Origin of the sequence: Bradyrhizobium sp. CCGE-LA001 (assembly GCF_000296215.2) — a bacterium.
GTDB lineage: Bacteria > Pseudomonadota > Alphaproteobacteria > Rhizobiales > Xanthobacteraceae > Bradyrhizobium.
In genome coordinates this window covers 2,499,706-2,726,114 of sequence record NZ_CP013949.1, presented here as the reverse complement: position 1 = coordinate 2,726,114, position 226,409 = coordinate 2,499,706, and the positions used below count along the sequence as shown (strand labels likewise).

At 63.5% G+C, this 226,409-nt stretch carries 206 protein-coding genes and 3 pseudogenes (2 of these 209 only partly in view); 83 read left to right on the top strand and 126 right to left on the bottom strand.

Annotated elements, in window-relative coordinates; all coding sequences use genetic code 11:
- From BCCGELA001_RS12790 to BCCGELA001_RS12770, 5 genes are all read right to left on the bottom strand, one after another.
- Positions 1-185 carry the 5' portion of an ABC transporter ATP-binding protein gene (locus tag BCCGELA001_RS12790; RefSeq protein WP_008550348.1) on the bottom strand. The gene continues 646 nt to the left of window position 1, outside the view, so 185 of the gene's 831 nt are visible here — the first part of the coding sequence; the start codon lies at positions 183-185; its stop codon lies off the left edge, out of view.
- A 14-nt stretch (positions 186-199) separates the two neighbouring features.
- Complete coding sequence (locus BCCGELA001_RS12785) at positions 200-1,192, bottom strand: ABC transporter substrate-binding protein (protein ID WP_060735442.1); 993 nt, start codon at positions 1,190-1,192, stop codon at positions 200-202.
- A 73-nt stretch (positions 1,193-1,265) separates the two neighbouring features.
- Complete coding sequence (locus BCCGELA001_RS12780) at positions 1,266-2,075, bottom strand: ABC transporter permease (protein ID WP_008550353.1); 810 nt, start codon at positions 2,073-2,075, stop codon at positions 1,266-1,268.
- A 295-nt stretch (positions 2,076-2,370) separates the two neighbouring features.
- The gene (locus BCCGELA001_RS12775) at positions 2,371-3,078 is read right to left on the bottom strand and encodes a TetR/AcrR family transcriptional regulator (protein WP_193409773.1); all 708 of its coding nucleotides are present in this window, start codon (positions 3,076-3,078) and stop codon (positions 2,371-2,373) included.
- A gap of 151 nt (positions 3,079-3,229) precedes the next feature.
- Positions 3,230-4,078 (bottom strand): VOC family protein, encoded by an 849-nt coding sequence (locus BCCGELA001_RS12770; RefSeq protein WP_008550378.1) that lies wholly within the window; start codon positions 4,076-4,078, stop codon positions 3,230-3,232.
- A gap of 222 nt (positions 4,079-4,300) precedes the next feature.
- Here BCCGELA001_RS12770 and BCCGELA001_RS12765 point away from each other — a divergent pair, with 222 nt between their 5' ends.
- Both BCCGELA001_RS12765 and BCCGELA001_RS12760 read left to right on the top strand, forming a co-directional pair.
- Entirely contained in the window at positions 4,301-5,194 is an 894-nt protein-coding gene (locus BCCGELA001_RS12765) for a sugar kinase (RefSeq protein ID WP_008550379.1), read from the top strand.
- Positions 5,195-5,200: 6 nt separating this feature from the next.
- Positions 5,201-6,118: a ribokinase gene (locus tag BCCGELA001_RS12760; protein ID WP_008550380.1), complete on the top strand. Its 918-nt coding sequence runs from the start codon at positions 5,201-5,203 to the stop codon at positions 6,116-6,118.
- On the opposite strand, the gene BCCGELA001_RS12755 is transcribed toward BCCGELA001_RS12760, so the two are convergent.
- Positions 6,119-7,339, bottom strand: a complete 1,221-nt coding sequence (locus tag BCCGELA001_RS12755) for an NAD(P)/FAD-dependent oxidoreductase (protein WP_008550381.1) — start codon at positions 7,337-7,339, stop codon at positions 6,119-6,121.
- Positions 7,340-7,585: 246 nt separating this feature from the next.
- Between BCCGELA001_RS12755 and BCCGELA001_RS12750 the strand changes: the two genes are divergently transcribed.
- Positions 7,586-8,380, top strand: coding sequence for an enoyl-CoA hydratase/isomerase family protein (locus tag BCCGELA001_RS12750; protein ID WP_008550382.1), 795 nt, complete (start codon positions 7,586-7,588; stop codon positions 8,378-8,380).
- Between the two features lie 12 nt (positions 8,381-8,392).
- On the opposite strand, the gene BCCGELA001_RS12745 is transcribed toward BCCGELA001_RS12750, so the two are convergent.
- Positions 8,393-10,111 carry an IlvD/Edd family dehydratase gene (locus tag BCCGELA001_RS12745; RefSeq protein ID WP_060737635.1) on the bottom strand — a complete coding sequence of 573 codons (1,719 nt, stop codon included), beginning with the start codon at positions 10,109-10,111 and terminating at the stop codon, positions 8,393-8,395.
- 216 nt (positions 10,112-10,327) lie between these two features.
- Positions 10,328-10,741: a hypothetical protein gene (locus BCCGELA001_RS12740; RefSeq protein WP_008550388.1), complete on the bottom strand. Its 414-nt coding sequence runs from the start codon at positions 10,739-10,741 to the stop codon at positions 10,328-10,330.
- A gap of 414 nt (positions 10,742-11,155) precedes the next feature.
- On the opposite strand from BCCGELA001_RS12740, the gene BCCGELA001_RS12735 reads away from it, so the two are divergent.
- Positions 11,156-12,082 (top strand): hypothetical protein, encoded by a 927-nt coding sequence (locus BCCGELA001_RS12735; RefSeq protein ID WP_008550390.1) that lies wholly within the window; start codon positions 11,156-11,158, stop codon positions 12,080-12,082.
- A gap of 445 nt (positions 12,083-12,527) precedes the next feature.
- Positions 12,528-13,400, top strand: a complete 873-nt coding sequence (locus BCCGELA001_RS12730) for a hypothetical protein (protein ID WP_008550392.1) — start codon at positions 12,528-12,530, stop codon at positions 13,398-13,400.
- A 139-nt stretch (positions 13,401-13,539) separates the two neighbouring features.
- Here the strand turns inward: BCCGELA001_RS12730 and BCCGELA001_RS12725 are convergent, their stop codons facing one another.
- Complete coding sequence (locus tag BCCGELA001_RS12725) at positions 13,540-13,803, bottom strand: GlsB/YeaQ/YmgE family stress response membrane protein (RefSeq protein ID WP_008550394.1); 264 nt, start codon at positions 13,801-13,803, stop codon at positions 13,540-13,542.
- A 173-nt stretch (positions 13,804-13,976) separates the two neighbouring features.
- Here BCCGELA001_RS12725 and BCCGELA001_RS12720 point away from each other — a divergent pair, with 173 nt between their 5' ends.
- A complete protein-coding gene (locus BCCGELA001_RS12720; protein WP_008550396.1) occupies positions 13,977-14,870 on the top strand; it encodes a transglutaminase family protein in 894 nt (297 codons plus the stop codon).
- 156 nt (positions 14,871-15,026) lie between these two features.
- Here BCCGELA001_RS12720 and BCCGELA001_RS12715 read toward each other — a convergent pair whose 3' ends face one another.
- Positions 15,027-15,851, bottom strand: a complete 825-nt coding sequence (locus BCCGELA001_RS12715; protein WP_008550398.1) for an NAD-dependent epimerase/dehydratase family protein — start codon at positions 15,849-15,851, stop codon at positions 15,027-15,029.
- Positions 15,852-15,940: 89 nt separating this feature from the next.
- On the opposite strand from BCCGELA001_RS12715, the gene BCCGELA001_RS12710 reads away from it, so the two are divergent.
- Positions 15,941-16,918, top strand: coding sequence for an SMP-30/gluconolactonase/LRE family protein (locus tag BCCGELA001_RS12710; RefSeq protein ID WP_060735439.1), 978 nt, complete (start codon positions 15,941-15,943; stop codon positions 16,916-16,918).
- Between the two features lie 208 nt (positions 16,919-17,126).
- On the opposite strand, the gene BCCGELA001_RS12705 is transcribed toward BCCGELA001_RS12710, so the two are convergent.
- On the bottom strand, positions 17,127-18,557 hold the full coding sequence (locus BCCGELA001_RS12705) for an aldehyde dehydrogenase family protein (protein WP_060735438.1): 1,431 nt from the start codon (positions 18,555-18,557) through the stop codon (positions 17,127-17,129).
- Between the two features lie 340 nt (positions 18,558-18,897).
- Complete coding sequence (locus BCCGELA001_RS12700; RefSeq protein WP_060735437.1) at positions 18,898-21,261, bottom strand: transketolase; 2,364 nt, start codon at positions 21,259-21,261, stop codon at positions 18,898-18,900.
- A 134-nt stretch (positions 21,262-21,395) separates the two neighbouring features.
- Here BCCGELA001_RS12700 and BCCGELA001_RS12695 point away from each other — a divergent pair, with 134 nt between their 5' ends.
- Entirely contained in the window at positions 21,396-21,857 is a 462-nt protein-coding gene (locus BCCGELA001_RS12695) for an Lrp/AsnC family transcriptional regulator (RefSeq protein ID WP_008550413.1), read from the top strand.
- 97 nt (positions 21,858-21,954) lie between these two features.
- Positions 21,955-22,875, top strand: coding sequence for a polyphosphate kinase 2 (gene ppk2 / locus BCCGELA001_RS12690; protein WP_008550415.1), 921 nt, complete (start codon positions 21,955-21,957; stop codon positions 22,873-22,875).
- A 147-nt stretch (positions 22,876-23,022) separates the two neighbouring features.
- Here the strand turns inward: ppk2 and BCCGELA001_RS12685 are convergent, their stop codons facing one another.
- The 11 genes from BCCGELA001_RS12685 to BCCGELA001_RS12635 form a co-directional block, all read right to left on the bottom strand.
- The gene (locus BCCGELA001_RS12685; RefSeq protein ID WP_008550417.1) at positions 23,023-24,102 is read right to left on the bottom strand and encodes a zinc-binding dehydrogenase; all 1,080 of its coding nucleotides are present in this window, start codon (positions 24,100-24,102) and stop codon (positions 23,023-23,025) included.
- A gap of 60 nt (positions 24,103-24,162) precedes the next feature.
- A complete protein-coding gene (locus BCCGELA001_RS12680; protein ID WP_008550419.1) occupies positions 24,163-25,104 on the bottom strand; it encodes a DMT family transporter in 942 nt (313 codons plus the stop codon).
- 187 nt (positions 25,105-25,291) lie between these two features.
- Positions 25,292-26,131: an aldo/keto reductase gene (locus BCCGELA001_RS12675; RefSeq protein ID WP_008550421.1), complete on the bottom strand. Its 840-nt coding sequence runs from the start codon at positions 26,129-26,131 to the stop codon at positions 25,292-25,294.
- Positions 26,132-26,139: 8 nt separating this feature from the next.
- Positions 26,140-27,036, bottom strand: a complete 897-nt coding sequence (locus BCCGELA001_RS12670; protein ID WP_060735436.1) for an SMP-30/gluconolactonase/LRE family protein — start codon at positions 27,034-27,036, stop codon at positions 26,140-26,142.
- 225 nt (positions 27,037-27,261) lie between these two features.
- The gene (locus tag BCCGELA001_RS12665; protein ID WP_060735435.1) at positions 27,262-29,964 is read right to left on the bottom strand and encodes a nitrate reductase; all 2,703 of its coding nucleotides are present in this window, start codon (positions 29,962-29,964) and stop codon (positions 27,262-27,264) included.
- 30 nt (positions 29,965-29,994) lie between these two features.
- Positions 29,995-31,212, bottom strand: coding sequence for an NAD(P)/FAD-dependent oxidoreductase (locus tag BCCGELA001_RS12660; RefSeq protein ID WP_060735434.1), 1,218 nt, complete (start codon positions 31,210-31,212; stop codon positions 29,995-29,997).
- A 10-nt stretch (positions 31,213-31,222) separates the two neighbouring features.
- Positions 31,223-31,651: a globin family protein gene (locus tag BCCGELA001_RS12655; RefSeq protein WP_060737634.1), complete on the bottom strand. Its 429-nt coding sequence runs from the start codon at positions 31,649-31,651 to the stop codon at positions 31,223-31,225.
- Positions 31,652-31,772: 121 nt separating this feature from the next.
- Entirely contained in the window at positions 31,773-33,152 is a 1,380-nt protein-coding gene (locus BCCGELA001_RS12650; protein ID WP_060735433.1) for an MFS transporter, read from the bottom strand.
- 331 nt (positions 33,153-33,483) lie between these two features.
- Complete coding sequence (locus tag BCCGELA001_RS12645) at positions 33,484-34,278, bottom strand: ABC transporter ATP-binding protein (RefSeq protein ID WP_060735432.1); 795 nt, start codon at positions 34,276-34,278, stop codon at positions 33,484-33,486.
- 13 nt (positions 34,279-34,291) lie between these two features.
- Complete coding sequence (gene ntrB / locus BCCGELA001_RS12640; protein WP_060735431.1) at positions 34,292-35,188, bottom strand: nitrate ABC transporter permease; 897 nt, start codon at positions 35,186-35,188, stop codon at positions 34,292-34,294.
- A 60-nt stretch (positions 35,189-35,248) separates the two neighbouring features.
- Entirely contained in the window at positions 35,249-36,571 is a 1,323-nt protein-coding gene (locus BCCGELA001_RS12635) for a CmpA/NrtA family ABC transporter substrate-binding protein (RefSeq protein WP_008550464.1), read from the bottom strand.
- 688 nt (positions 36,572-37,259) lie between these two features.
- Between BCCGELA001_RS12635 and BCCGELA001_RS12630 the strand changes: the two genes are divergently transcribed.
- Both BCCGELA001_RS12630 and BCCGELA001_RS12625 read left to right on the top strand, forming a co-directional pair.
- Positions 37,260-38,099 (top strand): formate/nitrite transporter family protein, encoded by an 840-nt coding sequence (locus tag BCCGELA001_RS12630; protein ID WP_008550465.1) that lies wholly within the window; start codon positions 37,260-37,262, stop codon positions 38,097-38,099.
- A gap of 60 nt (positions 38,100-38,159) precedes the next feature.
- Positions 38,160-39,896 (top strand): bifunctional protein-serine/threonine kinase/phosphatase, encoded by a 1,737-nt coding sequence (locus tag BCCGELA001_RS12625; protein ID WP_060735430.1) that lies wholly within the window; start codon positions 38,160-38,162, stop codon positions 39,894-39,896.
- 82 nt (positions 39,897-39,978) lie between these two features.
- Here the strand turns inward: BCCGELA001_RS12625 and BCCGELA001_RS12620 are convergent, their stop codons facing one another.
- Complete coding sequence (locus BCCGELA001_RS12620) at positions 39,979-40,452, bottom strand: SRPBCC family protein (protein WP_008567098.1); 474 nt, start codon at positions 40,450-40,452, stop codon at positions 39,979-39,981.
- Between the two features lie 38 nt (positions 40,453-40,490).
- On the bottom strand, positions 40,491-41,360 hold the full coding sequence (locus tag BCCGELA001_RS12615) for an SDR family oxidoreductase (RefSeq protein WP_060735429.1): 870 nt from the start codon (positions 41,358-41,360) through the stop codon (positions 40,491-40,493).
- 103 nt (positions 41,361-41,463) lie between these two features.
- Between BCCGELA001_RS12615 and BCCGELA001_RS12610 the strand changes: the two genes are divergently transcribed.
- A complete protein-coding gene (locus tag BCCGELA001_RS12610; RefSeq protein WP_008550473.1) occupies positions 41,464-42,357 on the top strand; it encodes a LysR family transcriptional regulator in 894 nt (297 codons plus the stop codon).
- 22 nt (positions 42,358-42,379) lie between these two features.
- Here the strand turns inward: BCCGELA001_RS12610 and BCCGELA001_RS12605 are convergent, their stop codons facing one another.
- Positions 42,380-43,297, bottom strand: coding sequence for an intradiol ring-cleavage dioxygenase (locus tag BCCGELA001_RS12605; protein WP_008550475.1), 918 nt, complete (start codon positions 43,295-43,297; stop codon positions 42,380-42,382).
- Positions 43,298-43,470: 173 nt separating this feature from the next.
- Between BCCGELA001_RS12605 and BCCGELA001_RS12600 the strand changes: the two genes are divergently transcribed.
- The gene (locus BCCGELA001_RS12600; protein WP_060735428.1) at positions 43,471-44,745 is read left to right on the top strand and encodes a serine hydrolase domain-containing protein; all 1,275 of its coding nucleotides are present in this window, start codon (positions 43,471-43,473) and stop codon (positions 44,743-44,745) included.
- A gap of 42 nt (positions 44,746-44,787) precedes the next feature.
- Here BCCGELA001_RS12600 and BCCGELA001_RS12595 read toward each other — a convergent pair whose 3' ends face one another.
- From BCCGELA001_RS12595 to BCCGELA001_RS12585, 3 genes are all read right to left on the bottom strand, one after another.
- Positions 44,788-46,107: a TRAP transporter large permease gene (locus tag BCCGELA001_RS12595; RefSeq protein ID WP_083543339.1), complete on the bottom strand. Its 1,320-nt coding sequence runs from the start codon at positions 46,105-46,107 to the stop codon at positions 44,788-44,790.
- A complete protein-coding gene (locus BCCGELA001_RS12590) occupies positions 46,104-46,616 on the bottom strand; it encodes a TRAP transporter small permease (RefSeq protein WP_060735426.1) in 513 nt (170 codons plus the stop codon). Before BCCGELA001_RS12590 ends, BCCGELA001_RS12595 begins: the two co-directional genes overlap by 4 nt.
- An 83-nt stretch (positions 46,617-46,699) precedes the next feature.
- Positions 46,700-47,698 carry a TRAP transporter substrate-binding protein gene (locus tag BCCGELA001_RS12585; RefSeq protein WP_008550483.1) on the bottom strand — a complete coding sequence of 333 codons (999 nt, stop codon included), beginning with the start codon at positions 47,696-47,698 and terminating at the stop codon, positions 46,700-46,702.
- A gap of 381 nt (positions 47,699-48,079) precedes the next feature.
- Here BCCGELA001_RS12585 and BCCGELA001_RS12580 point away from each other — a divergent pair, with 381 nt between their 5' ends.
- The 8 genes from BCCGELA001_RS12580 (at position 48,080) to BCCGELA001_RS12545 (ending at position 55,568) form a co-directional block, all read left to right on the top strand.
- Positions 48,080-49,537 (top strand): sensor histidine kinase, encoded by a 1,458-nt coding sequence (locus BCCGELA001_RS12580; protein ID WP_060737633.1) that lies wholly within the window; start codon positions 48,080-48,082, stop codon positions 49,535-49,537.
- A gap of 21 nt (positions 49,538-49,558) precedes the next feature.
- Positions 49,559-50,704: a mandelate racemase/muconate lactonizing enzyme family protein gene (locus tag BCCGELA001_RS12575; protein ID WP_060735425.1), complete on the top strand. Its 1,146-nt coding sequence runs from the start codon at positions 49,559-49,561 to the stop codon at positions 50,702-50,704.
- 181 nt (positions 50,705-50,885) lie between these two features.
- Positions 50,886-51,707, top strand: coding sequence for a FadR/GntR family transcriptional regulator (locus BCCGELA001_RS12570; protein WP_193409772.1), 822 nt, complete (start codon positions 50,886-50,888; stop codon positions 51,705-51,707).
- Positions 51,708-51,799: 92 nt separating this feature from the next.
- Positions 51,800-52,621: an ABC transporter permease gene (locus tag BCCGELA001_RS12565; protein ID WP_008550508.1), complete on the top strand. Its 822-nt coding sequence runs from the start codon at positions 51,800-51,802 to the stop codon at positions 52,619-52,621.
- Positions 52,618-53,424 (top strand): ABC transporter permease, encoded by an 807-nt coding sequence (locus BCCGELA001_RS12560; RefSeq protein ID WP_008550510.1) that lies wholly within the window; start codon positions 52,618-52,620, stop codon positions 53,422-53,424. The genes BCCGELA001_RS12565 and BCCGELA001_RS12560 overlap by 4 nt, the downstream gene beginning before the upstream one ends.
- Positions 53,421-54,179: an ABC transporter ATP-binding protein gene (locus tag BCCGELA001_RS12555; protein WP_008550512.1), complete on the top strand. Its 759-nt coding sequence runs from the start codon at positions 53,421-53,423 to the stop codon at positions 54,177-54,179. The genes BCCGELA001_RS12560 and BCCGELA001_RS12555 overlap by 4 nt, the downstream gene beginning before the upstream one ends.
- Entirely contained in the window at positions 54,176-54,508 is a 333-nt protein-coding gene (locus tag BCCGELA001_RS12550; RefSeq protein ID WP_008550514.1) for a hypothetical protein, read from the top strand. Before BCCGELA001_RS12555 ends, BCCGELA001_RS12550 begins: the two co-directional genes overlap by 4 nt.
- A 4-nt stretch (positions 54,509-54,512) precedes the next feature.
- Positions 54,513-55,568 (top strand): ABC transporter substrate-binding protein, encoded by a 1,056-nt coding sequence (locus BCCGELA001_RS12545; RefSeq protein ID WP_060735423.1) that lies wholly within the window; start codon positions 54,513-54,515, stop codon positions 55,566-55,568.
- A 118-nt stretch (positions 55,569-55,686) separates the two neighbouring features.
- Here the strand turns inward: BCCGELA001_RS12545 and BCCGELA001_RS12540 are convergent, their stop codons facing one another.
- From BCCGELA001_RS12540 to BCCGELA001_RS12525, 4 genes are all read right to left on the bottom strand, one after another.
- Positions 55,687-57,240: a peroxidase family protein gene (locus tag BCCGELA001_RS12540; protein ID WP_008550527.1), complete on the bottom strand. Its 1,554-nt coding sequence runs from the start codon at positions 57,238-57,240 to the stop codon at positions 55,687-55,689.
- Positions 57,241-57,487: 247 nt separating this feature from the next.
- Positions 57,488-57,760, bottom strand: coding sequence for a hypothetical protein (locus tag BCCGELA001_RS12535; RefSeq protein ID WP_060735422.1), 273 nt, complete (start codon positions 57,758-57,760; stop codon positions 57,488-57,490).
- Positions 57,761-57,903: 143 nt separating this feature from the next.
- Positions 57,904-58,638 carry a cytochrome c biogenesis CcdA family protein gene (locus BCCGELA001_RS12530; RefSeq protein ID WP_060735421.1) on the bottom strand — a complete coding sequence of 245 codons (735 nt, stop codon included), beginning with the start codon at positions 58,636-58,638 and terminating at the stop codon, positions 57,904-57,906.
- Positions 58,639-58,840: 202 nt separating this feature from the next.
- Complete coding sequence (locus tag BCCGELA001_RS12525) at positions 58,841-59,107, bottom strand: hypothetical protein (protein ID WP_060735420.1); 267 nt, start codon at positions 59,105-59,107, stop codon at positions 58,841-58,843.
- Between the two features lie 482 nt (positions 59,108-59,589).
- Between BCCGELA001_RS12525 and BCCGELA001_RS12520 the strand changes: the two genes are divergently transcribed.
- From BCCGELA001_RS12520 to BCCGELA001_RS12505, 4 genes are all read left to right on the top strand, one after another.
- Positions 59,590-60,639, top strand: coding sequence for a LysR family transcriptional regulator (locus tag BCCGELA001_RS12520; RefSeq protein ID WP_060735419.1), 1,050 nt, complete (start codon positions 59,590-59,592; stop codon positions 60,637-60,639).
- A gap of 29 nt (positions 60,640-60,668) precedes the next feature.
- Positions 60,669-61,040 carry a helix-turn-helix domain-containing protein gene (locus BCCGELA001_RS12515; RefSeq protein ID WP_020608151.1) on the top strand — a complete coding sequence of 124 codons (372 nt, stop codon included), beginning with the start codon at positions 60,669-60,671 and terminating at the stop codon, positions 61,038-61,040.
- Positions 61,041-61,329: 289 nt separating this feature from the next.
- Entirely contained in the window at positions 61,330-62,151 is an 822-nt protein-coding gene (locus BCCGELA001_RS12510) for an enoyl-CoA hydratase (protein ID WP_060737631.1), read from the top strand.
- Positions 62,152-62,255: 104 nt separating this feature from the next.
- Positions 62,256-62,543 (top strand): hypothetical protein, encoded by a 288-nt coding sequence (locus BCCGELA001_RS12505; protein WP_008550548.1) that lies wholly within the window; start codon positions 62,256-62,258, stop codon positions 62,541-62,543.
- 49 nt (positions 62,544-62,592) lie between these two features.
- Here the strand turns inward: BCCGELA001_RS12505 and BCCGELA001_RS12500 are convergent, their stop codons facing one another.
- The 8 genes from BCCGELA001_RS12500 to BCCGELA001_RS12465 form a co-directional block, all read right to left on the bottom strand.
- Positions 62,593-63,672: an isocitrate/isopropylmalate dehydrogenase family protein gene (locus BCCGELA001_RS12500; protein WP_008550550.1), complete on the bottom strand. Its 1,080-nt coding sequence runs from the start codon at positions 63,670-63,672 to the stop codon at positions 62,593-62,595.
- A 141-nt stretch (positions 63,673-63,813) separates the two neighbouring features.
- Positions 63,814-64,881, bottom strand: coding sequence for an alcohol dehydrogenase (locus BCCGELA001_RS12495; protein ID WP_008550552.1), 1,068 nt, complete (start codon positions 64,879-64,881; stop codon positions 63,814-63,816).
- Positions 64,882-64,956: 75 nt separating this feature from the next.
- Positions 64,957-65,928: an ABC transporter ATP-binding protein gene (locus BCCGELA001_RS12490; protein ID WP_060735418.1), complete on the bottom strand. Its 972-nt coding sequence runs from the start codon at positions 65,926-65,928 to the stop codon at positions 64,957-64,959.
- Positions 65,925-66,917: an ABC transporter ATP-binding protein gene (locus BCCGELA001_RS12485; RefSeq protein ID WP_060735417.1), complete on the bottom strand. Its 993-nt coding sequence runs from the start codon at positions 66,915-66,917 to the stop codon at positions 65,925-65,927. The genes BCCGELA001_RS12490 and BCCGELA001_RS12485 overlap by 4 nt, the downstream gene beginning before the upstream one ends.
- Complete coding sequence (locus BCCGELA001_RS12480) at positions 66,914-67,783, bottom strand: ABC transporter permease (RefSeq protein WP_008550567.1); 870 nt, start codon at positions 67,781-67,783, stop codon at positions 66,914-66,916. The genes BCCGELA001_RS12485 and BCCGELA001_RS12480 overlap by 4 nt, the downstream gene beginning before the upstream one ends.
- Positions 67,770-68,720, bottom strand: a complete 951-nt coding sequence (locus tag BCCGELA001_RS12475; RefSeq protein ID WP_008550569.1) for an ABC transporter permease — start codon at positions 68,718-68,720, stop codon at positions 67,770-67,772. Before BCCGELA001_RS12475 ends, BCCGELA001_RS12480 begins: the two co-directional genes overlap by 14 nt.
- Before the next feature lie 7 nt (positions 68,721-68,727).
- Complete coding sequence (locus BCCGELA001_RS12470; RefSeq protein WP_060735416.1) at positions 68,728-70,266, bottom strand: ABC transporter substrate-binding protein; 1,539 nt, start codon at positions 70,264-70,266, stop codon at positions 68,728-68,730.
- Positions 70,267-70,398: 132 nt separating this feature from the next.
- Positions 70,399-71,595, bottom strand: a complete 1,197-nt coding sequence (locus tag BCCGELA001_RS12465; RefSeq protein ID WP_060735415.1) for a CaiB/BaiF CoA transferase family protein — start codon at positions 71,593-71,595, stop codon at positions 70,399-70,401.
- A gap of 194 nt (positions 71,596-71,789) precedes the next feature.
- Between BCCGELA001_RS12465 and glgA the strand changes: the two genes are divergently transcribed.
- Entirely contained in the window at positions 71,790-73,205 is a 1,416-nt protein-coding gene (glgA, locus tag BCCGELA001_RS12460) for a glycogen synthase GlgA (protein WP_060735414.1), read from the top strand.
- Between the two features lie 338 nt (positions 73,206-73,543).
- Here glgA and BCCGELA001_RS12455 read toward each other — a convergent pair whose 3' ends face one another.
- Both BCCGELA001_RS12455 and BCCGELA001_RS12450 read right to left on the bottom strand, forming a co-directional pair.
- A complete protein-coding gene (locus BCCGELA001_RS12455; protein ID WP_060735413.1) occupies positions 73,544-74,494 on the bottom strand; it encodes an oxygenase MpaB family protein in 951 nt (316 codons plus the stop codon).
- 80 nt (positions 74,495-74,574) lie between these two features.
- The gene (locus BCCGELA001_RS12450) at positions 74,575-75,723 is read right to left on the bottom strand and encodes a patatin-like phospholipase family protein (RefSeq protein WP_008550605.1); all 1,149 of its coding nucleotides are present in this window, start codon (positions 75,721-75,723) and stop codon (positions 74,575-74,577) included.
- 195 nt (positions 75,724-75,918) lie between these two features.
- Between BCCGELA001_RS12450 and BCCGELA001_RS12445 the strand changes: the two genes are divergently transcribed.
- Entirely contained in the window at positions 75,919-76,806 is an 888-nt protein-coding gene (locus tag BCCGELA001_RS12445; RefSeq protein WP_008550606.1) for a LysR family transcriptional regulator, read from the top strand.
- A 193-nt stretch (positions 76,807-76,999) separates the two neighbouring features.
- On the opposite strand, the gene BCCGELA001_RS12440 is transcribed toward BCCGELA001_RS12445, so the two are convergent.
- Positions 77,000-77,716, bottom strand: a complete 717-nt coding sequence (locus BCCGELA001_RS12440) for a peroxiredoxin-like family protein (protein WP_008550609.1) — start codon at positions 77,714-77,716, stop codon at positions 77,000-77,002.
- A gap of 81 nt (positions 77,717-77,797) precedes the next feature.
- Positions 77,798-78,076 (bottom strand): hypothetical protein, encoded by a 279-nt coding sequence (locus BCCGELA001_RS12435; protein ID WP_060737630.1) that lies wholly within the window; start codon positions 78,074-78,076, stop codon positions 77,798-77,800.
- Between the two features lie 236 nt (positions 78,077-78,312).
- Between BCCGELA001_RS12435 and BCCGELA001_RS12430 the strand changes: the two genes are divergently transcribed.
- On the top strand, positions 78,313-78,795 hold the full coding sequence (locus BCCGELA001_RS12430) for a cupin domain-containing protein (RefSeq protein WP_008550614.1): 483 nt from the start codon (positions 78,313-78,315) through the stop codon (positions 78,793-78,795).
- Between the two features lie 240 nt (positions 78,796-79,035).
- The gene (locus BCCGELA001_RS12425; RefSeq protein WP_008550616.1) at positions 79,036-80,238 is read left to right on the top strand and encodes an MFS transporter; all 1,203 of its coding nucleotides are present in this window, start codon (positions 79,036-79,038) and stop codon (positions 80,236-80,238) included.
- Here BCCGELA001_RS12425 and ccoS read toward each other — a convergent pair.
- The 10 genes from ccoS to BCCGELA001_RS12375 form a co-directional block, all read right to left on the bottom strand.
- Positions 80,235-80,402 (bottom strand): cbb3-type cytochrome oxidase assembly protein CcoS, encoded by a 168-nt coding sequence (gene ccoS, locus BCCGELA001_RS12420; RefSeq protein WP_008550618.1) that lies wholly within the window; start codon positions 80,400-80,402, stop codon positions 80,235-80,237. The genes BCCGELA001_RS12425 and ccoS overlap by 4 nt on opposite strands.
- The gene (locus tag BCCGELA001_RS12415; RefSeq protein WP_060735412.1) at positions 80,402-82,594 is read right to left on the bottom strand and encodes a cation-translocating P-type ATPase; all 2,193 of its coding nucleotides are present in this window, start codon (positions 82,592-82,594) and stop codon (positions 80,402-80,404) included. Before BCCGELA001_RS12415 ends, ccoS begins: the two co-directional genes overlap by 1 nt.
- Before the next feature lie 11 nt (positions 82,595-82,605).
- Positions 82,606-83,097 carry a FixH family protein gene (locus BCCGELA001_RS12410; RefSeq protein WP_083543338.1) on the bottom strand — a complete coding sequence of 164 codons (492 nt, stop codon included), beginning with the start codon at positions 83,095-83,097 and terminating at the stop codon, positions 82,606-82,608.
- A 19-nt stretch (positions 83,098-83,116) separates the two neighbouring features.
- A complete protein-coding gene (gene ccoG, locus BCCGELA001_RS12405; RefSeq protein ID WP_008550632.1) occupies positions 83,117-84,583 on the bottom strand; it encodes a cytochrome c oxidase accessory protein CcoG in 1,467 nt (488 codons plus the stop codon).
- Positions 84,584-84,691: 108 nt separating this feature from the next.
- A complete protein-coding gene (ccoP, locus tag BCCGELA001_RS12400) occupies positions 84,692-85,564 on the bottom strand; it encodes a cytochrome-c oxidase, cbb3-type subunit III (protein WP_008550634.1) in 873 nt (290 codons plus the stop codon).
- Positions 85,565-85,570: 6 nt separating this feature from the next.
- Positions 85,571-85,735: a cbb3-type cytochrome oxidase subunit 3 gene (locus BCCGELA001_RS12395; protein ID WP_008550637.1), complete on the bottom strand. Its 165-nt coding sequence runs from the start codon at positions 85,733-85,735 to the stop codon at positions 85,571-85,573.
- Positions 85,736-85,748: 13 nt separating this feature from the next.
- Entirely contained in the window at positions 85,749-86,483 is a 735-nt protein-coding gene (ccoO, locus tag BCCGELA001_RS12390) for a cytochrome-c oxidase, cbb3-type subunit II (protein ID WP_008550639.1), read from the bottom strand.
- A 12-nt stretch (positions 86,484-86,495) separates the two neighbouring features.
- Positions 86,496-88,145, bottom strand: a complete 1,650-nt coding sequence (gene ccoN / locus BCCGELA001_RS12385) for a cytochrome-c oxidase, cbb3-type subunit I (protein WP_060735411.1) — start codon at positions 88,143-88,145, stop codon at positions 86,496-86,498.
- Between the two features lie 311 nt (positions 88,146-88,456).
- Positions 88,457-88,882, bottom strand: coding sequence for a CBS domain-containing protein (locus tag BCCGELA001_RS12380; protein WP_008550651.1), 426 nt, complete (start codon positions 88,880-88,882; stop codon positions 88,457-88,459).
- Between the two features lie 34 nt (positions 88,883-88,916).
- On the bottom strand, positions 88,917-89,750 hold the full coding sequence (locus BCCGELA001_RS12375; RefSeq protein WP_008550653.1) for a universal stress protein: 834 nt from the start codon (positions 89,748-89,750) through the stop codon (positions 88,917-88,919).
- 205 nt (positions 89,751-89,955) lie between these two features.
- Between BCCGELA001_RS12375 and fixL the strand changes: the two genes are divergently transcribed.
- The 4 genes from fixL (at position 89,956) to BCCGELA001_RS12355 (ending at position 93,379) form a co-directional block, all read left to right on the top strand.
- On the top strand, positions 89,956-91,473 hold the full coding sequence (gene fixL, locus BCCGELA001_RS12370) for a sensor protein FixL (RefSeq protein WP_083543337.1): 1,518 nt from the start codon (positions 89,956-89,958) through the stop codon (positions 91,471-91,473).
- 3 nt (positions 91,474-91,476) lie between these two features.
- Complete coding sequence (gene fixJ / locus BCCGELA001_RS12365) at positions 91,477-92,094, top strand: response regulator FixJ (protein WP_008550656.1); 618 nt, start codon at positions 91,477-91,479, stop codon at positions 92,092-92,094.
- Between the two features lie 60 nt (positions 92,095-92,154).
- Positions 92,155-92,577 carry a response regulator gene (locus tag BCCGELA001_RS12360; protein ID WP_008550658.1) on the top strand — a complete coding sequence of 141 codons (423 nt, stop codon included), beginning with the start codon at positions 92,155-92,157 and terminating at the stop codon, positions 92,575-92,577.
- 103 nt (positions 92,578-92,680) lie between these two features.
- On the top strand, positions 92,681-93,379 hold the full coding sequence (locus BCCGELA001_RS12355) for a helix-turn-helix domain-containing protein (protein WP_008550660.1): 699 nt from the start codon (positions 92,681-92,683) through the stop codon (positions 93,377-93,379).
- A 42-nt stretch (positions 93,380-93,421) separates the two neighbouring features.
- Here the strand turns inward: BCCGELA001_RS12355 and BCCGELA001_RS12350 are convergent, their stop codons facing one another.
- The 4 genes from BCCGELA001_RS12350 to BCCGELA001_RS12335 all read right to left on the bottom strand — a co-directional run bounded on the left by BCCGELA001_RS12350 (position 93,422) and on the right by BCCGELA001_RS12335 (position 99,435).
- On the bottom strand, positions 93,422-94,735 hold the full coding sequence (locus BCCGELA001_RS12350; protein ID WP_060735410.1) for an MFS transporter: 1,314 nt from the start codon (positions 94,733-94,735) through the stop codon (positions 93,422-93,424).
- A 23-nt stretch (positions 94,736-94,758) separates the two neighbouring features.
- A complete protein-coding gene (locus BCCGELA001_RS12345) occupies positions 94,759-95,292 on the bottom strand; it encodes a PRC-barrel domain-containing protein (protein WP_060735409.1) in 534 nt (177 codons plus the stop codon).
- Between the two features lie 18 nt (positions 95,293-95,310).
- Positions 95,311-97,515: an amylo-alpha-1,6-glucosidase gene (locus BCCGELA001_RS12340; RefSeq protein WP_060735408.1), complete on the bottom strand. Its 2,205-nt coding sequence runs from the start codon at positions 97,513-97,515 to the stop codon at positions 95,311-95,313.
- 156 nt (positions 97,516-97,671) lie between these two features.
- Positions 97,672-99,435, bottom strand: a complete 1,764-nt coding sequence (locus tag BCCGELA001_RS12335; protein ID WP_060735407.1) for an ABC transporter ATP-binding protein — start codon at positions 99,433-99,435, stop codon at positions 97,672-97,674.
- Positions 99,436-99,708: 273 nt separating this feature from the next.
- On the opposite strand from BCCGELA001_RS12335, the gene BCCGELA001_RS12330 reads away from it, so the two are divergent.
- On the top strand, positions 99,709-100,779 hold the full coding sequence (locus BCCGELA001_RS12330; RefSeq protein ID WP_060735406.1) for a glycosyltransferase family 4 protein: 1,071 nt from the start codon (positions 99,709-99,711) through the stop codon (positions 100,777-100,779).
- Positions 100,780-101,001: 222 nt separating this feature from the next.
- Here BCCGELA001_RS12330 and BCCGELA001_RS39380 read toward each other — a convergent pair whose 3' ends face one another.
- The 4 genes and pseudogenes from BCCGELA001_RS39380 to BCCGELA001_RS12315 all read right to left on the bottom strand — a co-directional run bounded on the left by BCCGELA001_RS39380 (position 101,002) and on the right by BCCGELA001_RS12315 (position 105,112).
- Positions 101,002-102,243, bottom strand: a complete 1,242-nt coding sequence (locus BCCGELA001_RS39380; RefSeq protein WP_442855178.1) for a TRAP transporter large permease — start codon at positions 102,241-102,243, stop codon at positions 101,002-101,004.
- Between the two features lie 306 nt (positions 102,244-102,549).
- Positions 102,550-102,780, bottom strand: a pseudogene (locus tag BCCGELA001_RS39375) (TRAP transporter small permease); the annotation flags it as partial.
- Between the two features lie 352 nt (positions 102,781-103,132).
- Positions 103,133-104,134, bottom strand: coding sequence for a DctP family TRAP transporter solute-binding subunit (locus BCCGELA001_RS12320; RefSeq protein ID WP_008550683.1), 1,002 nt, complete (start codon positions 104,132-104,134; stop codon positions 103,133-103,135).
- 207 nt (positions 104,135-104,341) lie between these two features.
- Positions 104,342-105,112 carry a methyltransferase domain-containing protein gene (locus BCCGELA001_RS12315; protein WP_060735404.1) on the bottom strand — a complete coding sequence of 257 codons (771 nt, stop codon included), beginning with the start codon at positions 105,110-105,112 and terminating at the stop codon, positions 104,342-104,344.
- Positions 105,113-105,252: 140 nt separating this feature from the next.
- Between BCCGELA001_RS12315 and BCCGELA001_RS12310 the strand changes: the two genes are divergently transcribed.
- The gene (locus BCCGELA001_RS12310; RefSeq protein ID WP_060735403.1) at positions 105,253-105,996 is read left to right on the top strand and encodes an SDR family NAD(P)-dependent oxidoreductase; all 744 of its coding nucleotides are present in this window, start codon (positions 105,253-105,255) and stop codon (positions 105,994-105,996) included.
- A gap of 135 nt (positions 105,997-106,131) precedes the next feature.
- Here the strand turns inward: BCCGELA001_RS12310 and BCCGELA001_RS12305 are convergent, their stop codons facing one another.
- From BCCGELA001_RS12305 to cax, 5 genes are all read right to left on the bottom strand, one after another.
- Positions 106,132-106,749, bottom strand: coding sequence for a DsrE family protein (locus BCCGELA001_RS12305; RefSeq protein ID WP_008550699.1), 618 nt, complete (start codon positions 106,747-106,749; stop codon positions 106,132-106,134).
- Positions 106,750-106,773: 24 nt separating this feature from the next.
- Positions 106,774-107,403 (bottom strand): hypothetical protein, encoded by a 630-nt coding sequence (locus tag BCCGELA001_RS12300; RefSeq protein WP_236840864.1) that lies wholly within the window; start codon positions 107,401-107,403, stop codon positions 106,774-106,776.
- Positions 107,400-108,443, bottom strand: a complete 1,044-nt coding sequence (locus BCCGELA001_RS12295; RefSeq protein WP_008550704.1) for a TAXI family TRAP transporter solute-binding subunit — start codon at positions 108,441-108,443, stop codon at positions 107,400-107,402. Before BCCGELA001_RS12295 ends, BCCGELA001_RS12300 begins: the two co-directional genes overlap by 4 nt.
- A gap of 84 nt (positions 108,444-108,527) precedes the next feature.
- Entirely contained in the window at positions 108,528-110,144 is a 1,617-nt protein-coding gene (locus BCCGELA001_RS12290) for a hypothetical protein (RefSeq protein WP_008550706.1), read from the bottom strand.
- 340 nt (positions 110,145-110,484) lie between these two features.
- Positions 110,485-111,585 carry a calcium/proton exchanger gene (gene cax / locus BCCGELA001_RS12285; protein ID WP_060735402.1) on the bottom strand — a complete coding sequence of 367 codons (1,101 nt, stop codon included), beginning with the start codon at positions 111,583-111,585 and terminating at the stop codon, positions 110,485-110,487.
- Positions 111,586-111,810: 225 nt separating this feature from the next.
- Between cax and BCCGELA001_RS12280 the strand changes: the two genes are divergently transcribed.
- The 3 genes from BCCGELA001_RS12280 to BCCGELA001_RS12270 all read left to right on the top strand — a co-directional run bounded on the left by BCCGELA001_RS12280 (position 111,811) and on the right by BCCGELA001_RS12270 (position 114,230).
- Positions 111,811-112,242, top strand: coding sequence for a pyridoxamine 5'-phosphate oxidase family protein (locus tag BCCGELA001_RS12280; RefSeq protein WP_060735401.1), 432 nt, complete (start codon positions 111,811-111,813; stop codon positions 112,240-112,242).
- Positions 112,243-112,257: 15 nt separating this feature from the next.
- Positions 112,258-112,533, top strand: coding sequence for a hypothetical protein (locus tag BCCGELA001_RS12275; RefSeq protein WP_008567813.1), 276 nt, complete (start codon positions 112,258-112,260; stop codon positions 112,531-112,533).
- A gap of 308 nt (positions 112,534-112,841) precedes the next feature.
- Positions 112,842-114,230, top strand: coding sequence for an MFS transporter (locus tag BCCGELA001_RS12270; protein WP_060737626.1), 1,389 nt, complete (start codon positions 112,842-112,844; stop codon positions 114,228-114,230).
- 22 nt (positions 114,231-114,252) lie between these two features.
- On the opposite strand, the gene BCCGELA001_RS12265 is transcribed toward BCCGELA001_RS12270, so the two are convergent.
- Together BCCGELA001_RS12265 and BCCGELA001_RS12260 are read right to left on the bottom strand one after the other, a co-directional pair.
- Positions 114,253-116,436: a hypothetical protein gene (locus tag BCCGELA001_RS12265; protein WP_008550739.1), complete on the bottom strand. Its 2,184-nt coding sequence runs from the start codon at positions 116,434-116,436 to the stop codon at positions 114,253-114,255.
- A gap of 246 nt (positions 116,437-116,682) precedes the next feature.
- Entirely contained in the window at positions 116,683-118,302 is a 1,620-nt protein-coding gene (locus BCCGELA001_RS12260; RefSeq protein ID WP_060735400.1) for a B12-binding domain-containing radical SAM protein, read from the bottom strand.
- A 331-nt stretch (positions 118,303-118,633) separates the two neighbouring features.
- On the opposite strand from BCCGELA001_RS12260, the gene BCCGELA001_RS12255 reads away from it, so the two are divergent.
- The 7 genes from BCCGELA001_RS12255 to soxA all read left to right on the top strand — a co-directional run bounded on the left by BCCGELA001_RS12255 (position 118,634) and on the right by soxA (position 124,806).
- Positions 118,634-119,083 (top strand): (2Fe-2S)-binding protein, encoded by a 450-nt coding sequence (locus BCCGELA001_RS12255; RefSeq protein WP_060735399.1) that lies wholly within the window; start codon positions 118,634-118,636, stop codon positions 119,081-119,083.
- Positions 119,084-119,093: 10 nt separating this feature from the next.
- On the top strand, positions 119,094-121,280 hold the full coding sequence (locus BCCGELA001_RS12250) for a xanthine dehydrogenase family protein molybdopterin-binding subunit (RefSeq protein ID WP_008550749.1): 2,187 nt from the start codon (positions 119,094-119,096) through the stop codon (positions 121,278-121,280).
- Between the two features lie 55 nt (positions 121,281-121,335).
- Positions 121,336-122,607: an NAD(P)/FAD-dependent oxidoreductase gene (locus BCCGELA001_RS12245; protein ID WP_060735398.1), complete on the top strand. Its 1,272-nt coding sequence runs from the start codon at positions 121,336-121,338 to the stop codon at positions 122,605-122,607.
- 195 nt (positions 122,608-122,802) lie between these two features.
- A complete protein-coding gene (soxX, locus tag BCCGELA001_RS12240; protein ID WP_008550750.1) occupies positions 122,803-123,237 on the top strand; it encodes a sulfur oxidation c-type cytochrome SoxX in 435 nt (144 codons plus the stop codon).
- Between the two features lie 8 nt (positions 123,238-123,245).
- The gene (locus BCCGELA001_RS12235) at positions 123,246-123,713 is read left to right on the top strand and encodes a SoxY-related AACIE arm protein (RefSeq protein ID WP_008550751.1); all 468 of its coding nucleotides are present in this window, start codon (positions 123,246-123,248) and stop codon (positions 123,711-123,713) included.
- A complete protein-coding gene (gene soxZ / locus BCCGELA001_RS12230; protein ID WP_008550752.1) occupies positions 123,713-124,030 on the top strand; it encodes a thiosulfate oxidation carrier complex protein SoxZ in 318 nt (105 codons plus the stop codon). Before BCCGELA001_RS12235 ends, soxZ begins: the two co-directional genes overlap by 1 nt.
- The gene (gene soxA / locus BCCGELA001_RS12225; protein WP_008550753.1) at positions 124,027-124,806 is read left to right on the top strand and encodes a sulfur oxidation c-type cytochrome SoxA; all 780 of its coding nucleotides are present in this window, start codon (positions 124,027-124,029) and stop codon (positions 124,804-124,806) included. Before soxZ ends, soxA begins: the two co-directional genes overlap by 4 nt.
- Before the next feature lie 26 nt (positions 124,807-124,832).
- On the opposite strand, the gene BCCGELA001_RS12220 is transcribed toward soxA, so the two are convergent.
- Together BCCGELA001_RS12220 and BCCGELA001_RS12215 are read right to left on the bottom strand one after the other, a co-directional pair.
- Positions 124,833-125,531 carry a cysteine hydrolase family protein gene (locus BCCGELA001_RS12220; RefSeq protein ID WP_060737625.1) on the bottom strand — a complete coding sequence of 233 codons (699 nt, stop codon included), beginning with the start codon at positions 125,529-125,531 and terminating at the stop codon, positions 124,833-124,835.
- Positions 125,532-125,580: 49 nt separating this feature from the next.
- Positions 125,581-126,537, bottom strand: coding sequence for a hypothetical protein (locus BCCGELA001_RS12215; RefSeq protein ID WP_060737624.1), 957 nt, complete (start codon positions 126,535-126,537; stop codon positions 125,581-125,583).
- 155 nt (positions 126,538-126,692) lie between these two features.
- Here BCCGELA001_RS12215 and BCCGELA001_RS12210 point away from each other — a divergent pair, with 155 nt between their 5' ends.
- The gene (locus BCCGELA001_RS12210; RefSeq protein WP_060735397.1) at positions 126,693-130,169 is read left to right on the top strand and encodes an indolepyruvate ferredoxin oxidoreductase family protein; all 3,477 of its coding nucleotides are present in this window, start codon (positions 126,693-126,695) and stop codon (positions 130,167-130,169) included.
- A 173-nt stretch (positions 130,170-130,342) separates the two neighbouring features.
- Here BCCGELA001_RS12210 and BCCGELA001_RS12205 read toward each other — a convergent pair whose 3' ends face one another.
- From BCCGELA001_RS12205 to BCCGELA001_RS12195, 3 genes are all read right to left on the bottom strand, one after another.
- Positions 130,343-131,362, bottom strand: a complete 1,020-nt coding sequence (locus tag BCCGELA001_RS12205) for a S1C family serine protease (RefSeq protein ID WP_060735396.1) — start codon at positions 131,360-131,362, stop codon at positions 130,343-130,345.
- Between the two features lie 93 nt (positions 131,363-131,455).
- Positions 131,456-131,905, bottom strand: coding sequence for a hypothetical protein (locus BCCGELA001_RS12200; RefSeq protein ID WP_060735395.1), 450 nt, complete (start codon positions 131,903-131,905; stop codon positions 131,456-131,458).
- A gap of 7 nt (positions 131,906-131,912) precedes the next feature.
- Positions 131,913-133,511 (bottom strand): GMC family oxidoreductase, encoded by a 1,599-nt coding sequence (locus BCCGELA001_RS12195; protein WP_008550760.1) that lies wholly within the window; start codon positions 133,509-133,511, stop codon positions 131,913-131,915.
- Between the two features lie 201 nt (positions 133,512-133,712).
- Here BCCGELA001_RS12195 and BCCGELA001_RS12190 point away from each other — a divergent pair, with 201 nt between their 5' ends.
- Positions 133,713-134,501: a thermonuclease family protein gene (locus BCCGELA001_RS12190; RefSeq protein WP_060735394.1), complete on the top strand. Its 789-nt coding sequence runs from the start codon at positions 133,713-133,715 to the stop codon at positions 134,499-134,501.
- Positions 134,502-134,800: 299 nt separating this feature from the next.
- On the opposite strand, the gene cyoD is transcribed toward BCCGELA001_RS12190, so the two are convergent.
- The 4 genes from cyoD to BCCGELA001_RS12170 are packed head-to-tail and all read right to left on the bottom strand — an operon-like array spanning position 134,801 to position 138,648.
- Positions 134,801-135,187 (bottom strand): cytochrome o ubiquinol oxidase subunit IV, encoded by a 387-nt coding sequence (gene cyoD / locus BCCGELA001_RS12185; RefSeq protein WP_060735393.1) that lies wholly within the window; start codon positions 135,185-135,187, stop codon positions 134,801-134,803.
- Entirely contained in the window at positions 135,184-135,825 is a 642-nt protein-coding gene (locus tag BCCGELA001_RS12180) for a cytochrome (ubi)quinol oxidase subunit III (protein WP_060735392.1), read from the bottom strand. The genes cyoD and BCCGELA001_RS12180 overlap by 4 nt, the downstream gene beginning before the upstream one ends.
- Positions 135,825-137,825: a cytochrome o ubiquinol oxidase subunit I gene (gene cyoB, locus BCCGELA001_RS12175; RefSeq protein WP_060735391.1), complete on the bottom strand. Its 2,001-nt coding sequence runs from the start codon at positions 137,823-137,825 to the stop codon at positions 135,825-135,827. Before cyoB ends, BCCGELA001_RS12180 begins: the two co-directional genes overlap by 1 nt.
- Complete coding sequence (locus BCCGELA001_RS12170; RefSeq protein WP_008550763.1) at positions 137,815-138,648, bottom strand: cytochrome o ubiquinol oxidase subunit II; 834 nt, start codon at positions 138,646-138,648, stop codon at positions 137,815-137,817. The genes cyoB and BCCGELA001_RS12170 overlap by 11 nt, the downstream gene beginning before the upstream one ends.
- 236 nt (positions 138,649-138,884) lie before the next feature.
- Here BCCGELA001_RS12170 and BCCGELA001_RS12165 point away from each other — a divergent pair, with 236 nt between their 5' ends.
- Entirely contained in the window at positions 138,885-139,685 is an 801-nt protein-coding gene (locus BCCGELA001_RS12165) for an SDR family NAD(P)-dependent oxidoreductase (protein WP_008550764.1), read from the top strand.
- A gap of 18 nt (positions 139,686-139,703) precedes the next feature.
- On the opposite strand, the gene BCCGELA001_RS12160 is transcribed toward BCCGELA001_RS12165, so the two are convergent.
- Positions 139,704-141,044 (bottom strand): PQQ-dependent sugar dehydrogenase, encoded by a 1,341-nt coding sequence (locus tag BCCGELA001_RS12160; protein WP_060735390.1) that lies wholly within the window; start codon positions 141,042-141,044, stop codon positions 139,704-139,706.
- Positions 141,045-141,271: 227 nt separating this feature from the next.
- Between BCCGELA001_RS12160 and BCCGELA001_RS12155 the strand changes: the two genes are divergently transcribed.
- Positions 141,272-142,462: a urate hydroxylase PuuD gene (locus tag BCCGELA001_RS12155; protein ID WP_060735389.1), complete on the top strand. Its 1,191-nt coding sequence runs from the start codon at positions 141,272-141,274 to the stop codon at positions 142,460-142,462.
- Between the two features lie 143 nt (positions 142,463-142,605).
- Positions 142,606-143,463 (top strand): VOC family protein, encoded by an 858-nt coding sequence (locus tag BCCGELA001_RS12150; protein WP_060735388.1) that lies wholly within the window; start codon positions 142,606-142,608, stop codon positions 143,461-143,463.
- Between the two features lie 46 nt (positions 143,464-143,509).
- Here the strand turns inward: BCCGELA001_RS12150 and BCCGELA001_RS12145 are convergent, their stop codons facing one another.
- Positions 143,510-144,544 carry a L,D-transpeptidase family protein gene (locus BCCGELA001_RS12145; RefSeq protein WP_060735387.1) on the bottom strand — a complete coding sequence of 345 codons (1,035 nt, stop codon included), beginning with the start codon at positions 144,542-144,544 and terminating at the stop codon, positions 143,510-143,512.
- Between the two features lie 184 nt (positions 144,545-144,728).
- Here BCCGELA001_RS12145 and BCCGELA001_RS12140 point away from each other — a divergent pair, with 184 nt between their 5' ends.
- Positions 144,729-145,691, top strand: coding sequence for a lytic transglycosylase domain-containing protein (locus BCCGELA001_RS12140; RefSeq protein ID WP_008550778.1), 963 nt, complete (start codon positions 144,729-144,731; stop codon positions 145,689-145,691).
- A gap of 40 nt (positions 145,692-145,731) precedes the next feature.
- Here the strand turns inward: BCCGELA001_RS12140 and BCCGELA001_RS12135 are convergent, their stop codons facing one another.
- Positions 145,732-146,829, bottom strand: coding sequence for a DUF1236 domain-containing protein (locus BCCGELA001_RS12135; protein ID WP_060735386.1), 1,098 nt, complete (start codon positions 146,827-146,829; stop codon positions 145,732-145,734).
- Between the two features lie 104 nt (positions 146,830-146,933).
- Here BCCGELA001_RS12135 and BCCGELA001_RS12130 point away from each other — a divergent pair, with 104 nt between their 5' ends.
- Complete coding sequence (locus BCCGELA001_RS12130; RefSeq protein WP_008550792.1) at positions 146,934-147,395, top strand: NUDIX domain-containing protein; 462 nt, start codon at positions 146,934-146,936, stop codon at positions 147,393-147,395.
- 35 nt (positions 147,396-147,430) lie between these two features.
- Here the strand turns inward: BCCGELA001_RS12130 and BCCGELA001_RS12125 are convergent, their stop codons facing one another.
- Positions 147,431-148,405 (bottom strand): Bug family tripartite tricarboxylate transporter substrate binding protein, encoded by a 975-nt coding sequence (locus BCCGELA001_RS12125; RefSeq protein ID WP_008550794.1) that lies wholly within the window; start codon positions 148,403-148,405, stop codon positions 147,431-147,433.
- A 418-nt stretch (positions 148,406-148,823) separates the two neighbouring features.
- On the opposite strand from BCCGELA001_RS12125, the gene BCCGELA001_RS12120 reads away from it, so the two are divergent.
- Together BCCGELA001_RS12120 and BCCGELA001_RS39340 are read left to right on the top strand one after the other, a co-directional pair.
- The gene (locus tag BCCGELA001_RS12120; RefSeq protein ID WP_236840863.1) at positions 148,824-149,480 is read left to right on the top strand and encodes a hypothetical protein; all 657 of its coding nucleotides are present in this window, start codon (positions 148,824-148,826) and stop codon (positions 149,478-149,480) included.
- A complete protein-coding gene (locus BCCGELA001_RS39340) occupies positions 149,477-149,746 on the top strand; it encodes an HGGxSTG domain-containing protein (protein ID WP_008550806.1) in 270 nt (89 codons plus the stop codon). The genes BCCGELA001_RS12120 and BCCGELA001_RS39340 overlap by 4 nt, the downstream gene beginning before the upstream one ends.
- A gap of 289 nt (positions 149,747-150,035) precedes the next feature.
- Here the strand turns inward: BCCGELA001_RS39340 and BCCGELA001_RS39270 are convergent, their stop codons facing one another.
- Complete coding sequence (locus tag BCCGELA001_RS39270; RefSeq protein WP_257721959.1) at positions 150,036-150,170, bottom strand: hypothetical protein; 135 nt, start codon at positions 150,168-150,170, stop codon at positions 150,036-150,038.
- 168 nt (positions 150,171-150,338) lie between these two features.
- Between BCCGELA001_RS39270 and BCCGELA001_RS12110 the strand changes: the two genes are divergently transcribed.
- Positions 150,339-151,856: a CYTH and CHAD domain-containing protein gene (locus BCCGELA001_RS12110; protein ID WP_060735385.1), complete on the top strand. Its 1,518-nt coding sequence runs from the start codon at positions 150,339-150,341 to the stop codon at positions 151,854-151,856.
- Between the two features lie 106 nt (positions 151,857-151,962).
- Positions 151,963-153,210: an MFS transporter gene (locus BCCGELA001_RS12105; RefSeq protein ID WP_008550811.1), complete on the top strand. Its 1,248-nt coding sequence runs from the start codon at positions 151,963-151,965 to the stop codon at positions 153,208-153,210.
- Positions 153,211-153,367: 157 nt separating this feature from the next.
- On the opposite strand, the gene BCCGELA001_RS12100 is transcribed toward BCCGELA001_RS12105, so the two are convergent.
- The gene (locus BCCGELA001_RS12100) at positions 153,368-156,550 is read right to left on the bottom strand and encodes an efflux RND transporter permease subunit (protein ID WP_008550813.1); all 3,183 of its coding nucleotides are present in this window, start codon (positions 156,548-156,550) and stop codon (positions 153,368-153,370) included.
- 1 nt (position 156,551) lies between these two features.
- A complete protein-coding gene (locus tag BCCGELA001_RS12095) occupies positions 156,552-157,790 on the bottom strand; it encodes an efflux RND transporter periplasmic adaptor subunit (RefSeq protein WP_008550815.1) in 1,239 nt (412 codons plus the stop codon).
- A 352-nt stretch (positions 157,791-158,142) separates the two neighbouring features.
- On the opposite strand from BCCGELA001_RS12095, the gene BCCGELA001_RS37005 reads away from it, so the two are divergent.
- The 4 genes from BCCGELA001_RS37005 to BCCGELA001_RS12080 all read left to right on the top strand — a co-directional run bounded on the left by BCCGELA001_RS37005 (position 158,143) and on the right by BCCGELA001_RS12080 (position 162,356).
- Positions 158,143-158,424, top strand: a complete 282-nt coding sequence (locus BCCGELA001_RS37005; RefSeq protein ID WP_144441265.1) for a hypothetical protein — start codon at positions 158,143-158,145, stop codon at positions 158,422-158,424.
- Between the two features lie 188 nt (positions 158,425-158,612).
- A complete protein-coding gene (locus tag BCCGELA001_RS12090) occupies positions 158,613-159,818 on the top strand; it encodes a M20/M25/M40 family metallo-hydrolase (RefSeq protein ID WP_060735384.1) in 1,206 nt (401 codons plus the stop codon).
- Between the two features lie 86 nt (positions 159,819-159,904).
- Entirely contained in the window at positions 159,905-160,993 is a 1,089-nt protein-coding gene (locus BCCGELA001_RS12085) for a mandelate racemase/muconate lactonizing enzyme family protein (protein ID WP_008550830.1), read from the top strand.
- A 214-nt stretch (positions 160,994-161,207) separates the two neighbouring features.
- The gene (locus BCCGELA001_RS12080) at positions 161,208-162,356 is read left to right on the top strand and encodes an amidohydrolase (protein WP_060735383.1); all 1,149 of its coding nucleotides are present in this window, start codon (positions 161,208-161,210) and stop codon (positions 162,354-162,356) included.
- Here BCCGELA001_RS12080 and BCCGELA001_RS12075 read toward each other — a convergent pair whose 3' ends face one another.
- Positions 162,357-162,587, bottom strand: coding sequence for a hypothetical protein (locus BCCGELA001_RS12075; RefSeq protein ID WP_060737622.1), 231 nt, complete (start codon positions 162,585-162,587; stop codon positions 162,357-162,359).
- Between the two features lie 94 nt (positions 162,588-162,681).
- Between BCCGELA001_RS12075 and BCCGELA001_RS12070 the strand changes: the two genes are divergently transcribed.
- Positions 162,682-163,404 (top strand): DUF72 domain-containing protein, encoded by a 723-nt coding sequence (locus BCCGELA001_RS12070; protein WP_008550846.1) that lies wholly within the window; start codon positions 162,682-162,684, stop codon positions 163,402-163,404.
- 140 nt (positions 163,405-163,544) lie between these two features.
- Here BCCGELA001_RS12070 and BCCGELA001_RS12065 read toward each other — a convergent pair whose 3' ends face one another.
- From BCCGELA001_RS12065 to BCCGELA001_RS12055, 3 genes are all read right to left on the bottom strand, one after another.
- Positions 163,545-163,724: a hypothetical protein gene (locus BCCGELA001_RS12065; RefSeq protein WP_060735382.1), complete on the bottom strand. Its 180-nt coding sequence runs from the start codon at positions 163,722-163,724 to the stop codon at positions 163,545-163,547.
- Positions 163,721-163,948 (bottom strand): hypothetical protein, encoded by a 228-nt coding sequence (locus BCCGELA001_RS12060; RefSeq protein ID WP_335339440.1) that lies wholly within the window; start codon positions 163,946-163,948, stop codon positions 163,721-163,723. Before BCCGELA001_RS12060 ends, BCCGELA001_RS12065 begins: the two co-directional genes overlap by 4 nt.
- Positions 163,949-164,093: 145 nt before the next feature.
- The gene (locus tag BCCGELA001_RS12055) at positions 164,094-165,281 is read right to left on the bottom strand and encodes a CaiB/BaiF CoA transferase family protein (RefSeq protein ID WP_060735381.1); all 1,188 of its coding nucleotides are present in this window, start codon (positions 165,279-165,281) and stop codon (positions 164,094-164,096) included.
- A 174-nt stretch (positions 165,282-165,455) separates the two neighbouring features.
- On the opposite strand from BCCGELA001_RS12055, the gene BCCGELA001_RS12050 reads away from it, so the two are divergent.
- A complete protein-coding gene (locus BCCGELA001_RS12050) occupies positions 165,456-166,343 on the top strand; it encodes a VOC family protein (protein ID WP_008550859.1) in 888 nt (295 codons plus the stop codon).
- A gap of 428 nt (positions 166,344-166,771) precedes the next feature.
- Here the strand turns inward: BCCGELA001_RS12050 and BCCGELA001_RS12045 are convergent, their stop codons facing one another.
- Positions 166,772-167,557: a 2-keto-4-pentenoate hydratase gene (locus BCCGELA001_RS12045; RefSeq protein WP_008550862.1), complete on the bottom strand. Its 786-nt coding sequence runs from the start codon at positions 167,555-167,557 to the stop codon at positions 166,772-166,774.
- 112 nt (positions 167,558-167,669) lie between these two features.
- Here BCCGELA001_RS12045 and BCCGELA001_RS12040 point away from each other — a divergent pair, with 112 nt between their 5' ends.
- Positions 167,670-168,617 (top strand): LysR substrate-binding domain-containing protein, encoded by a 948-nt coding sequence (locus tag BCCGELA001_RS12040; RefSeq protein WP_083543335.1) that lies wholly within the window; start codon positions 167,670-167,672, stop codon positions 168,615-168,617.
- Positions 168,618-168,710: 93 nt separating this feature from the next.
- On the opposite strand, the pseudogene BCCGELA001_RS12035 reads toward BCCGELA001_RS12040, so the two are convergent.
- Positions 168,711-169,169, bottom strand: a pseudogene (locus BCCGELA001_RS12035) (Lrp/AsnC family transcriptional regulator); the annotation flags it as partial.
- Positions 169,170-169,307: 138 nt separating this feature from the next.
- Between BCCGELA001_RS12035 and hppD the strand changes: the two are divergent.
- Complete coding sequence (hppD, locus tag BCCGELA001_RS12030) at positions 169,308-170,411, top strand: 4-hydroxyphenylpyruvate dioxygenase (protein ID WP_008550887.1); 1,104 nt, start codon at positions 169,308-169,310, stop codon at positions 170,409-170,411.
- A 95-nt stretch (positions 170,412-170,506) separates the two neighbouring features.
- Complete coding sequence (locus BCCGELA001_RS12025) at positions 170,507-170,803, top strand: Rieske (2Fe-2S) protein (protein ID WP_008550889.1); 297 nt, start codon at positions 170,507-170,509, stop codon at positions 170,801-170,803.
- 7 nt (positions 170,804-170,810) lie between these two features.
- Here BCCGELA001_RS12025 and BCCGELA001_RS12020 read toward each other — a convergent pair whose 3' ends face one another.
- The 4 genes from BCCGELA001_RS12020 to BCCGELA001_RS12005 form a co-directional block, all read right to left on the bottom strand.
- Positions 170,811-171,680, bottom strand: coding sequence for a fumarylacetoacetate hydrolase family protein (locus BCCGELA001_RS12020; protein ID WP_008550891.1), 870 nt, complete (start codon positions 171,678-171,680; stop codon positions 170,811-170,813).
- 43 nt (positions 171,681-171,723) lie between these two features.
- Positions 171,724-172,704, bottom strand: coding sequence for a 3,4-dihydroxyphenylacetate 2,3-dioxygenase (hpaD, locus tag BCCGELA001_RS12015; RefSeq protein WP_008550893.1), 981 nt, complete (start codon positions 172,702-172,704; stop codon positions 171,724-171,726).
- Positions 172,705-172,734: 30 nt separating this feature from the next.
- Entirely contained in the window at positions 172,735-174,252 is a 1,518-nt protein-coding gene (gene hpaE / locus BCCGELA001_RS12010; protein ID WP_008550895.1) for a 5-carboxymethyl-2-hydroxymuconate semialdehyde dehydrogenase, read from the bottom strand.
- Positions 174,253-174,767: 515 nt separating this feature from the next.
- Complete coding sequence (locus BCCGELA001_RS12005) at positions 174,768-175,487, bottom strand: hypothetical protein (protein WP_060735378.1); 720 nt, start codon at positions 175,485-175,487, stop codon at positions 174,768-174,770.
- A 143-nt stretch (positions 175,488-175,630) separates the two neighbouring features.
- Here BCCGELA001_RS12005 and BCCGELA001_RS12000 point away from each other — a divergent pair, with 143 nt between their 5' ends.
- A complete protein-coding gene (locus BCCGELA001_RS12000; RefSeq protein ID WP_008550910.1) occupies positions 175,631-178,039 on the top strand; it encodes a MobA/MobL family protein in 2,409 nt (802 codons plus the stop codon).
- Between the two features lie 624 nt (positions 178,040-178,663).
- Here BCCGELA001_RS12000 and BCCGELA001_RS11995 read toward each other — a convergent pair.
- From BCCGELA001_RS11995 to BCCGELA001_RS11970, 7 genes are all read right to left on the bottom strand, one after another.
- Positions 178,664-179,455, bottom strand: a complete 792-nt coding sequence (locus tag BCCGELA001_RS11995; protein WP_008550912.1) for a class II aldolase/adducin family protein — start codon at positions 179,453-179,455, stop codon at positions 178,664-178,666.
- Positions 179,456-179,712: 257 nt separating this feature from the next.
- Positions 179,713-179,841 carry a hypothetical protein gene (locus BCCGELA001_RS39265; RefSeq protein WP_018322638.1) on the bottom strand — a complete coding sequence of 43 codons (129 nt, stop codon included), beginning with the start codon at positions 179,839-179,841 and terminating at the stop codon, positions 179,713-179,715.
- Positions 179,842-179,939: 98 nt separating this feature from the next.
- Entirely contained in the window at positions 179,940-181,289 is a 1,350-nt protein-coding gene (fahA, locus tag BCCGELA001_RS11990) for a fumarylacetoacetase (RefSeq protein ID WP_008550913.1), read from the bottom strand.
- Entirely contained in the window at positions 181,286-182,980 is a 1,695-nt protein-coding gene (gene actP / locus BCCGELA001_RS11985; RefSeq protein ID WP_060737620.1) for a cation/acetate symporter ActP, read from the bottom strand. Before actP ends, fahA begins: the two co-directional genes overlap by 4 nt.
- On the bottom strand, positions 182,977-183,297 hold the full coding sequence (locus BCCGELA001_RS39435) for a DUF485 domain-containing protein (RefSeq protein ID WP_008550917.1): 321 nt from the start codon (positions 183,295-183,297) through the stop codon (positions 182,977-182,979). Before BCCGELA001_RS39435 ends, actP begins: the two co-directional genes overlap by 4 nt.
- Positions 183,298-183,340: 43 nt before the next feature.
- Positions 183,341-184,633 carry a CaiB/BaiF CoA transferase family protein gene (locus tag BCCGELA001_RS11975; RefSeq protein ID WP_008550920.1) on the bottom strand — a complete coding sequence of 431 codons (1,293 nt, stop codon included), beginning with the start codon at positions 184,631-184,633 and terminating at the stop codon, positions 183,341-183,343.
- An 11-nt stretch (positions 184,634-184,644) separates the two neighbouring features.
- Positions 184,645-185,337 carry an enoyl-CoA hydratase/isomerase family protein gene (locus BCCGELA001_RS11970; protein WP_236840861.1) on the bottom strand — a complete coding sequence of 231 codons (693 nt, stop codon included), beginning with the start codon at positions 185,335-185,337 and terminating at the stop codon, positions 184,645-184,647.
- Between the two features lie 219 nt (positions 185,338-185,556).
- Between BCCGELA001_RS11970 and BCCGELA001_RS11965 the strand changes: the two genes are divergently transcribed.
- Positions 185,557-186,225 carry a GntR family transcriptional regulator gene (locus BCCGELA001_RS11965; RefSeq protein WP_063921103.1) on the top strand — a complete coding sequence of 223 codons (669 nt, stop codon included), beginning with the start codon at positions 185,557-185,559 and terminating at the stop codon, positions 186,223-186,225.
- A gap of 105 nt (positions 186,226-186,330) precedes the next feature.
- Here the strand turns inward: BCCGELA001_RS11965 and BCCGELA001_RS11960 are convergent, their stop codons facing one another.
- The 7 genes from BCCGELA001_RS11960 to BCCGELA001_RS11930 form a co-directional block, all read right to left on the bottom strand.
- A complete protein-coding gene (locus tag BCCGELA001_RS11960) occupies positions 186,331-187,122 on the bottom strand; it encodes a crotonase/enoyl-CoA hydratase family protein (protein WP_008550933.1) in 792 nt (263 codons plus the stop codon).
- Positions 187,123-187,158: 36 nt separating this feature from the next.
- A complete protein-coding gene (locus tag BCCGELA001_RS11955) occupies positions 187,159-188,259 on the bottom strand; it encodes an NADH:flavin oxidoreductase (RefSeq protein WP_008550935.1) in 1,101 nt (366 codons plus the stop codon).
- 72 nt (positions 188,260-188,331) lie between these two features.
- On the bottom strand, positions 188,332-189,504 hold the full coding sequence (locus tag BCCGELA001_RS11950) for an ABC transporter substrate-binding protein (protein WP_008550938.1): 1,173 nt from the start codon (positions 189,502-189,504) through the stop codon (positions 188,332-188,334).
- 98 nt (positions 189,505-189,602) lie between these two features.
- On the bottom strand, positions 189,603-191,198 hold the full coding sequence (locus BCCGELA001_RS11945) for a class I adenylate-forming enzyme family protein (protein WP_060735374.1): 1,596 nt from the start codon (positions 191,196-191,198) through the stop codon (positions 189,603-189,605).
- 229 nt (positions 191,199-191,427) lie between these two features.
- Positions 191,428-192,207, bottom strand: coding sequence for an SDR family oxidoreductase (locus BCCGELA001_RS11940; protein ID WP_063921102.1), 780 nt, complete (start codon positions 192,205-192,207; stop codon positions 191,428-191,430).
- Between the two features lie 75 nt (positions 192,208-192,282).
- The gene (locus BCCGELA001_RS11935) at positions 192,283-193,287 is read right to left on the bottom strand and encodes an NADP-dependent oxidoreductase (protein ID WP_008550945.1); all 1,005 of its coding nucleotides are present in this window, start codon (positions 193,285-193,287) and stop codon (positions 192,283-192,285) included.
- Positions 193,288-193,321: 34 nt separating this feature from the next.
- Positions 193,322-194,185, bottom strand: coding sequence for an alpha/beta fold hydrolase (locus BCCGELA001_RS11930; RefSeq protein WP_060737619.1), 864 nt, complete (start codon positions 194,183-194,185; stop codon positions 193,322-193,324).
- 159 nt (positions 194,186-194,344) lie between these two features.
- Between BCCGELA001_RS11930 and BCCGELA001_RS11925 the strand changes: the two genes are divergently transcribed.
- Positions 194,345-194,776, top strand: coding sequence for a winged helix-turn-helix transcriptional regulator (locus tag BCCGELA001_RS11925; protein ID WP_060735373.1), 432 nt, complete (start codon positions 194,345-194,347; stop codon positions 194,774-194,776).
- Positions 194,777-194,853: 77 nt separating this feature from the next.
- Here BCCGELA001_RS11925 and BCCGELA001_RS11920 read toward each other — a convergent pair whose 3' ends face one another.
- The 4 genes from BCCGELA001_RS11920 to BCCGELA001_RS11905 form a co-directional block, all read right to left on the bottom strand.
- Positions 194,854-195,675: an enoyl-CoA hydratase-related protein gene (locus BCCGELA001_RS11920; protein WP_008550951.1), complete on the bottom strand. Its 822-nt coding sequence runs from the start codon at positions 195,673-195,675 to the stop codon at positions 194,854-194,856.
- A 68-nt stretch (positions 195,676-195,743) separates the two neighbouring features.
- Positions 195,744-196,415 carry an SDR family NAD(P)-dependent oxidoreductase gene (locus BCCGELA001_RS11915; RefSeq protein WP_236840860.1) on the bottom strand — a complete coding sequence of 224 codons (672 nt, stop codon included), beginning with the start codon at positions 196,413-196,415 and terminating at the stop codon, positions 195,744-195,746.
- Positions 196,416-196,459: 44 nt separating this feature from the next.
- On the bottom strand, positions 196,460-198,781 hold the full coding sequence (locus tag BCCGELA001_RS11910) for a molybdopterin-dependent oxidoreductase (RefSeq protein WP_060735372.1): 2,322 nt from the start codon (positions 198,779-198,781) through the stop codon (positions 196,460-196,462).
- A gap of 14 nt (positions 198,782-198,795) precedes the next feature.
- On the bottom strand, positions 198,796-199,419 hold the full coding sequence (locus BCCGELA001_RS11905; RefSeq protein ID WP_060735371.1) for a TetR/AcrR family transcriptional regulator: 624 nt from the start codon (positions 199,417-199,419) through the stop codon (positions 198,796-198,798).
- A 162-nt stretch (positions 199,420-199,581) separates the two neighbouring features.
- Between BCCGELA001_RS11905 and BCCGELA001_RS11900 the strand changes: the two genes are divergently transcribed.
- Positions 199,582-200,778, top strand: coding sequence for an acetyl-CoA C-acyltransferase (locus tag BCCGELA001_RS11900; protein WP_008550973.1), 1,197 nt, complete (start codon positions 199,582-199,584; stop codon positions 200,776-200,778).
- A 96-nt stretch (positions 200,779-200,874) separates the two neighbouring features.
- On the top strand, positions 200,875-202,077 hold the full coding sequence (locus BCCGELA001_RS11895; RefSeq protein ID WP_060735370.1) for a multidrug effflux MFS transporter: 1,203 nt from the start codon (positions 200,875-200,877) through the stop codon (positions 202,075-202,077).
- 127 nt (positions 202,078-202,204) lie between these two features.
- Here BCCGELA001_RS11895 and BCCGELA001_RS11890 read toward each other — a convergent pair whose 3' ends face one another.
- The 7 genes from BCCGELA001_RS11890 to BCCGELA001_RS11860 all read right to left on the bottom strand — a co-directional run bounded on the left by BCCGELA001_RS11890 (position 202,205) and on the right by BCCGELA001_RS11860 (position 209,934).
- Positions 202,205-202,858, bottom strand: coding sequence for a flavin reductase family protein (locus tag BCCGELA001_RS11890; RefSeq protein WP_060735369.1), 654 nt, complete (start codon positions 202,856-202,858; stop codon positions 202,205-202,207).
- A 126-nt stretch (positions 202,859-202,984) separates the two neighbouring features.
- Positions 202,985-203,998, bottom strand: a complete 1,014-nt coding sequence (locus BCCGELA001_RS11885; protein ID WP_060735368.1) for an NAD(P)H-dependent flavin oxidoreductase — start codon at positions 203,996-203,998, stop codon at positions 202,985-202,987.
- 24 nt (positions 203,999-204,022) lie between these two features.
- Complete coding sequence (locus BCCGELA001_RS11880; protein ID WP_008551006.1) at positions 204,023-205,210, bottom strand: acetyl-CoA C-acyltransferase; 1,188 nt, start codon at positions 205,208-205,210, stop codon at positions 204,023-204,025.
- A gap of 14 nt (positions 205,211-205,224) precedes the next feature.
- Positions 205,225-206,355, bottom strand: coding sequence for an acyl-CoA dehydrogenase family protein (locus BCCGELA001_RS11875; RefSeq protein WP_060735367.1), 1,131 nt, complete (start codon positions 206,353-206,355; stop codon positions 205,225-205,227).
- 23 nt (positions 206,356-206,378) lie between these two features.
- Positions 206,379-207,560 carry an acyl-CoA dehydrogenase family protein gene (locus BCCGELA001_RS11870; protein ID WP_060737618.1) on the bottom strand — a complete coding sequence of 394 codons (1,182 nt, stop codon included), beginning with the start codon at positions 207,558-207,560 and terminating at the stop codon, positions 206,379-206,381.
- A 14-nt stretch (positions 207,561-207,574) separates the two neighbouring features.
- Positions 207,575-208,312: an SDR family oxidoreductase gene (locus tag BCCGELA001_RS11865; protein ID WP_008568311.1), complete on the bottom strand. Its 738-nt coding sequence runs from the start codon at positions 208,310-208,312 to the stop codon at positions 207,575-207,577.
- Positions 208,313-208,329: 17 nt separating this feature from the next.
- Complete coding sequence (locus BCCGELA001_RS11860; protein WP_060735366.1) at positions 208,330-209,934, bottom strand: class I adenylate-forming enzyme family protein; 1,605 nt, start codon at positions 209,932-209,934, stop codon at positions 208,330-208,332.
- Positions 209,935-210,168: 234 nt separating this feature from the next.
- Between BCCGELA001_RS11860 and BCCGELA001_RS11855 the strand changes: the two genes are divergently transcribed.
- Both BCCGELA001_RS11855 and BCCGELA001_RS11850 read left to right on the top strand, forming a co-directional pair.
- Positions 210,169-210,912: an SDR family NAD(P)-dependent oxidoreductase gene (locus BCCGELA001_RS11855; RefSeq protein ID WP_060735365.1), complete on the top strand. Its 744-nt coding sequence runs from the start codon at positions 210,169-210,171 to the stop codon at positions 210,910-210,912.
- Between the two features lies 1 nt (position 210,913).
- The gene (locus BCCGELA001_RS11850) at positions 210,914-211,591 is read left to right on the top strand and encodes a glutathione S-transferase family protein (protein WP_060735364.1); all 678 of its coding nucleotides are present in this window, start codon (positions 210,914-210,916) and stop codon (positions 211,589-211,591) included.
- Between the two features lie 25 nt (positions 211,592-211,616).
- Here BCCGELA001_RS11850 and BCCGELA001_RS11845 read toward each other — a convergent pair whose 3' ends face one another.
- Both BCCGELA001_RS11845 and BCCGELA001_RS11840 read right to left on the bottom strand, forming a co-directional pair.
- Positions 211,617-212,816, bottom strand: a complete 1,200-nt coding sequence (locus BCCGELA001_RS11845) for a CaiB/BaiF CoA transferase family protein (RefSeq protein WP_060735363.1) — start codon at positions 212,814-212,816, stop codon at positions 211,617-211,619.
- A 101-nt stretch (positions 212,817-212,917) separates the two neighbouring features.
- Positions 212,918-213,550, bottom strand: a complete 633-nt coding sequence (locus BCCGELA001_RS11840) for a 2-hydroxychromene-2-carboxylate isomerase (protein WP_008551047.1) — start codon at positions 213,548-213,550, stop codon at positions 212,918-212,920.
- A gap of 241 nt (positions 213,551-213,791) precedes the next feature.
- On the opposite strand from BCCGELA001_RS11840, the gene BCCGELA001_RS11835 reads away from it, so the two are divergent.
- The 9 genes from BCCGELA001_RS11835 to BCCGELA001_RS11795 all read left to right on the top strand — a co-directional run bounded on the left by BCCGELA001_RS11835 (position 213,792) and on the right by BCCGELA001_RS11795 (position 221,639).
- The gene (locus BCCGELA001_RS11835; protein ID WP_060735362.1) at positions 213,792-214,307 is read left to right on the top strand and encodes a winged helix-turn-helix transcriptional regulator; all 516 of its coding nucleotides are present in this window, start codon (positions 213,792-213,794) and stop codon (positions 214,305-214,307) included.
- Positions 214,308-214,473: 166 nt separating this feature from the next.
- Complete coding sequence (locus BCCGELA001_RS37910) at positions 214,474-214,713, top strand: hypothetical protein (protein WP_008551050.1); 240 nt, start codon at positions 214,474-214,476, stop codon at positions 214,711-214,713.
- A 400-nt stretch (positions 214,714-215,113) separates the two neighbouring features.
- Positions 215,114-215,914, top strand: a complete 801-nt coding sequence (locus BCCGELA001_RS11825) for a transporter substrate-binding domain-containing protein (protein WP_008551052.1) — start codon at positions 215,114-215,116, stop codon at positions 215,912-215,914.
- Positions 215,915-216,067: 153 nt separating this feature from the next.
- On the top strand, positions 216,068-217,327 hold the full coding sequence (locus BCCGELA001_RS11820) for a ribulose-bisphosphate carboxylase large subunit family protein (RefSeq protein ID WP_060737617.1): 1,260 nt from the start codon (positions 216,068-216,070) through the stop codon (positions 217,325-217,327).
- Positions 217,324-218,691, top strand: coding sequence for a four-carbon acid sugar kinase family protein (locus BCCGELA001_RS11815; RefSeq protein WP_060735361.1), 1,368 nt, complete (start codon positions 217,324-217,326; stop codon positions 218,689-218,691). Before BCCGELA001_RS11820 ends, BCCGELA001_RS11815 begins: the two co-directional genes overlap by 4 nt.
- A gap of 13 nt (positions 218,692-218,704) precedes the next feature.
- Positions 218,705-219,496 (top strand): SDR family NAD(P)-dependent oxidoreductase, encoded by a 792-nt coding sequence (locus BCCGELA001_RS11810; protein WP_008551069.1) that lies wholly within the window; start codon positions 218,705-218,707, stop codon positions 219,494-219,496.
- A gap of 58 nt (positions 219,497-219,554) precedes the next feature.
- The gene (locus BCCGELA001_RS11805) at positions 219,555-220,193 is read left to right on the top strand and encodes an amino acid ABC transporter permease (protein WP_008551071.1); all 639 of its coding nucleotides are present in this window, start codon (positions 219,555-219,557) and stop codon (positions 220,191-220,193) included.
- Positions 220,194-220,202: 9 nt separating this feature from the next.
- On the top strand, positions 220,203-220,862 hold the full coding sequence (locus BCCGELA001_RS11800) for an amino acid ABC transporter permease (protein WP_008551072.1): 660 nt from the start codon (positions 220,203-220,205) through the stop codon (positions 220,860-220,862).
- Between the two features lie 21 nt (positions 220,863-220,883).
- Complete coding sequence (locus BCCGELA001_RS11795; protein ID WP_008551074.1) at positions 220,884-221,639, top strand: amino acid ABC transporter ATP-binding protein; 756 nt, start codon at positions 220,884-220,886, stop codon at positions 221,637-221,639.
- Positions 221,640-221,672: 33 nt separating this feature from the next.
- Here the strand turns inward: BCCGELA001_RS11795 and BCCGELA001_RS11790 are convergent, their stop codons facing one another.
- The 3 genes and pseudogenes from BCCGELA001_RS11790 to BCCGELA001_RS11775 all read right to left on the bottom strand — a co-directional run bounded on the left by BCCGELA001_RS11790 (position 221,673) and on the right by BCCGELA001_RS11775 (position 224,741).
- Positions 221,673-222,587: a LysR substrate-binding domain-containing protein gene (locus BCCGELA001_RS11790; protein ID WP_060735360.1), complete on the bottom strand. Its 915-nt coding sequence runs from the start codon at positions 222,585-222,587 to the stop codon at positions 221,673-221,675.
- A 648-nt stretch (positions 222,588-223,235) separates the two neighbouring features.
- Positions 223,236-223,803, bottom strand: a pseudogene (locus BCCGELA001_RS11780) (AraC family transcriptional regulator N-terminal domain-containing protein); the annotation flags it as partial.
- Between the two features lie 299 nt (positions 223,804-224,102).
- On the bottom strand, positions 224,103-224,741 hold the full coding sequence (locus BCCGELA001_RS11775; protein WP_060735358.1) for a TetR/AcrR family transcriptional regulator: 639 nt from the start codon (positions 224,739-224,741) through the stop codon (positions 224,103-224,105).
- Positions 224,742-224,986: 245 nt separating this feature from the next.
- Between BCCGELA001_RS11775 and BCCGELA001_RS11770 the strand changes: the two genes are divergently transcribed.
- Both BCCGELA001_RS11770 and BCCGELA001_RS11765 read left to right on the top strand, forming a co-directional pair.
- The gene (locus BCCGELA001_RS11770) at positions 224,987-226,300 is read left to right on the top strand and encodes a phytoene desaturase family protein (RefSeq protein WP_236840859.1); all 1,314 of its coding nucleotides are present in this window, start codon (positions 224,987-224,989) and stop codon (positions 226,298-226,300) included.
- A 3-nt stretch (positions 226,301-226,303) separates the two neighbouring features.
- Positions 226,304-226,409, top strand: partial view of an ABC transporter ATP-binding protein gene (locus BCCGELA001_RS11765; RefSeq protein ID WP_008551102.1) — the beginning only. The gene runs 749 nt beyond the window's last position; only the first 106 of its 855 coding nucleotides appear in the window; the start codon lies at positions 226,304-226,306; the stop codon falls past the right edge of the window.

Below are 226,409 nucleotides of genomic sequence, written 5' to 3'. Positions count from 1 at the left end.
GGGCCGACCACGACGAAGAACTCGCCGTCATTGATGTGGAAGTCGAGCGGACGCAGCGACGGCACGTCGCCATCGCGCGTCCGGTATGTCTTCGACACGCCCGACAGCTTGATGCCCGACGCATCGCCGGCAGCCCGGTCGCTCACCAGTCTCAGATGCGCGGCCGGCTGCGCGGTTTCACTCATGACAGCCGCAGGTTTCACGAGCCGCTCTTCGGCAGATAATCGTTGGTGTAGAAGGCCTTCGGGTTCTCCTTGGCCTTGGCGTCCAGACCGCCATATTCGACCATCAGATTGACCGAGTCGGTCATGTTCTGGTCGGTGACCTGGAACGGCCGCTTGCTCTTGGTCTCCGCGGTCCGGTAGAGCGGAATGGTCAGCTCAAAGCCCTGGGTCAGCGTGTCGATCTTGCCGCCCTTGGGGTTGGCATCGAGGATCGTCTGCGCCGCCGCCTTCGGCTCCTTCTCGGCCGCTTCGACCGCCTTGGTGGTCGCCGACATGAAGCGGCGGACCAGATCGGCATTGGCCTTCACATAGTCGGTGTTGGCGATGACTCCCGAGGACACCATGTTGATGCCGTAGTCGGCGAACTTAATCGGATATACGTCCTTGCCGGTGGCGTCCTTGATCTTCATCGACTGGTCCATGACGTAGCCGAGCAGCAGATCAGCCTGGCCGTTGATGACGGCATTCAGCTTGGTCTGGCCGTCGCCGGCCACCGTCTTGAAGTCGCTTTCCTTCAGGCCGGTCTTCTTCAGGAACAGCGGCCAGATCTGGGTCATGGAGTCGGCTGGCGTAATCGCCACCGTCTTGCCCTTGATGTCCTCGGGCTTCCTGATGTTCTTGTCGGCGAAGCCCATTGCGGACATCGGCGAGGTCTGGAGCAGCACGCCGGTCGCAACCACCGGCGCGCCCTTGATGGCGGCGCGCATCATGGTGGGGACGTCGACATAGCCGAAGTCCGCGGTCTTGGCGGCGACGGCCTGCGTGGTCGCGGCCGAGCCGCGGCCTTCCTGGATCTCGAGGTCGATGCCCTCCGACGCATAGATGCCCTTGGCCTTGCCGTAATAGAACGGCGCGTGCTCGCCATAGACGTACCAGTTCAGCATCAGCACGACCTTGTCGGCCGCCTGCGCCGGGATCGCCGCGAAGCTCATCAGCACCGCCGAGACAGCCCCTATCCACCGCTTCATCGTCACTCTCCCTTTGCCGTTGTTGTGTCGGCCGTTGGTGGCCGTTCGTTGCTTCACTTCAGAGCCGAAATGCTCACGAGGCGAAAATCACGTCCTCGCGCTGGCTGACGTGCCAGGGAATGACCAGCTTCTCGATCCGGTCGACGACCCAGAACAGGACGACGCCGAGCAGTGCGAGGATCACCAGCGCCGCGAACATGGTCGGCAGGTCGAACGTGCCGATCGAGCGCTGCATGACGTAGCCGATGCCGGAATTGGAGCCGACGAATTCGCCGACGACCGCACCGACCACGGCCAGCGTCACCGACACCTTCAGTCCTGAGAAGATCGCCGGCAGCGCATGCGGCAGGTTCACCGCGCGAAACACCTGAAAGCGGCTGCCCTGCATGGCGCGGGCGAGATCGATCATGTCAGGATCGACCGATTTGAAGCCCTGCACGGCGGAGACCACCACGGGGAAGAAACCGAGCAGGAAGGCCGAGATCACCTTGGGAATGATGCCGAAGCCAAACCAGACCACGAACAGCGGCGCGATCGCGATCTTGGGCACGGATTGCGAGAACACCAGCAGCGGATAGACGTAGCTCTCCACCGTCTTGGAGCCCGCGATCAGCATCGCCACGGGAATGCCGAACAGCGCCGACAGCAGGAAGCCGCAGACGGTCGCATAGGTGGTCGGCCAGGACTGCCGCAGCAACTCCGGCCATTCGGTGCGCAGCACGGCAACGACGTCGAGCGGCGACGGGATCTGGTAGGCGGGGATCTTGAACAGACGGATCGCGAGATCCCAGGCGACGACGATGAAGACGAGGAACAAGAACGGCCGAACCCAGGCAGCATTCAGCAGCTTGGAAACAGCGTTTTGCGGCTTGAGCTCGGCCAATTTTCACTCCCGGCAGTCTTCTTCGTTGTGGGGAGAAATTAACTCGTTGGATAAATACTGTCCAGAGCTTTCCCTGTGGCGTTTTGCGGCGGTTCCGGAGGATCGGGAAGTCGAATTGGGACGGATGAGGATGGCATGGCGCTCTTCGCGCCTGCCCTCGGTGTCATTCCCCGCGAAGGCGGGGAATCCAGTACGCCGTGGCCTCTCGGTTCAACAATAACTGCCTCTGGAATACTGGATTGCCCGCCTTCGCGGGCAATGACGGCAGAGATTGTGGAAGCGGGTGGCCAAACCGCTACACCGTCTGCACCACACTCGCGCGCGCCTTCGGCGCCTTCGCGATCTCGAACAGCGCCATCGACTGCCCTGTCAACGCGGCCAGCACGATGCCGACCATGTGGGCGAGGCGCTCGTCCTTGGCGTCCTTGGCGAGCAGATCGCGGCCGAAGATCACGCTGAGCGTCGCCGAGTTCGAGAGGTAGAAGAAGCAGAGACCTGCGATGGAGATGTAGAGCTGCACCGGATCGACCGCGACCTGGAAGTCGCCGCTGTCGACGCCGCGGCGCACCACGGTGCGGATCATCTCGACGAAGGGCGAGTGCATCGACTTGACCTTGGTCGACTTCTTCAGGTGCTTGGCCCGCGCGAGATTCTCGGTCTGGAGCAGCGACAGGAATTCGGGATTGCGCAGGAAGTAGTTCCAGGTGAACTCGATCAGCCGCCTGATCGCCTCGGCCGGCTCGAGATGTTCGAGATCGAGCCCCCGCTCCTCGCTGCGGATCTTGTCATAGGCGCCTTCGAGCACGGCGAGATAGAGCTCGTCCTTGTTGCCGACGTGATAGTACAGCATGCGCTTGTTGGCACCGGCTTTCGCCGCGATGCGGTCGACGCGCGCACCGGCCAGGCCGTGGGCGGAAAACTCCTGCTTGGCGGCTTCGAGAATGCGCAGCCGCATCCCCTCGGGGTCACGCTGCCATTTCAGAGTTCGCTTTGCTGTCGCCAAACCGGTTGCTCGCTGGTGGTCTCAGTCAGCGTGTAGCACGAGGAAGCCGTCATTGCGAGGAGCCCTTGCGACGAAGCAATCCAGACTGCCACCGCGGAGAGACTCTGGATTGCTTCGCTTCGCTCGCAATGACGCGGGAAAGAGCGGAGCCTCAATCCGCCGGCTTCGGCGAGCGCTCCAGCAGCACGGTCGGGATGCCGCAGGTGCCGCTGCGCACCGTCATGATGCGCGTGCCCGGCTTGCGGCCGTTGCGGATCTCGGAGACGTCGAGTCCGCCCGCGATCAGCCGGGCGCGGGTGGCGTCGATGTCCGCGACGCGCCAGCTCAGACCCCAGAGGCGGTCATGCGCGGCATCGCCGCCCGCCACCGGCCGGCGCACCACCTCGACGATGAGGTCGCCACAACGGAAGAACATCAGCTGGCCCCAATCGTGGTGCGAGCGATCGAGCGCCAGATCGAGCCCGAGCCGCGCGCCATAGAGTGCGGCGGCACGATCGGAATCTTCGGTCGTGACCACGACATGGTCGAGCGCCTCGATCGGCGCGATGTCGGTTGTGACCGATTTGGGACGCTCGTCGGCGAGCTCGAGGAAGAACATGCGCACGCCACGCGTGAGCTCCGTGGCCGCACGCGTACGCTTCCAGTGCAGCACGGCCTCGGTGACGGCATCGCTGCTTTCGACCTCGGCGATCGGGTCCGGCCTCAAGGCCACGCGATCCAACCGGCGATGCATCTTGCCGATGTCTGCGACACGAAAGCACAGGCTGGCGAGCACGCCTTCCTGGTCGTCGAGCAGCGCGCGCATGCGGTCGGCGGTGACGCTGAAACCGTTCGGCGCCATCAGCTCGATCGTCATGTTGTCGAGGGTGAACAGCACCCGGTCGGCGCCCTCGCCGGAGTTCTGCCAGGCCGGCGCGCGAGCGAGCAGCGTCTGATAGGCCGCCCTGGCTGCACCGATATCCCGGACCAGAACGACGACGTGATCGAGGCCGGTGATCATCTCTTCCCCCTTGATCGACCCTTGATTGACTCGGGAACCCCTCAGGCCGAAAGACGGCGTTTGTCCGGGCTTGGCATTAGCCTGCCATGGTCGTATTCCGGCAATATGCTGACCTCAAGCGCTTCGGGGCGGTTTTGCGGATAATTTCAGCGTCCCTCCGGAGCGGAACCGGTGTTAGAGTAATTCCGCCCGCCGGGACCACAAGCGCATCACGGACAAGCAATGCAGGCTCTCTTCATCGGACAGACCTATATCGACGTCGTCTTCATCACCGACCACATGCCGACCGGCGACGAGAAGCACGTGGCGTCGGACTACGCGGTCTCCTTCGGCGGCAACGCGGTGACGGCGGCGTTCTGCTGCGCCAAGCTCGGCATCGTGCCCGACCTGATCGCGACAGCGGCCAATGACTGGCTGGGCCGCATGTTCCAGGACATGTGCGCGAAATACGCGATCTCGCTGCACGGGCGGAAGGTCAACCAGTCCTCGCTCTCCTTCATCATGCCCAAGGACGGCAAGCGCGCCATCGTCCGCTGCCGCGACGACGAGCACATCCATCCCTTCCCGATGCTCAATCTCGGCGGCTGCCGCGCGCTGCATGTCGACGGCCACCAGCCGGATGCCGCGATCCACTACGCCAAGGTCTGCCGCGAGGCCGGTATCCTGACCTCGCTCGACGGCGGCGGCCTGCGCACCAACACGCATGAGCTGTTGGAGTTCATCGACGTCGCAATCGTCGCCGAGCGGCTGTGCGAGCAGATGGATCTGACGCCAGAGAAGATGCTCGACTACCTCAAGGGCCGCGGCTGCAAGATCGGCGGCGTCACCATGGGCGAGAAGGGCCTCTTCTGGTACGACGAAACCGGGGCCGTGCAGGTGATGCCGGCGATGCCGATCCCGCGCGAGCGGGTGATCGACACCAACGGCGCCGGCGACGTCTTCCACGGCGCCTATGTCTATTCCTACCTCGCCCATCCCGGCAAAAGCTGGCGCGAGCATTTCGATTTTGCCCGCGCCGCCTCGACCTACAAGATCCAGCGCCTCGGCAACGAGGCCGGCCTGCCGACACTGGTCGACATCGCCAAGGTCAGGCACGAGTTCGAGGTCAGGGTCTAGAGTCAGATGGGACGCGTCTTCGTTGCCGGCAGCATCAACATGGATGTGGTGGCGACGGCCGATCGCCATCCGCGCGTCGGCGAGACCGTTGCGGGCAAGCAGGTGCTGTATTTCCCGGGCGGCAAGGGCGCCAACCAGGCGGTCGCGGCGGCACGGCTCGGCGCTGCGACCACGCTGATCGGGCGGCTGGGCCGCGACTCGTTCGGGGCCGAGCTGAGGACGTTCCTGGGCGATCAGGGCATCGATCTCGGCTACGTTCAAGAGACAATCGAGGCCCATACCGGCACTGCCATCATCACCGTCGCCGAGGCCGACAACACCATCGTCGTGATTCCCGGCAGCAACGCGCTGGTCAGCGCGGATGATGTCGGCGTCGTGCCGCTCGTGAAGGGCGACGTTGCCGTCAGCCAGTTCGAGATTCCGCTTCCGACGATCGTTGCGTTCTTTCAGCGCGCGCGTGCAGCTGGCGCGACGACGCTGCTCAATCCCGCGCCGGCGCAAAACATGTCGGGCGAATTGCTCGCGCTCGTCGACACTCTCGTGCTGAACGAGACCGAACTCGGATTCCTCGCTGGCACCGAGATATCCGACAGCGAGGAAGGCGCGCGGATCATCGACGTCGCGCGAAAACTTCAGGCGGGCGAGAACCAGACCATCTGCGTCACGCTCGGCAGGCGCGGCGTGCTGGCGCTTGCCGGGCGCGAGGAGATTGCGGTGCAAGGGCGCGCGGTGAAGGCAGTCGACACCACCGGCGCAGGCGATTGCTTCGTCGGTGCGCTCGCAGCCCAACTCGCCGAGGGCGCGGCCTTACGCGACGCCCTCACCTTCGCCAACGCCGCCGCCTCGATCGGCGTGCAGCGCATGGGCGCGGGACCATCGATGCCGACGGCCGCGGAAGTGGCAGCCGTCCTCAAGAGCGGCTGATCACGCCAGCGCGCTCTTCAAGTCGAAGCTCTCGTCGGCGGCCTGCTCGGGCGTGATCGAACGGTCCATCGCCTGCAAACGGCGACCGAACATGTGGTCGCCGGCGCGGTTGATCGACTCGATGCCGAGCAGCCTGTCGCTCTTGTAGCAAAACACCGAGAACGCCTTCCTGGCGGGATCACCGCGCACCACGACGCGATCGTAGCCGGTGGTCAGTCCCGCGATCTGGAGCTTGTCGTCGCCCTGGTCGCTCCAGAACCAGGGATGGCTGTCGTAGGGCTTCCTGTCGCCGGTCAGCTTTGCTGCGAGGCAGCGGGCGTGATCGGTGGCGTTCTGCACCGATTCCAGCCGCTGCGATCCGCCAAAGCGCGGGTTCGCGAACAGCGCGCAGTCGCCGATCGCGGAGATAGCGGGATCGGCGGTGGAGAGATATTCGTCGACGACGATGCCTGCGGCGACCGGGAGCCCTGCCTCGGCGGCAAGCTCGATGTTCGGCAGCACGCCGACGCCGACTACGACGAGGTCGGCGGGCAGATGCCGGCCGTCGCTCAAGGACACGCCCGTGACCTTGCCGCCCTCGGCTTCGATCGAGGTGGCCTGCACGCCGAGATGGATGCGGATGCCGGCCTCGCGATGGCGTTCTTGGAAATACTCCGAGACCTCCGCCGTCACCGCCCGCGCCATCACGCGCGGCGCAAGCTCTAGCACGTCGACCTCGAGGCCCTTGATCCGTGCGGTCGAGGCGAATTCGAGGCCGATGAAGCCGGCGCCGATGATCACCACACGTTTCTTTGACGGCACGATCTGCCTGAGCGACTCGCTGTCGTCGAGGATGCGCAGATACTTCACGTCGGGCAGGTTGGCGTTCGGCAGGTCGAGCAGCCGGTTGCGCGCGCCCGTCGCCAGCACGAGGTGGCCGTAAGGCAGCGTCTCGCCGGATGCGAGCAGCAGCTTGTGCGCGGCGCGATCGATCGACACCGCACGGCCCGCGATCAGTTCGATCTTCTGATCCTGGTAGAACTTCTCGGGGCGGAACATCAGGCTCTCAGGCCCGGCCGAGCCCTTGATGTAAGCCTTGGACAGCGACGGCCGCTGATAGGGCAGATGCGCCTCGTCATTGATCAGGCAGACGCGCTCGGAAAAACCCGCCTGGCGCAGCGATGCCGCAACCTGATAGCCGCCATGGCCGGCGCCGACGATGATCACCGGACCATCAGTCATTGGACAGCCCATTTCCGCAAGACACGAGCGTGACCCATGTCGTCTCCTCTCACGCTGATTTTGGTTTGCTGGCCTCTGGAGGAGCCGGCGCTCGTGTCCGTCCCTTGGTGAAGGCGAGCCCATTTGAGCCTATCGTTCGGCCCAGCGCAAGAGCCGGGGCGCGGGGGCACTGGCGGCCGGGGATTGTCACCCCTCGCCTTCTGCGATTTAGTTGCAGCAGCAAACCTCATGCCGGGGATTTCCAGAATGCCAGCTCCCGTCTCAAAGCCTGATGATCCCGCCCTGCTGCGGATCGACGGCCCGATTGCAATCATCACGCTCAACCGCCCCGCCGCCTACAACTCGATCAATCTCGCGATCGCGCAGAAGCTCGAGCAGCTCGCGGCCACGCTCGAAGGCGACGACAGCATCCGCGTCGTCGTCCTCGAAGGCGAAGGCCGCGCCTTCTCGGCCGGCGGCGATCTGCAGACCATCGGGGCCGCCGCCGAAGCGGGCACGGTGACGCCAGTCGTCGGCGAGCTGCTGAAGCACTATCACGCCTTCATCGAGATCATCCGCCGCATGCCGAAGATCTCGCTGTCGAGCGTGCACGGCTCGGCCGCCGGCGCCGGCATGGGCCTCGCTTTCGTCACCGACCTCTGCATCGCCGCCGACGATGCCAAGTTCACGCCGGCCTATGCCAAGATCGGCGTGTCGCCGGACGGCGGCTCCACGGTCGGCATCGTCGGCACGGTCGGCTCCCGCCGCGCGCTGCAGATCTTTCTGGCCGAGGACAATTTTACCGCGCAGCAGGCTTACGAATGGGGCCTGGTCGCCAAGATCGTTCCCGCCGCGGAGCTGAAGGGGGCGACGCGGCAACTCGCCGAACGCCTCGCGCAAAATCCGCACGCGGCGATCGCCGGCACCAAGCAGCTGGTCTATCAGGCCGCGACCACGCCGGTGAAGCAGCAGCTCGATGCCGAGGAGCACAAGATCATCATGGCGATGAACACGGAGGCGTTCGGCACCGCCGTGAAGAAGTTCACCAGCAAAGGCAAATAGCGCCGTGGCCGCTCAGCGTTTCGCAGCGCCGGGCCCGGTCCGCTGCATGAAATCGAAGTCGCAGCCCTCGTCGGCTTGCATGATGGTCTCGTTGAACAGCCAGGCATAGCCGCGCCGCGCCTCCTCGGGCGCTGCGGCCGGCTTCAGCGCGGCGCGGCGCCGCTCGAGTTCGGCGGCATCGACCAGCAGCTCGATGCTGCGCTTGGCCACGTCGAGGCTGATCATGTCGCCGTTCTGCACTAGCGCCAGCGGGCCGCCGACTGCGGATTCCGGCGTGATGTGCAGCACGATGGTGCCGAACGCGGTGCCGCTCATACGCGCATCCGAGATGCGCACCATGTCCTTGGTGCCACCGCGCGCCAGCTTCTTCGGGATCGGCAAGTACCCCGCCTCGGGCATCCCCGGCGCGCCTTTCGGGCCGGCATTGCGCAGCACCAGCACGTCGTCGGCGGTGACGTCGAGATCGGGATCGTCCACCCGCAAGGTCATGTCCTCGACGGATTCGAACACGACCGCGCGGCCGGTGTGCTGCAGCAGCTTCGGGCTCGCGGCCGATTGCTTGATCACGGCGCCGCGCGGGGCGAGATTACCGTGCAACACCGCGAGGCCGCCCTCTTTCTTGATCGGATTGTCGCGCGGGCGGATCGCGTCCTGGCCAGGCACGTCCTCAGCATTCGCCGCGATCTCGCGCAGCGTCTGACCGGTGATGGTCTTCGCGTCGAGATCGACGAGATCGCCGAGCTGCGCCAGCAGTTTCGGCACCCCGCCGGCGTGGTGGAAATGCTCCATGTAATGCTCGCCGGACGGCTTGAGGTCGACCAGCACCGGCACCTCGCGGCCGATCTGGTCGAATTTCTCGAGATCGAGTCGATGTGGCGAGCGATGCGCCATCGCGGTCAGATGGATCAACCCATTGGTCGAGCCGCCGATGGCCTGGAGCACCACCTGCGCATTCCTGAACGAGGCCGGCGTCAACACTTCGCTCGGCTTCGGCCCCTTCGCCTTCGCCATTTCGGCGGCCACCCTGCCGCTCGCTTCCGCCGAGCGAAAGCGCTCGGCATGCGGCGCCGGAATCGTTGCACTCATCGGCAGCGACAGGCCCATGGCTTCGATCATGCAGGCCATGGTCGAGGCCGTCCCCATCACCATGCAAGTGCCGACCGACGGCGCCAGACGGCCGTTCACGGCTTCGATCTCGGCATCGTCCATGTCGCCGGCGCGATATTTCGCCCAGAGACGGCGGCAGTCGGTGCAGGCGCCCAGCACCTCGCCCTTGTGATGACCAACAACCATGGGACCGACCGGAATGACGACGGTCGGCAAATCGGCGCTGATCGCGGCCATCACCTGCGCCGGAAGCGTCTTGTCGCAGCCGCCGATCACGATCACCGCATCCATCGGCTGGGCGCGGATCATCTCCTCGGTGTCCATCGCCATCAGATTGCGCAGATACATCGAGGTCGGATGCGCAAAGCTCTCGGCGATCGAGATGGTCGGGAACACGAACGGCATCGCGCCGGACAGCATCACGCCGCGCTTGGCGGCCTCGATGATCTGGGGAACGTTGCCGTGGCAGGGATTGTAGTCACTATAGGTGTTGGTGATGCCGACGATCGGACGCTCCAGCGCGTCGTCGGAATAGCCCATGGCTTTGATGAACGCCTTGCGCAGGAACAGCGAAAAGCCGGCATCGCCATAGCTCGTCAGACCCTTGCGCAAGCCACTCGTCATCATGCCAATCCTTCGAAGTTGCCTTGTGGTACCGCCTCAATGCAGATTGTCAATAAGATTGGTCCACGCTGGATCAGAGGCAGCCAACGCAGGGCCTTGCGTCGCGAATTTTGGACAACGTTCGCCTACCCTGCGCCACAGGATGGACCGGCAAGGCGTCAGATCTACGATCTGCGGGGTTCTTGGCGCGCATGGGCAGCGTGCGCCGCGCTGGACTCAATATCGCCTCAGCAGTCCTTGCTCCACGCTGGCGTTGCCATAATTCGCGCACGCTCTTTTCGGGTTCTTGATCAAGTCTGTGCGGACCCGCCGAAACGCCTTAGCGGCCGCGTCGAACACTTCCGGCCGGAATTTGCCGGAATCGTAGCTCTCTCCATCGTGCGCTTTGATGGCAGCAGCGTAGGCATCGATCATGGCCATCGCAGCTTCGGGGCTGCCGAGAAGCCGGGCGCCGAGTTGGACTCCGCCGGCACCATCGACCTCATAACCGTCGCATCGCTGTTCGAGCACCACCGATGCGGTGACGAGCTGGTTGAGAAACGTCGCTTCGGCCTCGCTGAGCGGCGCGGCTTGCGCCACTGCCGGCACGGACGCCGCGAGCATCGCGACGAATGACAATTTGATCTTCATTGTTGTGGCTCTCTCGGATTTCGATCGCCCGTGTCGAGAGCCAGACGATGCCCGGAGCGGTGTTGACCTGGATCAATGGGAGCGCCGCGGGGTCATCGGCCTGCGGACGAGCCATGCTCCCTCAACGCGTCATTGCGAGCGCCGCCAAGCAATCCAGTGCTTGCCGTGGAGGGATTCTGGATTGCTTCGCCGCGCTCGCAATGACGTGTGGTCGGCCGCTGCGAATCCAACTGTTGCCTCCCCGGCGTACAAGAGCGCAACGGGTTCCGGCGGAACTCATCCGATTCAGCTGGTACCTTCTGGTAGATGCCGCGCAATCTCTCAACCGATTAACGGCTTGTTAGAGGACTCTATCGCAAATAGATGTAGTAACATAAAACAACCATGCCGGGTTCCATTGCCCGGAGCAACCACATGAATGTCCCCGGTTTCCTGATCGCAGTCGGCTTCGGCGCAGCGTTTTTCGCCGCGGAGTGTGTGTGGTACTACCAGCCGGCTTTCATCAACCCGGACTTTGTGCTCAGCACATTCTCCTCGGAACATGCGAAAGCACGCGCAGCCGTCCGACATGCGTTGATCGATCCTGCTACGGCCACATTCAGCACGTTGCGCTCAGTCAAATCCGATGCAGCGAGATATGTTTGCGGGGGCGTCAAGGCACGGGACAAGTCCGGCCAGTTCGTCGATGTCGCCTTCGTCTACACCGTGGCCATTGATTTTGCCCGCATCGACGACGACGGACGGGTAACGCATCAGCGTTCCGGATACAGGCCTTGCCCCACTGAAGACGATAAAGTCGCGCAACAGCGGCCGGCTCTGTCGCCCGGCGCGTCGATCGTCAAGACCGTTCAGAAGGCTGCCCCGGATGTGAGGACGTCGGTTGCGCCTGCCCTGACGACGGCTGCAGCCTCTTCGGGCGGATCGTCGTCCGGCGGCACGATGGAGCAGCAAGTCCGCGAGCTGGCCGCCCGGACCGTTCCGGCTGATGCCGGAAATGGAAAGGGGCAAAATCCGTCTGCGACGCGTGAGGCCGCCAAGGAGAGCGAGCGGCGGGCCGACCAGCCTCCGGCCGCGTGGCCCACATTTCCTCCGGATCACGCACTGGCGAGATCGACCCGGAAACGAACGCCGTCCGAAGCCCTGGCCTTGGCGAAAGAGGTCGAGGACCGCTGGAAGAAGGCCGAGACAGCCGCCGACATCTCGATGCGTCCCTCACCGGCAGAGATCGACGAGGCATGCCGCGCGCTGCTGACGATCGATTCAAAGGACGCTCAATATCCAAACGCGTGGGCTGCCTTTGCGCGATTGCAGAAAATGAGGCGAGACATCGCCAAAGGTTGATGCCGATCGGGTGATCGTGCGTTCGCAACCTCTTGCGGGCAGCACGATCACGTCTCTGGCCTGCGCGCTTCGGTAATCGCCAAGCGCACTAGGACCGCCAAGTATCGTCTCGGCATCGATTCACACTGGTTCCAGCAGAAGACGCAGCCGAGTTTCGGGTTTCTCGATGTTGGCCCGGCCCGCCTGAATGTCCTATCGGCCGGGTCGCGGTCTTACCATCAACGCGGTCAAAGCTGGTGCTTCGGCAAGCAGCCGCGACATTTGAACGCAACTAAGAACGACTCGCAACAATTGCATCAACAGCCGTTCCGTGAAATCTTTTTGCGAGTGACTTGCATTTGCATCGGGAAGGTCCCGTGCGTGCATCGAGGGGCCCCCGGTTGAGGGTGGATTGTTCGTGTTTGGAAAATTAAGTGCCCCGTGCGCCGCAGCGGCGGCAACGATCTTGGCCGGTCAACTGGTGACCTGCGTCTCGGCCTTCGCCGAAGGCAGGCCGCGGCTGGCGCAGGGCCTGCCGTCAGCTCACGCGGAGATCGACACCGAGCACATCTTCGGTTTCAGCATGGGCTCCGATATCGGCAAGACCGGCGACATCGAGGTGGAGTTCGAGAATGTCGGCGCCTTCGGAAAACGTTCAGGCACTTACGCAGCCTGGGCCAATCTCAATCAGGTCAAATACACGGTGTCGGATAACTTCCGGATCGCCCCCGGGTTTTCGCTGAGCGGACAGCACATCAAGGGCGTTCCGGGACTTGCCGATCATCGGGACATCGCTTTCAGCGGCGGTGCGCTCGAGCTGCGCTACAAGCTGGTCGATCGCGCCGTCGCGCCATTCGGATTGACCCTCCACGCGCAGCCCGGCTGGAGCCGGATCGACGACGGCAGCGGCATGCACATTGCGCAATATGGCGGTGAGTTCGCCGCGCTGTTCGACAGCGAGCTGATCAAGGACAGGCTGTTTGCGGCCTTCAACGTCTGGTACGCGACCGGCGGAACACGCGAGATCGCCACCAATCTGTGGCGGCACGATTCCGAGATGCAGCTGCAGTCCGCGATATCTTATGTATTGACGCCCGACCTCGTGCTCGGCCTCGGCGTTCGCTACGCGCGGGCCTATGACGGCGGTGCGCTCAACCGCTACGTAGGCGACGCTGTCTTCGCGGGGCCCACCTTCTCCTACACCATCTCCAAGGAGGTCGGCATCTCCGGCACCTGGCAGATGCAGGTTGCAGGCAGCGCCGTCGGCGACAGCCGCAGCCTCAACCTAGAGCAGTTCGAGCGTCATCAGGCGTTGTTGCGGATCAACCTGCACTTTTGATGGCCGGCCGCGGTTCTACCGGCCGGCTCCAAGACTAGCGAGCTGAGCGGCGCGGCTGGCACGGGTCTCGACGCGATCGTCGCGAGTACCACGGCAGCAAGCACTTTGATTTTCACGCTCGGCCGATCATATAGATCGCTCAGGCGCGCCCCTGCCGACCCATGACAAGTCCGTAGAGAAACAGGAGGATGATGGCGCCGACCACGCTTCCGACAAAGCCGGCCCCCTCTCCGAACCGATACCATCCCACGGCTTGGCCGAGCCAGGTTGCAACGAAAGCACCGACAATGCCGAGGACTGTGGTCAAAATGAACCCACTTGGCTCGGATTTGTCTCCCGGCATGATGAACTTCGCGACCAGCCCAACGACGAATCCGATGATGATCGTCCACAGGATGCCCATTCCCATCGCTCCATTCACATGACGGAAGGCGTGATCACCTGAACAGCCTGACGATCCGAGGGACAGCCTTGATCTAGATCAACGGCGAAGTGGGGCCGGTTCGAAAGCTATCCGCCGGCCTTCCTGCGTAAGACGGCACTCGACGCCTCCGCAGGCGCGAAGCGGAACGATGCATGGCGATCATCGGCGAGATCACGCATACGACGACGTACCGCTATGCGAAGCCGGTAACGTTCGGCACGCACCGGGCCATGTTCCTGCCGCGGCGCGGCGCCGCCACCCGGCTGCTTCGCTGGTCCGCTTCGACCAGCCTGCCATCGAAGGTGCATTGGGTCACCGACTCCCGTTCCAATGCCGTCACGGTGATGGACTTCAGCGAGCCCGGCACCGAGCTCACATTCACCTTCAAGGTCCGCGGCATCTATTTCGGCATCAAGGGCCTGGAGTCGTTTCCGCTGGAGTCCCGGGCCGAGGAAGTCCCCGTGCAGTACACGCCGGACGAGTGGACCGACCTTGCCGGCTATCTGCGTCCGCATGCCGACGATCCAGACGGTAGCCATGCGGCCTGGACCAAGAGCATCGTGGCCGGCGATCAGGACCGGACTGCCGACGTGCTGCGCCGAATGCTGAGCCTGTTTCGGAGCGAGTTCAGCTATCGCTCGCGAGACGCCGAAGGCACTCAGTCGCCCGGTGAAACGCTGCGCACGAGATCCGGGACCTGTCGGGACTTCGCCTGGACGTTGCGCCGCCTCGGCTTTGCTACGCGCTTCGTCAGTGGCTATCTCTACGATGCGACGCTCGACGGTGGCGCTGTGGGTATGACCGGCTCCGGCGCGACCCACGCTTGGGTGCAGGTGTTTCTGCCCGGCGCCGGCTGGCTCGACTATGATCCCACCAACAGCCTGAGCGCCGGCTTCGATCTCATCCCAGTGGCCATTGCGCGGCATCCGGGCCAGGCCGTGCCGCTGGCCGGCTCGTGGTTCGGCGATCCTGGCGACTACCAGGGCATGTCAATCAATGTCGCCGTCAACAAGATCGGCGAAATGCTCGATCCTTCGGAAGCATAGGACGTCGCCGGGGCGACTTCTCCGAACGAATGGCTCAGCCGTTAGCCGCTGCGTGAGCTCAAGCGACTGTCGAGCCGGACCGACATCGTCGTCATGAAGCGTGGCCACGATGGGGCGGGCCTCCCTTCAGCCGCAACCGCGCAAGCTGCCATCACGCTACCGCTTGTTCCAATCGATGATCCGGCTGGCGTCGCCGTCGAACTCCATGCTGCAGAAGGTACCGCCCTGGAAATAATCGCCGACCGGATCCGGCTTCAGCTTGGCCTGCTCGGCCATCGCGTGATCGCGGAAATCCTCGGCGCGTCCCGTGGGGCGATAGCCGAATGCGTAGGCGCGGTGGTTGTCCCACCAGGCGCGCTCGTTCAGGGACGCGCCGTAGAAGACTTCAAAATGGATGTCGGGATGCTCGAGCCCGATCCGGCAGAGCTGCACGAGGTCATCGGGCTTGAGCCAGATCGAAAGCCGGCGCTGGTCGAGCGGCATATCGCCGAAATTGCCGATGCGCAAGCACGTCACCTTCATCCCGTGCTTGTCGGCATAGAGCGCACCGAGCGCCTCGCCGAACACCTTGCTCACGCCATAGCGGCCGTCGGGGCGCGGGGTAACGTCGGTGCCGATCTTGTAGTGACGCGGATAGAAGCCGACGGCGTGGTTCGACGAGGCGAACACCACGCGCTTGACACCCTTGCGGTACGCCGCCTCGAACAGATTGTAACCGCCGATGATGTTGGCCTGGAGGATCTGATCCCAGGTGCCTTCGACCGAATAGCCGCCGAAATGAAGGATGCCGTCGACGCCCTCGCAGATCGCCTCGCACTGCGCGAGATCGGCGAGGTCCGCCGCCTTGAATTTTTCGTTTGCGCCGAGATCGGCCGGCGGCTTGATGTCGGACAGCAGGAGATCCGGATAGATCGGCGGCAGCAATTTCCGCAGGCTCGTGCCGATTCCGCCCGAAGCTCCCGTCATCAAAATACGCGGCATGTCTTCCCTCGCCTGTGGTGACCGATTTGCGGACACGTGTCCCTAATGATAGCAGGATTGTCCAGAGGGAACGAAACGAGAGAACCGACATGAATGAGGCATCGTCCGACTCCCAGGAACGTCCAGGCTGGCGGCCGGCGACCTATTACCCCGACCCCGCGATTAGGGCATTCGATCCCCGCTTCGAAAAATATTGGCTCAAGCTTTCGGCGGTGGAGCGGCTGGCGACTGGTCTGCGCTGGGCGGAGGGTCCCGTCTGGTTCGGCGACGGGCGTTATCTGCTCTGCAGCGACATCCCGAACCAGCGCATCCTCAAATGGGAGGAAGAGACAGGGGCCGTCAGCGTGTTCCGCAAGCCTTCGAACTTCGCCAATGGCAACACGCGCGACCGGCAGGGCCGGCTGATCACCTGCGAGCACGGCGGCCGGCGCGTGACCCGCACCGAGTATGACGGCAGCATCACCGTGCTGATGGATCAGTTCAACGGCAAGCGGTTGAACTCGCCCAACGATGTCGTCGTTAAATCGGACGGCTCGATCTGGTTCACCGATCCGACCTTCGGCCTGCTCGGCAATTACGAGGGCTACAAGGCCGAGCCCGAGATCGAGCCCAACGTCTACCGGCTCGATCCCGAGACCGGCAAGGCGACCATCGTCGCCGAAGGCGTGCTCGGGCCGAACGGGCTGTGCTTCTCGCCGGACGAGAAGATCCTCTATGTCGTGGAATCACGCGGCGTGCCGAACCGCAAGATCCTCGCCTATGACGTTTCGCCCGAGGGCACCACGATCTCGAACAAGCGCGTCCATATCGATGCCGGTCCGGGCACGCCGGACGGCATGCGCTGCGACATCGACGGCAATCTCTGGTGCGGCTGGGGCATGGGCGATCCTGAGCTCGACGGCGTGGTTGTGTTCGCGCCCGACGGCGTCATGATCGGCCGCATCGCCCTGCCCGAACGCTGCGCCAACGTCTGCTTCGGCGGCGTCAAGCGCAACCGCCTGTTCATGGCCGCGAGCCAGTCGATCTACGCGCTGTATGTGAACACGCAAGGCGCGGCGGGGGGATAGGCCCCTGCTCTCTCTCCCCGTCATTCCGGGGCGCGCCGTCCTCGGCGCGAGCTATGTGCGCAATTGCGCACCTGAGAATCCATCGCGCGATGGCCTCGGTGCATGAATGGATTCCGGGCTCGTCGCTTCGCGACGCCCCGGAATGACGAAACGAAAAACGCCGGAGCGGCTGCCCGCTCCGGCGCTTTGTCTATTCAGCCGCTAAAACTTACGCCGCGTTGAAGCCGGCGACGGCCTTCACTTCGAGGAAATCCTCGAGGCCGTACTTGCCCCACTCGCGGCCGTTGCCGGACTGCTTGTAGCCGCCGAACGGCGCGGTGCGGTCGTTCGGCACGCCCTGGAGATTGACGTTGCCGGCGCGGATCTGGCGACCGACGCGCTTGGCGTCCTCGACCGTTGCACCGGTGACATAGCCGGCGAGGCCATAGGGCGTGTCATTGGCGATCTGCACGGCATCGGCTTCGTCCTTGGCGCCGATGATGGTCAGCACCGGTCCAAAGATCTCTTCGCGCGCGATCGTCATCTCAGGGGTAACGTCGGCGAAGATGGTCGGGCGAACATAGAAGCCCTTGTTGACGCCTTCTGGCAGACCCGGGCCGCCGGCGACGAGCGTTGCGCCCTCGTCGATGCCCTTCTTGATCAGGCCCTGGATCTTGTCCCACTGGCCGCGGTTGACGACCGGGCCGATGGTGGTGCCTTCGCCGCGGGGATCACCGGCCTTGGTCTTGTCGGCGACGGCCTTCGCGATCGCGGCGACTTCCTTCATCTTCGAGAGCGGCACGATCATGCGCGAGGGCGCGTTGCAGGACTGGCCGGAGTTGTTGAACATGTGCATCACGCCGCCGGTCACCGCCTTCGTGAGGTCGGCGCCTTCGAGGATGACGTTCGGCGACTTGCCGCCGAGCTCCTGGCTGACGCGCTTCACGGTCGGCGCGGCGCGCTTCGCCACGTCGATGCCGGCGCGGGTGGAGCCGGTGAACGAGATCATGTCGATGTCGGGATGCTCGCTCATGGCGGCGCCGACCTCGGGACCGAGGCCATTGACGAGGTTGAACACGCCCTTCGGCACGCCGGCTTCATGCAGGATTTCCGCGAAGATCAGCGCGGAGGTCGGCGTGAACTCCGACGGCTTGAGGATCATGGTGCAGCCGGCGGCCAGCGCGGGCGCGACCTTGCAGGCGATCTGGTTGAGCGGCCAGTTCCAGGGCGTGATCATGCCGACCACGCCGATCGGCTCGCGCAGCACCATGGCGGTGCCGACCGGCTCCTCGAAATGATAGTTCTTGAGCACGTCGAGCGTGGTCATGAGATGGCCGAGGCCGGCGCCGGCCTGGAGCTTCTCCGCCATCGGCAGCGGCGCGCCCATCTCGTCGGAGACGGCAGCGCCGATCTCCTTGAGACGGCCCTTGTAGATCTCGATCACTTTGGTGAGCAGTGCGACGCGCTCCTCGCGGCTGGTCTGCGAGAAGGTGGCGAAGGCGCGCTTGGCGGCGGCGACCGCCTTGTCCACGTCGGCCTTGGAGCCCAGCGCAACCTCGTACATCGCCTCTTCCGTCGCGGGGTTGACCACGGCGGTGGACTTCTTGACGGCGGGATCGACCCAGGCGCCGTCGATGTAGAATTGCATGCGATTGACCATCGGTAACCTCTTGTTGGGGGCTTGGAGGGGGCGTTTCGGCAGGCATCCTTGCACGAAAGCGCCGATAGTTGAACCCGCCATATGCGGGGCCAGCGTTGCGGCGGACGCGCGGAATATGGGACGCGATTTGAAGCGAGGCAAGCGGCCATCGATCGCAAGAACCTGGGTCCCGGCTCAGCGTCGCGTCATTTCATGCCGCGCCGCGTCCAGGACACGAGATTATAACGAGTCCAGACACTCACGTGCCCCGGACGCAGCGCAGCGCTATCCTTGCGATGCGAAGCATCGTCCAGAGCAGCGGTGTGCTGCAGAGCCGGGGCCCATGCGGCGGTTACCGCAACTACACCGCCATCTTCCGATGCAGCACCGGCGCGCCGGTGGTGAGGCTTTCGGCCGCATCGATGATGGCGTTGGCATCGATGCCGTAGTGCCGGTACAGGTCAGCGATGGTGCCGGTCTGGCCGAACTGCTCGACACCGAGCGCCTCGACGCGATGGCCGCGGACGCCGCCGAGCCAGCCGAGCGCAGAGGGATGGCCGTCGATCACGGTCACGATGCCGCAGTCGCGCGGCAGCGGCGCCAGCAGTTTCTCGATGTGGCTGAGATGCTGCACCCCGCGGCGGTCGCGGCGCAATTTCCGTGCGGCGGTCCAGCCGGCATGCAGGCGGTCGGCCGAAGTGATCGCGAGCAGGCCGATATCGCGGCGGCTCTCGCCGATGAAGCCGGTCGCCTCGATCGCTTCCGGTGCGACCGCGCCGGTATAGGCGATCACGACCTCGGCATTTGGGCCCGGCTTGCGCAGCCAGTAAGCGCCGTCGGTGATGCCCTGCCTCAGCTCCGGCGTCATGATGCGCTGCGCCTGCTCGATGCTGCGCGTCGAGAGCCGCAAATAAACCGAGCCGCCTTCGCCCGGATCGCGCTGCATATGGTCGAAGCCCCAACCCATGATCACGGCGAGCTCGTCGACGAAAGCGGGCTCGAACGAGGCGAGGCCATCCTGCGCCATGCCGATCAGCGGGGTGGCGATCGACTGATGCGCGCCGCCTTCGGGCGCGAGCGTGATGCCCGACGGGGTCGCCGCCACCATGAAGCGCGCATCCTGGTAGCAGGCGTAGTTCAGCGCATCGAGGCCGCGTTCGATGAAGGGATCGTAGAGCGTGCCGACCGGCAACAACCGCTCGCCATTGATCTGATGCGACAGGCCGAGCGCGGAGAGCATGATGAACAGGTTCATCTCGGCAATGCCGAGCTCGAGATGCTGGCCCTTCGGCGAAGCGTCCCAATTGTAGGTCGAGGGAATTTTCTCGCTGCGGAATAAATCCGCCTTCTCGGCACGCGCGAACAGACCGCGACGGTTGACCCAGGGGCCGAGATTGGTGGAGACCGTGACGTCGGGCGAGGTCGTGACGATGCGTTTTGCCAGCTCGCTGTCGCTGCGTGCGATCTCGTTCAGCACGAGGCCAAAACCCTGCTGGGTCGACATCTGCGGCGACGGCTTGAAGGCCAGTTGCTGGGGCACCTCGACGACGGGTGCGCCGAGGCGACGGCCATCCTGATTGAAGGGCACGCGCGCGAGGAAAGCCTCCAGCTCGGCCGCATCCTGAGCGAGGCCCTCGAACTTGTCCCATTCATGCCCTGGGCGGATGTTCTGGCTGTCGCGATATTTCTCCATCTGCGCGACGGTCATCAGGCCGGCGTGGTTGTCCTTGTGGCCCTGGAACGGCAGCCCGACGCCCTTGATGGTGTAGGCGATGAAGCAAACCGGACGATCGTGATCGATCTTTTCGAACGCTTCCAGCATGCTCGCCATGTCATGGCCGCCGAGATTGGACATCAGCGCCAGGAGTTCGTCGTCGCTGCGCTTGTCGATCAGCTTGGTGATCGGGCCCTGATCACCGATCTCGTCATGCAGATGCTTGCGGAAGGCCGCGCCGCCCTGGAAGCATAGCGCGGCGTAGAGCGCGTTCGGGCAATTGTCGATCCAGCGCTTCAGCGCCTCGCCACCCGGCTCGGCGAAGGCCTCGCGCATCAGGCGGCCGTATTTCACGATGACGACGTCCCAGCCGAAATTGCGGAACATGGTCTCGAACTTTTCCCAGAGACCTTCGCGCACGACGGCGTCGAGCGACTGCCTGTTGTAGTCGACCACCCACCAGGTGTTGCGCAGGCCGTGCTTCCAGCCCTCCGCGAGCGCTTCCCAGATATTGCCTTCGTCCATCTCGGCGTCGCCGACGAGCGCAATCATCCGCCCTTCGCGGCGATCCTTCATCCAGCCATGCGCCTTGACGTAGTCCTGCACCAGCGAGGCGAACAGCGTCTGCGCAACGCCCAGACCAACCGAACCGGTGGAGAAATCGACGTCATCGACATCCTTGGTACGCGAGGGATAGGACTGCGCGCCCTTGAAGCCGCGGAAATTCTCCAGCTTCTCACGACTCTGCCGACCGAACAGATATTGGATGGCATGGAATACCGGGCTCGCATGCGGCTTCACCGCGACGCGATCCTCGGGTCGTAGCACGTGGAAGTACAGCGCCGACATGATGGTGGCAAGCGAAGCGGACGAGGCCTGATGGCCGCCGACCTTGAGGCCGTCCGCGCTCGGGCGGATGTGGTTGGCGTGATGGATGGTCCAGGACGACAGCCACAGCGCCTTGCGGGCAAGGGCAGTCAATGTGTCCAGACGGGCGGAATCGACGGGCATGGCGCGCTGCTCCGGAATCTGATCCGTCGATCATACGCCTGCGGAACGCGCCGAATATCTCAATTTCTTGCGACATGTGCCAAAGTATTGGGATATTTTACCAGCCTCGCCGCCATTATGCAGGTTTCATCCCAATGCCCGATCTGGACTCCATCGACCGCAAAATCCTCGCGCTACTCCAGGCCGACAGCCGGCTGACCATGCAGGAGCTCGCCGACAAGGTCGGCCTGTCGGTTTCGCCCTGCCACCGGCGGGTCAAGCTCCTGGAAGAGCGCGGCGTCATCTCGCGCTATGTCGCGACCGTGGACCAGAAGGCGCTTGGACTGCACGTCAGCGTATTCATCTCGATCAAGCTGGCGCGGCAGAAGGAGGAGGACCTCAACCGCTTCGCGCGCGCGATCTCGAAATGGGACGAGGTGCTGGAGTGCTATCTGATGACCGGCAACCGCGACTATTTGCTGCGTGTCGTCGCCGCCGACCTCGCCTCTTACGAGACGTTCCTCAAGACCAAGCTGACCCGGCTCGACGGCATCGCCTCGATCGAGTCCAGCTTTGCGCTGAGCCAGGTGAAATATTCGATCGCGCTGCCGGTGTGAACCTCGCTGAGGGGGATTGGCGGGTTGTCACATGGGCGCAACAAAGCCCGTCGATGGTCGTTGGTAATACTGGCACCCTAGCCGAGAGAAGACGCCCATGACTGCATCCGACCGCACGTCCCAAATCGCCAAGCGCGAGCGCATCATTCAGGAAATGGCCGACGACCTCGACGAGGAGCTTGAGATGGAGCTTGATGACACCAGGCTCGACGAGCTCCTGGACGAGACGGGCACACTGAAGCCGACGGTCGATCGCAGGCTCTATTTCCGGGAACTGCTCCGCCTCCAGGGCGAGCTGGTCAAGCTGCAGGACTGGGTGCAGAGCGAGAAGAAGAAGGTCGTGGTCCTGTTCGAGGGCCGCGATTCCGCCGGCAAGGGCGGCGTCATCAAGCGCATCACCCAGCGCCTCAATCCCCGCATCTGCCGCGTCGCGGCGTTGCCCGCCCCGAACGAACGCGAGCGTACGCAATGGTACTTCCAGCGCTACGTCGCGCACCTGCCGGCCGGCGGCGAGATCGTGCTGTTCGACCGCAGCTGGTACAACCGCGCCGGCGTCGAACGCGTGATGGGCTTCTGCACCGAGGAGGAATACCGGGAGTTCTTCAAGACGGTGCCGGAATTCGAGCGCATGCTGATCCGCTCTGGCATCATCCTGGTCAAATACTGGTTCTCGATCACCGACGACGAGCAGCAGTTCCGCTTCACCATGCGCATCAAGGATCCGCTCAAGCAGTGGAAGCTGAGCCCGATGGACGTCGAGGCCCGCAGCCGCTGGGAAGCTTACACCAAGGCCAAGGAGACGATGCTCGAGCATACGCATCTTCCGGACTCGCCGTGGTGGATCGTCGATGCCGTCGACAAGAAGCGCGCGCGGCTCAACTGCATCGCGCATCTACTGAGCCAAATCCCGTACCAAGAGGTCGCTCGCGCGCCGGTGATGCTGCCGCCGCGCGTCCGCCACCCCGACTATCAGCGCGGCCCGGTTCCGCCGGAGATGTACGTGCCGGCGAAGTATTGAAGGTCTCGTAGGGTGGGCAAAGCGGCTTGTCCGACATAGCTCGAAGAGCGACGGCGGAAGCGTGCCCACCGTTCTCGTCACGACAGCGGATGCATCGTGGGCACGGCGCCATGCGCCTTTGCCCACCCTACAGCACCTACCAAGCGGCTAACGCCACGGCTGCACGATGATCTTGGTGTGTGCCTCGGGGTTGGCCAGATCCGCGAACGCCTTTGCGACGCCGTCGAGGCCCACCTCGGCCGTCACCATCGCAGTGGCATCCACCTGCCCTTCCGCGATCAGTCGCAGTGAGCCTGCGAACTCCTCGGGCGTGTAGCCGAGCACATACTGGACGTTCAGCTCCTTCATGATGCCCAGCATCGGCTCGCTTTTGTCGGTCTCCATGCAGACACCGACCACGACGATGCGTGCATCGCGCGGCGCACCCTCGAACACCTGCTGCAGCAAGCCGGGCACGCCGACGCATTCGAAGATGATCGCAGGCTTCAGCGCCGGCAAAATGGCCTGGAACGGCGGCCGCGCTGCCTTCTCGGCGTCCGACATCTGCGCGTGCTCGGCCCAGGTCGCATAGGGCTGCGACACCCTGGGATCGACCACGATGTCGGCGCCGAGCTGAGCGGCGAGCGCGCGCCGCGCCGGCGAATAGTCGGCGGCGATGATCGGGTGCAGACCTTTAAGCTTCAGCGCCGCGATCACCGCAAGGCCCACCGGGCCGCAGCCGATTACGAGCGGCACCTCGCCTCCACTTATGTTCGCCTTGGCGACCGCGTGAACGCCGACGGCGAGCGGTTCGGTGAGCGCAGCATGTTCCGGCGCAAGACCATTGGGCACTTCGAGCAGCAGCGATTCGCTCAGCAGCATGGCCTCGGCATAGCCGCCGATATTGTCGTTGGAATAGCCGATGCCTTCGATGCCCTGAGGCGTCACGAGGGCCGGCAGCGAACAGACGCGGGTGCCGGGCTTGAGCTTGCGCGATGTGCCGGGACCATAGTCGACGATTTCGCAGCAGAACTCATGGCCGAACACGACGTCGCGGCTGAGGTCCATCGGCTTGCGGCCGACCTTCCGCGCCATCTCGACCATGCGATGGGCGTGCTGGCGCGCGTGCAGATCGGAGCCGCAGATGCCGCAGGCAAGCGTCTTGACCAGAACCTGGCCGGGACCCGGCGTCGGCTCCGCGAGCCGATCGACGACAATCTCACCGTTCCTGAAAATCGCAGCGCGCATCCGGCTCCTCCCCTGGTGTTGGAGCCATTGATAGCACGCGATGGGAGGCGCGAACTTGCGTCAGGGGTTCGGCGAACGCTCTTCCAGAACCAGAAGCTGGGCGCGCCGCACCCGCTCGCGATGGGCGATGTAGAGGCCGCTCGCGACGATGAAGGCCGCGCCGACGATGGTCCAGAGATCAGGCACCTCACCGAAGATGAAGAATCCCAAGATGCTGACCCAGAGCAGCTGCGTGTAGGAGAACGGCGCCAGCACCGACGCATCGCCATAGCGATAGGCCAGCACGATGATCCACTGGCCTACAGTGGAGGCAACTCCGATCACGATGCCGAGCCCGATCGCGCTCCAGCTCGGCGTGACCCACACGAACGGCACCATGACACTGAGGATCGCAACGCCCGTCAGCGCCGAATAGGCCATGGTGGTGAGGACGGCCTCGCGGCCGCTCATCATGCGCGTCAGGATCAGCGCGGCGGCCCAGCAGAACGCCGAGATGATCGGGAAGAACGCGGCAGCATGGAACGCGCTCGTGCCCGGCCGCAGGATGATCAGCACGCCGGTCAAGCCGATCGCGGTGGCGATCCAGCGCCGCATGCCGACCTTCTCGCTCAGGAAGATGATCGAGAGCGCGGTGACGAACAGCGGCGAGACGAAGCCGGTGGCCGAGGCTTCCGCAATGGGCAGGAAGCTTAGCCCGGTGATGAAGAACAGCGAGGAGCCGAGCAGTGCTACGCCGCGCATCAGCTGCAGGCCAAGACGCTCGGTGCGCATCGCATGCAGCGGCGAGCCCGGCATCATCACCGGCGTGAACATCAGCGCGAAGGTAACGAAGCGGATCCAGGTGATCTCGATCGAGGGCAGGCTGGTCGACAGATATTTCGCGGTGGTGTCGGAGAGGCCGAGGAACACGGTCGACAACAGCACCAATGCAATGCCTTTGAAGGGATGATCGACGCGCGCAGGCGCGCGGCGAGCCTGCTGCTTCTTCTCCGGCACGGGCATGGGAATACTGTCGAGCCTTGCGGCTGCAGCGGGCGGCGGTGTCACGGCTGGAACCCGGGAAATTGCGAATCGAGAACAGTCGTAAAAAACGACAATTGCGCCGCGTTCACAACTTCCGAAAACAGGATGCCGATATGCGCGAGCCGCCGCGCGCGTCAATACTCCATTAATAATAGACGTTTGTGCATTACAGCATGGGCAGGCTGCGCGGCTTCGGTCCGCGTGGAAACGCCGCATCGAGCGCCGAAATCTCGTCTTTCGTCAGCACGAGATCGCCCGCCGCCGCATTCTCGCCGGCATGTTCCGCCGATGACGCCTTCGGGATCGCGAACACCGTAGTTGCACGGGTGAGGAAGCTCAGCGCGACCTGGCGCGGCGTCACGCGACGCGCCTCCGCGATGCGCGCGAGGACCGCACCGCCCTTGCTGCGCGCATCCGGAAAATCGTCATGACCGAACGGCGAATAGGCGACCACGGCGACACCATGCCGTTCGCACCAGGGGATCACGGCATGTTCGATCGCGCGCTCCTTGAGATGATAGAGCACCTGATTGCACGCGATGCGGCCCTCGCCGGCCACTTCGAGAATCTCGTCGAGATCGTCGGCATCGAAATTGGAGACCCCCCAGGACTTGATCTTGCCAGTCTTCACCAGCTCCTCGAACGCAGCGACGGTATCCTCCAGCGGATACGAGCCGCGCCAGTGCAGGAGATAGCAATCGAGGCGATCGGTCTTGAGGCGTTTCAGTGAGCGCTCGCACGCCGTGATCGTGCCACGGCGCGAGGCGTTGCTAGGCAGCACCTTTGAAACGAGGAACACCTCGTCGCGGCGGCCTGCGATGGCATCGGCAATGACGAGCTCGGCATCGCCGTACATCTCGGCAGTGTCGATATTGGTCATGCCGAGATCGAGCCCGCGTTGAAGCGCGGCAATGGCGCGCTTGCGATCGCCGTGATCGAGATACCAGGTGCCCTGCCCGATGACGGAAACGTTGGTGCCCGTCTTGCCGAAGGGATTTGTTCTCATGTTGGAGCTCACAGTCCGCTGATATCCGCGACCAGCACGCTACCGGTCGAGGACTCCGTGATGTAGAGACGATCGTTGGCTTCGCCACCGATCGCGACATTGGTGCAATTCGGTCCCGCGCACGACTTGATCCGTGCGATCAGCTCGCCGTTCGGCGCGAATACGAAGACGTGGCCGAGCGAGGCGTGGCCGACGAACAGGCGGCCCTTGGCATCCATGCTCATGCCGTCGGGACCGCTGGTGCCGAACAGAGAGCAGAAGCGGCCGACCTTCGACACGCTGCCGTCCTTCATGAACGGCAGCCGCCACACCGCATTGTCGCGCGTCATCGCGACGAACAGCACGGTCTCGGTCGGGTCGAGCACCAAGCCGTTGGGGCTGATGCCGGTGCTGATCAGACAGTCGAGCCGGCCATTTGCTGCAAGCCGGTAGACCCGACCGCTCGGATCGTGCAAGCCGGTCTGGCCCTGATCGGTGAAATAGATGTCACCGTTGGAGGCGAGATGCAGGTCGTTGCAGCCGCGAAAGGATTCCGAATTACGTGCGGTCAGCACCGGCTTGACGCGGCCGGCTTCGGCGTCGAGCTCCATGATGCCGTGCATGTAATCGGCGACCAGGACGCGGCCGTCAGGCGCGATCTTCAGCCCGTTCGGCCAGCCCTCGTATTCGATGACCTGCGACCACTCGCCATCAGGCGCAATGCGGAAGATGCGGCCGAAGGGGATGTCGACGATGTAGAGATGGCCGTCCTTGTCGAAGGACGGCCCCTCGATGAAGCTGTCGGTGGCAATGCCAGGCCGGTTGGCATCGGCCCAGTCCGTCCGCGCGCCCTTGCGGCGGAACTTGTCGGGCATGGCGGAGAAAAGCTTGGTCTCGATCAGGCGCGGCGGCGTTTCCAGGTACATCGTTGTTTTTGTGGGCATGTCAGGGGAAGAGCGCGACAACATAGGGCACAATCGCGGTCGCGTCGATTGGGCCGACGGACGGCTCTTGCCCACTGTCATTCCCCGCGGAGGCGGGGAATCCAGTACGCCGCAGCTTCTCGGTGAACCACAGACGTCTCGGAATACTGGATCGCCCGGTCAAGCCGTGCGATGACAGCGGAGGATGTGGCGAGGACCGAACGTCGCCTACCCCACCGCGCCCGCGACCTTCGCCTGCTTCGCCGGCACCTCCGTCGTCGCGATCAACCGCTTCAGCTCGGGGATGCAGGAGCCGCAATTCGTGCCGGCCTTGAGCTTGGCGCCGATCTCGGTCGCCGAGCGCGCGCCGCTCGCGATGGTGTCGCAGATGGTGCCGCGGCCGACGCCGAAGCAGGCGCAGACGATCGGCCCGGTCGAGGCCACACCCTCAGTCGACTTGCCCGACAGCAGCATGCGGCGTTGCTCGTCGCTGACGTGATCCGCCGCGAAGGCGCTCCTGACCACCTCCCAATCGCCGGCGTCATGCCCGGGGCCGACGAACAGGCAGGCCTCGATGCGATCGCCGACGAACGAAGCCGCGCGGTAGATGCCGCCGCCAAAATCGCGGTATTCGGCGACGTCCTCGCCGGTGACACCATCGAGCCAGGCCGGCCAGCGCGACAGATCGGCGTTGTCGGCGAACAGATAGCCGAAGCCGCCGGCGACCGTGACGCGGGTCCACAACAGGTTTGGCGGCAGATCGAGCTGCTTGCGCGAGAGTGCGAAACCGCGAAAGACGTATTCGTAAGGCGCGATCGCCGCCGGCGTCGCCTTCGATTCAGGCTGGCCCGAGAACGGATCGGTGAACGACTGGACCAGCGCCCCGACGCGGCCATGCGAAGCGTTCATCGCGCTCCAGTGAATCGGAACGAACAGCGCGCCGCGCTGCTGGCGGTCGCTGACGACAACCTTCAGGATGCACTGGCCGTAGTCGGTGGTGATGCGGGCATAGCCGTCATGGACGATGCCGTATCTGCTGGCATCGTCGGGATGGATCTCGACGAAGGGCTCGGGCAAATGCGCGCCCAGCCGCTGGCTGAGGCCGGTCCGCGTCATGGTGTGCCACTGGTCGCGGATGCGCCCGGTGTTGAGTCTGAGGGGACGCGAGGCGCCGGTCTCGCCGCGCAAGGCCGGCACCTCCGGCGCAATGAATCGGCCCTTGCCGTCATTGGTGAAGAAACCGCCTTGCGCGAAGAAGCGCGCGCCGGGCTCGCCGCCTTCGCGCGCCGGCCATTGCACCGGCTTCAAGGCATCGAAAGCTTCGTCGGACAGCGAGGTCAGAGCGCCAATGTCGAAGTCGCGGCTGCCATCGTTCTCGAAGGCCGAGAGCGATGCATGCTCGCGGAATATCTCGGCGGCGGATTTGTAGTTAAAACTGTCGCCGAAGCCGAGGCGCTTGGCGGTCTCGCTGAGGATCCACCAGTCAGGGCGCGCCTCGCCCGGCGCCGGCAGGAAAGAGCGCTGGCGCGAGATCCGGCGTTCGGAATTGGTCACCGTGCCCGACTTTTCGCCCCAGGCCAGCGCCGGCAGCAGCACATGCGGGCCCGCGTCCACCGTGTCGTTGGAGAGCACGTTTTCCGAGACAACGAACAGCTCGAGCTTCTTCAGCGCCTCGCGCACGAAATCGGCATCGGGCAGTGACACCGCCGGGTTGGTGCCCATCACCCAGAGCGCTTTGACCTCGCCGCGGTTGATCGCCTCGAACAATTGCACCGCCTTCAACCCTTCATGGGTCGCAATGCGCGGCGCCTTCCAAAAGCGCCGGACGCGATCGATGTCGGGCGGCGTGAAGCCCATATGGGCGGCGAGCATGTTCGCGAGGCCGCCGACCTCGCGGCCGCCCATCGCATTGGGCTGGCCGGTCAGCGAGAACGGCGAAGCGCCGTGCTTGCCGATGCGCCCCGTCGCGAGATGGCAATTCAGGATGGCATTGACCTTGTCGGTGCCCTGTGCGGATTGGTTGACGCCCTGCGAATAGAGCGTGACGACCCGCGGCGTGTCGCGGAACATCCTGAAGAAGGCCGCAACGTCCTGCTCGGACAAGCCCGTCGCCAGCGCGGTCGCACCGATGCTGCCGGCGATGCCGCGCGCGCGCACCAGCGCGTCGTCGAAGCCAGACGTGTTGTTCGCGATGTAGTCCTGATCCAGCGCGCCATTGTCGGCGAGATGGACGAACAGGCCGGAGAACAACGCGGTGTCGGTGCCAGGCTTGAGCCCAAGGAACAGATCGGCCTCATCGGCCGTGTCGGTGCGGCGCGGATCGATCACGACCATTCGCGCGCCGCGCTCCCCACGATTCTTCAGCATGCGCTGGAACAGAACCGGGTGACACCAGGCTGCGTTCGAGCCGACGAAGACCAGCAGGTCGGCCTCGTCGAGATCCTCATAGCAGCCGGGTACCGTGTCGGCGCCGAAGGCGCGACGATGGCCGGCGACCGAGGACGACATGCAGAGGCGCGAATTGGTGTCGACATTGGCGGTGCCGACGAAGCCCTTCATCAGCTTGTTGGCAATGTAATAGTCCTCGGTCAGCAATTGACCGGAGAGATAGAACGCAACGGCGTCGGCGCCGTCGCGCGCCACGATATGCTGCATGCGGTGCGCGACGTGGTCGAGCGCGTCGCTCCAGGCGACGCGCTCCAGCACGCCCTTGCAGCGGATCATCGGATAATGCAGACGACCTTCCAGTCCGACGGTCTCGCCGAGCGCGGAGCCCTTGGAGCACAGCCGGCCGAAATTGGCGGGATGATCAGGGTCGCCGGCGATGGCCGCCCCGCCCGTGCCGTCAGGCGTCGCCAGCACGCCGCAGCCGACGCCGCAATAGGGACAGGTCGTCTTGGTGGCGCGGAGGGTGGGATCGATCGCCGTCATATCTAGCTGCCTTGTCTCAAGCCGCCTCTATCAAGCCGCTTTGGAAGGACGCGCCAACGCGCGGCCGAACATCATGTCGGTGCGGATCGCCGCGACCTTGTCGCGGTTGCGGATCAGTTCGAGGTACCAGAGCGCATCGACGGTATCGCCGATCAGCACCGCTCCGGTGAGCCGGCCGTCGGCGATGACGAGCTTCTTGTAGGTGCCGCGCCTGCGGTCTGACAGCACCAGGCTCTCGCTGCCCTCCCCGCCCATGAAGTCGCCCGCCGAGAATACGCTGACGCCGGAGACCTTGAGATTGGTCGAGACCACGCTGCCCTGATAGGCCGCGGGCCGGCCGGCCAGATGCCGCGCCAGCACGCGCGCCTGCTCATAGGCCGGCTCGACCAGGCCATAGCAGGTGCCGTGATGCTCGGCGCATTCGCCGAGCGCGAAGATGTCCGATGAGGAGGTCTGCATCACATCGTTGACGACGACGCCGCGGTTGACCGCGATCCCCGCATCTTTCGCCAGCGCCACGTTCGGCTTGATGCCGGCGGCGAAGATCACGGCGTCGGCCTCGATGCGGCTGCCGTCGGCGAGCTCGACCGCCTCGACGTGACCCTCGCCGTGGATGCGGGCGGTCGAGGCGTTGAGCAGGATACGGATGCCCTTGCGTTCGACCAGCGTCTTGAGCAGATCGGCGGCCGGCGCATCGAGCTGACGCTCCATCAGCCGGTCCATCAGATGCAGCAACGTCACCGGCGCGCCGGCCTTGGCGAGACCGTAAGCTGCTTCAAGTCCGAGCAGGCCGCCGCCGACCACGACGACGCGCTTCTTCGCCGCGGCCAGGGTCAAGAGCAGGTCGACGTCGCGGGTGTCGCGGAAGGTGTGAACGCCGGCGAGATCGGCGCCCGGCACGTTGAGCCGCAGCGGCGTCGATCCCGTGGCGAGCACGAGCTTGGAGTATTCCATGCTCTCTTCGCCTTCGATCTTCAGCTCGCGGCGGCCGGTGTCGATCTCGGTAACGCGATAGCCATAGCGCACCGTGACGCCGCGGTGGCGCCACCAATCGGCCGGCCGCAGCTCGATCTCGTGCGAGCCGGTCTCGCCAGCTAGCACCGAGGAGAGCAGCACGCGATTGTAGGCGAGGCGCGGCTCTTCGCCGATGACAGCGACCGCGTAGCGACCGAGCGCCGTCTTGGCGAGCTCGTCGACCAGGCGCGCGGCCGCCATACCGTTACCGACGATGACGAGCGGTTCACTCACGAGGCATCTCCTATTCAGCGGCCTGCGGCTGCGCGCCGTAGGCCTCGGACATCATGTAGCCGGACAGGACGCCGTAGGCGTCGGTCCAGGCCTTTGCCAGTTCGGGCGTCCACGCCTCGCCAAGCCCCTTCTCCAGGGTCCACAGCAAGGTCGCCCCGACCACGGGGTAGTGCTCGGCCGTGGCGCCGTAGGCGACGTGACGCTTGGCGAGCGCAGAGGCCGCGGGAAGAATCGAGTCCAGATTCGACAGGCCGCCGACCACGGCGGCGAGCATGCCCATCAGCTTCTTGCGCTGCTCGGTCATGTCCTCGGGAAACATCGCGCGCACGGACGGCGCCACCTCGAACAGGCGATCGTAGAACAGCATCGCGGCCTGCTCGGATATCGGCGCGACCTTGGAGAAGCTCTGCTGGATGAGGGCGATCTGTTCTGAAGTCATGATGTTTCCTGTCTGTTTCGGTCTGCCTTCGTCCGCGCCGTTGCGGACAAGGTTCATGGGTCAAACGTCATCAGAGGGACTTCTCCCCGCGTACGGGGAGAAGCGACATTCGTGCCAAGTGTCAGACTCGCGCCCCGGCAAGGCTGGAGGCGCCTTCGCCCTGCGGGCTGCGACGCAGGTAGAACCACCAGGTCAGGGCGAGACAGGAGGCGTAGAAGCCGAGATAGATCGCGAGCGCGAGCTGCGGTCCGCCTGTCATGGCGATCGACTTGCCGAACCCGGTCGGGATCAGATAGCCGCCGACCGCCCCGATCGCGCCGATGAAGCCGACTGCCGCGCCGCTCTCGATGCTCGCCGTCTTCAGCGCCAGCGCGCGCGCCGCATCGCCCTTGCCGCGCACCCTAAACAGGTTCTCCTCGCGGAAGATCGAGGGGATCATGCGGTAGGTCGAGCCGTTGCCGATGCCCGTCGTCACGAACAGGATCAGGAACATCGACAAGAAGCCGATGAAATCCTTCTGCCCGACGAAGTAGAGCGCGCCGACGGTGGCGCCCGCCATCACGATGAAATTCCAGAAGGTGATGATCGAGCCGCCGATCTTGTCGGCAAGCCAGCCGCCGAGCGGACGCGACAGCGAGCCGACCAGCGGTCCCAGGAAGGCGATCGAGATCGTCACACTCGGGAACTGCGTCTTGAGCAGCAGCGGGAACGCGGCGGAGTAGCCGATGAAGGATCCGAACGTGCCGATATAGAGGTAGGCCATGATCCAGGTGTGCTTGCGCTTGACGATCGCGAGCTGGTTCTTCACCGAGGATTTCGCCGTGGTGAGGTTGTTCATGAAGAACACGGCGCCGAACACGGCGATCGCGATCGGCAGCACCCACATCAGGCCGGCATTCTGAAGGAAAATGCCGTCGACAGGCGTCGCCTGGAACAGGTTGAAGACGGCCAGCGTCATCAGGATCGGGGTCAACAGCTGCACGCTGGAGACACCGATATTGCCGCCGGCGGCGTTGAGGCCGAGCGCCCACCCCTTCATCCGGTCGGGGAAGAAGAAGGAGATGTTGGTCATGCTGGAGGCGAAATTGCCGCCGCCGAGCCCGGCGGTCGAGGCAACCAGCAGCATCAGCCAGAACGGCGTGTCGGGCTGGCTCACGAAATAGGCCAGCGACAGCGTCGGAATGAACAGGATCGCCGCGCTGAAGATGGTCCAGTTTCGGCCGCCGAACGTCGTCACCGCGAAGGTGTAGGGAAAGCGCATCAGGGCACCGATCAGGCCCGGCACCGCGACGAGCTGGAACAGCTGGTCGGTGGTGTAGTGGAAGCCCGCCTGGGGCAGCTTGGTGGTGACGATGCTCCAGATCAGCCAGACCGAGAAGCCGATATGCTCGGCCAGGATCGACCAGATCAGGTTGCGTCGCGCGATCGTCTTGCCGGTCGCATTCCAGAACGCCTCGTCCTCGGGGCGCCAGTCCGAAATCCAAGTTGGATTCTTCGTCATTGAATATCCCTTCCAGGCTCACCGCTGCGTCGTTGCAGGCTCAGCCCCGCATGGGGGCGCGCTCCGAGGCTTCACCCCGGTGGCGAGTTCACGATGCTGATTGATGATGTTGAGGGACGTCGTCGTTGGCGTCGCGCAAAGGCATTTCAATTTCCGTGCCAGTTGCGCGCACGCTGGAAATGCAGGGATTTCAGAACGTTATTCGTCTTGCCCGAATCTTTGGCAGGGCTTTTTCGCACGCTAAATTTGCGATTCGCTCAATCCTTGTGCGGCGCACAAGGATTGAGCGGTATGTCGATTATTTGGGCGAGCACGCGCGTTAACGCTTTCGTTACGCGGCCTCGACGAAGCGGTGACGTTCGTAGAGGAATTCGAGCACGCGCTGGCGGCACTTCAGATAAGTGGTGTTGGTGGCAAGCTCGAGCCGCTTGCGCGGCCGCGCCAGCGGCACGTCCAACACCTCGCCGATGCGCGCGCTCGGCCCATTCGTCATCATCACGATGCGATCGGAGAGGAGCACGGCCTCGTCGACGTCATGGGTGATCATCAGGATGGTATTGCCGAGCTTCTGATGCAGCGCCATCACGGAGTCCTGCAGATGCGCGCGGGTCAGTGCGTCCAGCGCGCCGAACGGCTCGTCGAGCAGCAGCACCTTCGGCTCCATGGCCAGCGCCCGCGCGATGCCGACGCGCTGCTTCATGCCGCCGGAAATCTCCGATGGACGCTTGTCCCTGGCATGGGCCATCTGCACGAGGTTGAGATTGTGCATCACCCAGGCATCGCGCTCGGCACGGGATTTGGTCCTGGCGAAGACCTTGTCGACGCCGAGCTTAACGTTCTCGTAGACAGTCAGCCACGGCAACAGGCTGTGGTTCTGGAACACCACGGCACGATCCGGTCCCGGCGAGTTCACTTCGCGGTTCTCCAGCAAGACGCCGCCGGTGGTGGCGTTGGTCAGGCCTGCGATGATGTTGAGCAGGGTCGACTTACCGCAACCGGAATGGCCGATGATCGAGACGTATTCGCCCTTCTCGATCGTGAGATTGATCTCCTTGAGCACCTCCGTGGTGGCGGCGCCGCGGGTGAAGACCTTGTCGATATGGTCGAGCTTCAGATAGGCGGTCATGTGCCCCTCTCCTTCAATTCTGCGCAGTGCCGCGGGTGACGAACTTGCCGAGGCCCGCGATCAGGCGGTCCAGCACGAAGCCGACGATGCCGACATAGAACAGCGCCAGGATGATCTCGCTGATATGCGAGGAGTTCCAGGCGTCCCAGATGAAGAAACCGATGCCGACGCCGCCGATCAGCATCTCGGCTGCGACGATCGCGAGCCAGGACAGGCCGATGCCGATGCGCAGGCCGGTGAAGATGTAGGGCGCGGCGGCCGGGATCATGATCTTGGAGAAGAACTCCAGCGGATTGAGCTGCACCACCGCGGCGACGTTGCGGTAATCCTGCGGGATGTTGCGGATGCCGACGGCGGTGTTGATGATGATCGGCCAGATCGAGGTGATGAAGATGACGAAGATCGCCGAGGGCTGGCCATCGCGGAAGGCCGCAAGCGACAGCGGCAGCCAGGCCAGCGGCGGAATCGTGCGCAGCACTTGGAACAGCGGATCGAGCCCGCGCATTGCCCAGACCGACTGCCCGACCAGCACGCCGAGCGCGATGCCGGCGATCGCCGAGAGCGAATAGCCGAAAGCGACGCGCTGGAGACTGGCGGATAGATGCCAGAATAGGCCCTTGTCGATGCCGCCATGGTCGAAGAACGGATCGAGGATCAGTTCCTTGGTGTCGCTGAAAACTTTCGACGGCGGCGGCAACGCCGAGCCGGCGCGGCGGCAGACCAGCTCCCACACCAGCGTCAGCAGCGCGATCACGACCAGCGGCGGGATAACGCGCACGGCCGTCTCCCGCGCCATGCGTGCGTAGGTTTCACTGCGCGGCGGACGCTTCGGCGTTAGCGCGACAACCGGCGCGGCGCTGGCCGCGGGCGTCGTAGTCTCAATCTCGATCTTGGCGGCAGTCATGTTCATCGCAATGTCTCTCCGGCTGCAAAGGACGATGCGGCCGCCCGGAGGCGGCCGCTGGCTCCATCAGACTTCGACGCGCTTGATCGCGAGCGATTTCAGATAGGCAGCCGGATTTTCGGGATCGAACACCTTGCCGTCGAAGAAGATCTCCTTGCCACGCGAGGTCGAAGTCGGGATCTCGGCAGCCGCGACGCCAAGCGTCTTGGCCGCATCGCGCCACATGTCCTCACGATTGACCTTGCCGATCAGCGCCTTGCTGTCGAAGCCGGCCTCGTATTTGCCCCAGCGAATGTCCTCGGTGAGGAACCAGAGGTCGTGGCTCTGGAAGGGGTAGGAGGCGAAGTCGCGCCAATACTTCATGATGTGCGGCGAGTTCTCGACCACCTTGCCGGGGATGCCGTAGTCGAACTTGCCGGCGGTGCGGTCGAGCACGTCCTCGACCGGGCAGTTCATCCACTGCCGCTTGCCCATGATGGTGGCAAGCTCCGCCTTGTTCTCGGCCTTGTCGGCCCATTGCTGGGCCTCCATCACCGCCATCAACAGCGCCTTGGCCGCCTTGGGGTACTTGTCGACGAAGGCGGCGCGCATGCCGAATGATTTTTCCGGATGCTTGTTCCAGAGTTCGCCGGTGTTAACAGCGGTGTAGCCGATCTTTTGATGGATCAGCTGCAGATTCCAGGGCTCGCCGACACAGAAGCAGTCCATGGTGCCGACCTTCATGTTGGCCACCATTTGCGGCGGCGGCACCACGATGGTCTCGATGTCCTTGTCGGGATCGATGCCGCCGGCCGCGAGCCAATAGCGGATCCAGAGGTCATGCGTGCCGCCGGGAAAGGTCATCGCCGCCTTCACGGCCTTGCCGGACGCCTTCTTCTTGTCCAGCGCCGCCTTGAAGGGCGCTGCGTCGACGCCGAGCTTGAGATCGGCATATTCGTTGGCGACGGAGATGCACTGGCTGTCGAGATTGAGCCGCGCCAGGATGTACATCGGCGTCGGCTGGTTGTTCTGCGTCACCTTGCCGGCCGAGATCAGATACGGCATCGGAGTGAGGATGTGCGCGCCGTCGATGCCGTTGCCTTCGGAGCCGAGCACGAGGTTGTCGCGCGTGGTGCCCCAGGAGGCCTGCTTCTGCACGTCAGTGTCGGGCATGCCGTATTTGGCGAACAGGCCCTTGTCCTTGGCGACGAAGAGCGGGCCGGCGTCACTCAGTGCGATGAAGCCGAGCTTGGCGCCCTTGACCTCGGGGCCAGCGTCCTGCGCGAAGGCGCCGGCTGGGAAATTCAGTTTTGCTGCGGCGAGAAGTGCGGCGGTCGAACCGGTGGCTTTCAACAATTGACGGCGGCTCAGGCCAGTCGATTCCGAGGGCCGGCGGGTGCGCTTGGTCATAGGCAGTGTCGTCCTTTGCATCGTTGCAGAATTGATTGGCGTCAGTGCACACGAGCAGCCCGTCCGTCCGGCGGCGCCGTCCTTGGCGCATGCGAACGCACGACGGGGGAGACCCCCGTCTGGTGGCGTCGGCAAGTCGGATGAGAAGTCTCGCGGGACGGCTTCAATGGCGTCGGCTGGAACTATTCAAGCTTCGTGCCAAGCCCGACACCGAGAAAAATGACTAAAAATCAACCTGTTACGAGGGCTGCGCCAGACCGTCGCAGGGGCGTGTCGCATCTGAAATTTGCGACCTGCACAATCCTTGTGCGGCGCACAAAGCTTGTGCAACAACTCATGCAAAAGGCCCGAGGCTGCATCCCGGGCAGCTCAGCCAAGGCGGCATGGAGTTGATATCCCTACATTTTTCCAGAGCCGCCGGGCGGCACGCAACTTGCATTTCCCTTGGCGTCAACGAAGACTGCGGCTTGCCGCATTGTTGCAGCCTCTGGCGGCTGCATTCCGGAAGCTCAACTGCTTCGCGGCCCTTTTGGTCATCGTGACCCGATCCCCAAGGCTTCGATCTTCAAGGCTTCCAGACTTTCCATAGCTCTCGTGCCCGGCAGGCCGGCCCGCACGGCCCAAGACGTTCAGCCGCGCTCTCCCTTGAGGGTGTGTCGATCTCACTTCGAAGCAAAAGGATCCATTGATGTCGTATCTCGCGCCTTCGGAATTCGTCACCAAGATGGTGGATGCAGGCGAGTCCAAGATCTTCATGTCCACCCGGGATACCATCATCCGCGCCTACATGGCCGGCGCCATCCTCACGCTCGCGGCATGGTTCGCCGTGACGATCAACGTCAACACCGGCCAGCCGCTGGTCGGCGCGCTCCTGTTTCCGGTCGGCTTCGTGATGCTGTACCTGCTGGGCTTCGATCTCCTGACCGGCGTGTTCGTGCTCTCGCCGCTCGCCCTGATCGACAAGCGCCCCGGCGTCACGCTCGGCGGCGTGCTGCGCAACTGGGGCCTGGTGTTCGTCGGCAATTTCGCCGGCGCCTTCACCGTCGCCTTCATGATGGCCTTCGTCACGACGTTCGGCTTCACCCAGGCTCCCGACAAGGTTGGCACCGCCATCGGAATCATCGGAGAAAGCCGCACGCTCGGCTACGCCGAGCACGGTGCGGCCGGCATGGCAACGCTGTTCATGCGCGGCATGCTCTGCAACTGGATGGTCTCGACCGGCGTGGTCGGCGCCATGATCTCCACCTCGGTGCCGGGCAAGGTCATTGCGATGTGGATGCCGATCCTGGTGTTCTTCTACATGGTGTTCGAGCATTCGGTCGTGAACATGTTCCTGTTCCCGTCCGGGCTGCTGCTCGGCGCGAAGTTCTCGATCCTCGACTATCTGATCTGGAACGAGATCCCGACCGTGCTCGGCAACCTCGTCGGCGGCCTCGCCTTCACCGGCATGACCCTTTACGCGACGCACGTCATGACCAAGCCGAAGCGCCAGATCGACAAGGTCGCCAAGCCCCGCGTTGCGGCCTGATCAAACACGTCTCGACAGAGGAGCCTCGCCCAGCCAGGGTGAGGCTCCTCTCTCCTGGTGATGACGATGAGCCCCGGTCTCTCGATTTCGGTCGGCCAGCATTCCGACAAGGGGCGCAAGCCCATCAACCAGGACTTTCACGGCGTCCTCATTCCCGAGGAGCCGCTGCTCAGTCTGAAGGGCATTGCCGCGGTTCTCGCCGACGGCATCTCCTCCAGTGCAGTGAGCCAGATCGCCAGCGAGTCGGCGGTCAAGAGCTTCCTGATGGATTACTACTGCACGTCGGAATCCTGGACGGTGAAGACGTCGGCCCGCCGCGTGCTGGACGCGACCAATTCCTGGCTGCACGCGCAGACGCGCAAGAGCCAATACGCCTATGACCGTGACAAGGGCTATGTCTGCACGCTCAGCGCCGTGGTCATCAAGGCGACTACCGCGCACATCTTCCATATCGGCGATTGCCGCATCTATCGCGTCGCCGGCAAGGCGCTCGAGCAGCTGACCGACGACCACCGCATCATCGTCTCCTCCGAGCAAACCTATCTCGGCCGCGCGCTCGGCATCAATCCGCAGCTCGAGATCGACTACCAGGCTTTGGAGATAGAGGCCGGCGACACCTTCCTGCTGGCGACCGACGGCGCCTATGAATTCGTGGACGCGCGCTTCGTCACGAGCGCCCTGAACGAGCATGCAGCCGAGCTCGACGGCGCGGCGAAGGCGATCGTCGAGGAAGCCTACCGGCGCGGCAGCGACGACAACATCACCGTCCAGATCCTGCGCATCGATGCGGTGCCCCAGCGCGAGCCGGCCGGCATCTTCAGTCAGACCTCGCAATTGCCGCTGCCCCCGCTGCCCGAGCCGCGCGCGATCTTCGACGGCTACCGGATCGTTCGCGAGATTCACGGCAGCAGCCGCAGCCACATCTATCTCGCCGTCGATGTGGAGACCGAGGAGCCGGTCGCGCTCAAGCTGCCGTCGGTCGATTTGCGCGACAATGCCGCCTATCTCAAGCGCTTCCTGATGGAGGAGTGGATCGCGCGCCGGATCGACAGTCCCCACGTCCTCAAGCCGCTGTCACAGTCGAAGCGGCGCGGCTACCTCTACGTTGCGACTGAATATGTCGAGGGGCAGACACTGAAGCAGTGGATGACCGACAATCCGCGACCCGATCTCGAAACCGTCCGCGGCATCATCGAGCAGATCGCCGCGGGCCTGCGCGCCTTTCACCGCATGGAGATGCTGCATCAGGATCTCAGGCCCGACAACATCCTGATCGACAAGACCGGCACCGCCAAGATCATCGACTTCGGATCGGTCAGGGTCGCCGGCGTCGCGGAGGCCGCGCCTGGGGACGATGCTGACGATATCCTGGGAACGGTCCAGTACACCGCGCCGGAGTATTTTCTCGGCCAGGGCGGATCGCCGCGCTCCGACATGTTTTCGCTGGCCGTGATCTGCTACCAGATGCTGACGGGCAAGCTGCCCTACGGCACCCAGGTCGCCAAAATCCGCCGCAAGGCGGACGTGCGGAAGCTTCAATATCGCCCGGCCGACGACGACCGCAACGTGCCGGCCTGGGTCGATGGTGCGTTGAAGCGCGCGCTGCATCCCGATCCGTACAAGCGGCACGAGGATCTCTCGGAGTTCGTCTTCGAGCTCCGCACACCCAATCCGGCCTATCTCGATACGCGGTTCACGCCGCTGCTGGAGCGCAGCCCGTTGATGTTCTGGAAGCTGACATCCGCCGCACTCGCCTGCGCGGTCGTGGTGCTGCTGGCGCTGCTGCACGCGCGCTGAGGAGTGCGCGATCGCGCATGGACTCCGAATGCGGGGCCGCCTCCGAAAAGGCGGCCCCGCCCGTAGATGGTCGTTGTGATGGTCAGAGCTTGCCTTCCGCGAGCAGCTCGCGGGTCCGTTTCAGCGTCGACAGCAGAGCGGCCTTGTAGCCCTGGTCGCTGTCGAACTGGGCCTGCTCGGCCTGCTCTTCGGGCCCGAACGGCGTCTTGCCGCGCAGGCCGGTGTAGCAATAGAAACGCAATTGCAGCGCCCCCGTTTCGTCTTCGAAGAGCTCGTTGATGATCGCGCCTTCGCGTGGACCCGCGGCCTGGAAGAAGGTCACCTTGTGCTCCGGCTCGAAGCTAATGATCTCGCGCAGATCGTCGCCGGCGATCGTGGCTTCACGCACGATGTGCGTCGCGCTTTCCTCCACGACCTCGCAGCGGGTACAGAGCTTGGGCGGAAGGAACAGGCGGGCGTCGCGGGCCTTTAGAACCAGGCCTTGCCAGATCTGAGCGCGGGTCAAAGGCGCTTCGCCTTCCGGATTCACTAAAACGGTAGCGGTCGAATAGATCATTTTAGGACTCCTTTGTTGTCGGAATTGCAAAATGGGCGTTAAGCCGAGGCCGCGACTTCGGAGACGAAGTCGCGATAGGAGCGCAAAGGCCGGCCCAGCAGCGTGGTCAGGCGCTCGACGTCGCCCGGCTCGGGAAGCATGCCGTCGGTGAGAAAGCGTTCGCTCATCAGCCGCATGTCGAAGGCCATCCAGCTCGGCATGAACTGCCTTAGATTCTTTTCGAAGCCGGCGGTGTCGTCGCCGGGATAGGCGATCGTGCGCCCCAGCACCTCGGACCAGACGGCGGCGGCCTTCGCACCGGTCAGCTCATCGGGACCGACGAGGTTGATGCGAGTGAACGGGAGCGCTGTGGCAGCCTGCTCGCGACGGATGAGTTCGATTGCGGCGATCTCGCCGATGTCGCGTGCGTCGATCATCGCGATGCCCTTGCTGCCGATCGGCATCGGGTAGACGCCATAACCGAGCACCACGTCCTTGATCGTGAGATCGTTGTTCATGAAGTAGGCCGGGCGCAGGATGGTGGCGTTGAAGCCCATCTGCTCGATCATGCGCTCGACACCGAACTTGCCGGCAAAGTGCGGCACGTTGACGTAGCGATCGCCATGGATCACCGACAGGTAGACGACTCGCTCGACGCCGGCCTCGCGCGCCAGATTGAGCGCGACCAACGCCTGGGTGAATTCATCCGCGACGACTCCGTTGAGCAGGAACAGGGTGGAGACGCCAGTGAAGGCGCCGCGCAGCGCGTCGACGTCGAGCAGGTCGCCCTGCACGACGGCGACCCCTGCGGAGAACTTCGCCTTCGCGGGATCGCGGACGAGAGCACGCACGTCGGCACCGCGATTGACGAGCTGTTCGATGACGTGGCGGCCGACGGTGCCGGTGGCACCGGTAACGAGGATGGTCATGGGATCACTCCGGGTTGGTGTCAGAAGACACCTCGGAAATTAGTGATCCACATTCGGACCGATAGACGGTATATTTGGACAGACCGTCTCACTGGTGGAACATATGGACCTGCTTGCCCTGGCTGATTTCAATCTTGTCGCCCGCCATGGAGGGTTCGGACGCGCCGCGCGAGCTGCCGGACGTCCGAAAGCCACCCTGTCCCGCCGGGTCGCGGAGCTGGAAGCGGCACTCGATCTGCGCCTGTTCGAGCGGGGTGCGCGCGTCCTGAAGCTCACCCAGGAAGGACGCGCGCTTTACGAGCGCACCGGGACTTTGCTGACCGAGCTCGACGAAACGGCAGCAGCGATCGCTTCCGGAGGAGACAGGCCGCGCGGCAGGTTGCGCGTGAGCGCACCGTTGTTGTTCTCGCAGATCGCGATGGGGAAGTTAGCTGCCGCCTTCGCCCTGAAATACCCCGACGTCCGGCTTGAAGTGACGACGGAAGACCGGGCCGTCGACATGGTCGAGGAAGGTTATGACCTCGTCATTCGCGTGAGTCCCGATCCGGATGAGAGCCTCGTTGGTCGCATCTTCCTACGCGACCGGCTGGTGGTCGTGGCCAGCCCCAGTCTGAAACGACCGGCGGGCAAGTCTGCTGTGCCCGCCGTCATCCGTGGCGCGAGCGACCAGAGCCTCGCCTGGGAGGTGACGAGGCCGGCAGGACGATCGCGCTTTGCAGTCGATCCTGTGCTTCGCTTGTCCTCACTGGTTATGGTCCGCGACGCGGTCAGGGCGGGCGTCGGCGCAGGACGCCTTCCATTGTCGCTCGTCAGTCACGATCTAGCCGCCGGCACGTTGATCCATTGGGGCGATGTCGACGCACCTGAGATCACGCTGTGGACGCTCTATCCGTCGCGGCGCTTGTTGAGCGCACGCGTCTCCGCCTTCCTCGACTTTCTGAAGGAAGCCTTTCCCAAGGGCACGCCCGAGGAGCTGGCAGCCTATATCGGAAACTGAGCAGCTGCGCGCTCCGCGATCGTCACGCTGTCTCGGTCGCCTTCGTTCCCAGCGGCTTTGGCGCCATGCCACCGCCCGGCTTGAGGTGGAATTCGTAACTCATCAGGTGCCACTTCCCGTTCGCCTTAGTGCCGTCGGGCAGCACGGCGTCGTTGCGCGGCTCGACTTTGGCGATGAGGTCGTCCTTGACGCCGAACACGACGTCGGAATCCAGATACTTGTCGCCGTCCATGAAGACGTGAGTGATCAGCGGCTCGTAGCCCTTCGCATTGACCAGGAAGTGCACATGCGCCGGGCGCATCGGATGCCGCTTGGTCTGCACGATCATTTCGCCGACAGGGCCGTCGGTCGGGATCGGATAGCTGCACGGCAGGATGGTGCGGAAGAAGAAGCGGCCGTCCTCGTCGGTGATGAAACGCGCCCGCGCGGAAGCGCCGACCTCGTCGTAGTTCGGCTTCTGGGAATCGTAGGAGCCGTCATCATCGGCGTGCCAGACGTCGACGGGCACGCCCGCGAGCGGCTTGCCTTTGAGATCGGTGACGCGGCTCTGCACGAACATCCGCTCGCCGGTCTGGTTATTCGGTGAGATGTCCGTGCCGTGCGCGGTCACCTTGTGCTCGCCGACATAGAACGGGCCGAGCACGGTGGTCTGTGTCGCGCCCTCGCGGTCCCGATGGTTGACGGCATCGACCAGCATGGAGACACCGAGCACGTCCGAAAGCAGGATGAACTCCTGCCGCGTGTCGGTGCACTTCTGCCCGGTGCGGGTCAGGAAGTCGATGGCGTATTCCCACTCCTCGAAGGTGAGGCCGGTCTTGCTCACGTAATCGTGCAGCGACTTCACCAATTCCTGGAGCAGGAATTTTGCGCGCGGGTTCGGCGTCTGATCGAAGCTCTTGACGACGGCTTCCGTGAGATCGGTCTCGCTGAATTGGGTCATGGCGCGTTTACCCCGGGTTTTTCTCGTTGGCCCCCAGGAATCCTTCGACCCCTTGGAGCATTCCAGAGTTGCAGCCTACACCAGCGAGCAGGCTCGCGTTAAGCGCGACCGCACTTGGAATGAGGCCGCCATTTCGGCTATCAACGCCTGAGAAAACTGCCCCGGAGGAACCGATGCTCGCCCCTACTCCTGCTTCGCCCGAATCCGTGGGCATGTCCAAGGCCGCACTCGACCGCGTGGATGCGCATCTGAAGAGCCGCTACATCGATGCCGGCCGCTTCCCCGGCGGGCATCTGCTGGTCTATCGCCGTGGCAAGGTCGCGCACAGCTCGGTTCAGGGCTTTGCTGACGTCGAGCGCAAGCTGCCGGTCAAGGACGACACCATTTACCGCATCTATTCCATGACCAAGCCGCTCACCAGCGTGGCCTTCATGATGCTGGTCGAGCAGGGCCTCGTCGCGATCGACGAGCCCGTGGCCAAATACATTCCGGAATGGAAGGATCTCGGCGTGTTCGTCGCCGGCACCTACCCGGCCTTCCTGACCCGGCCGCCGTCCCGGCCGATGCTGATCGTCGACCTCTTGCGCCACACCGCCGGCCTCACCTACGGCTTCCAGCAGCGCTCCAATGTCGATGCCGCCTACCGCGCCGAGAAGATCGGTGAGGTCGAGAAGTCGGGCACGCTCCAGACCATGATCGAGAGCCTGGCCAAGATCCCGCTGGAGTTTTCGCCGGGCGATGCCTGGAACTACTCGGTCGCAACCGACGTGCTCGGCTATCTCGTCGGCAAGATCTCGGGAATGCCGTTCGAGCAGTTCCTCAAAACGCGTATTCTCGATCCGCTCGGCATGACCGACACCGACTTCCACGTGCCGGCCTCGAAGGCGCATCGCTTCGCCGCCTGCTATTCCGCCGATCCCGGCGGCGGCATGACCTTCCATGCCGGCCAGCGGCGCGAGGGGCTGACTTTGCAGGACGACCCGACGACGAGTTCTTTCCTGTCGCCGCCCTCCTTCATCTCGGGCGGCGGCGGCCTGTGCTCCACAGTCGCAGATTATCTCACCTTCTGCCGCGCGCTGCTCAACGGCGGCGAGCTCGGCGGCGTCAGGCTGATCGGGCCGAAAACGCTGGCTCTGATGACGAGCAACCATATTCCGGGCGGATGCGCCCTGCCGGAGGTGTCACGTTCGCTGTTCTCGGAAGCTGCCTATAACGGCATCGGCTTCGGCCTCGGCTTCGCCGTGACCATGCGCCCGGCCGAGACGCTGATCGCCGGCAGCCCGGGCGAATACAATTGGGGCGGCGCGGCCACGACCTCGTTCTGGATCGACCCGGCCGAAGAGCTGATCGCCATCTTCATGACGCAGGTGCTGCCATCGAGCGCCTACCCGATCCGGCGCGAGCTGCGCAGCATGGTCTACGCGGCGATCACCGAGAGCAATCTCTGACCAGCCAAATCGCCCCCGCGGCCGCCGGCCGCTGGGGCGCACTCATTTGAGCATTTCGGGCACGATCAGGCGCGGCAGAAACAGCGACACGCTCGGCCAGATGATGACGGCGGCCAGCACGAGCAGCATAGGGATCAGCATGATCACCGTGTCCTTCAGCGCATAGCGCAGCCGCACGCCTGCGATCGAACAGGCGATCATCAAACATAGACCATACGGCGGCGTAACCAGCCCGAAGGCCAGCGAGACGATGGAAATGATCGCGAACTGGACCGGATGGAGATCGACCGACTTGGCCAGCGGCTCCAGCACGGTGCCGACGATGATGATGGCCGGGATGGCGTCCAGGAAGCAGCCCACCACCAGAAAGCAGAAGGCGATGAAGAAGCCGGCGGTGACGGTGCCCATCCCCCATGTCGAGACATTGGCCAGCAGCTCTTGCGGAATCTTGTAGTAGGCCAGCAGCCAGCCGAACGCGCTCGCGGTCCCGACGCAGAACAACGCCACGCCGGCAAGACGCCCGGTGTCGAGCAACGCCTTGTACAATTCGCGTAAACCCGTCTCGCGGTAGAAGAACGCCGACAGCACGACGGAATAGAGCACCGCGACGCAGGCCGACTCGGTCGCGGTGAACCAGCCGAGCAGAATGCCGCCGACGATGATGAACGGCGTCATCATCGCCGGTATCGAGCGCCAGATGGCGCATCGCATGTCGACCCAGCTTGCCTTCGGGTAGGTCGGATAGCCGCGGCGCACGGCATAGACGTGCACCGTCGCCATCTGCGCGCCCGCGATCAACAGGCCCGGCACGATGCCGGCCAGATACATCGCCGCGATCGAGGTCGAGATCAACCCACCCCAGACGATCATCAGGATCGACGGCGGGATGATGACTGCAAGCACCGCGGAGACTGCGGTGATGGCGATGGAGAACGAGAGGTCGTAACCCTCCTTGGTCTGCGCATCGATGAAGATTTTCGATTGGCTCGCCGCATCTGCCGTGGAGGAGCCAGAGATGCCGGCAAAGAAAACCGACAGCACGACGTTGATCTGCGCCAGCGACCCCGGCCAGTGCCCGACCATCGAGCGCGACAGCGAAACCAGACGGTCGGTGATGCCGCCGATGCTCATCAGGTTGGCCGTCAGCAGGAAGAACGGCACCGCGAGCAGGATGAATGAATTGTAAGCGTTGAATGTCTCCTGCGCGAGCGTCATCAGCGACAGGCGCGGCTCGATCAGCAGGATCGGCACGCAGGCAAGGCCGAGTGCGAAGGCGACCGGCACCCGCACGATGAGCAGGCCGACGAAGACCCCGAACAGCACCATCGCGGCCTGTCCGGCAGAAAGCACATTGCCCATCACTTTGCCCCGACCAGAACGCGCACTTCATCGATGATCTGTTCACCCGCAAACACGATCCACGTCACCCCGGCGACAGGCCAGGCGACGTGAATCAGCCAAAGCGGCAGATCGGCCAGCTCCGACGTCCTGTTCCAGGCGAAGCGGGTGAACTCGAGACCAGCCAATACGAACACAAGCGCCAGGGCCAGCACGCCGAGCCGAGCGAGAATTCGCACCGCAGCCTCCGACCGCCGCGACAGGTCCGGCCACACGTCGACCTCGAAATGCTGCGCCTCCCGCACACCGACCATGGCCCCGATCATGATCGTCCAGATGAACAGGAACCGCGCCATTTCCTCGGTCCAGATATAGGACGGGATAAAAGGCGTGTAGCGCGAGATGATCTGCAGCGTCACCGGGATGACCAGGATGCCGACACAGGCGGCCAGCAGAAATTCGAGCAATTTCGCATAGGCCGTCGTGACGCGACGCCACAGCGACGGTGTGGACGGGACAGGCATGTCAGACATTCGGGCTCCGTGCGGCAGCTCATCCGCGAGGTCCGGGCAGGAAGCGGGGCCTGCCCGGAATGATGTCGGCGGCGAAAACGACCTCAGACGACGTTGATCTTCTCGAAAATGCCTTCCGCGCCGATTTCCTTGGCGTAGGCGGCCATCACGGGGTCGGCGAGCTTCTTCATGGCGTCGCGCTCCTCGAAGGGAACGCGCTTGAGCTTGCCGGCCTTCTCGAGCGTGTCGAGCTTGACCACCTCTTCGCTCGATTCGAGCTGACGGCCGTAATCGCCGGCCTCCTTGCCCGCCTTCATGATCGCGTCCTGCAGATCCTTCGGCAGGGTCTTCAGCGTCTTCACCGAGAAGCAGATCGGCCGGATCGATACGGCGTGCTGGGTCAGGTTGAGATGCGGGGCGACTTCATAGAACTTCATCGCCTCGACGCCGGCCGCTTCGTTCTCGCCGGCCGATATCACCCCGTTCTGGATCGCATTGTAGACTTCGTTATAGGCGATCACCGTCGGGCTCATGCCGACCGCCGCGAACGTCTTCGACCAGATCGGCGCGCCCTGCACGCGAACCTTGAGGCCCTTGAGATCGGCGAGATTCTTCAGCGGCTTGTTGGCGAAGATATTGCGGATGCCGCCGCCGGCGTAACCGATCAAAACGACCTCGGCCTTCGCCGCGACCTCATCGGCGACCGGCGCCAGGATATTGGCCTCGACGACCTTGTTCATGTGCTCGATGCCCTTGAACACGAAGGGCGCATCGATGAACGGGGCCGCCTTGGCGAAGGTCGACATGTGCGCCGGCGAGACGATGCCGTAATCGACCGCCTTGCCCTGCGACATGTACTCGAAATATTGCTTCTCGAGGCCGAGCGAAGAGTTCCGGTGCAGGGTGAAGTTGACGGGCTTGCCGTAATACTTCTTCACCAATTCCTCGAACCGGAGCAGTGCCCGGTTGAAGGCGTGGTCGTCGTTGAACTGGACCGCGCCGTTCAGCGTAACTGGCGCTTGCGCCCTGAGGATCGACGGCATGCCGATCGCAGCCGCCGCAGTGGTCGCCCCGATACCAGCGAGAAATGACCTTCGCTTCATCGTCTCCCCTCCCTTTGATGCTCCGCCCCTGTCGCCGGGGAGTGAGCGCAGCCGGTCTAGGGCCGGCGTTCGGCAAGGGTATGAAAAACTGCGTCGGGACGGAAGCCAAATTCCGACGTGTGGTCCGGGCAATGACGAGCCCGCCGCTGATACAGTTCGACGCAGGACCGCGCTCACGCCATCTATTGCAGTGCAACCGCCACCTCTTCGTCCCTCCTGCAGAGGGCCGCAGCAGATACGGTCCATGACCAATTGTGCAGTGGCACAATGGCCCTGCTCCTTTATGCTTCGTCCGTCCGGCGCCGTCGCGCCGGCCCGGGATATCGACGTTTGTCCAAACTCACCCTGCCCGTCCGGCTCGCTCTCCTGGTCACGGGGACGATGTTGCCGCTGATCGTCTTCGCGGTCGGCATCGTCTTCTACAATTACAAGCAGGACCGCAACGATGCGACCCGCCGCGTGCTGGAGAACGTGCGCAGCATGCGCCTTGTACTGGATTCCGAGGTGCAGCGGATGACCGGGGGCTTGCAGGTGCTGGCACTGACGAATTCGCTGCGCAACGACGACTTCGAGAACTTCCGCCGCATCGCGCTCGGCTTCGTCGAGCAGTATGGCAAAGGCGGTCTGGTGTTGATCTCCGACCGCAAGGGCCGGCTGTTGTTTTCCTCGGCCACGGAAGACACCGCAAGCCTGCCGCGCCGCGGGCATATCGAGATCATCGAAAGGGTGTTCGCGACGAGGTCGCCGCAATATTCCGACCTGTTCACCGGCGCGATCAATGGGCGGCAGGTGCTCACCGTCGAGGTCCCGGTGTTTCGCGACGGCGAGGTTATCTACGACCTCGCCTTCAGCCCGCCGATCCGCATCTTCCAGGAACTTGTGGAGAAGCAGCGGCCCGACCAATTCTGGACGGTGTCTCTGCTCGATACCAAGGGCACCGTGTTCGCGCGTGTGCCGAACCCGGGCGAGACGATCGGCAAGCAGGCTTCCGGCGCGCTCTTTGATGCGATGTCTCGCTCCTCTGAAGCAGCCCTGTCGACCGTTTCGCTCGACGGGGTCGCGCTCTCCACCGCCTTCACCAGATCGCACCTGACCGGCTGGACGGTCGTGGCCGGGGTCGCCGAGAGCTCGCTGGTCGCGCCGCTCTGGCGCAATGTCGCCATCACCAGCCTGATTGGCGGCATCCTGCTGCTGACCGGCTTGACCTTTGCGGTCAGGATGGCGACCACGATCGCGCGCGGCGAGATGCTGCACAATCTCCTGATCGATGAGCTCAACCATCGCGTCAAGAACACGCTGGCCCTCATGCAGGCGATCGCGGTGCAGACCTTCCGCAGCGCCAGCCGCGACGAGCGGACGAAGTTCGAGGGACGGCTCAGTGCGCTGGCCGAGGCGCACAATCTGCTGAGCCAGGAGAAATGGGCGGGCTCGGAGCTGCGGGACGTGATCGCTCGTGCGCTTCAGCCGTTCCTTTTGAGCAATCCCGACCGGATCCGCTTGTCCGGTCCCGCCGTGCCGCTGTCGCCGCGGCTCGCCGTGGTGCTGTCGATGATCGTGCACGAGATCGCCACCAACGCCGCGAAGTACGGCGCGCTGTCGAGCGAGACCGGCCGGGTGACGCTGGACTGGGAGGTCATCGCCGAAGCACCAAAGCCGCGGCTGCGGCTGATCTGGACCGAGACCGGCGGACCACCGGTGACGGCCCCGGTGCGGCGCGGATTCGGCTCGCGCCTGATCGAGCGCAGCGCGCGCGACCAGCTCGGCGGTGAGGCGACCGTCGACTTCCTGCCGCGCGGCGTCGTCTGCACCGTGATCTGCACGTTGGACGAGACGCGGTGAACGGACAAAGGGATATCGGCAATGAAGATCACCCATGTGCGCACCCACATCCTCGAAGCCAAGCTGTCGCAGCCCTTTGCCTATTCGCGCGCCTGGTACGACACACGCACCGCCATGCTGGTCGAGATCGAGACCGACACAGGCCTGACCGGATGGGGTGAATGTTACGGACCGGCTAGGATGACCGCGGCAGTGGTGCAGAGCATCGCGCCTTGGCTGGTCGGCGAGGACCCGTTGCGCACCGACGTACTGTGGCGGATGGTCTACGCGCGCCTGCGCGATCACGGCCAGAAGGGCCTCGTAGTCCAGGGGCTGAGCGGCATCGACATCGCGCTCTGGGACATCAAGGGCAAGCATTTCGGCGTGCCCGTGCACCAGCTCCTCGGCGGCGCGGCACGCAACGAGGTTGCGGGCTATGCGACCGGCCTCTACCGGCGCAAATCGGGTGACGCTCTGACGTATCTGCCGGAGGAAGCGGCTGGCTACGCCGCTGAAGGATTTCGCGCCGTCAAGCTGAAGGTCGGATTTGGCATCGACGAGGATGCCGCGGCCACACGCGCAGTCCGCGAGGCGATCGGCCCCGATGTTGCTCTGATGGTCGATGCGAACCATGCCTACGACGCCGTCGCCGCGATCCGGCTCGGCCGTCTGATCGAGCGCTACGACATCGCATGGTTCGAAGAGCCGGTGCCACCGGAAGATATTGCGGGCTATCGCGCGGTGAGATCCGCGCTGACGATCCCCATCGCCGGCGGCGAGTGCGAGTTCACGCGTTTCGGCTTCCGCGATCTATTCGCCGCGCACGCGCTGGACATCGCCCAACCCGACACCTGCGCGGCCGGCGGTCTTTCCGAATGCAAGAAGATCGCCGACATGAGCGAGGCGTTCGGCATCCGCTACAACCCGCATGTCTGGGGCACCGGGATTGCGATCGCCGCCTCGCTCCAGCTCCTCGCCGTGCTGCCCTCGCACACGCCGACCTCGCTGGCGCCGCTCGCGCCGATGCTAGAGTTCGACCGCACCGAGCACCCGATCCGGCAGATGATACTGAAGCAGCCGATCGAGCATGCGAGGGGAATGGTGCGGGTGCCCGAGGGGCCGGGACTCGGGGTCGATGTCGATCGCGAGGCGCTGGCAAGGTTCGCCGCAAATGACCTCGGACATTGAAGCAATTGCCTTGCTCCTGGTCGGCCAAGCCGTCGCAGCTGAATATCGCAATGCAACATGCCCTCCTGCGACAATTACGCTCGCTTCTCCCAATCATCCGATGTTAAACATCGGATGATTGTCGCCGACGCGACAGTAGAAAAGAACAGGCCGAAACAGGCCGGCCGGGAGAGAAGTGCGGGTGGCAAGAGCGCGGCCGAAGCCAGCTGACAAGTTGATCAAGCCCGGCCGCATTCGCGCCGTGCTGACGACGCTCGGCCGCGAGATTGCCCAGGATCTCATTCCCGTCGGGACGACCCTGCCGCCGGAGCCGGAGCTCGAGGCCCGTTTCGGCGCTGGGCGCGGCGTGGTGCGCGAGGCGATCAAGACGCTCGCCGCCAAAGGTCTCGTCAGCGTAAGGCCTCGCCACGGCACACAGGTGCTGCCGCGCCACGAATGGAGCCTGCTCGATCGCGACGTGCTGAGCTGGCTCGTCGGCCAGGACGAACCGGATCGGGACCTCCTGCTGGCGATCCAGGAGGTGCGCTCGATCATCGAGCCGGCCGCCGCGGCGCTTGCCGCCGAGCGCGCCACCAAGAACGACCTTTGGCGGATCGATACGGCGCTCGCCGCAATGCAGACCGCAAAGGATCAAGCGAGCGCCCTCGCCGCCGACAAGGCTTTCCATCTGGCCATCCTGGATGCGACCCACAATCCCGTCCTGCAGGGCTTCCGCGGCGCAATCGATACCATCCTCAGCACGGTCTTCACCGTCGCTGTCGGAGGCCCCGGCGGCTGGTTCAGGGACAATCTGCCGAACCACATTACGGCGGCGCGGGCCATCGCGAGCGGCAAACCGGAAAAAGCGCGCGCCGCGATGGAAAGCCTGCTCGGCTACACGCGATTGAAGCTCTCGAACCGGAAGACGGTCATCGCCGCGGCAAGTCGCAAGACGGACGGATCGGCCGTGCGCACGGCCAGGAAGGCGAGCGTCAGTGGCAGGAGAAAACGTCGTCGGCCGTGACATGGAAGGTCTGCGCGACATCGTCGCGGTGTTGGGAATAACGATCAGCGTGAAATGCCGGAACAGGCATAGCTGAACGTCAGGGAGGTCAAATGCAGGTGACGGGCAGTGTAAAAGGCCGATCGTCGCGACTGGTCCGCAGCGTCAATTCGCTGGCGGGAGCTGCGATGTTCGTCGCGCCGCTGCTTGCGCTGGTCGCGATCTGGGCCATCGTCGTCCCGCTGTTCAACGTCAATCCGCGCGTGTTCCCCTCGGTCGGTGCGGTCGGCGGGGCTGCGATGGAGTCGATCCGCGACGGCACGTTGTTCGCCCATGTCGGCGCCAGCCTGGTGCGCGTCGGCCTCGGCACGCTGATCGGCATTGTCACGGCCGTGCCGCTCGGCATCGCCATGGGCGTGAGTCCGACGGTGGCAGCCTTCCTCACGCCGCTGTTCCGCTTCTTCTCGGTGCTCGCCGGCATCGCCTGGATCCCGATCGCGACCTTGTGGTTCGGCTACGGCTTCGGCGCGATCGTCTTCGTGATCTTCAACGCCGTGTTTTTCGTCGTCGCCTACAACACCCTGCTCGGGGTCAGGACCATTCCGCACACGCTGCGCAATGCCGCCGCCGCGCTCGGTGCGGGACGCTGGGCGCTGCTGACCGAGGTGCTGCTGCCGGGGGCGCTGCCCAACATCGTCACTGGCATCCGCACCGGCCTCGGCTTTGCCTGGCGCGGCCTGATCGCCGCCGAGATGATCGCGACCAATGTCGGGCTCGGCTACATGCTGTTCGTCGCACGCGATTTCTACCGCACCGAGGTGATCGTGTTCGGCATGATCGTGATCGGCGTGCTCTGGCTTCTGATTGACCGTCTGCTGCTGGTTCCGCTGGAGCGCGCGACCATCGAGCGATGGGGAATGGTGAGGCGCGCATGAATTTGATGCTGCAAATCTGGGCCGGCTACGCCCGCCTGACCCGGCGCTGGCCGGGGCTCGCCGCGATCATTCCCTTCATCCCGGTGCTGGCGCTGTGGACGGCCGTCAGCGAGGCCGGCTTGTTTCCGCGCGCATTCTTCCCGGGACCCGCCGATGTCGTACGTGCCTTCTTCACGCTGACCTACAAGGGCATTCTGCCCGATTATCTCCAGGACAGCCTGATACGCCTCGCGACGGGCGCGGCTGTCGGTATGGCGATCGGCATTCCCTTAGGCGTCCTGATCGGCACCAGTCGCCGGGCCCACCGCATCTGCTGGCCGGTGCTGCTGTTCTTCCAGGCCATCGGCGACATTGCCTGGCTGCCGATCCTCCTGATCTGGTTCGGCTTCGGACTGACGACGATGACCTTCGTCATCGTCTACACCGTGCTGTTCCCCGTGGTGCTCAACACCGTGCTCGGCGTCGAATCCGTACCGCGCGACCTGGCACGCGCAGCTCTGAGCCTGGGCGCCTCGCGCGCACGCGTGCTCTGGGAGGTGACACTGCCGGGCGCGTTGCCCAACATCATCACGGGCCTGCGCAATGGCTTGGGCTATGGCTGGCGCGCGCTGATCGCGGTCGAGATGATCGTCGGCACGTCGGGCATCGGATTCATGATGTTCGACGCCCGCCGCGCCGGCTCGACCGTCGAGATCCTGCTCGGCATGATCATTCTCGGATTGCTCTGGTACATCGTCGATGCCTGGATTCTCGCGCCGCTCGAGCGCGCGACCGGCCAGCGCTGGGGATTGGTGACATCATGAAGACGCTCTCGCTGCGCAATCTCGGCAAGACCTATTTCGATCCTTACGCAGGTGCCCATGTCACCGCCGTTCACGACGTCTCGCTGGACGTCGAGCCCGGCGAATTCATCTCGGTGGTCGGCCCCTCCGGCTGCGGCAAGACGACGATCCTGAACATGATCGCCGGGTTCATCCCTTACTCGAAGGGGGACATCCTGCTCGACGGCAAGCCGGTGCATGGACCCGGCCCCGAGCGCGGTGTCGTGTTCCAGTCCTTCGCGCTGTTTCCCTGGAAGACGGTGCTCGACAATGTCGGCTTCGGCCCGAAGATGCGCGGCGTGCCGAAGGCGGAGCGCGACCGCATCGCGCGCGAATACCTCGCGCTCGCAGGATTGTCGCACGCGGCGCACCGCTACCCCAACGAACTTTCCGGCGGCATGCAGCAGCGCGTCGGCGTGGTGCGCGCACTCGCCAACAATCCCGACGTCCTGCTGATGGACGAGCCGTTCGCGAGCGTCGACGCACAGACCCGCATGACGCTCCAGGAGGAGCTGACCCGCATCTGGCAGGAGCGCAAGCCGACGGTGATCTTCATCACGCATGATGTGTCGGAAGCCGTGTTTCTCGCCAATCGCGTGGTCGTGCTGTCGAAAGGACGCGTGCTCGATCAGATCGCGGTCGACCTTCCGCGTCCCCGCATCTGGGACGATCTCGTCAAGGATGACCACTTCAAGCAGCTCTCCGCGCGCGTGCTCCAGATGGTGCGTGCGGCATGAGCATCGCCTCCGATGTCTTGCGCTCGTCGAAAGGCCGCGTCGTGCTTGGCGTCGTTGCGGCATGGGCGCTGTTTCAGCTCTGGCTGACGATGGCCGCGCCGGGAAAGATCGCGGCGGAGCTGAAGGGCACATCGGAAAAGGTGAACGTACAGATCGAGCTGCCGTTCACGCCGGAGCGCTTCCACGTGCTGGCGTTCCAGCAATACGGGCGCGTCTCGGGAACGGACGAGCATTCGATCGAACTTCGTGGCGTCAAAAGAACGGACCTCAGGGCCGTTGCTCGCCCCTATTGGGTGACGGCGGTGGGGCCGATAAAAGAGGGAGGCTGAGACTATGAAACGACTCATGTTGCTTGGACTGGCGCTTCTCGCCGGCATGGTGCCGGCAAGCGCCCAGACCCTGACGAAACTCAAGGCCGGCATGGTGACCGGCATCGACCAGATCGGCCTGCCGATCGCGCTCGAGCGCGGCTTCTTCGAGAAATACGGGCTCGATGTCACGATCGCACGCCCCTACGCGACCGGCGTCGACGCGCTGAACGCATTGCAGGCCGGCGAAAGCGAGATCGTGCAGGTCGGCGTGCCCATGATCGGCGCCGTGCTGCGCGGCATGGACCTCGTCGCACTCGGCAATTACAGCGGCAATGCCACCAAGGCCGGCTCCGACGCGACCATGGCGATCATCGCGCGCGAAGGTTCGGGCATCGTCAAGGGCGACCTCTCCACGCTGAAGGGCAAGAAGATCGCGGCGTCCTTCGGCACCATCAATCATCTCTACATCCTGGCGACGCTGGAGAAGGCCGGGCTGAAGCCCGATGACGTGACGCTGGTCAACACGCCGCCGCCGGACATGACCGTCGCCCTGCTCGCCAAGGGCATCGATGCGTTCTCGGGCTGGGATCCCTGGCCGATCGTCGCGGGTAAGGACGTGCCGGGGGCGGTCGAGATCATCAGGGGCGGCGACGTGATCTCCTATCTCGGCTTCAACGTCGCGCTACGCCCCTGGGTGCAGGCCAACGGCGAGACCATCGAGAAATTCCTCGCCGCCGTCTCCGAGGCCGATCAGTGGATGCGCAAGAATCCGAAGCAGGCGGCGCAAGTCGCCACGCGTTGGATTCCGGGACTGAAGCAGGACGTCGCCGAGGCCGCGATGCAGTTCAACATCCAGCAAGCGGACCGCCGGCTATCGGCGAACAATTACCGCGCGCTCTGGAGTGCCGAAGATCGGCTCGCCCGCCTCGGCATCCTCAAATCGACCTTCGACGTCAATACGCATATCGAGCCGAAGCACATTCTCAAGGTCATGAAGGATCGGCCGGAACTGTTCGCCGACTTGCCGCCGATCCCGGAGTCGGCGGCGATCTCGCCGGGTTACGTGTTCAAGCCTTGAGTCTTTTGCAAACATCGAGACCGGCGCGCTGAGCGAGCCGGTCTCGCGATCGTCTGCAACCCTAAGCGTCTCCAGCCCCGGCGTCATTGATGCAACCGGCGATCGCCGGGCATCCCACCTAGACGGTCGAGATACCATCGATCGGGCTGATATCGCCGACGAATCGCAGCAGGTCGGCCATCGTGAATTCGCCCGGCACCTGCGACGGAAGCGTCGGCTTCCAGGTCTTGCCCTTGAGCCAAAGGTACGACTGGCGATCGCCATGAACGAGGCCGACGAAGACCTCGGCAAGCAACGTCGCGCCAACCGGCCCGAGCCGTTCACCACCGCCCCGCTGCTCTGCCTCCTTGAGGATGTAGTACCAGAGCGGCGTGTGCTCGTGCAGACCATGTATCTTCGCCACCGCGCCGTCGCTGCCCTTCGAGATTTCTTCCGGCGTCAGTGGATTCTTGATCTTCATGGCCTTGGCCACGTCCTGCCCGGACGGCAATCCCAGGAGCACCCCGCGCTTGAGATTGCGGAACGGCAGGCTACCGCCGTCGCCTGGCAAAGTGTGGAGTTGCGGCACGACGAAGGGGTCGATCTTGCGAGATGCATTCAATGCCACCCCTGCCGGATTGGAGGGCAGGACCTGGTAATAGCGGCGCCAATCGATGATCCAATTGCTTGAAAGCACCGGAAGCGGGAGCGGCGGCTGGATCGGATCGGGCGCGAGATCTCCAATGATGCCTCCCGAGAGCCCGGTGAACTTGAACAGCAAATCGAGCGTCGCGGGAATGTTGCCAGCTCCGAACGTGAAGATCCTGTTGTGACTGTAGGCTTCACGAACCATGCTGTGGCCGAGGCGATAGACAGCAGCGGAAAACTCCACGGGCATGTAAGGCGTCTTCTTGAAGCGATAGAAGCGCCGACCCTGCTCGAGGATCTTCGCCACGATCCCCCTCTCGGTGATCCGCTCCACGAAGTCGTGCAAGACCATCCACTGGTAATGCCAGGTTACGATCCGGCGCGCTTCCTCGAAGATTTCACCGGGCGGCTTACCAGCCGCCGCGAGCTGATCGCAAACCTTGTTGTGAAACTTCAGCATAGCAAGATGGGTTTGCGCGACGACGAGGTTCTCGTCGTTGCGATGGTCGCCGATCAGCGCGAACCCTTCGGGGCTGCGCGGAAGATCGTTTCGATGATTTCCGGTGACGTTTCCAAGCGGGACGTTGACGGTCTTGCCGATCAGGAGCTTGGGTCCCGGAGTCCTGCCGCTGTCGGTGGCAGAATTGCGCGCGTACAGGTGGCGGCTTCCGTCGGGACCGAGACCATACACGCTGTCGAGGTCGAGCGCCGGCGTGCGGAAATTCTGCACAGCCATGGGATCGGCCTCCTTGTCGCCAAAGGAGGTCAGGTCCAGCGTGATGTCATGATCGACGAATTGTCCGAGATAGGTGAAGCCGGCGGGCACGTTGACATTGTTTCCCGCAGCGTCGCCAGGAGCGGAATCCTTCATCGCATCGGCGAGCTCATGCAGCGGACCGTCGTCGACGGCCAGAGGCTCGAGTGCCGGAAACATCCGACCGAACATGCCGGGATCATCGTGTCCGGTCAGCGTATCCAGAAATTGCCGCGTCGGTTGACGTCCGGCTTTGCCGTGGCCGGGCTGAACGTTTACGTCGGTTCCCATCGCTTGCTCCTGCTTGAAATGCTGAAAGGGAGAGGGGCGACGAAGGTGTCGATTGTTCCAAAATGCTCGTTTCAGTATAGGTCTTTGAAAATTGCCCCTCAGGGTGCAGTACGATGAAATATTACCATAGATTGCATTCTGCAGAGAGCTTCTGCAGCGAGGCGTTTTGCCCCACCAACGACACAGGCTTTTGATCGGCTGGAGCTCAAACCAAAAAGACTAAGGCGCGATCAACGCGCCATCGCGCTCAGCGTCTTGCAGTGAACTGCGCCCAGATCTCGGCGTCCGTATAGAAGTCAACGCCGCCGTCCAGATCTCTCACCAGCCACTCGCCAAGATAAACGATCTGAGTGCCGCTGCGCCGCGCGTGGCGGAGCTCGAATTTTCCCTCAGCATCCTTCTGCAGCGAGCAGGTCGATTGAACCCAACTCGGCCACTCCTGAAACGGCTGTCCGACGAACTGCCAAGCAACCAAAGCGGCGTTGTTGGGCAACGGCTCTAAAACCAGTGTCTTGTTCACGCGATCTCCATCATGCAGTTGTCCCTGCTGCAACGCCTCGGGACCGGAAAGGTTTGATATCTCTCGACTGCAGGAGAGCATGTCCCGGCTCGCGCAGTGGTCCTCAAGATCCGGTTTTCCACCCGTGAAAACACGGTTCCACCCTACCCGATCGTTTGCAACGCCGGGAACGTCTCCAGCAGCCAGATGCTCACATTCGAGACTGCGCCGGTGAGGAAGCCGATGCCGGCGATCACCATCAACACGCCCATGGCACGCTCGACATTGACGAGCTGGCCCTTCATCCGCGCGAACAGCGCGGAGAACTGCTCGATCATCAGGGCGGCGAGCAGGAAGGGAATACCGAGCCCGGCGGAATAGACGGCGAGCAGGCCCGCGCCCTTGGTCACCGTCGCCTCCGCCGCGGCGATCGAGAGGATCGCCGCGAGGATCGGGCCGATGCAGGGTGTCCAGCCGAAGGCGAAAGCGAGCCCCATGATGTAGGCGCCCCACAGCCCGACGGGTTTCGGAATCGGCAGCCGGCCCTCGCGCATCAACAGACCGATCCGTGTCAGGCCGAGGAAGTGCAGGCCCATGATGATGATGATGACGATGCCGGCGAGGATCGACAGTTCGCCCGACCAGGCGCGGATCAGCCCGCCGATCAGCGAAGCACTGGCGCCGAGCGCCACGAACACCGTGGAGAAGCCGAGCACGAACAGGAGCGCCGACATCAGGATCGCGCGCTTGGATGCCGCAGCCGGCTTGTCGCTCTCGACATGCTCGATCGTGGCGCCCGTGAGGTAGATCAGATAAGGCGGGACCAGAGGCAGGACGCAAGGCGAGAGGAAGCTGACGAGGCCGGCAATCAGCGCCGCCGGGATCGAAACATTTTGCATGATGCAATCGGAGCCATCTCAGGCCCGGCACGACGCGACGGAAGCGCGCGCCCTGAGCCGAACCGGCTCTGGTGTAGCCGATGCCGGAGAATGCGCAACAGAGGGGCGCAAAACCAGGGCTCCTCCCGATGCCATCCGTGATCACAGATACGGCATCGGGACGCGCACAAATCTCGCCAAACAGCGAGATTCGGCGGCGCGGCTACTTCACCACGCGGAGCAGCGGACGCCGGGGCTGGACCTGCGCCTGCTTGGAAGGGGACGACGGTTCGCTCGCAGCGCTCCGCAGCATTTCGTCGCACAATGCCTTGAGATCGGCATCGTCAATTCCTTTGAGCTTCATCCTGACGTCGAGGATGACAATGGACAGCAGCTCGGCCGATTCGCGGCTGTTGCTCGCAATGAGAACCCTCCGGCACTCCTCGAGCGTTTCCAGCACCGACTGCAAATGTTCGTCTGAATGCGACACCGGCGTTCTTTCCGTTATTTCGGGCTGCGAGACGTTGATGTGACGACCCCTTCGGCCCCCGTGGAGACCAGAAGATAGCACGAGGCCGCTTTGCCTCCGAACATGATTTCCGCGTGTTTCCGCGGCGAAACCGCGGTTCCCGCGCACATCGTCCCACGATGCCGCAAGCGAGCGTCGGAGCGATCCGAAGCAAGACGCCTCGCGCGTTGTGATTGATCCATCCGGAAGGCCGTCAACGACTCTCGCGCAGGGACGTCCATTCCGGACAGCGCCAGCAATCCCGCAGCCGTCTCGAGGCTTGCAACGGAACTCACGCGATACCCCTCAAACGGACGATAACTTGCCCGATTCCCAGCCCGTGGCAGCACTCAAATACCGCTCGCGAGATAGTAAGGATGACGTTCAAAACTCATCATCCCGCAACCCGCCGTGGTTGTGGTTTGCGCCAGATTCTGCCAGTTTAGCGTCCTGAAGGGAATTGTATGCACTCCTTGGCGGAAAGGGGCGTTCCGCTGGAAGAACGCCCAAAACCAAACCTCGGCGGCCTCTCGGATTGGGACGCGGCCCGCATATTTCTGGAAGTCGTTCGATGCGGAAGTTTCCGCTCGGCGGCCGAACGCCTTTCGCTATCGATCAACGCCGTCCGCCGCCGGATCGATGATTTCGAGCGCCAGACCGGCACCACCCTCTTTACCCGCGACGTTCACGGCACGCATCTGACCGACGAAGGCGCGATGGTGGTCTCGGCCGTCGAGCGTATGGAGGCGGCCGCCTTCGACGTGCTGCGCACCAGCGATTCCACGGCCAACGCGCTGTCCGGCGAGGTCCGTGTCGCCGTGACCGAGGGACTTGGGACGTTCTGGCTCGCCCCGCGGCTGGTCGAGTTTCAGCAGGCTTATCCGAAGATCCTGGTCGACCTGCATTGCGCAATGCGCTCGGCCGACGTCTCCCGCCACGAGGCCGACGTCGCCATCCATCTGTCGCGTCCGTCGGCGCTCGACGTCAAGCTGGTGCGGCTCGGCCGCATGCATCTGATGTTCTGGGCCGCCGAGAAATACATCGCAAAACACGGCGCGCCGCGTTCGGCGGCCGAATTGATCAAGCACCGCCTGGTGCTGCAATTCGCCGACCAGCTCGCCGCCAAGGAATCTTTCGAGAGCTTCTTCCCGGGCGTTTCGGAGCGTGACCTTCTGGTCATGAAGACCAACGTCTCGAGCGCCAACTATTGGGCGGTCGCAAATGGCGCGGGCATCGGCGTCTTCCCGAGCTACGCCATTGCGCTCGGCGGGAAATTGATTCCACTGGAGGTCGAGCTGAACCGACCGCTGGATATCTGGCTATCCTACCATCCCGGTAGCGGACGGATTCCGCGCGTACGGCACATGATTGACTGGCTGATCGAGGCTTTCAATCCAGCTCGTTTCCCGTGGTTTAAGGAAGAGTTCGTGCATCCGCATGAATTCAAGGACTCCTATATGGGCGAACCCCTGACCCAGCTCTTCGGGGGATTTTCAACCGAAGAACAACGGTGAGAACGAAGATGAAAGCAGCGGCGAAGAGAATGAAGCAGCGCAGTGCCGGCAAGCCGGACATTGAGCTTGGCAAGCGGATCCGGTTGCGGCGCGTCGAGATGAAGATCTCGCAGGCCGAGCTGGGCGAGAAGCTGGGCGTCAGCTTCCAGCAGGTCCAGAAATACGAGAAGGGCGTCAATCGCGTCGGCGCGGCTCGGCTTCAGCAGATCGCCTCGGCCCTCGATGTGCCCGTGACCTTCTTCTATGACGGCGACAACAAGGCGCGCGAAGTGGAGAGCCTGCTCTTCCTCGACAGCGCCTTCAGCCTGCGGCTGCTGCGCGCCTACAGCAAGATCAAGGACCAGACAGTGCAGCGTCAGCTCGTCTCGCTGATGGAATCGATCGCCGCGAACGAAAGCTGAGATCGATCGACGGTCCGGCCTTCAACGGCCGACGTTCAATCCGCCGCGTCACGGGGATGCGGCCGGATTGGACCAGACCGAGCGGGATATGCTGTGCCGCGCGCTTGCGCACGGACTGTCTTGGGGCGGCATGGCCGCCCCTTTTTCTTCGCCGTTTGGTACCGTCCCCGAACCTTGCGCGCCCCATGCAATCGCAGCACAGGCGGATGCAAGCGCGCCTATCCCGTTCCCGTTGACCGTCGCGATGCCCGCGCAGCACATTGCACTCGCCATAACCAGCGAGCGCGCGATGTCCGACATATCAAGCACCGCCGAAACGGCTTACGCCGACGGCAAGATCCTGACGCACACGACCAGCGGCGTCGGCGTGATCACCTTCAACAACCCCGGCAAGCGCAACGCGATGTCGCTGGAAATGTGGGAGGGGTTCGGCGCGGCGCTGACGAGCCTGCGCGACGACGACACCGTGCGCGTCGTGATCCTGCGTGGCGCAGGTGGCAAAGCATTCGTGTCAGGGGCCGACATCAGCCAGTTCGAGAAGACTCGCCATAACGCGGCGGCTTCAGAGGAATATGCCAGGCGCAGCGCTGCCCAGCGCGAGCTGCTCGCCGACTATCCCAAACCGACCATCGCCTGCATCCAGGGCTTTTGTCTCGGCGGCGGCATGCAGGTCGCGATGCTCGCCGATATCCGCATCGCCTCGCCCGACAGCCAGTTCGGCATTCCCGCCGCCAGGCTCGGCATCGCCTATGGCTATGATGGCTTGCGGCACCTGGTCTCGCTGGTCGGCCCGTCCTGGGCACGTCTTCTGATGTACACCGGCATGCGCATCGATTCCGCCGAGGCACTGCGCATCGGCCTCGTCGAGCGCATCTTCCCGGTCGACGATCTCTGGGCCGAGACCATGGGGCTCGCGCACACCATTTCCGAGAACGCGCCGCTCGCGATCAAGGCGGCCAAGATCACCATCGCGCAGGTTCTGAAGGACGAGAGCCAGCGCGACATGGACGCGATCAAGGCGATCGGCAATGCCTGCATGGACTCCCAGGATTTTCGCGAGGGCCGGCAGGCCTTCATGGAAAAGCGCAGGCCCAAGTTTCAGGGGCGCTGAATCTGAACCAACGTTCAGGAAGATTAAATTCTTCGGACAATTCAATGCAGTAGCAACCAGGTGATCCGTCAAAAGTTCTCCCGCCACCAACGAGGGAGATTGCGATGACACTCAAATTTGCTGTTCTTGGTCTGGCTGCCATCGGCGGTGTGGCGCTCGCGTCGGGACCGGCGCTCGCGGCAATGCCGAACGGCATCCCGCAAGCAGACAAGATTGCAGGTGGTCCCGCCGCAGAGGTCGATCAGGTGCGCTGGGTCTGCAACCCCTGGGGACGCTGCTTCTGGCGACCGAACTATTACCGCTCCTACGGCTATTACGGCGGTCCCCGCTTCTACGGTGCGCGCCCGTGGGGTTGGCGCCATCACCATCACCGCCATTGGCGCCGCTGGTAACCACGAAGGGGCCTGCGGGCCCCTCTTTCTTTGACCCGGCTTTCTCTGCCTACAGCGCCGCGAGCACCGCCTTGGTGATGTCGGCGGTGCCGTTGCTGCCGCCGAACTCCATTGGCTTGATGCCGCCGGCATAGACCTGGTCCACCGCACGCTCGATCGTCTCGCCGGCTTCCGCCGCACTCTCGACGCCGTGCTTGTCGGCGAGCCAGTCCAGCATCATCGCTGCCGACAGGATCATGCCGGTGGGATTGGCCTTGCCCTGCCCCATGATGTCGGGCGCGGTGCCGTGGCACGGCTGAAACACGGCGTATTTGTCGCCGATGTCGGCTGACGGCGCCATGCCGAGACCGCCGATCAGGCTCGCGGTGATGTCGGAGACGATGTCGCCGAACATGTTCTCCATCACCATCACGTCGAAATCCCAGGGCCGCTTGACCAGCATCGCCGAGCAGGCATCGACATAGAGCCGGTCGGTCTTCACATTGGGATGCTTCTTCTCGATCTCGTCGAAGATACCGCGGAAGAAGGCAAACGCCTTGAACACGTTCGCCTTATCGACGCAGGTGAGCGCACCGGGCTTGCCGCGCGCCTTGCGCCGTTCGGCGAGGCGGAACGAGAACTCGAACAGGCGCTCGGAGGTCCTGCGCGTGATCACCATGGTCTCGCGCGCATCCTCATGGGTGACGATGCCCTTGCCCATCGAGGCGAACAAGCCTTCGGTCGACTCCCTGATCACGACGAGATCGATGCCGCGCGTGTCCGCGCCGACGATCGGACTCGGCACGCCCGGAATGAGCCGCGCCGGACGCACGCCGGCGTAGAGATCGAAGATGAAGCGCAGCTCGATCTGCGGCGCGATCTCGGTGTTGTCGGGGTAGCGTACCGACGGCAACCCGCAGGCCCCGAGCAGGATCGCGTCCGCCTCCTCGCACAGCTTGATGGTCGAGTCAGGCATCGACTTGCCGGTGGCGAGATAATTGTTGGCGCCGGCCGGCGCCTCGGTGAAGCGGAAGCTCAGGCCGGATTTCTGCTCGACCTTGCGCAGCACCTCGATGGCCGGCGCCATGACCTCGGGACCGATACCGTCACCGGCAAGCACGGCAATGTGGAAGGCGTTGTTTGCGGGCATTGGGATTCCTGAGTGAAGGAAGGTGTAGCCTCGTCATTGCGAGGAGCTCTTGCGACGAAGCAATCCAGAAATGCATCCGCAGAGACAGTCTGGATTGCTTCGTCGCTTCGCTCCTCGCAATGACGGAGGAGAGAGCGTCCGTTACGGCGTCAGCACCGTGCGTCCGACCACAGCGCCCTGCTGCAACTGCACCAGCGCATCGTTGGCCTTCGCGAGCGGTGCGGTCGTCACCGGGATCGGTGGCACCTTCTTCGTGCGCACGAGGTCGAGCAGCTCCTGAGTCTCGCGCAGATTGCCGACATAGCTGCCCTGGATCGTGATGGCCTTGATCGGAATCAGCGGCAGCGCCCAGGTCGCGCCGCCGCCGAACAGGCCGACGATCACGAGCTTGCCGCCCTTGGTGAGGCAATCGAAGCCGAGCTGCGTCGTGGCGGCGTTGCCGACGAGATCGATCACGGCCCGGATCGGCCCGCCCGCTTTCTTCGCAAGCTGCTCCAGTGCATCCGGCGCCTTGGGATCGACGGTCGCGAGCGCGCCGGCCTTCTCCGCCGCTTCGCGCTTCCTGGCGTCGATGTCGACCATGATCGCGCCCTTGCCGCCCATCGCCTTCAGCAGCGACAGCGCCATTAGGCCGAGGCCGCCGGCGCCGAACATCACGATCGGCGTATCGAAATGCTGCTCCACCTTTTTCAGCGCGCTGTAGGTGGTGACGCCCGAGCAGGCATAGGGCGCGGTCGTCGCCGGGTCGAGCCCTTTCAGATTGAGCAGATAGCGCGGATGCGGCACCAGCATGTGATCGGAGTAGCCGCCGTCGCAATAGACCCCGAGAGAGCGCGGCGTGAGGCACATGTTCTCGTCACCGGCCAGGCATGTCGCGCACTTGCCGCAGCCGATCCAGGGATAGACGAGGCCGACATCGCCGTGCCTGAGATCGCCCTGATCGGTCGGCTTCACATCGGGACCGAAAGCGAGAACCTCACCGACGGTCTCATGGCCCATGGTCAGCGGCAGGTTGATGCCGCGATCCTTCAGCGACAGCGGCTTGCGGCCATGGCCGAGATCGTAGCCACCCTCCCAGATGTGGAGGTCGCTGTGGCAGACGCCGGCGGCCTTGACCTTGATCAGCACCTGCGTGCCCGACGGCTGCGGCGTCGCCTCGTCGACCTCCTGCAGCGGCGCCTTGAAATCGGCAACCTTGAAACTCTTCATCGGCGTCCTCCCGCATGCTTCTCGTTGTCGCGTCACCATGCCATGGCCGGCAAGGCGAGACAAACCGGTCTTAGTTCAGGCCAGCGGATGGTGGCAAGCGGCGAACTGGCCGGGCGCGACCTCGCGCAACTCCGGTATCTCCGCGCTGCATTGCTGATCGGCGCGCGGGCAGCGGGTGCGGAAGCGGCAGCCGGACGGCGGCGCAATCGGCGATGGCGGCTCGCCGGCCGCCACACTCTCGGCGGGACGCACGTCCGGATCGGGCACCGGGATCGCCTGCAACAGCAGCCCGGTATAGGGATGTGCAGGCTTTGCGAACAACTGCTCCGAGGGCCCGACCTCGCAGAGCCGGCCGAGATACATCACCGCGACACGGTCGCTGACGGCTTTCACGACTGCGAGATCATGCGCGATGAACAGCAGCGTCAGACCGAAGCGCGCCTTCATCTCTTCCAGCAGATTGAGGATCTGCGCCCGGATGGAGACGTCGAGCGCCGACACCGGCTCGTCGCAGACGATGAACTCGGGATTGAGCACCAGCGCGCGCGCGATGCAGATGCGCTGGCACTGGCCGCCGGAGAATTCATGCGGCAGGCGGCCCGCCACGAGATCAGGATCGAGCCCGACCGCGGAGAGCACCTCGTGAACGCGTCTTTTGCGCTCGGCGGCATCCTTGACGCCGGCGATAATCAACGGCTCTGCCACGATGTCGCCGATGCGCCGGCGCGGATTGAGCGAGGCGATCGGATCCTGGAAGATCAGCTGCACGCGGCGACGCATCTTGCGCAGCGCCTCGCCCTGCATTGCGGTCAGATCCTCGCCGTCAAACATCACCTGGCCGGATTTGGCGCGGCGCAATTGCAGCACCGCGCGCCCCAGCGTCGACTTGCCGCAGCCGGATTCGCCGACCAGCCCCAGCGTCTCGCCGCGCGCGACCTCGAGGCTGACGCCTGAGACGGCATGCACCGTCTTGTTGCCGAGGCCATATTCGACCACGAGATTGTCGACGTTGAGCAGCGGCGCGGGGCGCACGGCAAGTTGCATCATGCGCCGATCCCCTCGGCCATCCGGATCGGATGGAAGCAGGCATAGAGATGACCGGCCATCTCGGCGCCCTTCAGCTCGGGCTTGGCCTCATGGCAGCGCCCCGCGGCATAGCGGCAGCGCGGCGCAAAGGAGCAGCCCTTCAGCGGCCGCGTCGGATCGGGCGGGCGGCCGGAGATCGCAGGCAGGGGCGTATGCGGTGCGGCCTCCAGCTTCGGAATCGCCGCCAGCAGCGCCTCGGTGTAGGGCATGTGCATGCGCTTGAAGAGTGCAGATGTCGGCGCACGCTCCACCACCCTGCCCGCATACATCACCGCGACCTCGTCGGCGCGGCCGGCGACGACTCCGAGATCATGTGTAATGATGATCATTGCCATGTGCCGGCGGCGCTGCTCACGGGCCAGCAGATCGAGGATCTGCGCCTGGATGGTGACGTCGAGCGCCGTCGTCGGCTCATCCGCGATCAAGAGCTTCGGCTCGCAGGACAGCGCAATTGCGATCGCAATGCGCTGGCGCATGCCGCCGGAGCATTGATGCGGATATTGCGCGAGCCGCTGCTCCGGCGCCGGAATGCCGACGGCGGCGAGCAGCTCGATGCTGCGCTTCTTCGCCGCCGGCGCATCCAGCTCGAGATGCTCCTGGATCGTCTCCATCAACTGGGTGCCGATGGTCAGCACCGGGTTGAGCGAGGTCATGGGATCCTGGAACACGACGGCGAGATCGCGCCCGCGCAGACGGCGCAAGCGTTCTGGATCGAGCCGCACCAGATCCTCGCCGTCGAACATCACGCGTCCGGTGAGTTTTGCCTTCTTCGGCAGCAGCTGAAGCACCGCGCGCGACAGCATGGTCTTGCCGCAGCCGGATTCGCCGACGATGCCGAGCGTGCGGCCGGCGTTAAGCGCGAGATCGACATGATCGACGGCGCGCAGGTTTCCGCGTGGCGTCGGCAGCTCGACCGCGACGTCCTCGATGATCAGCAGCGGGCCGCTCACAGCGCCCCCTGACGCGGGTCGGTCAGCGCCCGCAAAGTATCACCGACGAGGTTGAAGGCCAGCACGGTCAGGAACAGCCCCGTTGCCGGCAGGAAGGCGAGCCGCGGCGCCACGTCGAGACTCTCGCGTCCCTCACCGATCATGCTGCCCCAGCTCGCCATCGGCGGCGGCACGCCAAGGCCGAGAAACGACAGCGCACCCTCGACCACGATGGTGACGGCGACGCCGAGCAGGAAGAAGGCGAGCAGCGGCAGGATCACGTTCGGCAGCAGCTCGCGCAGGATGATGCGGGCATGGCTGGCGCCCAACGCCTCCGCGGCGATCACGAATTCGCGCCGCGCCAGCGTCAGCGTCGCCGCGCGTGCCACGCGCATGAAGGCGGGAATCCCTAGCACGCCGAGGATCATGGTGAGATTGGGAACGGATTGGCCGAGATAGGCCGTCACGGCGAGCGCGAAGATGAGCGGCGGAAAGGCCAGCAGCACGTCCATGCTGCCGACCACCAGCGTCTCGAACCGGCCGCGGAAATAGCCGGCAAAGAGGCCGAGGGCGCCGCCGAAAACGAGACTGATCATCGGCGCGATCAGCCCGACCGTCAGCGAGACGCGCGCGCCGAAGATCAGCCGGGCCAGCTCGTCGCGCCCGAGCCCGTCGGTGCCGAGCCAATGCTCTCTAGAGAACGCGGCACGGCGCTCCAGCATGTCCATGTCGACAGGGTTCTGCAGCGGCAGCACCGGCGCGAGGATCGCAAGTGCGAGAATGATCGCAAGCCAACAACTCGCGAGCCAGAACAGGACGCCGAGCTTGCGCCGGCGAACGGGCGCCGACACGGCCTCGTCTTGAAGTGACAGCTCAAGCGTGGCCATGGCGGATCCTGGGGTCGAGCACGGCGTAGAGCATGTCGACGATGAAGTTCACGATGACGAAGCCGCAGGCGACCAGCAGCACCACGCCCTGGAGGATGACGAGGTCGCGGGTGTAGATCGCGCCGACCAGCAGCCGGCCGATACCGGGCAGCGCAAAAATCGATTCCACGATCAGCGTGCCGCCGAGCAGGCGGCCGATATTGATTCCCGTCACCGTCACCAGCGTCAGCGACGAGGGTTTGAGCGCGTGCACGAACAGGATGCGCGCGGGCGTGAGACCCTTGGCCTTGGCGAGCGCGATGTAATCCTCCTGCAAGGTTGCGATCATGTCGGAGCGCAGCACCCGCATGATCCCCGGCCATTCCGCCAGCGCCAGCGTCAGCGCCGGCAGCACGAAGAAGCGCAGGTTTGCCAGCGGCGCCTCGCTGAACGGCACGTAGCCCGTCGCCGGCAGCCAGCGCAGCTCGACCGCGAACAGATAGATCAGCAGGATCGCAGTCAGAAAAGACGGCATCGACAGCATGGCGAAAGCGCCGCCGGTCATGAAGCGGTCGAACGCGCCGCCGGCACGCGCGGCGCAGGCAATCGCAAGCGGCACGCCGATCAGGAGCCCGATGAACTCGGCCATCAGCATCAACTGCAGCGAGACCGGGATGCGCTCGGCCACCGCCTGGAGCACCGTCTGGCCGGTGCGGAAGGAACGGCCGAGATCGCCCTGCAAGACATGGCCGAGCCAGCTGAGATAGCGCCACCACAGCGGCTGATCGAGCCCCATGTCACGGCGCAGCGCCGCGACATTCTCCGGCGTCGCCTGATCGCCGAGAATGACGAGCGCAAGATCGCCCGGCAGCAGCGACGCGATCAGGAAGGTCAGCAGCGACACGGCGAGCAGAACCGGCAGCATGGCGAGCAGCCGCCGAACGACGAAGTTCAGCATCGCGCGGTCATTCCAGCCAGGTGGTCGAGACGTCGATCACGCCGTTGTAGATCTTCGGAAAGCCTTTCAGCTTGGCACTCGACAGCGCGTAATAGGTGTTCTGGAAGGTCCAGAACCAGATCGCCTCCTTGTTGATCAGGCGGCTGATCGCGCAATAATCCTCGGTGCGCTGGCCGAGATCGGCCGTGACGCGGGCGTGGTCGAGCAGCCGGTCGAGCTCCGGATCGCTGAAGTTGGACAGCGCGAGCGGGCTGCCGCTGCGGAAATTGGCGTACATCTGCGGATCGGGATCGGCGAGATCGACGATGCGCCACGGCGTCAGCTGGAATTGGCGGGTGAAGGCGCGCGATGGAATAGTGGCCTGGTCGACCTGCTCGATCTCCATATTGGCACCGGCGCGCTTCCAGAACTGCTGGAGCACCTGACCGACCATGCGGCCGCGCGGCGTCGCCGTTACCAGCATCTTGAACTCGACCGGCTTGCCGTAGTCCTTGATCAGCGCCTTGGCCTTTTCCACGTCGTACGGCAGCGCGCCGTCGTCCTTGCACTTGACCCAGGAACCGTCGCCGTAGGGATTGCTGGCGGGCCGGCTCAGGCCGTTGCTGATCGCCTGCGACATCTTCGGACGGTCGATCGCCATCACCAGCGCCTGGCGCACGCGGACGTCATCGAACGGCGCCGTCTTGGTGTTGAAGGCATAGACCTGCGCGCCCGAGCCCTTGTAGGTGTGAACGGTGAGCTTGGGGTCCTTCTGCGCCTTCATGATATTGTCGGCGTCGTTCTCGTCGTCCCAGATGATGTCCGCCTCGCCCGATTGCAGCGAAGCAAAGCGCGACTGCGCATCGGGCAGCGGCTTCAGGACGATGCGATCAAGATAGGGGCGGCCCTTGTCCCAATAATCAGGGTTCTTCTCCAGCACCATGCGGTCGCCGGCGGTCCAGGATTTCAGGATGTAGGGCCCGGTGCCAACGGGATTGCGGTTGTAGTCGTCACCCTTGGTCTTCCAGGCCGTCGGCGACTGAATGACGTTATTGGAGCTCTGGATGGTGATCACCGCAGGCAGGTTCACGGAGGGATCGGTGAGATTGTAGACGAGCGTGTAGTCGTCCGGCGCCAGCACCTCCTTGACGTTGGTGATGTAGAAGGCGCAGCGGCACTTGTTGGCGGGATTCTTCTGCCGGTCGAAGTTCTCCTTGAAGGCCTGCGCGTTGAATGGCGTGCCGTCGTGAAATTTCACTCCCTGGCGCAGCTTGAAGGTCCAGCTCATGTAGTCGTCGGAGTGCGTCCAGGACACCGCTAGTTTCGGCGCTGCCTCACCCTTCTCGTTCAGCGTGGTCAGCGTGTCGAAGATCGCGGCGGCGGCGGTGAAGGTCGAGGTGTCGTAGACGCCGACCTTGAGCGGATCGAAGCCTGCGATCTCCAGCTCCTGTCCGACGGTGATGCTGCCGCCCGATTTCTGCGCCTGCGCCGTCGGCGCGACAAGCGCGAATGCCGCAACAAGGAAAATCGGCACGCACTTGCGTGCCACCGCAGCTGCCTTCGTCATGGTTCCTCCCGGGATCCCTCGTCCGATGTTTCGGATCGTTGAATGACTGGGAAGCGAGCTTGACGACAAATGCACGCGACGGCAAGAGGAACGGCTGCGGGCTCGAACGCCGCATGTGCGGCGCAATGTGACTCAATTTGTCGCGGCTGTTTTGCCTGGCGAAACTGGCGCATCCCTTGCGAGGCCGATCTCCTCGCGCAGCGCATCCGTATGCTCGCCGAGCACGGCCATCCTCCTGGCGGGCGCGGTATCGGCTCCCGACATCCGGAACGGCACATTGAGCACCTGGAACGAGCCGCCTTCGTCCTGTACGGATGAGAACGCCTGTCGATGTGCGAGCTGCGGATCGGCCATCGCTTCCGACACGGTGCGATAGGCGGCGGCGGGGACGCCGGCCGCGCCGAGCGCGGCAAGGCATGCGTCGGTCGTGAGCTGCCGTGACCAGGCTTCGACGCCGTCCATCATCTCGACCCAGTTCTCGCGGCGCGCGGCGTAGGTCGAGAAGCGCGGATCTGATATCCATGCGGGACGGCCGATCACCCCCATCAGGGCCTGAAACGACTTCTCGCTGGCGACGGTGATCATGACGTAGCCGTTTGCCGTTTCCGTCGGCCCGAACATCGGGCGCGCGGTCGGCTTCACCGCGAATTGCGAGGTCTGCAACTCGGTCAACGTCAGCGACAACATCGTCTCCAGCATGGAGACGTCGATGTGCTGGCCAAGGCCCGTTACGGTGCGCTGATAGAGCGCAGACGCGATCGCGCCAAAGCCATAGGTGCCGGTGACGACGTCGGCATGATAGATGCCGCAATAATCGGGGCGGTTGCGGCCGGGCTGGTAGGCGAGATGCGCCATGTCGTAGCCGGAGGCGGCGTGGATCACCGGCGCATAGGCCGGCAGCTCGGCTGAGGGGCCGGTCTGGCCGTAGCCCGAGATCGAACAGTAGATCAGCTTCGGATTGACCTGACGCACGCTGTCATAGTCCAGCCCAAGCCGACGCATCACGCCGGGACGAAAGTTCTCGACCAGGATGTCGGCGGTCGCCGCCAGCCGGCGCACCGTCTCCGTGCCGCCCTCGGATTTGAGGTCGAGCACCAGGCTCTTCTTGCCGACATTGAGCTGGCCGAAGGCGGTGCTGCACCCCTGGCGCAGCGGAGGCCTGGTCCGCATCGTCTCGCCGCTGTCGGTCTCGATCTTGATGACCTCGGCGCCCATGTCGGTGAGCATGCGCGTGCAATGGGGACCGGCGATCGTGGTCGAAAAATCCAGGACCCGCAGGCCTGCGAAGGCTTTTGTCGTCGTCCCCTCATGCTTATCTGCTAGCTGCATTCCTGCCTGCGTCCTTGGGGCTCTTAGGAACTGTCGAAGTTCTCTGTTGTTGATGCGGCGACCCTAGAGGGCGGCGACTGAGTAGGAAAGTGTTTACCGAACAGACGTGCCGCGTGGGCGGGCTTGGATAATTCCAGGGCAACTGGACCCGTTCTTGCATAGCAGCAAACGGGATCGACAGAGGGCAGCTGTTCTTGAGGGTCTTGTTCGTCACGACAGAGATGGACGACTTCGTCCGTGTGGGCGGACTCGGAGCCGTTTCCGCTGCCCTGCCCCGCGCCCTTCGCTCCTTTGCCGATATCCGGATCATGCTGCCGGGCTATCGCGACATCATCGAGCAACTCACGCATATTCAGATCGTTGGCCGCTGCCCCGCCTTCGCGGAGATGCCGGCCTGCTCGCTCGGACGGGCCGCGACCAAGGACGGCCTGCCGGTCTACGTGCTGTTGTGCTCACAACTCTATGACCGGCCCGGCAATCCCTATGGCGACGAGTCCGGGCGCGACTGGCCCGACAACGACATCCGCTTCGCGCGCTTTGCCTCGGCAGCCGCTGAACTGGCCATGGGCAAGCTGGACAAGAATTGGGCAGCAGACCTGATCCATGCCAATGACTGGCAGGCCTCGCTCGTGCCGGCCTATCTCGCTTGGCGCGGCGCCAAGCTGCCGTCGATCCTGACCATCCACAACCTCGCCTATCAGGGCCTCTTCCCGAAGGACTCGCTGCGGCGGATCGGCGCACCGGAGAGCTCCTTCCACATCGACGGCGTCGAATTCTACGACCAGGTCTCCTTTCTCAAGGCCGGGCTGGTCTACGCATCGCATCTCACCACCGTCAGCGGCACCTATGCGCGGGAGATCACGACGCAGGAATTCGGCTGCGGTCTCGAAGGCCTGCTTCGCGTCCGCTCCGACGCCGCCGAGCTCACCGGCATCCTCAACGGCATCGACGAGAGCTGGGACCCGCGCTCCTGCGCCCAACTCGCCCAGCAGTTCGGCGCCGGCGACTGGGTCGGCAAGAAGGCCAATGCGGATTACGTTCGCAAGCAGTTCGGGCTCGCGGTGTCGCGCGGCCCGATGTTCGGCATCGTCGCCCGCCTGGTGCACCAGAAGGGCATCGACCTCGTGCTGTCGGCCGCCGACGAGATCGTCGATGCCGGCGGGCAGATCGTGGTCACCGGCTCGGGCGAGCCGGCGCTCGAGCAGGCCCTGATCGACGCGCATCGCCGCCGCCCGGACGCCATCGGCGTCGTGATCGGCTTCAACGATGCCCAGGCGCGCCGCATCTTCGCCGGCAGCGATTTTACTCTGATGCCCTCACGCTTCGAGCCGTGCGGCCTCAGCCAGATGTACGCCCAGCGCTTCGGCTCGCTGCCGATCGGACACCAGACCGGCGGCCTTGCCGAAACCATCAGCGACGGCGAGACCGGCTTCCTGTTCTCGAGGCCCTCGCGCGAATCCTTCCTCGGCGGCGTCCGCCGCGCCTTCGAAGCGTTCATGGCCCAGGACCAGCTCGACACCATGCGCCGCAGCGCCATGGGACGATCGTTCTCCTGGAGCATCTCGGCCGGCAGCTACGGCGCGCTGTACCGGAAGCTGGCAGCGGTGTGAGGCGGAGGCGTTTTCTCCGCCATTGCGAATCCCGTCGCTCAGCCGCCGTCATTGCGAGGAGCTCTTGCGACGAAGCAATCCAGAGTGCCTCCGCGGTGACAGTCTGGATTGCTTCCGCCTTCGCCAAGGCTTCGGCGGACAAGTCGCTGCGAACAATGACGGTGTTGGACGAGTGCGGCTCACTCCCCGCTCGTGCCCCGGACGCAGCGCAGCGCGTCGCCCTTGCGACGTGATGCGCTGCAGAGCCGGGGCCCATGGCGCGTTGGAGTTCGCTGGGTCCCGGCTCTGCGCCGCAACGCGCACGCGTTGCGGCTTGTCCGGGACACAAGATTTGGACCTCATCCCTTCCCGCGCGCATCCATCTGCGGCCGTCCGATCCAGAGCCGATTGAGGCTGCGGACCATCCAGTCGGGCTGTGGTTCACCGCGCAGCCGCGCCTGCGCTTCCTGATAGGGGCCGACATAGCGCAAGCGGTCCGGCAATTTCGGATAGACGCGCCTTATCCATGCCAGCGCGTTGTCCGCCGCCCTCTCGTCCCGCTCATCGAGCTCGAACCCGAAGCCGGTACGTAACCGCTCAGGCAACATCCTTGCCGTGAGCGCGCGATACCATCGCGGCGGACGCAGCCACGGGCGCGCGCCGCTGAAGATTTGCGCGGCGATCTCGCGCGCCGCCGCGCTGACGGTCAGCGTCTCCGACTGCGCCATCGCCGCGTTGTAAGCTGCGAAGCCAGCCCAGTCCGCGGGCAGATCGGTCCCGGTCAGTCCGAACAGGGCGCCGTACAGCCGGCTCTCGGTCCAGTAGCGCTCGCGCTCCGCGCTCGAAAGCGGCGGCACAATGAGATCATGCGCCATCAGCGCCGTCTCGACAAGCGTCGCATGAACCCAGCGCAGCGATGGGATGTCGTTGGCACAATAGCGCGAGCCCGCCGCGAACGGGCCGACAGTCTCGGGCATCGCCCCGACGATCATGCCGTGACGCCGGTGCAATTGCCGGGACGACAGCAGCGCCCGGTCCAGCGAGCCGAACACCATGGGAAAGACGATGTCAAAGGTGCGGTGGAAGCGTCCGATCGGATCGGCAAGGGTTTTCGAATGCTCGGCGATGGCGGCGGCGACCCAGGGATGCGCCAGCTGCAGCAGCAGCGCACGGCCGGCGCCGAGGAAGATCACGGCCTCGCGGTCGATTTGCCAGGTTATCGAGGCCGGGCCGAACACCCCGGCGACCGGTCCCGCCGCATCCGCACGGACATGGTCGAGAGCGGATTCAAGATCGTTCACGGACACCATTTGCAGGGCCTTTCACTGCGGACCAGCAACGATTCGCAATGCCTATGGCAATTCGATGAAGCGAACGGTGGCCTGCGGCCTTACTCCGCTGCTATCGGCATCTCGTCCATATGCTCGTGCAACACGACGCCGGCGAGCGGATCGAATTCGCCGATCCAGGGCTTGCGCGCCAGCACCGACTTCGTATGGGCATAGCCGGCGTGCCATCGCCGCGTGATGCCTGACGGACTGAAGTCGATGTCCTTGGTATGGGTCTCGCGCTCGAGCTGCGGTGTCAGCAGCCGCACCACATGCATGCGGGTCGGACAGCCGTAGCTCATCAGCTCCATCACCGCGGGATCGTTGCGCTCGCTCTCGGGAAGCCGAGCCGCGAGCTCGTTGATAACATGGCGCAAGCGATGGGCCTGCTGCTGTCGCACGATCTGGCTGGCGATGCGGCTGGAATATTGCACGTCCTTGTGCCGGTTCAGCACCTCCGCCATCGTCGTCGGCTCAGGCCCGACGGGATTCCACAGATGCACCGAGAAGATCAGGGAATTCCTGCGTGGATTGTCGTCGAACACGGCTTCAGTCGGCGTATTCGACAGAATGCCGCCGTCCCAATAGAGCTCGCCGTCGATGCGCACGGCCGGGAAGGCCGGCGGTAGTGCACCCGAAGCCATGACGTGCTTCACCGTAATGTCGTCGTCTCGGCTATCGAAATAGCGCATTTCGCTGGTGCCGACATGAGCCGCACCAACCGTCAGGCGCGGCGCGCAGCGATTGACCAGATCGAAATCGACCAGCTCGCTCAGCGTCCTCTCCAGCGGCGCTGTCGAATAATAGCCGGCATGATCGGCGCCGAGCGGATAGGAATCCCCCGCATGCGCCAGCGGATTGGGCCGGAAGAAGCCCGGAATACCGTGGGTCACGGTCGACCAATAGGCCAGCTTTTCGTTGAAACCTGGAAACGCGCTGCGCCAGTCCCAGACTGGCTGCTGCTCCATCCGCTTCCAAAATTCCCTCAAGCGCGCCAGCCGGTGTTCGGGCGCGTTGCCGGCAATCAGGCTCGCATTGATGGCGCCGATCGACGTGCCGATGATCCAGTCCGGCTCGATGCCGGCCTCGTGCAGCGCCTGGTAGACGCCAGCCTGATAAGAGCCGAGCGCACCGCCGCCTTGAAGCACGAGAACAACCTGGCCCGGCAGGTCCATCCCCGTCCGCTGCGCGCTCTTCTGCATGCCATTCATGTCACGCTCCTGTCGAGCTAAGGTTATCAATCGCCGGCGTATGACTATTACCACGTCCTGCCATTCTCGGCAGTCGTCCGCTCTTTGGAAATGCCGCCTGCCTTCCAAAACCATACGCGGGCGCTATCGCCGCCGGGATGTCATTCCCCGCCGCGATCGGCTAGATTCCGGTCGATCCTGCTGGGGAGCCGATCCATGGAAATGCATCAGGTCCGCTATTTCCTCGCGGTCGCGCAGCTCTTGAACTTCACGCGCGCCGCCGAGGAATGCAACGTCACGCAGCCCTCGCTAACGCGCGCGATCAAGCAGCTCGAGGCCGAATTCGGCGGCGACCTGTTTCGTCGCGAGCGGCCTGCTGCGCAACTGACCGAGCTAGGCCAGCGCATGCATCCGCTTCTGAAGCAGTGCTATGACGCCGCTGCCGGCGCGCGCTCGCTTGCCTCCTCGTTCAAGAGCGGCGAGATCGGCGCGCTGCGCATCGCGCTGACCCATTCCATCGATCTTGCGTTGCTGCTCTCGCATCTCTACCAGATCAAGCGGCAGTTCAACCGGCTCGAATTCCGTTTCCTGCGCGGCACCAGCCGTGAGGTCGCCGAATTCCTCAAGAAAGGCGAGGCCGAGCTCGGGATCGCCGCAGAGATCGATGAGGCCTGGGAACGGCTCGACGTCTGGCCGCTCTTCACCGAGAGTTTCGAGCTGGTCGTCGGCGACGGGCATCGCCTGGCCGGCCGCAGCTCGGTCGAGCTGGACGATTTGCGATCGGAGCAGCTTCTCAGCCGGACGTTCTGCGAACATTCCGGCCGGATCTCTGCGAGCTTGCGCGAGCACGGCATCGATATCGAACATGGGCATGAGGTTTCGAACGAGCGCGACCTGATCGAGCTCGTCGAAGCGGACATGGGCATTGCCATGGTGCCGCACACCTCGCCCGTGCCGGAGCGGCTGACCCGCGCCGCCGTCCCGGGCCTGGACGCCCGCCGCACCGTCAACCTCTACGGAGTAGCCGGCAGGCAACGCACCGCCGTAGGCAACGCCGTGATGCGCATGTTGCGCGGCGCGGACTGGCGAGAAATTGCGCGGTAGTATTGCAGAATGATTGCTGCAGTTCTTCCTTCTCCCCCTGTGGGAGAAGGTGGCGCGAAGCGCCGGATGAGGGGTATGGTGCCGCGCACACGACGCAAAGATTTACCGGCGGAGAGAACCCCTCACCCGTCTCGCCGCTACGCGGCGAGCCACCCTCTCCCACAAGAGGAGAGGGCAAAACACTACGCGCAGCTCAATTCTCCCTGCTCGCGTCTTCCAGCGCCGCCAGCAGATCGTCGATCTCCATGCGCTTGCGGAAATCGGGGTCGACGAAGCGGGCCTGCACGACGCCGTCACGTCCGACCACGAACACCGCTGGGATCGGCAGCATCCAGCCGTCGTTGCCGTGGAATCTCGCCATGTCCTGATAGGACAACAGGTCTTGAATCTCGGCACCGAGCCAGATCGCGAGATTGAGCGAGAGCGCATAACCATTGTCGAGATCCGTCAGGACCGGAAATGGCACAGCGGCGTCCGATTTAAGCTGGCGCGTATATTCCTGCGTCTCCGGCATGATCGCGACGACCTGAGCCCCCATCCCCTTGATGCGGCCGAAAGCCTGCACCACCGCGCGGACGTTGAGCCGGCAATAGGGGCACCAATGACCGCGGAAGAACATCACCGCGACCGGCCCGCTTTCCAGCAGCGAAGTAAGCGCGACAAGGCGCCCGCTCTCGTCGGGCAGCATGAACGGAGGCATTGCATCGCCCGGGCGCGGCGCCGTCTCACCGCCGCCGTTGCCGTTCAAGCGCGCGACCAGACGATCGACCGCCTCGCCATAGGCGGGGAAGACCTCGCGGCTGGCGTCGGCATAGGCGCGGAGCTGTTCGTTCAGCGTACCGTCCATGTCGCGGCAGCGCTGGAAGGCAAGCCTGAGCTGTTCGGCATCGGCTGGGGCGAGGTTCGTCATCTTCTGCTCCGGCGTTCAGAGGACGGATACTAGTTTCGCGGTCCGGCCGCCCGCAAGGGCGGCCGCTGCGCGAAGGCTGGTTCAGTTCACGTAGAAATTGCCGGTCGGATCGAGCCGCCCCGAGGTGGAGTACAGCGTGCCCTTGTCCATGAAGAAGACGGTGTTGTCGGGCACCTTCTTGGCGTTCTTCATCATGGCGTCGTGGTTCTTCTCGGCCGGGGCCATCGCCGACATCTTGCCGGGCCCGCTATAGACATAGGCCATGCGGGCCTTGAAATCCCAGGTGGCTTGCGAGAAGGCCGAGGTGGCCGTGATAGCGAACGCGGCAGTGGCAATCAGGGTCTTGGACAATGTCGTCATGGGATGCTCCTCCGGATTGACGTGAGCGCCCGCCAATCGGGCGTCCTGCCATCGAACGGCGGAAGTCGCGCGAGCGAAAATGCCGATCCATCATCGGTTCGATAGCCGCCGCCTATCGGCATAGCACTACGCTATCGCACCGAGAGCGAAAGGGCATTTCAGCATGGGCAACGCGTCGAAGACACTTCTGCCACAGCCGGCGACTATCGCGGTCGCGGCCAACACAGGAGACTTCCATGCTCAAGCATCGCACATCATCTCGCGCGATCTGGCCGGGTCTTGCGATCCTCGGCGCATTGACTCTGTCGGCGCAACCGGGCGTCGCCGGCGAATGCCCCGCCGACAAGATCAGGTCGAACGCACAGCAAATGGTCGACCACAAGCCGATCGGCGTCACCGACGTCACGCTCGGCGCGATCGATCTCGGCAAGCAGCCGGCGCGCATCGAGGGCCGCGAACTGCGCTTCCGCAAGCTGACCATCGCGCCCGGCGGCATCGTGCCCTGGCACAGCCATGACGACCGCCCGGCCCTGATCTTCGTGCAGCAGGGCGAGATCGTCGAATACGCCTCCAACTGCGTCGATCCGATCGTGCATAAAGCCGGCGACATCCGCCCCGAAGTGTTCGGCACCTCGCACTGGTGGAAGAACTCCGGCAAGGAAACCGTCATTCTCTATGTCGGCGACGTCCGCAAGGACCCTAACGATCATCACATGTAGTGAGTTGCGGCCATCCTTCGAGACGCCCGCTTGAGGCGGACTCCTCAGGATGAGGATCGCGTGCGCGGCAGCAGCCTCTGCGGGCATGATGTCGCTTAGCCTCATCCTGAGGAGACGGCGAAGCGGTCGTCTCGAAGGACGAGGCGCGCGCTCGGCCCCGACAAAAGCGCCACATGCTACAGGCCTCCGTCATTCCGGGTCGCAAAGCCGCCCGGAATGATAGGTCACGGGAGCAACGCCATGACCAACCTTTCCTCATCCATCAAAGCAGCCGCGGTGATGCCGGAAGCGCACTCGCCGGGACTGGCGCTACGCTCGCTCGTGATTGGCCTAACTGCGTTCCTGACCGTCGTCGACCTGTTCGCCACCCAGGCGATCCTGCCGTCTCTGACGCGGCATTACGGCGTCACCCCGGCCGCGATGGGTTTCGCCGTCAATGCCAGCACCTTCGGCATGGCCGCAGCCAGCCTCGTCGTCGGCATTCTGAGCCCGCATATCAACCGCCGGACCGGTATCCTGTTCAGTCTTCTGCTTCTGGCGATCCCCACGGGCCTGCTGGCGACCGCTCCCAATCTAGCGGTCTTCACCATTCTTCGTGTCGCACAAGGCTTGTGCATGGCCTCGGCCTTCGCACTGACCCTGGCCTATCTCGGCGAGCAATGCAGCGCGATAGACGCAGGCGGCGCGTTCGCCGCCTACATCACCGGAAACGTCGCCAGCAACCTCATTGGCCGACTGGTCTCGGCGGCCGTCGCCGACGGTCTTGGCCTCGCGTGGAACTTCTACGTCTTCGCCGCCCTCAATCTAGCCGGCGCGGCGCTGGTCTATTGCACCATCAAACGCGTCAAGCCGATGCATGCGATGACGGCGACAGCGTCTCCGCTCGCCGTGATGTTCGCGCATTGGCGTGATCGACGACTGCGCGCCGCCTATGGCATCGGCTTTTGCATCCTGTTCGCCTTCATCGGCACGTTCACCTTCGTCAATTTCGTGCTGGTCCGACCGCCGCTCTCCCTCGGCATGATGGGGCTTGGCTTGGTCTACATCGTATTCCTGCCCTCGGTGGTCACGACATTGCTGGCGGGCAGGGTCGCAGCTCGCCTCGGACCGCGGCCGACGATCTGGGGTTCGCTCGCCGTGGCCGGAATAGGCCTGCCCTTGATGCTGTCGCCGCACCTGAGCGCGGTGCTGGCGGGGATGGTTCTGGTCGGTATCGGCACGTTCTTCGCGCAAGCGTCCGCCACTGGCTTCGTCGGGCAGACCGCCGACGACAACCGCGGCATCGCCAGCGGCACCTATCTCGCCTGCTATTTCTGCGGTGGCCTCGTCGGCACCTCCGTACTGGGACGGTTGTTCGACGCCTTCGGCTGGCAGGCTTGCGTGGCAGGCGTCGGTTTTGCCCTCGTCGTCGCAGCGCTGCTTACAATCGACTTGAAGCGCTAGCGCTTGGCTGGTGCTTCCTGCGGCGGCTCGTCGTCGGCAATGGCGCGCCAGGCGGCGCCGTCGAGATCGTCGTATTGGCCGCTGCGGAGCGACCAGAGGAAGGCGACGAGACCGGCACCGCCGAGCATGAGCGCCAGCGGGACCAGGATGACCAGGATCTCCATCACGCGATCTCCCGCGAAGCGCTGCGCGCCCGCAACGAATTGAGCATCACCAGGATCGACGATCCGCTCATGGCGGCCGCCGCGATCAGGGGCGTCACCACGCCGCTGATCGCGACCGGCACGGCGAGAACGTTGTAGCCGATCGCAAGCCAGAGGTTCTGACGCATCAGATGCAGCGCCTTGCGCGCGGAATCGATGGCTGCGACCACGGGAGCGAGCGGCCGTCCCAGGAAGACGAGATCGGCGGTTGCCTGGCTGAGATGCGCGGCGGAGATCGGCGACATCGAAACATGGGCCGCCGCCAGCGACGGAGCATCGTTCATGCCGTCGCCGACCATCAGCACTTTTGCGCCGCGCCGCTTCAACTCCTCGATCCGCGCGATCTTGTCGGCAGGGGTGACGCCGGCACGCCATTCGGGGATGTCGAGCGCGTGGGCGGCCGCCCTCACCGCGGGCTCGCGGTCGCCGGAGAGGATCTCGATGCCGATATTGCGCGCCTTCAGCGCCGCGATCACGGCCTGCGCGTCCGGTCGCAGGCCCTGTCGCACGGACAGGATGAATCTTGCGCTGCCCTTGCTGAAGGCCACGACCGAAGCCTCGGGATCGAGGCGGGTCACGTCAGCGACCAGCGCCTCCGCGCCACAGAAGGACGGCCGGCCGAGACGGATTTCGATTCCGTCCACGGTTGCGCGCACGCCCTGCCCGGCCTCCTCGACCGCGCCGACGATGGGAGACTTGGCACCGGCCGCCTGCGCCACCGCGGCGGCAACGGGGTGATGGCTCGACAGCGCAAGGCGTCCGGCGAGCTCGAAGATGTCGGCGGGAATATCGGGCGCATTCATCACTTCCAGGTCCGGCAGCGTCAGCGTGCCGGTCTTATCGAAGATGACGTGGTCGGCCTCCGCAAGGCGCTCGATGGCATCACCGGAATTGAGCAGCACGCCCGACCTAAACATCGCGCCCGAGGCCACCGTCTGCACGGTAGGGATCGCAAGGCCCAGCGCGCAGGGACAGGTGATGATCAGGACAGCGACGCCGCTCACGATCGCATCGTGCCAACCTGCACCTGCGATGACCCAGCCCAAAATGGTGATCAGCGCGGCCGCATGCACCACGGGCGCATAGAGCCGCGAGGCGCGGTCGGCGAGTTGCATGTAACGCGAGCGCGCCTGCAACGCGTTGTCGAGCAGCCGCGTGATCTCGGCGAGCAGCGTCGCCTCGGAAGCAGCCGAGACCCGCACCCTCAGCGTGCCCGATATGTTCATCGATCCCGCATAGACCGGCGTGCCCTTTTCGGCCGTGACATAGAGCGTCTCGCCGGTGATCAGGCTCTGGTCGATCTCGGACCGTCCCTCGATCACGGTGCCGTCGACCGCGCAGCGCTCGCCGGGGCGCAGCAACACGATGTCGCCGGGATGGATCGCCGCCACCGGCACCTGCGAGATCTCGTCGGGACCAACGAATTTGGCCGCGGTCTCTGCTTTCAGCGCGGCAAGGTTGCCGGCCACGGCGCGGGTCCGCCGCCGCATGTTCTGGTCGAGGACGCGACCGACCAGAAGGAACGTCAGCAGCATGATCGCCGCGTCGAAATAGGCGTGTTCGGCGTGGTGGATGGTCTCGACCACGGACATGCCGAGCGCGAGGCAGACGCCGATCGAGATCGGCACGTCCATGTTGGTGGTCTTGTTCGACAGCGCCCGCCAGGCCGAGCGGAAGAACGGCTGGCCGGCATAGGCGGCCGCGGGGAGCGCGATCAGCGCCGACAGCCAGTGGAAGAAGTCGCGCTGCTCCGGCAGCATGTCCGATACGTTGCCCGACCACACCGGGATCGACAGCATCATGACGTTCATCGTGGCGAACGCAGCGACACCGAGGCAACGCAGCAGGAAGCGGGATTCGGCGACCTCCGCCACCTCCGCGCTCTCGGTCTCGAACGGATAGGCCTTGTAGCCAAGCTCTTCGAGCCGGTCGATGAAGCGGGCAGGATCGAGCGTGCCCGCCTTCCACTCCAGCGCGACACGGCGGTCGGTGAGGTTCACGCGCGCCAGCGTGACGTCGGGGATGGCAGACAGACCGCGCTCGATCTTGGCCATGCAGCCGGCGCAGTGCACGCCTTCGACGGCGAGATCGATGTGCCTGATACCCTCGCCGGCCATCCGGACGTAGTGCGAAAAATCCCGCGTGACGTGCATGGCGAATTCCTTCAGTTCAGGATCACGCGGTTGCGCGACAGGAACACGCGCGTCCCCCGTGCCTCGCCCTCGATCACCAGGTCCCATTGGCCAGTCGCGACGGCGGCGGCATGGCCGCGATAGATGCCGATGCCGGTCTCGGTGAGCTCGACGACGAGATCGGCGCGCTTGTCGGTCGGCCGCTCCAGGCGGCCGCCGAACTTCAGTCCGGTGATCGGCTGGCCGCTCGCATCGCGTGCCTCGACCTGAAGCACGGCGCCGCCGTCGCCATGGCGCTCGACATAAGCGTTGACCTTCCATTTGCGCAGCGCCTGATCCTGCGCCGCCGAGATCTCGCGGTCATAGACGAGACCTGCCGCATAGGGGCTGTCGACATCGGTGCCGGGCAGAGTCGCGATCGCGAGCTTCATCATGATGGCGTTGACGCCGATCACGAGGCCGAAGAAGGCGACCAGCATCAGGAAGACCTTTGTTCCGGTCAATGGCTTTGGGACGGATCCCATGGCGAACTCCGGCTCTTCTTCAGGGCGAGACGAAATTGTCGGTGGCGGAGGCGACCTCGCCGAGCCCGATATCGGTGACGTGGAAGCGGACCGGAATCGACTTCTGCGGATTGTCGTCCGCAGGCGCGGTGACCAGCAGCCGCAGCTCGCTGGTGGAGTCGCGCGGGATCACGATCATCGGCCTGTCCGGCGTCACGGAATCGACGCCGATGATGTGGACGGTCGCGTTGGCCGGGCCGTGCGCGTCGATGGCGATGACGCGGTCATAGCCGCTCTTGTTCAACAGGCGCACCGTGTAGGCGTTGCGGATCGAACCGTCGCTGAGCTTGACGGCGATTGGATTGCGATCATGCAGCACGTTGACGTCAAGCAGGCTACGGGTCGCGAGCGTATAGGTCATGAAACCGCCGATGGCCACGATGATCGCGCTGTAGACGATGGTGCGGGCCCGGACGATCCGGTAGACCGGCGCCTTGCCTTCCTGGCGGCGCTGGATGTTGATGTCGTTGTCGTAGCCGATCAGCCGCTTCGGCCGGCCGATCTTGGTCATCACGTTGTCGCAGGCGTCGATGCAGAGGCCGCACTGGATGCATTCCATCTGCGGCCCGTTGCGGATGTCGATGCCGGTTGGACAAACCGCGACGCATTGGTAGCAGTCGACGCAATCACCGACCTGCTCGCCGAGCGCGCGCAGCTCGGCCGCCTTCTTCACCGACGTGCGCTTCTCGCCGCGGTCGTAGCGGTAGGTGACGTTGAGCGCCCATTCGTCGGTGAGCGCGGCCTGGATGCGCGGCCACGGGCACATATAGGTGCAGACCTGCTCGCGCATGTAGCCGGCGAGCAGATAGGTCGTGGCGGTGAGAATGCCGATCCAGATGTAGGCGATCATCGGCGCCTGGAAGGTGACGAGCTCCTTCACCAGCGTCGGCGCGTCGTTGAAGTAGAGCACCCAGGCGCCGCCGGTCCACCAGGCGATCAAGAGCCAGATCGAGTGCTTGAGCACGATCTCGGAGATGCGCTCGAGCTTCATCGGGTCGGACGATTTGTCCTTCTTCATGCGCTCGCGCCGGTCGCCCTCGATCAGGCGCTCGACCGCGTAGAACAGGTCGGTCCAGACCGTCTGCGGGCAGAGATAGCCGCACCAGATGCGGCCGCCGATGGAGTTCATCAGGAACAGCGCCACCGCGGCGACGATCAACAGGCCCGTGAAGTAATAGACTTCCTGCGGCCACAGCTCGATGAAGAAGAAGTAGAAGCGGCTGTTGGGAAGGTCGATCAGCACCGCCTGGTTGGGAGCGCCGAAACCGCGATTCCAGCGCACGAAGGGCAGGAAATAGTAGACGCCGAGGCAGACCGCCATCAGGCCCCATTTGATGCGGCGGAATGCACCGGAGACGCTCTGGGGATAGACCTTCTTGCGCGCCGCGTAGAGTGGTCCGTAGTCATCGTCCGATGTGAGGTCTTTCGGGTTCACGGTCTTGTTCATCGCCAAAACTTTTCAAGAGGTGCGATTAAACCTAGACCCGACACCGCTGCGTCAGTTGATCCAGCTCAAACGGGGGCACTTTTGTTCGCTCCCGCTGTCGCAGATCCGCTACTTGCCGCCGCCGAGCGAGTGGACGTAGACCGCCATCGCCTTGATGGTGGCGGGATCGAGCCGTCCCTCCCAGGCTGGCATGACGCCGGCGCGGCCCTGGCCGATGGTTTCGATCAGGCTCGCCTCGTCCGAGCCATAGAGCCAGATCTTGTCGGTCAGGTTGGGCGCGCCCAGCTCCTGGTTGCCCTTGCCGCCATCGCCGTGGCAGGCGGCGCAGTTCTCGGCGAAGATCTTCTCTCCCTTGGCGGCATCGAAACCGTTGCGGGTCGGAAGGCCCGCCAGCGACCGCACGTAATTGGCGACCGTGACGATCTCATCCGATTTCAGCACGCCGTCCTTACCGAAGGCGAGCATCTGGCCTTCATGGGTCTTGGCGTGGCCGGAACGCACACCGTACTGGATGGTCTGCATGATCTGGTCGAGCGTGCCGCCCCACAGCCACTCGTCGTCGTTCAGGTTCGGATAACCCTTGGCGCCGGCGCCGCCGGAGCCGTGACACGGCACGCAATTGTCGCCGAATACGGTCTTGCCCTTGGCGCGGGCGAGCGCGAGCAGCGCCGGGGCCTTCTCGATGTCCGCGAGCGAGGCGGCACCCAGCGCCACCATCTTGTCGCCGCGGATCTTCTCGAGATTAGCGAGCTCGACCGCGACGTCGGCACGCGAGGAATAGCCGAACACGCCCGTGGTATTGCTTTGGATCAGCGGCCAGGCCGGATAGACGATCCAGTAGGCGATCGACCAGATGATGGTGAGGTAGAACGAGATCACCCACCAGCGCGGCAGCGGCGTGTTGAGCTCCTTGATGCCGTCCCATTCATGTCCGGTCGTGGACTTGCCGGTGACGGCATCGACTTCGCTATGATCGGTCATTATCTCTCACTCCTCCCGCAACGGCAGGTGCGCTGCCTCGTCGAACGCAGCCTTGTTCCGGGGCCAAAACGCGTAGGCGATGATCGCGAGAAAGATCGCGACGAACACCGGTGTCCAGATCGTCGTCACCAGCTCGGACGCGACATTGTGGACTGTCAGGATAGCTTTCATCGTTCATGCCTTCTCAGCGAAGATTGGCTTTCTCGTTGTAGAGCTTGAAGTCGACCAGCGTGCCAAGCATCTGCAAGTAAGCGACCAGCGCGTCCATCTCGGTCGGCGTGCCGGTCTTGCCGTCGAAGTTGCGCACCACCGCCTTGGCGTAACGCTTAGTGAAGGCCTCAGTGCCGGCATTGTCCGGATCGGCCTGGGCTTTCAGGTCGGTGGCGGCATTGGCGATCTGCTCGTCGCTATAGGGGACGCCGACGGTCCTGAGCGCGCGCATGTCGCCGGCGGTCGCGTCCGGGTCGACCTCGGCCTTGCTGAGAAACGGATAGCCGGGCATCACCGATTGCGGCACGATCGCGCGCGGGTTGATCAGATGGGTGACGTGCCAATCGTCGGAATATTTGGCGCCGACGCGGGCAAGGTCCGGACCGGTGCGCTTCGAGCCCCACTGGAACGGATGATCGTACATGCTCTCGGCGGCGAGCGAGAAGTGGCCGTAGCGTTCGACCTCGTCGCGCAGGGGCCGGACCATCTGCGAGTGGCAGAGATAGCAGCCCTCGCGGACGTAGACGTTGCGCCCGGCGAGCTCCAGCGGCGTATACGGCCTGACGCCGTCGACCGCCTCGATCGTGCTCTTGAGGTAGAACAACGGGGTGATCTCGACGAGACCGCCGATCGCGATCACCAGGAGGATGCCAACGATCAGGATGATCGAGTTCTTCTCGAAGATTTGGTGACGTGCCCAGAACGACATTGCTCGTGCTCCTCATTCCGCCGGCTGAAGAGCGACGGGCATCTGGACTTCCGCTTCGCCGACGCGAACCGTCATCCAGAGATTGTAGGCCATGATCAGCGAGCCGATCAGGAACAGCCCGCCGCCGGCGGCGCGGATGATGTAGAAGGGATGCATCGCCTCGACGCTCTCGATGAAGGAATATTCGAGGAAGCCGAGCGAGGTGTAGGCGCGCCACATCAGGCCCTGGAGGATGCCGGACACCCACATCGCCGAGATGTAGAGGACGATGCCGAGGGTCGCGACCCAGAAGTGCCAGTTGACGAGCTTCAGGCTGTACAACCCCTTGCGATTCCAGACCCACGGCACCAGGCAGTAGAGCGCGCCGAAGGAGACGAAGCCGACCCAGCCGAGCGCGCCGGAATGCACGTGGCCGATGGTCCAGTCGGTGTAGTGGCTCAGCGAGTTGACCACCTTGATCGACATCATCGGGCCTTCGAAGGTCGACATGCCATAGAAGGCGACGGAGACGACCAGCATGCGCAGCACGGGGTCGGTGCGCAGCTTGTCCCAGGCGCCCGACAGCGTCATCAGGCCGTTGATCATGCCGCCCCAGGAGGGCATCCACAGCATGATCGAGAAGGTCATGCCGAGGGTCTGCGTCCAGTCCGGCAGCGCCGTGTAGTGCAGATGGTGCGGACCTGCCCAGATGTAGAGGAAGATCAGCGCCCAGAAATGGATGATCGACAGACGATAGGAATAGACCGGCCGCTCGGCGCGCTTCGGAATGAAGTAGTACATGATGGCGAGGAAGCCGGCGGTCAGGAAGAAGCCGACCGCGTTGTGGCCGTACCACCACTGGAACATGGCGTCCTGGATGCCGCCCCACGCGATGTAGGACTTGGAGCCGAACACCGAAACCGGAAGCGCCGGATTGTTGCCGAGATGCAGCACGGCGATCGTCACGATGAAGGCGAGATAGAACCAGTTCGCGACGAAGATGTGCGGCTCCTTGCGCTTGATGATGGTGGCAAGGAAAACCAGCAGATAGACCACCCAGACGATGGTCAGCCAGAGGTCGGCATACCATTCGGGCTCGGCATATTCCTTCGACTGGGTGACGCCCAGCAGATACCCGGTGCCGGCGACCAGGATGAAATAATTGTAGCCGACCACCACGAACCAGGGCGCGAGATCGCCGGCGAGGCGCGCGCGGCACGACTTCTGCACGACGTAGAACGAGGTCGCGATCAGCACGTTGCCGCCGAAGGCGAAGACCACCGCCGACGTGTGCAGCGGGCGCAGGCGGCCGAAGCTGGTCCAGGGCAGATCGAAGTTCAGCGCCGGCCAGGCCAGCTGCGAAGCGATGATGAGGCCGACCAGGAAGCCGGCGATGCCCCAGAACATCGACATGAAGGCGGAGAACTTGATCGGCCCCATGTTGTAGTTCGGGCGACCGTTGATCTCTTCGGGCGGCAGCGCCGCCGGTCGTTCATAGTAGCGGTTCACGATGACGAACACCGCCGCGAGGCTCGCCGCCGCGCTGAGCGCGGCATGGAAGGCGAAGGGCGCATCGAGCGCCTGGGCCGCGGCGATCACGCAGAGGAACGCGGTGACTGCAAACACGACAGCCAAGCCGCTTTCACCTGACGTCATGGATTTGGAGATGGAGGGCTGGCTCATGCGGATTCTCTTTTCGAAGAACACGCAGCCAGAAACCACATTCACCCTCGCGGCGAATTGATTGAAATCAAGATGGGTGGATTTCCGTTAATGTGAAGGAGGCGTTGCCAGTTGAAATGCCCTCTCCCCTTGTGGGAGAAGCCGCAGCAATCTCCGTGAAATCACGGAGGTGGGGACCGCGATCTCGCATCCGCGGCGTCATTGCGAGGAGCGAAGCGACGAAGCAATCCAGGATCCCTCCCCGGAGGCAGTCTGGATTGCTTCGCTTCGCTCGCAATGACGGAGATCGCAGCCCGATCGCCCGGTTGGCTTCAGTCGCTCGCCGTCGCCTTGAGCGCGGCGATGACGTCCTCGCGGGCGATGATTCCGACCAACTTCTGGGCGCCGTCGAGCACGATGATGCTCCTGATGCGGTGTTCGACCATGATCTGCAGCACGCGCGTCAGCCGCGTGTCGGGGCTGACATAGATGAACTCCGGCGTCATGACGTCGCCGATCTTACGGCTCATCAGGTCGTGATAGCGCGGCAGCATCTGGCTCGGCGTGAAGGCGAAGCATTTCAGGATGTCGAACTTGGTAACGATGCCGACCACCTGTCCGTCGTCCACGACCGGATAGGAGTTGAAATCGTCGCTCTCGAACATCTCGCTGAGCGCGAGCAAGTCGTGGTCGCGCTGCACCGTCCTGACGTTGCGCGTCATGTAGCCACTGGCGGTCTGCTCGAGAAATCTGTACACGGCGCGTCCTCCTCGACTCGCTGTTGGCCGGCCGTCAATGCGACAGCAGCACCAGACGGGCGGATTGCGTGACTAGATGCTGGGTGACGCCGCCCATGATCAGCTCACGAAACCTCGAATGACCATAGGCGCCCGCAACGATCAGGCCGGCGCCAACCTCGGCGGCAACCTTGTCCAACTGCGCGGCGGTAGTTTCGTTCCGTGTGCCTTCCAAAACGCGCGCGGTCGCGGTAATGCCGTGGCGGACGAGCCAGGCGGCGACGTCGGTCACGCCGGCCATCACGACCGAGCGGTCGTCATCGCGCTCCAGAATTCCGGCGATGGTGACGTCCCTCGCCTTGCGCAGCATCGGCAGTGCGTCGGCCACCGCCCGCCGCGCCTCCGGCGTGTCCTTCCACGCCACCAGCACACTGCGCAAGTCGAGCCAGTTGGCCCGGTCGTGCACGACGAGCAGCGGGCGGCCCGCCTGCATCACCAGATCCTTCGGGCTTGCGAGCGCAAAAGCGTCGGAGAAGGCCGGGCTCTGCCCGCCGCTCACGACGATGTCGGCACAGCGCGCCTGCGCCAGGATGAAGCGCGCCGGGAAATCTGCGGCGCTGCGCCACTCCGCGTGACCGCCGCGATTCTTCATGGCAGCGCGGAATTGTGCCTCGAGACCGGCAAGGCGCCGCTTGACGGACGCTTCACCTTCCTCGATCAGTCCCTGCGCCTCGGCGCCATCGGTGAAATAGAGCGGCGGTGCGAACTGGGCCGCGGCAACCCCGATGATACCAGCCTCGAATCGCTCGGCGAGCTCGCCCGCGACCTGAAGGCGCGCCTCGTTGGACTGGTCGAGCGCCAGGCAGACCATCACGGTCGCGTATGTCATCGGGATTCTCCGAACAGCAATGAACCAGCCGCGAACCTAGCCTCGGCGACGCCGGGCATGATGAGATAGATCAAATCGCCTCGCGTCGTGGCGCGGGAATTCCTTCAGTGGAATCAGACATCCGAACTTGCCTCCGGCTCGCCCTTGGGCGAAATTGCCGTCATGTTCGCGGCGGCCGGCGCCGCACGAGAATGGGAGTCACTGCTTGTCGCCGACCCGTGTAACGCATCCGCCAGACGATGGTCGGGGTGAGCATTTCCGGGTGCGGATCGAAGGGTTCGGCGTCGGCACCTGGGACCTCGACCTCACGACGCGGGACTTGGACTGGTCGGATACCGCCAGGAGCCTGCTCGGCATCGAGCGGGAACAGCCGCCGAGCTATGAACTCTTCCTGTCACGCCTCGAACCCAGGGACCGCGCACGCGTAGAGATCGCGATCGCGCGCGTCTCGGAGCGTGGCGGCGGCCTGGACGTGTCTTTCAAGGTCGCTGCTGGCTCCGGCAGCGGGCAATGGATCCGCGCCCGGGCGGGAGTCATCCGGGACGAAGCCGGCGTCGCCCGTCATCTCAGCGGCATCTTTCTCGACATCGACGAGGAGAAGCAGGTCGAGGAGGCGCTGCGCACGCGCGAGACTCACCTCCGCTCTATCCTCCAGACCATTCCCGATGCCATGATCGTCATCGACGGCCATGGCATCATGCAGCTCTTCAGCACGGCTGCCGAGCGCCTGTTCGGCTGGTCCGAGCATGAGGCGATCGGCCAGAACGTCAACATCCTGATGCCGGAGCCCGACCGCACCCGCCACGACGGCTACATCGCGCGCTATCGCTCGACCGGCGATCCGCACATCATCGGCATCGGCCGCATCGTCACCGGCAAGCGCCGCGACGGCACGACCTTTCCGATGCATCTGTCGATCGGCGAGATGCAGTCCGGCGGCGAACCCTATTTCACCGGCTTCGTCCGCGACCTCACCGAGCACCAGCAGACCCAGGCCCGGCTCCAGGAACTGCAGTCCGAGCTCGTCCACGTGTCCCGGCTGACCGCAATGGGCGAAATGGCCTCCGCGCTCGCCCACGAGCTCAACCAGCCGCTGGCGGCGATCAGCAATTACATGAAGGGATCGCGGCGGCTGCTCGCCGGCAGCAGCGATCCCAACACGTCGAAGATCGAGAGCGCGCTGGACCGCGCCTCGGAGCAGGCCTTGCGCGCCGGCCAGATCATCCGGCGCCTGCGCGACTTCGTTTCGCGTGGCGAGTCGGAGAAGCGGGTCGAGAGCCTGTCCAAGCTGATCGAGGAGGCGGGCGCGCTAGGGCTCGCCGGCGCGCGCGAGCAGAACGTGCAGCTCCGCTTCAGCCTCGATCCCACCGCCGATCTCGTTCTCGCCGACCGGGTGCAGATCCAGCAGGTGCTGGTCAATCTGTTCCGCAACGCCCTGGAGGCGATGGCGCAGTCGCCGCGGCACGAGCTCGTGGTCGCCAACCGGCGCGTCGCTGACGACATGATCGAGGTCGAGGTCTCCGACACCGGCTCCGGCTTCCAGGGCGACGTCATTCCAAACCTGTTCCAGACCTTCTTCACCACCAAGGAAACCGGCATGGGCGTCGGCCTGTCCATCAGCCGCTCGATCATCGAGGCTCACGGCGGCCGCATGTGGGCCGAAAGCAATGCATCGGGCGGGGCGACATTCCGCTTCACCCTGCCGGCAACCGACGAGAACTGATTCATGACGACCAAGGGACATGTCTACGTCATCGACGACGACGCCGCGATGCGGGACTCGCTGAATTTCCTGCTGGATTCCTCAGGCTTCGGCGTCACGCTATTCGACAACGCGAAGGATTTCATCAACACCCTGCCCGGCCTCGCCTTCGGTTGCGTCGTCTCCGACGTGCGGATGCCTGGAATCGACGGGATCGAGCTTCTCAAGCGCATGAAGGCGCAGAACAGCCCGTTTCCGATTTTGATCATGACCGGTCATGGCGACGTGCCGCTCGCGGTCGAGGCGATGAAGCTCGGCGCGGTCGACTTCCTGGAGAAACCGTTCGAGGACGATCGTCTGATCACCATGATCGAAACGGCGATCCGCCAGGCCGAACCGGCAGCCAAGAGCGAAGCCATTTCGCAGGACATCGCCGCCCGCGTCGCCTCCTTGAGCCCACGGGAGCGCCAGGTCATGGAGGGACTGATTGCCGGCCTCTCCAACAAGCTGATCGCCCGCGAATACGACATCAGCCCGCGGACGATCGAAGTGTACCGGGCCAATGTGATGACCAAGATGCAGGCCAACAGCCTCTCGGAGCTCGTCCGCATGGCGATGCGCGCCGGCATGCTCAACGATTGAGGAAGCTGGCCTTGAGGCAGGTCAAATTTGGCTTCCGTGCGCTGTGATAGCCAAGGCTGCATGATCGAGGTTGGCTCGCACCCTCAGCGGCTCGCAATGGCGTCATCGGCAAAACCCACCATCTACGTGGTCGACGACGATGCCGCTGTGCTGGGATCCCTGCAATTCCTTCTGGAAACCGACGGCTTCGCCGTGCGGACCTTCAGGAATGCGACGGCGCTACTCAACGCCACCGGCACACGTGGCGCCGATTGCTACGTGATCGACTACAAGATGCCCGACATCAATGGCCTTGAGCTCGTCGGCCGGCTGCGCGAAGCCGACGGCGATGTCCCGGTCGTCCTGATCACCGGATACCCGGACCGGAATATCTCGGCCCGGGCCGCCGCCGCGGGCGTCAAAGATGTGATTCTCAAGCCGCTTCTCGACGAAAACCTGGTCAAACGTATCCGCCGCGTCATTCAGGACCGGCGAGGAAATTGACCTACGGGATTCTACGTAAGGCGACCCCCTTAAGATATCGCTCGAAATTTTCGAAGCCCCCGATACCGCGTACCAATGCGTCATCACAACGGAGATGGCGCAGATGCTGACCCAGACGATCAACACCCAGGCGATCAACACGCAAGTTCGCGGCAAGATTGCCCCTGCCCATCCCGTGACCGACCAGTTCGGCGCGATCACCGGCCATGTCGGCCTCGTCGCCACCGAGTTCTCCTATCGCAAGGACGAGGAAATCTACGGCGAGGACGAGCCGGCCGAATATGTCTACCAGGTCATGTCAGGCGCAGTGCGCAGCTACAAGCTCCTCTCCGACGGCCGTCGCCAGATCGGCGCCTTCCATCTTCCCGGCGACGTGTTCGGCCTCGAATCCGGCACCACTCACCGCCTCGCCGCCGAAGCCATCATCGACACCACCGTGCGTCTCGTGAAGCGCGCCAGCCTCGAAAAGGCCGCCGGCGTCGACGTCCAGGTCGCCCGCAAGCTCTGGGCCATGACGGCTTCCGAGCTGCGCCACGCCGAAGACCACATGCTGCTCCTGGGCCGCAAGACCGCGATGGAGCGCGTTGCGACCTTCCTGCTCGAAATGGATCGCCGCCTCGCCGTCGCCGGCATGATGGCACTGCCGATGTGCCGCCGCGACATCGGCGACTATCTCGGCCTTACGCTCGAGACCGTGTCACGCGCGCTATCGCAGCTTCACACCCAGGGCATCCTGGGCTTCTCAGGCGCTCGCCAGATCGTGCTGCGCAACCGCCAGCGCCTGCACAATCTCGACGCCTGATTTTCAGACGACTTTCTTCCCACATTGGCCGGCTGAATTCGTTCAGACGGCCCTTGCTTTTGTGGGGACCAGATCCGTACGTCGCGTCTCCGGCATCACCAAGAAGATGAGCAGGAGTCCCGCCGCGGCAACGCACGACAATCCGATGAACGCGGTGGCATTGCCGAACTTGTCGCTGACATAGCCGCCAAGCACGGTACTCAACGACGCGCCGATGCCCGTTGCGGTGCCGACGATGCCCTGCGCCAGGTTGAAATGCCCGCTGCCGAAGGCGACGTCGGCGACGATCAGCGGGATCATCACCGCGAAGACGGCCGCGGTAATGCCGTCGAACACCTGCACGAGCACCAGGAGATAGGGATCGCGCACGGTCGCAAACAACAGGCCGCGGATCGCCAGCGCGCCGAACCCGATCAGCAGCAGCGGCCGCCGGCCCCAGAGCTGCGCCTTGCGCCCGACCGTCGGCGACAGCAGCGCCACGATCGCCTGCGGAACGACGATGCAGAAGGCGACCAGCACCGTCGCCCACTGGGCGGACCGCGCCGTCACCGCACTTGCGATCAACGGCATCATCGCGGCGTTCGCCAATTGCAGCAGCAACACGCTGAGCGCGAAGATGATGAGCGGGCGCTGCCGGACCAGGTGCCAGATGTTGGTGTCGCCGCGATCCGCGGAATCCCGCGGCATCTCGCCGTGACAACGGGCGATGTCGACCTCATGCTCGCGGATGCGCGAGAGCGCGATCAGCGTCGGGATAACGAGCAGGAAGGTCACGAGGAAGACGGCCCGGCTCGACAACAGATAGCCGACGGTACCCATCACCGCGGCCGCGATGCCGCTGCCCAGCGAGGCGAAGCGCGCGTTGCGGCCGAGACGCTCGCCGATCGCGAGCGGGCCGACGAGACCGAGGCTGATCGCGGCGATCGCCGGGCCAAGCACGCAGCTCGCCATCGCATGCAGCGTCGCGGCGGCCACCACGACTGCGAAAATCGGCATCGCCGCATAGGCCAGCGCGCAAGCGCCGATGGTTACGATCGCGAGGGCAGCGACAAGCCGTTCCGATTTCGCAGCATCGATGATCGCGCCGCCGGGCATCTGGCCGATCAGGGCGATGATGCCTCCGATCGACAGCACGAGGCCGATCTCGACCTGAGTCCATTTCTGGGTCGTCAGATAGACCGCGATGAAGGGTCCGAATCCAGTCTGCACGTCCGCGAGGAAGAAGATGAACCAGTCGAGGCCGCGCAGGCTCTGGCGCGAGGGCGCCGGAAGGCCTGCGGCCGGTGGCGCGGCCACGTTGTCCTTTTCGACGCCGCCGTCGCGATCTGCGTGTTTCGGCTTCCTCGACAACAGCACAGGCGGTCAACCCTCCCGGCACCTCACTGGATCGCTCGCAGCGGTTGAAGGCTCCCGGACGCACCGAGCACTACGATCGGCGTGTCCTCCTTGTATTCCGGCGCGGCCGCGACCTGTGCCTTGGTCAATTCCAGGGTGATGCTATCCTTCTTGTTGGCGATCTTGCCGAAACGCAGCGCGTTCCAGTCCACTACGATCTTGCGGCTGCCGACGCCGAGAAAGCCGCCGAAATCGATCGCAGCGGCGCGCACGTGGCCGGTGCGATCGACGATGACGTCGACGATGCGGCCCATGTCCTCGCCGGCGGCGCTGCGCACGTCGCGGCCGAGCACGCCATGCGCCTCGCTCGCGCCGATGATGGTCACGGACGGGGGCGGCGCGGCGTCCTTGGGGGTGACCGGAACGGTCGGGGCCGGCGGTTGCACCGTTGCCGGTGCGTTTGCTTCACTCGGGGGCGTGGGTGACGCGGCGGACGGCTCCTCAGCCGCGCGCGATACGGCGACCGTCAATCCCGCGACGATCGCCACGCTCAGGACCAACCATCCGGTGGTACGCATGAACCCCTCCTCGCGTCGCTAGCGCGCCAGCACGATCGAGACCTGGATCTGGCCGCGCGTGCGCAACACTTCCAGCGCCACGTCGTCGCCGTGGCGGCTGACGCGTAAGTCAACGCTGGATTCGCCGAGCCTGAGATCGCGCAGGATCACCTCGTTCAGGAACGCGGGCAGATGCGGATTTCGCAGCCGGATCTCGCCGCGCGCCACGTCGAACTCGATGCCGAGCGCCGCCTCCAGCAGCGTGAACGGCGTCGCGCTGGCCCAGGCCTGCGGCGCGCAGGCGACCGGATAGAGCGTCGGGCCGCGCCGCTTCTCGCGCCGGAAGCCGCAGAACAATTCGGGCAGCCGGCGCAGATCCATGTAGGTCGCCGCGTCGAACAGCCCCTTGAAGACGTGCGCCACCGAGTGCTTGAGGCCGTAGCGGGCGAGCCCGAGCGCGATCAGCGCGTTGTCGTGCGGCCAGATCGACCCGTCGTGATAGGACATCGGGTTGTAGCGCACCTCGCCTTGCGCGACGGTGCGGATGCCCCAGCCCGAGAAGAAATGCGGCCGCATCAGATCGGCGGCGACGAGACGGGCGCGGTCCTCGCGGATCATGCCGCTGAACAGCACCTGGCCGGCATTCGAGGTCCGCACCTTGCAGGGGCGCTTCTTGCCGTCGAGCGCGAGCGCATAGGTGCCAAGCTCCTCGCACCAGAACGCCTTCTCAAAGCGTTCGGCCAACGCTTTTGCTTCGGCCTCGAGCTTGCGCACGCGGTCGGGCTTGCCGAGCCGCAGCGCGCAACGCGCGGCGAGCTGCTTGGCGGCGTAAACGTAGCCCTGCACTTCGGCGAGCGCGATGTTGCCTTCGGCGAGTTTCCCGTCGGCATGAAAGATCGCGTCGTAGGAATCCTTCCAGCCCTGGTTGGCGAGCCCCTTCTCCGTCGCGCGCTGATATTCGACGAAGCCGTCATTATCAGGATCGCCGGGACCATCGATCCAGGCGAGCCCCGCCTCGATCGCCGGCCACAGCTCGATCAGCGTCGCCTCGTCGCCGGTGCGCTCGAAATAGCTGCCCGCGAGCAGCACGAACAGCGCGGTCGAATCGACGCTGCCGTAATATTGCGAGAACGGCACCTCGCCGAGCGCCGCCATCTCGCCGCCGCGCATCTCGTGCAGGATCTTTCCGGGCGCAGCGTCGGCGAGCGGATCGACCGCCTTGGCCTGGAAATGCGCCAGACGCCGCAGCACGCCCTTGGCGACGCGCGGATCGACCCAGAGCATCTGCAGCGCGGTGATCAGGCCGTCGCGGCCGAACGTGGTCGAGTACCAGGGAATGCCGGCATAGGGATAGCGTCCCTGCGGCGTCTCCGTCGTCAGCATGTTGAGGTCGGCCATGGCCTGGCACAGCACCTCGTTGAAGATGTTGTTGGAGGTCTCGATGCTGGCCGCACCCACCGCATGCCGCCGCATCTCGCGGCGATGGGCCAGCAGACCTGGAAAGAACCGCGCCGGCTTTTCCGCCACCGGCCGGTTGCAGGAGACGGCAACGAACAGCGATTTGGCCTCGTGCGGATCGAGATCGAGCTGCCAGGTCGCGGCATTGACCGACAGCCGCGTCGGGCGCGGATCGAAATGCAGGCCGGTGGTGCGCTCGCTGTCGTCGAGGCCGCGATACTCGAACAGCACGTCGGTCGGGCCCAGCAGCTTGCTCGTGCCGGTTCCGCGCCGCGGCCGCCGCTCGCCACGGACCTCAAACAAATCCGCGAAGTCGTTGTCGAACAGCAGTGTCAGCTCGAAGCTGGCACGCGCGTCGCCATGGTTCTGCACGCCGATACGCTGATAGGCGCTGCCGCGCCACAGGAAGATCGTGCGCACGATGTGCAGCAGGTCCTTCTGGAATACGAGGCGGCCCTGACGGTAGATATCGGGATTGGTGAGATCGACCGTCAACGCCGAATTGTCGTCGCGCAGGTTCGAGCCGAGCAGCAGCGGCTGGAGATCGTCGAGCACGAGCTCCAACCGCGCGAGATAGCGCGTGTCGTGGTGGAACAGGCCGTCCGGGCCGCCCGCCGAAGCGCCGATGTCGCCATGGCTGTCGAGCACGATGAAGGTGTCGTCGTGCTTGAGAGACCGCCGCGGCCGCGCGGCGGGCCCCGTCATCGGAATGTAGAACGTCTGCTCCGCGACGGCCTCCGCCGTCTGCGACACGGAAATGATCTGGGTTACGGCTTCGGCCGACATAGCAGCTCCCCTGCGCTTGTTTCGAAACGCGACCGACTCGAACGCGACTCTAAAGCGCGATGAGATCAGAATAAACCGTCATCGCGCTCAAGGTTGTTGTTTGAGCATGATCTTCTCGGAAAGCCGCCGCACACGTTTCCGGATCATGCTTCAGGTTTAAGCGGCGGCTTGGGCGAGCCGGCTCATTTCCTGAGTAACCAGCTCTCGATAAGGCCCGTGGCCTTGCATCAAGCGATCAGGCGAGCCGTCCTCGATGATCTTGCCGTTCCTCAGCACGACCACGCGGTCGAAATTGCGCAGCGTCGCCAGGCGATGCGCGATCGCGATCACGGTGCGGCCGCGCATCAGGCGCGACAGCGCCTCGCGGATCGCCTCTTCGGACTCGCTGTCGAGCGCCGCGGTCGCCTCGTCCAGCAGCAGGATCGGTGCATCCTTGAGGAAGGCGCGCGCGATCGCGATGCGCTGGCGCTGGCCGCCCGACATCTTGACGCCGCGGTCGCCGACCATGGTGTCGAGCCCCTCGGGCAGGCTGTCGATGAAATCGCAGCGCGCCGCGATCGCCGCGCGCAGCACCTCGTCGTCAGTCGCGTTCGGCCGGCCGTAGCGGATGTTCTCGCGGATCGAGCGATGAAACAGCGAGATGTCCTGCGGCACCACGGAGATCGCCTCGCGCAGGCTCTGCTGCGTGACCTTTGAAATGTCCTGGCCGTCGATGGTGATGCTGCCCTCGTCGGTGTCGTAGAAGCGCTGCAGCAGCGTGAACAGCGTCGACTTGCCGCCGCCGGACTGGCCGACCAGACCGACACGCTGACCGGGCTGCAGACGCAGGCTGAAGCGTTCAAAGATCTTGTCGCCGCCGGGATAGCCGAAGGTGACGTTGTTATATGCAATAGCGGCGCCGGTCCTCACCAGAGGCTCTGCCTCCGGGTGATCACGCAGTTCGTGCGGCACCAGCAGCGTGGCGATCGCCTCGGTCAGCCGCGCGACGTGCTGGGTGACGTCAACGAGCGCCACCGCGAGATCGCGTGTCGCGCTCAGGATGGAGATGCCGAGCGTACAGACCAGCACGACGTCGCCGGTCGTCGCTTGCCCCTTCTGCCAGAGCGTGATGGCCCAGGCCATCAGCGCGATCGTCAAAACCACGGTGATGGCGGCGTGCAACAGCCGCAGCTTCTCCAGATAGCGCAGGCTGCGGCTTCGCGCGGTGAGCTCCCGGCTCACCGTAGCGTCGAACCGCTCATGCTCGTGGCCGATACCGCAGAACGCACGGACCAGCGGCATGTTGCTGATGACATCGATCATCTCGCCGTCGACCGCGGCGGCCTTGTCTGCGAAATCGTCGTGAAGCGGCTTGCCGGCGGCGGCCAGGCGGAACATCGCGATCACCATGCCGCCCGCAATCACGATCAGGCCCAGCGCCATGTAAGGACTGACGGTTCCGATCAGCGCGATCGCCGCAATTGTGGCAATGCAGGGCGGCAACACATTCCAGACGAACATGTTCTCGACTGTGAACACCGCGTTCGACGTCGCCGTGATGCGGCTGGTCAGCATCCCCGGCATGCGGTCGGAGAAATAACTCGGCGCGTGTCCGGTCAGATGACGAAATATGTCACGCCGCAAATCACCCGTGACCCGGACAAAGGTGAAGCTCGCTGTCCAACTGGCGATCCGCCACAGAAAGTTGTCGGCCGCGATCAACGACATGAGCAGAATGAATGCCAGCCATACGCCACCGCCATACGACGGGCCCGCCGACAAGGCGTCGACAAGGGATTTGACGCCGTACTGGGTGCCTACGGAGCAGGCAACCGCGCCGACGACCGCCGCCAGGATCACCAGATGCGAAGCCATGCGCATCCGAAGATAGCGCAAGACAAAGGCAAATGGCCTGCGCGCGTATCCAGAAAGATGATCCATATGGCTATCGCCCCGTTATGCTGATTTTCGTTTTGTTACTGATCGACTGAACATCGACCTGCTCGCCCGGGTTCCCGGACCCGGCGATCACGACATGCGGATGCGGACGATCTGAGAAGATGTAGTGGCAGCATCGAGACGGCCCGCGAACGTGTCCAATTAGTAACGCTCGGGAGAAGGAACTTCGCAACTGCGGGAACGTTCCCTTGTTTGGCATGCCGGTGCCGTACTGGCGGGGGCTTCAACATTCATGATCGCAGAGGAGATGGTGAGATGCGCATCGCGCAGGTAGCTCCGTTGACGGAGGCTGTTCCACCCAAGCTGTATGGCGGCACCGAGCGGGTGGTGCATTGGTTGACGGAAGAGTTGGTGGCCCTGGGGCACGACGTGACATTGTTCGCCAGCGGCGACTCGCAGACATCGGCCAAGCTGGATGCATTATGGCCGCGGGCGCTACGCCTCGACGGTTCCGTGCGCGATCCCAATGCCCTGCACATGGTCCTGCTGGAGCGCGTGCGGCAAAAATGTGACGACGAGGAGTTCGATTTTCTCCACTTCCATCTCGACTATTATCCGTGGTCGCTGTTCCACCGGCAGCCGACGCCGTTCGTGACCACGCTACACGGCCGGCTCGATCTGCCCGAGCATCAGCCGGTCTTCAACACGTTCTCCAAGATGCCGGTCATCTCGATCTCCAATGCGCAGCGGCGGCCGGTGCCGCAGGCGAACTGGGTGACGACGATCTATCACGGTCTTCCGGAGAACCTTTTGACGCCGAAGCCGGCGAAGCAGGAGTATCTCGCCGTGCTCGGCCGCATCGCCCCCGAGAAGGGGGTCGACCGCGCCATCAAGATCGCGACCCATTGCGGCATTCCGCTGAAGATCGCGGCCAAGGTGGATCGTGCCGACCAGGATTACTATGACGAGCTGATCCGGCCGATGATCGAGAACAATCCGCTGGTCGAGTTCATCGGCGAGATCGGCGATCACGAGAAGTCGGACTTCCTCAGCGGCGCGCTCGGCCTGTTGCTGCCGATCGACTGGCCGGAACCGTTTGGCCTGGTGATGATCGAAGCCATGGCCTGCGGAACGCCGGTCGTCGCCTTCAACCGCGGCTCGGTGCCGGAGATCATCGACGAGGGGCTGACCGGCTTCGTCGTCGAGGACGTCATCAGCGCCGCCGGCGTCGTCAAACGCCTCGCACAACTCGACCGCTCCGCCATCCGCAAGCAGTTCGAGACGCGCTTCACGGCACGGCGAATGGCGCTCGACTATCTCGCCGCCTACCGCAGCCTCGCCGAGGAAAAGGCACCGCGGATCAAGCTGGTGAGCAGCGCGGAGTAACGCTTCACAAACGCCGCTTGCGTCCATTGCTGGCGAATATAGCGCCCTCTCCCCTTGTGGGAGAGGGCTGCGACAATGGAGCGGCATACTCCCTCAAGTGAGCGGCTGTGTCCGCATCAGGACTGTCTCCGCATTGAAAGAGTCGCACGCGGAGAGAACCCTCACCCGTCTCGCCGCTACGCGGTGAGCCACCCTCGCCCACAAGGGGTGAGGCTTAAGCAACTACATCCCCAGCAGCCTTGGCAGCCACAGCGACAGACCGGGCCAATACGTCACGACTACCAGGAAACACAGCATCGTCAACAGCCACGGCCACACTGCCACCGTGAGCTCGGTGATGCCCATCTTGGCGATGCCCGAGGCGACGTAGAGGTTGAGACCGACGGGGGGATGACACAGCCCGACCTCCATGTTGACCGTCATCAGGATGCCGAAATGGATGGGGTCGATGCCGAGCTTGACCGCGACCGGGAACAGGATCGGCGCCATGATCAGGATGATCGAGGACGGCTCCATCACATTGCCCGCCAGCAGCAGCAAGAGGTTGACGAGCAGCAGGAAGCCGATCCACCCCAGGCCCTGGTCGATCATCCATTGCGCCAGCGCCTGCGGCACGTTCTCATAGGTCATCAGGAACGAGAACAGCACCGCATTGGTGATGATGTAGAGCAGCATCGCCGACAGGTTGGCCGACGACAGCAGCACCCGCGGCACGTCGCGCAGCTTGAGATCCTTGTAGATGAACACGGCGACGATGAAAGCGTAGACCGCGCTGACGGCCGCCGCCTCGGTCGGCGTGAACAGGCCGCTGTAGATGCCGCCGATCACGATGACGATCAGCAGGATGCCCCAGATCGACTTGCGGAATGCATCAAGACGTTCGAGGAATGTCGCCTTGCGCATCCGTGGATAATCGTTGCGCCAGGCACGATAGAAGGTCGTCATACCGAGCAGCGTGGCGAGCGCAAGCCCCGGCACGATGCCGGCGATGAACAGCTTGCCGACCGAGCTGTTGGTGGAGACGGCGTAGAGCACCATCGGGATCGAGGGCGGGATGAGAATGCCGAGCGAGCCCGAGGTCGTGATCACACCCGCCCCGAACCGCTTCGGAAATCCTTGCGCGACCATCGCCGGCAGGATCACCGAGCCGATCGCCACCACGGTCGCCGGCGAGGAGCCGGAGATCGCCGCGAACAGCGCGCAGGCCACCACGCCCGACAGCGCCAGACCACCATACCAATGGCCGACCAGCGAGGTCGCGAAAGCGATCATGCGACGCGCCACGCCGCCATGGGTCAGGAAGTTGCCGGCGAGGATGAAGAACGGGATCGCCATGATCTCGAAATTCTCGATGCCGGTGAACAGCTTCAGCGCCACCGATTCCGTTCGCACGTCGGTCAGCGTGAACATGAAGCTGAGCACGGTGAGACCCAGCGCGATCGAGATCGGCATGCCCGTCAGCATCAGCGAGATCAGAAGCGCGAACACGATAAAGACGCGCAGGCCGTGCGGCAGCGTGATGACGTGGCCCGCATGCGCAAAGCACAGCGCGACGATCAGGACCGGCAGCAGCATCAGGATCCAGCCGAGCGGGCTGCGTTCGTCCCGGACCACCTGGGTGGGGGTGACGGGGGCCGGATGCACCGGATCCGCCTCGACGCCTTCCACGCCGGCCATGTCGTGATGCGGCAGCTCGCCGGTGCGATGGAACGACCAGGCCACCTGCAGGAAGCGGAAGCACATCAAGGCGGAGCCGAGCGGGATGGTGAGATATACCATCCACATCGGCGCCTCGAGATCGTTGGACTGCTGGCCGGTCAACCACATCTGGCTGACAAAGGCGGCGCCGAAATAACCCACGATGGCCGTGAACAGCGCCCCGCACAGAAGACCAAAGGTGATGACGCGGCGGCGCGATCCGCCCGGCAGGATGTTGACCAGCACGTCGACGCCGACATGGATGCCGGTGCGCACGCCATAGGCGGCGCCGAACTTCGCCATCCAGATGAACATGTAGATGCAGAGCTCCTGCGCCCAGGACAGGTCGAGCGCGGCGAGCCAGACGAACGTCGCCCGCGCGGGCACGGCGAGGAAGGCCAGGTTGCGGGCCTCCGCCCATTTGGCGATGTCGATGGAGAGGCCGGCGCCGTAACGGTGCAGCACCGCGACGAAGATCAGCGACGTCGCCGCCGCGATCATCGTCGCGATCAGCCATTCCTCGAGATGATTGAGCACCCGGTTCAGCGCACGCAGCAATTTCGTCCCCCAGCGTTTGGCTCGTCCATTCAAGAGCGAAACGGCCGGGAGTGCGATCACCCCCGACCGTTGTGTTGTTCTCCTTAGGACGCGGCCGTCAGTTCATCTTGACGTCGAGTTCCTTGGCGACGAGATCGAGCACCTCCTGCCCGACCCGCCCCTTCGCCCATTTGTAGGTCGGCTGCATCGCCTCCTGCCACGCCTTGCGATCGGCGTCGGTGAGATAATGCAGCGTGGTCTTGCCCGTTTTCTTGATCTCGGCCAGCGCATCCTCGTTCTCCTGGCGCGCGATCGAGTTGGTGTAGTCGGTCGCGTCCGCCATCGCCTTGTCGAGCTGGGTGCGGATGTCGGGCGGCAGGCCCGACCAGAACTTGGCGTTGACGATGACGGCATATTGCAGATGCGCGTGATAGGACACGGTGATGTCCTTCTGCACCTCGTAGAACTTCTGCGTCAGATAATTTGACGCCGTGTTCTCGCAGCCGTCGACGACGCCGGTCTGCAGCGCCTGATAGACTTCCGAGAACGCCATGATCTGCGGGATCGTCCCGAGCAGGCGGAAATACTGGTCCGCAACCTTCGATCCCGAGATGCGGAACTTGAGGCCCTGGAAATCGGTCGGCTTCACCAGGGGACGGTTGGCCGAGAGCATGTGGAAGCCGTTGTCCCAATAAGCGAGGCCGGTGATACCCTTGGCTTCGAGCTTCTGGAACAGCCACTTGCCGACCGTGCCCTTCATCGCGCTGGAATAGGTCTGGTCGTCCTTGAAGAGCCAGGGCAGATCGAGCGCCTCGAACTCCTTGATGCCGAGCGGCGCGAATTTCGCGGTCGAGGGCGCCAGCATATGCACCGAGCCGAGTTGGAGCGCCTCGATCTCCTCCTTGTCCTTGTAGAGCGTGGAGTTCGGGTAGACTTCGACCTTGACCTTGCTGTCAGTGTATTTCTCGGCGAGCTCCTTGAACTTCAGGGCGCCCTTGCCCTTCGGGGTATCGTTCGCCACGACATGACTGAACTTGATGACGATGGGGCTCTGGGCCTGGGCGACAGGGGCGAAGAGAACAGCCGTGGCGGCGACCGCAAGGAGCAGCAGCTTGCGCATGAAGGTACCTCCCAACAACCTTTAAACGGGGTCTTTTTGTTTTGCCGTCGAGTCTTGCACGTCGTTAGTGGCAGCAATCCACCGTCCGAACAACTAGACCTAAGCCCAGCTTGCCGCAGCCAAGCTAGCTTGGCGACCGCCGGATGCGCAACCCGGCACCGCGCTCATCCAAGGGAATAGCGTTCATATCGCATTGCGGCAGGGCCATCAGCCTTTGCGCTGAGCGACCATGAAGAGGCGGCGGAACGGGAACAGCGTCTGCCCCGCGGCATTCTTCGGATAGGCCTTTGCGACCCGTTGCCCATAGGCCGCTTCGAACGCGGCCTTCTCGTCGCCCTGCAGGACGTCGAGATAGCGCGTCAGCCAGGTCCCCTTGGTCCATTCCTTCACGGGGTTCTCGCCTTCGAGCACCTGCAGATATTCGGTCTCCCAGATGTCGATGTTCTGCGACAGCGGCGCGAGCAGGTCATGATAGAAGGCGGGCCCTTCGACCGGCGGCGGGGTGACGAGATGCTCGACCTTTGAGCGCCAGGGACCGTCCAGCGCGGTCTCGCCGATCAGCACATGCGAGGGCGCGGTGAAGTTGCGCGGCATCTGCACCGCGAGCATGCCGCCGGGCGTCACCTTCCCCATCACCGATGGAAACAGTGCAGCATGATTGGGCAGCCAGTGCACTGCGGCATTGGAATAGATCAAGTCATAGGAATTCGCGGGACGCCAATGGCCGAGGTCCTCATGCGACCATTCCACCTCGGGCGCGGCCTTGCGCCCCGCCGCCACCATTTCAGCCGAGCCCTCGACGCCGGTCACGCTCGCATCGGGCCAGCGCTCCTTGATCAGCTTCGTCACGTTGCCGGCACCCGCCCCGAGATCGACGATCGCCCGGGGCGCGAAATCCGGAATGCGCATCAACAGGTCGACGGCGGGCCGCAGCCGGTGGCCGGAGAACTTCAGATATTGCTGCGGATCCCAGACCATCGCTCGCGCCTTTTCTTTTTCGTGTTTCCTTCACCTGGGCCCTTGGTTACCACTGCTCGTCCCGGTCGGGCAATTCACCCCGGCAGGAGGGCAGGAAACGAACCGCAACAATCAAAAGGCAAACAAGAGAGCGTGTGACCATGGATTTCGGGCTCAAATCGAAAACCGCCGTCGTCACCGGCGCAAGCATCGGCATCGGCCGCGCCATCACCAAGGGTCTCGCGGCCGAAGGCGTCCGCGTCGTCGGCGTGGCGCGCCGCACCGACCTGCTTGCCGAACTTGCGAAGGAAGTCGGCGGCGGATTGATCACGCCGTTCGGACAGGACGTGATGGCCAAGGACGCCGCCGAGAAGATCGCAGCGTTTGCGATCAAGGAGCTCGGCCATGTCGACATCCTCGTCAACAATGCCGGCGGCAGCCGCCCCCTGCCCGTCGATGCGCCCGACAGCAAATGGGACGAGGCGATCGCGCTCAACTTCACCAGCTATCGCCGAATCGCGCATGCCTTGCTGCCGCAGATGATCGAGCGCAAGTGGGGCCGCATCGTCAACATCACTGGCAAATCCGAGCCGGAAGGGCTCAACGCCGCCTTCGCCGCCAAGGCCGCGGTGCATGCCTGGGCCAAGGGCCTGTCGCGCGAGATCGGCGAGCACGGCATCACCATCAACTGCATCCCGCCCGGCCGCATCATGAGCGAGCAGATCCGCCGCAACTACCCGCCGGATTATCGCGAACGCTTTGCGGAAGAGGAAATCCCGGTCGGCTATTGGGGCGAGCCCGAAGATCTCGCCGCTCTCGCGGTGTTCCTGGCCTCACCGGTGGCGCGCTACATCACGGGCACGGTAATTCCGGTGGACGGGGGCTTGCGGCGGTATCAATTCTAGGCGGCGCCCGACCTGAGCGGCCCACGAAGCGCATGCACGACCGGTTTGCCGGACGGGCATGAAGTCCGGTTTGTTACCTAGGGGACGCGACATGGTCTGACAGAGACGCATCCCGCGACCGCCGTCCCGCGTGCCTCACGGCTTGACGTAACTCCAGCCCTGTTCCTGCAGCTCCATGACGCGGACGACACCGGACTTGACCACCGTCGCCTGGGCGATCAGGTTGATGTCCTTGTTCTCGGCCTTGCGCATGTTGTCTTGGGTGTTGCCGCAGGCCTTGAAGGAAATTTCGGGGTTGCTCATCGCCAGCACCTCGATGCGCGGCTTCACCGGCGACGTGTCTTCGCGCAGCATGTGAAGGCCGGGGCCGAAGGTGACGACCTCGATCGACACGGGCTCACCGAGATCGCGGTAATATTGGGCGACGTTGGTGGCATTGTTGAGTGCGAGGTTCATCATCGCCGGCTCGTTGGAATTGACTTGTAGTACCAGCTGATGCGGCTTCTTGGCGATTCCGGGGTTCGTCGCCTGAGCCATCGCTGCCCTGCTCGCAAGCTCCTGCTTGCTCGTCTGCTTTTGCGCCGGTTTGCTCGTCTGCTGCGGTTTAACGGAATACTTCTGGCTGCTGGTTTGGCTCTTCTCGCTCGCCTGCGGGAACAACTGATTGCCCTGCTGCGCCCGCGCGTTTGCGCCGACCAGAATTAGCATCGCCACGCCGCTGACGACTGCTATCGCCGACTTCTGATTGATCATCTTGTCTCTCCCTGCTCCATGACATCACCTTGCCGGTCTGACGACGCTATGTGGCCACTTGCATGCAACCGCCATTTTCTTGCGCACATTCTCGAATCCGCTGAGCAGGAATTGTCCGTCTTGTTCCGCGCCGGCGCGGGTGAAAAGGCGCACGACGATGTGACCGTCGTCGGGTAGCGAGCTTAGCAACTTTACGACGTCGCCACCGAAAGCGACGCCGGAGCCGAATGACGGCGAGGCTGCTGGGAGTTGCATTGGCGTATCCGCATTCAGCCGAAAGGAGATGACGTATTCGTTGGCGGTGCGCGACAGCGCCGGTCCGGCGACTATGACTTCCGTGCGGCCTTTGCGGCAGTGGATTGCAAGTTGCATTGCGGTGCCGTCCGAGCCGCTTACAGAAGACGTAGTGGCGGTGACGACCGGCAGATAATCTACTGGCGAGGTCGTCTCGCTGACGATCCAGCTATTGTCCGACGTCCGACGGCCAGGCGGTGGGTTCTTACGTGGTAAGTCTTTCTGACATTCCAGTCGGGCTGGTCCCTCCACGCCCGAACAGGCCCGGAGCGATTCCATGGGATCGTTCGCGCTTTGCGCATAGGCGATTCCGCAGGCGACATTGAAGGCGACCGCGAGCGGAGAGGCCGCAGTCCTCATGGACGCGCCTGCGCGCTGCGCGCCTTGCCATCCAGCCATTCCTGCGCGGCCGGGAAGCGGGTGAGCCCGGGGACGGTTGCGGCGAGGTTGATCGACTGCCACTTCGGATCGAAGCCTGGCGCCTGGAGCCGGTCGATCCGCGCGAACAGGTAATCGACAAGGCGCGCCACGCGCTGATAGCGGTTCGAACGTTGCGGCCAGTTGAACGCGACGAGAGCTGTCGGGACCGCGATGGTCGAGACCCGCTCACCCTGCTTGATCAGGTTGGGATATTCCTTGGCGTCCAATGTCGCGGGCAGATAATAATCCTCGAACCTCCTGTCGTAATGGACTGGGAGGAACTTGAATCCGGTCTCCCAGCGGCCGCGTACAAAGGGGTCGACGGGTTTCGACGTGATGAATACGACGGCCGACATTTCGCCCTTGCGCATCTGTTCCAGGGCAAGCTGATGCGGAATGAAGGTCTTTTCGACATCGATGCCAAGGCGGCTGAAGATCAGCGGTCCTGAATAGGCGGCGGCGGTGCCTTGGGTGTTGAAGTTCACCTTCTTGCCGGCAAGGTCCTGCAGGCTTGTGATCTCGGGCCGCACGAAAATGTGCAGCTCGGACGGAAAGAGATTGAGCAGGTAGGTGATCCGACTTTGGATCTGCGGAACCTGGATCTTGTACTCTTCAAGGGCGTCGGAATTGATGATCGCGGTGTCGACGCCCCGCAAATAGAGCAGCGCATTCAGGTTGTCGGTGGCCCCCCGCGTGACGATGGGCAGAAGATGTAGATCTGCTCCGTCGTCAACGACGCGGGCCATCTCGGCGGCAAGGCGGATCGGTGCGCCCTCGAGCAGTCCCCCCGCCAGCCCGACGGTCCAGGCATTCATCCGGTTCTTTTCGCGCTCCTGCGGGAGAGGCTGTCGAACGACCCCCGTATCGGCTTTGGCGTTCCTTGCGGTCTGGGCTTCCAGGCGGGCTGTCTGAAGCATCATGGCGACCGGCACCAGGCCGGCGAGCAGCAGCAACGAGAGTGACTTTGGCGCCTTGTTCATGACATCCCCTTCTGGATAGCCAGCACAACTCTTGGGACGGCCAATCTTGGGACGGCCAATCTTGGGACGGCCAAGCCTCCGTTCTCAGCGATGCAGCGCATCGAGCCGTTCCTTGGCTTCGCGAATTCCGCCCCTTTGCGCCTTGGCATAGAGCTCTCGCGCCTTGGCTTCTTCGCCGCGCGTTCCATACGTCCCCCATGAGGACAGAACCGTGGGATCATATGTCTCCGCGAGCATGAAGCTTGCCTGCGCGATGTCCTTCTCGGCCGCGAGCTCGAGCACGATCCGCGCGGCCCCAATATTTCCCTGATCGAGCAACGCCTTGGCGCGCGGGATCAATCTCACCTCCGCCTCGATCTGGTTTGCCGAGGGCGGCGGCTCTACCGCGGTCGCGTGCATGTGCGGCCAGGGCGAGACCGGGCCTTGGCTTGTTTGCTCCACCAGGAGGCGGACACTGGCAAGGCTCCATGCCGATGCGAGGGTGCGCTCCCGAGCTTCGATCCGTTCCCGTTGCAGTGCCTGCCGCAGTTCAACAATCTCCCGGTTCGTCGCCTCTCTCTGCTGCGAGGCCTGATCGCTCGCCTCACGCAAGCGCTTGTTCCAGCTCTCGGCCTCTCGGCGCGCTTCGGTAAGCTCCTCCGCCAACGAGGCCGCATTTGCGCGGGCCTCTTCGAGAGCGTGTCGTTGTCGTTCGGCATTGGTCGCTGCGACTTGCGCTGCCTTGGCCTCGGCGACGAGCTCGGCGTTCTTCTGCCGCGCATCTTGCAAGGATTGCCGCAGCTCCGCGATTTCCCGCTCCGCCGCCGCGCTTTGATCCGCGGCCGCAGCTTCCGATCTGCGCGGTCTTCCCGCGAGTTCGCTCGCGAGCGCAGCAGCACGTGATTGCGTCTCGCGGCGTTGCTCCTCGGCGCTCTCAGCTGCGGCCTGCGCGGCGTTCGCCTGCCTCACGAGGAGGGCGCTTCTTTGCCGCTCTTGCTGCAGCGACTGCTGAAGCTCTGCGATCTCCCCTGCCGCCGCATCTCGCTGTTGCGCGGCCACATCGTCCGCGTCGCGCGATTGTGCGATACGGTTATCGATCTCGGCCCGGGCTGCGGCGAGATCGTTCGCGAGGTCGACGCCGCGGGCCTGCTCCTGTTGGAGGGATTTCCGCGACTCCTCCAGGGCGGCTTCCGCCGTATGCGTGCGCTGGACCGCCTCTTCAAGCTCTCTGCGCGCCGCGGCCACCTCATTGGCGAGTGCTTCACTGCGCGGAGCGTCTTCATCCAGCCGCTGCGCGGCTCGCAGCACGCTGGCTGGCTCCTCCTCCGTCAAGGATCCGGGCAAATCGCGTCGAAGGAGCGCTGGCGACCCGACAGTGACGTCCAGCCGCTGATCGTGGACGCTCTCGACACCGACGCGCGCCGTTTCCTGAGAAGGTCGCCCGTCGAAGGGCCCGAACACGCCGAGCAGGGAAGCCCCAACAAGGATGGAGGGAATCAGAATGGCAGCCGCCACGAATGCACGGCCCGATCGCTCCCCCTCCGGATCGACATCCTCGATTGCCAGATACCAATGGGTGGGAGCACCGTTGATTGGAGAGCCGTCCTGCCACACCCATTGGCCCGCCTCGAGTGACCAGTGGCCGACCTCGACAGCACCGGTCGCATCTTCCAGCCAGATGTCTTCTCCATTCTTCGGTGCAGTATCAATTGGTCGGCGCATGTATCACGCCTCTTCCGAGAGCAACCCCAATGGAACTGATGGCCCAGCCTGTTCGCATGGTTCCAGTCCTCGACGAGAACACGCACAAATCGAAACGAGGTAAGCGCCGCGAGCGCCGGCTATTTAAATCTATTTATTTAATTCAAAATTAATATGATTAACCATCTGCAAAGTCAAATTAAATCATGCTTTGCGGCACCGCCGGCTGGGACATCGCCCCGGAAGTCGACCGCACCAACCGGACGCGCAGATTGGCCTGAGCGCTCGGAGGACGGCATAGGGCTGGCTGCTCCTTTGCTCATTCCATCCCGCATCCCCTCAGCCGACGGGCGAGCGAACGTCAGCCCTGGCCCGCCGGCGGGACGACATACAGCGTCAGCGCAAAGACCGCATAGATGAAGATCATCAGCGCACCGACGAACCATGCCGAGCGTCCGCTCGCGGTGATGAAGGCCGACGTGACCGTCGCGATCATCACCATTGTGACAGCGCCCGGCCAGAACTGCAGGTCCATCGGCTTCGGCCCCACGACATAGCTGAGCAGCACCAGCGCAGGCGCAACGAACAGCGCGATTTGCGAGGCGCTGCCGAGCGCAATGCTGACGCTCATGTCGAGCCGGTTCTTGCGCGCGGCGGCAAAGGCAACCGCGAACTCGGCGGCGGCGCCGACCAGCGAGACGACGATGAAGCCGACGAAGGCCGGGCTCATCCCGAACGTTTCCGCCGCCTTCTGCACCGATTCCACGAAGATCTCGCTCACCAGCGCGACCAGCACGGTGACGACCAGCAATGTCCCGACTGCGGTCCCGATCGGCCAGTGCGCTTCCTCGTCGCCGCCATGATCGGCGCTTGCGAACAGCTCCTTGTGGGTCCGGAGCGAGAACACCAAGCCAAGCGCGTAGGCGATGATCAGCAGGACTGAAATGCCGACGCTGAGCTTGTGAATGACGGCCCCGTCCTGGGGCAGATGGTCGAGATCGGCGACCGCCGACGGCGCAAGCAGGGCGACGGTTGCCATCAGCAAGAGGCCGGACGAAAGCCGCGCGCCGGCGCGATTGTACTCCTGGACGTGGTAGCGCAGGCCGCCGAGCAGCAGGCAGGCCCCCAACATGAAAACCGCATTGGTGACGATCGCGCCCGCAATCGAAGCCTTCACCAGCATGTACTGACCTGCCCGCAGCGCCGTGATGGCGATGATCAGTTCCGTCAAATTGCCGAGCGTGGCATTGAGCAGGCCGCCCACGGCATCGCCGGTCTTCGCGGCGACCGCCTCGGTGGCGTGGCTGAGCAGGGCCGCCAGCGGCACGATGGCGAGCACGGCCAGCACGAACAGGAGCGTGTGGGAATGCGGCACCACCGCCTCGGCCACCAGCACGATAGGCACGAAGACCAGCATCCAGAGCAAAGGGGTATTCCGGATGTCCTTGAACAGAATCTGCATATCCGCCCGCCCTCGATCGATGCGCTGATGGAAGGGTCCGGTGCGTTCGCGGCGCGAGTCTTGATCTGGCTCAACGAGAGAGGGCTGGAGGCCTTGTTGGGGCGGCGCTGCCAAACGGAGTGGTGCGCGGGTCAAAAGCTGAAGCGCTCAGGCACGCACCTCTCCTATTCTTTGGGAACATGGGCCCGATCCCGTTGTTGCTCCCGCTCCACTGGAGGAGACTTCATGCCCAAGACATCGCTCGCCGAGATCGCAAAAGACATGGCCGGCATCGACATTGCCATTCTGTCGACCCACACCGAGAACGGCGAGATCGCCAACCGTCCCATGAGCAACAACGGCGACGTCGCCTACGACGGCACCTCGTACTACTTCACCTACGAACAGGCGCGGACGATATCGGATATCGAGCGCAACCCGAAAGTGGCGCTCGGATTTTCATCGGAAGCGGGCCTGTTCTCGAAGGGGATTTACGTGGCCGTTGAAGGGACTGCCGAACTGATCCGGGACAAGGCGGCCTTCCAGCAGCATTGGACAAGCGATCTCGACAAATGGTTTGACGAGGGCATCGATACGCCGGGGATCGTCCTGATCAGGGTCAAGGCCAACCGCATAACCTATTGGAAAGGCCGTGAAGAGGGTGAGGTCGAGCTCTGATCGGGGCCGGCGGTCGTGCGGCGGTTTTTCGAGTGGTTCTTCCGGAGCCGCGAAACAGGCGCCATCACGATCGCTCAGTGGCCGAACCTCGTTTTATGGATCGTGATCGTCGCGGCCGTTCTGCTCTGGTTCTGGCCGTACGCAGGCAAGGCCAGCATCGGCTTGACGATCGTCGTGAAAGCCGGACTCATCATCTGGGGCGTTGACGAGATTCTCCGCGGCGTCAATCCCTGGCGGCGATGTCTCGGCGCGGCCGTTGTGCTCTATGTACTTATCACGCTCATGCCGTGAAGGCGGCTATCCAAGTCCTCCCTCACGATAGCATCGTGCCAGTGTTTTGCCCGACGGGTCAACTTGACCGGGGTCGTTGATGTCGCCGCAAGGCGATTCGAAAAACCCTTGTCGATCAAGGACTCCTCTACTGTGCATGGGGTTGTTTTCGCCCTTATGTTTGCTCCTCTTGAAAAAAATGCACTCGGCGGCACTCACCCTCCCGCCTTCGCGCATACACAGCATGCAAGCATATGCCTGTGGCAGAGGCGTTCGGCGTAGTACATGCCGAAAGCCCCTTCACGCGCGGACGCAATGACACCAAGGCAATGACAATCACGTTACCCGCCGCCGCTTGCGAGCCCGATCCTATCATGTCCGACGGCCTGCCGGCCGCGCAGCGGCGCTGGGCGATCGCCGCGATCTTCACGGCGCTCGCGATGGCCTCGCTCGACACTGCGATCGCCAACATCGCCCTGCCCGCCATCGCCGCCGACCTGCATGTCACGCCGGAGCAGTCGGTCTGGGTCGTCAACGTCTACCAGATCGCCCTGGTGGCGACGCTGCTGCCGCTCGGGGCGCTCGGCGAGATCGTCGGGCACCAGCGCATCTATCTCGGCGGCTTGATCCTGTTCACCATCGCCTCGCTGTTCTGCGCGGTGGCGTGGTCGCTCGACAGCCTGCTCGTCGCGCGCACGCTGCAAGGGTTAGGGGCCAGCGGCATCATGAGCGTCAACACGGCGCTGGTGCGCTTCGTCTATCCGGGGCGGATGCAAGGCCGCGGCTTCGGCCACAACGCGCTGGTGGTCGCGACCGCCTTCACCTTCGGTCCCTCGATTGCGTCGGCGATCCTGGCGCTCGGCCCATGGCCGTGGCTGTTCGCCGTCAACATCCCGTTCGGCCTCGTCGCGATCGGGATCGGCTTTGCGATGCTGCCGAAGACGCCGCGCGCCGATCACGGCTTCGACTTTCTCGGCGCGCTTCTTGCTGCGGCCTGCCTCGGCCTGTTCATCACCGGCATCGGCAGCGCCGCGCATAATCTGTCGCCGGTGGTCGTCGGCATCGAGCTGATCTCGGCGCTCGCGCTCGGCTTCATCCTGATGCGCCGGCATGCCGATCATCCGGCGCCGATGCTGCCGATCGACCTGTTCAGCCGGCCGATGTTCGCGCTGTCGGCGGCGACCGCGGTCTGTTCTTTCGCGGTGCAGGGCCTCGCCTTCGTCTCGCTGCCGTTCTACTTCGAGGGCGTCCTCGGGCGCTCGCAGGTCGAGACCGGGTTCTTCATGACGCCATGGCCGCTGGTGGTCGGCATCATGGCGCCGATCGCCGGGCGCCTCTCCGACCGTTACCCGGTCGGCCTGCTCGGCGGCATCGGCCTCGTGCTGCTCGGCCTCGGCATGGCGCTGCTCGCAATGCTGCCGGCCAATCCCGCCATTGTCGACATCATCTGGCGCATGGTGATCTGCGGCATGGGGTTCGGCTTCTTCCAGGCGCCGAACATGAAGGCGGTGATGGGAAGCGCGCCGCCGCATCGCAGCGGCAGCGCCTCCGGCATCGTCGCCACCGCGCGCCTGACCGGCCAGACCACGGGCGCGGCGCTCGCCGCGGCCTGTTTCGCCTTCGCCGGCCATGAGGGCGCAACATTGGCGCTGGCGCTCGGCGCAGGCTTCGCCGCGCTCGGCAGCGTGATGAGCTTCCTGCGGCTTACGGTGAAGTAGACGCAGCGCTTTCAGGCGGCCTTCACGGCGCCTTCTGCGCGATGGGGCGGCTCACGACGGACGCAGCATCGAGCGGCTCGCATGTGATCGTCCGTTGAAACCCCTTCCAGCCCGCGGCTTCGCTCCGCGGCACGAACGTGCTCCCTTGCGGCTTCAGCACGATCGGCTCCGACTTCAGACAGAGATCGGGAAATGCGATGCCATGACCGGCGGCCTGGGTGAACCGCCCGACCAGCATCTGGGATGCTCGCAACCGCGTCGCCGGCGAGGCCCGCATGGTGCGCTCGGGATCGAACGCGCGGTAGCACGGCCAATCGGTGCGGTCCGGTTCGAACTCATAGACGATCCGGCATGCCGCTCCCGCCGATTTCACGAAGGGCATATTCGAGGGGGCGGCAGCATCGCGCTCGAAAACCAGGGTCTGCAGCGCCAAAGCCTCCGTGGTCGCGGCGGATACCGGCTTGCCCGGATCGATCACGACTTCCCCACGCGAGAACACCAGCTTGGTCCTGGGTCGGGCGTCCCGGGTCTCCAGCACCAGCATCGGCCTCTGCGCCCAGGAGCGATCCAGCTCCACCTCGCCGTTGCTCATCATCAGTGGCACATTGCCGATGGAGGGATTGTCCTTGGCGAAATCGACCATGCGAACGTGCACGCTCGTCTTCGTCGCCTCGAGACTCAGGAATCGCAAATCGTCCACCTTGCGCGTGATCGGCATCATCGGGTCGAAGCGATCGTCGATGTCGAACCGGACGATCTTCTTCAGCTTGGCCGAGAGAGGCCCTCGATCGACGGGCGGCGGTGCAACGTCGATCACCAGCAGGGCGCCGTCGGGCGAATAGGTATTGCCGAAGGCCCGCTGCCACAGTGCGATCAGCGGCGAGTCCGTCCGCTGCGCGATGTCCCGCGCGAAATAGATCTGCTGTCCGGGACGAACCAGCGGAAAGTTCTGAAATGCACCGAGCCCCGCGCCGTCGCGGACCTCCGCCTCGGGGAAGGTGACGCATTTGGACCGATCGTCATCGCTGGCCCCCTCGACCTTCCTGGATGCGGAGCGCGAACAGAAGCTCAGATGGTGCTCCCTGGTCTTCTGTGGGCTGATCGACGTCGCATAGATGAGGTCAGGACTGCCGGGGACTTCCATCGGAAGCGGAGAGCTCGCGAACATGTCGATCTCCACGCGGGTGAGCGATGGCCCCGCATCGACCGAACAGAGATCCCGGATCGGTGAAGTGTTGGTGAGGAGACGCGCAGCATCGGCACTGATGATACAGGATATGCTGTTCTCCGGATTGTTGCGGCTCATCCAGATCAGATGGTCCTTGCCCGCACCATCGACCAGCAAATGCGGCGCTGCGTGCCGCCGGCGCGGCGGCAACCAGACCGGCGTTGTTTCGGTCAGCATGGGCACGCGCCTGAGCAGCACGTCGGGCAAGCGCGTCACGCCGACCGAACGCAATTCGGCGCTGACGGCATTGGGATCGGTGGTCCACTCGAGAACGGGAACATTCGCACAGGTGATGCAGGTCACCGCAAGATTGGAGCGAAGGTTCTCGAACATGAGAATGACCTGATCAGGGTCATTGGCGTATTTGGCAGGGAGCGCCGCCTTGAAGGGATGACCGACCACGCGGCTGACCTGAAAGCCGTTGGACCGTGACGGGTCGGAATCGAACTCGAAATAGGTCGATCGATCCCAGCCGCGATAGGCGTCGTACCCTCCGAGGCTCACACCGGCCAGAACCAATTTGGAGTCGGACTGACAGCGCGCCGCGCCGCCGTCCTGACTGCCGTTGCGGATGTAGACGCAGAGCCGAAAAGCCGCGTTTTGCAGAATGCGATCGCAATCGTTCTGGTTATAGCCATAGGTCGCAAGGCCATGGCGATAGCACAGGTCGTGAAAGACGCAGGCCTGCCTGAAGCGCTGCAGGACGAGATGGCGCTTCTGCTGGGAATTCCTCTCGCCGTCGAACAATATGTTGGCCCAGGGCGGCAGGCTGCAGTTCAAGCCTTCGCCGCTGCCGCCGATGGTGCTGACGACGTCGGGACCCGATTGAAACGCGGTGACGGTGGCAGGCATCTCTCCGTCGGTGATGTCCTCGACATTCTTGTAGATGGAATCGGTGATGAAGGAAGGCAGGTATGTGAGGACCAGCGCGATCAGGACAATCAATGCAATTGACCAGCGGATCACCTTGCTGACCATGGCTCAACCCCGCGAAAGCTAATTTGGCAATGGCGTCAGTCGCAATGTCGCACGAACACGTTAGCAGCGCGGGTCAGTTGAAATACCCGCGCGGAACTTTTCCGGGCGCCGAAACCACGGCAAGACCAGTGTTGCCTCGAGGAGGATCAGCTTGAGGTTGTCCGGCTGTCAAGCCGGGATATCACACATGACATTTGGTCGCCGGCGCATCAAGACGCCGGCGGTCCTCATCGACTCTCGCGGATGTCAGGCGAGATGACGCGCCTCGGCCGCGGCCGCAGCCACGACGGGATTTGGCACCTGCTCGTCCAGCGCCGCCAGGCGCTCATCGATGGCCGCGATGACCTTGCGCGAGAACGGGCCGAGATGCGCATAGGCCGCGATCATCTGCACGGCAATGCGCGCCGACGACGTGTCGCGCTTGGCGCAGTTCATGAAGGTCTGCCACAGCGGACCACGCGCTTCGGGGAGCGCGGAGACGACACGGTGCACGGTCTCCATCGCGCCGAGCTTGGCGCGAATGTCCCCCTCGGCGAGCTCGTGGCGCTGCCGCGAACGATCGAGCAGCGTCATCAGGCGGTCGACGCGTCCTGCATAGGCGGCCGGACTGTAGACGCGCTCCAGCACGCGCTTGTAGTCTGTCAGGATGTCGCGCAGCGGACGCACCGGATCGAAGTTGATCCCGGCCGTGCACTGATCGGCGCCGATGGTCGGGGCCACATCGTGACCCGGATGGAGCCGGCCTTCGCGCTCCAGGCGGCGCGTCAGCTGCGTGTTCGGCAGGGCATAGAGCAGCCCGACCATGGCGACAGGGATCGCCGCCTCCTCGATGAAGTCGATCATGGCATCGGCCATCGAGACCTTCTCATTGTCGAAACCGACGATGAAGCCCGCGGTGACCAGGATGCCAGCGGCGTAGATCTTGTGGATGCTCTCGGCGATGTTGCGCCGCGTGTTCTGCTTCTTCCGCATTGCGACCAGCGTCGCCGGATCCGGACTTTCGATGCCGACGAAGATGCCGAAGAAATTGGCCTGCCCCATCAGATCCAGAAGCTCCGGATCGTCGGCGAGGTTGACCGAGGCTTCGGTGGAGAACTCGAAGGGATAGCCGTGGGTCCGCTGCCATTCGGCAAGTTGGGGCAGGAACTGCCGCAGCGACTTCTTGTTTCCGATGAAATTGTCGTCGACGAAATCGAGATGACCGCGATAGCCCATGTTGTAGAGCGTCTCGAGCTCCACGAACATCTGATCGACCGTCTTGGTCCGCGGCACGCGTCCATAGAGCTCGATGATGTCGCAGAATTCGCAGGTGAACGGGCAGCCCCGGGAATACTGCACGCCGAGATAGAGATAGTCGTCGAATTTGAGCAGGTCGAAACGCGGCACCGGCGTCTTGGTCACATCGGCCTGGAATTTCGGCGCAGTGAAGGTGCCGGATCGTGCGCCGCTCTCCCAAGCCGCGATGAAGTCGTCGATCACGCTCTCGGCCTCGCCGAGCACCCGGAAGTCGGCCCGCTCATAGAGGTGGGGGCTCGAGGTGGGATCGGGGCCGCCGACGACCACCGGCTTCCCAGCCGCGCGGCAGAGCTCGATCAGGCGCAGGGTATCGGCCTGCTGGGGCATCATTCCGCCGGTAAAGATGACATCGGCCCAGGCGAGGTCGTCGTCGCCGAGAGGCGCCGTATTGCAGTCGATCAGCCGGACCGTCCAGCTCTTGGGCAACATGGCGGCCACGGTGATCAGGCCCAGGGGAGCGGCCGGGCGCTTGACGCCCATCACCTTGCAGGATTCGCCAAAGGTCCAGAAGGACTCCGCCGAGAACAGCGGATAGAGCATCAACACGTTGCAGGGGCTTGGCAAGTTCATGGAACTCCTGTTGGCGGCGGCGCAGTGTACCAAAGCCCCCGCGTCTTGCACCCCGGCAAACGGGACAAACTGTCGCCGCTTGCCGCGCCTCCGACCGGAACCAGCGCCACAGCCGGACGTCGCTTGAAGCCGCGGATTGCGCTCCTGGAGAGACAGCAACCCGAATCGATTGAGAAGGGATGAGGCAAAACATCGCCCGCGTCCATACCCTTACGCAGAGGCCCATGCATAACGGCCACCCCTCGGACTGTTGATTTGAACGGTTCCAATTCGCCCGACACAGTGCGCCCCTGAGTTCAATCGGTGGATTGGGCCAATCAGGGGACTTGCGATGGCAAACCTAACAATCAACGGAAAAACCTTCACTCTGGACGTCGAGCCGGATACGCCGCTGCTCTGGGCGATCCGCGAGAACGCCGGGCTGACCGGCACTAAATATGGCTGCGGCATTGCACAATGCGGCGCCTGCACGGTTCACATGGATGGCGTGGCGATGCGCTCCTGCGGGGTTACGGTCAGCGAGGCCGAGGGCAAGAAGATCACCACGATCGAAGGGCTCGCAACGGGGGATTCGCTGCACAAGGTGCAGGAGGCCTGGATCGCCCAGGACGTGCCGCAATGCGGATACTGCCAGAGCGGCATGATTATGGCGGTGGCGGCGCTGCTGAACGAGAAGCCCAAGCCGACCGACGCCGACATCGACGAGGCCATCACCAATATCTGCCGCTGCGGCACCTTCGCACAGGTGCGCGAGGCGATCCACACGATCGCAAGCGCGTAAGGAGCGGCACATGAACAAGCACGTCTCTCCCACGATGAACCGTCGTGCCTTCGTCATCGGCACGGCCGCGGTCGGTGCCGGCCTTGCCATCGGCCTCGACATCCCGTTCGGCGGCCCCGCCGTGGTCCGCGCCGCCGACGGCTCGCCCGAGATCGGCGCCTGGGTCGTGGTCCGGCCCGACGACACCGTCGTGATCCGCATCGCCCGCTCCGAGATGGGCCAGGGCTCGCTGACCGGCCTCGCCCAGTTGGTCGCCGAAGAGCTCGAATGCGACTGGACCAAGGTCACGACCGAATATCCGACCCCCGGCCAGAGCGTCGCCCGCAAGCGCGTCTGGGGCGATTTCTCGACTGGCGGCAGCCGCGGCATCCGCTCATCGCAGGACTATGTCCGCAAAGGCGGCGCCACCGCGCGCGTGATGCTGATCCAGGCCGCCGCCGATGCCTGGAAAGTGCCGGCATCCGAGTGTACTGCCGCCAACAGCGTCATCACCCATGGGCCGTCGGGCAGGACCACGACCTACGGCAAGGTCGCCGAGGCCGCGGCCAAGCTGACGCCGCCGGCGGACGTCAAGCTGAAAGATCCCAAGGACTGGAAGCTGATCGGCAAGGGCGTGAAGCGGCTCGACACCGTCGACAAGACCACCGGCGCCATGATCTACGGCGCCGACGTGAAGCTGCCGGGCATGCTGAACGCCGCGATCAAGGACTGTCCGGTGTTCGGCGGCAAGTTGAAGAGCTTCGATGAAACCAAGATCACCGGCATGAAGGGCGTCAAGAAGGTCGTCAAGGTCGGCGACACCGCGGTCGCGGTGGTCGCCGATACCTGGTGGCACGCCAAGACCGCGCTGGAGGCGCTGCCGATCGTCTGGGACGAAGGCGACAACGCCAAGGTCTCCAGCGAGTCGATCGCGAAATGGCTGGCCGAAGGCCTCGACAATTCGCAGCCGGCCTATGTTGGCAACAAGAACGGCGACGCCAAGGCCGCCATCGCCGGCGCAGCTAAGAAGATCGAGGCCGTCTACAGCTATCCTTACCAGAACCACGCCACCATGGAGCCGATGAACGCCACTGCGCTCTACACGGCGGACAAATGCGAGGTCTGGTGCGGCACGCAGAATGGCGAGGCGGCGTTCGCCGCGGTGCTGGAGGCGTCCGGCCTGCCGGCCGAAAAGTGCGACGTGCACAAGGTGATGCCCGGCGGCGGCTTCGGCCGGCGCGGCCAGACCGACTATGTCCGTCAGGCCGTTATCATCGCCGAGCAGATGCCGGGCACGCCGATCAAGCTGTTGTGGTCGCGCGAAGAGGACATGGCGCATGGCCGATATCACCCGATCACCCAGTGCAAGATGACCGGCGCGTTCGATGCCAACAACAATCTGATCGCGTTGCACTACCGCCTGTCCGGGCAATCGATCCTGTTCTCGCTGCGTCCCGAAGCGCTGCAGAACGGCATGGATCCGGCGGCATTCCAGGGCGTCGCCCAATCCGGCGAGGCCGCGTTCGGTTATTCCGTGCCGAACCTGCTGGTCGAGCATGCGATGCGCAACCCGCACGTTCCGCCCGGCTTCTGGCGCGGCGTCAACGTCAATCACAACGCGATCTACATGGAATGCTTCATGGACGAGCTGGCCCAGGCCGCAGGCCAGGACCCGCTCGAATTCCGCCGTAAGCTGATGGGCAATCACCCCAAGCACCTGGCGGTGCTCAATGCCGTGGCCGAGAAGATCGGCTGGACCACGCCGGCGCCGCAGGGAATCTATCGCGGCATCGCGCAAGTCATGGGCTATGGCAGCTATGTCGCCGGTGCCGCCGAGATCTCGGTGACCGAGGGCAGCAAGATCAAGGTGCACCGCATCGTCGCCTCCACCGACCCCGGCTACGTCGTCAATCCGGCGCAGGTGGAGCGGCAGGTCGCCGGCTCCTTCGTCTACGGCCTCTCCGCCCTGTTCTACGGCGGCTGCACCGTCAAGGACGGCAAGATCGAGCAGACCAACTTCGACACCTATAATTCGATGCGCATCAGCGAGATGCCGAAGGTGGAGACGGTGATGGTGCCGAGCGGCGGATTCTGGGGCGGTGTCGGCGAGCCGACCATCGGCGTCGCGGCGCCGGCGGTGCTCAACGCCTATTTCGCGGCGACAGGCAAGCGCATCCGCTCGGTGCCGCTGCGCGACCAGAACATCACCTTCGCGTAAAGAAGCGCCGCGGCGGCCTCAAACGGCCGCCGCGGCATTTTTCCGGATGACATGCATGAATGCGCCGGTGACGCGGCGGAATGCCGTCCTCGGCATCACCGCCGCGGCCACATTGCTCGCCGCACCTTCGATCCTGCGTGCGCAATCGGCTAGCCGCGTCGTCGTGGTCGGCGGCGGCTTCGGTGGCGCGACTTGCGCCCGCGCGCTCAAGCGCGCCGATGCGAAACTGCAGGTCACCCTGATCGAGCCGAACAAGACCTTCATCACCTGCCCCTTCAGCAACGAGGTGATCGTAGGCCTGCGCGCAATGGAGGCACAACAGTTCAGTTACGACAAGATCGCCGCCGAGGGCATCAGCATCGTCACCCAGGCCGCGGCCAGCATCGACACGCAAAAGCGCAGCGTGACGACAACGGAGGGCGCCACGTTCGATTACGACCGTCTCGTGCTCTCGCCCGGCATCGACTTTCACTTTGAAGCCCTGCCCGGCTATGACGATGCCGCATCGGAAAAGATGCCGCACGCCTGGAAGGCTGGCGCACAGACCCTGTTGCTGCGCAGGCAGTTGGAGGCGATGGCGGATGGCGGTACGGTCGCCATTGCCATTCCCGCCAATCCCTCGCGTTGTCCGCCTGCGCCTTACGAGCGCGCCAGCCTGATTGCGCATTATCTCAAGACCAACAAGCCACGCTCGAAGGTCCTGCTCCTCGATGCCAAGGACACTTACTCGCAGCAGCGGCTGTTCGAAAAGGCCTGGAAGGAGCTCTACGGCGAGATGATCGAACGCGTGGCGCTGTCGCAAGGCGGCCGCGCCACCTCGGTCGATCCCGCGACCAAAACCATCATCACCGAGTTCGGCAACTACACGCCTGATGTCGCCAACGTCATCCCGCCGCAGCGGGCGGGTCGCATCGCCGACGTCGCGGGCGCTACGGATGCGACCGGCTGGTGCCCGATCGATCCCATCACCTTCGAATCCAAGCTCGTCAAGAATGTCCACGTCATCGGCGATGCCTGCCTCGGCGGCGGCATGCCCAAATCGGCCTCAGCTGCAAGCGCGCAAGGCAAGGCCTGCGCCGCCGCGATCGTCGCCTTGCTCGCGAGGCACACGCCCCAGGCGCCGCGCTTGACTGGCGTCTGCTACAACGTCGTCGCGCCCGGCTACGGCTTTTCGCTTGTCGGCAACTATCAGCCGAAGGGCGACATCTTCGCAGAGGTCGAAGGCGGCGCGACCAGCCCGGTCGATGCCTCGCGCGAGCTGCGGACCCGCGAGGCGGCGGAGGCGGAGCAGTGGTTTGAAACCATCGCGGCGGACACGTTTGGCTAGATCATGATGATACGAAGCCATCGCCAAGACCACAGTGCTCCCCCGCCTGCGGGGAAGGGTTGGGGAGAGGGTGTCTCCACTCGCGAGGACCCCCAAGACGAGAGAACCCTCACCCGCCGCTTCGCGACGACCTCTCGCGCAAGCGGGAGAGGTGAACGGAGCCCGCAGCGACCTCCGTCAACCCATCGAACAAGCGTGCTCGCAGCGCTGATTGCAGCGAGCATCGCACTCCCGATCAGCGCGGAAGCACAAGAACTCGTGCCCTACACCATCGTCGGCAACGGCATTCCCGCTTCCCTCACCGGCTCGCCCGGTGATGCCGTGCGCGGACGCGCGCTGGTGCTGGCGCGCACGACGACCTGTATCCTCTGCCATTCAGGCCCGTTCCCGGAAACCCGGTTCCAGGGCGATCTCGCGCCTGACCTCACCGGCGCCGGGAACCGGTGGTCGGTGAGCCAGTTGCGGCTTCGACTGGTCGATGCCTCCAGGTTCAATCCAGAGACCATCATGCCGTCCTATTATCGCCACGACGGCCTCGTGCGCGTCGGGCGCAACTTCGTCGGCAAGCCAATCTTGTCGGCCGCGGAGATCGAGGACATCGTGGCTTATCTTGCAACGCTTCGGGACTAGGACTGCGCATGCCAACCACGCGACGACAATTTCTCAGTCTTGCCGGCAGCGTGACGGCCGCCGGCGCGATCCCGATCCTCACATTGCAGCCGGTCGAGGCGACGCCGGCCATGCTCACCGCCGCGATCCGCAATGTCGTCGGTGAAGCGCAATTGCGCACCGGCAAGGTCAAGCTCGACATTCCGCCGCTGGTCGAGAACGGCAACACCGTGCCGATGACGGTCAGCGTCGCAAGTCCGATGACGGCGGACGATTACGTCAAGTCCATCCACGTCTTCAACGAGAAGAACCCGCAGCCGAACATCGGCAATTTCCACCTCGGCCCTTCCTCCGGCCGCGCCCAGGTCTCGACCCGGATCCGCCTCGCGGACACCCAGAAGGTGGTCGCGATCGCGCGCCTGTCCGACGACACGTTCTGGCAGGCCGCCACTGAAGTTGTCGTAACGCTGGCGGCCTGCACCGAGGAAATGAACTGATGGCCGCGCTCATCAACGTTCCCGCCAAGGCCAAACGCGGCGAAATCATCGAGATCCGCACGCTGACCTCGCACATCATGGAGACAGGCTTCCGCCATACCGCGGACGGCAGACTGGTGCCGCGCGACATCATCACGAGCTTCACCTGTCGTTACAATGGCGCCGAGATCTTTCGCGCCGATCTCTTTCCGGCGATCGCCGCAAATCCCTATTTGTCCTTTTTCACGGTGGCCAAGGAGAGCGGCAAGTTCGAATTCGAATGGATCGGCGACAACGGCTATTCATCCACCGCTTCGGCATCGATCATCGTCGAATGAGCCTTTGGCGCGCGATAGCGGCGGCAACAGTCTTCGCCGCGGCCCCTGCCTTACTTGCCGGCGAAATCGCGCCCGATGCGCGCCGGTCCGGCTACTCCTTCATGGGGCCGGACACGCGCGCGATGCAGGACGACGACACGTCCAATCCGGGCATGCTGTTCGTGCTCGACGGCGAGGCGCTGTGGGGAAAGAAGACAGGTCGTGTGCAGAAGTCCTGCGCGGACTGCCATGGCGACGCCCGCGGCAGCATGAAGGGCGTCGCCGCGCGCTATCCCGCCTTCGACAAGGCGCTGGCGCGTCCTGTCACGCTCGACCAACGCATCAATCTCTGCCGCGCCGATCACCAACAGGCGACGCCGCTATCTTACGAAAGCCGCGACCTCCTGGCGCTCTCCGCCTTCGTCGCCCATCAATCGCGCGGCATTCCCATCGCCGCCGGCGACGATCCGCAGCTGAAACCCTTCGTCGCGCAGGGGCGCGATTTGTTCATGCAGCGCGAGGGGCAGCTCAATCTTGCCTGCACCAATTGCCACGACGACCATTTCGACAAGCGCCTCGCCGGCGCGCCGATCACGCAGGGACAGCCGACCGGCTATCCGCTCTACCGGCTGGAATGGCAGACGCTGGGATCGCTGGAGCGGCGGCTGCGCAGCTGCATGACCGGCGTGCGCGCCCAGGCCTACGATTACGGCTCGCCCGAGCTGGTCGCGCTCGAGCTCTATCTGATGTCGCGGGCGCGCGGCCTGCCGATTGAGACGCCGGCGGTGCGGCCTTAGGCGATCAGGCCTGGACCGGTCGTCGTCTAACCCGTCGAAGTATTCATCGCCTCCAGCACGGCGGCCGAGTCCGCGACCCAGCCGAAGATGCCGCCCTGGGCCTTGATCATCTGCAGGCCCATCTCGTGAAACTCGGGAAAGTAGGACGCGCAGCCGTCGGAAATCACGATGCAGCGATAGCCGCGGTCATTGGCCTCGCGCACGGTGGTGTTGACGCAGACCTCGGTGGTGACGCCGCACACCAACAGGTTCTCGATGCCGTAGCTCTCCAGGACCTCGCCAAGCTCGGTGGCGTAGAACGCGCCCTTGCCCGGCTTGTCGATCACGACTTCGCTGTCGAGCGGATAGAGTTCGGGAATGATGTCGTGGCCGGCCTCGCCGCGGATGAGGATGCGCCCCATAGGGCCAGGATCGCCGATGCGCAAGGATGGGGCGCCGCGCTCGATCTTCGCCGGCGGCGCGTCCGAGAGATCGGGCAGATGGCCCTCGCGGGTGTGGATCACCAGCATGCCGGTATCGCGCGCAGCCTTCAGCACCGCGCCGATCGGCTTCACCGCGCGCGCGAGCTGGCTGACGTCGTTGCCCAGCGTCTCACCGAAACCGCCGGGCTCCATGAAGTCCCGCTGCATGTCGATGATGAGAAGGGCCGTGGCGAGCCAATCGAGCTTGATCGGCTCGGGCTCGGCGTTGATGACGGCCGGTGCCGGGTTGGTCGAGTTCAAGATGATGCCCCCGCGAGAAATGCTCCCGGTACGTTTGCAAGCGCCGTGCCATTCAGGCCGACGCTCTCCCATACAACTGCCGATACTCCTCCTCATAGGGCGCGTACGAGTCCCTCAGCGTCGCCATGTTGAGCAGCATGGTAGCGACCAGCGTATTCGCCTTGTCGAATACGCGCGTCTTGACCCAGGCGCTTTCGGTGCGGCGGCTGCCGGAGAGCGCGACCACCTCGCGCTCGACCTCGTACTCCTCGTCGACGAAGAGTGGCCCCTTCACCAGCCTGATCTCCTGATCGGCAAACAGGCCGACCGCCGGGCCCTTGGCCGGCAGCGGATCGTCCTTGGAGCGATACTGGAACAGCACGCTCAGCATCTCCATCGGGATGATGGGCCCGCGCCAGGGATTGTCGGCGCCCGAATAATACGGCGAGTTCTCGGTGATGACCGCGAGCTTCTGCCGCAGCGAAAACGGATAGAGGTCGCCCATGTTCTGGTCGAAGGCCATCCGGACCGACTGGCGCTTGCTGGTCTGGGCCACCTTCACATCGCGCAAGATGACGGGATCAGTGAGCGGCTTGAGCTCGCCAAGGCGCGCTTCGAGCGCCGTCGCTGCGTGCGGCTCGCCGACCGAGGCCGTGCCGCGCAGCACCTCGGTGCCGTCGCGCTTGACCATCTGGATCTGGCACTGGCTTGTGGCAGGCAGCGGCTTCGACAGGACCGCCTGCACCTCCTCGCCTTCGTAACAGACGCTGCGGTAATGCGCGGAGAGGCACCCCGTCTCGAACCATGCGCGCCCCCACAGCCGTTCACCGAGCGGCGCAAACTGGCTGAAATGGGTCGGGCCCTCGATGGTGCCGCCCTTGAAGCCGAGCTTCTGCGCGGTGGCATCGTCATGGATCGAGGCGTGCGCGTCATAGGTTTGCGCCTGCAGCATCTGGCGCGGCCGGCGCCACGGCCCGATCAAGGCCTCCGCCGTCTCCGTGATCACGGTGTCGAATGCGTTAGCAGTCATGGTGCTCTCCACAGGCAGCCATGACTAGCAGGACCGCCACGGATGCGGCCAGCGATATTGACTTCGCCGGTGCATGCTTTTGACTGTCACAATTCGCGTCGCGCAGCCGCAATCCCTTCCCGCAGCGCAAACCCCGAGAGCCAAGGACTTCCGAAATGACGCTGATGCAGGTCGAGCTGGACGATAAATACCGGCTCGAATCGAAGCGGATCTTCCTGTCCGGCACCCAGGCCCTGGTCCGACTGCCCATGTTGCAGCGCGAACGCGACCGGCTCCAAGGGCTCAACACCGGCGGCTTCATCTCGGGCTATCGCGGCTCTCCGCTCGGCATGTATGACCACGCGTTGTGGCGCGCGAAGTCGCACCTCCAGCAGCACGACATCGCCTTCGTCCCCGGCCTCAACGAGGATCTGGCGGCGACCGCGGTGTGGGGCAGCCAGCAGGTCGGCCTGTTTCCCGGCGCCAAGGTCGACGGCGTGTTCGGTATCTGGTACGGCAAGGGGCCCGGCGTCGATCGCTCCGTCGATGCGCTCAAGCATGCCAATGCAGCCGGCACCTCGCGCAATGGCGGCGTGCTGGCGCTCGCCGGCGACGATCACGGCTGCCAATCCTCGACGCTGGCGCATCAGAGCGAGCAGGTTTTCGCGGCGGCGCTGATCCCCGTAATCAATCCCGCCACGCTCCAGGATTATCTCGACCTCGGTCTCTACGGCTTCGCGCTGTCGCGCTTCTCCGGCTGCTGGGTCGGCTTCAAGGCGATCAGCGAGACCGTCGAGAGCTCGGCCTCGATCTATAGCGACCCTGAACGCGTCAAGATCGTGCTTCCCGATGATTTCGAGATGCCGCCCGGCGGCCTCAACATCCGCTGGCCGGATCCGCCGCTCGAGGCCGAGAGCCGCCTGTTCGGGCCGAAGATGGCGGCGGTGCAGGCCTTTGCCCGCGCCAACCAGCTCGACCGCATTGTGCTCGATTCCAAGCCGGCGCGGCTCGGCGTCGTCGCCACCGGCAAAGCCTATCTCGATTTGCGCCAGGCGCTGGCTGACTTGGGCATCACCGACAAGGACGCGCAGGACCTCGGCTTGCGCATCTACAAGGTCGCGATGACCTGGCCGCTGGAGGAAAGCGGCGCCAAGCGTTTCGCCGAGGGTCTTCAGGACGTGCTGGTGGTCGAGGAGAAGCGCGGCTTCATCGAAGACCAGCTGATGCGCATCCTCTACAACATCGATGCCTCGAAGCGTCCGACCGTCACGGGCAAGCGCGACGAGACTGGCGCGCCGCTCTTGCCGAGCGAGGGTGAGCTGACGCCGACCATCGTGGCGGGCGCGCTGGTGGCGCGACTGCGCAAGCTCGGTCATCACAGCCCGGTGCTGGAGCAGCGCCTCGCGCGGCTGGAAGCCTTCGACAATCCCGTCACCACGAGCGCGCCCATCAAGCTCGCGCGCACGCCGTTCTTCTGCTCGGGCTGTCCGCACAACACCTCGACCCGGGTGCCGGAGGGCAGCCGCGCCATGGCCGGAATCGGTTGTCACGGCATGGCCTTGAGCATGCCGTCCCGCCGCACCGATCTGATCTCCCATATGGGCGCCGAGGGCGTGAACTGGATCGGCCAGTCTCCCTTCACCAGCGAGACGCACATCTTCCAGAATCTCGGCGACGGCACCTATACCCATTCCGGTCTTCTGGCGCTGCGCGCCGCGTCCGCCGCTGGCATCAACATCACCTACAAGATCCTCTACAACGACGCCGTCGCGATGACCGGCGGCCAGCCGGCCGAAGGCGCCTTCAACGTCGCGCAGATCGCGCATCAGGTCTGGGCCGAGGGCGTCAAGCGGCTTGCGATCGTCTCGGACGATCCGAACAAGTACCCGCAAGGCAACTACTTCCCGCAAGGCGCCACCATCCATCACCGGCGCGAGCTCGATGCCGTGCAGCGCGAGCTGCGTGAGATCAAAGGCCTCACCGTCATCATCTACGACCAGACCTGCGCTGCGGAAAAGCGCCGCCGCCGCAAGCGCGGCCTCTATCCCGACCCCGCCAAGCGCGCCTTCATCAACGAGCTGGTCTGCGAAGGCTGCGGCGACTGCTCGCAGGCCTCGAATTGCGTCTCGGTGCAGCCGCTGGAGACCGAGTTCGGCCGCAAGCGCCAGATCGACCAGTCCAACTGCAACAAGGACTTTTCCTGCGTCGAGGGCTTTTGCCCGAGCTTCGTCACCGTGCATGGCGGCAGCCTGAAGCGCATGAAGACGTCGGCGGTCGATTCCGGCCAGCTGTTCGCCGACCTGCCGCTGCCGGCCGCGCGCGAGCTGGACGGCCCCTACAACATTCTCGTCACCGGCATCGGCGGCACCGGGGTCATCACCATCGGCGCCCTGCTCGGCATGGCCGCCCATGTCGACGGCCGCGGCTGCTCGGCGCTCGATTTCACCGGCCTGTCGCAGAAGAACGGCGCGGTGATGAGCCATGTCCGCATCGCCCCGAGCCCGGAGGACATCTCCGCGGTTCGCATCACCACCGGGGGCGCCGACGTCATCCTCGGCTGCGATATGATCGTTTCCGCCGGTCCCACCGCGCTCAGCCGCGCCGAGCGCGGCGTGACGAAAGCCTACATCAACGCCGATCTGCAACCGACGGCGAGTTTCGTGCAGAATCCCGATCTCGACTTCGAGATGGGTGCGATGCAGACCGTGCTGCGCGACGCTATCGGCGACAAGAACCTCGACATCATCGACGCCACGGGCATTGCCGCGGCGCTGATGGGCGACAGCATCGCCACCAATCCCTTCATGCTCGGCTTTGCCTTCCAGAAGGGCGCGATCCCGCTGTCCCTCGAAGCGCTGCTCCGCGCCATCGAGATCAACGGCACCGCGATCGAGATGAACAAGCTCGCCTTCACCTGGGGGCGCCTTGCCGCCCACGATATGTCGCGCGTGCGCAGCGTGCTGCAGTTCAAGAACAGGGCATCGGCGCCGACCAAGTCGCTCGACGACGTCATCGCGACCCGCGCCGAATTCCTGACCGGTTATCAGGACAAGGCCTATGCCGACCGCTACCTCGCCGCCGTCGAGAAGGTGCGCAAGGCGGAGAGCATGGCTTCGCCGGCGTCCACGGAGCTGACCGAGGCGGTCGCGAAGAACCTGTTCAAGCTGATGTCCTACAAGGACGAATATGAAGTCGCGCGGCTCTATACCGACGGCAGCTTCGCCAAGAAGGTGTCGGAGAAGTTCGACGGCGAGTTCACGCTGAAGTATCACCTTGCACCCCCGATCTTCGCAAAGCGCGACAGGGCGACCGGCCGGCTCCAGAAGCAGGAGTTCGGCGGCTGGATGATCCATGCCTTCCGCGTCCTCGCGAAGCTCAAATTCCTACGCGGCAGCGCGTTCGATCCGTTCGGCCGCACCGAGGAGCGCCGGAGCGAGCGCAAGCTGATCGAAGACTATGTCGGCATGATCGACCAGCGGATCGCCGGGCTGAAGGCAGAAAAGATTCCGCTGCTGGCACGCCTCGCGCGCGTGCCCGAGACGATCCGCGGCTTCGGCCACGTCAAGGAAGCCAATATCAAGCTGGCGGCCGCCGAGACGGCGCGGCTGGAAGCGGAGCTGGAGAACAGCCGTTTTGCAGTTGCGGCGGAGTAGCGGAGGCGCGACGCTTTCTCCGCGGGTCATTGCGAGGAGCCCTTGCGACGAAGCAATCCAGAGTCTTTCCGCAGAGACAGTCTGGATTGCTTCACTTCGCTCGCAATGACGAGATCGTGGGACGTGCTTACCACCCATTCTGTGTCATTGCTTAACTGGGCGATTGGTACGGCTTAGCGCGCCGGCTTGCGCTCCACCGGGTCGATATCGATCGCCCGCAGGCGGCCCAGCCGCAGTACGTCCATGGCCAGCCGCCGGCCGATGCGGTCGCGGTCGAGCACGCGGATCAGATCGTCGACGCCGTTGATCTCGATGCCGTCGAGCCTGATCACGACGTCACCGGACAGCAGGCCCGCCTTGGCCGCCGGCCCGTCCGGCTCGATCTGCATCAGGAGCGCGCCCATCTTGTTCTCAACCCCAGCCAGCACCGCATGCCGCCGCGGAACGGGCGCGGTCTGCCCGGCGACGCCGATATAGGCGCGGCGGACATAGCCGTGGCGGATGATCTCCGCCAGCACGAACTGCGCGGTGTTGCTGGCGACCGCAAAGCAGATGCCTTGCGCGCCGTTGATGATGGCGGTGTTGATACCGATCACCTCGGCATTGGACGACACCAGGGGCCCGCCGGAATTGCCGGGATTGAGCGCGGCATCGGTCTGGATCACGTCCTCGATGGTGCGCCCGCTGACCGAGCGGATCGAGCGCCCGAGCGCCGAGACCACGCCGGCGGTCACGGTCGACTCGAAACCGAGCGGATTGCCGATCGCGATTACGAGCTGGCCGCGTCTCAACGTCTTGGAATTGCCGAGCGCGGCGTACGGCAGATGGCGCACGCCATTGGCGCGTAGCAGCGCAAGGTCGGTGTCGGGATCGACGCCGAGCACCTGGGCGTCGCCGACATGGCCCTCGACGTCGCGCAGCCGGATCTCCCTGGAGGAGCCGACCACGTGGCTGTTGGTGAGCACGAGTCCATCCGGCGAGATCACGATGCCGGAGCCGAGCCCGCCGCGCTCGCGTCTATCAGGCACTTTCGGCCCGGTCTCGACGCGCACGACCGCAGGTCCGACGCGGTCGGTCACGTCGATCACGGCATTGGAATAGGCATCCAGCAGGGCCCGGTCATCGACCGGCGCAGGCGCCGTCGTTCGCGATGACGCTGCGTCATCGGCGATATCTGAGGTGAAGTCCAGCATGGCAAGAGTCCTTGAAGGCTCACACAGATGGTGGCCTGCTCCCTGCCGCGCAAGGTGCGCGGCGGGAAGCGCAGGGCTGGACTGCCCAGATGGCTAGGGCGCCCGCCTCAGCGAGCCGCCTCTTGCCTTGACCGAGTCGAGCAGCGACCAGTCCCCGTCCGGAAGCACATGGCCCTTCGGGAATGGCGCGCGCAGCTCGATCCCGAGCGAGCCCAGCACGCGGTCGTCGCGGTAATAGCATTGCAGCACGACGCGGACGAGCGTGACCGCGGCAGCACCGCCGCTCTTGCGAAACTCCTGCGCCACCGCATCGCGCGTGGCGGCATCGAGCTCGCCGAGCGGCGCTCCGGCGAGCCGCGCCAGATGATCCAGTGCCGCAACCACCAATTTGGTGTCGCGGCCGAGCGTAGCGACTATGTCGCCCTGGATCGCGGGATCGTCAGCGCCCGGCACCTTGTACGCGTCGCTGGCGGGAATGATCATCGCGGCGATGGTACGCAGGTCGTCGCGCTGCCTGCGTGTCAGTTGGTCGTCTGCGGACATCACAGCCTCAATCGAACAAATTGGCGAGGCGCTGCTTCATCTGGTCGGCGATGTAGAGCGCGAGGGCCTGGATGGTGGAGGTCGGGTTCACGCCGCCCGAGGTGACGAAGATGCTGCCGTCGACGATGAAGAGGTTCTTCACGTCGTGGGTGCGGCCCCATTCGTTGACGACGGAGCGTTCGGGGTCGGTGCCCATCCGCGCGGTGCCGAGCAGGTGCCAGCCGCCCCAAGGGATCGGCGAGTTGACGCAGATGTCGGTTGCGCCCGCGGTCTCCAGAATTTCGCGGCCGCGCGCCAGCGCATAGTCCATCATCTTCTGGCTATTCTCGCTGATCGTGTAGCTGATCTTCGGCGCGGGAATGCCGTGGCTGTCCTTGAGCACGGGGTCGAGCGTGACCTGGTTGTGCTCCTCCGGCAGGTCCTCGCAGATCGCGGAGAATCCCAACCGATGGCCGTTCAGCTTGCGGAACACGCGGTGATGATCTTCGCCCCAGGGCAGAATGCCCTTTTGCTCGCTGACGACGGCCTCGAACACGGGCCCGGCGCCGCGCACGAACTGGACCCCGAAGCCGCGCACAAAGCCGCGCGACAGATCCGTGTCATACCATTCCTTGCTCCACAGGCAGGTCGGCGGCGCGCGGTTGCTGTCGGTCGGCTCCTTCACATAGCCGTAGATCTGCGCATAGGGATGGAACATCAGGTTCTTGCCGACGAGGCCGGACGAATTGGCAAGGCCGTTCGGAAAGCGCTGGGACGCCGAGTTCAGCAGCAGCCGCGGCGTGCCGACGCCGTTGCAGGCGATGATGACGACGTGCGCGGGCTGAAACTGCTCGACACCGTCCTTGTCGTAATAGACCACACCCGAGGCCATGCCGTTCTCGTCTGTGGTGATCTCTCGCACGCGGCAATGCGTGCGCAGCTCGACCCCGGCGCGGATCGCCTGCGGCCAATAGGTGATGTCGGTCGAGGATTTCGCGCCTTGCGCGCAGGCCGGCGTGCAATGGCCGAGATTGATGCAGCGCGCCCGGCCCTCATAGTCCATGGTCGCGACCGTCGTGTCCGATGGCCACCAGTGCCAGCCGAGCTTGTTCATGGACTTGGCGATGATGGCGCCGGACAATCCGAGCGGCTGCTGCGGCATCGGCGGATGCGTCAGCGGCGAGAGCGGATCCCCCGACAGGCCCGACGTGCCCATGATCCGGTCGTTCTCCTCGAAGAACGGGGTCAGCGCGTCGTAATCAATCGGCCAATCGTCGGCGACACCGTCGAGCGTCTTCACCTTGAAATCGGAGGGATGCAGCCGCGGCCAGTGCGCCGTGTACATCACCGTCGAACCGCCCACCGCATTGTAGTTCACCACCTTGATCGGCGAATTGTCGTCGTTGATCGGGTAGTCTTCGGGATGGCCGCGAACATTGGGGCTCGACGACCACTCGCCATAGAACTTGGCCTCCCAGTCGCGGCCCGTGCTGGGATATTCCGCCGGCTTCATCCAGCCGCCCTGCTCCAGGCAGAGAATGTGCATCTTGGTCTCGGCCAGCGACCACGCCACCGCCGCGCCGGAAGCGCCGGCGCCGATGATCAGGACGTCCACGGGGTCTTTCATCGCAACCTTTTCCTCCCCCTCGCCGCTTTCCGGGCGATTCGGCCTTTCGCGGTCCGCAAAGGCCGTCGAACGATAGGATCAGAGCAATGGTTGAGTAAAGCCGCGAGGCCGGAATGTCACACTTCGCAGGGCGCAGACCATTGGTATCGCCCCATCCGGATGCTAGGAACAGGGCGCCCGCGCCATCGATAGCGAGACCGTATGTCCTTCCAGAATTTCTTTGCCGCCACCCGCGCTTTTGCGCTCGTTTCGTTGTTCGCCTCGTCCGGATTTCTGGCCTCAATCGGGCCGGCCTCCGCGCTGACCGGCGCCGCGACGGTCCGCGACGGCAACTCGGTCCAGGTCGGCGACGTCACCTACCGGCTCGACGGTGTCGACGCGCCCGAGCTGGACCAGGTCTGCATCGACAACCAAGCCGATTCCTGGACCTGCGGCATCGAGGCCCGCGACCAGCTGACCAAGCTCATCAACAAGCGGACGGTACGCTGCGACGATGTCGGACCGGAAAAGAGCTTTGGCAAGCGGCACCGCGCCATCTGCACGGCCGAGGGCGACAAGGCCAGCCTGAACGAGCAGCTGATCAAGCTCGGCTTCGCGCTCGCGCGCGAACCGGTCAGGGTCAACGTCAAGCCGGCGGCCACCGAGGCCAAGACGGCGGCGGCGGGGATTTGGAAGGGCTGCTTTGTTGCGCCGCAAGATTTCCGTAGCGGCAAGAAGGACGCTGCCCTGCTCGGCGCCGCCTGCCGGCCGGACCGCGACAAGGAAATCCGCGCCGTGCTGTTTCCGGAGGAGCTGGTCATGCCGCCGAGCTGCAGCATCAAGGGCAAGCTCGCGGTGCGCGCGCGCGTCACCGGCAACATCGGCATCTATCATCTGCGAGGCTGCCCGAGCTATCCGGCGACCACCAAGCCCGACCGCTGGTTCTGCTCGGAGGACGACGCCCAGGCGGCCGGCTTCCGCAAGGCCTATAATTGCCGCCGGCCGAAGTGAACAACTCCTCACGCATCCGTGAGTGGTAGTCCGAGACCGTATTGATCCGGAATTGAACTCCTTGGCGAGTTGCTGCACTTATGAACATACGCAAGCGCTTCGCGCGAGCGTTTCCTTGGCAGCAATCCGGCTTCGGTCCGATTGCCTTGCTCGGGCGTTTCCTCCCTAGACTTGGGCCGCTTGTCATCACAAGCGGCTCTTCTTTTTTGTGCCCAGCTCCAAATCGAGCCGGGCCATGACGACGCAGAGACGTCGGCGCTTAAGTGCCCTCGTGGCCTTGGCACGCTTGTTCGATGCTATCACTGCATCCGCATGATGTGGTCCATCGGCGCCATGTTGGCATTCATATTCGCCATGATCCAGACGCTGCCTCCGATCACGAGGAAAACGACGAAGAGGCCGAAGGCGAGAGCCAGCACATTGTTGGTGTTGTCGGGGCCGGTGGTGATGTGCAGGAAGAACACCAGGTGCACGCCCATCTGCGCAATCGCCAGCACGATCAGTGCGACGGGAATCGATGGTTGCCAGACCAGATCCGTGCCGGCGATGAAGAACGACGTCGCCGTGAGCAGCAGCGCCAGGACGAGGCCGACGACATAGCCGAGGATGCGGGTGCCGACGCTGTGCTGTTCTTCCTCGCCCGGTGCGAGGTCACGGTCGGTCCGTGCGTGCGCCTGATCGCTCATACGCCACTCCCAAGCAGATAGACAACGGAGAACACCGCGACCCAGATGATGTCGAGCGCGTGCCAGAACAGCGCAAAGCACGTCATCCGGCGCAAAATGTCGGCACGGAAGCCCTTTGCGAACACCTGGGCCATCATGGTGAGCAGCCACAGCACGCCGGCCGAGACGTGAAGGCCATGGCAGCCAACCAGCGAGAAAAACGCGGTCAGAAACGCACTTCGCGACGGGCCATAACCACGCGCAATGAGATCGGCAAATTCGCGAAACTCGAGGACGAGGAATATCAGCCCGAGCACGCAGGTCACGCTCATGCTGAGATAGAACCAGAACCGGTTGCGCACATCGGCCGCGATGCTGGCCATGCCGCAGGTGAAGCTGGACAGCAGCAGGCAGACCGTCTCGATCGCGACGTATCTCGGCTCGAATATCTCCGAACCCTTCGGCCCATCGGCAGTCTGGCCGACCAGCACCGCGTAAGCTGCGAAGAAGCAGGAGAACATCACGATGTCGGAGAGCAGGAAGATCCAGAAGCCGTAGGCGGTCACGATCCGCTTTGGCGCCGGTCCGGGATGCTCGATGACGAGCCCGATGTGATGGGGATCGGCGTGCGCGTGGCCGGCGGTCGCAGTCATCGCCATCAGACTGTTCCCGCCATGCTGACGAGGCCGCGCCGCTCCTCGAGATTGACCCGGTCTATCGCCGCGACTTCGGCGGCCGGAATGACGTATTCATCATGGTCGCGCCAAGCGAACAGGACGAAGGTCGCCCACGCGCCGAGGCCGCCCAGGATCACCATCCACCAGATGTGCCAGATCAGCGCAAAGCCCATGATGGTAGCGAAGAACGCGCAGACGAAACCGGTCGGCGAGTTCCGGGGCATTTCGATGTCCTGATATTCCGGCCTGTCGGCAGCGAGCGCTTCATTTCTGGCTTTGGCCTTCATGTCCCAATAGGCGTCCTCGCCGCGCACGTCCGGATTGAAGGCGAAATTGAACACTGGCGGCGGCGACGACGTCGCCCATTCCAGCGAGCGCCCGTCCCAGGGATCGCCGGTGCGGTCGCGCAAGGCCTCACGGTTGCGGACGCTGACGACGATCTGCACGATCTGGCAGATCACGCCGATCGTCAGCACCGCCATGCCGATCGCCGCGACGATCATCCACGGCCGCCACGCCGCGACGTCGTAATGCTGCATTCGCCGCGTCATGCCCAGCAGGCCGACGATGTAGAGCGGCATGAAGGTGACGAAGAAGCCGGTGAAGGTGAACCAGAACGCAGCCTTGCCCCAGCGCTCGTCGAGCCGGAAGCCGAACGCCTTGGGAAACCAGTATTCGAAGCCGGCGAAGGCACCGAACAGCACGCCGCCGATGATGACGTTGTGGAAATGCGCCACCAGGAACATACTGTTGTGGAGGATGAAGTCGGCCGGCGGCACCGCGAGCAGAACGCCCGTCAATCCGCCGATGATGAACGTCACCATGAACCCGATCGCCCACAGCATCGGCGTCGCGAAGCGGATGCGGCCGCCATACATCGTGAACAGCCAGTTGTAGATCTTCACGCCTGTTGGCACCGCGATGATCATGCTGGCGATGCCGAAGATCGCGTTGACGTTGGGCCCTGCGCCCATCGTGAAGAAATGATGCAGCCAGACCATGAAGGAGATGACGCAGATCGCCATGGTGGCCAGCACCATCGAGCGGTAGCCGAACAGCGCCTTGCCGGAGAAGGTCGAGACCACCTCGGAGAAGATGCCGAAGGCCGGCAGCACCAGGATGTAGACCTCGGGATGGCCCCAGGCCCAGATCAAATTCATGAACATCATGACGTTGCCGCCGGCCTCGTTGGTGAAGAAGTGGAAGCCGAGGTAACGGTCGAGCAGCAGCATCGCGAGCGTGGCAGTCAGGATCGGGAACGCCGCGACGATCAGCAGGTTCGAGGCCAGCGTGGTCCAGCAGAACATCGGCATGCGCAGGTAGTTCATGCCCTTGGTGCGCAGCTTCAGCACCGTCGTGACGAGATTGATGCCGGCTACCAACGTCCCGACGCCGGAGATCTGGAGCGACCAGGCGTAATAGTCGACGCCGACACCCGGCGAGTAGGACAATTCCGACAGCGGCGGAAAGGCGAGCCAGCCGGTGCGTGCGAATTCGCCGACCACGAGCGAGATATTGACCAGCAGTGCGCCGGTTGCGGTCAACCAGAAACCGACCGAATTTAGCGTCGGGAATGCGACGTCGCGCACACCGAGCTGGAGCGGCACGATCAGGTTCATCAGCCCGATCACGAACGGCATCGCCACGAAGAAGATCATGATGGTGCCGTGCGCCGAGAAGATCTGATTGTAGTGCTCGGGCGGCAGATAGCCCTGCGACTGGTAGGCCACGGCCTGCTGGATCCGCATCATGATGGCGTCGCTGCCGCCGCGCAGCAGCATCACCGAGGCCAGCAGCACATACATGACGCCGATGCGCTTGTGATCGACGCTGGTGATCCATTCGTTCCAGAGATAGGGCAGATGTCCCTTCACGACGACCCAGGCCAGCACGGCAAGGATCGCGACCAGCACCACCCCGCCTGCGACGAGGGGGATCGGCTGATCGAACGGGATGGCCGACCAGTCGAGCTTACCGAGCATCGTGGCCTCCGCTGTGCGACCGGCCTGCTTCGGATGCGAGCTCCGGTCCTGGCCCCGGCGGAATGTGCTGGGTCGCGATCAGGTCGAACAGCCGTGGGTCTTCGAGACGGTAGACCGGCCGGCCCTTCTCGATGCCCTGCTGCATCAGCTTCTTGTAGCTGTCCTCGTTTAGGACGGCATCCGTCTTCGCCGTGGTCGCCACCCACTCCGGAAAGGCAAGCGGCGAGACCACGTTGACGTCGAACATCATGTCGGGGAAGCCGTCGCCGGAGAAATGCGCCGACAGGCCCTGCAGCTTGCCCTCATTGTCGGCGCGCAGGTTCAGCTTCGTCACCATGCCGTTCATGGTGTAGATCATGCTGCCGAGCTGCGGGATGAAGAAGGTGTTCATCACGCTCGACGACGTCAGCTGGAATTTCAACTCGGCACCGGCCGGCACCGTCAAGGTGTTGATGGTCGCGATGCGCTGGTCCGGATAGATGAACAGCCATTTCCAGTCGAGCGAGACGGCCTGGATCCGCACCGGGCTGCCGGTGCCGGGCACAGGGGCAGCGGGATCGAGCTGGTGCGAGCCGATCCAGGCGACACCGCCGAGCAGGATCACGGTGAGCGCGGGAATCGACCACACCACCATCTCGACACGGCCGGAATAGACGAAGTCGGGTTGGTAGCGCGCTCTTGGGTTCGAGGCGCGAAACCAGAACGCAAAGCCGAGGATCGCGATGATGGTGGGCACCACGATCACGAGCATGATGAAGACTGAATCGATCAGGATGGTGCTGTTGCCCGCAGCCACGGGCCCTTGCGGATCGAGCAGATTCATCGACAAGCCACTAGCGGTTGGGAATCCCCGGGGACAGAGCCTAGCGCGGGAAAGGCTCGGCGACAAACGCCGCGACGACGCAACGGTTCCTCGGCAGCAAAGGGCCGCCATGTGCGATGGGGCAGCCGCAACATGCAATTCCATGTGATCTCAATGACATGAACGCAGGATTGGCGGCCTTCTCTCCGAATGGGGCGATTGCTAATCTGCACGAAAATATCAGGGAGTGAACCGGGATGCGCCTCAAGGACAAAGTTGCGATCGTGGTCGGCGCCGGCCAAAGCCCCGGCGAAGGCATGGGTAACGGCCGCGCCACGGCGCTCACCTTCGCGCGCGAGGGGGCGAAAGTCTTGTGCGTCGATCATCAGCTGGAATCGGCTCAGGAAACGGTCGCGATGATCACGGCGAAGCAGGGCACGGCCGCGGCTTTCGAGGCCGACGTGACCAAAGCTGCCGAGATCAAGGCAATGGTTGCGGATGCGCAGTCGCGCTGGGGCCGGATCGACGTGCTGCACAACAATGTCGGCGTCAGCCTGTCCGGCGGCGATGCCGAATTGCTGCAACTGACCGAGGAGGCGTTCGACCGCGTCGTCGCCATCAATCTCAAGAGCTGCATCCTCGCTGCGAAAGAGGTGATCCCGATCATGCGCGCGCAGAGAAGCGGCGCCATCATCAACATCTCCTCGATGGCGGCGATCACGACCTATCCTTACGTCGCCTACAAGGCGACCAAGTCGGCGATGATCGCCTTCACCGAACAGCTCGCCTACCAGAACGCCGAATACGGCATCCGCGCCAACGTCATCCTGCCCGGGCTAATGAACACGCCGATGGCCGTCGACACCCGCGCCCGCGAATGGTCCAAGACCCGCGCCGAGGTCGAAGCGGAGCGCGACGGCAAGGTGCCGCTGCGCAAGAAGATGGGCACGGGATGGGACGTCGCGAATGCCGCGCTGTTCCTGGCGTCGGACGAGGCGAACTTCATCACCGGCGTGACGCTGCCGGTGGATGGCGGGGCCAGCGTGAGACGGGGATAGGTCGCTCTTCCTTCTCGCTCACCGCGCCGCGCGCGTCACCCGCCAGATCGTGCCGTTGCCGTCCTCCGACACCAATAGCGATCCATCCTTCGCCACCGCCACGCCCACCGGCCTGCCCCACACTTCGCTGTCGTTCACTACGAACCCCGTCACGAAATCCTCATACTCGCCGGTCGGCTTGCCGTCCTTCATTCGGATGCGGATCAGCTTGTAGCCGGTGCGCTTCGACCTGTTCCAGGAGCCGTGCTGAGCGGCGAAAGCATCGCCCTGATACTCAAGCGGAAACTGCGCGCCTTGATAGAAGGTCATGCCGAGCGAGGCCGAATGCGGCTGGATCAGCACGTCGGGAACCGTCACCTTGTCCTTAAGGTCCGGCCGCGCGCCGGCATGGCGCGGGTCTTCATTGTTGCCGATATAGAACCAGGGCCAGCCGTAGAAGCCGCCCTCCTTCACGCTGGTCACGAAGTCGGGCACGAGATCATCGCCAAGCCCGTCGCGCTCATTGTTCGAGCACCAGGGCACACCGCTCTGCGGTTGGATCGCGAGGCCAACGCAATTGCGGATGCCGGTGGCGTAAATCTTACGCTCCTTGCCGTCGGGGGTGAAAGCGAGCACGGCGGCGCGCTCGGTTTCGCTCGCCCATGTGACGCCGAGGGGTTGCGCCTTCGACCACGCCTCCAATCCGCCCGGCGGCGTGCCCATGCCCTCGGCGACGTTGCTGAGCGAGCCGACCGACACCAGCATGCGCCTGTTGTCGGGTGTGAAGACGATGTCGCGGGTGGAATGACCGCCGTCATGCGGCAGGCTCGCCACGATCGTCTCTCCTTTACCGCGCGCCTTGAGATCGCCGGCCTGGTAGGGAAAGCGGACGACGCTGTCGGTGTTGGCGACGTAGACCCATTGGGGATTGTCGCCGTTCGGGAAGAAGGCGATGCCGAAGGGTTGCCGTAGCCCGCTGGCAAATACCTCGTTGCTCGCGACCTTGCTGCCCTCACCTGCACGAAGTACGCGAATGGTGCCGGCCCGCGTCTCCGCAACGAAGACATCGCCATTCGGAGCCACGCGGACGATACGCGGCGCCCGCAGGCCTTCGGCGAACAGCTCGATCTTGAAGCCGGCCGGCACCTGAGGCTCCGCGTTCGGCGGACGCGGCACCACACGCGACGAGCTCGCGACCGACCGCGTCGCGCCGGGCCTGACCAGATCCTGCGGCCGGATCAACCTGACCGTGCCGGGCTTGTCCGCGCGCCAATCGCCATAGGCGTCCCTGCCTTGCAACACCGGTTCGGCCTGCGCGCCGGCCGCAATCGCGACCAACACCACTGCCGATGGCGCTGCGGACGAAATCCTGCTCTTCACGTCGCCCTCCTTCCCACCTCTAGCTGCCGACCATCAACGCCGATCATCTGCAAACGTTCTACCGCAACTCGGGCCTGCCGCATCCCACGTCAGCTCATGCCCGCACGATGTGCATCGGGTTCGCTCCATCGTACTGGAAAACACCGCAGATAGGTGCGACACATTGTAAGGGCGGAAGTTGCGGTCATCAAAGCTGCGGCATCGCTGTCGCGACTGTTGGGAAGATCATGTGGGGATCCGTCATATCGGAATGGGCGAGCCTGCTGCTCCGCTGGCTGCACGTGGTTGCCGCGATCGCCTGGATCGGCAGCTCCTTCTATTTCATCGCCCTCGATCTGAGCCTCAGGCCCAAGAATGACCTTCCCAACGGCGTCCAGGGCGAAGCCTGGCAGGTCCATGGCGGCGGCTTCTACCGGATCATGAAGTACCTGGTCGCGCCTTCCCAGATGCCGGACGAGCTGACCTGGTTCAAATGGGAGGCCTACACCACCTGGCTGTCCGGCTTCGCCCTGATGGTGGTGGTGTATTATCTCGAGGCCGATCTGTTCCTGGTCGACAAATCCATCCTCGACCTCTCGCCATTGCAGGCCGGCCTGTTCAGCTTCTGCAGCCTCGCGCTGGCCTGGCTGCTCTATGAAGCCGCCTGCCGCAGCGGGCTGGCGCAGCGCGAGCTGCCGTTCGCCATCGGCGGCTATTTGTTCCTGGTCGCGCTGACCTACGCCTTCACCCATGTGCTGAGCGGCCGCGGCGCTTTCAACCAGATTGGCGCGATCATCGGCACCATCATGGTCGCCAACGTCTTCGCGCTCATCATCCCGAACCAGAAGAAGATCGTGGGCAGCCTGATCGCGGGACAGGCGCCGGATCCGAAGCTCGGCAAGGCCAGCAAGGAGCGCTCGGTCCACAACAATTATCTGACGCTCCCCGTGGTCGTGCTGATGATCAGCAACCACTATCCCCTGCTTTACGCCACGCGCTACAACTGGATCATCGTCGCCATCGTCCTGGCGCTCGGCCCGGTGATCCGCCATTTCTTCAATGAGCGACACGCGGGCCGCAAATCGCCGTGGTGGGTGTGGGGCGTCGCGGCCATCGGCGTGATCGCGATCCTCTTCCTCTCCGCGGCCGGCCCGCGCGAGATCAAGTCCGCCGCACTGCCGGCACCACCGACGCTTGCCAATGTCGAGGACATCGTGATGTCCCGCTGCAGCATGTGCCACGCCGCCGAGCCGGTCTGGGCCGGCATCGTCACCGCGCCGAAGGGCATCCTGCTCGATGCGCCCGAGCACATCCATCGCAACATCCGCCTGATCGGCCGTGTCGCCGCCTGGTCGAATGCCATGCCGCCGGGCAACATCACCGAGATGACCAGCGAGGAGCGCGCCATCCTCGCCGCCTATATCGAGCGGGCGCGTTGACGGCGCCACGCGAGGATGCGTCGCGCGGAATGAAATTCCGCATCTTCCCCCGAATTGAAAATGACTTGGCCGCCCATCCGGCGTAGACATGGCCGTCGGCTGTCAACGCGGCTCAAGGTCAATCTGCAATCGGGGAAAGAACAGTGGCCCTCAAGAACGTCATCGGTATCGATCACGCCGTCGTCATGGTGAAGGACCTCGACAAGGCCGCCGAAAATTATCGGCAGCTCGGATTCACCTTATCGCCGCGCGGCACCCACAGCGTTCACATGGGCACGGGCAATTACACGATCATGTTCGACCCTGACTATATGGAGCTGCTCGGCGTGCTCGCCCCAACCGAGCTCAATGCCCCCGCGCGCGCCTTCCTCGACAAGCGCGGTGAAGGCATCGAGCGCATCGCCTTCACTGCAGTCGATTCCGCCGCCGGCGCCGAGGAGATCCGTGCACGAGGCCTGGAGCCGATCGGCCCGACCGATTTCGAGCGGCCTGTGACGCTGCCCGATGGCAGGGTCTCGGCGGCAAAATTTCGCACCTTCATGTGGCCGACCGCGGAAGCGCCGGGCGGCGTGCGCATCTTCGCCTGCCAGCACAAGACCCGCGAGACCGTGTGGATTCCCGAACTGATGAGGCATGCCAATGCGGCGAAGCGGATCAGGCAGACGCTGATCGCAACGCCCGAGCCCGCGAAGGAAGCCGCGCATCTGGCACGCCTGATCGACCGTGAGCCGACGACCGATGCGGACGGCGCGGCCACCGTGCCTTCCGGCGGAGATCGCGCCGACTTTGTCTATCTGACGCTGGACCAGCTCGGCAGACTCTATCCCGGCGTGCCGCTGACCGGCCTCTCCGAACGCGGCGGCGCGGCGCTGGTGCTGGTCAGCGGCGATCTCGCAGCAACCGAAACGGCGCTCGGTTCGGTCGCCATGCGCAGTGGGAACGCGATCTGCGTGCCGCCGGCCAAGGCCAATGGCACCCTGCTCGCCTTCGTTGCTGGCTGACTCAACTTGATACTCGACGCGTGTCACGAGATCCGATGCGCAAGGACTAGTTCGAGGCGCGCTTCGCCGCGGGCGCGCCCTGCTGCCTTGAGGACGTATCGGTCGATGCATCGAGGAAAACCACGGACGTGCCGCGCTTGACGTTCTCGCCGAGCACACGCGCGTCCCAATTGGTCAGCCTGACGCAGCCGTGAGACGCCGACTTGCTGACCCTGTCGGGCTCGGCCGTTCCGTGAATGCCGTAGCCCTGCGCCGATAGGCCGATCCAGTACGATCCCACCGGATTGTTCGGCCCCGGCTTGATGTCGAAGGGTCTCTTGGATTTCACGCCTTTGAACTTGTACTCGGGATTGTAGCGATAAGTCGGCTGCTCGTGGGCGGCAGTGACCTTCAGTGTCCCCGTTGGTGTCGGACGATCTGCACTGCCGACTGACGCCGGATAATAAGCGATCAGCCGGCCGGTCTCATCGAACGCCTTGAGCGTTTCGCTCGCTTTGTCGATCTCCACCCGCGCAATGCGTGGAAGCTCCCGTCGCGCCGGAATGTTGGCCACGATGATCGTCTCGCCCGCCTTGTCGAAAGCCTTCTTTGGATTGAGCGCCTTCAACAGCTCCTCGCTCATGTGGAATTTCTCCGCGAGCCCTTCGAGCGGACTGGTGTAGCTCAGCGCCTCCAGCGACTTCATGTCCTCGAGCTTCGTCGGCAGCTTCTTGAGAAATGGCCCCTTAACATCTGCGTCGGTGATTTTGTAGTCGACGAGGACAGGCCCTTCGCTCGCAGCATTCAGCTTGTCCCAGAGTTCGGGGGCGATCGTCTTGTCGAAGCCGAGACCGTTCTGCTCGGCGAACGCCTTCAATGCCTTCTGCGCGTTTTCTCCGAACTTGCCATCGATCTGACCGGGGGAGAATTGCGCGCGGTCGAGCAGGATCTGAAGCTTCGCCGTGGGTGCGCTGATCTTGTCCGTGGCCGGCGGCTTTTCGGAGCGCGCCGCATCATTGACAGCGTTCGCATCGAGATTGCCCGCGAGCACCGGGCAGACGAACCACAGCAACATCACCGTGCCAAGCATCCATCGCATCATGATCGTTCGTCCCGATTCACAAATGATGACCCGCAAAACCGCGGACAGTTTCTCCTTGGGAACACCGTAGTAACACCGAAGGAACCGACGAGAACGCAGCTTTGCCGCAATCGGACGGTTAACAGCTTCCTATCGCCGGCGCATCGCTGGCAGTTCACCCCACAGTTCGAGGTTGCCCCAGCAAATGCGATTTGTCGTCGCGGCTTGCGCCGCGTTTCTGATTCTGATGTGCGACCTGAATTCGTCGGCGTCCCGGCAAACATCGATTGTCGATCGCACCGTCCTTGTGAACACTCAGGTCTCGCCACTGGTTCCAGTGGTCGAACTCTTCCTTGCCAGTGTGCAGGCCATCGAGGTCGCCAACGCTCGTGCAGCGCATGAGCAGGTGATCGAGCCGGCGCCGGAGATCCAGCCTGTGACGCAAGCGCAGAGGTCACCCATTGAGCAATTCTGTCATGCGCTTCGCGAGGCCGCCGAGACCAGCGGCATTCCGGTGCCGTTCTTCGCGCGCCTGATCTGGCAGGAGAGCCGCTTCAAATCCCACGAAGTCAGCCACGCCGGCGCGCAGGGCGTCGCGCAGTTCATGCCGGAGACCGCCGCCGAGGTCGGGCTCGACGATCCCTTCGATCCGATGAAGGCGCTGCCGGCATCGGCAAAATTCCTGCGCAAGCTGCGCGACGATTTCGGCAATCTCGGCCTTGCCGCAGCCGCCTACAACGCCGGCCCCGGCCGCATCCAGAAGTGGCTCGCCAAACAGAGCGAACTGCCGCGCGAGACTCGCGACTATGTGCGCATCATCACGGGCACACAGGCCGAGGACTGGACCGAACGCGCCGAAGCGCTTGCGATCCGGATCGACCTGCCGCGCGAAGCGCCTTGCGAAGGCATCGGCAGTCTTTCGAAGGCCAAGGATGTCGCCTGGGTTCCGGTCAACCTGACCCCTTCGGTGGTGACCATCATCCGCAAGTCCGAGCAGCTTGCCGCGCGCCCGACGACGAGCGCTGCGCGGAAGCGGTTCGCATCGCTGCTTCGGAAGAATGCTGCCGCCAGCGGCAAGGCGCGCAGCATGATCGCGGCACGCGCTGCCGGAAAGAGCGCGAAAGCCCGGGCTGTTCGCCTCGCCTCGCGCGAACGGCCGTCGGGTTAGCATTCGGAGCCGCCAGGTCTGGCGGCTCCGATATCCGCTGCTAATCGATCTCCTCGATCACGCGACGCTCACGCGGCTCGATGACATAGGTCCGGGTGTCGCGGTGGATGTAGCGATACTCGCGCAGATCAGGCGCGTCGCGGTAGACCGTGGTCGGGAATTCCTCGACCTCGACGCCTTCGGGAAGACGGTCACCGACGCGGATTTCACTGCGCGCGGTGCTGCCGGTGGTCCGCACTTCCTTGCGCCCCTCGGTGCGGGTTTTCGCATGCTTGCGGATGGCTTCGCGATCGCGGTCCGAGAACTTGCTGGCGCTGCGCTCGCGCGTGGTCGTCGTCGTTGCCGTGGACTGTCCCGAATAGGGCAGTACCGTCACGATCTTGTACGTCGCAGGATCGACCACGACGATCTCATCCTTCACCAGCGCAAAGCTGTAGCCGCGATATTGCGGCACGATCTCGACGACGTCGGGCGGCAGTGTCGACAGATGAACGTCGCGCGGCACCACCGTGCCGACATTCAACGAGAAATTGACATTGGTCACGGGCCGGACGTTCAGACGCGAGATCGAGGTGCTGATCCTGGTCTCCTGCTGCTTGTTGAGGTTGACGTCGGTTTGTGCGGCTGCTTGTGAGTTGGCTCCGGACCGTTCACCCTGCGCCTGGTTGCTGGTCGGCGCCTGCTGAGCCTGATTGGTTCCGGATGCGGCGGGCGCCTGCTGGGCCTGATTGCTATTGGCCGGCGGTGGATTGGACCGATCCTGCGCCTGGTTCGTGTTCGCGGGCGGCGGGTTGGCGCTCTGCTGGGTCGCGGGTTGGTTACCGGTGGTGTTCGAGCTAGCGGTGCCGCTCTGCGGCCGAGATGTGTCCGAGCTGTTCGCGGCATTGTTGGAGGTGCCGGAGCCGGAATTGGCGGTCCCGGTGTTCTGCGTATTCTGCGCCGAAGTTCCCGTCGCCGGTGATTGCTGCGGCTGCGATGTGGTCTGCTGCGAGGCAGATGGCGATGCCGTCGAAGGCGCTGTGGAATTCGATTGGGATTGCGGGGTCTGCTCGGGCTTGGTCGTCGTGCTCGGCGATTGCGCATAAGCGGCGCTCGCCAGCACCAGCCCTAATGCGGTGGTTGCCAACAGGCGGATCATGGTTCACTCCCTTTCATCAAATGAAACTTGGCTACTAACCTGCGCTAAAACGCCAAGTTCCACTTTTTCCCGAGAGGGCGGACCGCTTCTGCAGGGAACTTGCGATGCCATCGAAGAGTGCCGGGATCCTCGCCTATCGGAAGCGGAAAAGGCTCGAGGTTCTCCTGGTTCATCCCGGGGGGCCGTTCTGGCGCACCAAGGATCTCGGCGCCTGGTCGATCCCGAAGGGCGAGTATGCGGATGAGGAAGATGCGGAGATCGCCGCGCGGCGAGAGTTTGCCGAAGAGCTTGGGCTCGAGCTGACCGTGCCGCTGATGGCGCTGGATCAAATCAAGCAGCGCGGAGGCAAGCGCGTTACCGCGTTTGCCGCCGAATTCGACATCGACACGAGCAGCATTCGCAGCAACACATTCGAGATGGAATGGCCGCCACGCAACGGCAAGCGGCAGGTTTTCCCGGAGGTCGACCGGGCCGAATGGTTCACGCTCGACGAGGCACGGAAGAAGATCAACGCCGGACAGCGCCCGCTGCTCGATCGGCTGGCGCAGATAATCGGCGATGAATAGGAACGTCGTTCCGGCCTGCGCTCGCCGCCCTCGCCTCACTCCGCCTTGATGTTCGCCGCGGCCACGACATCGGCGAGATCCTTGGTCTCCTTGGCGATCTTGGCGGCGTACTCAGTGGGACCGAGCACCGAGACGACGCCTTGCGAGCCGAGCTTCTCCTCGGCAGCCGGATCCTTGGCGGCCGCGACGATCTCCCGGTGCAGTGTCTCCAGGATCGGCGCGGGCGTTGCCTTCGGCATGAAGAAGCCGACCCAGAACGAGATGTCGAAGCCCGGATAGCCGGCTTCCGCCACCGTCGGCACGTCGGGCAGCGCCGGCAGCCGCTCGGCCGACGACACCGCGAGCGCGCGCAGCTTGCCGGCCTTGACCAGCGGCACGGCGGAGAGCGGATCGAACACCGCCAGCACCTCCTGCGCGAGAATGCCAACCTCGGCCGCCGAGCCGCCGCGATAGGGCACGTGGATCATCTTGATGCCGGCCTTCTGGCTGAGCAGCTCCATGGCGAGATGGGCGAGATTGCCGTTGCCGCCCGAGCCGTAAGCGAGCGCGCCCGGCGCGGCCTTCGCCGCGGCGACGAGATCGGCGACGGATTTGATGTTCGCCGTCTTGGGATTCTCGGGATTGACGACGAGGACGAGCGGCGCCGACACGACTGTGGTGAGCGGCGCAAAATCGACTTGCGGATCGTAGCGGATGTCCTTGAACAGCGTCTTGTTCAGCGTGATCGTCGACGAGTTGCAAGCGAGGATGGTGTAGCCGTCCGCATCCGCACGCGCCACGCCCTCGGCTGCGATCATGCCGTTGGCGCCGGCGCGGTTCTCGACCACGAAGGGCTGGCCGAGCTTGTTGCTGAGCCGATCAGCGACGATGCGCGCGACGACGTCGACCGGGCCGCCCGCGCTGAAGCCGACCACGATCTTGGCCGGCCGCGCCGGATATTTCTGCGCGAGGGCCTCTGTCGTCACGCACAAGGCGGCGACAATCGCCAGCAGGCGAAGCGTTCGTTGCATTCGTTCCCTCCCCAGGCCTCACCGCGCCGCCTGTGCATGCTTGTTGGTGCGGCGCGTCGACGATCATGAATAGCGGTCGTGCCGAAATTCGCAATCGCGTTTGTGTGCCCGCATTCCGCCGCGCGGCACGAGAGTGCAATTCTCAAACACGAAGTGCGAAAACAACCCCATGCACAGTAGCCGACCACTGTCGAATCAATGACTTGCGAGTCTTTCGGATACGACGAACCAAATTTGACTCGTCGGGCAATACAGGGGCATAATGCCACCATCGCAACAAGCGCCTGCGTCCCCGCCGCCCGGCCCGCGGATGCCTCGGCCTGGTGCGCGTAACCCCTCCATCAATATCCGAAATTCGCATTCGCGCGCGACGGGCGAAGGCTCGTTCGCACGCCTGCGCCTGCAAAGGACAAGAGCCATGACGACATCTCCGAACCGCCAAATCACCTCGCCGCTTGCGGCCGACAGCCTTCCCGCCGCGCGCCCACGGGTAAAACTCTACAAGCATCGCATCGCGATCAGCCATGCCGACCCGCAAAGCGCCGAGCAGCTGCTGGCGGCGGCGCTCGGTGCCGCCGATCGCGACGCCCTGCACGGCATGCTGAGGCAATTGGCCAAGGCGAGCGCGGTCGCGCAGAAGCCCGATGAAGCCAATCTCGCCTTCATGATCTCGATGATCGGGAGCATCGCGCCGAAGGATTCCATCGAGGCCATGCTGGTGTCTCAGATGGTCTCCATCCATGTGGCGGCCATGCGCTGCGCCTGTCGGCTCGCCTGCACCGACGATCCGCTGCAGCAGGAAAGCCTCACGCGCGCATTGACGCGGCTCTCCCGCACCTTCTCCGCTCAGGTCGAGGCGCTGAGCCGTCACCGCAACAACGACGCGCGCGCGATCACGGTGCAGAACCTGTCCGTGCAGGACGGCGGACGCGCCATCGTCGGCAACGTCACTCAGCATGCCAACATGATCGTTGCGGAGACCGGCGCGGCAGAGACCGATGCCAAAGCTGCTGCAGACCGCAAGAGTCATCGCGGCAACGACGGGCTCCATGTGGAACACGGCGCCGACGCATGAGCAGCGATCACTTCCGTAACACCGATGCCATGCAGTCGAGCCCGCGCTGCGGTGCGCGAACGCGCGGCGGCACGATTTGTCGCGCGCCAGCGTTGCACGGCAAGACCCGTTGCCGCATGCATGGCGGCGCCCGACGATCAGGCGCGCCACGCGGCAACCAGAATGCGCGGAAGCATGGAATGTTCGCCAAGGATCGGATCACCGAGCGACGGCAAATTCGGGACTTGCTGGATGAATCCTGGAAGCTTCTGGACGGGTTGAAGTAGCTCGCGGCGTGCTCCAAGTCACGATCGTCCGTCGCGAGGTCGCCGTTCAACCCCCCGTTGCATGGCGACCATCGCTCGTGCTCCTCGCGATAGGCCTGCTCGTTAAGACGTTCGGCGATCTCTTTAGCCACGGGTGTGCTTTCGGCGTCTGCGAGTGGCTTGCCGTTGTTGGTCATGACAGTGGTCTCGCTCGCTTCGACCGGGAAATCGCCAGGATGGATCGCAGGCTTCATCACGCTCTCCTTTGCCTATTGGTTTCATGCCGACGCCCGGCGCGGCCCGTGCCTACTCAATCCGACGCAATCCTTGCCGAATCCGCCCGGCTGGTCCGCCCCCCATCGCTGTTGTCCAGCCGATAGAGCGCAGCGGCGCCGGCGAGGACCAGCGCGATGACGAGAACTGCAATGACATTCATGCGGCTCAAGGGAGCCTCCTTGCTTGTGCTGTGCTGCTCATCAATCGGCCACGCTTGCACCGCGTTCCGTGAAGTTTCCATGACTTGCAACCCGAGGACAGTCGAGCTGACGTATTCACGACATCGGAACTTCCGGTGACGGCGTCTCATTGAATTCGGCAACCGAAAGAGTTCGCCATGACCACAGAAACGGAACTCAAATTTCGCATTGCGCCACGCAAATTATCGTCAATATTGCTAAGCGGCGGCGCGAGCAGGCGGCGTCCGGACGTGTCCAGGCAGTCGCTGATCTCGACCTATTACGATACGACCAAGCACAAGCTCAGACGCCATGGCCTGACGCTGCGCGTCCGTAAGGTCGAAGACCGCTATGTGCAGACCGTGAAATCAGGCGGCACCGGCGGTGTGACACGCGGCGAATGGGAGCACGAAGTTTCCGGTGCACGGCCGGACCTGAAGAAGACGAAGCATACGCCGCTGCGAGACCTTGCGACCCGAAAGTTTCCTCGCAAGCTGAGGCCTGTGTTTCAGACCGACATCCATCGCACGGCGCAGGCACGACGCGTCCGGAAGAGCCAGATCGAACTTGCGGTCGACCGGGGCCGCATCAGCGCCGGGCGACGGACGCGGGCCGTCGCCGAGCTGGAGCTGGAACTGAAGTCCGGACATGTTGCAGACCTGTTCCGGCTTGCACGCGATCTCGTGCGCAAAACGGGGGCAGAGCTCGATCTGCGCTCGAAGGCCGAGCAGGGCTATCTGCTCGTCGCCGGCGCCGCCGGCGCGCAGCATGCCGAGCCAATCGCGCTGAAGGCCGAGCTCTCGCCACACGAGGCGTTCCGCCTCATCGCGCATGCGACGTTCCGGCACGTCGCGACGAATGCCGATCCGGTGCGCGACATGGACGCCGAAGGCGTTCATCAGATGCGCGTCGGCCTACGGCGCCTGCGTGCGGCCATTTCGCTGTTCGCCGATATCCTGCCGCGGGCGAGTACCGCGCGGGTCAAGGCCGAGCTGAAATGGCTCACGGGCGAACTGGCGCGAGCGCGAGAAATCGACGTGTTCCTGACGGAGAGCATCCAGCCGATCACCGCGCAGGGCGTGCCGAAGCGCGGTGCCCGCGCGATCCGCAAGAGGTTTTCGGGGCAACGCAGCGCGGCATTCGAGCGTGCACGCGAGGCGATCATGTCGGCGCGTTACCGCCGGCTGCTGATCGACATGATCGAGTGGATCGAAGGCGGACGACCTCATGCCCGGAACGGCCGCACGATCGCCGCCTATGCTGCTGACATGCTCGATCGGCGCATCAGAAAAGCGCGCAAGCAGGGCAAGCACCTGAACGACCTCAAGCCGATTGAGCGCCACAAGCTGCGGATCAAGATCAAGAAGATTCGCTATGCCGTCGACTTCTTCAAGAGCCTCTACGGCGACGACGGCCGGAAGGAGCTTGCAGCCCTCTCCGGCCGGCTGAAGCGGATCCAATCCGCGCTGGGAAAGCTGAACGACTTCATGTCGCACCGCGAGCTGGCCACGGAGGCTGCGCTGACGGCGCCGCCCGCCCACCGCCGCGCCCAGGCTTTCGCATCGGGCGTCATCGTCGGCCAGGAACGCAAGGCCGCCGACGGCCTGATGAAGGACGCAGCAAAGGCGCTGCACCGGTTGCGCCGGTTGCGCGCGGTGCCGAACGGGGGAGCCTAGGAGAGCGAAGTAGCCCCATTCCGGAATGAGGGGGTCCCGCTGCGGTCATTGGCGCCCGGCCCGCGATCATGTAGGCCGATCCAAACCTTCTCGGGACGGGACGCTCATGACGGCCGCTACCACGGATGAAGCGGGACACGCCACCCGCGCGCTGATCTTTGCGCTGCTTGCGCTGGCCTGCGGGCACATGCTCTCGACCTTGCTGCGCACGATTCCCGCGGTCAGCCTCGATCTGATGGCCGCGGACTTCCACATGGAGCCGCAGGCCCTCGCCAGCCTCACCTCGGTCTATCCCTTTGCCTTCGCCGCAGCTCAGATCCCGGTCGGCGCGGCGATGGATCGTTTTGGCGTGCGCCCGGTGTCGCTCAGCCTGCTCGCGGGAACCGTGATCGGGGCCATCGCGTCGGGGTTTGCAAGCGGCCCCGCCAGCTTTGCGCTCGGGCAGGTGCTGCTCGGCGTCGCCACCTCGGGCATGCTGATGTGCCCGATGACGCTGGCGGCCAAGCAATTGTCGGCAGCGCGGTTCGGCCTGTGGTCGGGCGCGATCCTCTCGATCGGCAATATCGGCATGCTGCTGTCGTCGAGCCCGCTCGCTTTCGTGGTCGACGCCTGGGGCTGGCGCGCAGGGTTCTGGCTCTCCGCGGCCGGCGGCGTCGCGGTTGCGCTCGCGGTGTTCGCGCTGGTGCCGCACCAGGCGGCCGAGCACAAGGACGACTCCTCGCCGTTGTCGCAGATGATCGAAGTGCTCAGGCTCGGCCTGTCGCGGCCCTTGCGCGGCTTGATCGCGCTCGCGCTGGTGTCGCTGGCGACCTCGCTGGTGCTGCGCGGCCTGTGGGGCGGGCCATGGCTAATGGAGATCAAGGGATTGTCGCGGGTCGAGGCCGGCAACCAGCTCGGCGCCTTCACGCTCGCGATGATCGCAGGTCCCCTGTGCATCGGCATCATCGACCGCAGGCTCGGCCGCCGCCGCGCGCTGGTGGCCGCCACGCACATGGTCGGGGCGCTGTTCCTGGCGCTGATGGCGCTGGGCGCGCCGGGCTACGCCGTCTCCATGCTGTTCGGCTTCTCGGTGATGCCGCCGCAATACGACCTCGTGATGTTCGTGCTAATCGGCCTTGCGACCTCCGCCCAGCCGCTGATCTTCGGCATGTCCCGGCAGCTGGTCGATGCGCAGACCGCGGGCAAGGCGCTTGCGGCGGTGAACCTCGCCTTCTTTCTCGGCGCGGCCTTGATGCAGTCGGTGACCGGCGCGGTGGCGGCACTCGCGGGGCTGCCGGCGGTGCTGCTGTTCATGGCTGCGATGCTGGCCCTCGGCGTGCTGATCTTTTTGGCTTATACCTCGCCCAGCCCCTAGGGTGGCGCGTTCCGCCTCGCCAAGGGAATCACGCCGCCACCGCCGGGCAAGGGACGGCGCCGGCACCATTCCGAAATCCGCGGGTCGAAGCGGGCCGTCATCGGCAGCAGTTCAGCGGCCATGACCGCATCGCAGCCCTGGCGGGGACTATGAACGGTCACTGCGCTGCAAGAACCTTGGATGTCTTCCGGGGTATCCTGTCGACCACGTCCAGTTCACCGCTGTCGACGACACCCTCGTCTTGACGATCGCCTTCCGCGTGTCGACCCGGACTGAGCCATTGCGAGACGCGGTCGAGATAAAGATAGACCACCGGCGTGGTGAAAAGCGTCAGGACCTGGCTGACCAAGAGACCACCGACCATGGCGTAGCCGAGCGGTTGACGGAGCTCCGAGCCGGTCCCGTGGCCCAGCATCAGCGGCACGCCCCCCAGCACCGCCGCCATCGTGGTCATCAGAATCGGACGGAAGCGCAGCAAGCATGCCCGGCGAATGGCTTCGACCGGCGACATGCCCTGATCCCGTTCCGCCACGATCGCAAAGTCGACCAGCATGATGCCGTTTTTCTTGACGATGCCAATCAGCAGAACCAGCCCGATCAACCCGATCAGGCTGAAGTCGAAGTGGAAAATGAGGAGCGTCGCCAAAGCGCCGACACCGGCTGACGGCAGGGTCGACAGGATCGTCAGAGGATGGATGTAGCTCTCGTAGAGCACGCCGAGGATGAGATACACCACGATCAGTGCCGCCACGATCAAGAGCGGCACCGAGGAGAGAGACTCCTGGAACGCCTTTGCCGTTCCCTGGAACGTGGACGTGACGGCAGCCGGCACGTTCATCTGCCTTTCCATCGCGTCGATCGCCTGCGTCGCCTCGCCCAGGGCGACATTGGGAGCGAGGTTGAAGGAGATCGTCACCGCCGGACACTGGCCCTGATGATTGATGGCCAGGGGCCGCACCGGGGCCGTGGTCCACTTCGCGAACGCCGACAACGGCACCTCACCGCCCGTCGTCGGGGAACGCAGATAGATCTGCTCCAGCGTAGACGGATTCTTCTGCAGCGAGGGCAGCACCTCGAGGACGACGTAATAGGTGGACAGTTGCGTCGAATAGGTCGCGATTTCCCGCTGCCCGAATGCATCATACAGCGTCGCGTCGATGACGTCGGGGGTGATCCCGAAACGCGCGGCCTGATTGCGGTCGATCGTCAGCGTCAGCGTGGTGCCCGACGCCTGCTGATCCGAAGCGACGTCGCGCAATTCGGGCATCTGCTTCATCTTGTCGAGCAGCCTGGGGGCCCATGTGCTCAGCTGGTCCATGTCGGTCGACTGCAGGGTGAACTGAAACTGCGTGCGGGAGGCCCGGCCGCCGACGCGAACGTCCTGTGCCGACTGTAGATAAAGACGTGCGCCCTGAACCTTAGCCGTCTGCACCTGCAGGCGACGGATGACCTGGTCGGCCGACGCGTCACGCTCATCGCGCGGCTTCAACGTGATATACATGTTGCCGTCGTTGAGCGTATTTCCGCTGCCGCCCATGCGCATGGCCATGTGGTCGATCGCCGGATCCTTCAGCACGATCGCTCCCATCTCCTGCATGTGTTTCGCCATGTCCGCGACCGACACGTCCTGCGACGTTTCGACGATCCCGGTGATCAGCCCGGTATCCTGCTGCGGAAAGAATCCCTTGGGGATGATCACGAACAGGTAGACGGTCAGGGCTATCGTCGCGAAGAACACCATCAGGGTGGCGAAGCGAAAGCGCAGCACGAGGTCGAGGCCGCGTTCATAGCCGTCCACCAGGCCCTGGAACATCCGCTCGCTGAGCATATAGAGCCTGCCGTGATGCTCCTCGTCGTGCGATTTGAGGAAGCGCGAGGCCATCATCGGCGTCAGCGTCAACGACACAAAGGCCGACACGACGATCGTCATCGCGAGCGTCACCGAAAACTCCCGGAACAGACGGCCGATGATGCCGCCCATCAGCAGCAACGGAATAAGGACCGCAATCAGCGAGACGGAGATCGAGATGATCGTGAACCCGATTTCGCCCGCGCCCTTGACCGCGGCGGCCATCGGCGTCTCGCCTTCTTCGATATACCGGGAGATGTTCTCGAGCATCACGATGGCATCGTCGACCACGAAGCCGACCGCGATGGTGAGGGCCATCAGTGACAGATTGTCGAGGCTGTAGCCGGCCATCCACATCAGTGCGCAGGCGCCGAGCAGCGCGAGCGGCACCGTGATCGACGGAATGATGGTGGCCCACACGCTGCGAAGGAAAACGAAGATCACCATCACGACGAGGCCGATCGTCAGGAGCAGGGTGAACTGCACGTCCTTCACCGCCGCACGGATGGTCTGCGTGCGGTCCGACAACACCTGGATGTCGATGGCAGGCGAAATGCCCGCCTTCAGGTGCGGCAGCTGCTTCATCACATTGTCGACGGTGTCGATGACGTTGGCGCCCGGCTGCTTGAAGATGACCAGAAAGACGCCGGGCTTGCCGTCGGCCCAGCCGTACTGGGTATTGTCCAGCGGCGCACTGACGGCATGGCCGATGTCGCCGACGCGGACGGGACTGCCGTTGCGATAAGCAATGACGATGTCGTTCCAGGCCTCGGCCTTGGTGAACTGGTCATTGGCGTAGACAGTGTATGTGCGGGTGTCTCCGTTGAGAGTGCCCTTGGGATTGTTGACCGATATCACCGAGAGCGGGGTGCGGATGTCCTCCAGCGACAGGCCTTTGGCGACCAGCTTGGCGGGATCGATCTGGACCCGGATCGACGGCGCCTGCTGCCCACCGACACTGACCTGGCCAACCCCGCTGATGTGGCTGATTGCTTGCGCGAGCTTGGTGTAGGCTTCGTCCGACACCTGGGTCATCGGCAGCGTCTTCGAAGTGGCGCCAAGCAGGAGAATGGGCGAGTCCGCCGGATTGACCTTCCTGTAGGTCGGGGTGCTGGGCATCGTCCTGGGCAACTGCCCGCTCGCGGCATTGATTGCGGCAAGCACGTCGGACCCGGCACCGTCGATGTTGCGCGACAGATCGAACTGCAGGACGATCTGGGTCGAGCTGGTCTGGCTCGACGACGTCATCTCCGAGACGCCGGGTATCAACGCGAACTGCGATTCGAGTGGTTGCGCCACCGAGGACGCCATGGTCTCGGGATCCGCGCCGGGAAGACTGGCCGAGACCTGGATGGTGGGGAAGTCGACTTCCGGCAGCGGCGCCACCGGCAATTGCGGATAGGCGATGATCCCGACGAAGAGGATTCCGACCATCAGCAGCGACGTCGCGATGGGCAGGCGAATGAAGGGAGCCGAGATGCCGCCAGCCATGTCAGTCAGCCGATCCGGCCTTGCCGACCTCGGCCTGGTTTGCGGCGGCGCTCGCATCCGTCATCGGCGCGGCCGCAGCGACCAGCGGCTTTTCGTCCACCAGGGCGCCTTCGAACAAGCGCGACTGCCCGGCCACCACGATCCTGTCGCCAACGTTCAAGCCTTCGGCCACCACGGCATTCGCATCGCCGCTCTCACCGACCTTGATCGGCCTGACGCTGACCTTGCCATTGTCGCCGATCACATATGCGAACAGGCCGGACGGCCCGTGCTGCACGCCGTCCTGCGGCACGACGACGACCTGCTTGAGCGTGTCGACCAGCATCCGCGTGTTGACGGACAGGCCGGGCCACAGCGCGTTGTCCTTGTTGTCGAAACGCGCTTTCAGACCGATGGTCCCGGTCGCCTGGTTCACCGAATTGTCCATGATCGCGAGCCTGCCGTGCGACAATGTCCGCGCTCCGTCCGATGACAGCGCCTCGACGGGCACCTCGCCGGCTTCAAAGGCCTTGGCGATGGCCTGCAACTGGTCTTCCGGTTCCGTGAACTGCACGGCGATCGGCTGCAGCTGGGCGATGGTGACGATGCCCGTCGTATCCGCCGCATGCACGATGTTGCCGGGATCGACCAGCCGGAAGCCCATGCGTCCGCTGATCGGCGCCTTGATGGAGGTGTAACCGAGATTGGTCTGCGCGTTGTCGATGGCGGCCTGGTCGCCCTTCACCTGCGCGGTCATCTGATCGACCAGCGCCTGCTGGGTATCGAGATTTTGCTGGGTCTCGAATTGTTGTTTCGCGAGCTTCTGAAATCGCTCCAGGTTCAACTGGTCGTTCCTCAGGCTGGCCTCGTCTTGTGCCTTCTTCGCTACGGCCTGCTCCAGAGCCGCGGTGAAAGGGCGTTGATCGATCTGCAGAAGCGGATCGCCCTCCCTCACCATCTGTCCCTGCTTGAAGAACACCTTCGTGATCTGACCATCGACACGGCTTCTGACCGTCACCGTCTTGAACGGTGAGACGACCCCAAGACCGTAGATGTGCACAGGAAAGTCGCTCTTCTTCACCTCGAAAGAGGTCACGGGAATCCTGACAGCAGCCTGACTGGAAGCGCTTTGAGCGGCCGCTTCGACCGGCTTGACGCTGCCGAGGAGCTCGGACCACAAGCCAAAGGCCACCGCGGCCAGTGCAAAGATTCCAAACAGCGTAGCGCCGAGCTTCGGTCGCCTTGTCAGATTGATCGCCATCTAACTCTTCGTGCCCGATTTCACATCAACCCGCTGCTTTGAATGGAAAGTATCGCGGACAACATCTCGGCCTCAAAATAACGATTGCGTGCGACATTCTGTACAAACCGTCATGTTCGCTCGTGCGCAAATTCGAGCGCCGATCATTCGAGCACGCTGATCTTCCGCGAAGGCGAAGACATTTAACGGAGGCGAGCAACAGACAGAAACAATATGCTCGGGGCGCGCCAACGATCTCCGCGGCATCACGCTGAATTGCGCCAGCAGCCGAGAATTTCTGGGAACGTCCAGCAAGAGCCGGGCCTATCATCAAAATCTTGATGGCGACGCGAACTGTTGTTTGAGGCGCAAGATGAAAGCCGATCGGCCTGACCATCTTGGAAATGTCATACCGTTTCGAAAACGATCAGAGACCGGCGGAGCTCCGGCCGATGATGTGCGGCCCGACGACGTTCTTCGGATGCTCGATCTCTCGAAGTTCGAGAAAGATCGCCGCGCTGCGAATGGCCCCAGCATGCGCTTGAACATCGCCGCAATGGTGCTGCTCGGGTTTCTCGTATTCGTCGCGACCGAAAATTTCTCCAAACTCGAGCAATCGAACGTGTGCTCACACAATTTGGAATGCAGAAATTAGAAAGCGCAGAAGCAACCGATTCGCGCCGCCGGGTACGCGCTTGCGCCGGCAGATCGCGACAGCCGTCGCCGCATCGGGACCATGCGCGCCCGGCAACGCAGCGCCGTCGCTCATGCGTCGGGGCGAGCTTGCATAACGGGGTGCGGCGGGGGATGCTGACAGGCATCGCATCAAGGGAAATGAGATCCATGCCTGTCGACACCAAAGCTGCCACCGATCGCCTCATGCGCTTCCTGTCCGTGGAAGGCGTCACCGGACAGGAGGCGGCGATCGGGCGTGAGCTCACGGCCGCGCTGAAGGAGAGCGGCGTGCCGGCGAAGGCGATCCGGCTCGACGATGCCAACAGCCGCATTCCCGTGCCGACCGAGACCGGCAACCTCATCGTCGACCTGCCCGGCCGCGGCGCGCTGCACAACCAGCCGCGCATCATGTTCATGACCCATATGGACACCGTGCCGCTCTGCGCCGGCGCCAAGCCGAAGAAATCCGGCCGCAAGATCGTCAATGAAGCGAAGACTGCGCTCGGCGGCGACAATCGCTGCGGCTGCGGCGTGCTGGTGACGTTGGCCGCCGAGCTCGAAAAGCAGAAGCTCGACCATCCGCCGATCACGCTGCTGTTCTGCGTGCGCGAGGAGAGCGGGCTCTACGGCGCGCGCCATGTCAAGCTGGACGAGCTCGGCTCGCCGGTGATGGCCTTCAACTATGACGGCGGCTCGGCCTCCAACGTCGTCATCGGCGCGGTCGGCGCCGATCGCTGGACCGTCGAGATCTTCGGCCGCGCCTCGCATGCCGGCGTCGCGCCCGAGCGCGGCATCTCCTCGACCATGATCATGGCGCTCGCGCTCGCCGAGGTGAAGGCCGGCGGCTGGTTCGGCAAGGTGGTGAAGGGCAAGGGCGCGAGCGCGCGGCAAGGCACCAGCAATGTCGGCCCCGTCACCGGCGGCGAAGGCCGCCCGGCGGGCGATGCCACCAATGTGGTCACCGATTACGTGCATGTGCGCGGCGAGAGCCGCAGCCATGACGGAAAATTCTTCAAGGAGATCACCAAGGCCTACAAGGCCGCGTTCGAGAAGGCGGCCAAGAAGGTGACCAACGCGCAAGGCAAGTCCGGCAAGGTCAAGTTCAAGGCCGAGACCGACTATTATCCGTTCCGCATGAAGGAGAGCCTGCCCGTGGTCAAACGTGCGATCGAGGCGGTGTCTGCCGTGGGCGGCACTCCGAACGTGCGCGCCGCCAATGGCGGCCTCGACGCCAATTGGATGGTCCGCCACGGCATTCCGACGGTGACCTTCGGCGCCGGCCAGAACGAGGCGCACACGATCGACGAGTGGATCAACCTCGACGAATACGACCGCGCCTGTGCGCTGGCGGTGCAGCTCGCGACGATGCGGTGAGGTGCCTTGCGCGGCGCGCGCTTGTCGGGCGCTGCGCATCGTCCTAGCCTGCAACAAAACAGCAGGAAGGAACGCAGGAAGGAACAATGCCACGCATCGAGAATATCGAGACCGGACTCTATCGGATCCCCCTCCCCGTCACGCTCTCCGATAGCACCCATGGCGAGATCACCGCATTCGAGCTGATCACCTGTCGCATCCGTGATGCCGACGGCGCCGAAGGCGTTGGCTATACGTACACGGTGGGCCGCAACGGCGGGGCGACTGCCGACATCCTCAAGCGCGAGATCGCGCCGCTGGTGGAAGGGCGCGAGGCCGAGGACACCGAAGCGATCTGGCATCACGTCTGGTGGGCGCTGCATTATGGCGGGCGCGGCGGGCCGACCGTGCTGGCGCTCTCCGCGCTCGACATCGCGCTGTGGGACCTGAAGGCGCGGCGCGCCAAGCTGCCGCTGTACCGCCTGCTCGGCGGGTTCGATTCGCGCGTGCCATGCTATGCCGGCGGCATCGACCTCGATCTCTCGGTCGATGCGCTGCTCAAGCAGACCGACGGCAATCTCGCCAAGGGATTTCGCGCCATCAAGATGAAAGTCGGCCGGCCCGATTTGAAAGTGGACGTCGCGAAAGTCTCCGCGATGCGGCAGCATCTCGGCGACGGTTTTCCGCTGATGGCGGATGCCAACATGAAGTGGACGGTGGAGGAGGCCATTCGGGCCGCCCGTGCCTTCGTCCCCTACGACCTCACCTGGCTCGAGGAGCCGATCATTCCCGACGATGTCGCGGGCCACGCACGCATCATGCAGGCCGGCGGCGTGCCGATCGCGGCGGGGGAGAATCTGCGCTCGCTGTGGGAGTTCAAGAACTACATTGCCAGCGGCGCGGTGTCCTATCCCGAGCCCGACGTCACCAATTGCGGCGGCGTCAGCGCCTTCATGAAGATCGCGCGGTTGGCGGAGGCCTTCAACCTGCCCGTCACCAGCCACGGCGCGCACGACATCACCGTGCACCTGCTCGCGGCCTGCCCGAACCGGTCGTATCTGGAGGCGCATGGGTTTGGGCTGGACACATATATCGAGCATCCCCTGGTGCTGAAGGACGGCATGGCGCTTGCGCCGGACCGCCCGGGCCATGGCATCAGTTTTGACTGGGCCGGCTTGGCGAAGCTGGCGGGATAGGGCTCTGCCTTACCTCTCCCGCTTGCGGGAGAGGTCGCGCCGAAGGCGCGGGTGAGGGTTCTTTCTGGACGGGGAGTATCCCATCGCGGCGGCACCCTCTCCCCAGCCCTCTCCCGCAAGCGGGAGAGGGAGCTCACCGTCGTCTTGGCTGCTATGAGGCGCGATTATTCCGCTATGGTGGCGACAACCGACATCTTCCGAAAGAGCCTCCACCTTGACCCCCGAGTTGCACCAGAAACTGACCCAGTGGCGCCAGCACCTGCATGCGCATCCCGAGCTGTCGCTGCAGGAAAAAGCTACCGCCGCTTTCGTGCAGGACAGGCTCACCGAGCTCGGCATTCCCTTCGTGGCGAGCATCGGCGGGCACGGCATCGTCGCGACGTTGACGCGCGGGCATGCGATGAGGCGGGTCGGCCTGCGCGCCGACATGGATGCGCTGCCGATCCTTGAGGATACCGGCCTGCCCTACGCCTCGACGACAGCAGGCGTGATGCACGCCTGCGGCCATGACGGGCACACGGCTTCGCTGCTCGGCGCAGCAGCGCTGCTCGCCAGCGATACCGACTGGAGCGGCACGGTCGACTTCATCTTCCAGCCGGCTGAGGAAGGCTTTGGCGGCTCGCGCGCCATGGTCGCGGCCGGGCTGTTCGATCGCTTCCCGATGGAGCGGGTGTTCGGCTTTCACAACTGGCCCGGCCTCGCCGCCGGCACCATCGCGGTGCATGACGGCGTCGTCATGGCCTCGGGCGGGCGCATCACCATCACCATCGAGGGTCATGCCGGGCACGCCGGCATGCCGCATCTGACGCGTGACCCAGTGGTGGCGGCCGGCCATCTGATCGTGGCGCTGCAATCGATCACCTCGCGCGGCGTCGATCCGCTCGACACCGCCGTGCTCTCGCTGTGCACGATCGAAGGCGGCACCGCGCCGAATCAGATCGCCGGGCGAGTGACCCTCCGCGGCACGCTGCGGTACCATCGCGACGCGGTGAAGGACATCATCTTCGACGGGATCGAGCGCACCTGCGCGGGGATTGCGACCAGCTTCGGCGTCAAGGTCACGCCCGAGATCGTCTGGGGCGTAGGTGTGGTGGTCAATACGCCGGCCGAAGCGGAACTCGCCCGCATCGCCGCGGAGAGGGTGCAGGCTCCGGTGCGTCGCGACCTCGCGCCCAGCATGGCCGGTGAGGATTTCGCGTTCTATCTCCAGCAGCGGCCCGGCGCCTTCGTCTGGATAGGCAACGGCGAGTTGCGCGATGGCGCCGAGCTGCACGGCCCACGCTATGATTTCAATGACGCGATCCTGCCGGTGGCATCGGGCTGGATGGCCGAGGTCGCCAAGACGGCGCTGACGTCGAACTAGTTAGGAGATCTCGCGCGGCAACTTCCATTCGGGCCGCGGCGCGAACGTCTCGTCCACATGCTCGGCCACCTGCGCGACGTGATAGCCGGCAGGCCGCAGGCGGCTGCCGCCTTCCTCGTCCGCAACGGGAACGTCGGTCACGAGACCCTCGATCAAGGCGGCCTCCCACACCTCTTTCTCGGTGGGAAAGGGATCGCCGATCTGCTTGTTGCCTTCGAACAGCGCGTACATCGGTTCCGGTCCTGCGTTGATCAAGCTCACGAGCAACGTATCGGCCGCACGGACGTTCCCATCCGGCAAAAGGACAATGGATGGCACGTGACCCATGGCGCGCGTTCTGATCGGCACCTCCGGCTGGCACTACGATTCCTGGCGGGGCCCGTTCTTCCCTGAAGGCCTGCCGCTGAAGCAGCAGCTGCGTTACTACGCTGACCAGTTCGACACCACCGAACTGAACGGCGTGTTCTACCGCACGCCGACGCCGGAGGCGGTGACGGGATGGCGGGAGCAGACCGACCGCGACTTCGTTTTCGCCTGGAAGGCGTCGAAATTCATCACGCATTGGAAGCGCCTGTCGGATCGCTCCGTCAACAGCCTCGAGCTGCTGGAGGATCGCATCTCGCGGCTCGGCGGCAAGATCGGCCCGATCCTGTTCCAGCTGCCGCCGCAATTCGAGGCGAACGCCGACCGGCTCGCCTCGTTCTTCAAGCTGCTGTCGAGGAAACGGCGTTACAGCTTCGAATTCCGGCATCCGAGCTGGTATCAGCCGCGCATCCTGCGAATGCTGGCCGAGGAGAACATCTCGCTGTGCCTGTCCGACCATCACGATGCGCCCTCGCCCTGGAAGCGCACGGCGGATTTCGTCTATGTGCGCGGGCATGGCCCGGGCGGGCGCTATCACGGGCACTACACCAAGGCCACGCTCACGCAATGGGCGCGGCGCATCAAGTCGTGGAAGCGGCAGGGCTGCGACGTCTATGTCTATTTCGACAACGACCAGAAGAGCGCAGCGCCGGCCGATGCACGGGCGTTGAAGCAATTGCTGTGAGGCGCGGCGGGCAGTTCGCCCGTCGCGCATCCTTCGAGACGCCCGCCTACGGCGGGCCCTCAGGATGAGGACGGAGCGCGCGGCAGCAATCGATCGGTGGAAGGGCCGCTGAGCCTCATCCTGAAGGACGAAGCGTGCGCTCAAGCGGCCGAACGCTGCGGGATGCCGCCTTGCAGCGTTTCCAGCAGGCGCTGCTCGCGTTCGATCCTGTTACGATAAAGCTGGCGCTCGCTTTCGGTCTTCGCGCCGGCCAGCAGCACGCGATAGTGCTCGATCACCTTCTCGCTGCCGCGGATCAGCAGGTTGCGGACATCGCTCATCGTTCCGCTCCCATTGCAGCGGATGCCGACGGCATGTTCGGAAGGACGAACGCGGCGGGGAAGACATCGGCAGCGAGGGCGTCGAGTGCGGCCTGCTCCTCGGCGAGGCGACGTTCGATGAACTGACGTTCGATCTCCGACAGCTTCGTCCTTAGCAGGCGCCGGTAGCGCTGGAGGTTGTTGCGGTGCGCACGGATGCGGGCCAGATCCTGATCGAGCATCATCGTCACTCCTGACGGTCTTTCACGGTCCTTTTGATTTCGCGATATCGGAAGAGCGATCTTCCGGGCGGAAAAATATTCACGCCCGTTGCGCTGTCAAGATGCTCCTTCGTCGCTAGAGCGCCGCCCCGTCCCGGGGCGGGCGGCGCTAGATCACGCCGCCCTGCCGAAGCGCGGCGATCGCGGCCTCGTCATAGCCGAGCTCGGTCAGGACGCGATCGGTGTGCTCGCCGAGCGTCGGCGGCCGGGTCGCGATCCCGCCCGGCGTTTCCGACAGGCGGACGGCGGCGCGCGCGACCGGCGCGGACATCGGCAGGCCGGGATAATCGACGTCCTGCATGAATCCGGCGGCGCGGATGTGCGGATGGTCCAGCGCCTGTTGCGGGCTGAGGACGGGCCCGGTCGGGATCATCGCCTGGCCCAGCGTGTCGACCGCCTCCTGCGTGGTCCGCTCGGCGCACCAGCGCGCCATTCGCTCGCTGATGACGGGGCCGTTGTTGCCGCGGCTGATGTCGTCGGCAAAGCGCGGGTCGTTCAGCCAAAACTCCTCCTCGCCCATCAACTTCGCCCAGCGCTTGAACAGTGGATTCCCCGTGACTTGGCACAGCACCCAGCCGTCCTTGGTGCGGTAGATGTCGGCCGGGGCCGAGGTCTGGCCGAGATTGCCCGTGGGCACGCGGTTGATGTTGATGACGGCCTGCTCGATCAGCGTGGCATTGGTGAAGGACAAAGCGGTTGCGAGCAGGGCGCCCTCGACGATCTGCCCGCGCCCGGACTTGCCGCGCTCGATCAGCGCGGCCAGCGTTCCGAACGCGCAATGCAGCGCCGTGCCGAAATCGACCCAGTTCACCGCGGCACGGTACGGCGGATCGCCCGCGCCCGTCATGTAGACCGCACCCGACATCACCTGCCCGACGCCGTCGAAGCCGACGCGGTCGGACCAGGGCCCCGGCCCGCCGAACGCGGTCGCAGTGGTCAGGATGATGTCGGGCTTGATCGCCTTCAGCGACTCGTAGTCGAGCTTCATCGCGCGCAGGGTCTGCGGCGGCAGATTGGCGACGACCACGTCCGCAGTCGCGACCAGGCGGCGCATCACCTCCTGCCCCTCCGCCTTCATCGGATCGAGCGTGATGGATTTCTTGTTGCGATTGACCTGGAGGAACAGCGCGCCCTCGCCGTTCTCGCCCACTGGCGCCACGAAACGGTCCTCGCTGCCGTCGCGCTTCTCGACGCGAATGACCTCGGCGCCGAATTCGGCCAGCAAGGTCGCGCAATAGGGACCTGCGATATAGCGCCCGAAATCGAGCACGCGGACGCCTTCCAGAACTCCTCCCATCGATCCCTTCCCTTGTTCTTATGTTCTCGCAACATTACAGGGACTTGCTGTTACGGCAAGGCGGATGGCAGGCATCATGACCTGCGCTGGAGATGTGATCGGCCGGCTGTTTCGGCTGGCGGAAATTGTGCTCTAGTATGGGCCCTTCACTCCCCCAGCGAGAAGCGCCCAACCATGCCGCAACAGTTCGACCGCTCCGCAGAAGATCTCGGCAACGCGATCCATTTTGAGCACGTCAACATCCAGGTCCCGGACCAGCGGCTGGCCACCCTGTTCTACGTCACCGGCCTCGGGCTCACCCGCGATCCCTATCTGATGGTGTCCGACACCAACATGTGGATCAACGCCGGACGCAGCCAATTTCATCTGCCGAGCGGCAGGCCTCAGGTGCTGCGCGGTCACATCGGGCTGGTCATCGCCGGCCGCGAGGCGCTGCTGGCGCGGCTGTCGTCGGTCGCAAAGAAGCTCGAAGGCACGGCCTTCGCCTTTGCCGAACATAACGACCATGTCGCGGCGATCTGCCCCTGGGGCAACCGCCTGCGCTGTTACGAGCCGGATGCCGCGCGCTTCGGCCGCATCGCGCTCGGCATTCCCTATGTCGAGTTCGACGTGCCGGTGGGCTCGGCCGCCGGCATCTGCGCGTTCTATCCTGAGATCATGGGCATGCCCGCGAATTTGCGGAACGGCGACGGGAAGGTTGCCGCAGTGAAGACAGGCCGCGACCAGCACCTACTATTTCGCGAGACCGATCGTCCGCAAGGCGACTATGACGGCCACCACGTGCAGATGTACATAACCGACTTCTCCGGCCCCTACCGCAAACTGCTGGCGCGCGACCTGATCACCCGCGAGGACAATCAATACCAATACCGGTTCTGCGATATCGTCGAGCTCGACAGCGGCAGGCATCTCTTCACCGTGGAGCACGAGGTGCGCAGCGCCACCCACCCGATGTTCATGCGGCCGATGGTCAACCGCAATCCGGCGATCAACAACCGGAACTATGCGTTCGGCCACGATGAGGCATCGTGGGCGATGGGTCCGGATCAGTACGAGGGATAGGCAGCGCGGCCCTCCGTGATCGCGAACGGGCCGCTCGCAACAGATTTGGCTCACCGCCCCTGAAACACCGCGGGCCGCCGCTCGATGAAGGACTGAATGCCCTCGCGCGCGTCGGCGCTCTTGAGCACGCGGTCGCGGATCGCCGGGATGCAGGCGATTGCGGCCGCCTCGCCCTGCCCGGTGTATGTCGCAGCCGCCTCCTTGGTGACCTGAATGCCGAGCGTGCGTTGCCGGCGATGATCCCGCGATCTCCATGGCGCGGGCGACCTGCTGCCCCGCCAGCACGACCTCCTGCACGAGGCCGATCTCGCGGGCGCGCTGCGCGCGCCAAGAGACGAGAGCCGCGGACGTCAACGTCATGCTCCCCGTCGAGCGCCACCAGTTCGCGCTCTCCATAGCGCCGGCAAATGATTTACCGTTCGATCAGATCACGCGTATGTCACCGTCACGCTGCCGAAAGGTCCGAAATCAGCGACGAACGTCTCGCCGGCCTTCGGCCTCAACATTCCCGTCAACGTGCCGGTGCTGATCATCTGCCCCGCCTTCAGGCCGATGCCGGTCCGCGACAGTTCGTTGGCGAGCCATGTCACCGGTACGATCGGATGATCCAGCGCGACCGCCGCACTGCCCTTCCGCCGCAGTGTCCCGTTACAGGTCAGCACGACCTCCTGGTCGGCAATATCGCGCCCCCGCCAGTTCTCGATCGGCGGACCGTATGCAACCGTCCCGCTGCCGGCTCCATCCGCGAGGATGGCGGGCAGAGGAGGAAACGCGGCATCATGGACGAAGCGACACTCGGCCAACTCCACGCCCGGATGCAGCGAAACGACGGCCTCCTCGACTTCGGCGACACTGTAAGGCGCCTCTCGCGGTGGAAGATCCGTGCCGAGCCGCGCCTGGTATTCGACTTCCGGAATGGGACTGCACTGGCGTGCATGCTCGACCGTCACCGGCGATTGCTTGATGAGCGGCGCGTAGACCCGGCCGTAGATCGGCGAGTCCGTGCGCAACTCGCGCTGCAACCCTTCCTTCATGGCCGCGATCTTCCAGCCCGCAACGGTCCAGCCGAGCTCCTCCTCGACCATGCGCGCGATGCGATAGGCGGTCGGCTTGTCCGGCGGCACGAGGCGCTGGTCGAGGCCGCTCTGCTGGCGCCCTTCGCGGCGCAGGCTTGCGAGCAGGCGGGCAAGTTCGCGTTGGGTCGGCTGATCCATCGTAGTCACCTCACGATGTTCGGGTATGGCTTGACAGCGCTCGGCGCAAACGACTTCTTGGGCGGGTGCCTTGAGCGAAACTCAAGGCGACCATCCCGCGAGGCGCACGATCATGGCTTCACGACGACTTCCTCCGCTGCATGCCGTGCGGGCATTCGAAGCGGCCGCACGACATCTGTCGATCACACGCGCCGCCGACGAGTTGAACGTGACAGTCGGTGCGGTCAGCCGGCACGTGCGCGCGCTCGAAGTGCGCATGGGCACCGCGCTGTTCCTGCGGGGATCACGCGGCCTGGTCCTGACCTCGGCCGGCAAAGCCTTCGCCGATTCCACCCGCGAGGCGCTCGACCGCATTGCGGATGCCGCCGAAGGCCTGCACCTGCGGCAGTTCAGACGACTGTCCGTCGGCGTCTACGGTTTCTTCCTGTCGCGTTTTCTCCTGCCGATATGGCCGGCGCTCATGGCCGCCCATTCCGAGCTGGAGATCGATCTGCACACCAGCGCCAATCCGGTCGACCTTCTGGCCAGCCGCTACGATGCCGTCATTGCCGTCTCGGACGGACAACCGCGGGCCGGGCTCGTCACCCGGCCGCTGCTGCCGATCGCCACCGTGCCGGTCTGCTCGCCAACTCTGCTAAAGGATGGCGCGCTGGACTTCACGTCCGTTCCGCTGCTGCACAACAGGCCGCGGCCGGACGATTGGCGCCGCTGGCTCGACCACGCCCAGCTCACGAAAGTACCGGTCCGGGCCGGCAGCAGCTTTGAGAACCTCGGCCTCGCCATCGAAGCTGCGGCCGCCGGGCTCGGCGCGGTCATCGCGATCGATAGCCTGCTCACAACCGATCTTGCGCAGCTCGATCTCGTCAAGGCACATCACGTCGTCCGCCCGACGCGGCGTCACTTCGTGCTCGAGTACGAACAGCGCATGGCGGACGACCCCGCCGTCGCCGCATTCGCCACATGGCTGTGCGATGCCTGCAACCAGCAGAGCACGACGAAGGCGCCAGCCAGGAAATCCACTCGAAAGAGCGCGCCCGGAGGCCCTCCTATTTTGGCGTGAACCGGTTTACTTGGCCTTCATCGATCTCTTGACTTGGGAACGAGCGCTACTTCGGGGCCGCGAATTCCCTGCCTTGCCCTTGTCGGCAGGCATCAAATGCCCGAGCGGCAATTGGGACGTCTGCTTCAAGCGATTGAGGACGATGGACGAGCGCACATGCGCAACGCTGTCGTGCGGCAGGAACACTTCGTTGAGCAGGCGTGACAAAGCCTTCAGGTCTGTGATCGTCACCTTGATGAGGTAGTCCGCCTCGCCAGTGAGAGCGTACGCCTCCTGCACCTCCTCGAGGCTCTCGATCAGCTTGAGGAAGCGCCTCGAATTGTCCGGTGAGTGCGTTGCGAGCGTCACCTGCACGAAGACGACGATGCCAAGCCCGAGCGCTTCACCATCGAGATGAGCATGGTAGCTTTCGATCGTACCGGCATTCTCGAGCGCGGCGCGGCGGCGCGAGCATTGCGAGGCCGACAAGCCGACGACATCGGCCAGCTCGAAATTCGACAAGCGGCCGTCGGACTGGAGCGCCTGCAGCAATTTGACGTCGAACTGATCCATGCGTGATCCATGCAGCTAGCAGCAATTCTTTGCATGATTCACGCATAGTACGCCTTTGTCGAGCAGATTTTGCGGAGATCGTGCAGCAGGCCGGCAGTATATTTCTCACCGGATCAATACCTTTTCAGGAGCGCGACATTGGGCCCCTTCCCGCACGATGCCCCACCCGCCACGATTTCGGCAGCCAATCCGGCCGGCACGGACGGCTTCGAGTTCGTCGAGTTCGCCCATCCGGAGCCGCAGAAGCTCGCCAGACTGTTCGAGCAGATGGGCTACACCGAGGTCGCCCGGCACAAGACCAAGGACATCTCCGTCTGGCGCCAAGGCAAGATCAATTACGTCCTGAACCGGGAGCCGAACTCCCATGCCGCCCGCTTCGTCGCCGAGCACGGACCTTGCGCACCGGCGATGGCGTGGCGCGTCGTCGATGCCAAGCACGCCCTGAAGCGCGTCCTCGAACTCGGCGGCACAGAATATACCGGCAACGACAAGTCACTCGACGTGCCGGCCGTCGTCGGCATCGGCGGATCGCTGCTGTACCTGGTCGAGACTTATGGCGCGAAGGGCTCGCCCTATTCGACCGAATATGACTGGACCGGCGAAGTCGATCCGACCCCGAAGGGCGTGGGATTCTATTATCTCGATCATCTCACCCATAATGTCATGCGCGGCAACATGGACACCTGGTACAAGTTCTACAGCCAGACGTTCAATTTCCGCGAGATTCGCTATTTCGACATCTCCGGCAAGCTGACCGGCCTGACCTCGCGCGCATTGACGTCACCTTGCGGCAAGATCCGGATCCCGATCAACGAAAGCGCCGACGACAAGAGCCAGATCGAGGAATATCTGCGCCAGTACAAGGGCGAGGGCATCCAGCATATCGCGGTCGGCACCGACGACATCTATGCGGCGACCGACGCCATCGCCAGTCGCGGGCTCGAATTCATGCCCGGCCCGCCCGCGATCTACTACGACAAGTCGTTCGATCGCGTGAAGGGCCACACCGAGCCGCTCGAGCGTATGCGCAAGCACGGAATCCTCATCGACGGCGAAGGTGTCGTCAATGGCGGACTGACCCGCATCCTGCTTCAGATCTTCTCCAAGACCGTGATCGGCCCGATCTTCTTCGAGTTCATCCAGCGGAAGGGCGATGACGGCTTCGGCGAGGGCAATTTCAAGGCCCTGTTCGAGAGTATCGAGGCCGATCAGATTCAGCGCGGCGTGCTGAAGGCGTCCTGAAGGAGGCAGCCATATCCGACGCATGGAAGAGCTATCGCGGCGCTCCGGCCGAAGGTGCCATCCTGTGCGACGCCCATGACATTGGCGAAGGGAGCTTGAAATCCATCAAGTTTGGCCCGGCTGATTTCCCGATCCTGATCGTGCGGTCGGCGGGCACGCTCGCGGCCTATGTCAATGCATGCCCGCATCAGTACCTGCCGCTCGATCATCGCGGCGACAACGTGCTGAGCGCGGACGGCACGGTGCTTCGGTGCACCAATCACAGCGCCGGATTTCGCGTTCAGGACGGCATCGGCGTCGAGGGACTGGGCCTGAACTGCGCGCTCGATGCCATTCCCATCGTAGTGGACGACGACGGCCAAATTCGCGTGCATGGCGCATCAGCGCATTGATCGGAGATCACGCCTCATCTGCAACCGTGTTGCGGAGGATACCGATGCCCTCCGCCTCCACCTCGACGACATCGCCGGGCTTCAGCCAGATTGGCGGATCGAAGCGTGCGCCGGCGCCCGTCGGCGTGCCTGTCACGATGACATCGCCGGGAATCAGGGTCGTGAATGTCGAGATGTAGTTGATGATCTTGCGGAAGGAGAAGATCATCCGGCTCGTGCGATCCTGCTGGCGGACTTCGCCGTTGACGCGCGTTTCCAGCTTGATGTCGGCTAGCTGGCTCTCATCGGTATAGGGGATGAGCCAGGGGCCGATCGAGCCGGTGCGGTCGAAGTTCTTGCCTTGGGTCACGTTGAACTTGGCGTGTCGCACCCAGTCGCGGATGGTGCCTTCGTTGCACAGCGACAGTGCGGCGATGTGGCCGAGCGCCTCGCTCTGCGCGATCCTGCGACCGCCCTTGCCGATCACGATGACGATCTCGCCTTCATAATCGAGTTGCGAACTCTCCGGGGGACGAAGCAGTGCTTGTTCGTGGCCCGTGAACGAGCGCGGAAAGCGGGGGAAGAGCGAGGGATTTGAGGGAGCCGCCTGCCCGTCCTTGTATTCCTCGTTCCGGTCGGGAAAGTTGACGCCGACGCAGATGATTTTCTCCGGTGCCGGCACAGGGATTTCATAGCGGATCTCTCCGACCGGAAAATCGGCCGGCAACGCGGCGCTTTCCTCGGCCAGGGACACCAGCGCACCGGCTTCGATCACTTGACGCAAGGTGTGCCAACGCTTGCCATGACGGCCGGACAAGTCGACGACGCCCTGATCGCTGAGGAGCCCGTAGCCGGATGTGCCGCTGCGGGTGAAGCTGACGAATTTCGGGCGAGACATGGGGCGCTTTCCTCACGCAATCAGACGAGATGCGAATGCCCGATCAGGGGGCGATGATGGGTTGCGCCGCCAATTCGGCGTCGCGCGGCTGAACCCCGGCGAACAGGCTGCCATGCTCGAACCAGGATTTCGGCGCGGGTGCTCCCCAGAGCGTCTGACGCTGCGGGTCCTTCAGGTCCCATTTGATCGGCTCGAGGTCGGGATCGACCGTCTGATAATCCGAGCAGTAGATCTCGATGCGGTGGCCGTCGGGATCGAGGATGTAGAGGAAGAAGGCATTCGAGATGCCGTGGCGGCCTGGACCACGTTCGATGTTGGAGACCCATCCCGTGGTCGCCATAAGATCGAGAAGATCGATGATGTTGAGCGGGGTCGGCACCCAGAACGCGGTGTGGTGCAGGCGCGGGCCGCGGCCATTAGTAAAGGCGAGATCGTGAACGCCGCCCTTGCGGTGGGTCCAGGCCGCCCAGAGCCGGCCGGTCTCCTCGTCGGCCGTGTACTCCGTCACGCGGAAGCCGATCTCATTGTAGAAGGCGACGGATTCGTCGACGTTGGGCGAGAAGCAATTGAAGTGATCGATCCGCAGCGGCTTCACGCCCTTGTAGAGGGCGTATTTCTGATGGATCGGCGGCAGCCGGTCCATCCTGGAATAGAACTCGAGCGGAATGCCATGGGGATCGCGGGTGCGGAACGTTCGCGATTGATAGGGACGCTCGACCCATTCGACCGGCAAGTCCTTACCCCTAAAGAAGTGGACGGCCTTGTCGATATCTTCTTCGCTGAACAGCTTGAAGCCGAGATCGCGGGCTTCGACCTTGTTTGACTTCCTCAGGACGATGCAATGGTGGCCGCGCTCTTCCATCGCCCGAAGATAGATCGCATCGGAGCTTTCGTCGGTCACTTGCAAACCGAGCGTGTCGACATAGAAGGCCCGTGACCTCGTAAGATCGGTCACGCCGAATTCGACGTGACTGAGGCGCACGATGTTAAAGGGCGGATAGAGGTTGGGCGCTGGCAAGGCCATGATGTCCTCCTTGGGTCTGTTGCGGAGCGCTTAGCCGCCTAGCTTTTGGATGTTGTGCGCGGTGGTGGCGAACGCGACGTTCTTCGTCTCCATGTAGAAATCGAACGACCAATCGCCGCCGTCGCGGCCGATACCGGAGCTCTTCACGCCGCCGAACGGCGTCGGCAAATGGCGGACATTCTCCGAATTCACCCAGATCATGCCCGCCTGAAGCCGATCGGTGAAGCGGAAGGCGCGCGTGACGTCGGCCGTCCAGAGGTAACCGGTAAGGCCGTACTGGACGTCGTTGGCGAGCGCGAGCGCTTCCGCCTCGTCCTTGAACGGGATCGCCGTCAGCACCGGCCCGAAGATTTCCTCCTGTGCGATGCGCATCCGGTTGTTGGCGCCGGTAAAGAGCGTCGGGGCAACGTAGCACCCGCCACCGGGACCGTCGACCTTGCGGCCGCCGGTCGCGATCGTCGCGCCCTCCGACCTGCCGATCTCCATGTATTCGAGCACCTTCTTCTCGTGAACCGGATGGATCAACGGACCGATGACGGTCTCCGGATCGAGCGGGTGACCGACTTTAATGCGGCTTGCCTTCTCCGCGACGATCGAGGTGAACTTGTCGTAGATGCTGGCCTCGACGAGAAGACGCGAGGACGAGGTGCAGCGTTCGCCGTTGAGGGAGTAGATCATGAACACTGCCGCGTCTGCGGCGCGCTCGAGGTCGGCATCCGCGAACACGACCACCGGGTTCTTGCCGCCGAGCTCGAAATGAACGCGCTTCAGCGTATCGGCACCCTGCTTCATGATCATCGATCCGGTGCGGCTTTCGCCGACGAAGCCGATCGCCTTGATCAGCGGATGCTCGGTCAGGGCCTTGCCGGCATCCTCGCCGAATCCGTTGACGAGATTCCAGACGCCCTTGGGCAGGCCGGCCTCCTCCGCGATCTCGATCAGCAGACGCGCGGTCAACGGCGAGAATTCGGCTGGCTTGTGCACGATGGTGCAGCCGGCCGCGAGCGCCGGCGCGATCTTCCACGTCGACAGCATGAACGGCGTATTCCAGGGGGTGATGATGCCCACCGGGCCGATCGGCACACGCGTCGTGATGTTCACCTGGCCATCGGTGCGAAGCGACTTGCCGTCACGCGCCTCGGGCGCGCGGTCGGCGTAGAAGCGGAAATTCTCGGCACCCCGTAGCGCCGCCTTGGCCATGAACTTCAGCGACTGGCCGGTATCCATGCATTCAACGAAGGCAATCTCTTCGGCGCGGGCGACGATGGCGTCAGCGACCTTGTGCAACAGCTTTTTGCGGCCTTCCCCGGAGGTCTCGGCCCATTGCGAAAACGCCGCCTGCGCCGCCCGCGCCGCCCGATCGATGTCCGCGGCCTTGCCATGCGCGACCTTGGCGAGCGGCTTGAGGTCGACCGGAGAGATCGTTTCGAAAGTCGCATTGTCCGCAGCCGGGATGTCCTCACCGCCTATGCGGTTGAGCACGCCCTTCTCCTTGAAACGGGCAAGATGGCGCTCCGCCTTGTCGATATTCTCCTGGAGCTTGGACATGACGGTTCACTCCCTTTTGCTTTTGCAGCGCCGCACGCGGGCAGCGACCTCTATTTGTTTTCGCAAAGCCACGGACCAATGACGTCGCAGCTCTCGCGCGCCAATTTTGGGCGCCGATCGATATACTTAACATGTTAAGTATTGTGCCGCCTGTCAAGACCTTTCGCGACAGCGCGGACTTCGCTCAAGGCAGTTCCAGGGAGATCCAACAGCCGGCTCGATCGAGCAGATGCAGTTGACGCGCATTGACGACAAGCGTGACGCTCACGGACACTCTTCGCGGTGCGCCGCAGCGCTGCGACCCCGACCGGCGCGGTTTTCGTCAGCAGATTCATAGGGACCGAAGCTTCTGGCTGGGGCGGGAGGGTACTCAGCCACATCATCGCCGCTCTCAGGTGCCTGAAATAACTCGTAAAAACGGAGCGACACGGGGGCTGTGTAGCAGCGCTGTGCGGCACTCTCAAGAGGTTCGGGCGCGCAGTCCGAAACCGCAGCGGATGCCATCCAGAGGGCGACTAGGTGACCGACGGGCGGCGCGGCAGCTGCGGGCGGTACGGCGACGTCAGCAGCCGCGTAGCCGCGGAGACGGCCGGCTGCGCGGACGCAATCGCCGTCTCCTCGGCCACGGTCTGCGCCGATGCGTGGTCCTCCGACAGGGCAACGGCCTCGGGCTCTACACTCGCCGGCGGCACGTCGGGGGACGTAATCGGCGGCGCATCGGCTTCGACCGCCGGAGCGGCCTCGTCTTCCTTGTGGTCTGCAGAGCTGTCCAGCTCGGGACTGATCACTCGGCCCGGGAAAGCCTCGCGCAAACGCTGCAAGGCCTCACGCGTCACGCGACCATTCCATCCAGCGGCGCGCCCATTCCAGTGCAAGCCCTCGCGCGCGAGGATCTGGCGGTTCACCGCGGAAGCGTTCCGACTCAGCCGGACGAACACCTCGACGAGCTCCTGGCGAGGATCGCTGGAACTATCGGCGTCAGCGCTAACGGCACCCCGATCAAACGCCGGGCGATCCGCGCGAGCGAGCTGCTCGAGACCGGCAAGAAGGGTGGCAGCCGGCACCTGTGTCAGATTGAGACGCTTCACGGCATTCATCACGAACTGCTGGACATCTGCTTCATGGCGCTGTTCCAGGGATGCGATCTCCGCCTCCAGGCGAGCCCGCTGCTCGCGCATGCGCGCGAGGACGAGTTCGGATGCTTCAAGTGTCTTAACGGGGTTACGACGCATCATAGGACCTCCTCTGTTGAGTGAGGGAAACCAATCATGAGCGCCGGCAAGCCCAGAATCTTTTTTCGGGGAAGCTTCACACGAGGTGCTTGCGGCTTTCCCGAGGGTCTGAGCTCAATATGCAAAATGGTTTTTGGGCACTCTCGATGGCAATTCCGTTTGCATACTTGGCTCCTGTCCAGCTGACCGAGCATGGTGGCGCGACCAGCGCTATCGCCTACGTAGCTCGTGACGTCATCGATGATCCGCGCTTCGAGCAGCCCTTAGACTACTCGCATCTTCAGGCTGACCTGGCGTGGGAAGAGGTCATTTTGCCGGAAGGCTGTTCACCCGCGTTTCGGGATCGTAGCGCACTCGCGGTCGCGCTCGACGAGGCCGAGATGCGCAAGGTCCGTACTCCTCTTACTGCGCGAAAGCGACGCCCGCAGGTGGGCCTAGGGCTCGTTCTGGCGCTTCCTCCGTCAGATGAGGTCTCAATAGACGAAGCCGCTGAGATCCTGAGGAGGGTCGTTCTCGCTGCCCGTGGATCGGAGGCGGTCCCGATCCACCTCGCGATCCACGAAGCCCGCGTTAATCGGCATGGCCATGCCCTGTTCGCACTCCGATCCATCGATCGTGACGGCGTATTTGGGATGAAGCTCCGCGACTTCATCGCACGCGTCCGTCACACGGCCGGAAATTATGATACGGACGTTGTCGAGGGTGTCCATTGGCCGGATCTCAGCTGGGAGGTTCAGCAGAGCTATTTCCATGAGCTCGGGATCGACCTTGTTGTCGATCCCATTGCCCCCAGACCCGGCAAGCACTTGTCACCTGTCGTCTATGGTAGTGGCAAGATCATCAACAAGACCAACGAACAGATCGCGTTTAACCGCAGCCACGCCTATGCAGAGAATGTCCGCGCGATCGAAGGCAGTCCGTCTCGCCTGATTGAGACGCTATTGCGGGGGCGATCCTCGTTACGCACCGCGGAGATCGAGCGGCTCTGCGCGAAATTCCTCGACAGTGAGGCAGATCAAGATGCAAACGCGGCCCGCATTCTGACCGATCAAAACATCATCACGCTGAGCGACCCGGGTTACGATAGGAAGCCACGCTATGTCACGACCCGGCGCATGCATCGCCTGCTGACACGCGCGGCTGCCCTCATTGATCGCTCAGGAGAGAGCCAGATCAGAACGTTCACCGGGATTAACGGGAATGACGTGCTCGCCCAAATGCTCGAGTGGTGCGTCGAGACGCGACGCGAGAGACCACTCATCCTTGGCGCGAAGCTCTCGGACTGTGACGCCGCCAAAATTGAACTTGCAGCTTGTGCCCCTATTGCAGGTACCGTCGAAATGGCGGTGACGGGATCGCAGGACCTGCGCGCCCGGGGTCGCAGGCGCGACGTATGCCTCCGCACCAACCGGCCGGTCATAGTACCTCATGCTGAACTGATCGACGACTACCAGCTTGCCCGTCTCATGATAGCCACGAGGCAGATTGGTACCGAACTCGTCCTTGGCCACGACCAAAGCAATCAGACCGGAGTGGTCTGCCGGCATCTCGCCTCCTACGCTGCCGACCGAACCACGACGAAAGCTGCCTTGACCAGTGAGGATCGTCGCTCAACTGAAGCCGTGCGGCTCCTGCGAGCAGGCCTAGTGCGGCACGCTATCGATGAGATGACGCACGGAGGCTTGCTGGAATTCGGTAGCCTGCCCAACTGGGAGGAGGACGCCTCGCGATTCGTCGTCTGCGACGATCCGCGCCGACTTAAAGAACTATCCCAAAACCGACGGTTCGGTCCCGAGCGGTCAGTAGGCATTGACCTTAGCGAAGCCGTGCTTTCGCTGCGGGAAGCTCGAGGCCTCTCCGCGGAGGCACGCCTAGCCGTCGAAGCAACCGACCCACGAAACCTATGGAGCGCGCTCCTGCTCGTCGCGAGCCGAGGGCAGAACGCCCGGCTCCATGTCATTCCGGCGCTCGCCAGAAGCGCAGCCGAGCTGGTTGACGTTGCCCGCTCATCTTTACCTGGCGCGCTTCCACACGAGAGAGCGATGCGCAAAGATCCCGATGCCGCGATCAACAGGATCGTATCGGACATGACAAACGACCTTGAAGTTCTGCCTAAGACCACGCCTGTGGAAATCAAGCCGCCACGACCGATCCACGCGACCGAAGACGTGCGCCGCTTGCTTGCGCACGACCGCATCGCGAGACATGGCTATAGGCTGCTTTACGATTACGTCGGGCCTCACAATGTGGACCATACCGAAAACACGACCCGTGCTCTGAGCCTATACCGCAATGAGTTGACGAGGACGGTTGTTCGATTTCTCGGCGGCGTAGAGCGGAAACTGCCGCTTGATCCGAACATGTCCTTTGACCTTCCTTCCGAGCTCGAGGAGCTCGAGCCGGAGCGCTGGGATTATCTTGACGTATACCAGCTAAGGACAGACCTTCGTTGCCTGACGATACCGGGACGGAACTGCCCTATTAACCCCGCCTCTAATTTCGCCGTCCGTAGATTGAGCCGCCCGCATAACGAATTGTCTCGATCAGCGACCTAAGTCCGGATTGAAATTCAGCGAGGCGGAGGGGCGGCCGCTTTGCGCCAAGAGCTGCCAGCTTGGAGGAGCGCTTTGCAAGGGGCGCAGGTTCGTCCTAAGTGCCAGCTGGTCTAATGTCTTCAACCACCTCGATCGATCGGGGCTTGGCGCAGTGGCCGTAGCGCGTACCCACAAGCCCTTCAACCGGGTGTGGCCACTCGGCGCCTGAGCCATGCTCGCCGCAGCTTTGCCGGCTCCCACTGTGAATAAGCGCCGAACTTTGACCCCCATCGGCTTACAACATTGCCCCCATACGTGATGAACATGCCCGTGATGGCTCAATGAATTCTGCTGTGTTGGCGGGGGTCAACCTTCGGCGCCGATCGGGGGTCAAACCGCACGACGAATAGCACCCGGCAATGAGACGCTCTCGTCGTCAAATAGCGGTTCCGTTCGACCTCCCGCCTCTGACGGCGGGGTTGCGTACATATTGAGGATCGGCTTTGACTTGTCCTGACTGGTCTTCCGTCAGACAACATTTGGCGGTCCTCTCGCGCGGGAACTCGCGGGCGTGCCGGATGATAACTGTCCGATCTTGCGGCGCGAGAGGCTGGCCGCAGCCAGCGAACCGCGCCGGTACCGCTCCTAGTCCCTGTAACGCGAACCCTTTGCGTCCAATGTGCGCCGATAAGCTTCGAACGAATCTTGCCCAAAGGCGGTCTTTTCGTCGAAGCCCTTCGCAATCTCGCTCTGCATCTGACGCGTCGTACGGCGCAGAATCTCTTCGGGCAAAGGCCGCCAGCCTTTCCCGAACGCCGCAGCTGCGAGCTGCACCTCGCATGCGCGTTGCAAGACCGTCATGCGGAACAGCGCCTCCGCGGCAGTCCTTCCGCAGGTCAGAAGCCCATGATGTCTCAGGATCATGTAGTTCTTGTTGCCGAGCGATTTGACGAGGCGCTCGCGCTCGCCGAGATCCGTCGAAATGCCCTCGAAATCGTGATACGCGATCTGCTCGTAAAGCATCGCACCGTAGAAGCTGTGATGCGAGAGCCCCTCATCCGTGCAAGCAACGGCCACACCGGCCGTCGTGTGCGTGTGGGCGATAAAATGGGCGTCATCGCGCGCGGCATGAACCGAAGAGTGGATCGTGAACCCCGGCGCATTGACACGACCCGGAGCGTCCACAACTTTATTCCCATCAAGATCGATCTTGATGAGATTGGAAGCCGTCACTTCGTTGTACGCCAGCCCGAACGAATTGATCAGAAAGTGCTTCTCGGGACCCGGGACGCGAGCCGTGATGTGATTGTAGATGTGTTCGCACCAGCCTAGATCGAAAAAGACATGATACAGGGCAGCGAGGTCCTCTCGGACCAGCCGCTCTTCAGCGGCCAGAGCGTTCTGGCTGACTTTTCCAGGGGAAGTTTGGGCGTTCATGCGATCCTCCGAACAAGATTATTGCTGGCCGGCACCTCAGTTGAGCAGATCCGGCTGTTCTTTTACGATCTTCGAATACAGGGTCTGGAATTGAAACCACCCTGCTTAGGCATCGCCGATCCATTCCGGATGGTCGGAACAAACAGGCAAGCATAGGCTGTGCTTCGGTACCCCCGCGGGCCGCAATATATCCTCCTACACTCGCTCGCCGAGTTTTGCGTGAGCCCTGCGGCGATATCGACCGCATCATGAGGGGCTCAGAAGACAAACGCAGCCAAGCGGCCTACCACGGCGACCGATAAGGCTACGAGAACGACGAGAAGTTGCCCAAACTGGACCTCTTCCATGTCGATGTCCGGCATCGTGATCATGGCGTATGCGATCATGTGGCAATTTTCCATGGCAGTTCCTCTCCTAGCTATTGTTCTGCCGTCTTCCGGGCAGTACCAACCCGCTCGGAGCGGATCGCTCGAGGGGCGACGGATCAGGCCGCCCTGCTTTCCAGCTCCGTCTGATGAGATGCCGCAATCGTTCCGACGCACACTCCGAAACCGATGGATGCAAAACCCTCACGAGTGCAGCGCCCTTCAAATCGGATCTCGTCACCGTCGTGTAGAAAGCCGCGACGCTCTCCGTTGGGAAGCGTAATGGGGCGGGTTCCGGCGGAAGTGAATTCGAGCATGCTGCTCAATTCAGCGTCGGTAGGTCCGGAGATCGTGCCGGTGCCGATCAGGTCCCCCGGTAGAAGGTTGCAGCCATTGATCGTGTGGTGCGCAACCATCTGCGCCGGCGTCCAATATAGATATTTGGCGTTCGAGCTGAGAATTTCGACCGGAACGTCCCTTGCGGCCCGCATCTTTTCGGTCGTGAGAAACACCTTCAGGCTTATGTCCAGCCCGCCACTTTTCTGATCCTCGTCGTCGAGCAGATATTTCAACGGCTGGGGGTCCCCGTGAGGACGAGCCATCGCCGGAATGCGGAACGGCGCCAATGCGTCCGCGGTGACAACCCACGGCGAGACAGACGTTGCGAAACTCTTGCTGAGGAATGGTCCGAGTGGGTACATCTCCCAGCGCTGGATGTCCCTCGCCGACCAATCGTTGAGAAGTGAATAGCCGACAATCTGTTCGCTTGCGCGCGCAACCGGGATCGGACTTCCGAGCTCGTTGCCGCCGCTGAGATAGAACCCCATTTCCAATTCGAAATCGAGCCGATCGCACGGACCGAAGCCAGGACTGCCTCCGTCCACCGATGGCGGCCGCTGTCCAATGGGTCGACGAACAACACCCTGCCCGACTTGCACCGAAGACGCCCGTCCGTGATAGGCAATCGGCACCCATTTGTAGTTGGCTGGCAGCGGGTTTTCCGGCGTAAGAAGTGCGCCCGCCGCCTTCGCGTGATGTATGCCGGCATAAAAATCCGTGTAGTTCGGCACGGCGGTCGGACGATACATCGTGCAAGCGCCCAGTGGGACCAGCAGGTCCGACGCACCGCGACGCGCAGCCTCACCGCTTGAACCCGCGTCAAGCGCGGCACCGATTGCCTTTCGTAAGGTGCGCAACGCGCCAGGTCCCAACGCAAACAGCGAGTTGAGCGAGGAGTCGGCGACGGTCCACTCGGGAATTTCTGCCGGCAGGAGGCCGGCCGTGTGCGCCGCATGAATATCGAGGATCTGGTCGCCGATCCCAACCCCCGCGGATCGTTTTCCGCCCTTCTCGCGGCTGAAGACACCGAGCGGCAGATTCTGGATGGGGAAGTCGCCGGAGGGATCGTTGGCGGACGACACAAAACTGCGGCGCGCCGGATCGTGGGTCTCGTCGATGTTGGCGTTCATCGTGCAACTCCCGCCAACGCGTTGTTGCTCTCAGAGAGGCCGATGCCGATCTCCGATTGCACAAACTGAGCATCAAACGCGTGCCGCTCGGCCGTGGCACGGGCCGTTCGGTCACTCAGTGAACCGAGCCATATCGTCAGGAACGCAAGCGGCATCGAGAAGAGCGCTGGATTGTCGTAGGGAAACACCGGTACCGCGAAATGGAACACCGCGACCCAAACTGTTTTGCTCAGCACGACGAACACGAGAGAGCTGAATAGGCCGACCAGGCCGCCGGCAACCGCGCCGCGGGTGGTAGTCCCACGCCAGAAGATCGCCATCGCCAGCACCGGAAAATTGCAGCTTGCCGCGACCGAAAGCGCCAACCCCGCCATGAACGCGACATTCTGGTTCTCGAAAATGATGGCAAGACCCACCGCGACGATGCCGATTGCGACCGCGGCGATCTTCGCAACCATGACCTCACGTGCCTCCTGAGCGTATCCCCTCGCAATCACCTGCCCATAAATATCGTGGCTCACCGCGGAGGCGCCGGCGAGCGTCAATCCGGCTACCACGGCGAGAATGGTGGCGAACGCGACGGCCGAGATGAACCCAAGCAGGATCGGTCCGCCGAGTGCGCCCGCCAGATGGACGGCCGCCATATTGGGACCGCCGATCAGATCGGTAATCTTGTTGAACTGGCCGCCCTCGACGACGTTGAAGAAACTCGCATCCGGCATAAGGACCGCCGTCGCAGCAAAGCCGAACAGCGGAATGACCAGGCAGAAGTAAGCTACACAGGTCGTCGCATAGAAAACCGACTTCCTTGCACCTGCGGAATCCCTGACGGTGAAGAACCGCATCAGGATATGCGGCAATCCAGCGGTCCCGAATACCAGCGCAAGTCCAAGCGAGATCGCGGAGACCGGCTCGGCGAACAGCCCGCCGGGAGAGAGAATTGCCGCACCCTTGGGGTGGACCCGGCTCGCCTCGGCGAAAAGTTGTCCAAGGCTGAAATCGAAGCGCCACAGCACCACCAGCGCCATCAAGGTGCCGCCGATCAGCAGCAGCAGCGCCTTGGTGATCTGAACCCAGGTGGTTGCCTGCATGCCGCCGACAGCCACGTAGACGATCATCAGAAGTCCGACGCCGGCGACCGCAAACAGATAGTTCACGCCGAACAGAAGCTGAATAACCTTGCCGGCGCCGATCATTTGCGCGATCAGGTAGAATAGCACGACCACGAGACTACCGGTGGCGGCGACCAACCGGACCGAGGTCCGATCAAGGCGAAACGACGCTGCGTCGGCGAACGTGTAACTGCCGAGGTTGCGCAAGCGCTCCGACATCATGAACAGCACGATGGGCCAACCCGTCAAGAAGCCAAGCGCATAGACAAGGCCATCGAAGCCCGTCGCGTAGATCAGCGCCGAGATACCAAGAAAAGCCGCGGCGGAAAGAAAATCCCCCGCAATCGCCAGCCCGTTCTGGAGCGGCGTGATCTCATGTCCCGCGGTATAGAAGTCCGCCTTCGATTTGGTCCGGCCGGCCGATCGGTAGGTGATGAAGAGCGTGACAGCGACGATCAACAGGAACATGCCAATCGCAACCCAGTTCAGATCGCGCCCCGCTACAGCGGTGGTCGCCTGAGCATGCGCCGGAAAGGATCCTGTCGCCGCGACGGAACCCAGTAGAATACGTATGATCATCGGCCACACTCCCGGCGGACGAGCTGTGTCAGGCCGTCGAAGTACGTATTGGAACGGCGTACATAGTAACCAGTCAGGGCAACGACCATGGCGATCATGCCAAGCGCGATCGCCATGCCCAACGGAACGGCTCCGCCTGCCATGCTCTTCCCGAGCGCTGACGACGCCGATGAAATCAGCCCGATGAAACCGAAGAACATCAGCAACGTGACGATCGAGAGCCCCCACCGCAACCGTGCCCGCGCGGCAGTCAGCTCCCGAAAAGACGGGTTGGACAAGATTTTTCGCGTCTGTTCCGAAGACAGCGACCACGACATGATTTCCCTCCCGCATTTTCTTGGCTAATTGGCTTCGGCGCAGCTAGGACGCCTGCTTCAGGACATCGTCCCTATCGGGCGGCGCGGATGCTTCTACCGACGGCGAGGGTCGCGGCGGAATGTTCGTCAACAGCACGCCCGAATTGGTGAGGGCAGCAATCTCCTGATCGGAGTAACCGTATTCTTTCATCACTTCGACGTTGTGTTCGCCGCGAAAGGCGGCTTCGCGCGCAGCGGCCAGCGGCGTCTTCGAGAAGTGCCAGGGCTTGCCGGGGATCCTGACGGCTTTGCCGCGGCGGTCGGTAACCTCTTCTATCGCGCCCCACCATTTGACCCAGTCCGAACCGGCGAAGTCCTTGACCGAGCGGACAACGCCGAACGCCAGTTTCACTTCGTCGAGCTGGGCGTCGAGTTCGCCGGCCGTGGCAAAGGAAAGAATCCATTGCTGGATGATCTGGTAAAGGGCGTTGAGATTCTTCCGGCGCGCCGCCGCCGTGGCGAATCTGGGATCTGAAGCGAGATCGGAGCGACGCATCGCCGCGATGTAATTCGGAAACGTCAGACTGCTGACGACACTGGTCGCAATTGTAATGACGTCACCGTAGCTCGTCTTGAAGAACGGCGAGTCAGCAGGTCCGAGCGCTGCCGGTTCGGCGCCGAGATCCACGCCGGAGAGATCGGCGTGCACCCGCTCATTGACGGCGAGCATGGTGGCGGCCATTGCAATATCGACATATTGGCCCTCGCCTGTTTGGTCGCGGTGATGCAGCGCTGCCAGAATGCCGATGATCGCTTCGAGACCCGTATAAATGTCGGCATGCGAATAGGCATCGTGCCGCTTGACCGTGAGATCCTCGCCGAGATGGTCGATCATTCCCCCGACAAAGCCGGATTCGGCATGGACAGTCGGCGCGTAGGCGCTGCGGTGTGACAGCGCGCTGCCCTGGCCGTAGCCGCTGATCGAAGCGTAGATCACTTTCGGGTTGCGCGCGGCGACGGATTCATAATCGAGGCCGAAGAATTTCAATGTCCCTGCACGAAAATTCTCAACGACGATGTCGGCGCTGTCGCACATCTTGCGCACGACTTCTCTTCCTTCGGGAAAGTTGAGGTCGATGCTGATGTTCCGTTTCCCGACGTTCTGTTGGATATAGTAGTAGGACATGCTCGCGGTTTCGTCGCCAGGCAGTGCGTACCGAGAGATGTCTCCGCGCGGCGGCTCGATCTTGATCACGTCGGCGCCGAGGTCCGACAGGGTCCTGGTGCAGTGAGGACCAGCAAGGACGCGCGAGAAGTCGACGACCTTGATTCCGGCAAGGGGGGCACGATTTGACATGACGATGTCCCTCAGCGGCCGGAGAAGATGGCGTGACCAGGCCCGGACTCGCGGAAGGCCTTGAGACCGACGACGAGATCGTTGCTCTGAAAGATTGGACGCTGCGCGTCAGACATTGCGCGGTCGGCTTTCACGACGGTCTCGTCCATATATTCGCGGATCAGTCGTTTGGTGGCGCCATGCGCTACCGTCGGGCCCACCGCAAGCTCGAGCGCGAGGATTCGCGTCGTTTCTTCGAGCTGGGCTTCGGGCACGACGCGATTGACGATATTCCAGCGCTCCAGCGTCGCCGCATCATAGCGACGCCCGAACAGAGCCATTTCCCTGGCGCGCGCCACGCCGGCGCGCGATGCCACACGTTGTATGGCGCCCATCAACGGATGCAGGCCCAGCGTCACTTCGACCATGCCGGCCTTCGCGGAGTCCGCGGCAACGATGATGTCGCAGGCCAGCGCCAGCTCGAATCCGCCACCGAGGGCCAGTCCGTGCATGCTCGCGATGATCGGCACAGGGACCTGTTCGAGCGCATCCAGGCAGGCGCACACATCAATTTCGGGCAGCCGTTCGCCCCGATTGTCGAATAGTTCTATTTCAGCACCGGCGGAGAAGTGCCGCAACCCGCTGCGAAGGATAATGGCGCGCGCGCCATCCTTATGAGCCTTTTCGACGGCGTCCAGGAGCGCAGTCAGCAGCGGCTTTGCCACGAGATTATAGGGCGCGAAAGTCATTGTCAGGGTAACGAGATCGCCCTCCCGACTGACGGTAACCAACTCGGTTGGTGTGGCCATTGAATTCCTCCCGTTTTTTGAGTCAGTCGATTAGTTCGATAATGGAACGGTACAGGAGAATATCGTACGGTCAATAGAAAAAAGATATTTATGGATCTATGTTGTATTCTTCCGATTCCTTATGAAAATGGCAGGATGCCCGAAGACGCGACCAGCCTTACCGTTTCAGCCTATGTTCGACTTCGCTCGGACATCCTGGCCGGCCGCTTGCCGGCCGGCGGAAAGCTGAAAATTCAAGATCTGGCTCAATATCTTCGGGTTAGCCCGAGCGTTGTACGGGAGGCTCTTTCGCGTCTCTCAGCCGAGGCGCTGGTTATTGCCGAGCCCCAGCGGGGTTTCCGGGTGGCGCCCATCAATGCCGCCGACGTTTCGGATCTGACGGCCGTCAGGATCGACATCGAACTGAAATGCATGCACCGCGCGATGAAACTCGGCGGCCTTAAATGGGAGGCTGCTATCGTCGCAGCCGATCATGAACTCTCGCACACGCCCCATGACATTCACGACCTGGGCGACGACTGGATGATCGCGCACGCGAAATTCCATGCCACTTTAGTGGCGGCTTGCGACAGCCCCTGGCTGCTGCGAATCCGCGACCAACTCTTCGTCCAAGGCGAACGCTATCGCCGCATCAATGCGCGAATGTCGCGGGCGGATCGCGATCTGCGCGGCGAACATTCGGCACTGGCCCGGGCCATTCTTGGCCGGGATGTGAAACTCGCCACCGATTTGATGACGGAACATCTGCGCTTGACCGAGGTGCTGACGCTTCAGTCGCTCAAGTTGCAGGCAGCCGTCGCCTAGCAAAAGCGTCTCCCGGTCCGATACATTCAATTCCGCCAGCCGCACTCAATTGATCGTCCGCTCGTATCCATCTCGTGAGCGACATCCTACCGTGTCCGCCAAACCCTATTTCCCGCGGAATACGGCCGAGCGACGTTCCACGAAAGACTGGATGCCTTCTTTCATGTCTTCGCTGCTGAAGACGCGATCCTTGATCTTGGGAATGTAGTCGACCGCAGCGCTCTCGCCGGCTTCGATGTATTTCAACGCGGCCTCCTTCGTCACCTGAATGCCGATCGGCGCGTTCTTGGCGATCAGATTCGCAATCTCCATCGCGCGCGCAATCTGCTGGCCGGGCGCAACGACTTCCTGAACGAAGCCGATCTTGTGAGCCCGGGCTGCGCCGAACTCGTCACACAGGAACAGGTGATACATCGCGTCTCCCCAACCCGCCCGCGTCAAATACCGGAAATGGGCACCACCAAGAGGCGCGATGCCGCGCTTGGATTCCATCTGACAGAACCGAGCGTCGTCGGCGGCGACGACGATGTCGCCAGCCAGCATCATTTCGATGCCAATCGTGAAGCAGATCCCCTGCACGGCCGTCACAATCGGCTTGCGGCACCGGCTCTTCAAGGCGAACGCATCGATGTTGCCGGGTTTTAGCTCGGTATTCTCGGCCTTGGGTCCGAAGAATTTCGGCATATCCAGCCCGGCCGTGAAATCCGGCCCCTCGGCGCAGAGTACCCCGACCCAATAATCGTCGGTGCGATCGAGAAGCGTCATCGCATCCGACATCTGCGCCATCATCTGCGGGCTGAAGGAGTTTTTCTTAGCCACGTTGTCGATGATGATCTTGAACACATGCCCATGCACCTCGGTGCGTATCTGGCCGACTTGGGTCTTGGTGTCGCTCATTGACACTCTCCGAACTGCTTTCCAGGCGATTGCGCCCTAGCTCAGTGCCGCAAACGCGGTCCGTTCGAAGGCCATCAATTCTTCCGTCCGGCCGTCGCGTATCTTCAGCAGCCATTGCGGATCCTGAAGCAGCGCCCGCCCCACCGCGACGAGATCGAACTCCTCGCGATCGAGGCGGCGGATCAGTTCATCGAGGGACGCCGGGCGGGAGCTCTCCCCGCCATATGCCGCGATGAACTCGCCGGTCAGGCCGACCGACCCGACCGAAATCGTCGGCACTCCCGTCACCTTCTTGGCCCACCCGGCGAAGTTCAAATCGGAGCCCTCGAACTCCGGCTCCCAGAAGCGTCGTTGCGAGCAATGCAGAATGTCGACCCCCGCGTCGACCAGAGGTTTGAGCCAGGCTTCCAGCGCGCGAGGCGTATCGGCCAGCTTCACTTCGTAGTCCTGTTGCTTCCACTGGCTGATGCGGAGCAATATAGGAAAATCCGGTCCGACCGACTTGCGCACAGCGTGGACAATATCAGCGGCAAACCGCGCCCGACCCGGCAGGTCCTTGCCGCCATAGCCATCTCCGCGGCGATTGGTGCCTTCCCAGAAGAACTGATCGATCAGATAGCCGTGCGCACCGTGCAATTCGACGGCGTCGAACCCTAGGCGCTTCGCAGCAAGCGCCGCATCGGCGAAAGCGCGGATGGCGTCTGCGATGTCCGCTTCGCTCATCGGCTCGCCGAATTTCTTCTCCGGTCGCGACAGACCCGACGGACTGTCGTAGGCACCCGGAGGAGACCAATCCTTGGCGCGGGTGCGAACGGCTCCGACGTGCCATAACTGCGGTGCCATCAGGCCACCCGCGGCATGCACCTCGTCGACCACACGCCGCCACGCCGCCAGCTCCTTCTCTCCGTGAAAGCGGGGAACGTTCGGATCGTTCAGGGATGCCGGACGATCGACGCCCGTACCCTCCGATATGATGAATCCGACCGCTCCTTCGGCACGCCGACGGTAATACCGCGCGACGTCTTCGGTCGGAATTCCACCGGGAGAGAATGAGCGCGTCATGGGCGCCATCACGACCCGGTTCGGCAAGTTGAGCCCTTTCAGCTTGAAAGGCCGAAAAAGAACGTCGCTGGACATCCGTACTCCATGATCTGGTGGTCGTGTTTGCAAGCTCAAATCATCCGCGCCGCATGTTCCGCAGGTACATTTTTACTTTCGGTCGGCGCTGAGTACGTCGCCAAATTGCTCCCACGTGGTCCCATTCCAGCGCTGCAACTGCAGCTGCGTGTAGGCCATGCTGCTTTCCGGGCCCGTGTTGATGACGACACTGACAGTGGGAAGCGACAGCCCGCGTATGCTCCGCGATTGCTTGACGATGTTCTCGCGCGAGAGATCGTTGCCACACTGCTTGAGCACCTGCTCCAGGATCTGTCCCTGCTGGGTCCCGAACAGATAATTGTTGTCTCCGATATCCGCGCCCGGCAGGTATTTGGCAAAGAAGTCGCGGTACCACTTGATGCCCGAATCATCCGCCCACTTCTTGTCGTTCGGATCCTTGGTGATGGTCGCGGCGACGATGCCCACGGCCTTTTCCGGTCCCGCCGGGATGATGGTCGACGACACGGAGCTCGAAACGAAGTTGATCAGGAACAGCGGCTTCCAACCGATCTCATCGGCTTTCTTGATGGCCTGCGCTGCGAATTTGGGCGTGCCGGCCACCAAAAACGCCGACGCGCCGGACGATTTCAGCGAAACGACGTGGGAATCAATGGTCGGCTCGGTCACTTCGTAGGACGACGCGACGACTTTCCTGTCGAAATCGGCCTTGAGGTAGCCCCTGAATGCATTGACGAAATCCTTACCCAGATCGTCGTTCTGATACAGGATGGCAATCTTCGCGTCCGGACGGGTCTGGGTGATGTATTTCGCGTAGATTCGTCCCTCGGTGTCGTAGCTCGGCAATCCCGTCGTGGTCATGGGGAATTCAGCGAAGTTCGTGAATTTGGTGACTCCGCTCACGACGAACAGATGCGGCACCTTCCTCGCGTTGACGTACTTGATCGTAGCGCTGATGCCGGGCGTACCCAGGGGGCCGAACAGGAACGCCACCTCGTCGCTCTCAATGAGTTTCCTGGTCTGCTCCACCGTCTTGGGAGGACTGTAGGCATCGTCGTAGGTGACGAGGTTGATCTTCCGCCCGTTGATGCCGCCGCGATCGTTGATTGAATTGACGTAGGCGATCATCCCCTTGCCGGTGTTGCTGAGCGGCGAAGCGGGCCCGCTAAAAGGGAACGTCGCTCCAATCTTTATCTCGGATTCGGTGACGCCCGGCGTCTGCGCATGCGCGCCGACTATGGATGCCGCGAGCGCGGCTGCAATCATGGCGCTTCTCAACATTGTCATCTCCCTTTGGCGACAAGTCCGTCGCTAACGTTCTTTCTTGAACCGCATATTGCCGTGCAAATCACTCCTGACGCCCGTCAGCCAGCGGCTGCCGCACGGGACGGCTTCGGGGCGACCTGCTCGTTCGCCATCTCCCGCAACTTGTGCTTCAGTATCTTTCCGGTGGAGGCCGAGGGCAGAGCGTCAAGCACGATCAATTCGGTCGGACGCTTGTAGGACGTGAGCAATTGGGCCGCGTACGCCTTGAGGTCTTCCGCGCTGATGCTCGCACCGGGGAGAAGCTGAACGAACGCGACGACCTCCTCGTTGCCCCCAACCTTTCGTCCGACGACGGCCGACTGAACGACCTGCTCGTGCGCGTTCAGGACCGCCTCCACCTCGGCGGGATAAACGTTGAAGCCGGAGCGGATGATAAGCTCCTTGGTGCGGCCGGCGATATAGAGATGCCCCTTGCCGTTCACCCGCGCGAGATCCCCCGTGTTGAACCATCCCTGCCCATCGATCGCCGCCGCCGTCAGGTCGGGCGCACGATAGTAGCCGAGCATGATGTTCGGACCCCGCACGTGCAATTCGCCCACCTCGCCGGTCGGCACGTTCTTTCCTTGTCCGTCCACGATGCGGTGCTCGATGCCGGGAAGAAACGGGCCGACCGACTCATCCGGGACAGGTTGTTCCGAACGGACCCCCGTGAGACCCGGTGAGCATTCCGTTATGCCGTAATTGTTCAGCAGCGGGATTCCAAACTCGTCCTCGACGCGCTTCTTGAGATCGAGGTCGAGCGGAGCACCGGCGACAGCCATGATCCGCAGCCTCCCCCGTTCGAGCCGTCGGATGCCTTTGACCGCTTTGTGCTCAAGCAGCCGCTGATATGTGGCAGGCACGCCGAACAGGCTCGTAATCCCCTCCTCGGCGATGGCATGAGCCAGCGCGGCGGGATCGGCCTTGGCTACGACATGCAACGTGCCGCCGTGCATCAGCGTCGAGATCAGCAGGATCGCATACCCGACGATGTGCGACATCGGCAGCACGCCGTAGACACGGTCGTCTGGGCCGCTGCGGCGAAGGATTCCCGACGTCCTTGCGGTGAAGAGGAGGTTGCGGTGACTCAGCATGACGCCCTTCGGCGCACCGGTCGTGCCCGAGGTGTATAAGAGGCCGGCGACCTGGCGGGCGCCATCCTTCTCGACGGGCTCCGCTTCCGCATTCGTATTGAGAGGACCGACACCGATTCCACCAAATGGCCCGACGGCGGCGATAGTCGCACCGACCCGGGTGGCATGATCGGCCGCTTCCTTCGATAGCGCCGAGTTGAACAGTACGCGTCTGGCACCGCTGTGCGTCCCGATCAGATCGATCTCTCGGGCCGAAAGGCGGGGATTGACCGGAATACCCCAGGCATCGAGCTTGCTCGCCGCGAAGAGCATCACGCCGAGGGCCACGCTGTTCTCGCTGGCAACGATCAGGCGATCACCAGGCCTGATGCCCAAACCGGCGAGATCCTTTGCCGCGGCGTCGACTGCGTCCGAGAACTGCCGGTAGCTCCAAGAACGCCCGCCTTCCACGAAGGCCGGATGATCCGGAATATCCCGCACGAACGGCTCGTAGACCTCGTGCACTCTGGACGGCAGGCCGTCCAACAATTCGGCTGCGGTGAGCTTGTCCACGCTCCTCATGCCATCCTCCCCTGTGCCTTGTTTTCGGCAGCGTTGCAGCCCCTTCGACCGGGAGGTCCGCACGCTCATTGCTATCGGCAGGTGGAGTAAACCGTTCTAAAATAGAACTGTCAAGACGGCTGTATGGCCAGTCGGCTATATTCTACAGAACCGCCAGTAGAAGCATCGAATTCCAATTTGGAATTGTCGACCTCCGCAGAATCGTTCGAAGGAGATCAGGTAGGCGCGCCTACCATTTCTCGACCCACGGCCGCAGCACGACTTCAAAGGCCCAGGTCGAGCGATGTTGGCGGTGCAGTTGCAGATAGGTCTCGGCAATGTGAGCGGGGTCGGCCATGTTGTCGTCGACAGTCGTTCCCGCCAGCCGGTGCGCCCGGGTGCCGTCCTCCTGAGTCCAGCCGATCGCGGCGTCGATCGGCACATTCGCCACGTGGATTCCCCGCGGCATCAATTCTCTCGCCATGCTTTGCGCGAGCCCGGACTTGGCATGGCACGCCATCGCAAATGCACCACTCGATGGAAAGCCCTTGAGCGCGGCGCTGGCGTTCGTGAAAATAATCGTTCCTCGCGCGCCATTGGCATCAGGCTCGTTTCCGAGCATCAGCCGAGCGGCCTGTTGGCCCACCAGAAACGCAGAGAACGCGGCGTTGCGAAGCGTCTCGAACGCCATGACCGGGTCGGCCTCGACCACCGTCTTGCGGAAAATGCCGGAAACGCGACCGTCGATGTTGTGCACGACAAGCCTTGGCGTCCCGACCTCTTGAACGACGTCTTCGAACAGCTGCGCCACGGCCGCCGGTTCGCTTGCATCGCAGGCGTAGCGACGCACGCCATGCATCTTCTCCAGGGTCTCAAGGACGGCTTTTCCCGGATTCCTGGCTGCGACGGCGACGCGCATGCCGTTCTCCGCAAACAGCCTGGCGCAACTCGAGCTGATGCCCGGCCCACCGCCGACGATGAGTGCAACGCCAGATGCGGAAGTGCGAGTGTCGCTGGGTGACTGAGTCATGTTGCTTCCTCCAATGCGTTTACCTTGTCGATCACAAGTCATGGCTTCGCAACGCGAGCAGCGTCATTGCGGGACCTAGTGCGTAACGGCAATCACGACCTTGCCCTTAGCGCGCCCGGTCTCGACATAGGCGAGCGCGTCCCCGGTTTTTTCGAACGGAAAGACCTTGTCGACGACCGGACGGATTACGCCGGATTCGATCAGGGACGTGATTTCGCGGAGCTGCTGTCCTTGCGCACGCATGAACAGGAATGAGAAGCGCACGCCAAGTTTTCTGGCTTTCTTCCGCACGCCATGGCTCAGCAAGCGCATCACCAGTTTCAGGAAGAAGTTCATGCCCTGCTCCCTCGCGAATTCCGGGTCGGGCGGCCCGGAGATCGAGATGAGCAGGCCGCCCGGCTTGAGCACGCGCAGAGATTTTTCAAGCGTCTTGGCGTCCTGGCTGTGCAGGACCAGATCGTAGCCCGACAAAACCTTCTCGAAATCCTGCGTCTTGTAGTCGATGACCAGGTCCGCGCCGAGGCTCTTGACCAGCTCGGCATTTTTCGCGCTCGTCGTCGTCGCCACGACCGCGCCAAGATGCTTGGCGAGTTGGATCGCGAAAGTCCCGACGCCCCCGGAGCCAGCCTGGATGAAGACCTTCTGGCCAGGCTTCAGCTTGCCCACCTCGACCAGCGCCTGCCAGGCGGTCAGTCCCACCAGCGGGATGGACGCAGCCTCTTCCATGCTGATGTTCGCAGGCTTCGGCGCCACGTCGGCTTCGTTGATGGCAACGAGTTCGGCGAATGTTCCGATCCGATGATCGCGCGGCCGTGCATAGACCTCGTCGCCTGCCTTGAACCGCCTGACATTGCGGCCAGCCCTCACGACCGTTCCGGCAACATCGTGGCCCAGAATGAAAGGTGGGCGATACGGCAGGATGAGTTTGAATTCTCCATCCCTGAGCTTGGAGTCCAGGACGTTCACAGCAGTTGCGTGAATCCGCACCAGGACATCATGGTCCCGCAACTCCGATTCCGGCATGTCTGCGAGGCGCAGAGCGCCCTTCTTCTGGTATTTGTCGACGACGAATGCCTTCATGATCTCGTCTCCAATCTGAAATTTCGTCGCGGCGTCAGGCGTCGAGGAAGGACAGCGCCTTCGGCACGAAATCGGCGTGGTACTGGAAGATCCCGCCATGCCCGGCATCTTCGTAGATGACCAATTGTGCGCCCGGGATACGCCGTGCCATGTCGGTGCTGTTTGCGGTTGGCACCATGATGTCGTTATCGCCATTCGCGATCAGGACCGGGATACGGAGGCTGCCGAGATCCTGAGGCGCCTGCTGGCCCCAGCTCTTGATCGCCTTGAGTTGCCGCAACAGGGCCGCTGGCGTGGCCGCTTTGTCCCGATCTGCCTTGCGCTCCTTCAGCCTTGCCAGAAAGGCCTTTGCGGCCCGGCGACCATTAGCCGTGGAGGTGAAGAACAGGTAGAATTTCGGGTCTCGCAAAGTCAGCAAGCCCTTGATCATCAGCGGCCAGGACACCGGCCCAACCTTCTCGATACCTTTGCCGCCTGCCGGGCCCGTGCCGGTCAGAATGAGCTTTCGCACCAGACCAGGGGCCTTCAGCGCGATCTCCTGCGCCACGAAGCCGCCGAGGGAAAAGCCGAGCAGATCGACTTTTTCAAAGCCCAGCGCGGTGATCAGGGCAATCGTATCTTGCGCCATTTCGCCGACGGTGACAGGCGCTTTCCCGCTTGAAGCGCCGATACCTCGGTAGTCGATCGCGATGACGCGATGCCTGGTGGCGAGCCCATCGACGATCGGCGGATCAAAATTGTCGAGCACCGCGCCCCAATGGTTGAGAAGGATCAATGGCACGCCAGTGCGCGGTCCGACGTCGCGATAGGCGAAGGTTGTTCCTGCAGCACTGATCGAGAGATTCGGCGCATCGACATAGCGCACGACCGATCCCGGGTGGCTGACATAGTTTGACATCACTTGCTCCATCGTTCGGCTGGCACCGGAAGCACCCGGAATCAGCGCAATTCCCTGTTCTGTCTTGCTCATTCCGGCCTTCTCAATTTGCTCTGGAACATCGACGATCGATCTGTTACTATCAATTTAGTACTAAGTCACTACTAAAACGAGACCTACATGAAAAAACTTTCGGACCAGCCCTGCATGATCGCCCGGAGCCTGGCGATTGTCGGGGACGCATGGAGCATGCTGATCATGCGCGATGCCCATGCTGGGCTGACCCGCTTCGACGATTTTCGGAGGAGTCTCGGAATCGCGCCGACGATGCTGACGGGTCGGCTTTCAGCCCTGGTTGACGAGGGATTGCTGGAGAAACGCCGTTATTCAGACCGTCCGCCACGGGACGAATACGTACTGACGGAAGCCGGGCGCGACTTCTTGCCGGTCCTATTCGCGATTGGCGCATGGGGACGCAAGCACCGCCGCGGAGGCAAGGTGACCCGGTTCTTTGATGCCGAGAACGGAACGGAGATCGATCCCCTCACCATCGACCGCGCGACCGGCGCTCCGATCGGAACGCGTCCCATTCGTATCGCCGCAGTCGAATGAGCATTTGCTTGGCAGTTCCAGCTTGCGCGGATGCGCGTGCGGCCAGCTAGGCCTTCGAAGTAATGACCTGAAGAGTTTCACCTGTAAGTCGGCGGACGCTTCTCAGTAAAAGCCCGGACCGCTTCGGCGTGCTGCGCAGTGCCCGCTGCAACGACCATCCTCTCGGCCTCTTGGTCCAGTGACGTCAGGAAGTCGGCCGACAGCGCAAGGTCGAGATTATCCTTCATGGAGGCATAGGCTCTCGTCGGGCCATTCGCCAATGCTCTCGCCATTTCGAATGCCTCGCGTTGCAGGTCGGAGTCAGGCACCGCGCGATTTACGAGGCCCAATGCTTCGCAGCGCCGTGCACTGATCCGCTCGGACAAAAACATGAGTTCGCGGGCACGTGCCGTCCCGGCAAGCCGGGTCAACAGCCACGAAATGCCGTAATCGCCGGTGAGCGCAATCCTGGCGTAGCCAGTCGTCATGATGGCGGATTCGGCTGCAATACGAAGGTCGCAAGCGAGTGCGATCGCAAGCCCGGCGCCAGCTGTCGGTCCCGGCAAGGCCGCGATGGTGGGCTTCCGCACCGAAACAAGTACGCCGGTCAGGGTTCGCTGACGTTCCCGCAACCGCGCAACCTTGTCGCTGAATGACACAGCCGGCGCGGCAGCGTTGTCGCCCATCCCCTTGACATCGCCGCCCGAACAAAAGGCAGTGCCTGCACCTGTTATCAGGAGGGCTCCGACCTCAGGATCATCTCCATTCTGTTTGATCATCCGGCGCAACGCCGGCGTGAGATGATCGGACAGCGAATTACGGGCTTCGGGCCGGTTCAAGGTAATCACCGCGACGCGATCCCGGATGGCGCACAGCAGTTCGTCCGTCCCCGTATCAACCGAGATGGATCCATCAGTCATGTTCCTGACCTTTCAAGTGCCGCAGAGCTCTCTGAAGTGACCCAGCGCGCCGTGCCCGCGTTCGAGCGTCACCAATTTTCGTTGAATGGCCGCAGTTCCGTGAGAAACGACCATGCCGAGCGGTCCTGACCGTAGAGATGAAACAATTCGTCGGCGATCGCGGTAGGCTTGATGAAGAATTCATCCGGTTTGTCGCTCATCCGCGCGCGCATCCGGGGCGTATCGATAACGGCGTCGATGAGAACGTAGGAGACGTGGACGCCGAGAGGTCCCACGTCACGTGCGATCGACTCGGCCAGAATGCGTTGCGCTGCCTTTGTCGGCGCGAAGCCGGCGAAATTGGCTTTGCCTCGGATCGAAGACGTGTTGCCGGTCACGAGGATTGCGCCCTTACCCCGATCGATCATGTCAGGCGCCACTTCGCGGGCCAGGTACAACAGGCCCATCACGTTGACTTCGAAGTTGCCCTTCAGCATCTTCGGATCGATCTCGCGAAAATTCCCCCAGCCCCCACCTACCGCGTTGTGGATGAGAACGTCAGACGGGCCGAACCGCCGCTTTACGTCGGCGATTACGGTCCGCACCTGGCTTTGCTCCGAGACGTCGCAGGTCATCGCGTGCACGTCAGGAAGCTCTTGCGCAAGGCGATTGATGAGCTCCGTAGAGCGAGCAAGCGCGATGATTCGGAAACCACCGGCGGAGAAGCGCTTGACGATGGCAGCTCCCGTGCCCGGGCCCACCCCGGTCACGATCGCGGTTGGCTTCTCGGTCATTTAACGCTCCCTTATTGTCCGGCCGACCTCTTATGAATTCGCTCGGACTGCGACTGATAAGTGGCAGCCTCGTGTGCGGACACCAGGGCCAGTCGAACCGCGACATTCTTGTGGTAGGGCGTGCCCGCAATGGGATCGCGGTTGCCGCTCTCGGTGAGTAGATTGATGCGCGGCCCGTTGATCAGGCGCTCTCCGTCTGATGCCGGGTAGGCCTGACCGTAGCCGTGCGGCAGCGCCAATTGGCCGTTCCGCATGGCGTCATCCACCTTGCAGCGGACGACGAGCCGCCCGACGGTCGACTCGACGGCGATCCAGTCGCCATCCTTCGCACCCAACTCGCTCAGATCGCTCGAATTGATCAACAGGGCGCCGTCCGGGTCCTCGCGACGCCACGCTGGATCGCGAAAGATCTGGTTGGCGTTGAACATGCGTCGGCCACCAGCCGCCAGCATGAACGGGAACTCCTTTGGCGCGACGGCGGCATGCGGATCGAGGCGCGCCAGCCATTCCAGCATCTGCGGGACAACCAGCCGAACCTTGCGATCCGAATGGCTGATCAATGACCAGACCTCGTCATAGTCGTGCCGGGTAACCGCCGTGCCCTGCCGGGCGGCCACGATGGTGTCGAACAGGAGGTCTCCGAGCTGATGGTCCGCCACCTGCTCGGATGCGCCGATCGCCCGCCGCACCGCTTGCGGCGATCGCTTCGCGCAAGCCAGTGCGGCGCTCCACAAGGGAGCCGCGGCCGCCGTGCCATCCGGCAGCGTCTGCCCCAGCGTATGGTAGAGCACCAGGGCAGGCACAGCCGCAGGGTTTTCCGCGATGAAAGAGCGGAAGGCAGCGGCGAATTCAGGTCGCGAGCGCCGTGCTATTTCGCGTAGCGGCGCGAGCACATTGTCACCCGGCAGAAGCCCCAGGGCGACGGCAAACCGCGTGTAGATCTCGGGCTCCGGCAAGGTCCCGGCAAGTGGCGGCAGAACACCGGCGCGAACGTGAAAATAGTTCGTCGGAAATTCGAAGTTGAATAGGGTAAATTCAGTCTTCTCGTATTGCGTGGACGCTGGAAGAACGTAGTGCGCGAGCCGTGCGGTTTCGGTCATCGCAACGTCGACCACAACGCATAGCTCTAGCGATTGCAACGCGCGCTCCACCGCCACGGTATTTGCGGCGGTGTTGGCGGGATTGGAGCTGTCGATCCAGGCGCAGCGCAACCGGTCGGGATGGTCCTTGAGAACCGCTTCGGGGAAAATGTTGGGCGGCAGCAAGCCGCCAATGATCGCGTCGCCAGTCGGCGCGAATGTCTGGTTCGGAGAGTTTCCCCAAAGCGGTTGAAGCCAGCTATGCAATTGGTTGGTACCTTCACGGCCGAAATTGCCGGAAAGCATGATCAGGAGCTTCTCGAGATAGGAATTGAGTGTCGAGTTGATGCCTTGCTGGATGCCGAGTTCAACCCGAACCACCATGGCCTTCGCGGCCGCGATCATCGCCGCGCATCGCTCCAGCTCCGCGATCGAGATATCGGCGGCGGCCGCCCATTCCTCAACGGGGATGTTCAATAGCGCTTGCGTCACTTCCGTGAAGCCGATCGTGTGCTCCTGAATAAAGGCGTGGTCGATCCGGTCGGAACGGACGAGCGTTGCCAGCAGCGCGCCAAGGAGAAACGCGTCGGCGCCGGGGCGAACCGCAAGATGCAGATCCGCCATCTCTGCGGTTTCGGTCCGCCGAGGGTCGATGACGATCAGCTTGCGTGCGGGATCCTTGCGGATCTGATTGAGATGGTCGCGCGCATTGGGGAAGCCGTGCGCGATCCAGGGATTGGCACCGATGACAAGCAAGAGATCGCAATGATGGACGTCCTCTGAGGTGTGGCAGGTTTGGCTGCCGAACATGTGGCCATTGACCCAGAAGTCTCCGGTTTTTTCCTGCGAAAGCGCGTTGAAGACGCTGCGCGAGCCCAGCGCACGCAACAAGCCACTTGCGTAGGCGCCACCAGCATGGTTGCCCTGCCCGCCGCCGCCATAAAGGGCAATACTCTTGCCGCCATACCTGTCAACGATGTGCCGCAGCCGCTGTGCGATTTCTGCGATCGCGACGTCCCACTCGATCTCATCAAAGCCGCCATCGGGGCGACGACGCAGCGGGCTCGTGAGCCGGTCCCTGTGATGCGCATAATAGGGAATGCGCGCCGCCTTGTTGCACAGATAGCCTTGCGACTTCGGGTTTGAACGGTCGCCTCGTACCTTCTCAAGGCGCCCCTCATTCACCCAGACCTCGATGCCGCAGTTTACGTAACACAGGTTGCAGGCTGTCTTAAGCCACTTGCCGGCCGTCATGGGCACCTCCCAGATTATTGCTTGTCGCAGGTCATCGCCTTTGCTGTTCTGCGCTGTCGCTTGTGAGTCCGGCCGCAGACAGTCATCCGTCCGGCGTCGAGAATATCGTCGGAAAGCTTCCCGGCGCCGACAGCACGCGATAGCATGATCGATCCAACCATGGTCGCGATGGCGCTCGTCGCGATTTGGCGTGCCTGTTGAGGACCCTCGGCGGGAAGCATTTCGACCAGGATGTCGATCATCTTCTCCAGCTTGGAGGCGAGCGCCCGTTGCTCCCTCGGGCTCGATCGAGCGACATCAGCGGCCAGGGCTGGAAGCGCGCAACCCTGTCTGGGATTGTCGCGGTGGCGGGAACTGAGATAATCGGCGATCAACGTCTCGAAACGGTCCTCGTTCGCCTTCCGGTTCGCCAGTTTCTTCCACCGCTCGGCCGTCTGGTCCATCGCAAACGCAATTGCCTCGCCAACAAGCGCGGCACGCGACTCGAAATGGTTATAGAACCCGCCGTGCGTAAGACCCGCGAGCTTCATCAACTCGACAACGCTAAGTCCTTCGGCACCGTTTTGACGCAAGCCGTAGGAGGCATTTTCAACGATCCGCCTGTGGGTCTGGCGCCTATGGTCTCCTACGTAACGCATCTCCCCTCCGTGCAAGCTGCTCGGCGACCAGCTGTTCGACCGTTCCCATCCACCAGCGCTTCTGGACCGCGCTTTTGAAGCGACGGCAATATTTCATTGCAATGCCCGTCATGTTATATGATTATCGTCATATAACAACAGCGATCAACAGGAGAATTCGCCATGGCCGCCGCTTCCGATCCCGTCGTCATCCTCTCCGCAGCCCGGACGCCGCTCGGCCGCTTCATGGGCGAGCTATCGCCGCTCAGCGCACACAAGCTCGGCTCTCATGTGATTGGAGCAGCTCTGGAACGGGCCAAGCTGGCGCCCGAACGGATCGACGAGGTATTCATGGGCAACGTGCTGCCGGCCGGACAAGGCCAGGCGCCGGCGCGCCAGGCCGCGCGCGGCGCCAAATTGCCGGATGCTACCGGCGCTACCACCATCAACAAGGTCTGCGGCTCCGGCATGAAGGCCACCATGCTCGCTCACGACATCATCAATGCGGGCTCCGCCGAGATTGTTCTGTCTGGCGGCATGGAGAGCATGAGCAATGCGCCCTATTTGCTGGCCAAGGCGCGTGGCGGCTATCGCGCCGGCCACGACCGCATCATCGACCACATGCTGATGGACGGGCTGGAAGACGCCTATGAGACGGGACGCTCGATGGGCGACTTCGGCGAGGCCACGGCGGAGGCCTATCAATTCACCCGCAAGGACCAGGACGACTATGCAATCGAGACCTTGACCCGGGCACGCAAGGCGGTTGAAGGCGGCGCCTTCAAGGCGGAGATCGCTCCGATTACGTTGACCGAGAAGGCCGGGCCCCGGATCATCTCCAATGACGAGCATCCGCTCAAAGTCGATCCCGCCAAAATCCCAGGGCTGAAAGCCGCATTCCGCGCCAACGGCACCATCACGCCCGCAGCCTCATCCGCCAATGCTGACGGCGCTGCAGCGCTCATCTTGGCGAAACGCTCGGTTGCCGATCGCGACGGACTCCCGGTGCTCGCCGAGATCAAGGGCCATGCCACCCACAGTCAGGAGCCACAATGGTTCACGACGGCCCCGATCCCCGCTATTCGCAAGCTATTGGACAAGGTCGGCTGGAGCGTTGGCGACGTCGATCTGTTCGAGATCAATGAGGCATTTGCCGTGGTCGCAATGGCAGCGCAGAAGGATCTCGGCATCCCCAGGGAGAAGTTGAACATCAACGGCGGCGCCTGCGCGCTCGGTCATCCGATTGGCGCCACCGGCGCGCGGCTGATCGTGACGCTGCTTCACGCGCTCGAAACGCGGAACCTCAAGCGCGGCGTCGCGTCACTCTGCATCGGCGGCGGCGAAGCTACGGCCATAGCAGTCGAACGCATCGTCCGCTGATAACACGGCTGGGCGGACAAGAACGAAGTCGGCGAGCGGCGCGAACCGCCTCACTCGCCGTCTCAATCTACCTATCCCTATCACACGAAAGGTCCCATGGCTGACCTGATCAACACCGCGTCGCGGGACATTCCTAGCTCCAGCGTCCTGCCGATCGCGATCCTTTCCGTGCTGGCCGCGATGGGAACGCTCGCGACCAACATCTTGCTGCCGTCTCTGCCGCAGATTGCGATCTCATTGAATGTCACGACTGCAGAGGTAACGTCCGCCATCACCGTGTTTCTTGCAGTGTTCGGGTTAGGCCAGCTCCTGGTCGGACCGCTTTCGGATCGCTACGGAAGACGTTGGCCGGTCCTGATCGGATTTACCGTGTTCCTCGTCGGCAGCGTTTGGTGCGGTCTGGCAACCGACCTGCCCAATCTCCTCATCGGCCGCGTCGTGCAGGCAACAGGTGCCTGCGCGACCTCAGTGCTGTCTCGCGCCATCGCCCGCGACATGTTCAGTGGCGCGGCACTGGCGCGCGCGATGGCGCTCATCATGATCGTGATGTCCGCAGCTCCCGGGTTCTCGCCGCTGCTTGGCGGCGCCCTCGACCATAGCCTGGGCTGGCGCGCCGAATTCGCGCTGGTCGCGGCCTTTGCCGCCGTCGGCGCCGTTGCCTACGCCAACGTTCTTGGCGAAACACACAATTCGATCCGCACGCCGTTCAATCCAATTGTCGTCGGCAGGACCTATGCCGGTCTGATTGGCGACCGTCGCTTCGCTACCCCCGCGGCCGCCTCGAGCCTCACTATGGGCGGCTTGTTCTCGATGTTTTCCGCTGCGCCGCGCCTATTCATCGAAGCGTTGCACTTCACGCCGATCCAGCTCGGGCTCTTCTTTGCCGGCACCGTCTTCATCGTATTCGCCGCGGGTATGCTTGCCACAAGATTGGCACCACGCTACGGGCTCGATGGTCCGATCCGGGCAGGTCTGTGCGCGACGGCCGCCAGCAGCCTTGCGATCCTGCTCATCTCGCTGATCAACCCGACTTTCTTGCCCTTTCTAGGCGCGATGAGCGTATATCTCCTCGGCATGGGCATTGTCAGTCCGTTGGCCACGGCGCGCGCGTTGTCTCCATTCGGCGAGAAAGCCGGCGCCGCCTCGGCGCTGCTGGGTTTCTTGCAGATGATGATCGCGGCAATCGGCGTATGGCTTGCTGCCACAGTATCACACGAAGCAATGTTTGCGCTGAGCGTCGTGATGAGCGCGTTCTCCCTGCTGGCTCTGGGCCTGTACGCGCGGGGCCCGGGGTCTTGATGGGCGTATGACGCCGGACCGTTTCCGTTCCGTCACTCATCGGCTTTGCGAAGCCGGACTTGGGCCTGCCAGGCAGAACGCGGCAAGGGGCATGGTCGGTCCCACAATGAGCCTGCTTCCAGCGCAATCAGGTGCCGTGGAATTCCGGTTTGCTGCTGCCGGGTGGGCGCTTCATCTCGAACATGTTCTCGGTCCTGACCTCGAGATAATCTCCACCCCGGCCGGCGCGCAGAATGGGACGCGCAAGTGCCGTGTTGTAGACGCCGTCCTCGATCAACGTTTTGTCGATGTAGACCGCGACGACCTCACCAAGCACGAACCATCCTTCCACCTTTTCTCCGCGTGCGTTGGCCAGCTGAGAGACCTCGACGACCTTGCATTCCATGGCGGCCCTGCTCTCGCCCACCCGCGGCACAGCAACGTGGCGGCCGGGTATCGGCGTCAAACCGGCTGCTTCGAACTCGCTCACGCCGTGATCGAGCGGCGTCGCTGTCACGTTCATGCGTTCGCCGAGATCCATGGTGACCAGATTCCAGACGAACTCGCGCGTCTCGCTGACGTTCTTGACCGTGTCTTTCCACGAAATCGAGGAAAACCCGATGATCGGAGGATCGTAGAGGAACGCATTGAAGAAACTGTACGGCGCCAAGTTCAATTGACCGGCTGCATTGCGCGACGAAATCCACCCAATCGGACGCGGCGCGATTATCGCATTGAAGGGATTATGCCGGAGCCCGTGCCCTTTCGAAGGCTCGTAGTAGTGGAAGTCGGCCTGGTCCATGAAATACCCCCGAGGCTGCCGAGGGCCGTCGATCTGGCCGTCGAGCTTCAACAAAGATCGACGCACGCATGACCATGTGTGCGCATAGCCTACGTCAGAACGTTCGGAAGCGGTATGTCCTTCCGGCTAAGCCATCGCCCGGGCCGCAGCCGGCCGCTGCCCGGCGCCGTCGAGGAAACCAGTCAGGCGCTGCCGGATGAGTCTTTCCGCATCCGCCATGATGCGGTCGATCAGTTCCTTCACCGTCGGAATGTCGTGAATGAGCCCGACGACCATGCCGCAGCTCCAGGCGCCCGCGTCCATATCGCCGTCGATCATCACCTTGGGATAGACGCCCGCCACCTGGTCGTGGATGTCCTCGATCTTGAGGCTCTTTCCCTTCTCGCGCTCGATCTCGAGCAGGTGCTCGACGCCCTTGTTGTTCAGGACCCGCTCGGTGTTGCGCAGCGCCCGCATGACGAGCCTGGTGTCGAGCTCCGTCGCCGCGACCAGCGCCTTCTTGACGTTCTCGTGCACCGGCGCTTCCTTGGTGGCGATGAAGCGCGTACCCATGTTCATGCCCGCGGCGCCCATCGCCAGGGCGGCAACCAGGCTGCGCGCATCCGCCATGCCGCCGGAGGCAACGAACGGGATCTTCAGTTCCTCCGCGGCCCGCGGCAACAGGATCATGTTCGGCATGTCATCCTCGCCCGGATGACCTCCGCACTCGAACCCGTCGACGCTGACCGCATCGCAGCCGATCTGCTCTGCCTTCAGCGAATGCCGGACCGAAGTACATTTGTGGATCACCTTGATGCCGCCCGCCTTGAGGGCCGGCATGTATTGTTCGGGGCTGCGCCCAGCCGTTTCGACGATGGTCACACCCCCCTCCCTGATCGCAGCGATGTATTCCGGATAGGGCGGCGCACTGAAAGTCGGCAGGAACGTGAGGTTCACGCCGAACGGCTTGTCCGTCATGTCGCGGCAGCGCGCGATCTCCTTCGCGAGAAGCTCCGGCGTCCTTTGGGTCAGGCCGGTGATGATGCCGAGCCCGCCAGCGTTCGACACCGCGGCTGCGAGTTCGGCGAAGCCGACATAGTGCATGCCGCCCTGGATGATCGGATGCTCAATGCCGAACAGTTCAGTGATTGCTGTCTTCACGAAAGGTCTCCCCGCGGTTGCCGCTCAGTGGACGATTTCGAACAGGCCGGCCGCACCCATGCCGCCGCCGATGCACATGGTCACGACGCCGTACTTCGCCTTGCGCCGCCGGCCCTCGATCAGGAGATGGCCGGTGAGCCGCGCCCCCGTCATGCCGTAGGGATGGCCGATCGCGATCGAGCCGCCGTTGACGTTGAGCTTGTCCGGGTCGATGCCGAGCTTGTCGCGGCAGTAGATGACCTGCACCGCGTAGGCCTCGTTGAGCTCCCAGAGATCGATGTCGTCGATCTTGAGGTTATGGCGCTTGAGCAGGCGCGGGATCGCGGCGACCGGGCCGACGCCCATCTCGTCCGGCTCGACGCCGGCGGCGACGAAGCCGCGAAAGATGCCGAGCGGCTTCAGCCCCTTCCTCGCAGCAATCTTGTCGCTCATGATCACGCAGGCCGAGGCGCCGTCCGAAAGCTGGCTGGCATTTCCCGCGCTGATGGTCTTGCCTTCGAATACGGGCTTGATCTTGGCGAGGGCTTCGGCGGTGGTTTCGGGACGTGGGCCTTCGTCCTTTGTGAGCGTCACCTGCTCGTAGGTGACCTCCTTGGTGTCCTTGTTGATCACCGCCATCCTGGTCGTGAACGGCACGATCTCGTCGTCGAAGCGGCCGGCCTGCAACGCAGCGCCGACGCGGCGTTGGCACTCGAGGCTGTATTCGTCCTGCTTGTCGCGGCCGATCTTGTAGCGCTCGGCAACGACCTCGGCCGTATCGAGCATCGACATGTACATTTCAGGCTTCATCGCCATCAGCTCGTCGTCGACCGCGTGGAACTTGTTCATGTGCTCGTTCTGCACGAGGCTGATCGATTCGATGCCGCCGCCGATCGCGACCTCGACGCCGTCGAGCATGATCGAACGCGCGGCCACCGCGATGGCTTGCAGGCCTGAGGCGCATTGCCGGTCGATGGTGGTGCCGGCGACTGTCACCGGCAGGCCGGCGCGGATCGCGCCCTTGCGCGCCACGTTCATCACCATCGTGCCTTGCTGCATCGCGCAACCCATCACCACGTCTTCGACTTCGCCCGGCGCGATGCCGGCGCGCTTCACGGCCTCGGCCATCACGTGCCCGGCCATGGTCGGGCCTTCCGTATTGTTGAGCGCGCCGCGGTAGGCTTTGCCGACAGCCGTCCGGGCGGTGGAAACGATGACTGCTTCAGTCGTCATGTTGGCCTCTCTGCTTACGCGGCCGCGTCCAGCTGCGCGTAGCGCAGCACGTGGAACGCGGGATCGCCGAACTGGATGTTGATGGAGGAGATGCGCTTGAAATAGTGCCCGACATTGAGCTCGTCGGTCATTCCCATGCCGCCGTGAAGCTGCACCGCCTGGTCGGCGACGAACTTGCCGGCATAGCCGATCTTCGACTTGGCACCGGAGGCGAGCCGCGACAGGCCGGCATCGTTGCCACTGAGGCTGAGGCTCAGATGCTGCATCAGGGAGAGCGCCTCCTGATGGGCGATGAACATGTCGACCATGCGATGCTGCAGCACCTGGAACGAGCCGATCGTGGTGCCGAACTGCTTGCGCGTCTTCGAATACTCCAGCGTCGCCGAGTTCAGCTCGCCGATGGCGCCGACGGCTTCAGCACAGAGCGCGCCGATGGCGCGGTCGCGGCAGGCTTCCAGCGCGGCAACGCCCTCGCCTTCCGCGCCCAGCAATTGCCCGCAGACATCGCGCAGGCTGACCTCGGCGGCCCGACGCCCGTCGATCGTCTTGAAGCTCTGCAGGTCGACGCCGGTCGCGCGCCGATCGACCACGAACAGGCTCACGCCGCCGCGGTCACGGTCCTCGCCGGAGGTCCGCGCCGAGACGATCAGATAGTCCGCCCAGGGCGCGGCGATCACCATGGTCTTCGCGCCGGTCAGGACGTAGTCGCTCCCCTCGCGCTGCGCCCGCGTCGTGACATTGGCCAGATCGAAACGCGATGCCTTCTCCGTCCAGGCCAGGGTCCAGATTTTCGACCCGTCAATGATGTCAGGGATGTAGCTTTGCTGCTGCTCCGGCGTACCCACATGCTCGATCAATCCGCCGGCCAGTACCACCGTCTCGACGAAAGGCTCGACCACGAGGTGGCGGCCGAACTCATGCATCACGATCATGGTCGAGAGCGGACCGCCGCCGAGACCACCAGCGCCCTCGGAGAACGGTGCAGCGAGAAGACCGAGTTCTGCGAAAGCGTCCCACTGCTTCCGGCTGAAGCCTTCCTCGCTGGCTACGATCTTGCGCCGCGCCTCGAAGTCGTACTGGTCGCGCAGCAGGCGCTGGACGCTCGATCGCAGCAATTCCTGCTCTTCCGTGAACTGAATATCCATCCGATCCTCCCGATCCGCCGTGGTTAGAGCCCGAGCACGGCTTTGGCGATGATGTTGCGCTGGATCTCGTTGGATCCGCCGTAGATGCTGAGCTTGCGCGCGTTCAGATATTTCTCCGACGCGGTATGGCCGTAGTCGGGACCGGGCATGAAGCGATTGGCGCTGACCGGATGCTCACGGATGGCAAGGCCGTAATTGCCGATCGCGCGATGGGTGAGTTCGGTGATGGCCTGGAAGATTTCGGTGCCGCGGATCTTGAACAGCGAGGCCGCAGGTCCCGGATCTATGCCGCGCGCCATCTGGGCAACGACGCGCAGCTCCGTCGCTTCCAGCGCCAGCACGTCGAGCTCGATGCGGGCAATGTCCCGCAGGAACTCGAGATGCGCGGGATCCTCAGTTGGGATCTCGGCCTTCACGATCTGCTTCAGCTTGTTGATGTAGCGGGTGGACCGGCCGATGCCGGCCATGCTGGTGCGCTCATTGCCGAGCAGGAACTTGGCGTAGGTCCAGCCCTTGTTCTCCTCGCCGACCAGATTCTCGACGGGCACGCGGACGTTTTCGAGGAAGACGTCGTTGACCTCGTGGCTGCCATCGATCGTGATGATCGGCCGCACGGTGACGCCGGGCGACTTCATGTCGATCAGCAGGAAGGAGATGCCGGATTGCGGCTTCGCGCTCGGATCGGTGCGCACGAGGCAGAAGATCCAGTCGGCATACTGCGCCAGTGTGGTCCAGGTCTTGTGGCCGTTGACGATGTAGTGGTCGCCGTCACGCACCGCCTTGGTCCTGACGGTCGCAAGGTCCGAGCCCGAGCCCGGCTCCGAATAGCCCTGGCACCACCAATCCTCGCCCGATAGAATCCGTGGCAGAAACTTCTTCTTCTGCGCCTCGTTGCCGAACGTGTAGATCACCGGCCCGACCATGGTGACGCTGAAGGCGAGTGGCGGCAGCGTGCCGGCGCGCGAGGTTTCCTGCTCGAAGATGAAGCGCTGCGTGACCGACCAGCCCGGGCCGCCATAATCCTTCGGCCAGAGCGGGGCGATCCATCCCTTCTTGTGGAGGATCCGGTGCCAGAGCAGCGATTGCTCCTTGGTCAGGTCGGTCTCCGGATTTGGAACGCGCATCTCCCGCGGATAGTTCTCCGCAATGAAACTGCGCACCTCGTCGCGAAACGCGGCATCCTCGGGGGAAAGCTTGAGCTCCATCGTGGCAGGCTCCGCTACCACTTCTCGCCGAAGGGACGGATCTCCATCTCGAACGTCCATGCGCTCTTCGGCTGCTGGTAGAGCTGCCAATAGGATGTCGCGACGGAGGCCGGAGGCATCAAGGCGTCCGGATCATCCAGCGCGTTCGGCCCGAGCGCCTCCAGCCGGCGTTGCCGAACCCATTCGGTGTCCACGCCGGAATCGATGATGAGATGCGCGACGTGGATATTCTTCGGGCCAAGCTCGCGGGCCATCGCTTGCGCGACCGCACGAAGGCCAAACTTGGCGCTTGCGAAAGCGGCATACCCGCTGCCGCCGCGGAGCGAGGCGGTCGCCCCGGTAAAGAAGATGTTGCCACCCCCACGCGGCAGCATCAGGCGGGCCGCCTCGCGACCGGCCAGAAAGCCGGAATAGCAGGCCATTTCCCAGACCTTGCGGAAGACGCGTTCTGTGGTTTCCAGAATTGGGAAATTGACGTTCGCCCCGATGTTGAAGATGCAGACTTCCAGCGGCGCGTGCTTGTCCGCATCGTTGAGGAAGGAGATGATTTCGTCTTCCTTGCGAGCGTCGAGCGAGCGGGCGTGGATCTCTCCGCCGGCAGCCTCGATATCCCTGACGAGCGGAGCCAGCTTGTCGCCGTTACGACGGCCGGCGAAGACCGTGAAGCCTTCTGCGGCGAATTTTTTGGCGATCTCGCCGCCGATGAAGTCTCCGGCGCCGATGACGGCCACGGTTGCGTTTCTCTTTTGCAAGATGTCCTCCCGGTAAGTTAGATATGTTGCCTGCGGAATTCGGGCGTCTGCACCGCAGGGGCTGCGCCGCCTTCGCGCAAGCTCTCCGCGAGCTTGTGCTTGAGTATCTTGCCGGTCGATGTCGCCGGCAAGGCATCGAGGATGACAATTTCGGAGGGCCGCTTGTAAGAAGTAAGCTGAGACCGGACAAAATGCATCAGTGTCTCTGGTGTCGTGCGGGATCCCGGCAGCAATTGTACAAAGGCCACGATCTCCTCATTGCCGTCCGCGGCACGACCGACCACAGCGGATTGCACGACGTCCTTGTGTGAATTGAGAACCGCTTCGACCTCCGCGGGATAGACGTTGAAACCGGAACGAATGATCATTTCCTTGGTGCGGCCGACTATGTACAGACAGTCGCCGTCGAAACGCGCGAGATCGCCGGTATTGAACCAGCCCTTGCTATCGATCACCTTCGCGGTAAGCTCGGGGGCACGATAGTAGCCCAGCATCACGTTGCGCCCGCGAACATGCAGCTCGCCGACTTCACCGGGTACAGTCGGAAATCCTTCGATGGTTCGCACCCGCGCTTCCACGCCTGGCAGCAGCGTGCCAACAGCCTGATCCGAGCGTGGCTTATCGAAACGTACGCCTGATACTCCCGGCGAGCATTCGGTGATTCCGTAGCCGTTGAGCAGCGGAAGCCCGAACTCCTTCTCCACACGCAACTTCAGATTCAGATCCAGCGGCGCGCCGGCGACGGCAATCAAGCGCAACGCGCCTCGGGGGAGTTGCTCCACGCCTGATACGCTCTTGTGCTCCAGCAGGCGCTGATAGGTGGCAGGCACGCCATTGAGGATGGTGACGCCCTCCTCCGCGATGGCCTTTGCGGTCGCGGCAGGATCGTATTTGCTGACCATCCGCACCGTGCCACCAACCATCAGCGTCATGATCAGGAGCGAGATGCCGACGATATGCGAGATCGGCAGCACAAGATAGATCTTGTCCTTCTCGTTCATCCTGCGGAAATACGCGGTGGTCTTTGCGCTAATCAGAAGGTTGTCATGCGAGAGCATCACGCCCTTGGGAGTCCCCGTCGTCCCTGACGTGTAGATCAAAACCGCGACTTGCCTTGCTGGATCGATCTCCACCGGCTGGACTGTCGCGCTTTCGTTGAGCGAGCCAACACCAATTTCCGCCAGCGGGCCAATTCGCCGATTCTCGGCGCCGTAGCGAGCGGCGTGAGCAGCGGCCTCCTTCGAAATGCCGGACGTGAAGAACATCCGCCGGGCGCCGCTGTGGTCGCGGATCTGGTCCAGTTCGCGCGCCGACAAGCGCGGGTTGGCGACAATCGCCCAGGCGTCGAGCCGGCTCGCCGCCAGCAGCAAAGCGGCGAGCGCAATACAGTTCTCGCTGACAATGATCATCCGATCGCCGGCTCTTAGCCCCAGCGATGAGAGCATGGTGGCGATCTCGCCAACGCGCTGCTCCAGATCTCGATAGCTCCAGGAACCTCCGTCCTCGACCAGCGCAATCCGGTCGGGTGCCCTGGCGACCGGCCCTGCCGTGACTTCATGGATTCGGCTCGGCAAGCCGACAGCAATCTCGTCGACACTGATCGTCTCTGAAACCTCCGTCACGACTGACCTCCCGACCGACCATGCCGACGTTGCAATGCGACACAATTGGCTCCGACTTATAGTTCTTTTTTAGAACTCGTCAATCAATAAATCGTCGTCAGCCTTTTCCGGAGTCGAATGGACAGTCCATCTGCGGGTATCATTTATGCGCGGCTCTCAAAAAGCTCCGTTTACAACGCATCATCCGGCAGCTAGGCTATAGTATCAAATAAGAACTTAAAGGGAGGGTCGAGGATGGCGGCGAGCCGCGGTGTAGCGATACTTGTTGGCGCAGGCGATGCCATTGGCGCGGCGGTCGCCCGGCGTTTTGCCCAAGGTGGCTATACGGTCTGCATCTGCAGGCGCGATGCCTCCAAATCGCAGGGACTCGTGGCCGAGCTGAGGGCTGCGGGGCATGACGTTCACGCATTCAGCGTGGATGCGCGTCAGGAAGCAGAAGTCCAAGGCATATTCGCGCGGGTAGAGAAAGAGCACGGGCCTATCGAGGTTTGCCTGTACAATGCCGGCTCGAACGTCAACAAGCCTCTGCTCGACACCACGGAGAAGCTGTTCTTCAAGGCTTGGGAACTCGCCTGCTATGGTGGTTTCCTGGTTGGACGTGAGGCCGCCGGCGTGATGTTGTCGCGCGGACGCGGCACCATCTTCTTTACGGGTGCGACGGCAAGCGTGCGTGGCGGCTCGGGGTTTGCAGCATTCTCATCAGCGAAGTTCGGACTTCGCGCAGTGGCCCAGGCGATGGCGCGCGAGCTTGGACCGAAGAACATTCACGTCGTGCATCTCCTGATCGACGCCGGCGTGGATAGCGAGGCGATTCACCAACGCATGAAGGCAGCGAAGGGCATCGAAGCAAGCGACATTCCGCCCGATAGCCTGACCAAGACGTCTTCCATTGCCGAAGCCTATTGGTTCACCCACCGGCAGAGCAAAGATGGCTGGACCCACGAGCTCGATCTCCGTCCGTCCGTGGAGAAATGGTAATATGAATGCGACACCAGACCTGACCCTGTGGGGCGTTGGAACGAGTCGCACCATTCGTCCGCACTGGGCCATGCACGAGCTGGGCTTAGCCTACAAGACCAGGCCCATTGGCCCGCGAACCGGCGAAACGAAGACCGCAGAATACACGAAGCTCAATCCGCGTCAGAAGATCCCGCTGCTTCAGGATGGCGACTTCTGCATCGGCGAGAGCGCGGCGATCGTTGCGTACCTGTCACGAACATACTCCACAAAGGAACGCTCGCTGATTCCGGAAGCGACCCGCGAGTATGCCGCATGGCTGGAATGGTGCTTCTTCATCGTCGCGGAGCTGGATTCCACCAGCCTTTACGTGATGCGCCGCCATCGGGCCGACGCGCTCGGACCGATCTACGGCATTGCACCCGAGGTCGTTGCCCAGGCCGGCGAGTATTTCCGCCAGCAGTTGCGCCATGTCGAAGTCGCGCTCGCAGACGGCCGAAAATTTCTGATGGGCGACCGATTTACGAGTGCAGACATCCTGCTCACGACCTGCCTCGAGTGGGCCATCGCCTATGGCGTCGGCATTTGCGACAACGCTCAGCCCTATCTCGAACGCATCAGGAAGCGGGAAGCCTTTCAGCGAGCCGTTGCGGCGAATGTTCCGGTGGCACCGATCACGCCGGCGCCGGCGAAGGTCTAGAATACGTCGCCAACGGGTTTCGCGGTCAGACCGCGACACGCACGCTGCGCTCGGCGACCATCTTGTCGATGGCGCTGTCGTCGTAGCCCAGCTCGCGCAACACGTCGCGGGAGTGCTCGCCCACCCTGGGAGCAGGCCCGCCGATCGCGGCCTCGTTGATCGCAAAACGCGCCGCCGGCTTCGGCTGCCGTACCCGCCCGACCTTCGGCTGGTCGAACTCGGCAATGATATCGCGCGCGACCACCTGTTCATTGTGGATGATCTCGCCCCGCCGCAAGATCGGCGAACAGGGGACGTCGGCGGCATCCAGACGCTCCAGCCATTCTGCGGTAGTGTGCTGGCCGATATACTCCGCCATTTTGTTGATGCGTGCCGTGGCGTTGACCGAGCGCGCCGATGGCGTCGCAAACCGGGGATCCTTGGCAAGCTCGGGGTCGCCGGTGGCGCGGCAAAAACCCTGCCATTCGGAATCGGAAATAGTACCGGCGGTGATGTAGCCGTCGCTGGTCTTGAACACGAGATCAGGCCGATCGTTAGGATCGGCAGCAGTGGCCTCGGCACCCACTACCGTGTATTGCATCATGCCTTCCGGCCACAAATACGAGATCATCGCATCCAGCATGGCGACCTGAATGTGATCACCCTGGCCTGTCTTCTCGCGGGCATAGAGTGCTGCCGCTACCGCCTGGGCGGTGAACACCGCGGTAGTCTTGTCGCATACGATGGTTCGGATCATCTGCGGACGGTTCGTGACCGGCTGCGACTGGATATCGGCAAAGCCCGAGAGGCCTTGGATGATCGGATCGTAAACACGCTTCTTCACATAGGGTCCGGTGTCGCCAACACCGCTGATCGAAACATAGATCAGGCGCGGATGTCGCTGGCGCAACTCTTCCACGCCAAGACCGAGACGGTCCATGGTGCCCGGCCGGAAATTCTGCACCAGGACATCGGTTTGCGCGACCAGCTTGGCGAGAACCTCACGGCCGGCTGCGCTTTTGACGTCAATCGACAGCGAGCGCTTGCCACGATTTGAAGAAATGAATAGCGCGGAGAACTCGCCATCCTTATCAATGGTGGCTCGGCTGCGCCGGGTAATGTCGCCGCCGATCGGCTCGATTTTCAGGACGTCCGCGCCCTGATCCGCCAGGAACATGGTCGCGAAAGGACCCGACACTACGCCTGTCAAATCGAGGACGCGAACGCCGTTGAGGGGGCCGGGCATGACATTCTCCCTGAATTGGTTTTGTTATAAGGCCGACTGAGCTTTCGTCATGCAGGCGCGCGGACGTCTGCGCGGCTCTGCAAAGGCTCCAGGTTCTGGCCTCAGGCCGTCTTCGAAATGGGCTGGCCGATCTGCTCGACGATCGACTCCTCCACATCGCGGAGCTGGTCCTTACCGAAGAACATCTCCTTTCCAACGAAGAAGGTCGGCGAGCCGAATGCGCCACGGTTGACGGCGTCGGTGGTCCGATCGATCAGCCCCTTCTTGACGTCGTCCTGCTGCGCACGCGCAAGCAACCGATCGATATCGACGCCTGAGGAGATGAACGCTGCTCGGAAGGTTTCGAGGTCATCCATCTTCTTCGGCTCCTCCCACATGTGGTGGTAGGCAGCGCGGAAATAGGGTTCGAACACGCCTTCGAACTGCGCCGCGACGGCGCCGCGCATCAACATCAGCGTGTTGACCGGAAAGAACGGATTGGGACGAAACTTCGTCACGTTATGCCGGCGAATGAAGCGCTGCGTCTCCAGCGCCTGGTATTCGGGTTTGTTCTTGATGCCATGAAGGGACTCGAACGGAGACATGTTGCCCGTCGCCTTGAAGATGCCGCCGAGCAGGATCGGGACATATTCGAATTTCACGCCGGTGCGCCGTTCGATTCCGGGAAGGGCAAGTTCCGCGAGGTAAGCGTTCGGGCTGCCGAAATCGAACAGGAATTCAACTTTCAGGGACATGTCAGCTCCTCCCGCAGAGCGCGATGTTTGTTGGGCTTGGCGTGATCTTATAGGCCGAACGCAGGCTGTCCCTCCTTCTATAGTTCTAAAATTGAACTGTCAAATCCGCTCTGAATACCGGGGTTTCGAACTAGCGTCAGGGGTATTGTATCCACTTTAGTACCTATCTAGAATGATGTGAGCGGCGCCTGCCGCTTCCCCTGATTCGAGCGGAACAGGCCCGGTCGACCGGAGAGCAGGAATGAAATGGGATGAACTTGAGGAAGAGCCGTGTTCGATGGCTCGCACCATCGGTGTGATTGGTGACCGCTGGACCCTTCTGATTCTCCGCGAATGCTTCCTGCGCACGCGCCGCTTCGAGGGGTTTCAGTCAGCGCTTGGAATCACCCGCCATCTGCTCGCAGAGCGACTAAAAAAGCTGGTTCGGCTGGGCGTCCTGCGCCGCATTCCTTACCAGGAGTCGCCTAAACGCCACGAGTACATCCTGACGCAAAAGGGCCTCGACCTCTATCCGATCATGATGGCGCTCGTACATTGGGGCGACACCCACATGGTCGACGAACGCGGACGCCCCCTGCTGCACGAGCACCGCAAGTGCGGAAAGATGTTCGACCCCGTGATGGTGTGCTCGGAATGCGGCGAACCGCTTTCGGCCAAGGAAGTTCATGTCCATCCTGGTCCAGGCGCGCGCCCTGCGCCGGAGAGAGTCTTGCTCGACAAAAAGGCGAAACCGAAGCCCCGCAAGAAAGCGGCGTAACGGCGACCAGCCGCCTTTCCCGCAACGGCCAGGCGACTCGCCCCCCGAACGCAGTATTCAGTCTGCTGGCAAATTCGACGGCGATAGCCTCGAACATCCAGTCAGGATGGAAAAGGTGAGTTGCTGGTTAATCAGATGCCCGCCCTCATTGCCGGACGGGAGGCCCATGGCTGCGACGGCCGCCGACAAGCTCAAGCTTTTTCGCATCCGCCGCGCGCCCAAAGGCGGGCGCAAGACGGGCCGCGAGAACTTTTCCTTCAGGCGCGAGGCGACGAGACCGACGACGCCAGGATGCCAGCCTTCGGACGTGCTGCTCGTGTTGCGCCTGGAAGCGCTCTTCCTCGGCCTTTTGGCAACATTCTTTGCTGACGGCTTATGCACGATTAGGCCTGTTGTTCCACGCTGACCGCCTCCAAGCTTGTCGTCCTTTTCGGCTGGGACTGCCTCGTCTCATTTTCTTGGATTGCGCTTCGCGCCCTATATTGCAGCCGAAGTCGCGAGTGGCTCACGGAAGTTCCGCGAACCACTTTGGGCCTCGATATGAGATTTGCTTGGTGCATCGCACCGCTTGTTTCCCGGGCCTGGCTCCGGTGTCAGAAAAACTCACATCTAACCGAGAATTAATGCAATCCCGAACCGAGGGTCGATTGCCTACAGTCCACCCGCAGCCTGCCTGTGCATGCTCCGAGGCCACGGCGCCTTCTTGAGGTCGTCTCAGGCGCAGCCGAAGAGGTGGAGCTTGCTTGTGGCGAAGGCGGCAACCCAAAGAGCCGGAACTGGCTCGGACAAACAATGGGAGATTAGGGATGAAACTGAACCGTCGTCATTTCGCGTTTGCGATCATGGCCGCCGCTGGCTTGGCGATCGCCGCGCCCGCCAGCGCAGATGTCCTGGATAACATCACCAGCAAGAAGAAGATCCGAGTTGCAACCGACCTGGGCATCCCGCCCTTCGGCATGCTGGACGGATCGCTGAAGCCGACCGGCTCGGACGTCGAAGTGGCCAAAGCTCTGGCCGCTGATTGGGGTGTCGAACTCGAGTTCGTCAACACAACCGGCCCGACCCGCATTCCGAACATCAATACGGACAAGGCCGACGTAGTCATTTCGTCGCTTTCCATCACGGAAGAGCGCAAGAAAGTCGTCGACTATACCAAGCCTTACTCCTTCATCCGCACCACCGTTATTGCGCCGACGAACGACACCACCAAGTCGTGGGAGGACCTCAAGGGCAAGAGCATCGCTGTTGTCCGGACCACAGCGCAGGACGTTGCCTTGTCCGGCGAACGCGAGAAGCAATACGGCTTCACCGTTATCCGCTTTGACGACGACGCCACCGCCATTACTGCCGCCGTCTCCGGCCAAGCGACCTATCTCGGACTGGCGGACCCGCAGATGAGGACCATCAATGAACGCTCCAGCAATCGCAAGTTCGAGGCCAAGCTGGTGATCAGCCAGTTCCCCATCGCTATGGGCGTGAAAAAAGGCGAGAACAAACTGCTCGACAAACTCAACGAGTGGATCAGCACAAATGCCAAGAATGGTAAGCTGAATGGCTATTTTAAGAAGTTTCACAACATCGATATCCCAAACGAAATCCTCCAATAGCCCGCAGTGTCGTCACATGGCGTGTCGGCGCAGGTGATCCGACCGCGCGTGAAAGCCGGGCCTTCGAAGCCTTCGAAGCTCAAGTTCGTTCGCGCAGTGCCGTTTGGCGTAGATCAACAGCAATAAGCACGACGCTTATCATTGGACGTGTTCATGACCCAGGAACGCATCGAAGCGGACTACCTCCTCGAGACTCCCGACGATCTCGATAGGACTGCCGCAACCATCGCGGGCGAGCAGTCCAGTGGCACTTTCGTCTCCGTACCCGGCGAGACTCCGGAACTTCGTGAACGCTCTGCTGCCCAGATCATCAAGCTCGAAGTTATGAGCCAAGCTGTCGGTCGCCGTTCACTGCCCTCCTCTGGTCCCACCCCCGACAACGAACGCCTCACAAGGGCCAAGCTGACCTTGTCATGGCCGCTCGCCACGCTCGGCCCTTCACTGCCGAACCTGATGTCGACGGTGGCAGGCAACCTGTTCGAACTTCGTCAAGTCAGCGGGCTTCGCATTCTCGATATCCGCATGCCCCCTTCCTTCGCCAAGGCATACTGCGGGCCGAAGTTTGGTGCCGAAGGCACAAGACGCCTGGCAGGCGTCAAGGATCGTCCTCTGATCGGCACCATCATCAAACCCAGCGTCGGCTTCAGCCCAGGAGAAACGGCTGCCTTGGTCAAAACTCTCTGCGAGGCAGGTATCGATTTCATCAAGGATGACGAGCTACAAGCGGACGGCCCGCACTGTCCCTTCAATGACCGCGTCGCCGCCGTGATGCGCGAAATCAATTCCAACGCGGACAAGACCGGCAAGAAGGCCATGTATGCCTTCAACCTGACCGGTGATGTCGAAGAGATGAAACGGCGGCATGACGTTCTGCTGAAACACGGCGCAACGTGCCTTATGGCCAGCCTCAATTCGGTTGGTCTCGCCGGCATGATCGAGCTGGCCAAGTTCTCGCAGTTGCCCATCCATGCCCATCGCAATGGCTGGGGTTATCTTTCGCGCTACCCGATGCTCGGGTGGTCTTTCGTCGCTTGGCACAAGATCTGGTGCCTGGCCGGTGCCGACCATATGCACGTGAACGGGCTCGCCAACAAATTCTCGGAGTGCGACGAGAGCGTCATCGAAGCGGCACGTGCCTGCCTGACGCCGATGTTCGCGGATAAGCCCTGCATCTCCATGCCGGTTTTCTCGTCCGGCCAGGGCGTGAAACAGGTTCCGCACACCTATGCGGCACTCAAATCGACCGACCTGATTATGACGGCCGGTGGCGGCATCATGGGTCACCCCCACGGCCCCGGGGCGGGAGTGTGCGCCCTGCGCGAGGCCTGGGATGCAGCTTTGCAAGGTGTGCCACAGGCCGACTATGCGCTCACCCATCCTGCTCTTCAGGCAGCAATGGATTCCGCAGCATGAGCTTGCACCGTCCCCTTCCCGCCGGGCCGCTCGTCGCGTTCTATGGTGACGATTTCACCGGCTCCTCCGCCGCCATGCAAGTGCTGGCCTTTGCCGGATTGGAAACGATCCTGTTTTTGAAGCCCCCGTCCAAGGAGCTGCTGCGTCACGTCGCCGGCAGCTACAGGGGAATAGGCATCGCAGGCGTCGCGCGAGCTCGCAGTCCGGAATGGATGGACGACAATTTGCCGGCCATCTTCGACCTGATGGACGAAGCCGGGGCGCCGATCCTGCACTACAAGCTCTGCTCGACCTTCGATTCCGCGCCTCACATCGGCAATGTCGGCCGCGCAGCCGAAATCGGTCTTCGCAAATATCCGGGCTGGGCACCGATGTTGGTATCGGACCCCGGCATGGGGCGCTTTCAGGCGTTCGGCAACCTGTTCGCTCATGCCAATGGCGTTGGCTACCGGCTCGACCGCCACCCCACCATGTCAGTACATCCCGTCACGCCAATGCAAGAGGCCGACCTTGCGCGGCACCTTGCCGATCTGAGCCGGCTGCGCGTGGGCTTGGTCGACTTCGCGACCATGAAGAAGGGGGCGGCCGACGCTCTGCTCCAGCACGAACTTCAGCGTGGAGTGGACATCGTCTCGCTGGACGTGCTGGATCAGGAGACACTCGAAGAGGCCGGTCGCCTCATCTGGGAAGGCGCAGGCGAGCGCCAATTCGTTCTGGGCTCCCAGGGCGTCGAGCAAGCGCTGGTGGCTCATTGGCGCGCGGCTGGCTTGATACCGGCAACATTGGCAGTCGCGCCCCCGGAGAAGGTAGACCAGATCGCCGTCGTCTCGGGCTCAGTCTCTCCAATCACGGCCGCCCAAATTCAGCATGCAGAGGCCCAAGGCTTTGAGCTCATCCCGCTCGCTGCCGAGAAAGCCGTTTCGGAAGATGCGCTGAAGGTGGAGACCGATCGGACCATCGCGATTGCCCTGCAGTCCATCAGGAACGGCCACAGCCCCTTGGTCTTCACGGCTGCCGGTCCGGATGACGAACGGGTCTCTGTCTATCGTGCCACCATCGAGACCAGCGATATTCCAGTTTCGGTCGTGAACGATCGAATTGGCAGTGCGCTCGGTAACGTCCTGAATGCACTCATCCGTCAGACCGGTTTGCACCGGGTCGTCATCTCCGGCGGCGATACGTCCGGTCAGGCTGCTTCGCGGCTCGGCATCGATGCGCTCAGTGCTGTCGCGCCGCTGTCACCGGGCGTCCCGCTGTGCCGGGCACACTCACCGGATGCTGCCATCGATGGCCTGGAGATCGCGCTGAAGGGCGGCCAGACCGGCGCACCGGATTTCTTCACCGCTGTTCGCGGCAAACAATAACAGGAGAGATATCGTGAGGCTTCAGAACAAAATTGCTCTCATCACCGGTGGTGCTCGCGGCATTGGCTTCGCCATCGCGAATGCTCTATCTCGCGAAGGCGCAACGATCGCGGTGGCCGACATCAATGGCGAGGGCGCGAACGCAGCCGCTGAAAAGCTGAACGCGGCGGGCGGCAAGGCCTTTAGCTTTTCCGTCGACGTTGCCGAACAGCCTTCCGTCCTGAAAACGCTCAATGCCGTCGTGGCTCAGTGCGGCCGGCTCGACATCCTCATCAACAATGCCGGTGTAGGCGGCAATACGCCCTTCCTGGACACGCCACTGGAGCTCTGGAACCGTATCGTTTCCATCAACCTGACCGGCGCCTTCTTGGTGGCTCAGGCCTGCGCCAGACAGATGGTCGAGCAGGGCCACGGCGGCAAGATCATCAATATCGCCTCTCTTTCCGGCCAACGCGGCGGCAACGGTCGCGCCGCCTACGGGTCGGCCAAGGCGGGTCTTGAATTGCTCACAAAGGTCATGGCGGTCGAGCTCTCCGAACACGGCATCAACGTCAACAACATCGCGCCGGGCGCTATCGAGACCGACATGGCGGCGACCGCGCATGATGCTGCGACGCGCGCGGCTTACAACTATCTGATCCCGATGGTGCGCTATGGCATGCCCGAGGAAATAGCGGATGCCGCCGTGTTCCTGTGCTCGGACGAGGCACGGTACGTTCAGGGACACACTCTGAACGTTGACGGTGGCTTCCGTACTGCTGGGCTAATGTTCGGGGCGCGCAAAGCACCGATGGTTTCGGCGTGAGCGTATAAAGGGAGCCGCCGTGTCGCTGGATTTCTCTCCGATTCTTGAGCGATGGCCAATGCTCCTGGACGGGGCAGTGGTCACCATGAAGCTGGCGACCTCGGCCACCATTCTCGGCTTCATCATCGGCACCCTCTGCGCCATCGGCCGCAACTCCAAGATCGAGTGGCTGTCGAACCTCTGCGCCTGCTACGTTGAAGCTGTCCGCAACACTCCATTCCTGGTGCAGGTCTTCCTGGTCTTCTTTGGCCTATCATCGCTCGGTCTCACCATGAGCGCAATTGCGGTCTCGATCATCGCGCTCACCATCAATGTGGGTGCATACACCGGCGAGATCATGCGTGCCGGTATCAACTCCGTCCATGCGGGACAGTGGGAAGCCGCCGAGTGCCTCGGCCTATCGAAGCCGCAGATCTACTGGCACATCGTCCTGCGTCCGGCCGTCGAACGCGTTTACCCCTCGCTGACCAGCCAGTTCGTCCTGCTGATGCTCGCGTCGTCGATCACGTCGCAGATCTCCGTCTCGGACCTGACCGGCAACGCCAATTTCATCCAGGGCGCTTCATTCCGGCCCATGGAGACCTACCTCACCATCGGCGGGATCTACCTGTTGCTCGCGGTAACCATGCGTTTCGTATTCTGGTTGATCGCCCTGGTGGCGTTCCCGCGACGCCGTCGCCTTGGCACCGCGGTCTGAGGTGCGGCTATGACACCGACATTCGGCCTCATCCATCTCCAGTTTCTCCTGCAGGGTGCCGTGCTGACGCTGGGCCTGTCGCTTTGCGCGTTCATCGGCGGTGGCTTGATGGGCCTGGTCATCGCCTTGTGCCGTGTCTCCGCGAGCCCCGTGCTACGCGGCGTATCCTCCTTCTACATCCAGACAGTCCAGGGGGTCCCGCTCCTCGTCATCATGTTCGCCGGCTACTTCGGCTTGCCCGCAATGGGCTTCTCGATTTCCCCCTTGGTGGCTGCGATGCTGTCCATGACCATCTGGGTCGGAGCCTATTTGGGCGAGTTTTGGCGAGGCAGCATCCAGGCCGTCCCCAAGGCGCAATGGGAAGCTGCGGAGTGCCTGGCGCTCAGCCGCTTGCAGCGGATGTACCACGTCATCATTCCCCAGGCGGTCAGGAACGCAACACCGGGCACCGTCGGCTTCATGGTCCAGATCGTGAAGAACACGTCGTTGGCATCCGCTGTGGGCTTCGTGGAGCTGACGCGGGCCGGCCAACTCATCAACAATTCAACCTTCCAGCCGTTCATAACATTTTCGGTCGTGGCCCTGGTGTACTTCGCGCTCTGCTACCCGCTCTCCGCTGTCAGCCACAAGTTAGAGACCCGGCTGGCGCGCGGCATGCGCACTGTTTGAGGGAGATTACTCGTGCCTGAGATGACTGCGTCCCATACGCCCGCAGGAAACGACGTCGTAGTCCTTCTGCGCGATGTGCATAAGAGCTTCGCGAACCTCGAAGTCCTGAAAGGCATCACCTTCGAGGTCAAGCGTGGTGAGGTGACTGTTCTCATTGGGCCGTCCGGTTCGGGCAAGAGCACGGCACTGCGCTGCCTCGACCGGCTGGAGAAGATCAGCCAGGGCTATATTGAAGTTTGTGGACATAATCTCACCTCGCCCGACCTGAACCTGCGTAAGCTCCGACTGGACGTCGGCATCGTGTTTCAGAGTTACAACCTGTTCCCGCACCTGACCGTCGCCGAGAACATCATGCTGTCTCCGCGCACCGTGAAGAAATTGCCCAAACAGCAGGCCGCTGAACTGGCCAAGCACTGCCTCGCACAAGTCGGGTTATCCGAGAAGTTTGATTCTTATCCCGAGCAGCTTTCCGGCGGACAGCAGCAGCGTGCCGCAATCGCCCGATCGCTGGCGATGCAGCCCAAGGTGATGCTTTTCGACGAGGTGACTTCCGCGCTTGACCCCCAATTGACCGGCGAGGTCCTGCGAGTCATCGAGCGTCTGGCTGATGACGGCATGACGATGGTGATGGTCACCCACGAGATGAACTTTGCTCGACGCATTGCTGATCAGGTTGTCTTCATGCATCAGGGCAAGGTGTGGGAAACAGGGCCGGGCAGCATGCTCGACAGTCCAGCCACGCCAGAATTGCAGGCATTCCTTGCACACGAACTTTAGTCTTTTTGCGCCGTAAACCCAGCACTTTGCCAGCTAGGAGCCCCGAGGCAACGAAAGCTTCGAGGCGCGCTTCAACCCGTCCCGCAATTCCTGCGAAAGCCACTTCTCCAGCGTCTTAAGGTCGCTCCTTGATGCCAAGTGCGGAGCGATCCAAAGCGAGAGCTGACGTTTTCCAGGCACAAAGCCGAACGGGGCAATCAGCCTGCCGGATTCCAGGTCCCCTATGGCGAGCATGTGCGGGACAACGGCGATCCCCAGGCCGAAAGTCGCGGCCTGGATCATCAAATAGAAATGGTCAAACCTTTGGTGCACTTGCGGCGCCCTCTCCTCTTCTCCGACTGCTGCGAGCCAATCGGTCCAAGCATTTGGGCGCGTCGTGGTTGCGAGCAACCTGGCATTTGATAAATCCTTGAGTTTCTTCAGCGAGATCGATTTGAGATAGGCAGGAGAACACACGGGGCCGATCCACTCGGTGCCCAGTGGACGAATGACCGCCGACTTCGGTGGTTCGAACGTGTTGTTGCGAATGGCTACGCTGATGTTGTCTCGCGTGAAATCCACTCGGTCGTAGTTCATGTCGAGCTTGATCTCCATGCCGGGGTGCCTAGCGTACAACCCCGGCATTCGCGGAATAAGCCAGCACATGGTTATCGAGGCCGAGCAGGACAATGTTAGCGGCCCTGGCTTCAAACGCTCAATCGTGGCGTGAATCAGGTTGAACGCCGTCGACAAGCCATCCACGAGTTGCGCGCCATCCCGGGTTGGCACTGATTCCCTGGTGCCGCGCATGAGGAGCGACACACCCATGACTTCCTCGAGCAGCTTGATTTGGCGACTAACGGCGCCATGTGTCACACCGAGCTCGGCAGCTGCACGGCTGATGCTGCGATGTCTAGCCGTCGCTTCAAATGCACGGAGTGCGTTCAAAGAAGGCAAGTGTGGGGGCATCCGATCCTCCGATGATGCAACACTATCTCACATGACGCCCAGTCTAAATCGAGGTCTATTTGAGCGTTGGCTTATTGGGAGCAGCCGGTTTTCAGCGTCAGGTGTGGCGGTGACCGGAGGGACCACGGCTGCTAAATTCCGATGATCTCCCCCGGCGTTTCCGGTGGGCGTTATGGATCAGACGGTCGGGGTGGGCATGAGTTAGCGGGGGCGCCGATTAGGGCGTGCCTTTGATCGACGAGGAGTTGGTCGTTGACGATGGTGCAGCGGCGACTATAGCGGTCCTCAAAGGATCTCCAGGGGTTGTGACGGGTCACGAGCTCGGGGGGCTCGAGGCCCCAGCCGCCGATCATAAGGAGAGGTTGCACAGCGCCGCGGTCGCCAGTCCTATCCAGGCCGCGTGCTTGCGGATGCGCGTGATGGGCGAGCCGGCGCCGGTGACTGGGCGCCACGTGCTCCAGCACTGCTGTGTGCTTATGGCTGCTGCTACTCAGGCGCTAACGCGCTGCGACCCGCTCACGGCGGGTCGAGACGAGCTTCCAGATGCCGACACACATTCTTCTTTGCGGACGACGAGACGCACGTTAGGGGGAGTTCTGCTCGCACACCGAGTTAGCAGCAACGATCGTGCTAATGTGTGAAAACACTTTACGTCATCGCTGGAGTGGCGATCGCCTGCCGTATCTGGCGAGCGTCGCGCGCCGGCGGCGCGCCGAATTGCCGCTCGGCTAAATTGGGACGCGCTCTCGTAGCCGACCGCGAACGCCACGTCGGACGCAGTGTGCTCGCCGGCAAGCAGAAGTTGGCCCGCCTCCTGCAACCGGAGTTGTTTTTGATACTGGAGAGGGCTGAGGCTGGTCATAGCCAAGAAGTGGCGATGCAGGCTTGCCCGGCTCATGCCACTCGCGGCGCATAACGCCTCGATGCGCAACTGGGTGTTATGATTGTCCCTGATCAACTGAACGGCCCGTCGGATGCGACCCAGTGGACCCTCGGGCTGAGCGATCTGACGCATAAGCCGTCCCTGCGGACCTTGCACGAAACGATAGAGCAATTCCCGTTCGACCATGGGGGCGAGAACGGGGATATCGTTCGGGGTGTCCAGCAACGACAGCAGGCGCAGCAATGTGTCGCGAAGCGGAGCCGTCATCGGATTGATCGCGATGCCAATCCCCTTGGGATCGTTCTCGCGTACCGGAGGCATGGTATCCGCTAGTCCGCCGCGATGTCTAAGTCGGACACACTTTCCCCCTGCCCGAAATGCCTGCACCGCTCAGAGACGTAACGGCTCACGCTGATCTACGATAGATTCTTCTTGATCTCCCGGTGCACACGTCGCGCACACGCCGCTATCTAACCAATTGAAAAACCATAACTCTCGCTCCAATCCATCATGCGCAAGTTTGAGCTAGCTCCAGCAATCGATATCTCAGTTGGAGAAGGAGAGAAAGGTGAAGACCTAAAGACTCCCCCGCTTGTGCTCAGCCTTTACCCGCTGTGACGTCGGCGGATCAGCTAGGATTTGGCAGAGCGCGCTGACGTCGCGGGATGCCGTGACACGACGGGACTTGCGATCCCATACAGGAATTGATCCACGATCATGTCCGCGAACTCGGCCGGTCCGATCCCTCCCTTGGGATCGTACCAGGTGTGGCTGAAGTTCAGCGTACCGAAGAGCATCATGGCGTAGACCTTCCGCGTCCGCTTGACGATCTTGCCCTGATTGTCGAGCTGGAGAAGCAGGCCGGAAACCAGATCGACGATCCGGCGCTCGAGAGATTTGATCGTCTGTTGATCGTCCTCGGACAGGAACGTCAGATCGTTGAGGATCAGGCGCTGTTCTTGCGGCGAACGCGCGTTGAGATCGACGATGGCGCGGACCGCCGCCCGGAACTGGTCGGGCGTCGCGGCATGTTTCGCGATCGCGTTCTCGACGTCCGCAATCATCTGGCGCACGTGCTCGTCCAGGATTGCGAACAGGATCGCTTCCTTCGACTCGAAGTAGTGATACAGCGCCCCGCGGGACAGCTTGCACGCCTCGGCGAGATCGGCAATCGAGGCGCGCATATAGCCGTATTCGGCGAACAGGCCGCGGGCCGCCACGATGATGCCGCGGTGGATGTCGTCGTAATTCTCGGAGCGCGTGCGCGCCATCGGCCTCTCTCGCTCAAAACGAACGCCGCCGAATCCGGCGACTCCCGCTCTTCTATACAACCGCTTCGGCCATCGCGCTCAGCCTGCGGACACAAGTCCACCAGAACCGTGAGCTCAGCGTCCGAAAATATGATCCAGATCAAAAAATAATTTGAACGGCCGGTCGGATTATAATATCCTCCGGTCTCGTCAGGCAAGCAATTCAGGCACGCGGGGCCAACCCGGCGGCATCAGGGAGGTTGTGCGTGGACAGTCGGAAGGTCGATGCTGTCGTGATCGGTGCCGGCGCCGGCGGCCTGTGCGCTGCGGCGCGGCTGGCGCATGCCGGGCTCTACACGGTCCTGGTCGACGATCACGACAGGCTGGGCGGCCGCGCCTCCACCGAGGAGATCGACGGCTTCAAGGTCAATATCGGCGCGATCGCGATCGAGTTCGGCGGCGTGTTCGAGGAGACGTTTCGCACCGTCGGCGTTCCCCTCGACATTCGCGCGCCGGAGCCGGCAAGCTCCTTCTTCATCGACGGCAAGCTGATCGATGTCGGCCGCGGCGGCTGGTCGCTCCTGCTCGGGCAATTGACCAAGCAGGCCTCGCGCATCCTCGAGAAATTCGCCGACGCACGCTCCGGCAATCTGCCCGACGGCCGGCAATCCACCGAGGACTGGCTGAAGGGCTACACCAGCAACGCCACCGTGCATGCGCTCTTCCGCAATCTCTGCGCGGCGATCTTCGCCTGCAACGCCGCCGAGCTGCCGGCCCGTGCCTTCCTCACCTATTTCACCAGCAAGGGCGCCTTCAAGAAGTTCGGCTTCTGCCCGGAGGGAACGGTCGGCGTCTGGAACAGCCTTGCGACGGCGGTCAGGCGCAATGGCGAGGTCTGGCTCGGCACGCCGGCGACCGAGATCCACACGGCGAACGGACAGGTGAGCGGCGTGACCCTGCTCCGGGACGGCAAGTCGACGCGGATCGACACCGGTCTCGTCGTCAGCAATACCGGGCCGAAGGCAACTGTCGCGCTTGCCGGCGCTGCCGCCTTCCCCGCCGATTATCTCGCCAAGGTCAGGAACGACCTCCGTCCGGCCGCCAACATCGTCATCAATGTCGCCAGCCGCGAGCCGCTGCTGAACCACCCGGGCATCGTGACGTTCGGCAAGACGCGCCGTCTCTGCAACATGGCGAACCTGTCCGCCACCTGCCCCGAGCTCGCGCCGCCCGGCTGGCATCTCTATGTCGCCTATGCCGTGCCGGTTCCCGCGCTCGGCGAATTCGACTCCGATGCCGAAATTGCGCTTGCGCTGACGGATCTCCGCGAGCAATTCAGCAATTTCGATCAGGCCAGGATTCTGTCCATCCGCGTGATGCGCGACGACTGGCCGGCACAACGGAGCTGCGCCGGCTACGACCTGCCGCGCGAGACCGGCATCGAGGGCCTGTGGTGCGTCGGCGATGCGGTCAAGCAATACGGCAATGGCGGCACGCAGGCCTGCGCCGAGACGGCGAAGATCGTCACCGACGCCATCCTCGCCGCGCGGCCGCCGGTGGCCCAGGCGAGCCGGATCTGATCGATGCCGACCACGATCCGCACTCCAACCTCCTCTCCCGCGCCGCGCGCGATGTCCGCACCGGATGGCCTGCTCGAATTCCGCAACGTTCGCATCGTCTACGACAACG

Bases quoted from the DNA above. Each gene is read 5' to 3' on its own strand.
- BCCGELA001_RS12785 (WP_060735442.1), bottom strand. From the start codon at position 1,192: ATGAAGCGGTGGATAGGGGCTGTCTCGGCGGTGCTGATGAGCTTCGCG.
- BCCGELA001_RS12770 (WP_008550378.1), bottom strand. From the start codon at position 4,078: ATGATCACCGGCCTCGATCACGTCGTCGTTCTGGTCCGGGATATCGGT.
- BCCGELA001_RS12765 (WP_008550379.1), top strand. From the start codon at position 4,301: ATGCAGGCTCTCTTCATCGGACAGACCTATATCGACGTCGTCTTCATC.
- BCCGELA001_RS12760 (WP_008550380.1), top strand. From the start codon at position 5,201: ATGGGACGCGTCTTCGTTGCCGGCAGCATCAACATGGATGTGGTGGCG.
- BCCGELA001_RS12755 (WP_008550381.1), bottom strand. From the start codon at position 7,339: ATGACTGATGGTCCGGTGATCATCGTCGGCGCCGGCCATGGCGGCTAT.
- BCCGELA001_RS12750 (WP_008550382.1), top strand. From the start codon at position 7,586: ATGCCAGCTCCCGTCTCAAAGCCTGATGATCCCGCCCTGCTGCGGATC.
- BCCGELA001_RS12745 (WP_060737635.1), bottom strand. From the start codon at position 10,111: ATGACGAGTGGCTTGCGCAAGGGTCTGACGAGCTATGGCGATGCCGGC.
- BCCGELA001_RS12740 (WP_008550388.1), bottom strand. From the start codon at position 10,741: ATGAAGATCAAATTGTCATTCGTCGCGATGCTCGCGGCGTCCGTGCCG.
- BCCGELA001_RS12735 (WP_008550390.1), top strand. From the start codon at position 11,156: ATGAATGTCCCCGGTTTCCTGATCGCAGTCGGCTTCGGCGCAGCGTTT.
- BCCGELA001_RS12725 (WP_008550394.1), bottom strand. From the start codon at position 13,803: ATGGGCATCCTGTGGACGATCATCATCGGATTCGTCGTTGGGCTGGTC.
- BCCGELA001_RS12720 (WP_008550396.1), top strand. From the start codon at position 13,977: ATGGCGATCATCGGCGAGATCACGCATACGACGACGTACCGCTATGCG.
- BCCGELA001_RS12715 (WP_008550398.1), bottom strand. From the start codon at position 15,851: ATGCCGCGTATTTTGATGACGGGAGCTTCGGGCGGAATCGGCACGAGC.
- BCCGELA001_RS12710 (WP_060735439.1), top strand. From the start codon at position 15,941: ATGAATGAGGCATCGTCCGACTCCCAGGAACGTCCAGGCTGGCGGCCG.
- BCCGELA001_RS12705 (WP_060735438.1), bottom strand. From the start codon at position 18,557: ATGGTCAATCGCATGCAATTCTACATCGACGGCGCCTGGGTCGATCCC.
- BCCGELA001_RS12700 (WP_060735437.1), bottom strand. From the start codon at position 21,261: ATGCCCGTCGATTCCGCCCGTCTGGACACATTGACTGCCCTTGCCCGC.
- BCCGELA001_RS12695 (WP_008550413.1), top strand. From the start codon at position 21,396: ATGCCCGATCTGGACTCCATCGACCGCAAAATCCTCGCGCTACTCCAG.
- ppk2 (WP_008550415.1), top strand. From the start codon at position 21,955: ATGACTGCATCCGACCGCACGTCCCAAATCGCCAAGCGCGAGCGCATC.
- BCCGELA001_RS12685 (WP_008550417.1), bottom strand. From the start codon at position 24,102: ATGCGCGCTGCGATTTTCAGGAACGGTGAGATTGTCGTCGATCGGCTC.
- BCCGELA001_RS12680 (WP_008550419.1), bottom strand. From the start codon at position 25,104: ATGCCCGTGCCGGAGAAGAAGCAGCAGGCTCGCCGCGCGCCTGCGCGC.
- BCCGELA001_RS12675 (WP_008550421.1), bottom strand. From the start codon at position 26,131: ATGAGAACAAATCCCTTCGGCAAGACGGGCACCAACGTTTCCGTCATC.
- BCCGELA001_RS12670 (WP_060735436.1), bottom strand. From the start codon at position 27,036: ATGTACCTGGAAACGCCGCCGCGCCTGATCGAGACCAAGCTTTTCTCC.
- BCCGELA001_RS12665 (WP_060735435.1), bottom strand. From the start codon at position 29,964: ATGACGGCGATCGATCCCACCCTCCGCGCCACCAAGACGACCTGTCCC.
- BCCGELA001_RS12655 (WP_060737634.1), bottom strand. From the start codon at position 31,651: ATGACTTCAGAACAGATCGCCCTCATCCAGCAGAGCTTCTCCAAGGTC.
- BCCGELA001_RS12650 (WP_060735433.1), bottom strand. From the start codon at position 33,152: ATGACGAAGAATCCAACTTGGATTTCGGACTGGCGCCCCGAGGACGAG.
- BCCGELA001_RS12645 (WP_060735432.1), bottom strand. From the start codon at position 34,278: ATGACCGCCTATCTGAAGCTCGACCATATCGACAAGGTCTTCACCCGC.
- ntrB (WP_060735431.1), bottom strand. From the start codon at position 35,188: ATGAACATGACTGCCGCCAAGATCGAGATTGAGACTACGACGCCCGCG.
- BCCGELA001_RS12635 (WP_008550464.1), bottom strand. From the start codon at position 36,571: ATGACCAAGCGCACCCGCCGGCCCTCGGAATCGACTGGCCTGAGCCGC.
- BCCGELA001_RS12630 (WP_008550465.1), top strand. From the start codon at position 37,260: ATGTCGTATCTCGCGCCTTCGGAATTCGTCACCAAGATGGTGGATGCA.
- BCCGELA001_RS12625 (WP_060735430.1), top strand. From the start codon at position 38,160: ATGACGATGAGCCCCGGTCTCTCGATTTCGGTCGGCCAGCATTCCGAC.
- BCCGELA001_RS12620 (WP_008567098.1), bottom strand. From the start codon at position 40,452: ATGATCTATTCGACCGCTACCGTTTTAGTGAATCCGGAAGGCGAAGCG.
- BCCGELA001_RS12615 (WP_060735429.1), bottom strand. From the start codon at position 41,360: ATGACCATCCTCGTTACCGGTGCCACCGGCACCGTCGGCCGCCACGTC.
- BCCGELA001_RS12610 (WP_008550473.1), top strand. From the start codon at position 41,464: ATGGACCTGCTTGCCCTGGCTGATTTCAATCTTGTCGCCCGCCATGGA.
- BCCGELA001_RS12605 (WP_008550475.1), bottom strand. From the start codon at position 43,297: ATGACCCAATTCAGCGAGACCGATCTCACGGAAGCCGTCGTCAAGAGC.
- BCCGELA001_RS12600 (WP_060735428.1), top strand. From the start codon at position 43,471: ATGCTCGCCCCTACTCCTGCTTCGCCCGAATCCGTGGGCATGTCCAAG.
- BCCGELA001_RS12590 (WP_060735426.1), bottom strand. From the start codon at position 46,616: ATGTCTGACATGCCTGTCCCGTCCACACCGTCGCTGTGGCGTCGCGTC.
- BCCGELA001_RS12585 (WP_008550483.1), bottom strand. From the start codon at position 47,698: ATGAAGCGAAGGTCATTTCTCGCTGGTATCGGGGCGACCACTGCGGCG.
- BCCGELA001_RS12580 (WP_060737633.1), top strand. From the start codon at position 48,080: ATGTTGCCGCTGATCGTCTTCGCGGTCGGCATCGTCTTCTACAATTAC.
- BCCGELA001_RS12575 (WP_060735425.1), top strand. From the start codon at position 49,559: ATGAAGATCACCCATGTGCGCACCCACATCCTCGAAGCCAAGCTGTCG.
- BCCGELA001_RS12565 (WP_008550508.1), top strand. From the start codon at position 51,800: ATGCAGGTGACGGGCAGTGTAAAAGGCCGATCGTCGCGACTGGTCCGC.
- BCCGELA001_RS12560 (WP_008550510.1), top strand. From the start codon at position 52,618: ATGAATTTGATGCTGCAAATCTGGGCCGGCTACGCCCGCCTGACCCGG.
- BCCGELA001_RS12555 (WP_008550512.1), top strand. From the start codon at position 53,421: ATGAAGACGCTCTCGCTGCGCAATCTCGGCAAGACCTATTTCGATCCT.
- BCCGELA001_RS12550 (WP_008550514.1), top strand. From the start codon at position 54,176: ATGAGCATCGCCTCCGATGTCTTGCGCTCGTCGAAAGGCCGCGTCGTG.
- BCCGELA001_RS12545 (WP_060735423.1), top strand. From the start codon at position 54,513: ATGAAACGACTCATGTTGCTTGGACTGGCGCTTCTCGCCGGCATGGTG.
- BCCGELA001_RS12540 (WP_008550527.1), bottom strand. From the start codon at position 57,240: ATGGGAACCGACGTAAACGTTCAGCCCGGCCACGGCAAAGCCGGACGT.
- BCCGELA001_RS12530 (WP_060735421.1), bottom strand. From the start codon at position 58,638: ATGCAAAATGTTTCGATCCCGGCGGCGCTGATTGCCGGCCTCGTCAGC.
- BCCGELA001_RS12520 (WP_060735419.1), top strand. From the start codon at position 59,590: ATGCACTCCTTGGCGGAAAGGGGCGTTCCGCTGGAAGAACGCCCAAAA.
- BCCGELA001_RS12515 (WP_020608151.1), top strand. From the start codon at position 60,669: ATGAAGCAGCGCAGTGCCGGCAAGCCGGACATTGAGCTTGGCAAGCGG.
- BCCGELA001_RS12510 (WP_060737631.1), top strand. From the start codon at position 61,330: ATGTCCGACATATCAAGCACCGCCGAAACGGCTTACGCCGACGGCAAG.
- BCCGELA001_RS12505 (WP_008550548.1), top strand. From the start codon at position 62,256: ATGACACTCAAATTTGCTGTTCTTGGTCTGGCTGCCATCGGCGGTGTG.
- BCCGELA001_RS12500 (WP_008550550.1), bottom strand. From the start codon at position 63,672: ATGCCCGCAAACAACGCCTTCCACATTGCCGTGCTTGCCGGTGACGGT.
- BCCGELA001_RS12495 (WP_008550552.1), bottom strand. From the start codon at position 64,881: ATGAAGAGTTTCAAGGTTGCCGATTTCAAGGCGCCGCTGCAGGAGGTC.
- BCCGELA001_RS12490 (WP_060735418.1), bottom strand. From the start codon at position 65,928: ATGATGCAACTTGCCGTGCGCCCCGCGCCGCTGCTCAACGTCGACAAT.
- BCCGELA001_RS12480 (WP_008550567.1), bottom strand. From the start codon at position 67,783: ATGGCCACGCTTGAGCTGTCACTTCAAGACGAGGCCGTGTCGGCGCCC.
- BCCGELA001_RS12475 (WP_008550569.1), bottom strand. From the start codon at position 68,720: ATGCTGAACTTCGTCGTTCGGCGGCTGCTCGCCATGCTGCCGGTTCTG.
- BCCGELA001_RS12470 (WP_060735416.1), bottom strand. From the start codon at position 70,266: ATGACGAAGGCAGCTGCGGTGGCACGCAAGTGCGTGCCGATTTTCCTT.
- BCCGELA001_RS12465 (WP_060735415.1), bottom strand. From the start codon at position 71,595: ATGCAGCTAGCAGATAAGCATGAGGGGACGACGACAAAAGCCTTCGCA.
- BCCGELA001_RS12455 (WP_060735413.1), bottom strand. From the start codon at position 74,494: ATGGTGTCCGTGAACGATCTTGAATCCGCTCTCGACCATGTCCGTGCG.
- BCCGELA001_RS12450 (WP_008550605.1), bottom strand. From the start codon at position 75,723: ATGAATGGCATGCAGAAGAGCGCGCAGCGGACGGGGATGGACCTGCCG.
- BCCGELA001_RS12445 (WP_008550606.1), top strand. From the start codon at position 75,919: ATGGAAATGCATCAGGTCCGCTATTTCCTCGCGGTCGCGCAGCTCTTG.
- BCCGELA001_RS12440 (WP_008550609.1), bottom strand. From the start codon at position 77,716: ATGACGAACCTCGCCCCAGCCGATGCCGAACAGCTCAGGCTTGCCTTC.
- BCCGELA001_RS12435 (WP_060737630.1), bottom strand. From the start codon at position 78,076: ATGACGACATTGTCCAAGACCCTGATTGCCACTGCCGCGTTCGCTATC.
- BCCGELA001_RS12430 (WP_008550614.1), top strand. From the start codon at position 78,313: ATGCTCAAGCATCGCACATCATCTCGCGCGATCTGGCCGGGTCTTGCG.
- BCCGELA001_RS12425 (WP_008550616.1), top strand. From the start codon at position 79,036: ATGACCAACCTTTCCTCATCCATCAAAGCAGCCGCGGTGATGCCGGAA.
- ccoS (WP_008550618.1), bottom strand. From the start codon at position 80,402: ATGGAGATCCTGGTCATCCTGGTCCCGCTGGCGCTCATGCTCGGCGGT.
- BCCGELA001_RS12415 (WP_060735412.1), bottom strand. From the start codon at position 82,594: ATGCACGTCACGCGGGATTTTTCGCACTACGTCCGGATGGCCGGCGAG.
- BCCGELA001_RS12410 (WP_083543338.1), bottom strand. From the start codon at position 83,097: ATGGGATCCGTCCCAAAGCCATTGACCGGAACAAAGGTCTTCCTGATG.
- ccoG (WP_008550632.1), bottom strand. From the start codon at position 84,583: ATGAACAAGACCGTGAACCCGAAAGACCTCACATCGGACGATGACTAC.
- ccoP (WP_008550634.1), bottom strand. From the start codon at position 85,564: ATGACCGATCATAGCGAAGTCGATGCCGTCACCGGCAAGTCCACGACC.
- BCCGELA001_RS12395 (WP_008550637.1), bottom strand. From the start codon at position 85,735: ATGAAAGCTATCCTGACAGTCCACAATGTCGCGTCCGAGCTGGTGACG.
- ccoO (WP_008550639.1), bottom strand. From the start codon at position 86,483: ATGTCGTTCTGGGCACGTCACCAAATCTTCGAGAAGAACTCGATCATC.
- ccoN (WP_060735411.1), bottom strand. From the start codon at position 88,145: ATGAGCCAGCCCTCCATCTCCAAATCCATGACGTCAGGTGAAAGCGGC.
- BCCGELA001_RS12375 (WP_008550653.1), bottom strand. From the start codon at position 89,750: ATGACATACGCGACCGTGATGGTCTGCCTGGCGCTCGACCAGTCCAAC.
- fixJ (WP_008550656.1), top strand. From the start codon at position 91,477: ATGACGACCAAGGGACATGTCTACGTCATCGACGACGACGCCGCGATG.
- BCCGELA001_RS12360 (WP_008550658.1), top strand. From the start codon at position 92,155: ATGATCGAGGTTGGCTCGCACCCTCAGCGGCTCGCAATGGCGTCATCG.
- BCCGELA001_RS12355 (WP_008550660.1), top strand. From the start codon at position 92,681: ATGCTGACCCAGACGATCAACACCCAGGCGATCAACACGCAAGTTCGC.
- BCCGELA001_RS12345 (WP_060735409.1), bottom strand. From the start codon at position 95,292: ATGCGTACCACCGGATGGTTGGTCCTGAGCGTGGCGATCGTCGCGGGA.
- BCCGELA001_RS12340 (WP_060735408.1), bottom strand. From the start codon at position 97,515: ATGTCGGCCGAAGCCGTAACCCAGATCATTTCCGTGTCGCAGACGGCG.
- BCCGELA001_RS12335 (WP_060735407.1), bottom strand. From the start codon at position 99,435: ATGGATCATCTTTCTGGATACGCGCGCAGGCCATTTGCCTTTGTCTTG.
- BCCGELA001_RS12330 (WP_060735406.1), top strand. From the start codon at position 99,709: ATGCGCATCGCGCAGGTAGCTCCGTTGACGGAGGCTGTTCCACCCAAG.
- BCCGELA001_RS39380 (WP_442855178.1), bottom strand. From the start codon at position 102,243: ATGCTGACGGGCATGCCGATCTCGATCGCGCTGGGTCTCACCGTGCTC.
- BCCGELA001_RS12320 (WP_008550683.1), bottom strand. From the start codon at position 104,134: ATGCGCAAGCTGCTGCTCCTTGCGGTCGCCGCCACGGCTGTTCTCTTC.
- BCCGELA001_RS12315 (WP_060735404.1), bottom strand. From the start codon at position 105,112: ATGGTCTGGGATCCGCAGCAATATCTGAAGTTCTCCGGCCACCGGCTG.
- BCCGELA001_RS12310 (WP_060735403.1), top strand. From the start codon at position 105,253: ATGGATTTCGGGCTCAAATCGAAAACCGCCGTCGTCACCGGCGCAAGC.
- BCCGELA001_RS12305 (WP_008550699.1), bottom strand. From the start codon at position 106,749: ATGATCAATCAGAAGTCGGCGATAGCAGTCGTCAGCGGCGTGGCGATG.
- BCCGELA001_RS12300 (WP_236840864.1), bottom strand. From the start codon at position 107,403: ATGAGGACTGCGGCCTCTCCGCTCGCGGTCGCCTTCAATGTCGCCTGC.
- BCCGELA001_RS12295 (WP_008550704.1), bottom strand. From the start codon at position 108,443: ATGAACAAGGCGCCAAAGTCACTCTCGTTGCTGCTGCTCGCCGGCCTG.
- BCCGELA001_RS12290 (WP_008550706.1), bottom strand. From the start codon at position 110,144: ATGCGCCGACCAATTGATACTGCACCGAAGAATGGAGAAGACATCTGG.
- cax (WP_060735402.1), bottom strand. From the start codon at position 111,585: ATGCAGATTCTGTTCAAGGACATCCGGAATACCCCTTTGCTCTGGATG.
- BCCGELA001_RS12280 (WP_060735401.1), top strand. From the start codon at position 111,811: ATGCCCAAGACATCGCTCGCCGAGATCGCAAAAGACATGGCCGGCATC.
- BCCGELA001_RS12270 (WP_060737626.1), top strand. From the start codon at position 112,842: ATGACAATCACGTTACCCGCCGCCGCTTGCGAGCCCGATCCTATCATG.
- BCCGELA001_RS12265 (WP_008550739.1), bottom strand. From the start codon at position 116,436: ATGGTCAGCAAGGTGATCCGCTGGTCAATTGCATTGATTGTCCTGATC.
- BCCGELA001_RS12260 (WP_060735400.1), bottom strand. From the start codon at position 118,302: ATGAACTTGCCAAGCCCCTGCAACGTGTTGATGCTCTATCCGCTGTTC.
- BCCGELA001_RS12255 (WP_060735399.1), top strand. From the start codon at position 118,634: ATGGCAAACCTAACAATCAACGGAAAAACCTTCACTCTGGACGTCGAG.
- BCCGELA001_RS12250 (WP_008550749.1), top strand. From the start codon at position 119,094: ATGAACAAGCACGTCTCTCCCACGATGAACCGTCGTGCCTTCGTCATC.
- BCCGELA001_RS12245 (WP_060735398.1), top strand. From the start codon at position 121,336: ATGAATGCGCCGGTGACGCGGCGGAATGCCGTCCTCGGCATCACCGCC.
- BCCGELA001_RS12235 (WP_008550751.1), top strand. From the start codon at position 123,246: ATGCCAACCACGCGACGACAATTTCTCAGTCTTGCCGGCAGCGTGACG.
- soxZ (WP_008550752.1), top strand. From the start codon at position 123,713: ATGGCCGCGCTCATCAACGTTCCCGCCAAGGCCAAACGCGGCGAAATC.
- soxA (WP_008550753.1), top strand. From the start codon at position 124,027: ATGAGCCTTTGGCGCGCGATAGCGGCGGCAACAGTCTTCGCCGCGGCC.
- BCCGELA001_RS12215 (WP_060737624.1), bottom strand. From the start codon at position 126,537: ATGACTGCTAACGCATTCGACACCGTGATCACGGAGACGGCGGAGGCC.
- BCCGELA001_RS12210 (WP_060735397.1), top strand. From the start codon at position 126,693: ATGACGCTGATGCAGGTCGAGCTGGACGATAAATACCGGCTCGAATCG.
- BCCGELA001_RS12205 (WP_060735396.1), bottom strand. From the start codon at position 131,362: ATGCTGGACTTCACCTCAGATATCGCCGATGACGCAGCGTCATCGCGA.
- BCCGELA001_RS12200 (WP_060735395.1), bottom strand. From the start codon at position 131,905: ATGTCCGCAGACGACCAACTGACACGCAGGCAGCGCGACGACCTGCGT.
- BCCGELA001_RS12195 (WP_008550760.1), bottom strand. From the start codon at position 133,511: ATGAAAGACCCCGTGGACGTCCTGATCATCGGCGCCGGCGCTTCCGGC.
- BCCGELA001_RS12190 (WP_060735394.1), top strand. From the start codon at position 133,713: ATGTCCTTCCAGAATTTCTTTGCCGCCACCCGCGCTTTTGCGCTCGTT.
- cyoD (WP_060735393.1), bottom strand. From the start codon at position 135,187: ATGAGCGATCAGGCGCACGCACGGACCGACCGTGACCTCGCACCGGGC.
- BCCGELA001_RS12180 (WP_060735392.1), bottom strand. From the start codon at position 135,825: ATGGCGATGACTGCGACCGCCGGCCACGCGCACGCCGATCCCCATCAC.
- cyoB (WP_060735391.1), bottom strand. From the start codon at position 137,825: ATGCTCGGTAAGCTCGACTGGTCGGCCATCCCGTTCGATCAGCCGATC.
- BCCGELA001_RS12170 (WP_008550763.1), bottom strand. From the start codon at position 138,648: ATGAATCTGCTCGATCCGCAAGGGCCCGTGGCTGCGGGCAACAGCACC.
- BCCGELA001_RS12165 (WP_008550764.1), top strand. From the start codon at position 138,885: ATGCGCCTCAAGGACAAAGTTGCGATCGTGGTCGGCGCCGGCCAAAGC.
- BCCGELA001_RS12155 (WP_060735389.1), top strand. From the start codon at position 141,272: ATGTGGGGATCCGTCATATCGGAATGGGCGAGCCTGCTGCTCCGCTGG.
- BCCGELA001_RS12145 (WP_060735387.1), bottom strand. From the start codon at position 144,544: ATGATGCGATGGATGCTTGGCACGGTGATGTTGCTGTGGTTCGTCTGC.
- BCCGELA001_RS12140 (WP_008550778.1), top strand. From the start codon at position 144,729: ATGCGATTTGTCGTCGCGGCTTGCGCCGCGTTTCTGATTCTGATGTGC.
- BCCGELA001_RS12135 (WP_060735386.1), bottom strand. From the start codon at position 146,829: ATGATCCGCCTGTTGGCAACCACCGCATTAGGGCTGGTGCTGGCGAGC.
- BCCGELA001_RS12130 (WP_008550792.1), top strand. From the start codon at position 146,934: ATGCCATCGAAGAGTGCCGGGATCCTCGCCTATCGGAAGCGGAAAAGG.
- BCCGELA001_RS12125 (WP_008550794.1), bottom strand. From the start codon at position 148,405: ATGCAACGAACGCTTCGCCTGCTGGCGATTGTCGCCGCCTTGTGCGTG.
- BCCGELA001_RS12120 (WP_236840863.1), top strand. From the start codon at position 148,824: ATGACGACATCTCCGAACCGCCAAATCACCTCGCCGCTTGCGGCCGAC.
- BCCGELA001_RS39340 (WP_008550806.1), top strand. From the start codon at position 149,477: ATGAGCAGCGATCACTTCCGTAACACCGATGCCATGCAGTCGAGCCCG.
- BCCGELA001_RS12110 (WP_060735385.1), top strand. From the start codon at position 150,339: ATGACCACAGAAACGGAACTCAAATTTCGCATTGCGCCACGCAAATTA.
- BCCGELA001_RS12105 (WP_008550811.1), top strand. From the start codon at position 151,963: ATGACGGCCGCTACCACGGATGAAGCGGGACACGCCACCCGCGCGCTG.
- BCCGELA001_RS12100 (WP_008550813.1), bottom strand. From the start codon at position 156,550: ATGGCTGGCGGCATCTCGGCTCCCTTCATTCGCCTGCCCATCGCGACG.
- BCCGELA001_RS12095 (WP_008550815.1), bottom strand. From the start codon at position 157,790: ATGGCGATCAATCTGACAAGGCGACCGAAGCTCGGCGCTACGCTGTTT.
- BCCGELA001_RS37005 (WP_144441265.1), top strand. From the start codon at position 158,143: ATGAAAGCCGATCGGCCTGACCATCTTGGAAATGTCATACCGTTTCGA.
- BCCGELA001_RS12090 (WP_060735384.1), top strand. From the start codon at position 158,613: ATGCCTGTCGACACCAAAGCTGCCACCGATCGCCTCATGCGCTTCCTG.
- BCCGELA001_RS12085 (WP_008550830.1), top strand. From the start codon at position 159,905: ATGCCACGCATCGAGAATATCGAGACCGGACTCTATCGGATCCCCCTC.
- BCCGELA001_RS12075 (WP_060737622.1), bottom strand. From the start codon at position 162,587: ATGTACGCGCTGTTCGAAGGCAACAAGCAGATCGGCGATCCCTTTCCC.
- BCCGELA001_RS12070 (WP_008550846.1), top strand. From the start codon at position 162,682: ATGGCGCGCGTTCTGATCGGCACCTCCGGCTGGCACTACGATTCCTGG.
- BCCGELA001_RS12065 (WP_060735382.1), bottom strand. From the start codon at position 163,724: ATGAGCGATGTCCGCAACCTGCTGATCCGCGGCAGCGAGAAGGTGATC.
- BCCGELA001_RS12060 (WP_335339440.1), bottom strand. From the start codon at position 163,948: ATGATGCTCGATCAGGATCTGGCCCGCATCCGTGCGCACCGCAACAAC.
- BCCGELA001_RS12055 (WP_060735381.1), bottom strand. From the start codon at position 165,281: ATGGGAGGAGTTCTGGAAGGCGTCCGCGTGCTCGATTTCGGGCGCTAT.
- BCCGELA001_RS12050 (WP_008550859.1), top strand. From the start codon at position 165,456: ATGCCGCAACAGTTCGACCGCTCCGCAGAAGATCTCGGCAACGCGATC.
- BCCGELA001_RS12045 (WP_008550862.1), bottom strand. From the start codon at position 167,557: ATGGATCAGCCGACCCAACGCGAACTTGCCCGCCTGCTCGCAAGCCTG.
- BCCGELA001_RS12040 (WP_083543335.1), top strand. From the start codon at position 167,670: ATGGCTTCACGACGACTTCCTCCGCTGCATGCCGTGCGGGCATTCGAA.
- BCCGELA001_RS12020 (WP_008550891.1), bottom strand. From the start codon at position 171,680: ATGTCTCGCCCGAAATTCGTCAGCTTCACCCGCAGCGGCACATCCGGC.
- hpaD (WP_008550893.1), bottom strand. From the start codon at position 172,704: ATGGCCTTGCCAGCGCCCAACCTCTATCCGCCCTTTAACATCGTGCGC.
- hpaE (WP_008550895.1), bottom strand. From the start codon at position 174,252: ATGTCCAAGCTCCAGGAGAATATCGACAAGGCGGAGCGCCATCTTGCC.
- BCCGELA001_RS12005 (WP_060735378.1), bottom strand. From the start codon at position 175,487: ATGATGCGTCGTAACCCCGTTAAGACACTTGAAGCATCCGAACTCGTC.
- BCCGELA001_RS12000 (WP_008550910.1), top strand. From the start codon at position 175,631: ATGGCAATTCCGTTTGCATACTTGGCTCCTGTCCAGCTGACCGAGCAT.
- BCCGELA001_RS11995 (WP_008550912.1), bottom strand. From the start codon at position 179,455: ATGAACGCCCAAACTTCCCCTGGAAAAGTCAGCCAGAACGCTCTGGCC.
- BCCGELA001_RS39265 (WP_018322638.1), bottom strand. From the start codon at position 179,841: ATGATCGCATACGCCATGATCACGATGCCGGACATCGACATGGAAGAG.
- fahA (WP_008550913.1), bottom strand. From the start codon at position 181,289: ATGAACGCCAACATCGACGAGACCCACGATCCGGCGCGCCGCAGTTTT.
- actP (WP_060737620.1), bottom strand. From the start codon at position 182,980: ATGATCATACGTATTCTACTGGGTTCCGTCGCGGCGACAGGATCCTTT.
- BCCGELA001_RS39435 (WP_008550917.1), bottom strand. From the start codon at position 183,297: ATGTCGTGGTCGCTGTCTTCGGAACAGACGCGAAAAATCTTGTCCAAC.
- BCCGELA001_RS11975 (WP_008550920.1), bottom strand. From the start codon at position 184,633: ATGTCAAATCGTGCCCCCCTTGCCGGAATCAAGGTCGTCGACTTCTCG.
- BCCGELA001_RS11965 (WP_063921103.1), top strand. From the start codon at position 185,557: ATGCCCGAAGACGCGACCAGCCTTACCGTTTCAGCCTATGTTCGACTT.
- BCCGELA001_RS11960 (WP_008550933.1), bottom strand. From the start codon at position 187,122: ATGAGCGACACCAAGACCCAAGTCGGCCAGATACGCACCGAGGTGCAT.
- BCCGELA001_RS11955 (WP_008550935.1), bottom strand. From the start codon at position 188,259: ATGTCCAGCGACGTTCTTTTTCGGCCTTTCAAGCTGAAAGGGCTCAAC.
- BCCGELA001_RS11950 (WP_008550938.1), bottom strand. From the start codon at position 189,504: ATGATTGCAGCCGCGCTCGCGGCATCCATAGTCGGCGCGCATGCGCAG.
- BCCGELA001_RS11945 (WP_060735374.1), bottom strand. From the start codon at position 191,198: ATGAGGAGCGTGGACAAGCTCACCGCAGCCGAATTGTTGGACGGCCTG.
- BCCGELA001_RS11940 (WP_063921102.1), bottom strand. From the start codon at position 192,207: ATGACTCAGTCACCCAGCGACACTCGCACTTCCGCATCTGGCGTTGCA.
- BCCGELA001_RS11935 (WP_008550945.1), bottom strand. From the start codon at position 193,287: ATGAAGGCATTCGTCGTCGACAAATACCAGAAGAAGGGCGCTCTGCGC.
- BCCGELA001_RS11930 (WP_060737619.1), bottom strand. From the start codon at position 194,185: ATGTCAAACTATGTCAGCCACCCGGGATCGGTCGTGCGCTATGTCGAT.
- BCCGELA001_RS11925 (WP_060735373.1), top strand. From the start codon at position 194,345: ATGAAAAAACTTTCGGACCAGCCCTGCATGATCGCCCGGAGCCTGGCG.
- BCCGELA001_RS11920 (WP_008550951.1), bottom strand. From the start codon at position 195,675: ATGACTGATGGATCCATCTCGGTTGATACGGGGACGGACGAACTGCTG.
- BCCGELA001_RS11910 (WP_060735372.1), bottom strand. From the start codon at position 198,781: ATGACGGCCGGCAAGTGGCTTAAGACAGCCTGCAACCTGTGTTACGTA.
- BCCGELA001_RS11905 (WP_060735371.1), bottom strand. From the start codon at position 199,419: ATGCGTTACGTAGGAGACCATAGGCGCCAGACCCACAGGCGGATCGTT.
- BCCGELA001_RS11900 (WP_008550973.1), top strand. From the start codon at position 199,582: ATGGCCGCCGCTTCCGATCCCGTCGTCATCCTCTCCGCAGCCCGGACG.
- BCCGELA001_RS11895 (WP_060735370.1), top strand. From the start codon at position 200,875: ATGGCTGACCTGATCAACACCGCGTCGCGGGACATTCCTAGCTCCAGC.
- BCCGELA001_RS11890 (WP_060735369.1), bottom strand. From the start codon at position 202,858: ATGGACCAGGCCGACTTCCACTACTACGAGCCTTCGAAAGGGCACGGG.
- BCCGELA001_RS11880 (WP_008551006.1), bottom strand. From the start codon at position 205,210: ATGACGACTGAAGCAGTCATCGTTTCCACCGCCCGGACGGCTGTCGGC.
- BCCGELA001_RS11875 (WP_060735367.1), bottom strand. From the start codon at position 206,355: ATGGATATTCAGTTCACGGAAGAGCAGGAATTGCTGCGATCGAGCGTC.
- BCCGELA001_RS11870 (WP_060737618.1), bottom strand. From the start codon at position 207,560: ATGGAGCTCAAGCTTTCCCCCGAGGATGCCGCGTTTCGCGACGAGGTG.
- BCCGELA001_RS11855 (WP_060735365.1), top strand. From the start codon at position 210,169: ATGGCGGCGAGCCGCGGTGTAGCGATACTTGTTGGCGCAGGCGATGCC.
- BCCGELA001_RS11850 (WP_060735364.1), top strand. From the start codon at position 210,914: ATGAATGCGACACCAGACCTGACCCTGTGGGGCGTTGGAACGAGTCGC.
- BCCGELA001_RS11845 (WP_060735363.1), bottom strand. From the start codon at position 212,816: ATGCCCGGCCCCCTCAACGGCGTTCGCGTCCTCGATTTGACAGGCGTA.
- BCCGELA001_RS11840 (WP_008551047.1), bottom strand. From the start codon at position 213,550: ATGTCCCTGAAAGTTGAATTCCTGTTCGATTTCGGCAGCCCGAACGCT.
- BCCGELA001_RS11835 (WP_060735362.1), top strand. From the start codon at position 213,792: ATGAAATGGGATGAACTTGAGGAAGAGCCGTGTTCGATGGCTCGCACC.
- BCCGELA001_RS37910 (WP_008551050.1), top strand. From the start codon at position 214,474: ATGGCTGCGACGGCCGCCGACAAGCTCAAGCTTTTTCGCATCCGCCGC.
- BCCGELA001_RS11825 (WP_008551052.1), top strand. From the start codon at position 215,114: ATGAAACTGAACCGTCGTCATTTCGCGTTTGCGATCATGGCCGCCGCT.
- BCCGELA001_RS11820 (WP_060737617.1), top strand. From the start codon at position 216,068: ATGACCCAGGAACGCATCGAAGCGGACTACCTCCTCGAGACTCCCGAC.
- BCCGELA001_RS11815 (WP_060735361.1), top strand. From the start codon at position 217,324: ATGAGCTTGCACCGTCCCCTTCCCGCCGGGCCGCTCGTCGCGTTCTAT.
- BCCGELA001_RS11805 (WP_008551071.1), top strand. From the start codon at position 219,555: ATGCTCCTGGACGGGGCAGTGGTCACCATGAAGCTGGCGACCTCGGCC.
- BCCGELA001_RS11800 (WP_008551072.1), top strand. From the start codon at position 220,203: ATGACACCGACATTCGGCCTCATCCATCTCCAGTTTCTCCTGCAGGGT.
- BCCGELA001_RS11795 (WP_008551074.1), top strand. From the start codon at position 220,884: ATGACTGCGTCCCATACGCCCGCAGGAAACGACGTCGTAGTCCTTCTG.
- BCCGELA001_RS11790 (WP_060735360.1), bottom strand. From the start codon at position 222,587: ATGCCCCCACACTTGCCTTCTTTGAACGCACTCCGTGCATTTGAAGCG.
- BCCGELA001_RS11775 (WP_060735358.1), bottom strand. From the start codon at position 224,741: ATGGCGCGCACGCGCTCCGAGAATTACGACGACATCCACCGCGGCATC.